The following is a 227172-nucleotide window of genomic DNA, read 5'->3' on the forward strand; positions in this document are numbered from 1 at the left end:
GGACGTTGGTGGAGCCGCCGCGCAGGTTGAGGCTGTCGGTGTAGCCGAACAGGCCCGCGCCGAGGGCGAGTCCGCCCGGCATCCAGTTGCCGAAGATCATCGCGGCGAGGCCGATGTAGCCGCGTCCGCTGACCTGGCCCTCCAGGTAGAAGGGGTTGGCGACGATGGACAGGAACACGCCGCCGAGGCCGGCCAGACCGCCGGAGATGACGACGGCGATGTACTTGTACTTGTAGACGTTGACGCCGAGGGACTCTGCGGCGACCGGGTTCTCACCGCAGGAGCGCAGCCGCAGGCCGAACGCGGTGCGCCACAGGATCCACCAGGTGGCGGGGATCAGCGCGACGGCGATCAGGGTCAGCCAGGAGACGTTGGTGACCAGGCCGCCGAGCAGGCCGGCGATGTCCGAGATCAGGAACCAGCCCTTGGCGTTGAGGTCCCGCAGGGCGTCGGACAGGCCGGGCACCGTGAAGTGGCCGAGGGAGTCCACCGCCGGGGACTGCTTGGCGGAGCCGCCGGTGTGGCCCTCGAAGGCGAGGGGCGCGAGGTAGCGGGTGGCGCCCAGGGCGAGGATGTTGATGGCCACACCGGAGACGATGTGGTTGACGTTGAAGGTGACGGTGACGAAGGCGTGCAGCAGGCCGCCGATCGCGCCGCCCGCGATGCCCACCAGGACACCGGTCCACGGGCCCCACTGGAAGCCGGCCCAGGCGCCGAACCAGGTGCCGAGGATCATCATGCCCTCGAGACCGATGTTGACCACGCCCGCGCGCTCGGCCCACAGGCCGCCGAGGCCGGCCAGGCCGATCGGCACGGCGAGCTGCAACGCGGTGGACATCTGGCTGACGTTGGTGATGCCGTCGGCGCCGGTGATGATGCGGACGATCGAGGTGAGCGCCAGTCCGCCGGCGATGACGAGCAGCAGGACGGGCCACGACAGGCGGCGGCCGGTCGGTGCCGCGGGCTGCAGCGTGGGCTGGTTGACGTCGATCGCCGAGGTAGGAGCGGTCATCGGCCAGCCACCTCCTTCGTGTTCTGAGCGCCGAGGACGTGGCCCGCGGCGAGTTCTGCGCCGACGCGGCGCTGCTGGCGGCGCAGGCCCCATTCGCGGACGGCCTCGTAGGAGACGACGACGGAGAGGACGATCAGGCCCTGCATGATGACCGCGATCTCCTTGTCGTAGCCGTGGAAGTCCAGCTCGGGCGAGGCCTTGTCGAGCCAGGCCCACAGCAGGGCGGCGAAGGCGATGCCCACGGGGCTGTTGCGGCCGAGCAGGGCGATGCCGATACCGAGGAAGCCGATGCCGGTGGGGAAGTTGAGGCTGTAGGTGTGGGTGTCGCCGAGCAGGATCGGCAGGCCCGCGAGGCCCGCGATGCCGCCGGAGATCAGCATGGCGCTGAGCACCATGCGCTTGGGGTCGACCCCGCTGGCCGCGGCGGCCGTCTGCGAGGCGCCGGAGGCGCGCAGGTCGAAGCCGAAGCGGGTGCGGTTGAGGACCACCCAGTAGCCGATGCCGAGCAGCACGGCGAGCAGCACCAGGCCGTAGATCTCACCGGCCTCGCCCAGGGGGATGCCGGGAATCCAGCCGGACTCGTACATCTCGCCGGTGGTGTTGTTGTTGCCGACCTTCACACCGAAGACGTCCGGCAGCCACAGGTAGGCGATCACGGAGGTGGCGATCGCGTTGAGCATGATCGTGGCGACGACCTCGCTGACGCCGCGGGTGACCTTGAGGACACCGGCGATGCCGGCCCAGAAGGCGCCGGTGAGGACGGCGGTCAGGAGCAGCAGCGGGACCTGGATCGCGGCGGGTGTGTTCACGTGGGCGCCGACGATGGCGGCCATCATGGCACCGAGCTGGTACTGGCCGTCGACGCCGATGTTGAACAGGTTCATCCGGAAGCCGATGGCCACCGCGAGGGCCGCGATGTAGTACATCGAGGCCTGGTTGATGATCAGGACCTGGATGTCCGAGAAGCCGAGCTGTTCGAACATCAGGGCGAAGGGCTCGAACGGGCTCTTGCCCGACGCGATCAGCACGATCGCGCTCAGGACGAAGGCCACGGCGAGCGCGATGACCGGTCCGGCCACCGCGAGGAGCACGCGCTCCTTGTCGAACTTCTTCATCAGCGGGCCTCGTCTTCCGGAGACTCGGGGGCGTCGCCCTTCGAGCTCTCGGGCGTCTCGTCGTGCGCGAGGTGCCCGGTGGCGGCACCGGTCATGGCCGAGCCGAGCTCCTCGGGGGTGATGGTGGCCGGGTCGGCGTCGGCGACCAGCCTGCCGTTGTAGATCACGCGCAGCGTGTCGGAGAGGCCGATCAACTCGTCCAGGTCGGCGGAGATCAGCAGCACGGCCAGGCCCTCGCGGCGGGCCTCGCGGATGTGGTCCCAGATGGCGGCCTGGGCACCGACGTCCACACCGCGGGTCGGGTGGGCGGCGATGAGGAAGCGCGGGGTGTGGCTCATCTCGCGGCCGACGATCAGCTTCTGCTGGTTGCCGCCGGACAGGGAGGCCGCGGTGACGTCGATGCCGGGGGTGCGGACGTCGTACGTCTCGACGATGCGGCGGGTGTCCTCCCGGGCGGCCTTCGGGTCCAGCCAGACGCCCTTGGCGAGCGGCTTCTCGGTGACGTGGCCGAGGATGCGGTTCTCCCAGAGGGGCGCCTCGAGGAGGAGGCCGTGGCGGTGGCGGTCCTCGGGGATGTAACCGACGCCCTGCTCACGGCGCTTGCGGGTCGGCCAGGCGGTGATCTCCTCGTCGGCGAGCCGTATGGTGCCGGAGTCGGCGTGCCGCAGGCCGATGAGGGCGTCGACGAGCTCGGTCTGGCCGTTGCCCTCGACGCCGGCGATGCCGAGGACCTCGCCCGCGTGGATGGTGAAGCCGATGCCGTCGAGAAGGGCCTTGCCGCCGGGGGCCGCGAGGCGCAGCCCCTCGACGCTGATGACCGGGCGGTCGGTGACCGTGGACTCGGCCGTCTCGGGCGTGGGCAGCTGGCTGCCGACCATCATCTCGGCGAGCTGGCGCGGGGTGGTCTCGGCGGGGACAGCCGTGCCGACGGTGGTGCCGCGGCGGATGACGGTGATCTCGTCGGCGACGGAGAGCACTTCGCCGAGCTTGTGCGAGATGAAGATCACCGAGAGGCCCTCGGACTTCAGTTCGCGCAGGTTGGCGAAGAGGGCGTCGACCTCCTGCGGCACGAGCACGGCGGTCGGCTCGTCCAGGATCAGGGTGGTGGCGCCGCGGTAGAGGACCTTGAGGATCTCCACGCGCTGGCGGGCGGCGACGCCGAGCTCCTCGACCAGCAGGTCGGGCTCGACGCCGAGGCCGTAGCGCTCGGAGAGGTCCCTGATCGTGCGACGGGCCTTGGCGCCGATGCCGTGGAGCTTCTCGCTGCCGAGGACCACGTTCTCCAGGACCGTGAGGTTGTCGGCGAGCATGAAGTGCTGGTGGACCATGCCGATGCCGCGGGCGATGGCGTCGGCCGGCGACGAGAAGCCGACCTGCTGCCCGTCGACGGCGATGGTGCCCTCGTCCGGCTTCTGCATGCCGTAGAGGATCTTCATCAGGGTCGACTTGCCGGCGCCGTTCTCGCCGACGAGGGCGTGGACGGTGCCCTTGCGGACGCTGAGGTGGATGTCGTGGTTGGCCACGACACCGGGGAAACGCTTGGTGATCCCGGCGAGCTCGACGGCGGTCACCGATTCGTTGACCGCCGCTCCGGCCGGAGGGCTGCTGGACGCGTTGATGGCGCACTCTCCTGGGGACGGGGGTCGTCTACGCGCGTAGCGCCCCTACGGCATGCGAAGGGGCCGGCGCACCGCGGCAAGCGGGGTACGGGGAGCAGCCTCCCCGTACCCCGCCGAGCGAACGCAACCCCGGGGTCACCGCCTCGTGGCGAGGCGGTCGGTCGTCAGCTGCTCTTGACCTTGATCTCGCCGCTGATGATCTTCTCCTTGGCCGTCTTGATGGCTTCCTGGAGCTCGGCGTCGTCCGCGAACTTCGGGTTGGAGTTCGACAGGCTCACCTCGCCGGTCTTCAGATCGCCACGAACGATACCGGTCTCGGGTTTGCCGTCCTCCACCGACTTCGCCAGGTTGTACACGGCCTTGGCGACGTCCTTCATCGCCGAGGTCAGGATCGAGTCCTTGTACTTGGCGAGGGCTTCCTGCGTGTACTGGTCGGAGTCGACGCCGATCGCCCAGACCTTGTTGGCGGCGGCGGCCTCGATGACGCCCTGGCCGGAGAGGCCGGCGGCCGCGTAGACCACGTCCGCCTTCTTCTCGATCTGGCCCTCGGCGGCCGTCCTGCCCTTGTCGGGGCTGGAGAAGCCGCCCTCCTCGGCCGTCTGCGTCAGGTACTGCGACAGCACCTTGACCTTCGGGTCGGTGTCCTCGACACCCTGCGCGAAACCGGCCTGGAACTTGTGGATCAGCGGGATGTCCACGCCGCCCACGAAGCCGACGACCTTCGACTCGGTGCTCTTGGCGGCGGCGACGCCGGCCAGGTAGGAGGCCTGCTCCTCGTTGAAGACGAGGTCGGCGACGTTCTTCTTGTCGATCGTGGCGTCGTCGACGATGCCGAAGGTGGTGTCCGGGAACTTCTCCGCGGCGCCCTTGACGGCTGCGGCGTACGCGTAGCCCACGCCGATGACCGGGTTGTAGCCCTGCTTGGCCAGCGAGACCAGGCGCTGCTCCTTGTCGGCGTCCGTCTCGCCCTCGGTGGGCTCCTGGTCGGCCGTCTGGTACCCGAACTCCTTCTTCGCCTGCTCCAGGCCCGCGTAGGCCGCGTCGTTGAAGGACTGGTCGCCCTTGCCGCCGACGTCGTAGGCGATGGCGAGCCCCTTGTCGCCCTTGGAGTCCGACCCGGCGGAGGTCGAGGTGCCGCCGCAGGCGGAGAGAGCGAGGGCCAGGGAGGCGGTCGCTGCGCCTGCGACCGTGATCCGGGAAATCCGGCGCATGTGTGGGTGCTCCTAGTCGTACTAGCGCCGGACGGTACAGCTCGGGACGGCTTCACAGCTTCGGCGCTGGCTTCCGCCGCAGATTAACGCGCGTAGACCTGCCTGAAAACCCCTTCTGTCCACCTTGTTATCCGCCCGTGGCCAAGCCCTCACCGTCCCTCGCCGGGGCGTCGCCGACCGCGAACGGGGCGTGGCGCTGGGTGACCCACGGACGGACGCGGCACCGGGAACGCGCGGCGGGGGGGGGGCCGGGGGGGGGGCGCCCCCGGCGCCGCCCGCGCGCCAGGCCGCCGCAGGGGGGGGTGGAAGGGTTGGGGGGGGGGGGGGGGTCCCCCCCGGCGGGCCGGGCCCCGGGCCCCGGGGGGGGGGGGGCCCCGGGGGGGCCCCCCCCGCTTCCGTCACCGTACGACCGGCGCTGCTACTGCGTGTTGACCTTGATGGAGCCGTCGTCGATGCCCTGCTTGGCCTTGTCCACGGCCTCCTTGAGACCCGCGACCTTGGCGAACTCGGGGTTCGACTCGGACAGGCCGACGCCGTTGACCTTCAGGTCGAAGGTCTGGGTGCCGGTGAGCGGCTTGTCGTCGTGGACCGACGTGGCCAGTGCGTAGACCGCGCCGCCGACGTCCTTGAGCGCCGAGGTCAGGATGTAGTTCTTGTACGGCGCGAGGGCGGCCTGCTTGTACTGGTCGGAGTCGACGCCGATCGCCCAGACCTTGGCCTTGGCTGCGGCCTCGATGACGCCCTGGCCGGAGAGGCCGGCGGCCGCGTAGACCACGTCCGCCTTCTTCTCGATCTGGCCCTCGGCGGCGGCCTTGCCCTTGTCGGGGCTGGAGAAGCCGCCCTCCTCGGCCGTCTGCGTCAGGTACTGCGACAGGACCTTCACCTTGGGGTTGGTGTCCGTGACGCCCTGTTTGTAGCCGGCCTCGAACTTGCGGATCAGCGGGATGTCCACGCCGCCCACGAAGCCGACGACGTCGGACTTGGTGGCCTTGGCGGCGGCGACACCGGCGAGGTACGAGGCCTGCTCCTCGGCGAAGACCAGGGAGGCGACGTTCTTGCCCTCGACCACGGAGTCCACGATGCCGAAGGTGGTGTCCGGGTACTTCGAGGCCACGGCCTTCATGGCCGGGCCGTAGGCGAACCCGACGCCGATGACCGGGTTGTAGCCCTGCTTGGCCAGCGACGCGAGCCGCTGCTCCTTGTCGGCGTCCGTCTCGCCCTCGGTGGGCTCGATGTCGGCCGTCTTGTAGCCGTACTCGTCCTTGGCCTTGGTCAGACCGGCGTAGGCGGCGTCGTTGAAGGACTGGTCACCCTTGCCGCCGACGTCGTAGGCGATGGCGACGCCCTTGTCGCTGCCGCCGCCGTCGCCACTGTCACTGCTGGTACCGCCACAGGCCGTGGCGACGAGGCCCAGCGACGCGACCCCCACCGCGACGCGGGTCAGTTTGGAAATCCGACGCATCTGAAGTTCCCCATTCTCCGAAGCTCCGCAGCGGGTGCTCAGTTCGGCGCACCTTAACGCGCGTAGACACTCCTGGGAACGGGTCGCCGCAGGGCCGTTATCCATTCGTGCCGATGGCCGGTTACACCGTTGTGAACCGCGGGCTCGAACGGGGTCGAATGGTGCACTCGGAAACGCGGCGCGTGCGTGCTCATCACGCGGACCAGACTCTCCCGGGGGTGGACGGGGCGCAACCGGGCGGAACGGACGGGGTGCGGGGTTGGAGCCTCGTGGGGGGTGGAGCGTCGCCGGGGGCGTGAGGAGGGTCGCCGGGGCGCTCGAACCCGTGACAGGCCCCACGCCCCCGACCCGGTCACCCACACACCCCGGCCGGCGCGGCACGGCCCGGCGGGGTGAGGACGTACAAACCCCCGACCGGCACGGCCCGGCCCGGTGGGGACGTACAAACCCCCGACCGGCACGGCCCGGCCCGGTGGGGACGTACAAACCCCCGACCGGCACGGCCCGGCCCGGTGGGGACGTACAAACCCCCGACCGGCACGGCCCGGTGGGGACGTACAAACCCCCGACCGGCACGGCCCGGCCCGGTGGGGACGTACAAACCCCCGACCGGCACGGCCCGGCGGGGTGGGGACGTACAAACCCCCGACCGGCACGGCCCGGTGGGGACGTACAAAGGCCGACCGGCGCGGCACGGCGGGGTGGGAGTCGGGCCGTCGGGGCCGCGCCGCGCCCGGTGGTCTCTCCGGGGAGGTCCGGGGAGCGGTCAGCGGAGGCCGTCGACCAGGGCCGCCGCCGTGAAGAGCTCCACGCCGACCGTGATCGCCGACTCGTCGACGTCGAAGTCGCCCTGATGGAGGTCGCGGACGTGGCGCTCGCCGGGGGTGCGGACGCCCAGCCGGGCCATCGCGCCGGGGACGTGCTCCAGGTACCAGGAGAAGTCCTCGCCGCCGAGGCTCTGCTCCGTGCCGACGACGGAGTCGACCCCGCGGCGGGCGGTCATGGCTTCTCGGAGCAGCTCGGTCACGCCGGGCTCGTTGACGACGGGTGGGACGCCGCGCACGTAGTTGATCTCCGACTTGGCGCGGTACAGGTTCGCGATCTCGTCGATCGCCGCGACCACGACGTCGGGCGCCTGCCGCCAGGCCTCGATGTCCAGGCAGCGCACCGTGCCGGACAGCTCGGCGTGCTGCGGGATGACGTTCGGCGCGTGGCCCGACTCGATGCGGCCCCAGGTGATGGCGAGCCCGCTGCGGCTGTCGAAGCGGCGGCCGACCAGGGCGGGGACGTCGGTGACGACCCGGGCTGCGGCGGTGACCAGGTCGGTCGTGAGGTGCGGGCGGGCGGTGTGGCCGCCCGGGCCGTCGAGGCCGATCTCCAGCCGGTCGCACGCGGAGGTGATGGGACCCTCCCGGAGTCCGATCCTGCCGGCGTCCACCCGGGGGTCGCAGTGCACGGCGATGATCGCGCCGACCCCTTCCAGCACCCCGCCCTTGATGGCGTCGGCGGCGCCGCCGGGCAGGACCTCCTCGGCGGGCTGGAAGACCAGCCGGACGGGGCGCGGCAGCAAACCCCGCTGGTGCAGGTCGGCGAGGACGAGACCGGCGCCGAGGACGACGGTGGTGTGCACGTCGTGGCCGCAGGCGTGCGCGCGGTCGGGCACGGTCGAGCGGTACGGGCAGTCGGCCTTGGTGTCCGGGATGGGCAGGCCGTCGATGTCGGCCCGCAGGGCGAGCATGCTGGGACCGCCGTCCCACTGCGCGCCGGATACGCCGATGTCACAGACGAGTCCGGTCCCGGTGGGGAGGACGCGCGGCTTGAGCCCGGCCCTCTCCAGCCGTTCCTTGATCGCGGCGGTCGTGCGGAACTCCTGGTTGCCGAGCTCCGGGTGCATGTGCAGGTCGCGGCGGAACGCGATGAGCTCGGCGCGCAGAGCGTCGGGCAGCGCGCCGGGGAGCACCGCTCCCGCGGGAAGATCGACCTCGGACTCCGGTGACATCAGTGGCTTCACCCTTTGAAGGGTAGGGCGACTCGGGGGTCACCTGACCCTGGATCAACAAAACTTCAGCCCGTTAGGGGGAGAAAACGTGGCCGCCGGACGCATGACTGTCAATCGAGGTGGGTAAACTGGCCCGCCTTTTGGGTCGAGTCGGTCATCCCACCCGACGGAGTGTGACGTCGAGCACATCCGGGTCACAGCTCCGGTATCCCTCCATACTCCTTCACGGATACCACGCTGTGCGCGGCGAACACCGGCGCGTTCGCCCGCATGACGAGCGGCACCGACAGGGTGCGCCCCGTGCGCGCCGACAGCCCTGGGTTCCTGCAGTCCACACGGGCCTCGTACGACGCCATCGCGGAGGCGTACAGCGCCGAGCATCCCGACAGCCTGGCCGGGAGACCGCTGGAGGAGGCCCTGCTCACGGCCTTCGTGCGGCCGGCCGGGACGGCCGGGGCGGAGTCAGGGCCTCCGGTCCCCGACCTCGGCAGCGGCCCCGGATACGTGACGGCCCGGCTGCACGCCCTGGGGCTTCCGGTCTTCGGTATCGACGTCTCGCCCCGCATGGTGGCCCTGGCCCGCCGGGCGCACCCGGGGCTGCGGTTCCACGTCGGCTCGATGACGTCCCTGGACCTGCTGGACGAGTCCCTCGGCGGCGTCGTCGCGCTCTACTCGGTCATCCATGTGCCGGACGACCACCTGCCGTCGGTCTGCACCGAGTTCCACCGCGTCCTCGTGCCGGGCGCACCGGTCCTGCTCGGCTTCCAGTCCGGTGACGAGAACGGCCGTACGCGCCTGTCCGAGCGCTACGGCCGGGAGATCTCCCTGGACTACCACTGGCGCACCCCGGACACGGTCGCGGCCCGGCTCACGGCCGCGGGCCTGGAGCTGTACGCGAGGGTGCTGCGCGAGCCGGAGGAGGGGGAGAAGAGGCCCCGGGCGTTCCTGCTGGCGCGGAAGCCGACGGGGGACCGGGGCCGGGCCCCCGTCGGCACCTGAGGAACACACCGGGCCTCGACCGGGGTCGGACCCGCTTTCACGCCCCCGAGAGGGTCCCGTCCATCAGCCGGCGGCCACGTTCGGGACGGTGCCGGTCAGGCCCACGGCGCCGGTGAGTCCAACGGTGCCGGTCAGTCCAACGGTGCCGGGCGGCGCCGCGAGCGTCGCCTTCGCCGGCGTACCCGACCCCGCCTCCCCGGACGAACCCGCCGGACCGGCCGAACCCTCGACGCCGGGCGACGTCGCGGAAGTGGCCTCCCGCGCCCCGGGCACCCCCGTACCGGGCGGCACCGGAAGCATCGCCTTCGCCGCCGTACCCGACCCCGCCTCCCCGGACGAACCCGCCGGACCGGCCGAACCCTCGACGCCGGGCGCCGTCGCGGAAGTGGCCTCCCGCGCCCCGGGCACCCCCGTACCGGACGCCTCGCCCACCCCCCGCACCCGGTCCACGTCGCGGGCCGCGCCCGTCACGCCCGACAGGAAGCCCTGCGCGCGGGGGGAGGCCGTCCGGGTCAGCCAGGTCGGGTCGATGTCGCAGACCGCCACGCGTACCTCCGTGCCGGACAGGGCGAGGGGGAGGGTGTGGACGACCGTGGACGGGAAGCTGAGGATCGTGCGGCCGATGGGGCCGCGGCGGGCGATCAGTTCGAGGGGGAGTTCGGGGCGGACGATCTCCAGGCCCGTCTCGGCCGCGAGGCGGCGGAGCTTGTCCGTGTTCTCGCGGCGGTGGGCGAAGTAGCGCGTGGCGCCGTGGGTCCCGGCCAGGGCGCGGACGGCCTCCAGGTAGCGGTCCTCGTCCACCACGCCGGTCTCCACCAGGGAGGTGCCCACCAGGTCCGCCCCCTTGGTGATGCGGGGCGGGCCGAAGCGGGCCCGGGTCCAGGCGAAGTCGTGGGCGGTGACGGTGACGCCGGCCGGGGTCTCCGCCATCGGCATGGAGGAGAAGATCTCGACGCGGCGGCTGCCGCCGGGGGTCAGACGGCGGCGGGCCGAGGAGGACACCGGCGCGAAGAGCAGGTCCCGCGGGCCCGGTCGGCCGCCCTTGCGGTGCCAGCGGACCAGGCGTTCCCCCCGGGCCAGCTGCCCGACGAACTCCATCGTCGCGGTGCCGTCGTCGACGACGACCAGGTCACGGGCACGGGTGATCGTCAGGAGCAGCTGGACGTAGCGGGAGAACGGGTCGCCCAGGACCACGCGGCGTGCCCTGCGGAGCAGGCCCGCGAGGCCGCCGATGGTCTGGAAGGGCGCCAGGGGGCCGCCGCGCGCCTCCTCCCAGCGGACCTCGTGCCCCTCGTCGCGGGCCAGGTCGGACATCCGCCGCAGCTGGCCGCGCGTCATCGGGTCGACGGGGGACAGCACCACGAGGGTGAGCCCCGCGCCGGGCGCGTGCGCGTGCGCCCACTCCAGCACGTTCAGCAGCTGTACCGGGCTCTCGACGAAGGCGAGAGTGTGGGGGCCGGCGTTCCCGGCGCGGGGGCTCATCGACGTACGACCGTCCCGTCGTTGGGGGGGGGTGGAGGTGGTGCGCTCAGACGCCGACCGGCTCGCCCGCCGCGGCGGCGATCTCCGCCTCGGCGACCACGCCGGTGACGCGGCGCAGCTTCTTCATCGGGCCGAGCTCGGACTCGTAGACCTTCTTCACGCCGTCGCCGAGGGAGGACTCGATCGTGCGGATGTCGCGGACGAGGCGCGTCAGGCCCTGCGGCTCGACGGAGGCGGCCTGGTCCGAGCCCCACATGGCGCGGTCGAGGGTGATGTGGCGCTCGACGAAGGTGGCGCCCAGGGCGACCGCGGCGAGGGTGGTCTGCAGGCCGGTCTCGTGGCCGGAGTAGCCGATCGGGACGTTCGGGTACTCCTGCTGCAGGGTGTTGATGACCCGCAGGTTGAGCTCCTCGGCCTTCGCCGGGTAGGTCGACGTGGCGTGGCACATCAGGATGTTGTCGGAGCCGAGGACCTCGACCGCGTGGCGGATCTGCTTCGGCGTCGACATGCCGGTGGAGAGGATCACCGCGCGGCCCGTGGCGCGCAGCGCCTGCAGCAGCTCGTCGTCGGTGAGGGAGGCGGAGGCGACCTTGTGGGCGGGGACGTCGAACTTCTCCAGGAAGGCGACGGCCTCGGTGTCCCACGGGGAGGCGAACCAGTCGATGTTCTTCGACGTGCAGTAGTCGTCGATCGCGCGGTACTCGTCCTCACCGAACTCCACGCGGTGGCGGTAGTCGATGTAGGTCATGCGGCCCCAGGGGGTGTCGCGCTCGATGTCCCACTGGTCGCGCGGGGTGCAGATCTCCGGGGTGCGCTTCTGGAACTTGACGGCGTCGCAGCCGGCCTCGGCGGCGGCGTCGATCAGCTTGAAGGCGTTCTCGAGCTCGCCGTTGTGGTTGATGCCGATCTCACCGCAGACGTAGACCGGGCGGCCCGGGCCGACCTCGCGCGAACCGAACCGGCGGATACGGGAGTTGGTGCTCATGGCAGAGATGTCCTTACTTGGTGAGGGAATCGAGAGAGGGGCCGAGGATCCAGCTGGCGATCTCTCGGATCGCGCCGTCGCCACCGGGGACGGTGGTGACCGCGCGTGCGGCGCCGCGCACGACGTCGTGGGCGCTCGCGACCGCCACGGGCCAGCCGACGAGGGCGAAGCACGGGAGGTCGTTGACGTCGTTGCCGACGTAGAGCACGCGCTCCGGCGCGATGCCCTGCTCCTCGCACCACTGCTTCAGCGCGAGGTCCTTGCGGTCGATGCCGTGGAGCACCGGGAGCCGGAGCTTCCGGGCCCGGGCGGCGACCACCGGGTTCTGTTCCGTGGACAGGATCAGCATCTTCAGGCCGCTGTCGCGCAGGGCCGCGATGCCGAGTCCGTCGCCGCGGTGCACGGAGACGAACTCCCGTCCCTCGGAGTCGATCAGCACCCGGTCGTCGGTCTGGGTGCCGTCGAAGTCGAGGACGACCGCGTCGATGTCGCCGGCGGTCGGGAGGGCGCCGGGCCTGCCCGCGTCGAACAGCGGCGCGAGGGCCCGGGCGCGGGCCAGGTCGTGCGGGTCGTCGACCTCCAGGACCCGGGCGGGGTCGGTGCGCACGAGTTCCGTGCGGCCGAAGAAGCGGTGCCCGTGCTCGCGGAAGCCGGTCGCCTCCATGGCGTAGGCGGCGCCGGTCTCCAGCAGGTCCTGGGGGCGGTCCTGGCGGCGGGGCCGGAACGACTTGTCGTGGTTGACGCCGTAACCGCCGCCTGCGGCCGCGTCGTTCTCCGCGACGGAGCCGGCCGCCAGCGCGTCGTCGGCGTCGCGCCAGACGAACCCGTGGAAGGGCGCGACGGTGACGGCGGTGTCGGCGCCGTTCTCGGCGATCGCGCCGGCGACCCCGTCGATGTCCTCACGGACGAGGAACGGGCTGGTGCACTGCACCAGCAGCACCACGTCCACCGGCGCCCCGTGCAGGGCCTCGTGGGCGTCCATGGCGTGCAGCACGGCGGCCTCGGAGGTGGCGGTGTCGCCCGCGATGGCGGCCGGGCGCAGCACGACCTCGGCGCCGGCCTGCCGGGCGGCGGCGGCGATGGCCTGGTCGTCGGTGGAGACGACGACGTCGGTCACGAGCCGTGCGGCGCGGCACTCGCGGACCGCGCGCGCCACCAGCGGCACCCCTCCGACGGGCAGGAGGTTCTTCGCGGGCACGCCCTTGGAGCCGCCGCGCGCGGGGATCACCGCGAGCACGCGGCGCACGGAGGAGCCTTGGCCGGCTTCCGGTCGGGACATGGGGTCTACTCCTCGGTCAGGGGTCTCGGGGCGGCTCACAGCTCCCCCATCCGCCGGATGACGGGCGCCACGCGCTGCACGCCGTGCCGGTAGGCGCCGCGCGCCGCCCGGCGCACGATCTGCCGGACCGGTCCGGGCTCCTTCTCTGCGGCGGGCGCGCCGGGCAGCGGCGTGCCGTCGGGGCCGAGGTGGTGGCGGGCGAGGATGCCGGGCAGGTAGCCGGGCGCGGTGACGGGGGTGTAGTACGGGGTCAGCGGGGGCAGGCCGCCGGGCCGGTCGAGCAGCTTCGCGATGCGTTCGCGGGCCATGTCGAAGGCCGAGTCGTAGGAGCCGTCGGCCACCACGCCCTGCCGGGCGACCCACTCCGCGTCCGGTTCGGGCCGGTGACCGGCGTCGAGCTGGTCCCAGGACGCGAGGCAGCCGGAGCCGACGAAGTGGTGGTTGCCGAGCGACTCGCGGACGCCGAGGTCGGTGAGCACGGCCGTGGGGATGCGGCGGTGCAGCGACTCCAGGGCGGCCGTGGAACTGACCGTCACCAGCAGGTCGGTGCGGTCGAGGACCTCGCCCATGTTTCCGTACACCAGGCGGAAGTTGGCGGGCGGGTCGAGCCGCTGCACCAGCTTCTGGTACGGCAACTCCTCGATGTGGGTGGTGTGTTCGCCCGGCCGGGAGCGCAGCTTCAGCAGTACCTCGCGCTCGGGGTGCCGGCGGGCGTGCTGCACCAGGCGGTCCAGCAGGTACGTACGGTCCTTGCGGCTCTCGGGGACCGAGGGCTGGGCGGCGAAGACGACGGTGCGGGGGTCGTGTTCACCCGCGTACGGCGCGCCGCCGAGGAACGGCAGGGCCACCTCCGTGACCGAGGAGGCGTCGGCGCCCACTCCCTCGTAGACGGCCCGGAAACGCTCCGCGTCCTGGCGGGAGTTGGCGAGGACGAGGTCCGCGCCGTGCCGGAGCAGCAGGCCGTCGGCGAGTTTCTCGTAGACGACGCCGACGTAGCCGGTGACGACGACGGGCCGCGCGGTGCGGTGCTCCCAGACGCGCCCGAGGCCGTGCAGCATCGCCTGCACACCGCCGCCGACCAGGGCGAGGACGAGGACGTCGTAGGACTCCTCCGCCATGGCGCGCAGGAACTCGACCGCGGTGACCTCGCGCAGCGAGTCGGCGCGCACGCCGACCTCCCGCAGCTGGCGCGGGGTGGGCGTGGCCCGGCCGCGCAGCAGGTATCCGTCGAGGACGGGGCCGACTTGCGGCGTCTCGTGCGCTCCGGTTTCCATGGACGGTCCCGGGGCGACGCGGTCCGCGGTCAGCGCACCCCATTTCCATCGGGTGTCGGAGTCCGCGAGGACGGCGATGCGCGGGCGCTTCGGTGTACTTGCTGGCACGTCGACGACGCTAGGAACCGAATTCTAGGTACGGCGGAACCACGACTCAACGAAACGTTAACAACAGCCCACCGAGAGCCGAACTGGCCCGCCGGAAAGCTGGAAGTACACGCGGTGCACCGTTCTGACACATTGAGTTCACCCGGTGTACGCCCTTCGGAAAGTTCCGCTGCCGGGCGAACTCCTAACGTTTCGCGGGTGCCTAAGCTTTCCGTGATCGTGCCGTTCTACAACGTGCGCCAATATGCCCCGGACACCCTCAGAAGCCTCCGGCTGAACGCCGACCCGGATTTCGAGTTCATCCTGGTCGACGACCACTCGAAGGACGAAACCCCGGCCATTCTCGAACGGGCGGCCGAGGAGCTCTCGGATGTCGCGCAGGTGCGTTACATCCGACACGAGAAGAACGGCGGTCTCGCCACCGCACGCAACACCGGCCTGGACGCGGCCCGGGGCGAGTACCTGACGTTCCTGGACGGCGACGACTGGCTCGCCCCCGGTTACCTCACCGAACTGGTGTCCGCGATGGACACGTTGGGCTGTGACTTCGTGCGCACCGACCATGTGCAGGCCACCGCGCGCGCCCGTTCCGTGCACCGGGTCCCGGTCGGCCGCCGCTGGGAGGCGTTCGACCCGCGCGAGGCGATCCTGCCCGCGCACCGCTCCACCTCGGTCGACTACGCCTACGCCTGGGCCGGCGCCTACCACCGCCGCCTGGTCGACAAGGGGTTGCTGCACTTCACCGACGGGCTGCGCACCGCCGAGGACCGGCCGTGGATCTGGAAGCTGCACCGCGAGGCGGAGTCGTTCGCCGTGGTGAGCCTGCTCGGTGTGTTCTACCGGCGCGGGGTGGCCTCCTCGCTGACCCAGATCGGCGACGTCCGCCAGCTCGACTTCATCCGGGCCTTCGACCAGGTGATCGAGGAGACGGCCGCCGACCGGGAGGCGGACCGGCTGCTGCCCAAGGCGGTGCGCACCTACTGCGCGATCATCGCCCACCACCTCTCCAACGAGGACAGGTTCGAACCGGCCGTGGCGCGGCAGCTGCGGTCGATGAGCGCGGCGGCCATCAGGCGGATGCCGCAGGACGCGCTCACTGACGCACTGGAGGCCATGGACATGGACCGTTCGGCGAAGCTGCGGCGGCTGCGGCGCCGGGTGACCACGACGGGAGCGGCCGCCTGATGCCCGGGACGACCCAGATCTTCTGCGCCTCGACGCTCTACGGCGTCGCCACCCTGGCCGCCGCGATCGACTCCGACCTCTTCGAGGAGCCGGACCGCCGGGTGCTGCTGGTGTTCAACAACGCCGCGACCCCGGAGACCACCCCGGCCCTGGACGAGATGCCGGGCTTCGAGCCGCTGCGCGCGCACTTCGACGAGGTGCTGTCCTGGAACGAGGCGATCCGGCCCTTCCACCCGGGCGCCTGGACACCCCGCGCCGACGACGTCCCGCTCTTCGAGCGCTATCTGCGGATGCTGTGGGGCCTGGGTGACGACCGGGTCAGCCTGGTCCTGGAGTCCCTCCAGGTCGCCCCCGCGCTCACGGTGGCCCAGCTCTTCACCGACGCGCCCGTCGACGTCTACGCCGACGGCCTGATGAGCTACGGCCCCACCCGCAACAAGCTCGACCCGCTGGTCGGCACGCGCGTGCGGCGGCTGCTGCACCTCGACCTGGTGCCGGGGCTGACGCCGATGCTGCTCACGGAGTTCGGCGTGCCGGCGCGGCTGGTGCCGACGCCCGCGTTCCTCAAGGTGCTGGGCGAGGTCACCGAGACCGTGCCCCGGCTGCCCGCCGTCCCCGGCGACGCGGCGCTGCTGCTCGGCCAGTACCTGTCGGCGCTGGACATCCTCTCCCCGGAGGAGGAAGAGGACCTGCACGTGCGGATGATGCGGGGCGCCGTCGACCGCGGCCACCGCACCGTCGTCTTCAAGCCGCACCCCACCGCACCGGCCCGCTACAGCCGCGCCCTGGAGACCGAGGCGGACAAGCTCGGCGTCGACCTCACCGTGCTGGACACGCCCGTGCTCGCCGAGGTGCTGTTCGACCGGGCCCGGCCCGCCCTGGTCGTCGGCTGCTTCTCCACCGCCCTGTTCACCGCCTCCTCGTTCTACGACCTGCCGGTCGCGCGCATCGGCACGGAGCTGCTGCTGGAGCGGCTGACGCCCTACCAGAACAGCAACCGGGTCCCCACCACCCTGGCGGACGCGCTACTGCCCGATCTGGAGAGCGGCGGGGACGGCGACGTGGTGCCGGCCGAGCGGCTGCCCGGTCTGCTCACCGCCGTCGGATTCACCATGCAGCCGCAGATCTACCCCGAGCTGCGCCCGCAGGCGGAACAGTTCCTTTCCGGCCATCTCGGGCCGCGCACCCGGCGGTATTTCAAGAAGCGCCGGCTCACCTCGCTCGGACTGCCCGGCGGAATTCCGCAGCGGCTGGCCTTTCTGCCGCGCAATTCCACGGCACGCCGGGTGGTCCGGCGCGCACGGGCCCTGCGCAAGGCGGTGCGCCGCTGAAGAGGAGGCCGTGCCCGGCGGGCCGCCCCGGCGACCTCCAGATGAACCCAGGGAAACCGGCAGGCGAAGCCTCTTGCCGTCGAACGTCATGGCGACCCTTCACGTCCTAGGGTGACAGGCGCCCTGCCCGCCCCCAGGCGGCCCAGGTGAAGGTCGGACGAGCCACACAGAGGTTTCCAGCGTGACCGAGACGGTCGTCAGCACCCCCAAGCCCCAGCCCGGTCCCGCCGCGCCGGCCGCACCGCCGGGCGCCCCGGCCGAACCGCGGCGCCGGGAGAGGTCCACGGGCCGGCTGCGCGCCCTGGACGGACTGCGGCTGGTGGCGGCGCTGATGGTGGCGGCCTACCACTACGGCGGGCGCGACGGCGAGGTCACCGACGCGTGGGGCACCTCCCCCAAGGAGCAGTTCCCCACGCTGCACGAGTACTTCGCCTACGGCTGCCTCGGTGTGCAGGTCTTCTTCGTGATCAGCGGGTTCGTGATCTGCATGAGCGGCCGGGGCCGGCCGCTGAAGTCCTTCTTCGCCTCCCGCGCCTCCCGGCTGCTGCCCGCCTACTGGGCGGCGGTCGTGCTGGTGACGGCCGTGTTCGCACTGCCGGTGGTGGCCTACCGGGCTGTCTCGCCCAGCGACGCCCTGGTGAACCTGACGATGCTGCAGATGCCGCTGGGCGTGGACCGGGTGCTCGGCGTGTGCTGGACGCTGTGGGCCGAGGTCCGCTTCTACGCCCTGTTCGCGTTGTGCGTCGTCCTGCCGGGGGCCACCCGCCGCCGGATCGTGCTGTTCTGCGCGGGCTGGACGCTGGCGGCGGTGATCGCCGAGAACGCGCGGATGCCGCTGCTGGACATCGTGCTGATGCCCGAGTACGCGCCCTTCTTCATCGGCGGTGTCGGCCTGTACCTCGTCCACCTCGACCGGCGGGACGTGTACGGCTGGGGCATCGTCGCCGTGAGCTGGCTGATCGGACAGCACTACGCGGTGCGGGAGCTGTGGCACGCGCCCGACGCGGGCGGGTTCTCCTACCGCTCCGCCACCGGCATCGTCCTCGTCGTCACCCTGGGGTTCGTGGCGGTGGCGGCGATCGCGCTGGGCCTGCTCCGCCGGGCGGACTGGCGCTGGCTGACGGTCGCGGGCGCGCTGACCTACCCCTTCTACCTGGTACACGAGCATCTCGGCTGGGTGGCCGTCCACGCCCTGCACCGCGGGCTCGGTCTGCCGTCGGCGGTGACTCTCCCGCTGACGGTGGGGGCGATGCTGCTGCTGGCGTGGCTGCTGCACAGGTATGTCGAGAGGCCGCTGACACCACGGCTGCGAGCGGCGCTGGCACGAGCCCGCTGAGCTGGTCACGAGACGTTCGGCCGGCCGTCGGTCCGGGCAACGCTCAGGGAGAAGGCTCGTCTCATGACCCATGCACAAGCGGCCGGCACACCCCCCGGTGAACTCGCCGGCGTCCCGGGCTGGTTCCCACCGCTGGACCAGACGCTCCCACCTGGTTCACGGAACGGCGGCAGAAGCACGGCACGCGCGGGGACCTGCTGGAGGTCGGCGTATACCCGGGCAGGAGCGCGATCCCGCTCGGCCACCACCTGCGGGCCGGTGGGACGTTCACGGTCTGCGGCCTGTTCGAGGGCGACGTCCCGGACGAGGCCAACCGGGCGGAGTCCTCGCAGTCGTACGCCACGCTCACCCGGCAGGCCTTCGAGCGCAACCACCTGTCCTTCCACGACGCCCCGCCGACCGTGATCGCGTCCCCGAGCTCGATGGTGTCCGAGCGGGTGGCCCACGGCAGCTGCCGCTTCGTCCACATCGACGCCTCACACCTGTACGAGCACGTGCACGGCGACATCGGCGCGGCCCGCGAGATCCTGCTGCCGGAGGGCGTCGCGGTCCTCGAGACTTTCGCTCCGAGCGCACTGCGGGTGTCTCGGTCGCCGCCTGGGAGGCCGTCCTCAACCGGGGCCTGCGCCCGATCTGCCTCAGCACGCAGAAGATGGACGGCGCCTGGGGCGCTCCCGGGCCGCTCCCGGAGGAGCTGCCGGAGACGCTGCGGCTGCGCACGGACGTCGGGGTGAGCGTGCAGGAGGCCGCCGGGCAGCGGCTGATCCGCACCCGCTCCCGGGGCATCATGCCGCCGCCCTCCCCGACCTCGCGGCTCTGCGTGGTGCCCGTGCCGACGCGGCCCGCCGCCGTCGAGCCCACCGTGGCACCCGCCGCCCGCCCGGCCCCTCCCGCGCCCGCCGGCTCGTGAAGGACCTGCTGCCGCCCGTGGTGACCCGGGCCGTGCGACGGGCCCGGGCTCGCCGGTCCTGACGCCGGGCGTCACGGAAAGCCGTACCGCGTCCCGATCCCGTCGACGAGGAGGACCGGGCTGCCGTCCCTCAGCTCGCCAGCGACAGCTTCACCGCGAAACCCAGGAACAGCGCGCCCGCGGCCGAGGTCGCCCCCGCCGACAGGCGCCTGCGGCGACGGAAGGCGGCGGCCAGCCGGGTGCCGCCGAAGATCAGCGCGCTGAGGTACAGCACGCTGGCGAGCTGCGCCAGGACGCCGAGGAGGACGAAGGACAGGGCGGGATGGGCGTACGCCGGGTCAACGAACTGCACGAAGAAGGCGACGAAGAACAGGATCGCCTTGGGGTTGAACAGGCTGACGACGAGGGCGCGGCGGAACGGCCGCTCGGCGGCGGGCCCTGCGGCCTCGTCGGCGGCGGCGCGCTCCGCAGGCGTGCGCCACATGGCCCACGCGGCGCGCATCATGCCGAACGCCAGCCACGTCAGATAGCCGGCCCCGGCGTACTTCACGATCCCGAACAGCACGGCGTTCGTCTGGAGCAGGGAGGCGACCCCGGCCGCGGACAGCGTCATCAGCACCGCGTCCCCGCACCAGACCCCCGCGGCGGCCGAGTACCCGGAGCGCACGCCGCGGCGGGCGGCCACCGACAGCACGTACAGCGAGTTGGGGCCGGGCAGCAGGATGATCAGGGCGAGGCCGGCCAGGTAGGTGGGCAGATCGATGACGCCGAACATGCCCAGGAGTGTCGCACGGAGGTCCGGGACCCGTATACGGCCCTCACCCGCCGGTCAGAAGGCGTCCGACGGGACGTGTGTGCCCCAGACCTCGCGCAGTGCGGTGCAGATCTCGCCGATGGTGGCGTGGGCCCTGAGGGCGTCCTTCATGGGGTACAGGACGTTGTCGTCGCCTTGGGCCGCCGTCCTCAGGGCGGCCAGGGCGGTGCCGACGGCCGGCTGGTCGCGCCGGGCGCGCAGGGCGGCCAGGCGTTCGGCCTGCGCGGCCTCGATGGCGGGATCCACGCGCAGCGGTTCGTAGGGTTCCTCCTCGTCGAGCCGGAAGCGGTTGACGCCGACCACGACCCTCTCGCCGGCGTCGGTCTCCCGGGCGATGCGGTAGGCGTTGCGTTCGATCTCCTCCTTCTGGAAGCCCTGTTCGATGGCCTCGACCGCGCCGCCCCTCTCCTCGACGCGGTCCATGAGCTCCCCCACCGCCTCCTCCAGGGCGTCGGTCATGCTCTCCACGACGTAGGAGCCGGCGAACGGGTCGACGGTGGCGGTGACGTCGGTCTCGTGGGCCAGGACCTGCTGGGTGCGCAGCGCCAGGCGGGCGCTCCTGCCGGTGGGCAGGGCGATGGCCTCGTCGAAGGAGTTGGTGTGCAGCGACTGCGTGCCCCCCAGCACCGCGGCCAGGCCCTGCACCGCCACCCGCACCAGGTTCACCTCCGGCTGCTGGGCCGTCAGCTGCACCCCGGCCGTCTGCGTGTGGAACCGCAGCATCCACGACTTCGGATCCCGCGCGCCGAACTCCTCGCGCATCAGCCGCGCCCAGATCCGGCGCGCGGCCCGGAACTTCGCCACCTCCTCCAGGAGTGTGGTGCGGGCGACGAAGAAGAACGACAGGCGCGGGGCGAAGGCGTCGACGTCCATGCCCGCCGCCATCGCCGTGCGCACGTACTCCACGGCGTCGGCCAGGGTGAAGGCGATCTCCTGCGCGGGTGAGGCACCGGCCTCGGCCATGTGGTAGCCGGAGACCGAGATCGTGTTCCAGCGCGGCAGCTCCGCGCGGCAGTACCGGAAGATGTCCGCGGTCAGCCGCAACGACGGCTTCGGCGGGAAGATGTAGGTCCCCCGCGCGATGTACTCCTTCAGCACATCGTTCTGCACCGTCCCGGTCAGCTTCTCCCCCGGCACGCCCTGCTCCTCCGCGACCAGCTGGTACAGCAGAAGCAGGACCGCCGCCGGAGCGTTGATCGTCATCGACGTCGAGACCCGGTCCAGCGGGATCCCCCCGAACAGCACCCGCATGTCCTCGATCGAGTCGATCGCCACCCCGACCCTGCCGACCTCCCCGTGCGCCAGGGGCGCGTCCGAGTCGTGGCCCATCTGCGTCGGCAGGTCGAACGCCACCGACAACCCCGTGGTGCCCTGCTCGATCAACTGCCGGTAACGGGCGTTCGACTCGGCCGCGGTGCCGAAACCCGCGTACTGGCGCATCGTCCAGGGACGGCCGGTGTACATCGTCGGATACACGCCCCGCGTGAACGGATACCCACCAGGCTCCCCCAGCCTCTCCCCCGGATCCCAGCCCTGAAGAGCACCCGGCCCGTAGACCGGCTCGATCGGCAGCCCCGACTCCGACTCGCGTGTCATGGTGTGATGCCTCCCGCAGAGTGACCTCGCTCACCACCATGCCCCCAGGTTCGCGACGGGTCACGCCCGGGGAACATCTGAGGTGGCATCCGGGTACACCGGTGGGACGGCGGGGGGTCGTGTGCGTATCACGGGCATGGGGAGAGCGATCGCGGCGGGCGTCGCCGTGCTGGCCGCGCTGACCGGCTGTACCGTGCAGGCACCGGGCGGGGGCGGCACGGGCCGCTCGCCGGTGCACATCGAGCTGCCCGACGGCACGCCCTCGCCGGGGCGCACACCGGCGGGCGGCGGGGGAACCGCCGCCCCGCCCGGTGACGGCAAGGCCCTGTCCCGCGTGCTGTGGTCGCCGGGCGACTCCGGGCGCGACGTCCGCGAGCTGCAGGCGCGGCTGCGGCAGGTCGCCTGGCTGTTCGAGGGACCGACCGGGACGTACGACGAGGCGACCGAGCGGGCGGTCAGCGGCTTCCAGGGCAAACGGGGGCTGCCCCGCACGGGGCGGACCGACACCGTCACCTGGCAGCGGCTGCGGGGGATGACCCGTGAGCCGGGCCGGTGGGACCTGTACCTGATGGGCGGCCAGCCCGCCGATCCGCCGGACGCGCGCTGCCGGACCGGCCGGGTGCTGTGCATCGACAAGACCAGCAGGACACTGCGCTGGATGATCGACGGCCGGACCCTGTCGACGATGGCGGTGCGCTTCGGCTCGGAGTACACCCCCACCCGCGAAGGTGTCTTCTCGATCTACTGGAAGTCCCGCGACCATGTGTCGACGCTCTATGGCTCTCCCATGCCCTACGCGATGTTCTTCAGCGGCGGCCAAGCCGTGCACTTCTCGGCGGACTTCGCCGCCCGGGGCTACGCGGGCGCCTCGCACGGCTGCGTCAACGTCCGGGACGAGGGGGCGGTCGCTGCGCTCTACGCCCAGGTCCGCGACGGCGACAGGGTCGTCGTGTCCTGGTGAGCGGCGAGGAGGGGAGTGGGGCGCGGGCGGGACCGGGGGAACGTGTCCCGCCCGCGCTCAGCTGCACGAGCCGTAGGTACGGGGGGAACCCCGGCTCTGTGCGAGGGCCGATGACCAGTCGGCTCACTCATTACTGCGCGCGAGCGGCCGAAAACGTCACACCCTCGGCCGGAAAATTTTCAGTCCGCACGAAACCCCAGTTCAGAGGCGGGCGAGGGACGCCGGTCCGAGCCGTGTTCCTCGTCCCTCTCGGTCCGCTGGTCGGTCTTCGGCTCGGCCCGGTCCTGCTGGCCGCCCTGGCCCTCGCCCGTGCCCTGGCTCGTGCCCGTGCCCTGGCTCGTGCCCGTGCCCTTGCTCTGGCCGCCCTGGTCCGTTCCGTCGTCCTCGCTCCCTGCGGAGCCGGGATGCGTCCCGGACAGGACGTCGTTGCAGTACGCGCCCACGCCCGCGCCGCTCGCCGCCTCGCGCAGGGCGCGCTTGCCGTCGGCGTCCAGTTGCCCGGTGCGCAGAGCGCGGCAGGCGGAGGCGATCTCCTCGGGGGTGTCGCCCGCCCGGCCCTCCGTCCCACGGGAGCCGGCCCCGGGTGCCGCGTCGCCGTCGGTCTCCTCGCGTCCGGGCGTACGAGCACCTCCCGTCGCGGTGCCGTCCGGGGTGCCGCCGTCGGCGGTGGAGCCGCCGCGCACGGCGTCGCTCGGGGAGGGGGACGCCAGGGGCCGGTGGGGAGGTGTGACGACGGCCGAGACCGAGGCACCGGGCCGGGGCTCGTCCTGGCCGAACGGCCCGCCGAGGACTCCGGTTGCGGCCGCGGCGGTGACCCCGCCGACCATGCCGGTGGCCAGGACGGCGGCCAGGACCAGGCGCGCGGGGCGGGTTCCGCGGGACCGCCGGGCGCCGCCGCCGCGCGGGGTCGCGATCCGGACGAGACCGGCGTCGACGGCCCGCGAGGCGGCGCGTCCGCGGTCCGCCGCGTGCACCGCGGCGGCGTCCGCGCTTTCGGCTCGCGCCTCGCGGAAAGCGGCCATGGCGGCCGCCTCACCGGGGAGTTCCTCACTGGTCGGCGGGGGTGTGGCGGACAGTGCGGCGAGCGTCCCGGCGAGCCGTTCCGCCTCGTCGCGGGCGGCGCCTTCGAGGGCTTCCGGTGGCTCTCCGCTCAGCAAACGCTCCGCCGTTTCGCGGTCCAGCCACCCGTACTGCTCGTCGGCCATCACACATCCTTCTGCGTCCGCGCGACGCTGTGCGTCACACCTGCGGACGTTACGGCACCACCGTGCGGTTCTCGCTGGGGCGGCAGGGCGTCGAGCACCCCGGCCGATTCCGGATCGGTCTGCGCACTCTCGCCGAGCAGCTCGGCGAGGCGCTTGAGACCGCGGTGCGCGGCCGTGCGGACGGCACCCGGGCGTTTGCCGAGGGTCTCGGCGGCGGTCTTCGCGTCCAGCCCCACGATCACGCGCAGCACGACCGCTTCGGCCTGGTCCTGCGGCAGCCGGGATATCAGGGAGAACATCCCGTCGGTGGCGAGCGCCTCGATGGCCTCACCGGCGGTGTCGGACACCGCGGCCCGGCCGGTCAGTTCGGTCTCGTCCCCGCCGATCGCGGGCCGGCGCCCGCGCATGCGGATGTGGTCCAGGGCGCGGTTGCGGGCGACACGGGCGGCCCAGCCGCGGAACCGGTCGGCGTCGCCGACGAACCGCTCCAGGTCGCGGGCGATCTGCAGCCACGCCTCGGACGTCACGTCCTCGGCGTCGGGGTCGCCGACCAGCGTCCGTACGTATCCCAGCAGCCGCGGGTGCACGGCGCGGTACACAGTCCGGAAAGCGTTCTCGTTCCCGTCCTGTGCCGCGCGCACCGCGGCGGTCAGCTCCGCGTCGTCCCCCAGCACCGCGCGCCCTTCTGCGCCCAGACCGGCACCGCTGTCGCGGACCGGGATCTCGCCGTCGTGATTGCTCATCGGGTGGTTGCGGTCTCGAGCCGCAGGTGATGGCGGCGGTCTTACCGCCACGGATGTGGGCGCGAAAGGCACGTTACGACCTGAAACCACTCGACGTCCATGTCCGCCCGCGTCGCAACTAAGCCGTGACACGACGGGGTGTGACACAAACCGCACCCCGGACGCTGTAGGAAGTACGGGCCGCCGCGCGGCCCGTGCCCGCGCGACGGCCGGGGCCTCTCCTGTGGGGGGTGGCGGCCCCGGCCGTCGTCATGGCGGCACCCCGGCTCCCCCCACGGCGGGGCCGGACCCACCCGTGACCACCCCGGCATCGCTGTGCGACGCGGCCGGTCCGGTGCGGAGTTCTGATTCCCGATCGGCTTACGGGCGGCCGCTGTTGGGCCGCCCGGGCCGGCCCTCGGTCCGCGACTCGCCGCCACCACCGGAGGCGCCGCTGCCGCCGCTGCCGCCGCTGCCGCCGTTGCCTGCGCTGTCCCTTCCGTTGCCCGCGGCTCCCGAGCCGCTCTCCCCCTGCCCGGCGCCGTTGCCGGCGCGACCGGCTCCGGGGGTGGCCGACTTCTTCCCGGGCGGGGTGGTGTCACCGGGCTTCGCGTCGTCCGGCTCGGACTGTCCGGTGCAGTACGCCGTGATGTTCCTCTCACCGCCCGCGGCGTCCACGAGGCGCTGCCAGGCCGTCGCGTCCATCGACCTGCCGCGGCCGCCGGCCTCCTCGTAGGCGCGGCAGTGGGCCTCGGTGTCCTGCGCGGGGGCGGGACGCTCCGGGGAGGCGGAGCCGCGCGGGGCATCGGGGGGCCGGACCTGCGAACGCCCGTGGGCGGGGCTGGAGGCGGGCGGACGGCCGCGCTCGCCGGAGTCGTCGGGGGAGTCCGACGAGCCGATCGCCGCGACCGCGACACCGCCCAGGGTGAGGCTGGCGAGCAGTACGGAGAGCGTGGCCTTCAGCGAACGCCCCGGATGCAGCCGCTTCCGGGGCCGCCAGTCGTCGCGGCGACGGGAGCGGGCCTGCAGCGCACCGGCGTCGCGAACCGCCCGGAAGGCCGCCACGGCGCGCTGCTCCGCGTCGGCGTCGATCGGCTGCCGCAGGAGTGCGCCGGCGAGGAGCGCGTGCAGTTCGGCGTCGTCGAGGACGGAGGAGGCGCCGGGGTGGCCCGGGTGGCCGAGGCGGGCCGTCGCGGGGTCGCCGGACGGCCGGCCGCCCGCGCCCCCGGGGGCCCGATGGCCGCCGGCGGAGTTCCCGAGGTGTACATGCCGACGGCCGGGATGCCCGCCGTCGCTCTGATGTTCACCCATGTCCGGTTCCGTCCCTGCTCGATCCACGCGTCCCGCGTGGCCGTCCGGGTCCCCACGACCCGGCCGGCCGGCCCGGTACTCCGGGCCTCTTCCGTACGTCTCGCCCGTCCGTCCCGTTCAGGGCGGCGGGCCCGGCGGCCGCGCGCGGTCCGCCGACGTCGCTCATGTCGACCCCCCCAGCGTCCGGGGAGCCTCATCCGTCACACCAGCGCCGCCCAACTGGGCGGCGAGACGTTTCAGCCCCCGGTGGGCGGCCGTGCGCACGGCGCCCGGCCGCTTGCCGAGGACGCGGGCGGCGGCGGGTCCGTCCAGACCCACCACGACGCGCAGCAGCACGGCCTCCGCCTGGTCCTGCGGCAGCCCGCGGACCAGCCGGAGCGCGCGCTCGGTGGACAGGGCCTCCAGCGCCTGCTCGTGCGTGCTGTGCGGCCCGGGCAGGTCGAGCAGGTCCTGCTCCAGCGCTGCGGACTGCGGCCGCACCCGCCGCCGGCGCAGGTGGTCCAGCGCCCGGTGCCGGGCGATGGTCGCCGTCCAGCCGCGGAAGCCGGCCCCGTCGCCCTTGAACCGCCCGAGGTCCCGGGCGATCTCCAGCCAGGCCTCGGACGCCACGTCCTCCGCGTCCTCCCCCACCAGACCGCGCACATAGCCGAGCAGTCCGGGCTGCACGATCCGGTAGGCGACCGCGAAGGCCGCCTCGTCGCCGTCCTGGGCCCGCGCGACGGCCGCGCCCAGTTCCCCGTCGCGCTCGTGCACGCGCCGGGGCTCCCCTCGCTGGCCCAAGAACCGTCCTCGTGTCTGTGGCATGTCCTCCACGCTCAACAGCGCCGCGCCGCGGGGAAGTGTCACAGCGCCGGGTGCGCTCCGCTCCCGGCACGGGCCGCCTCGGGCCCTCCCGGACGCCCGCGGACACCCGCCCTGGGCCTCCGCTGACGCCGTGACAGCTCGTGTGCTCCACCGGCGCGGCGCGCGGCCGGCCGGTCCCGGTGGGGCGTCCTCCGTTCGCCGGATTCTTCCGGGACGGCGACCGGACGGCGCGGCCCGGGGGGAATGACGGTCAGGACATCACCGCCGCCCCCAACGGACCGGAGACGGACCCCGAATGACACGCTTTCTGCTGCGCACCGCCGTGGCCGCGGCCCTGACCCTCGGCACCCTCGGCCCGGCCCTGCCCGCCGCCGCCTCCTCCTCGGACGGCGTGCACACCGTCCGGCTGCCGGACGGCGATCCGCACGAGCGGTCCCTCGCCCCGCGCACGACCGAGCCGTTCAGTCTGCTCGGTGTCACCTGGGACGACCCGGACGCCTCCCTGGACGGCACCGCGTACGTGCGCACCCGCTCCCGGGAGAGCGGCACGTGGAGCGCCTGGCACCCCTTGGACGCCGACGTGCACCCGCCCGAGACCGGTCCCGACCGCGCGCGTGCGGGGGTGCGCGGCAGCACGCAGCCGCTGTGGACGGGACCGTCGGACGGCGTCCAGGTGCGTCTGTCGGGCACGCGGCTGCCCGAGGGGCTGCGCGTGGAACTGGTCGACCCCGGCAGCGGGCCCGCCCGGGCCGTGCACGCCGTGGAACCGGCCCCGGGTCCGCTCGCGGCCGAGCGCCCCGCCATGACGTCCCGCTCCGCCTGGGGTGCCGACGAGTCCCTGGTCAAGGACCCGCCCACCTACACCGGCGCCACCAAGGCGATGTTCGTCCACCACACGGCGGGCACCAACGACTACGCCTGCTCCGAGTCGGCGTCGATCGTGCGCGGCGTGTTCCTCTACCACGTGCGGAGCAACGGCTGGAACGACATCGGCTACCACTTCCTCGTCGACAAGTGCGGCACCGTCTTCGAGGGCCGTGCGGGCGGCGTCGACAAGCCCGTCCTCGGCGCGCACGCCTACGGGTTCAACACCGCCACCAGCAGCGTCTCGGTGCTCGGCGACTACTCCGCCACGGCGACCAGCCCCGCGGCGCGCGAGTCGATCGCCGAGCTGGCGGCCTGGAAGCTCGGGCTGTACGGGCTCGACCCGACCGGGACGGTGGTGCTGACCGCGGGTGCCGACAACGGCAAGTACGAGCTGGGTGAGAAGGTCACGATGCACCGCATCCCGGGCCATCGCGACGGCTACCCGACCGAGTGCCCCGGCCAGGAGCTCTACGACGACCTGCCCGAGATCCGCACCCTGGCCGGGAAGGCCGGCACGCCCGACCAGCCCGCCCCGGAGCCGGCGAAGCCCCAGGACGAGAACGGGCTCACAGGCTGACGGCACTGCCCCCCGGCGGAGGTGTCGACCCCACACGAGCACGACACGGCTAGGGCCGGGACCCGGCGCCCACCGCGTCCCGGCACAGCAGCCGCAGTGATCCGCTCCCGGCGTAGCAGCGGCCGGCCTCGGCGATCGGGTCCCACAACCGCCCGTCGGGCGTGCGGATCCAGTGGTCGCCGCCGGACGCCCACCACTCGGCGCCGGTCTGACGGGCCAGCACCTCGCCCGCGTAGGCACCGAAGCCCCGCAGCACCTCCTGCACGGCCGCGGCCGGTGCGCCCTCCCGCCGTATCTCCTCGATCATCCGGTCGACGCTCCACAGACTCTGCGCCGAGTAGTCGAGGCGGAGCCGAGCTCCCTCGCGCATCGTCGCCACCGTGTCCGCCGCCCACCGCCGCGGCTTCGCCGCCGCCGAGGGCCTGGTCTCCGTTTGAGTCGTCACATCCGGGAAAGCGCGCGGGCGGGGTGTTTCGTCACACGAGATCGGCGCCTCCCCCGAAGCGGCGCAGGACCGCCGCACCGCACCCGAGGGACGGTCACAGGATCTTCCCGTACGGGGAGTTCGAGCCGGTCGCGTCGTGGGCACGCCCCTCTCAGCCGTGGCGCCGGCTGCGGCGCGAGACCACCGCGCGCAGGACCCGGCGGCCCTCCGTCGACAGCTCCAGCGCCCTGCGCAGCCCGGCCGGCCCGTGTCCGGCCATGACCTCCAGCACGGTGACCTGCCGGCGCAGTTCGGCGGCGACCAGCGGGGGCATGCCCTCGGTGCGGCCCGCGCGGCGCACGTCCACGGAGGCGTCGTCCTCGGCGGTGTCGAGGTGGCGGTGGACCTGCAGGGAGGCGACGGAGCAGGCGTCGGCCCACATCCGCAGCGCGTCGGGGGACCGCTCGGCGGGCGCCGCCTCGAGCATCCGCCGGGTGAGCGCGGCCGCCTCGCCGTCAGCGGTGGCGTCGAGCTTCCCGCGCACCTGTTCCAGGCAGGCGCCCCAGGTCCCGGGGCCGGCGTCGTCGGCGAGGCTCGCCCACACGGGGCGCAGCGTCTCGTCGTCGCCGCCCAGCAAGGGCACGCACCGATCCAAACAAGCCAGCCCGCTCGCGGCCAGCCCGCGTTCGTCGGCCTGTGCGATCAACTCAACCAAGCTCATCCACGCCTCCCTCCGCGGGCCTTCTCCAGGGCCCTGCCAGGCCGTCACCGGCCTTCATCTCTCACGGAACCCGCACTTCCCCTTACTGCGTGCAACGGCCCCGGAGTGTCACAGGGGCACCGCACCGAGCCGGTCGAGGAGGCGGAACAACAATTTTTCGGCCAAGGGACCGGGGTCCGAGGTCAGTACGTCCTCCACGGCGCCGGCGTTCACCTCGTGCCCGGCCTCGGCGGCCCGGAGCACCGCGCGCTCGGCGGCGTCACGGGGCTCCAGGCAGGAGTCCTCCAGCGTGAGGCCCTCCTGCCCGGCCCCGGGATACGCGGCCGTCGCGGACCGCGCGGGGGACGATCCGCGTCGGCATGAGGGGGGAAGCGGCATGGGCTACCGGGGATGCCTCGTGGTGGGCCGGGGGGAGCGGCGCCTCGCGGAGCTTGCCGCGCTCGCGGAGGTCGCGGACGGTGAGGCTCCGCACTTCGGCGGCCGGCGGGTGGCGGGTCTGGGAGTACGCGAGCAGCGACGGCGGCATGGGCGACAGGAACACCCTCACCCGCGGCACCGGGGCGCCCGCGTTGTTCGGGTACGTCATGGACAGCGCCTGCGCGGTGCTGGAGGCGGCCGCGCCGGAGAGCGGGGCGTGGACGACCCGGCAGCCGTACGGTGCGATGCCGAGACGTCAGTCAGCCGAGGGGTCAGATCCGCCAGCAGCGTCACCACGTCACATCCTCACCGTCAGCCGAGGTCGTCGGCCAGTGCCCGGAACTGCGCCCAGGACAGTTCGGGCTGCCCCGGGTCCCACAGCTTCTGCACGGTCGCCCGCAGCGGCATCCGGATCCCGGCCGCCACCTGGTCCTGCGTCTGGGAGTTCGCGAGGTCGCACCAGACGGCGAAGGAGCCTCCGAGGATCTGCCCGTCGTAGCGCTCCGGCACGGCCGTGGTGCCGCGCAGCACCCGGGGCGTCCACTGCTCGTAGATCCGCTGCCCCGTCGGGTAGACGAAGGTCTGCGGCTCGCCGAGCACGTAGTAGAGGAACTCGTCGTTGTGGTTGATCACCTTGCGGCCCGCCTGGAGGTACTCCACGGGCTGCCGGGCGCCGATCTCCTTGCCGGTCCAGTAGGCGACCTGGATGTCCTGGTCGGCCTGGACGGAGGTGTCGCGGAAGAAGCCGTCGTTCCAGGCGCGCGGGGTCTTCTCGTTCTCGCGCACGGTGGCGGCCCGGTCGTTCAGCCAGCCGGTGGCCAGGTCGGCGACGGTGGCGCCGGAGCCGTACCGCTGCCGCGCGGCGGCGGCCAGCTGCGGGAAGGACGCCTCGGGGTCGGAGCGGACCAGCGCCTGGTACTCGTCGCCGCCGAGGTGCCAGGGCCGGCCGGGGAAGAGGGCCGCGTACTCGTTCAGCAGGCCGTCGACGATCTCGGCGCTCTCGGCCTTGGAGATGTCGATGGCGCCCTGCACCGCCGACCCCTGCACGGTGCGCAGCTGCAGGTCGGGGTGGGCGGCGATGACCGCGCCGAGGTGCCCGGGCGAGTCGATCTCGGGCACGACGGTGATGTGGCGGCTCTCGGCGAGGTCCACGATCCGGCGCACCTGCGCCTTGGTCAGGTGCTGCTCGGAGACGATCTCCGGGTGCGAGTCGGACTCGATCCGGAAGCCCTGGTCGTCGGAGAAGTGCAGTCCCAGCTGGTTGAGCTTGAGGTCGCCGAGCTCCCGGACCCGGTCCTCGATCCAGCCGCCGGTGAAGTTCTTGCGCGCGATGTCCAGCATGAAGCCGCGCTGGGGCTTGGCCGGCTCGTCGGTCACCACACCCTCGGGGGCCGTGCCGCCGTCGTGCACCTCCTGCTTGAGCGTGCGGGTGCCGTAGAAGACGCCGGCGTCGGCGGGCCCGGTGATCCGCACACGCCCGTCGCGCACGGTCATCACGTACGACTCCGGGTTCGCGCCCTTCTCACCCCGCAGCGCCAGCCGCAGGTCGCCGTCCTGGTCGCCGCCCTTCTCGCCGGCGTAGGTCAGCCCCAGTTCCCCGGCGATCAGCTTGCCCTCGTCGGCGAGCGAGGCGTCGTCGACGACGACACGGTCGCCCTTCTCCGGCTGCCAGCCCGGGCCGCGCGCCGGGGTGTGGTCGCGCACGGCGGGGATCGTCCGCGGCGCCTCGGACAGGGGGGAGGAGCGGCTGGGGCTCGGGCTGGTGGGTGCCGCCGCGGCCCCGCCCCGGGTGGACGCGGCCTCCGGCCCGGTCGACCCGCCGCCCGAGGCCGCCCAGAGCCCGAGACTCACCCCGGCCGCGATCACGACCAGCGCCACGGCCATGACCACGACCAGCACCTGCCGCTGCTTCTCCTGCTTCGCCGGAGCCCGGCGCCTGTGCTGACTCACCCCGCCAACCTAAGACCCATCGCCGACCGGCGCGCGTCCACCACGCGTGCTCAAACTCTCCCTCCCGGGTGAAATCGGAGCATCTCCCGGACACGAGTCGGTCGCACTCGATAGCGTGACGCCACACCTCTCACACTCTTCCCTGCCGACACACGTGACGCCCACGAGGACCCACGCTGCCCGCGCACCGTCTCCCTGACCTCCCCGGCCGACCGGCCATATCGGTGGAGCCCGTCAACACCGCCTCCGCGCAGGACCTGGAGCGGCTGCTCCTCTCCTGCCTGCGCAGCCCCCGCTGGTCCCGCCGCGTCGCGGCCCACCGCCCCTATCCGGACCTGGCCTCCCTGCTCGCGGCGGCGGACGAGGCGGCCTACGACCTGCGCTGGACCGACCTGGGCGAGGCCCTGGCCGCCGAGTCGCTGCCCGCCCTGCCGCCGGACACCTACGCGGCGGCCCACACGGCGCTCAACGCGGCGCACGCCGCCTACGAGGCCCGGTTCGGACACGCGTTCGTCATCTGCCTGGACGGCCTGTCCCCCTCCGAGGTGCTCGACCGCATCCTGGAGGCCATCCGGTCACGATTGACCAACGATCAGGAGCAGGAGCGCGCGGTGACGGCGGAGGAACTCCGGCGCCTGGCGAGCGGACGCCTGCTGGACGCCCTCAGGAACGCGGGGACCGCGCGATCAGCCACTGACGCCCGGCCCGCGGCACCCCGGAGGTCCCACGTGCCCCCTGTGTCGCACTAGCCCACCCGTACCCCTTTGCGTGCCAGTTCGATCACACCGGGGGACCCCCGCTCAGCCGAGCGGCAGCGCCTCGCTACGATGCTGGGGGCCGGTGGACCGTACCCGGCCGGGCCCGACCGACACACCAAGCCGGCGCGGCCCCAATCCCCGCTCCCGGAGGAAACTTCCGTGCCGGCTGGAACGCTGTACCGCGGCCGGGAAGGAATGTGGTCCTGGGTGGCTCACCGAGTCACCGGCGTCCTCATCTTCTTCTTCCTGTTCGTTCACGTGCTGGACACCGCCCTCGTGCGGGTGTCCCCGGAGGCCTACGACACCGTCGTGGCCTCGTACAAGACGCCGATCGTCGCGCTGCTGGAGTACGGCCTCGTCGCCGCCGTCCTCTTCCACGCGCTCAACGGCCTGCGTGTCATCGCCGTCGACTTCTGGACCAAGGGCGCCCGCTACCAGAAGCAGATGCTCTGGACCGTCGTCGCCCTCTGGATCGTGCTGATGCTCGGGGCGATCTACCCCGTCCTCGGCCACGCCGCTCGTGAACTGTTCGGGAGCTGACGCCCATGTCCACGACTGAGAAGTCCGCCGCCGGCGTCGGCCCCGTCGAGGGTGGCGCCGTCTACACCGTCGACAACCCCGCGCCCTTCATCGAGGCTCCCCGCAAGCGCACCAAGAAGACCCCGAAGAGCACCCGGGGCAACTTCGAGCTGGCCGCCTGGCTGTTCATGCGCCTGTCCGGCGTGGTGCTGGTCGTGCTGGTCATCGGCCACCTGCTGATCCAGCTCGTGCTGGACGGCGGCGTCTCCAAGATCGGCTTCGCCTTCGTGGCGGGCCGCTGGGCGAGCCCCTTCTGGCAGGTCTGGGACCTGCTGATGCTGTGGCTCGCGATGCTGCACGGCGCCAACGGCCTGCGCACGGTCATCAACGACTACGCGGAGCGCGCGAACACCCGGCTGTGGCTCAAGGGCCTGCTCTACACGGCCACGGTGTTCACCATCCTGCTGGGCACGCTGGTGATCTTCACCTTCGACCCGAACATCCGCTAGGCACGGGGCTGCGAGAATCATGAAGATCCACAAGTACGACACCGTCATCGTCGGCGCCGGTGGCGCCGGTATGCGCGCCGCCATCGAGTCGACCAAGCGCAGCCGCACCGCCGTGCTCACCAAGCTCTACCCCACCCGCTCCCACACGGGCGCGGCGCAGGGCGGCATGGCCGCCGCGCTGGCCAACGTGGAGGAGGACAACTGGGAGTGGCACACCTTCGACACGGTCAAGGGCGGTGACTACCTGGTCGACCAGGACGCCGCCGAGATCCTCGCGAAGGAGGCCATCGACTCCGTCCTGGACCTGGAGAAGATGGGCCTGCCGTTCAACCGCACCCCGAACGGCACCATCGACCAGCGCCGCTTCGGCGGTCACAGCCGCAACCACGGTGAGGCCCCGGTCCGCCGGTCCTGCTACGCGGCCGACCGCACCGGCCACATGATCCTCCAGACGCTGTACCAGAACTGCGTCAAGGAGGGCGTGGAGTTCTACAACGAGTTCTACGTCCTGGACCAGCTGATCACCGAGGTCGACGGCGTCAAGCGGTCGGCCGGTGTGGTCGCCTACGAGCTGGCCACCGGCGAGATCCACGTCTTCCAGGCGAAGTCCGTGATCTACGCCTCCGGCGGCTGCGGCAAGTTCTTCAGGGTGACGTCGAACGCCCACACCCTGACCGGTGACGGCCAGGCCGCGGTCTACCGCCGGGGCATCCCGCTGGAGGACATGGAGTTCTTCCAGTTCCACCCGACCGGCATCTGGCGCATGGGCATCCTGCTGACGGAGGGCGCCCGCGGTGAGGGCGGCATCCTGCGCAACAAGGACGGCGAGCGCTTCATGGAGAAGTACGCGCCCGTCATGAAGGACCTCGCCTCCCGCGACGTCGTCTCGCGCTCCATCTACACGGAGATCCGCGAGGGCCGCGGCTGCGGTCCCGAGGGCGACCACGTCTACCTCGACCTCACGCACCTCCCGCCGGAGCAGCTGGACGCCAAGCTCCCGGACATCACCGAGTTCGCCCGCACCTACCTCGGCATCGAGCCCTACACGGACCCGATCCCGATCCAGCCCACCGCGCACTACGCGATGGGCGGCATCCCGACGAACGTCGAGGGTGAGGTCCTGGCGGACAACACCACGGTCGTCCCGGGCCTGTACGCGGCCGGCGAGGTGGCCTGCGTGTCCGTGCACGGCGCCAACCGCCTCGGCACGAACTCGCTGCTGGACATCAACGTCTTCGGCAAGCGCGCGGGCATCGCCGCCGCCGAGTACGCCCGGAAGGCCGAGTTCGTCGAGCTGCCGGAGAACCCGGCGGAGCTCGTGGTCGAGCAGGTGGAGCGGCTGCGCAACTCCACCGGCGCCGAGCGGGTGTCCGTCCTGCGGCGCGAGCTGCAGGAGACCATGGACGCCAACGTCATGGTGTTCCGCACCGAGCAGACCATCAAGACGGCGGTCGAGAAGATCGCGGAGCTGCGCGAGCGCTACAAGAACGTGGCGATCCAGGACAAGGGCAAGCGGTTCAACACCGACCTGCTGGAGGCCGTCGAGCTGGGCAACCTGCTGGACCTCGCCGAGGTCATGGCCGTCTCCGCGCTGGCCCGCAAGGAGTCCCGCGGCGGTCACTACCGCGAGGACCACCCGAACCGCGACGACGTCAACTTCATGCGGCACACCATGGCGTACCGCGAGGTCGGCGCAGACGGCTCCGAAACCGTCCGTCTCGACTACAAGCCGGTCGTCCAGACCCGCTACCAGCCGATGGAGCGTAAGTACTGATGGCTACCCCCGTTCTGGACAAGGAAGACGCGGCCGGCAAGCCCGAGCCCGGTTTCGCCGACTCCCCCTACATCACGGTCACGTTCCGCATCCGCCGCTTCAACCCGGAGGTCGCGGCGGAGGCCACCTGGGAGGACTTCCAGGTCGAGATCGACCCGAAGGAGCGCGTCCTCGACGCCCTCCACAAGATCAAGTGGGAGCTGGACGGCACGCTGACGTTCCGCCGCTCCTGCGCGCACGGCATCTGCGGCTCGGACGCCATGCGGATCAACGGCAAGAACCGCCTGGCCTGCAAGACGCTGATCAAGGACATCAACCCCGAGAAGCCGATCACGGTCGAGGCCATCAAGGGCCTGACGGTCCTGAAGGACCTCGTGGTCGACATGGAGCCGTTCTTCCAGGCGTACCGGGACGTCATGCCCTTCCTCATCACGAAGGACACGAACGAGCCCACGCGTGAGCGGCTGCAGTCCGCCGAGGACCGCGAGCGCTTCGACGACACCACGAAGTGCATCCTGTGCGCGGCCTGCACCACGTCGTGCCCGGTCTTCTGGAACGACGGCCAGTACTTCGGCCCGGCCGCCATCGTCAACGCGCACCGCTTCATCTTCGACTCGCGCGACGAGGCCGGCGAGCAGCGCCTGGAGATCCTCAACGACCGCGACGGCGTGTGGCGCTGCCGGACGACCTTCAACTGCACGGACGCCTGCCCGCGCGGCATCGAGGTCACGAAGGCGATCGCCGAGGTGAAGCGCGCGCTGATCACGCGCCGCTACTGAGGCCGACCGCTCGACCGAGAAGGCCCCGTCTCCGCAGGTGACGGGGCCTTCTGGTATATGCCACACCATCGGGGTGACCGCAGCGGAACGGGCCGCACGGACGCCGTCCTGCCTACGATGATGCTCTCGACACCAGCCCCCAGGAGGCACCTGATGTCCGCAGCTTCCGTCGAGCAGCCCTTCCACGAGGAAGAGCCGGTCACCCTGACGACCATCGCCGACGAGATCATGGAGCGCCATCCGGGCTACCGCGTCGAGATCATCGGAGGCCATCTCCTCGTGACCCCGTCCCCGGATGCTCCCCACGCCCGTGCCCTCACCCGCCTGATGATCCCGTTCATCGCCGCGGGCCTGCACGACGGCGAGACCGAGGTCCTCCAGAACGTCGGACTGTGGCTTCCCACGGGTGCCGAGGACTACGCCATTCCCGACCTCGTGGTGGTGGACGCCGACATCGACGACCACCTCGTCGAGAACAACGCGTACGACCCGGCCTGCTTCCGTCTCGTTCTCGAGGTCACCTCCGGCAACTGGAAAGACGACCTCAAGACCAAGGTCGCCGCCTACGCCGAGGCCAAGGTGCCCGTCTACGTGGTCGTCGACCGCAAGCACCAGCGCCTCCATGTCCTGACCCACCCGGTGGGAAGCGGCTACGAGAACCACCGTCCGCACGCCCCCGGCGAGCTCGTCACCCTCCCCGAGTCCGTAGGCGCCAAGGTGACTCTCGACGCGGCCGAGATCCTCAGGGCCGGCCAGGCGAGGAAGAGCGACTGAACCTCACAGCTGGCTCAGGATCGAAGGGTCCGTGATCTTCGTGTCCTCCGCGAGCAGCATCGCCTTGCTGAGGATCACCGCGAGCACGCGGTCGCCCTCGAAGGGCAGGTAGCCCGTCCCCTGGGCCTTCGGGTCGGACTTCGGGACGATGCAGAGGTACTGGTCGTTCGGGGTTCTGAGGATGTTGCCCGAGCCCAGGTGGATCCTGTAGCGCTCGCCCTTCACCTGGAGGAAGCGCCCCTCCAGCCGGCAGCGGTCGGCGATCGCCAGGCGGGGTATCAGGCGCTCCAGGAGGGCGCGGCGGGTCTCGGCGCTCTGGTTGGGCTCGCCGAAGCCGTACGACGTCCAGTAGTCGCGGAAGCGGCCGTCGGGCCCGCCGTCCTGCCAGGTCGGGTCGTTGCCGACGCTGGCCACGCCGACGAACAGGTCGACGTCGCGCAGGACCTCGGAGAGGACCAGGGGCGGGAGTCATCCCCGGCAACATTTTGAACGTGTTCAAGAAGGGTGGGGGCAATGGACCGCACGGTCATCGCCTACGTCATCTACCTGCTGGTCAGCATCGGTGTGACCATCTGGGTGGCCCGCACGCTGAGCCGCAACGGGCGGGTCTTCCTGGCCGACGTGCTGCACGGCAACGGGAAGCTCGCCGACGCCGTCAACCACCTGCTGGTGGTCGGTTTCTACCTCGTGAACCTCGGTTTCGTCGCGCTGTACCTGAGCGACGACGAGACCATCACTCGGCGTGGTGCTGCTGGTGCTCGGCGTGATGCACCTGGCCAACGTCCGGGTGCTGAACCCGATCCGGCGCCGGGGCGCCATGGAGCGGGAGCAGCAGCCGCCGGTGCCGCCGCAGGGCTGGCTCGCCCCGCAGCCCCAGGGCTGAACGGAGGTCCGGCATGAACGCCACCGCACCGGGCCCCCGGCCCGCCCCCGCACCACCGGTCCGCCGGCTCACGGTCCTGTACGACGCCGAGTGCTCCCTGTGCGCGTTCCTGCGCGACTGGCTCCTGCGGGAGCCCCAGCTGGTGCCGCTGGAGCCGGTCCCGGCCGGCTCCGAGGAGGCCCGGCGGCGCTTTCCCGGCCTGGACCACGGCGCCTCCCTCGACGAGATCACCGCCGTCGGCGACGCCGGGCAGGTCTACCGGGGCGCGGCCGCCTGGGTCGTCACCCTGTGGGCGCTGCGCGAGCACCGGCCGCTCGCCCACCGGCTGAGCACCCCGTCCGGCTCCCTGCTCGCCAAGGGCGCGGTACTCGCCGCGGCCAAGGGGCGCGGGGCGCAGTGGCACCGGGGAGCGCGACCGGGTGGGGGGCGGTGGGGCGGCGGGGTCCACCGGCGGGCGGACGGCTGGTCGTACGACCCGGCCCACGGCTGGTCCTTCACCGCGCCGGGCTGCGCCGACGGCACCTGCGCCCCCCGGTAGCCGGCCCGCGGCTGGCGTTAGGCTCTCTTCCCGTGCCCGCGAAGAACGACGGCCCCGACGAGGGCCATCCCCGCAAGTCCGAGCAGACCCGCGCGCTGATCCTGGAGACGGCCATGCGGCTGTTCCAGGAACGCGGCTACGACAAGACGACCATGCGGGCCATCGCCAAGGAGGCCGGGGTCTCCGTCGGGAACGCCTACTACTACTTCGAGGGCAAGGAGCACCTGATCCAGGGCTTCTACGACCGGATCGCCGCCGAGCACCAGGTGGCGGTCCGGGAGATCCTGGAGCGGGAGACCGACCTGGAGGCGCGGCTCGCGGGCGTGCTGCGCGCCTGGCTGGACATCGCCCGGCCGTACCACGAGTTCGCGGTGCAGTTCTTCAAGAACGCCGCCGACCCGGACAGCCCGCTCAGCCCCTTCTCGCCCGAGTCGGAGCACGCGCGCGTGGAGGCCATCAGCGTCCACCGGCAGGTCCTGGCCGGGACGAGGACCAAGGTGCCCGAGGAACTGCGGGACATCCTGCCCGAGTTGATGTGGCTGTCCCAGATGGGGCTCGTCCTGTACTGGATCTTCGACCGGACCGAGGGGCGCGAGCGCAGTTACCGGCTGGCCGAGCGCGGGGCCCGGCTGACCGCACGGGGGGTCGCCCTGTCCCGCTTCCGGGTGCTGCGGCCGCTCGTGCGGGAGGTGCACGAGCTGTTCACGGACTTCCTGCCGGGGATGACCCGGGCGATCCCCGACCCGGCGAGGCGCACCGCCGGGTCCTGACGCGCGGAGGCCGGGTCAGGCCTGCCGCGACGCCAGCTCGATCACCGTGATGTCCGAGGGGGCGCCGACCCGGGTGGGAGGACCCCAGGCGCCCGCGCCGCGCGAGACGTAGAGCTGGGTGTCGCCGTAGCGCTCCAGGCCCGCGAGGGTGGGGTTGGCGCCGGAGGCGATGAGGTTGCCGGGCCAGAGCTGGCCGCCGTGGGTGTGGCCGGAGAGCTGCAGGTCGACGCCGTGATCGACGGCGTCGTGGATCTGCACGGGCTGGTGGGCGAGGAGCACGCACGCGCGTGCGGTGTCCCGGTCGCCGAGCGCCCTGGCGAAGTCGGGGCCCTGGCCCTCGTTCTCGCCGGCCACGTCGTTGACGCCGGCCAGGTCGAAGTGCGGCAGTTCCCTGCGGGCGTTCTCCAGGGGGTCCAGGCCGAGCCGGCGGACCTCGTCGACCCACTGCTCGGCGCCGGAGAAGTACTCGTGGTTGCCGGTGACGAAGTAGGAGCCGTGGCGGGCCTTGAGCTGGGCGAGCGGCGCGGCGGCGGGGCCGAGGTCCTTGACGCTGCCGTCGACCAGGTCTCCGACGACCGCGATCAGGTCGGGCTGGGTCGAGTTGATCGTGTCGACGACCCTCTGCGCGAAGCCGCGCCCCAGGACCGGGCCGAGGTGCACGTCGCTGACGACCGCGATCCGGTACCCGTGCGCGGCCCGCGGCAGCTTGGCCAGCGGGACGGTGACGCGCTTCACCCGCGGCCCGCGCAGCACGCCGTGCGTCCCGTACCCGACGGTCCCGACGGCAGCCGCGGCGGCGGCACCGGCGACGACCCGCGAGACGAAGAGACGGCGGGACGGGCCGTCAGAGGGTTCGGGGGTCTCGGACGCGGGGACCGCCGCCGGGTGGGGAGCCGGGTCGGTCCTCGTCAGGGAGGCGCACGCCGAAGCGTGCACCTCGGTGGTGTGCTCCGCCCGCCCGTCGGCCGCGGTCGCCGTGCCGGCCGCGGCGGGCGTGCCCGTGCCGTGCCCCGCGGACGCGCCGGTGCCGGACTCCGGCTCCGTGCCCGTCGCGGTCCCGGCTCCCGCCCGCCGTTCCAGGGCCCACCGCAGCACCGGCCGCACGACCTCCCCGGCCAGCACCGCCAGCAGCAGGTAGACCGACAGGGCCAGCCACAGGAAGCCCGGCCAGGCGAGGACCTGCTGGAGGACGAACGGGGCGCCGGAGCGTTCGGCGACGAGGGCCCCGACGGCCAGGGCCCAGCCGCCGGCGACCAGGACCGCGCCCGCCCGGCGGACGACGCCCGGACCGCGGGTCGTGTCGCGGAACAGGCGGCGCCAGACGTACCAGTTGGCCGTGACGATCACGGCCAGGACCAGCAGGGCGACGAGTACGAAGACGATGGGCACGGTGTTGTTTCTCCCGATGGCCGTTATGACGTCCGGCGCAGTGCGCGCAGACCACGCAACCCGATGGCCCCGACGGCCGTCCCCCATACGAAGGAGACGACCGCGAGCAGCAGGTGCACCCAGAAGTACGCCGTGGGACGGCCTTCGTCGAAGGCGAGTCCGCTGCCGTCAGCGACCAGGTTCTTGACGAAAGTGATCCAGATGACCCAGCTCCACACCCCGAAGGCGAGCAGGAACCAGGAGACGGGGCGGCTGAGCTTCATGCACCCAGTATCGCCGGGGCGTGTCCGGTTCCGTTCCCGGGGTGGGGCCTCGGGCGGGACTTCCCCCCGCACGGCATGTACTTTTCCGACCGTGCCCGCACCGAAGAAGACCGCCGGGCGATCCCTGCTGGTCGCCTCCGCCGTCCTGTCGTCCCTCGCCCTGGCCGCGCCCGCCGCCGTCGCCGCCCCGAGCCCCTCGGCGAGCCCGTCGGCCACTCCCCCGGCGTCGATGTCGACCGTGGGCGGCGCCAGGCTCGGGAGGCCGGGCACGCAGGTGAACCTGGCGAGCGGTGTCCCGGTGCTGCCCAAGGACGTCACCGCCCGCTCCTGGGTCGTCGCCGACGCCGAGACCGGTGACGTGCTGGCCGCGCACCACGCGCACTGGCGCCTCGCCCCGGCGAGCACGCTGAAGATGCTGTTCGCGGACACGCTGCTGCCGAAGTTCCCGAGCACCGCCGAGCACAAGGTCGTGCCGTCGGACCTGGCCGGCATCGGCGCGGGCTCCAGCATGGTCGGGATAACGGAGGAGGAGACCTACACCGTCCACGACCTGTGGCTCGGCGTCTTCCTGCGCTCCGGCAACGACGCGGTGCACGTGCTGTCCGCGATGAACCAGGGCGTGGAGAACACCGTCCGCGAGATGAACGAGCACGCGGAGGAGCTCCAGGCCCTCGACACGCATGTGGTCAGCCCGGACGGGTACGACGCCGAGGGGCAGGTCTCCTCGGCGTACGACCTCACGCTGATCGCCCGCTCGGGGCTGCAGAAGGAGGACTTCCGGGACTACTGCTCGACGGTCCGCGCCGAGTTCCCCGGCGCGACGGAGAAGAACAAGAAGGGCAAGAAGGTCCGCAAGTCCTTCGAGATCCAGAACACCAACCGGCTGCTGGCCGGGGACGCGGACGTGCCGGTCTACCAGGGCATCGCGGGCGTGAAGAACGGCAACACCACCAACGCGGGGGCCACCTTCACCGGCGTCGCCGAGCGGGGCGGCAAGGTGCTGCTCGTGACGGTGATGAACCCGGAGAAGTCCGGGCACAACGAGGTCTACAAGGAGACCGCCCGGCTGTTCGACTGGGGTTTCAAGGCGGCCGGGAAGGTGCGGCCCGTCGGTGAGCTGGTGCCGCCCAAGGGCGCCGCCCGGGCCGGCTCCGGGCCGGGCGCGAACCCCTCCGGCGAGGCCGGCGGCTCCGGGGACGCCGGGACGGGCACGGCCGGGGCCGGTGCCCAGCCGGTGGCCTCCGCCCCGGCGGCCGCCGGCTCCGGCGGCATCGGCACCGCGCTCGGCGTCATCGGCGGGGTGCTGGTGCTGCTCGCGGGCGGTGCGTTCCTGGTCAACCGCCGCTGGCCGCTGCCTGATCTGGTGCGCCGCCGGACCCGCCCGTGACCGCCGGGACCTCGTCCTCCTTGCTCTGCGTCGCCGTCCAGGAGGCGCAGAACAGCACCAGCTTCGAGGTGAAGTTGATCCACAGCAGCAGCGCGACGGGCACCCCGAACGCGCCGTACATGCTCTTGGCCGCCACTCCCTGGAGATAGCCGCTGAGCAGCAGCTTCAGCAGTTCGAAGCCGACCGCGCCGGTCAGGGCCGCCACGAACAGGCGGTGGCGCGTCGGCTCGACGCCGGGCAGCAGGGTCAGGACGTAGAGCAACAGCAGGAAGTTGGCGAGGACGGCGATCAGGAAGGCGGCGATCCGCAGCAGGACCCCGCCCCAGCCGGCCTCGTCGATGCCCAGCTCCCGGATGATCCAGCCGATCATCGCGGAGGCCACGGCGGAGGCGGCGATCGTCACGAGCAGCGCGCCGCCGAGGCCGACCAGCACGCCCGCGTCCTTGGCGTAGCGCAGGACCGGGTTCTCCTCGTCGTCGGCCAGCTCCCACACCGCCCGCAGGCACTCGCGCATCGAGCCGGCCCAGCTGATGCCGGTGAGGAGCAGCAGCGCGCCCGCGATGAGCCCGATGGTGCCGGCGTTGTCCACCAGGCCCGCGACGTCCAGCTGGTCGGAGATGCCGGGCACCTGGTCGGTGAGCTTGTCCTGCAGTTTGTTCTGCTGCTCGGTGCTGAGGGTGGCGGCGGTGACGGCGGCGGTGACCGTCAGCAGCGGGAACAGGGCGACGAAACTCGTGAAGGTCATCGCGGCGGCCAGCCGCGTCCACTTCACGCGGTCCAGCCGCTCGTACGACCGCCACGCGTGGGTGATCGTCAACCGTTCCAGCCACGGTCCGACGACCGGGAGCCTTTTCAGCCAGTCCATGATCCGTCTCTGCCCTCCGCCCGGAACACCCATGTGCGGATACCCCAGAACCGCAGGACTGTGGCCAGGCCCATGCCGACGATCGCGCCGGAGACGGTGTCGGCGCGCTGGGAGGTGAGTCCGAGGCCGTAGTGGCTGACGGTGAGGCAGAGCAGCTGCACGGCGGCCCCGGCGAGGTTCACCGCGAAGAACGCGGCGTAGGGGCGAAAGCCCCGGGGGCGTGCGGTGCGGTAGGGGCCGAGGGCGTTGGCCGCGTAGGCGACCGAGCAGGCGGCGAGGAAGGACAGCGACTTGGCGGTGAGCGGGCCGAGTGCGGCGGGGCCGCGCAGGGCGGTGAACAGGGCGAGGTCGACCGCGTAGGCGAGGAGGCCGGCGGTCGCGAAGCCGAGGAGCTCCCGGCGGAGCGCGGGCGCGGGGGCGGTCCACGCGCGCGTGGTCACCAATTGGCCACCGCCAGGCCGTACATGGTCATCCAGACCACGCCGATGAGGGCGAGCGCCCGGTCGCGCAGGACGACGTCCTCGGGCTCGCCGGCCGTGCCGCGGTCGGCGAAGACGGCGTAGCGCAGGATCGCGAGGATGAAGGCGACCATGGACAGCTGCCGCCAGGGCAGCACGCTGGTGTGCGGGACGCCGCCCTCCTCCATGGCCCACAGGCAGTAGCCGAGCACGGCGACCCCGGCCGCGAGCTGCCAGACGAAGCGGAGGTAGCCGGTGGTGTACTCGGTGAGCAGCGCGCGCGTGGCACCGGCCTTTCCGGCCATCTGGACGGCTTCGGAGTAGCGCTTGGCCGACACCATGAACAGCGCGCCGAAGCCGGTGGTGATCAGGAACCAGCGCGACAGCGGGATGCCGAGGGCGAGTCCGCCGACCATGGCCCGCATCAGGAACCCCGTGGTGACGACCGCGAGGTCCACGACGAGGACGTGCTTCAGGCTGATGCAGTACGCCAGTTGCAGGGCGAGGTAGGCGGTCAGCAGGGCGGCGACGGCCGGGCCGCACAGCCACGCCGCGGCGACGGGGGCGAGCATGCCGAGGGCGCCGCCGACGGCGTAGGCGACGGGCACCGGGACCTGTCCGGCGGCGACCGGGCGGTGCCGTTTGACCGGGTGGGCGCGGTCGGCGTCGGCGTCGCGGGCGTCGTTGACGAGGTAGACGGCCGCGGCGCAGGCGGTGAAGAGCGCGAAGACGAGCGGGAGTCGGGTCAGGGCGTGCCGGGAGAAGAGCTCGCCGGCCGCCGCCGGGGCGGCGATCACGAGGATGTTCTTGACCCACTGCCGGGGGCGCGCGGTCCGTACGAGACCGGACAGGACCCCGCCCCTGCGGGCCGGTGCGGGCGGGCGCTCGGGGGCGCGCTGCCGCAGGACGGCCGTCTCAGTCATGGTGGGCGCCTCCTGACATCCAGCGGGCGCCGAGACGGGCCGTGAGGGCGCCGAGGGCCGCGCCGGCGGCGACGTCGGACGGGTAGTGGACGCCGACCACCAGGCGCGAGACGCACACGGCGGCGGCGAGCGGGGGGACCGCGCGCACCCCGAGGGCGCCGAAGGCGACGGCGGCGGCCGCGGAGGAGGTGGCGTGCGAGCTGGGGAAGGAGTGCCGCCCCGCGGTGCGGACCAGGGGCACCACGTGCGCGGGGCGCGGGCGGCGCACGACCCGTTTCACCCCCATGCTGACGAGGTGCGCCCCGGCGGTCAGGGCCGTGCCGCGCAGCCAGGCGCCGCGTCTCCTGCCGTCGACGGCGGCTCCGGCGAGCCCGGCCGCCAGCCACATCGTCGCGTGCTCCCCCGCCCAGGACAGGGCGCGCGCGGCGCCGGCCACGCGCGGGTCGGTGCCGCACGCCCTGAGCGCCGAGAGGATCCGGTGGTCCATGTCGTGCAGGTCGTCGAGGTCGTCCATGTGGCTCACTGTTCACGCCCGGCAGGCCCGAACTCCGGCAATATTGGGCGACATCCCATTAATCACCCATTTCGGGGAGGGGTGCCATGTTTACTGACTGATCGCTCACGCCAGGGCGATACGGTCACCGACATGTCTGCCGACACCGATTCCGACCCGGACGTCATGGGCCTGGACCACACCACCGTCACCGGCTGGGGCCGCACCGCTCCCACCGCCGCCCGGCTGATCCGCCCCCGGACGTACGAGGAGGCCGCGGCAGCCGTCCGGGAGTGCGGGGCCCGCGGCGGGATCCCCCGGGGACTGGGACGGGCGTACGGGGACGCGGCGCAGAACGCGGGCGGGTCCGTGCTCGACATGACGGGCCTGGACCGCGTGCACGCGATCGACGCCGACGGCGGCACCGTGCTGTGCGACGCGGGCGTCTCGCTGCACCGGCTGATGGAGGTGCTGCTGCCGCTCGGCTGGTTCGTGCCGGTCACCCCCGGCACCCGCTACGTCACCGTCGGCGGCGCGATCGGCGCCGACATCCACGGCAAGAACCACCACGTCTCGGGCTGCTTCGCCCGGCACGTGCTCGCCCTCGAACTGCTCACCGCCGACGGCGGGATCCGCACGGTGGTCCCCGGCACGCCGCTCTTCGAGGCGACGGCCGGCGGCATGGGGCTGACCGGTGTGATCCTCACCGCGACGATCCGGCTGCAGCCGGTCGAGACCTCGCTGATGTCGGTCGACACCGAACGCGCCGCGGACCTCGACGACCTGATGGCCCGGCTCGCGGCCACCGACCACCGCTACCGCTACTCGGTCGCCTGGATCGACCTGCTGGCCCGCGGGGCGTCGACCGGCCGCGCGGTGCTCACCCGCGGCGACCACGCGCCCCTGGACGCGCTCCCCGCCCGTCTGCGCCGCGACCCGCTGGCCTTCCGCACCGCGCGCCTGCCGTCCGCGCCCGCCGTCCTGCCCGAGGGCCTGCTCACCCGGACGACCGTGGGCCTGTTCAACGAGCTCTGGTACCGCAAGGCCCCCCGCGCACGCGCCGGTCAGCTCCAGCGGATCTCCGCGTTCTTCCACCCCCTGGACGGCGTCCCGCACTGGAACCGCGTCTACGGCCGCGGCGGCTTCGTCCAGTACCAGTTCGTCGTCGCCTACGGCCGGGAGGACGCCCTGCGCCGCATCGTGCGCCGCATCTCCGCACACCGCTGCCCGTCCTTCCTGGCCGTCCTCAAGCGCTTCGGCGAGTCCGACCCGGGCTGGCTGTCCTTCCCCGTGCCCGGCTGGACGCTGGCGCTGGACATCCCGGCGGGCCTGCCCGGCCTCGGCGCGTTCCTCGACGAACTCGACGAGGAGGTCGCCGCCGCGGGCGGACGCGTCTACCTCGCCAAGGACGCCCGGCTGCGCCCGGAACTGCTCGCGGCGATGTACCCGCGCCTCGGCGACTTCCGCGCCCTGCGCGCCGAGCTGGACCCGCGCGGGGTGTTCGTGTCCGACCTGGCCCGCCGCCTCGGTCTCTAGGCAAGGCAACAACTAGGAGCTGTCATGAAGGACGCCTTCGGCCTCCCCCAGTCCCTGCTCGTCCTCGGCGGTACCTCCCAGATCGCGCTGGCGACCGCCCGCCGGCTGATCGCCCGCCGCACCCGCACGGTCTGGCTGGCGGGCCGCCCCTCGCCCGCGCTGGAGGAGGCCGCCGGTCAGCTGCGCGGTCTCGGCGCCGATGTGCACACGGTCGCCTTCGACGCCCTGGACCCGACCTCGCACGAGGCCGTGCTCGGCAAGGTCTTCGCCGAGGGCGACGTCGACATGGTGCTGATCGCGTTCGGTCTCCTGGGTGACCAGGCCCGTGACGAACGCGACCCGGAGGCGGCGGTGCGGGTCGCGCAGACCAACTACACAGGGGCGGTCTCGGCGGGCCTGGTGTGCGCCCGCTCGCTGCAGTCCCAGGGGCACGGCTCGCTGGTCGTGATGTCGTCCGTCGCGGGCGAGCGGGCCCGCCGCGCGAACTTCATCTACGGCTCCAGCAAGGCCGGCCTGGACGCCTTCGCGCAGGGCCTGGGAGACGCGCTGCACGGCACGGGCGTGCACGTCATGGTCGTACGCCCCGGCTTCGTCCGGACCCGGATGACGGCCGGCCTGCCCGAGTCCCCCCTGGCGACCACGCCCGAGGCGGTCGCCACGGCCGTGGAGCTGGGCCTGCGGCGCCGCTCGGAGACGGTGTGGGTACCGGGCGCGCTCCGCGTGGTGATGTCGGCACTGCGGCACCTGCCGCGGGGGCTGTTCCGGCGGCTGCCGGTCTGACGCCGGGGCGCCGCGCCGCGCATCGCGTCACGGGCGTCAACTCGCCAGTCCCGCAAGTCCATTGAAGTTCGCCTCGGATGGTGCGTACATTTCTCGGGCTCCACCCGGGAATCGGAAGCAGTACGGCAACACCGGACCGAACGGAAGCGGCGGGGCCACGGACGCGATGGCGGAGACGACGGAGTTCAAGGCGAGTGACGGCACGGTGCTGCGGGTGGAGGTGGACAAACCTCCACCGCCCTTCGGCGCGGACGCGCACGAGCCGGTGAGCAGGCGGCGGTCCGCGACGGCGGAGACCGCCACGGGGAACCTGCGTGAGGCCGTGGACCGCGTCCGGCCGGCGGCGCAGGACGTCCTGGACTCGCTGCGGGCCATGCCCCAGGCCCCCGACCGGGTGACGCTGGAGTTCGGGGTGAAGCTGGGCGCGGACGCGGGCGTCGTCCTGGCGCGCGCCTCCTCCGAGGCCCACTTCAAGGTGCTCATGGAGTGGGAGCGGAAGCCGCGCGAGCGGGAACGGGCGCCGGACGAGGAGGACGACGGCGCCCCGGCCCCGGAGACCGGCTCCGGCGATGACGAGCGCTGAGACGCGCAGCCCCTCCGCCTCCCCGGCGTTCGAGCAGGGGCTCGCCCGGTTGCTCGACGCGGACGGCCTCCCGCTGGGCGCCGGCTTCCTGATCACCTCCGACCTGGTGTGCACCTGCGCGCACGTCCTGGCGGGCGAGGAGCGCGCGCCGTCGGCCGTCCCGGACACGCCCGCCCTCGTGGACTTCCCCCTGCTCGCCGACGGCAGCGGCCCGCCGGTGACCGCCACGGTGGCCGAGTGGCGCCCCGACGACGACGTCGCCCTGCTCCGGCTGGCGCACCCGGTGCACGGCGCGGCACCGCTGCCGCTCGCCTCACCGGACCAGGCGCTGTGGGGCCGGGAGGCCCGCGTGTACGGCTTCCCCGAGGACACCGTCTCGGGCGTCAACGCCCATGGCGTCCTGCGCGGCGGGCAGGGCGCGGGCCGTATCCAGCTCGACACCGGCGCCGGCAGCGTGCCGGTCCTGCCGGGCTTCAGCGGCAGCCCGGTGTGGGACGTAGGGGCCCGTACGGTGGTCGGGATGATCGCGGCACGGGGCGGGCGCTCCCTGACCGGCACGGCGTACCTGATCCCCGCCCGTCGGCTGGCGCCCGTTCGGACCCCGGCGGCAGAGGGCCGGGAGCCGTTCAAGGGCCTGCTGCGTTTCGAGGAGGAGGACGCCCCCCTCTTCCACGGCCGCGAGGACGACGCCGCCGCCCTCGCCGAGGCGGTCCGCGAACGGCCGCTGGTCCTGGTGACCGGGCAGTCGGGCACGGGCAAGTCGTCCGTGCTGCGCGCCGGTCTGCTGCCACGGCTGCGCGAGGCGGACGCGGTCGTCGTGGTGAGGACGCCCCGCGAGGCGGACGACCCGGCCGTCTTCCTCGGCGAGGCGCTGCTGGCCCTGTGGGACGCGGCCGGCCCCGACGCGCCGGACGACGCGCGCGGCACCGTCGTGCGCGAGGGCCTGACCGGTGACGGTCTCGCGCTCGGGCGGCTGCGGGAGCGGCTGCGGTCCGCGGCCGGGGACCGGTTGTGCGCGCTGGCGGTCGACCAGTTCGAGGAGTACGCCGCCGCCGCACCGCGCGCCGCCCGCCGGGTGGTGGCCTGGCTGCGCGAACTCACCGGTGTCGCCGACCTCGTACCGGGCCGTGGGCTGCGCGCCGTGCTGACCGCCAGGAACGCCACCCTGGACACGCTGGCCCCGGCGCTCCCGGCCGCGCGGCTGACGCGGGCCCTGGTGCGCCTCGATCCGCTCGCCGACGACGCCCTGGCCAGGGTGATCTCCGAGCCGCTGCGCTCGGTCCCCGGCGCCGGGCTGGAACCCGGCCTCGCGGAGCTGCTGCTGCGGGACGCCCGCGAGGCCCAGGACGCCCACGGGGAGGCCGACGCCCTGCCCCTGCTGGAGTTCACGCTCGCCCGGCTGTGGCAGCGGCGCACCGGCGGCACCCTCACCCACGCCGCCTACCAGGACCTCGGCGGACTGTCCGGCGCGCTGGCCCGGCACGCCCAGGACACCCTCGACGCGGCGCTCGCGGAGGGCCTCGCCGACCAGGAGACGGCCCGCCGGCTGTTCCAGCGGCTGGCCCGCCCGTACGGGCTCGGCCGCTTCCTGCCCGACACCGTGCCCGCCGCCGAACTCGACGAGGGCCAGCTGCGGTTGGCGCGACGGATGGCGAAGGCGAAGCTGCTCGCCTGGACCCGGCCGCGGCCGGGCGGGCCGCCGGGGGAGTCACTGCGCATGGCGCACGAGGCCCTGCTGCGCGAGTGGGAGTGGCTGCGCACCTGTCTGCGCGAGGGCGAGGAGTTCCGGGCCTGGCAGGCGGAGGTCGCCGAACGCGCCCGCGTCTGGCAGGAGGCGGGCGGCCGCCCCTTCGCCGTCGTCCCGGTGGAACTCCTGGGCTCGGCGGGCCGCTGGCAGTCGGAACGCGCGCGTGACATCACCCAGGTGCAGCGGGCGTACCTCGCGGCGGGACGCCGGCACGCCCGCCGGGGCGCCTACGTGCTGCGCGCGTTCGCCGCGACCGTCACCGTGTTCACGATCCTGGCCGGCTGGCTGGCATGGGACGCGTCGCGCAGCCGGGACGCGGCCCAGCAGCAGCTGCGCGTGTCCGCCGCGGGACAGCTGGCCGATCTGTCCGAGGAGCGGTCGTCCGCCGACCTCGCGCTGTCCGTCCAGGCGGCCATGGGCGCCTGGGCCACCTCCCGCACCGACGAGGCCCGCGGCGCGCTGTTCCGCCAGTACCTGCGGATGCGGGACGTCGAGCGGATGCACGTCGGGCTGTGGCCGGGCAGCGTGCGGGACGTGACCTCGGCCCCGGGCACGGACGTCCTGGCGGTCGTCACCTCTCCGGACGAGGAGAGCAAGCGCCGGGTGAGCGTCATCATGGGCGCGGCCTCCGGGCGTCCCCGCGCCCTCCGCCTGCGGAACATACCCGACGGCGACTTCAGCGGCACCTTCAGCGACGACGGACGCTGGTACGCGGCCGGCGGGGCGGACGGATCGGTGCGGCTGTGGCCGGTCGGCGAACCGGACGCCGAACCCCGGCTGCTCGCCGGCGCGCGGGACGGCCTCGACGAGAGCTACGGCTCTCCGTTGGACTTCTCCGACGACGGATCGCGGCTGCTGCGGCTGCACGCGTACGACGTGCGCCCCGGCAAGGGCACCGACCAGCGGGCCGCGCTGGAGGTCTGGGACGTCGCCTCCGGCGCCGAAGTGCCCGTCCCCGGACGGCTGGTCGGCGGGCGGGACGCGGACACGGCGTGCTTCGGGGACGGCCGGGACGAGGTGGCGCTCACCTGGACCCAGGAGAGGGCGGCCGAGACGGCGCCGCTGATGTCGGCTGCGGTCTTCGGCCTGGCCGAGGGCCGGGAACGGCGGCGGCTGGTCTCGGACACCGAGATCGCGCGCTGTGCGGCGCGCGGGCAGCTGGTCGAGGTCGCGGGGCTCCGAGGGGCGCCGTCACGGCTCCTCGACACGAGCGGAACCCAGCGCGAACGCCGCCTCCCGTACGACTTCGTGGATCACGACGCCTCCGGGCTCTACTCCACGCGCGTGCGCATGGACTCCCCCCTCGGCGGCTCCCCGGAGTACGGGCTGCTCACCCTGGTCGGGGCCACGGACGGCCGCACCTGGACCACCGTGACGCCGACCGACGGCGACACGGACGAGTCGCAGGTCGCGGTATGGCCACCGGAGGGCGGAGGCGGACGTCCGCGGGTCGTGGCCCTGGTCGGGGACGCTCTGCTGCGGCTGCGCCCGGCCGAGGGAGCGGACGTCGTCACGCTCGCGCCCGACCGCTCCGGCGAGGACCGGCCGACGTCGGCCCCTGACGGCCGCCGGTTCGCCGTGCGGCGCGAGGAACGGGTGTTCGTGGGCGGGCCCGGGCGGCCGTACCGGTCGGCCGCCCTGCCCGGCTCTGCCCACGGCGCCGACCCGTGGCAGGTGACCTGGGTGGACGCCGGAGGGGAAGACGTGGTCGTCGCCTGGGACCCGGGCGGGGCACGCCTGGTCCTGTACGACGTGGACGATCCGGCGCGTCACCGGGAGGTCCGCCTGAAGGCCGGGGAGGGCACCCGCATCGAGTCCGTGGCCCGGCTCGGCAACGGCGAGCTGGCCGTGCTGCTGTCCTCGAACGAGGTGCTCCGCCTCGACCCGCGTACGGGCGGGAGTGTCGCGCCCGCGCTGCGGGTGGCGCCCCGCCCGGTGAGCACCCCGCCGTTCCTCAGCTCGCCGGGACAGCTGATCCCCCGCCCCGGCCACCCCACGCAGGCCCTGATCGTCACCGTCCTCGGCCATCGGACGGGGCAGCTGCTGCTGTGGGACCTCGTCGCGGGCACCCGCGTGTCGGCCTGGGACACCTCGACCGGTGTGGCCGGGCAGGGGAGCGACCGGACCGAACAGCCCCTCGTGTTCAGCGCGGACGGCCGCCTGCTGGCGGTCACCCACGGCGACGAGAAGGTGCGCTTCTGGGACGTGGCCCAGGGCGGCCGGAGAGTGGGCAGGACCGTGCCGGCCTCCGGTGGGGGACATCTGCTCGCCCTGCTCGGCCACCACACCCTGGTCACCGCCGGCGACGGCTTCACGCTGTACGACGTCCAGACCGGCCGGGTCCTGGGCAACGGCCAGGCCGCCGTGGGAGGCGACCGGTTCGCGACGGTGTGGTCCGGGACGGAAGCGCACCTCGTGGCGGACGGCCAGGTGCAGAGCTTCCGCGTCGACCCCGAGGCCTGGTGGCGCACGCTCTGCGCGGGCGCGAACCGCCCCTACCGCCCGGAGGAACGCGAGGTCCTTCCGCCCGGCGCCCACACCGGCCCCCCGTGCTCCGCGTCGTGACGCCGGCCTCGGGGCCGGTCAGTAGGCCGGCAGCGAGCCCCGCTGCGCCGAGCCCTGCTGCGGTACGGCCGGGCGGCCGAAGGTGAAGTCCCGCAGCCGGCGCCACACCCCGTCGGGGCCCTGCTCGTAGAGGGCGAAGCCGGTGCAGGGCCAGGCGGCCTCGTAGTCGGCGAGTTCGGCGAAGGCGCGGTCCATCGCCGCCTCGTCGATGCCGTGGGCGACGGTGACGTGCGGGTGGTAGGGGAACTGCAGTTCACGGGCCACCGGGCCGGCGGGGTCGCGGACCTGCTGCTGGAGGCGGGTGCAGTCCTCCGCGCCCGTGACGATCCGGACGAACACCACCGGTGACAGGGGCCGGAAGGTGCCGGTGCCGTGCAGCCGCAGGGGGAACGGCCGGCCTGCCGCCGCGACCTCGCTCAGATGCGCCTCGACGGCCGGCAGGGCGCTGCCGTCCACCTCCGTGGGCGGCAGCAGGGTGACGTGCGTGGGGATGCCGTGAGCCGCGGCGTCGCCGAAGCCCGCGCGCAGCTGCTGGAGCTCGCTGCCGTGAGGCTCCGGGACCGCGATCGACACACCGATCGTTACGGTCCCCACGTCGTCTCCTGTCGTGTCAGTGTGGCCGTTGATACGACCACCCGGTTATCGACTGTACGGCCACGGCACGGTTACGGGCAGGCGCAACGGACGTGATGTACAGCGCTGTGCGGTGCCACGGCTGTGCGCCGGGGGCCGGTTCAGTGCTTGGCGGGCAGGAAGCCGACCCTGTCGTACGCCTGCGCGAGGGTCTCCGCGGCGACCGCGCGGGCCTTCTCGGCGCCCTTGGCCAGGATCGAGTCGAGCGTCTCCGGGTCGTCCAGGTACTGCTGGGTGCGCTCGCGGAACGGCGTGACGAAGTCGACCATGATCTCGGCGAGGTCCGTCTTGAGCGCGCCGTACATCTTGCCGGTGTACTTCTCCTCCAGCTCGCCGACGGTCTCGCCGGTGAGGGTCGAGTAGATCGTGAGGAGGTTGCTGATGCCCGGCTTGTTCCCGGTGTCGTAGCGGATCACGGTGTCCGTGTCGGTGACCGCGCTCTTGACCTTCTTGGCGGTGGTCCTCGGCTCGTCCAGGAGGTTGATGAGGCCCTTCGGCGTGGAGGCCGACTTGCTCATCTTGATCGACGGGTCCTGGAGGTCGTAGATCTTCGCCGTCTCCTTGAGGATGTACGGCTTCGGGACGGTGAAGGTCGGGCCGAAGCGGCCGTTGAAGCGCTCGGCGAGGTCGCGGGTCAGCTCGACGTGCTGGCGCTGGTCCTCGCCGACGGGGACCTCGTGGGCCTGGTACAGCAGGATGTCAGCGACCTGGAGGATCGGGTACGTGAACAGGCCGACGGAGGCGCGGTCGGCGCCCTGCTTGGCGGCCTTGTCCTTGAACTGGGTCATCCGGCCGGCCTCGCCGAAGCCAGTGAGGCAGTTCATGACCCAGGCGAGCTGCGCGTGCTCGGGGACGTGGCTCTGGACGAAGAGCGTGCAGCGGTCCGGGTCGAGACCGGCCGCGAGGAGCTGGGCCGCGGCCAGGCGCGTGTTGGCGCGCAGGTCCTTGGGGTCCTGCGGCACGGTGATCGCGTGCAGGTCGACGACCATGTAGAACGCGTCGTGGGTCTCCTGGAGCGCCACCCACTGGCGGACGGCGCCGAGGTAGTTGCCGAGGTGGAACGAGCCGGCGGTGGGCTGGATGCCGGACAGCACGCGGGGTCGGTCTGAGGCCATGGCCTCATTCTCTCAGAGGGCCGCGGGTGGTTCCGGCGGTGGGGAACCGCGGACCCGTCGTGGCGGGTCCGCGGTCCCCACGTCCCTCGGGGGACGCGTCAGCCGAGGTCGATCTCCGGGTACAGGGGGAAGCCGGAGACCAGGTCCGTGGCCCTGCGGCCGATCTCGTCGGCGATCTTCGGGTCCAGCACGTGCTGGGCCTTGGAGGGGGCGCCCGACTTGGTGGTGCCCGGCTCGGAGGCGGTCAGGACGCGGTCGATCAGGCCCGCCACCTCGTCCATCTCCGCCGTGCCCAGGCCGCGCGTGGTGAGCGCGGGCGTGCCGATGCGGATGCCCGACGTGTACCAGGCGCCGTTCGGGTCGGCGGGGATCGCGTTGCGGTTGGTGACGATGCCCGACTCCAGCAGGGCGGCCTCGGCCTGGCGGCCGGTGAGGCCGTAGGAGGAGGCGACGTCGATCAGGTTCAGGTGGTTGTCCGTACCGCCCGTCACCAGCGTCGCGCCGCGGCGCGTCAGGCCCTCGGCGAGGGCGCGGGAGTTGTCGACGATGCGCTGCGCGTAGTCGCGGAAGGACTCCTGGCGGGCCTCCGCGAGGGCCACGGCCTTGGCGGCCATGACGTGCGGGAGCGGGCCGCCGAGGACCATCGGGCAGCCGCGGTCGACCTGGTCCTTCAGCGAGTCGTCGCACAGGACCATGCCGCCGCGGGGGCCGCGCAGCGACTTGTGGGTGGTCGTCGTGACGATCTGGGCGTGCGGGACCGGGTCGAAGTCGCCGGTCAGCACCTTGCCCGCGACCAGGCCGGCGAAGTGCGCCATGTCGACCATGAGCGTGGCGCCGACCTCGTCGGCGATCTCGCGCATGATCCGGAAGTTCACCAGACGGGGGTAGGCCGAGTAGCCCGCGACGAGGATCAGCGGCTTGAACTCGCGGGCCTGCGCGCGCAGGGCCTCGTAGTCGATGAGGCCGGTGGCCGGGTCCGTGCCGTAGGAGCGCTGCTCGAACATCTTGCCGGAGATGTTCGGGCGGAAGCCGTGGGTGAGGTGGCCGCCCGCGTCCAGGGACATGCCGAGCATGCGCTGGTTGCCGAAGGCCTGTCGCAGCTCGGCCCAGTCGGCCTCGGTCAGGTCGTTGATCTGGCGGACGCCGGTCTTCTCCAGGAAGGGCACCTCGACGCGGGCGCCGAGGACGGCCCAGAAGGCGACCAGGTTGGCGTCGATGCCGGAGTGCGGCTGGACGTAGGCGTGGCGGGCGCCGAACAGCTCCCTGGCGTGCTCCGCGGCGAGCGACTCGACGGTGTCGACGTTGCGGCAGCCTGCGTAGAAGCGGCGGCCGACGGTGCCCTCGGCGTACTTGTCGCTGAACCAGTTCCCCATCGCCAGGAGCGTGGCGGGGGAGGCGTAGTTCTCCGAGGCGATCAGCTTGAGCATCTCGCGCTGGTCGGCGACCTCCCGGCCGATGGCGTCCGCCACGCGGGGCTCCACGGCGCGGATGACGTCGAGGGCGGCGCGGTAGGCGGTGGATGCGGTGGAAAGGGGCTCGGCTGGCATGGTGGACCTCCGGACGGTGCGTTCGGCGTTCACGGTACGGCCCAGGCGCACGGCACGGTTCCGGTACCCGGGGTTCGTCCGGGTCCGGGGGCCGCTTCCCGATGGTCGGTCCCATCCCAGCACGCCAGTCACGGCCCGTGGATCAGAGTACCGGGCGAGGGGCGGGGCGGCGTCTGCCGGGTTCTCGCCGGTGCCGGGAGCGGGGCGCGTCGTGGCTCGTCGCGCCGTTCCCCTCGCTCCTGACGGAGCGCGCCCTCCCGGGCCCGCTCACAGGATCACGTGCGGCAGGAACCTCGCGTACTCGTCCGTGATCAGGCCCGACGACTCGCGGATGCCCAGGCCCGCCGACTGGTCCTCCACCACCCAGGCGCCCAGGACCACGCGGTGGCCGTCGAAGTCGGGGAGCGGGGCCAGTTGCTGGTAGCAGCAGGGTTCGTCGCGCGGGGCGGGGTCGGAGCCCGGCTCGTGGATCGTGACGCCCGCGCCCTCGCGGCCCAGGAGGGGCTTGGCCACCCAACCGGTGGCGGTGAGGTCCCGGGGGCCGTCCAGGTACGCCGGCAGCAGGTTCGGGTGGTCCGGGTAGAGCTCCCAGAGGATCGCCAGGAGCGCCTTGTTGCTGAGGAGCATCTTCCAGGCCGGCTCGATCCAGAGGGTGGAGCCGGTGCCGCCGCCGTTGTCGAGGGTGTCCAGGACGTGGTCGGCGAAGCGGTCGGTGGTGAGCCACTCCCAGGGGTAGAGCTTGAAGACGCTGCGGATGAAGCGCAGGCGCTGGTCGACGAAGCGGCGGGAGAGGCGGTCCCAGCCGATCTCCTCCATGGAGATCCACTCGGTCGGCAGGCCCGCCTGTTCGGCCGTCTCCTTCAGGTAGGCGACGGTCATGAGGTCCTCGCCGAGCTCGTCGGCCGAGGAGTAGGCGAAGTAGAGGGGGCTGCCGGGCGGGAGCAGCGGCGCCTGCTTCTTCCACGCGTCGATGAGGCGCTCGTGCAGGGAGTTCCACTGGTCGGCGCCGGGGAAGCGCTCCTCCATCCAGAACCACTGGGGGGAGGCGGCCTCGACCAGGGACGTGGGGGTGTCGGCGTTGTACTCCAGGAGCTTGGCCGGTCCCGTGCCGTCGTGGCGCAGGTCGAAGCGGCCGTAGACGGAGGGGAGTTCGGCGCGGCGGTGCCAGGCCTCGGCGACCGCCCGGGCCACACGTGGGTCGGTGATGCCGAGGTCGGCGAAGCGGTTCTCGGTGACGATGTGGTCCGCCGCCGCCAGGCACATGCGGTGCAGTTCCTCGACGACCTCTTCGAGGGCCTCGATCTCCGCGAGGGTGAAGACGTAGTAGGCGCTCTCGTCCCAGTAGGGGCGCAGGGAGTCGTCGGGGTACCGGGTCAGGGGGTAGATCAGGCCCTGCTCCTCGACGGTCTGCTGCCAGCCCTGGCGGGGTGCGGTGGTACGGCGTTCCATCGCTGCGCGTCCGCTCAGCCGCCGCCGCTGCCGCCCGAGCAGCCGAAGCCGCCCCGGTCGACGGCCTCGCTGCGGCTGAAGGTGCCGTCCACGGCCCAGCCGCCGCTGACGTCGGCGTCGTAGTACCAGTCGGCGTTCGCGGTCCCGGCCCTGCCGGTCTTCCTGCCGCCCGTGCCGGTGGAGACGCTGGGCGAGCAGTTCGTGTCGGCCACGATCTTGTAGCCGTTGATGTAGTCGTAGCTGCCCCGGTCCACACAGCGGCGGTCCGGGTCGGAACCGCACGCGGACAGGGTCGCCGCCAGGACTCCCATGCCGCCCAGCACGACCGTGCTCGAGCGCAGCCGCCGTCGGGTTTCCGCCATCTCCGTGTCTCCCCCGGTTGGTTCGTACGTGTACTGCCGAGCGGACAGCCTAGAGAGCGGGAGGCCCGCGCGCACAGGGGCCCCCGGCGCGAACCCTTCCTCCCTCGCTGTTTTGAGGTCTTTGGCGTGGCATGTGCCCTTGGTGCGGCTCCCTTCGGCCTGCGCGCATGAGCGCGGGGCGAGCGTTCCCGCAGGGAATCGGAAGCCTCGGTTCGTGGATATCGCGCAGGTGAGCGCCTGGCCCGGGGCGTGCACTCCGGCGCCCTCGGCTCGTTCGGATGCGGCGGCGGCGCGGACCTCGGCCTCGCGCTGCGGACCGCCGCGTTCGCCGACGGCCGGATGCACCCGGGCGCGGGCGCCATGATCGGGCTGGGCTCCGCCCCGCGGACGCGGTACGAGGCGATCCTGCGCGAGACGGAGGTACCGTTGCGCGCCCCGCACCGGTCGGGGCCCGGGGGACGCGCCGCCAGGGCCCACCGGAGCGGAGAAGCGGGGCGGCCGAGGAGGAGTCCCGGCGATGACCGGACCGCGGGTGGTGTCCGGTCGGCTCGGGCCGTAGCGGCGGAGGTCGGGGCGGAGGTCGTCGGAGGTCCGAGCGGATCAGCCCGGCAGGGCCGCGCACAGGGCGTTCAGTGCTCCCGCCCAGGCGTGGTCCGGTGGGGTGCCGTAGCCGACGACCAGGGCGTCGAGCGGTTCGGCGAGCGCGTCGGTGTGGCGGTAGCGGGTGAGGCCGTGGACGGCGAGGTCCTGCCAGTGGGCGGCCTGGACCACCGTGCGCTCGGTGCCGGGCGGCAGCCGCAGCAGGACGTGCAGTCCGGCCGCGATGCCGGTGACGCGGGCCTCGGGGGCCCGGGCCGTGACGGCGGCGACCAGGGCGTCCCGGCGCCGCCGGTAGCGCAGGCGGGTCGCGCGGACGTGGCGGTCGTAGGCCCCGGACGTGAGGAACTCGGCGAGGGTCAGCTGGTCCAGCGCCCCGCAGGTGTCGACGCCGCCCTTCGCGTCGGCGACCCGCGCGGCGAGGCCGGGCGGCAGCACCATCCAGGCCAGCCGCAGCCCGGGCGCGAGGGACTTGCTCGCGGTGCCGAGGTACACCACGCGGTCCGGGTCCAGGCCCTGGAGGGCGCCCACGGGCTGCCGGTCGTAGCGGAACTCGCCGTCGTAGTCGTCCTCCAGGACCAGCCCGCCGGTGCGGCGCGCCCAGTCCACGACGGCCGCCCGCCGGTCGCGGTGCAGGGGAACGCCCATGGGGAACTGGTGGGCGGGGGTGAGCAGGACCGCGTCGGCACCGGCCCGCTCCCCCGGGTCCGTGCCCCGCCGGTCGAACGGCAGCGGCACGGTGTCCAGGCCGGCGGCGTCCAGGAGCGCGCGGTGCACGTCGAGGCCGTACGACTCGACCGCGACCGTCCGCGCCCCGCCGGACCGCAGGACCGTGCCGAGCAGCCGCAGACCGTGGGCGAACCCGGCGCAGACGACGATCCGTTCGGGGTCCGCGCGTACGCCCCGGGCCCGGGAGAGGTAGCCGGCGAGGGCGGATCTGAGCTCCGGGCGGCCGCGGGGGTCGCCGTAGTCCAGGGCGTGGTACGGGGCGGTGGCGAGGGCGCGGCGGGCGGCCCTGAGCCACTCGGCGCGGGGGAAGGAGGCGAGGTCGGGACTGCCCGGGCGCAGGTCGTAGGCCGGTCGGCTGCGGGCCCGGGGGCGGGGTGCGGTGCCGGAAGGGGGGACGACCGTTCTGCCAGCGACCCGGGTTCCGGAGCCCTGCCGGGCGGTGAGCCAGCCCTCGGCGACCAGGTCGGCGTAGGCGTCGGCGACGGTGTTGCGGGCGATGCCCAGGTCGGCCGCGAGCGCGCGGGAGGAGGGCAGCCGGGTGCCGGGGGCCAGCCGGCCGGAGCGCACCGCGTCGCGCAGGGCGTTCGTGAGGCCCCGGCGCAGGCCCGGTCCGGCCGGTTCCACGTGCAGGTCGATGCCCAGAGTGGCCCACGGTTCCGCCATGGAAATGGACCATACTCCTGGGCTGCTTCCTTCCTAGGGTCGGGGCATGACCACGCACACCGAAGAGACGACCACCGTGGAGTACGCCCCCGAACAGCCCGCCCGCCTGGAGTGGGCCAGGCACGCGCCCGAGGTCTACAAGGCGATGGTCCGCCTGGAGACCGCCGCCCGTAAGGGCATCGACCCGAAGCTGTACGAGCTGGTGAAGATCCGCGCGTCCCAGATCAACCACTGCGCGTTCTGCATCGACATGCACACCAAGGACGCCCTCGCCGCGGGCGAGAGCGTCGAGCGGATCGTGCAGCTCAGCGCCTGGGCCGAGTCGCGGCACTTCTACACCGCCAAGGAGATCGCCGCGCTGGAGCTGACGGAGGCGGTGACGCTCCTGACCGGGGGCACCCCCCAGGCTTCCGGCTCTGGGGGAGGGTTCGTGCCGGACGAGGTCTACGACCACGCGGCGAAGCACTTCGAGGAGGCCGAGCTGGCGCAGGTCATCGCCGCGATCACGGTGATCAACGCCTGGAACCGGTTCGCGGTGACCTGCCGCATGGCTCCCGGCCACTACGAGCCGGGGCAGTACGCGTGACGACCCGGACCCGGCTGCTGGACCCGGCGGTCGGCCGTGCCCTGTCGGCCCTCAGCGCCACCGCGAAGAAGGGCCTCGGCGACCCGGCCCTCGCCGAACTCGTCGTCCTGCGCGCCTCGCAGCTCAACCGCTGCGCGTTCTGCCTCGACATGCACCTGGCGATCGCGCGCCGTTCCGGGGTGAGCGAGCGGCAGCTGGACCTGCTGGCCACGTGGGAGGAGACCGAGGACCTCTTCGACGAGCGCGAGCGGGCCGCGCTGGCGCTGACGGAGGCGGTGACCGTGCTGACCGACGGCTTCGTGCCGGACGCGGTGTACGAGCGGGCCGCGCGGTACTTCGACGAGGCCCGGCTCGCCCATCTGATCGGGTTGGTCGTCGCCGTCAACAACTGGAACCGGGTGATGGTGAGCCGCCGGATTCCGCCGGGAGGTCACACGCCGTGAACCAGACCGACGCGTTCCGCGCCCTGCACCGGCACCGGCTGCCCGCTGACCCGCTCGCACCGCCCGGTCCGTGGGACGCGGCCGGCGCCCGGGTGTTCGCCGAGGCCGGCTTCCCGGCGCTCGCCACCCCCAGCGCCGGGATCGCCGCCTCGCCCGGCTACGAGGACGGGCACACCCCGGCCGACGAGATGTACGCGGCGGACCCCCGGATCGTCCGGTCCGTCGACGTGCCGGTGTCGGCGGACGTCGGGGGCGGGTACGGGCTCGCGCCGAAGGAGCTGCTGGAGCGGCTGCTGGAGACGGGGGCGGTGGGCTGCAACCTGGAGGACTCCGAACGCGGGTGCTCAAGGACCCGCACGCGCACGCGGACCGGCTGGCCGAGGTGCGCCAGGCGGCGGGCGAGCGGCTGTTGCTCAACGCCCGCGTGGACACCTTCGTCCGCGGCATGACCGATCCCTCGCGGGCCGTCGAGCGGGCGGCGCTGTACGTCGCGGCGGGCGCCGTGTACCCCATCGGGGCCCCGCCGCAGGTGCTGCCGCTGCTGCGCGCCGGGATCCAGGGCCCGGCCCACGTCGGGGCCCGGACCGACGGTGGCCCCTCGCCCGCCGGACTCGGCGCGCGAGGGGCCACCCGGATCACCTTCGGGCCGGGCCTCCGGCAGCGGGCCGCGCGGGCCCTGCGGGAGATCGCCGCCCGGCTGGGCAGCGGGCGTCAGGGCAGCCACTTCTTCCACGTGGACTTGTGGCCGTCCACCCACTTCTTCGCCGCCTCCTCGGGGGTCATCTTCTGGTCGGCGATCATCAGGGAGACCTCGTTCTGGTCCTCGGTCGTCCACTTGAACTTCTTCAGGAAGGCCGCCGCCTGCCCGCCCTGCTCGGCGAAGTCCGCGTTGAGGTACTTCTGCAGCGGGGTGTGCGGGTAGGCGCAGGCGACCTTCTCCGGGTCGGCGTCGCAGCCCTCCTCGTACGGGGGCAGCTTCACCTCGGTCATGGGGACCTTCTCGAAGAGCCACTGCGGTGAGTACCAGTAGGTGAGGAAGGGCTTCTTCTCCCTGGCGAACTGGCGGATCTGGGTGATCTGCGCCGCCTCGGAGCCCGCGAACACCACCTGGTAGTCCAGCTTCAGGTTCTTCACCAGTGCCTTGTCGTTGGTGACGTAGGACGGCGAACCGTCCATCAGCTGGCCCTTGCTGCCGCTCTCCGGGGTCCGGAAGAGACCGGCGTACTTGTTGAGGTTCTTCCAGTTCGTGATGTCGGGGTGCTTCTCGGCGAGGTACGTGGGGACGTACCAGCCGATGTGGCCGGTGACGCCGAGGTCGCCGCCGGGGGCGATCGTCTTCTTGTCCTCGACGTACCGCTGCTCCTGCTCGGGGTGGCCCCAGTCCTCCAGGATCGCGTCCACGCGGCCCTGGCTGAGGGCGTCCCAGGCGGGCACCTCGTCGACCTGGACGGTGTCGACGCGGTAGCCCAGCTCGTGCTCCAGCAGGTACTCGGCGACGGCCACGTTGGCCTGCGCCCCCACCCAGGACTGCACGGACAGGGTCACGGTCCTCGCGCCCTGGGCGTTGGCGAAGGGCGAGGCCTGCTGGGTCATGTCGGCGGCACCGCAGCCGGTGAGCAGGGCGAGGGAACCGACGGCGGCGGCCACGGCCGCGGGACGGATACGCATCTCAGGCTCCCTTCTTCGCGCGGCGTTCGGTGGGCTGGGTCACCCGGTCGAGCATCAGGCCGAGGCAGACGATCGCCGCGCCGGCCACCAGACCGGTCGCCAGGTCGCCCTGGGCGAGGCCGAAGACGACGTCGTAGCCGAGCGCGCCGCCGCCGACCAGGCCGCCGATGACGACGACGGCGAGGACCAGCACGAGGCCCTGGTTGACGGCGAGCAGCAGCGCCCGGCGGGCCAGCGGGAGCTGCACCTGCCGCAGCTGCTGCCAGCTGGTCGCGCCGAGCGAGCCGGAGGCCTCCAGCGCGGCCGGGTCGACCTGGCGCAGGCCCTGCGTGGTGATGCGGACGACCGCGGGCAGCGCGTACACGATCGCGGCCGCGACGGCCGGGGCGCGGCCGACGCCGAACAGGGCGACGACCGGGATCAGGTACACGAACTGCGGCATCGTCTGGAAGACGTCGAGGACCGGACGCAGTGCCCGTTCCAGGCGGTCGCTGCGGGCCGCGGCGATCCCGACGGCGAAGCCGACGACGAGGGTGACGGCGACGGCCGCGAGGACCTGGGAGAGGGTGTCCAGGGACGGCTTCCACACGCCGAGGACGCCGATCGCGGCCATGGCGAGGACGGCGGTGAGCGCGGTGCGCCAGGTGCCGATGACCAGGGCCAGGGCGGCGACGATCAGCAGCACCGCCCACCAGGGCAGCGCCTGCAGGCCGTCGCGCATCGGGTCGAGGACCCAGGTGGTGAGGTGGCCGGCCCAGTCGGCGGTGCCGCCGATGACCGGGACGCCCGAGTACAGGTGCGCGGTCATCCAGTCGACGGCGCGGTTGACGGGCTCGGCGATGCCGACGACCCAGGCGTCGGGCCAGTCCAGCCGGCCCGCGAGCCGCCCGGCGACGGCCACGGCGACGACACCGGCGAGGACGTGGAGCCGGCCCAGGCCGCCGCGCTGCTCCGGTTCCGCCCCGAGCCTCCCCCAAGCCCTCGGCTTCGTTCGAGCAGGGCGGGACCCCGCTCCCGCGGCGCCCGTGACACGGTCCAGGACGACGGCCAGCAGCACGATGGGGATGCCCGCCGCGAGCGCGGCACCCACGTCGACGGAGGCGAGGGCCTGGTAGACGCGGTCACCGAGACCGCCCCCGCCGATGACGGCCGCGATCACGGCCATGGACAGGGCCATCATGATCGCCTGATTGACGCCGAGGAGGAGTTCCGTGCGCGCCAGCGGGAGGCGCGCGGTCAGCAGCCGCTGGCGCCGGGTGGCGCCGAGCGACTCGACGGCCTCCAGCACCTCCTCGTCGGCGCCGCGCAGGCCGAGAGCGGTCAGGCGGGCCATGGGCGGGGCGGCGTAGATCACGGTGGCCAGGACGGCCGCCGGGACGCCGATGCCGAAGACCAGCACGACCGGCAGCAGATAGGCGAAGGCGGGCAGCACCTGCATGGTGTCCAGGACGGGGCGCAGCACGCGGTCCATCCGGTCGGACAGCCCGGCGGCGAGCCCGAGCAGCAGGCCGACGACGATCGAGGCGAGCACCGCGACGACCATCAGGGCGAGGGTCTGCATGGTCGGCACCCACATGCCGAGCAGCCCGCAGGCCAGGAAGGCGGCGGCCGTGCCCAGCGCCAGCCTCACCCCGGCCACGCGCCAGGCGACGAGCGCGCCGAGGGCCGTGACGCCCGCCCAGCCGACGGCGAGGAACGTGAGGTAGACGGCCCGTACGGCGATGACGACCACATTGCTGACGTGGCCGAAGAAGTACAGGAACAGCGGGTGGCTGTCGCGGTTGTCGATGATCCAGTCGCTGGTCTCGGCGAGCTGGTCGGAGAAGTCGACGGTCAGCGCGCTCGGCCAGGTGCCGCTGGCCCAGCGTCCCGCCGCCGGCGGAACGAGGATCGCGGCGGCCACGGCGAGCAGCAGCAGCTTGCGGACGGCCGGGCGCCCGAGGATGCCCGGCAGGCCGACGCGGGGGGCGGACGCGGTGACCGTGGCCATCACACCGCCTCCTTGGGCAGCGCGGTGCCCGGCGGGGCGGGGTGCTCCGTGCCCGCGACGACGCCGAGCAGCGTGTCGGAGTCGACGACGCCCACGCACCGGCCCCGGTCCACGACGCGGGCCGGTGCGCCGGCCCGGGCGACCGCCTCGATCGCCTCGGAGACCGTCGCGTCGGGGGGGACCGCGGGACCGCTGCCGTCCTGGTCCACCGACGGGGGGCGCATGGCCGTGCGGACCGTCATGACCTGCTCGCGCGGGACGTCCCGGACGAACTCACGGACGTAGTCGTCGGCGGGCGAGCCCACGATCTCCTCGGGCGTGCCGAGCTGCACGACCCGGCCGTCGCGCATCAGCGCGATGCGGTCGCCCAGCTTGAGGGCTTCCTGGAGGTCGTGGGTGATGAAGACCATGGTGCGGCCCTCGTCGCGGTGCAGCCGGACCACCTCGTCCTGCATCTCGCGCCGGATCAGCGGGTCGAGCGCGCTGAACGGCTCGTCGAAGAGCAGGACCTCGGGGTCGACGGCGAGGGCGCGGGCCAGGCCCACGCGCTGGCGCTGGCCGCCGGAGAGCTGGCCGGGGCGGCGGTGCTCCATGCCCTCCAGGCCGACCTTGACGACGACCTCGGCGGCCCGCTCGCGGCGCTCGGCCTTGCCCATGCCCTGGATCTCCAGGCCGTAGGCGACGTTGTCGAGGACCGTGCGGTGCGGCAGCAGGCCGAAGTGCTGGAAGACCATGGCGGCGCGGTGGCGGCGCAGTGCGCGCAGCCGGGCGCGGTCCATGGCGCGGACGTCCTCGCCGTCGATGGCGATGGTGCCGGCCGTCGGCTCGACCAGCCGGGTCAGACAGCGCACCAGCGTGGACTTGCCGGAGCCGGACAGGCCCATGACGACGAAGACCTCGCCCTTGCGCACGTCGAAGCCGACGTCGCGGACGGCGGCCGTGCAGCCGGTGCGCGAGCGCAGCTCGGCGGCGTCGAGGGCGGTGAGTTCGGGGTCGCCGGGAACGCGGTCGGCCTTGGGGCCGAACACCTTCCACAGGCCCTCCACCGAGAAGACGGGTGTGGTGTCGTCCATGGTCTGCTCCGTGGGGGGTTCGAGGGTCGCGGTCACTTTGCACCGCCACCGATCAGCTCGGCGGCCTTCTCCCCGACCATGAGCACGCCGATCATCGGGTTCACGGTGGTCATGGTGGGGAAGACGGAGGCGTCGGCGACGCGGATGCCCTCCAGGCCGCGGACGCGCAGCTCGGGGTCGACGACGGCGAGCCGGTCGTCGTCGGCGCCCATCCTGCAGGTGCCGGCCGGGTGGTAGACGGTGTGCGCGACCCTGCGGGCGTACTCGCTCAGCTCCTCGTCACCCGTGACGTCCGGGCCGGGGGCCACCTCGCGCTTGAGCCAGCCGGCGAGCGGCTCGGTCTTCGCGATCTCGCGGGCGATCCTGATGCCGTCGACGAGGGTGCGGCCGTCGTAGTCGTCCTCGTCGGTGAAGTAACGGAAGTCCAGGGCCGGCTTGACCTCGGGGTCGGCGCTGGTCAGGTACAGCCGGCCGCGGCTCTTCGGCTTGGGGATGTTCGGGGTCATCGAGACGCCGAACTCCGGCCGCCGGTAGCCCAGTCGCTCCGGGTTGTCCGTGAAGGGGATCTGGTAGAAGTGGAACATCAGGTCGGGGTGGGGCAGTTCGGGGTCGCGCCGCACGAACAGGCCCGCGTCGGAGTCCATCGCGGAGTTCTCCGGGATGGGGCCGTTCGTCTCCCAGACGATGACCGACTCGGGGTGGTCGAGCAGGTTCTCGCCGACGCCGGGCAGGTCGTGCGCGACGGGGATGCCGAGCTTCTCCAGGTCGGCCCCGGGGCCGATGCCGGAGTGCATGAGCAGCCGGGGCGAGTCGACGGCGCCGGCGCACAGCAGGACCTCGCCGCGGGCCTTGACGAGGATCTCCTCGCCGTTCTTGGTGCGTACGTGCACGCCTTCGGCGCGGTTGCCGTCGAGCTCCAGCCGGTACGCCCAGGTCTCCAGCATGAGCGTCAGGTTGGGGCGTTCGTCCATCACCGGGTGCAGGTACGCCACCGACGCCGAGGACCGCTTGTTGTTCTCGGGGTGGTAGGCCAGGTCGAAGAAGCCGACGCCCTCGGTGAACGGCTTCTCGTTGAAGCCCTCCACGCGCGGCACGCCGAGTGCCTCCTGGGCGGCGTCGACGAAGTCCCGTGCGATGGCGTTCCGGTCCTGCTCGTCCACGGGGACGATGTTGTTGAGCAGCCGGGCGAAGTACGCCTCCATCTGCACCGCGCCCCAGCCCTTGGCGCCGGCCGCCTCCCACTCGTCCCAGTCGGCGGGCAGCGGCTTGAAGGCGATGAGGGTGTTGTGCGAGGAGCAGCCGCCCAGCACCCGGGCGCGGCTGTGGCGGATGTGCGAGTTCCCGCGCGGCTGCTCGGTGGTGGGGTAGTCGTAGTCGAGCTCGCCGCCGAGCAGGCCCATCCAGCGGCGCAGGGTCAGTACGTCGTCGCGGCCGACGTCGCTGGGGCCGCCCTCGATGACGGCGACCGAGACGTCGGGGTTCTCGGTCAGTCGCGCGGCAATCACGGAACCTGCCGTTCCGCCGCCTATGACGACATAGTCGTACTCATGGCTGGTGTGGGACATGGCGTGCTTGCTCCTGGGGGGTGAAGAGACGGGCTCGAAGCGTGCGGAGGGGGCGTCCCCGGGGTGGGAGGGGAGGTCACCCCGGGGCGTGAGAGGTCGTGCGGGCCGGGCGGGTTCAGCCCGCGAACCAGCGCACCGGCTTGGGTGCGAGGTTCTGGTAGACGTGCTTGGTCTCGCGGTACTCGGCGAGCCCGGCCGGGCCGAGTTCGCGGCCCACCCCGCTCTTGCCGAAACCGCCCCACTCCGCCTGCGGGAGGTAGGGGTGGAAGTCGTTGATCCAGATGGTGCCGTGGCGCAGCCGGCCGGCGACGCGGCGGGCGCGGCCCGGGTCGGAGGTCCAGACGCCGCCCGCGAGGCCGTACTCGGTGTCGTTGGCGAGGGCGACGGCCTCGTCCTCGGTGCGGAAGGTCTCGACGGTGACGACCGGTCCGAAGACCTCCTCCCGCACGACGCGCATCTCGCGGTGGCAGTGGTCGAGGACCGTCGGCTCGTAGAAGTAGCCGTTCTCGGGGCGCTGCGGGGACGGCTCGGGGCGCTTGCCGCCGGAGCGCGGCACCGCGCCCTCCTTGAGGGCGGACTCGACGTAGCCCTCGACCTTGGCGCGCTGCTGCTCGGAGACGAGCGGGCCGCACTCGACGCCCTCCTCGGTGCCGCGGCCCAGGCGTATCTTCTGGGCGCGCCGGGCGAGTTCGGCGACGAAGCGGTCCCGGACCGACTCCTCGACGATGAGGCGGGCGCCGGCCGAGCAGACCTGGCCGCTGTGGATGAAGGCGGCGTTGAGGGCCTGGTCGACGGCGGTGTCGAAGCCCTCCTCGGTGGCGCAGGCGTCGGCGAAGACGACGTTGGGGTTCTTGCCGCCGAGTTCGAGGGCGACCTTCTTGACGGTGGGCGCGGCGGCCTGGGCGACCTTGGTGCCGCTGACCAGGCCGCCGGTGAAGGAGATGAGGTCGACGTCGGGGTGCTCGGCCAGCCGCGCGCCGACGGTGTGGCCGGGCCCGGTGACGATGTTGGCGACCCCTTCGGGCAAGCCCGCCTCGACGAGCAGCTCGATGAGCGCGATGGTCGTCATCGGCGTGATCTCGCTCGGCTTGACGACGAAGGTGTTGCCGGCGGCGAGGGCGGGGGCGATCTTCCAGCTGGCCTGCAGGAGCGGGTAGTTCCAGGGCGTGATCATCGCGCAGACGCCGACGGGCTCGTGCACGACGACGCTGTGGATGTCGGGCGAGCCCGCGTCGACGACCCGGCCGGGGGCCTCCCCTGCGACCAGGTCGGCGAAGTAGCGGAAGGCGTCGGCGACGCAGTCGACGTCGACGCGCCCCTCCTCGACGGTCTTGCCCGCGTCGCGCGCCTCCAGCCGGCCGAGCTCCTCGCGGTCCCGCACGAGCAGGTCGGCCACGCGCCGCAGCAGCGCGGCGCGCTCGGTGACAGGCGTGTGCGGCCACGGGCCCTCGTCGAAGGCGCTGCGGGCGGCGGCCACCGCGAGGTCGGTGTCCTTCTCGTCGCCCTCCGCGACCACGGCGAAGGGCAGGGCGTCAGCGGGGTCGAGGATCTCGCGCGTGGCGCCGGAAACGGCAGCCCGCCATTCTCCTGCCGCGTGGATGGTTTGAGTCGCCTGAAGCTCGGTACTTGCCGCCATGATCGATGTTCGCCTTCCGTCTTGATCAGCGTCTCTGTGTCACACGGGTGCCGCCACGAGACCGGGTTCGCCTGCCCGGAGTCCCCGGATGCATGCGCCTGCGTGGCTGAAAGTGCGCCGTGTCACTGAAGATGCGGGCAAGCATGGGCAAATCACCCAGGACCTGAAGACGCCCCGTAACCAAGTGGGGGGCTTCCGGAAGTCGTTGGCGGTGCCGCGGGCAGCGCTCGCGTCGGGCGCCTCCCGCCCGACGCGCCGGCGCCCGACCACCCGGGCGGGTGGCCGGGCGCTGACGGGGGCCGTCCAAAGGCGCTTCGAGGCGCCGCGGGGGTGCCGTCCGGGGCGCCGGGAAACGCGAAGGCCCCGCGCCGGAGCGACCGACCGGTGCGGGGCCTGCTCGCCGGCGCGGAGGGACTCCGGCCGGGAGGGGTGTCAGATGAGGCCGAGGCCGCGGACCGCCTCGCGCTCCTCCTCGAGCTCCTTGACGGAGGCGTCGATCCGGGCGCGGGAGAACTCGTTGATCTCCAGGCCCTGGACGATCTCGTACGTGCCGTCCTTGCAGGTCACCGGGAAGGAGGAGATCAGGCCCTCCGGGACGCCGTAGGAGCCGTCCGACGGGATGCCCATGGAGACCCAGTCGCCCTCGGCGGTGCCGTTGACCCACGAGTGGACGTGGTCGATGGCGGCGTTGGCGGCGGAGGCGGCCGACGAGGCGCCGCGGGCCTCGATGATGGCGGCACCGCGCTTGGCGACGGTCGGGATGAAGTCCTCGGCCAGCCACTTCTCGTCGTTGACGACCTCGGCGGCGTTCTTGCCGGCGACCGTGGCGTGGAAGATGTCCGGGTACTGGGTGGCGGAGTGGTTGCCCCAGATCGTCAGCTTGCGGATCTCGGAGACCGGGGTGCCGGTCTTCTTCGACAGCTGCGTCAGGGCGCGGTTGTGGTCCAGGCGGGTCATCGCCGTGAACCGCTCGGCGGGTACGTCCGGCGCGGCGGCCTGGGCGATCAGCGCGTTGGTGTTGGCCGGGTTGCCGACGACCAGGACGCGGACGTCGTCGGCGGCGTGGGCGTTGATGGCCTGGCCCTGCGGCTTGAAGATGCCGCCGTTGGCCTCCAGCAGGTCGCCGCGCTCCATGCCCTTGGTGCGGGGGCGGGCGCCGACGAGCAGACCGACGTTGGCGCCGTCGAAGGCGACGTTCGGGTCGTCCGTGATGTCGATGCCCTGCAGGAGCGGGAACGCGCAGTCGTCCAGCTCCATGGCCGTGCCCTCGGCCGCCTTCAGGGCGGGCGTGATCTCCAGCAGGCGCAGCTTCACGGGCACGTCCGCGCCGAGCAGCTGACCGGAGGCGATGCGGAAGAGCAGGGCGTAACCGATCTGGCCGGCCGCGCCGGTGACGGTGACGTTCACGGGAGTGCGGGTCATGGCGTTCTCCGTAGGACAGCTGGCGGGAGGGGCGGGGTCCCTGCCCCGGACGTTTGATCGATCTCTCGGCGTCAAGAGATCGACCAGCGGTCAGGCTATCGCGCATCCGGGATCCGGGGCGGCCGGGTCGGTGTGGCCCGGCCCACAACCCGCCCGGCGCCGTACCGGACGCACGCACGGGAGGCGGCCGCCCGTCCGGGAGAGAGGGACGAGGACGGCCGCCTGAGGGATACCGACGATGCCGGACTCCCGTGGGGGTACGGTTCGCCTGCCCGCGTTTCCGGCCGGGATTCCTCCTCACTTCGCGCAGCGCCGCCCGGCTACTCGGTGCAGCCCCGGCCTCCGGCCGCGAGCGTCGCGCATGCCTTGGCGTCGGCGGCGCTCTTCACGGCCACCATCGGGGTGTAGGCGATGGCGTCGCCGGCCTCGGTGATGCTTCCGGCCTGCTTCACCTTGCCCGAGCTGATCTGGACTTCGTCGCCCTGCGCAGCCTGGGTGATACGGCCCCAGGCGGCCTTGCAGGTCTCGCTGTAGCGGACCTCGACCGTGGTCGCGCCGACGGTCGCCGTCCGCGCGGTGGTCACCAGGTCACCGCTGCATCCCATGGCCTCGGCGTCCTTGCCGGTGCAGCCGTCGCCGCTGCACTTCACGCCGGGCGGCAGGTCGGCCTTCTTGCTGGCCGTGGGCTTGGGGGACGCGGTGCCGCCACCGGCCTCGTCGCCAGCACCGCCGCCGGTGAGGTGGAAGGCGCCGGCCATGACCACGAGCACGCCCACGACGGCCGCGGCGAACGTCACGGTCCGCCGCTTGGCGGCGGCGGAACCTCCGGACCCGCCCGGGCCGCGGGAACCGCCCGGAGTGGAGGAGCCGCCCGCACCGCGCGAGGGGACGGGGACGGCGTCCTGCGGCTGGCCGTACGGGCTCCCGGCACCCGGGGTCCGGGAGTTGTGCGGCGTCCCGGCCTCCGGGGTCCGGCAGTTGTGCGGCGTCCCGGCCTCCGGGGTCCGGGAGCCGTGCGGGGTCCCGGCCTCCGGGGTCCGGGAGTTGTGCGGCGTCCCGGCCTCCGGGGTCCGGGAGCCGTGCGGGGTCCCGGCACCCGGGGTCCGGGAGTTGTGCGGGGTCCCGGCGTCCGGGGTCCGGGACGGTCCCGCGGGGGTGCCGGAGCCCGCGCCGGGCCGGGATCCGGTGCCCGCCGGCGACGGGCCTTTGTAGCCGGCGAGCCGCCACGAGTTGACCTCGCCGCCTCCGCCCTCGCGGACGCCGCCGCCCGAGGAGTCCTGGACCTCGGGAGCCGTGGGCTGCGCCGGCACCGCCGGGGAGACGCCGGCCGGACCCGTGGCGCCGGGCGTGACCGTGGCGCTGCCGCTGCGGCGGGCCCCCCGGCCCCCACCGGCGGAGTCCGCCGAGCCGCCCCCCGCGGACGACGTCCTGCCGTCGGCCGGGGCGCCGAAGTCCTGCCCGCCGAACTCCCCGAGCGCGGCGCGGGCCTGGGAGATCCGGATGGCCTCCATCGTCATGTCGTGGCGCATCTCCGAGCGGCTCCAGGCGCGCTCGGCGAGCTCCCACATGGTGGTCACGTGCAGCGGGTTGGTGCCGGTGACCTCGGCCAGGGCCACGATCGCGCCCTTGGGCGCGAGCAGCCGGCCGTTCAGGTAACGCTCCCACGAGGTCTTGCTGTAACCCGTGCGGTCCGCCACCGACGCGATGCTGAGCCCGCTGCGGTCGACGAGCCTGCGCAACTGGCTCGTGAACTCCCTGATCTGCGGATCGAGCTCGTCCGGCAAGGCCTTCCAACGAGGCATTGCGTCCCCCTCTTCCCCCCGGTAGTGCTGATGTTTCCCGCGCTGTTCCGCCCCGCGCGCGGCGGCCTCGGCCGATCCCCGTTGTGGCTACCCACAGGGATGCGCGCCCTGAGGATCTCAGTTCCCTGACGGGGGGCACAGAAGTGGGGAGCCCGCGCGCGACCGGCCCTGGATCGTCCCGATTGTCCACGCCGGACCCGGGTTTGCACCACTTCGTGCGGAATCGGTCGCCGGACGTACCGGAACCGTCACTTCCGTGCCACAGCGTACTGACAGCCGTTGATCAGGCCGTTCGCCGTGCAGGAGGGTGGAACACGGCGGCGGCCCGTCCTTCCTCGGGGGAGAGGACGGGCCGCCGTACGTCACTCGCTGGTGACCGTGAAGTGCAGGGTGTCCTTCAGGAACGGGATCTGCAGCAGCGGTTTCGGCTGCGCCATCAGCGCCAGCAGGACGATCGCACTGCCCATCACGCCGTAGGTGACCAGGTCCGTGAAACGGGAGCGGACCGCGAGCATGCCGACGTCCGGCAGCAGCCAGCGCAGCACCCCGCCGCCGAGCAGGGCGATGCCGATCAGCAGGGTTCCAGCCCGGAACTGGTCGAACGCGGTCACCAGAAGTCCGATTCCGACCAGCCCGAGTACGGAGAGCACCGGCCACTGCCGGGCCGGCGCGGGCGCGTCCCCGGGCGCCGCGCGGCCACCGCCCTCGGGCCGCGCGGTGTCCTTGGTGAACAGGGGGAACCGCCGGGTGACCCGCCGGGGCCGCCCCTGGCCGTCGGGCGCGCTGACGGCGTCCCGGACGGTCAGGTCGTCCTCGCCCTCCCGGGACGCACCCGGCCCGTCCTGCGCGGGCGGGTCGTCCTGCGCGGGCGGCTCGCTCGGGGCGGCCTGGTCACTCGGAGCGGCCTGGTCACTCGGGGCCTTTGGCTCGCTCGGGGCGGCCTGGTCACGCTCCTCGGCCGGTGCGCCGCTGCGGCCGTCCCCGGCCTCCTCGACGCCGCCCGCGCTCCGCGCCTTCCGCTCAGCCGACACTGCGCTCCGCCGCCTCGACCACGTTGACGAGCAGCTGGGCGCGGGTCATCGGGCCGACCCCGCCGGGGTTCGGGGAGATCCAGCCGGCGACCTCGGCCACGTCGGGGTGGACGTCGCCCACGATCTTGCCCTCGGCACTGCGCGAGACACCGACGTCGAGGACGGCGGCACCCGGCTTGACGTCCTCGGCGCGGATCAGATGGGCGGAGCCGGCGGCCGCCACGATGATGTCCGCGCGCTTCAGGTGCGCCGACAGGTCGCGGGTGCCGGTGTGGCACTGCGTCACGGTCGCGTTCTCGCTGCGGCGCGTCAGCAGCAGCGGCATCGGGCGGCCGATGGTCACACCGCGCCCGACGACCACGACCTCGGCGCCCTTGATCTCCACGCCGTGGCGGCGCAGCAGGGTCAGCACGCCGTTGGGCGTGCAGGGCAGCGGGGCCGGCTCGTTCAGGACCAGGCGGCCGAGATTCATCGGGTGCAGCCCGTCGGCGTCCTTGTCCGGGTCCATCAGTTCGAGGATGCGGTTCTCGTCGATGCCCCTGGGCAGCGGGAGTTGGACGATGTAGCCGGTGCAGGCCGGGTCCTCGTTCAGTTCGCGCACGACCGCCTCGATCTCCTCCTGCGTGGCGGTGGCGGGCAGCTCGCGCTGGATGGAGGCGATGCCGACCTGCGCGCAGTCGCGGTGCTTGCCGGCGACGTACTTCTGGCTGCCGGGGTCCTCCCCGACGAGGATCGTGCCGAGGCCGGGCGTGACGCCCTTCTCCTTCAGCGCCGCCACGCGGGCGGTCAGATCGGACTTGATCGCGGCTGCGGTGGCCTTGCCATCGAGAATCTGGGCGGTCATGACCCCATCCTCGCGGATGACCGGCCCGCTGTTCCAATCCGGTCGCAATACGGGCACCGGGGGTCCCCTCCCGCCGCATGCGCCGATGATCAGCGATGTTGCACTTGCACAACACATCGGGAATGCGGCTGGACAAGCCCGTCACCGGTGAAGAACGATGACCTGGCACGTGCCGCGGGCAGCTCAACGGGGGGGCGGTCGCAATCTGAAGAACTTTCCTCCGGTGCGGATGCCACGCGTCGTCCCCGCACCCGGAACACCACGGAGGAAAGTCCGCCATGAGCTTCGGCGACCCGAACAACCCCTACGGCCAGCCCCAGGGGCAGCCGCAGCAGCAGGGCTACGGCCACCCGCAGCAGCAGGGACAGGCGCCCGGCTACGGCTACCCGCAGGCCCCTCCGGTCTCCCCCTACGGCGGCGGCCCCGCCGCCCCGGCCACGATGCCCGGCTCGGTGAGCGCGGCCCGCGTGATGATGTGGGTCATCGTCGGCCTCCAGCTCATCGGCGTGGCCATCTTCGCCTTCTCCGCCATCGCGCTCAACGCCGCGAAGGACGACGAGTCCCTCAAGGACAACACCGCCTTCCAGGACCTGGTCGGTGACTCGACCGGTGTGATCTGGGGCTACGTGGTCTTCGGCGTGGCGTGGATGATCTTCGCGGCCGTCCTGGCGACGAAGTTCAGCAGCGGCGGCAACGGCGTCCGCGTCACCGTCCTGGTCTTCGCCATCATCACGGCGGTCCTCGGCATCTACCCGTTCGTCATCGTGGGCCTGGTGCACACGATCCTGGCCATCCTGGTCGCGGTGTTCGTCGGGAACGCGGCCGGCAAGGCCTGGTTCAACCGCCCCCGTTACTGAACGAGCCGGGCGACCGGAGCAGTTCACGCCCCTTCACATCCAAGGGCCGTGTCTCACCCTTTCGAGGGGGACACGGCCCTGGTGCGTCGCCCTACCCTGACGGTGGTAGCTGGTCAGGCACGGGGAGAGCACCTTGTACGGCATCGTCGTGACACCTCCGCCCACCACGGAGGACCACCGCAACCGCGCCCGGACCACCCGAGCGCCCCGCGCACGCCGCGCGGCGGGCCGGAGCGCGACCGACCACCCCGGCACCGGCCACCACGATTCCGGCCGCCCCGACACCGGTCGTCCCGACAACGTTGCCCACCGCCGCACCCCGGTCCAGAGGAACGGTCCGGCCCTCCCTCCGGGCGGAGGTCGGTCCGTCCAGCCGGGCGGGATACAGGGTCAGGGCGAGCTGGGCGGGGGCAGGGCCGCCGAGCCGGGGTGGATCCAGGGGAAGTGCGGGCCGGGCGCAGGCAGGGCCGCCGAGCTGAAGGGCACCCACGCCTACACGCCGGCCTTCTCCACGCCCGACTACACCCCGCCAGGCCTGCTGTGGGGCGAGATCGGTGAACGGGGCCGCCGGATCCGCATGTTCCGCATCCTGGCCGACCCGGCCATCGGCGACGTGCTGCGCGCCGCGGCGGAAGCGGCCCTGGAGGAGGGCACCCCCGAGGCACTGCGGCACTTCCTCGAGGTGGGCCGGTACGAGGTGGACCGCTGACCGTCGCCGGAGCCGCCGGTCCCTGCCGGGAACGGGACGGGAAGCCGGCCGCGTTTCCCCCGACGGCACCGGAGGTACGTCGGAGCGCCGTGGGACCGCGCGGCCGACGAGGTGGGGCACGGCGGGTGGGCGGTGCCGCGCGGACGGGTGACGCCCCGCTCCCCGCACGGTGCGGGGAGCGGGGCGTCGCCGACGCGGGGCGCGTGAGACCGCCGATCCGGCGGGGCACCGCCCGGGTGAGGAGCCGTCAGTGGAAGAAGTGGCGCGTCCCCGTGAAGTACATCGTCACGCCGGCCTTGCGCGCGGCCTCGACGACCAGTTCGTCGCGGACCGAACCGCCGGGCTGGACCACGGCCTTCACGCCGGCCCCGGTGAGGATCTCCAGGCCGTCCGGGAAGGGGAAGAACGCGTCGGACGCGGCGTAGGAGCCGGCCGCGCGCTCGGCACCGGCCCGCTCGACGGCCAGCTTCGCGGAGTCCACGCGGTTGACCTGGCCCATGCCGACGCCCACCGAGGCACCGTCCTTGGCGAGCAGGATCGCGTTGGACTTCACCGCGCGGCAGGCCTTCCAGGCGAAGGCGAGCTCGGCGAGTTCCGACGGGCCGAGGGCCTCCCCGGTGGCCAGCGTCCACGCGGCCGGGTCGTCGCCGCCGGCCTGGAGGCGGTCGGTGACCTGGAGCAGCGCGCCGCCGTCGATCGGCTTGACCTCGACGGGGGCGGAGGGGCCCTCGGGGCAGCGCAGCACGCGGATGTTCTTCTTCCGGGTGAGGGCCTCCAGCGCGCCGTCCTCGTAGTCGGGCGCGACGATGACCTCGGTGAAGATCTCGGCGACCTGCTCCGCCATCTCCTTGCTGACCGGGCGGTTGACCGCGATCACGCCGCCGAACGCCGACAGCGGGTCGCAGGCGTGCGCCTTGCGGTGCGCCTCGGCGACGTCCGCGCCGATCGCGATGCCGCAGGGATTGGCGTGCTTGATGATCGCGACGCAGGGCTCGGCGTGGTCGTAGGCGGCACGGCGGGCGGCGTCCGTGTCCGTGTAGTTGTTGTACGACATCTCCTTGCCGTGCAGCTGCTCGGCCTCGGCCAGCCCGCCACCGTCGCCGTCGACGTACAGCGCGGCCGGCTGGTGCGGGTTCTCGCCGTAGCGCAGGGTGTGCTCGCGCTGCCAGGTGGCGCCGAGGAAGTCGGGGAACTCCGACTCGTCGACCGGCGCGTAGGAGGAGGCGAACCAGGAGGCGACGGCGACGTCGTAGGCGGCCGTGTGCTGGAAGGCCTCGGCGGCGAGGCGCTTGCGGGCGGCGAGGTCGAAGCCGCCGTCCTGGACGGCCTTGAGCACGTCGTCGTACCGGGCCGGGCTGGTGACGACCGCGACCGACGGGTGGTTCTTGGCGGCGGCCCGGACCATCGACGGCCCGCCGATGTCGATCTGCTCCACGCACGCGTCGGGCGAGGCGCCCGAGGCGACGGTCTCGCGGAACGGGTACAGGTTGACGACGACGAGGTCGAACGGCTCGACGCCCAGCTCGGCGAGCTGCCTGCGGTGGTCCTCCAGGCGCAGGTCGGCGAGGATGCCGGCGTGCACGCGCGGGTGCAGGGTCTTGACGCGGCCGTCGAGGCACTCGGGGAAGCCGGTCAGTTCCTCGACCTTGGTGACGGGGACGCCGGCAGCGGCGATCTTCGCGGCGGTGGAGCCGGTGGAGACGAGCTCGACCCCGGCCTCGTGGAGCCCGCGCGCGAGGTCCTCGAGCCCGGTCTTGTCGTAGACGCTGACGAGCGCCCGGCGAAGGGGCCGCTTGTTGCTCTCGGCGGTCACTGGATAACTACCTTTCGTCCCTCAATGCGATGGCCGTTGCGGGCGAGGCGCCCCACGACCTCGACGAGCAGCCTTCGCTCGACTTCCTTGATGCGCTCGTGCAGAGCGCCTTCGTCGTCCTCGTCCCGGACCTCCACCACGCCCTGCGCGATGATCGGCCCGGTGTCGACGCCGTCGTCGACGAAGTGGACGGTGCAGCCGGTGACCTTGGCGCCGTACGCGAGCGCGTCCCGCACGCCGTGGGCCCCCGGAAAACTGGGCAGCAGGGCGGGGTGGGTGTTGACGAACCGCCCGCCGAACCGCGCGAGGAACTCCTTGCCGACGATCTTCATGAACCCGGCGGAGACGACGAGGTCGGGCCGGTACGCCGCGACGGCCTCGGCGAGCGCGGCGTCCCACTCCTCACGGCCGCCGAAGTCCTTGACCCTGCACACGAAGGTAGGCAGCCCGGCGCGCTCGGCGCGGGCCAGCCCCTCGATGCCCGCGCGGTCCGCCCCGACGGCCACGATCTCGGCCCCGTAGGCCTGCGCACCGGTCGCGGCGATCTCGTCGAGGAGCGCCTGCAGGTTGGTGCCGGATCCGGAGACCAGCACGACGAGGCGCTTGGCGCGCGGGGCCACGGGCTTGGCGGCCACGGTGGTGGGCCTTTCTCGGGGGAGCGTCTGTCCAGGCGGCCGGCGCTTGCCCTTGGTGCATTCGTACGAACGCTTCGCACCCCCGGATACGGGGAAGCCTACGAACCGGCCGACCGTCAGCAACGATACCGGCACACCGGACGGCCCCCCGGGGACGGGGGCGCGGCCGGAAGGTAGCGTCTGGGCGGAGCCGGGCCGGGAACGCCGTTCGGCCGTGGTGCGTTCAGAAGGTGACGGACCCGGGGCCCGACTCCGTCCCGTCCTGTCCACCCCGCCCCTACTCACCCACGGGAAGACGCTCACTTGATGCCGGACCGCAGCCTGCGCCTCCTCACGTTCCCCCAGCCGCCGGTGCAGGGAGGGGAGCGCGGCGCCGTGCTGCTGCGGGAGCGCCCCAGCTCACCGCCCGACGCCCCGTCCGGTGGCGACGGCCGGGACGGGCGGGGGCGCGGCTCCCAGGAGGACAACCCCTTCGCCCCGCCGCCCGAGGGCACCCCGGACCGGCCCTGGCAGCCGCGGCGCCCGTCAGGTGACGGCGAGCAGGGCGACGGGGAGCGTGACCGCGCTCCGTGGGGCAGCCGGTGGAGCGACCGGCAGCCCGGCCGCTCCCCCGACGGCTTCGGGGAACGCCCGCGCGGCGGCCCCGAGGGCCAGGGCGGCGGCCCGCAGAGCGGCGGCCCGAAGCTGCGCTGGGACCCGACGGACCCGGCCCAGCGCCGCGCGCGCTACGCCCTGCTCTCGGGCATGTGGGCCTTCTTCTTCGCCCTCTTCAGCTGGCCGTACGTGGCGCTGCTGCTGGGCGCGCTGGCCCTCTACTGGGCCATCAGCTCCCTGCGCGCCAAGCCCCGCGGGTCCGACCCCGACGCCCCGGCGCCGGCGCAGCAGGGCCGGCCCCAGACGACGGCCGCGGTGAGCGGTCTGGTCACGGCGTCCCTGGCGATCGCCCTGGTCGCCGCGTCCTTCACGGCCCAGCTGATCTACCGGGACTACTACACCTGCACGAACGACGCCCTCACGAACGAGGCGAAGCAGTCCTGCTCCAGGCTGCTGCCCCAGGAGCTGCGCGGCGTGCTGGACAACAACGGCTGACGGACGGCTGATCAACGGCTGGCAACGGCTGAGGAGCTTACGCCGTCGCGTCAAGGGGCTTCCGGGAGGGAGTGCGGGGCCTCGTCCTGATCCCGGTTCGGGTCCTGACCTCGGTCCTGGTTTCGTCCCTGGTTTCCTTCCTGGTTTCGTCCCTGGTTTCCTCCCTGGCCCGCGCCCTGGTTTCGGTCTCGGTCCTGATCCCTGTCCTGGTGCAGGTGCAGGTGCAGGTGCAGGTCCTCGTCCTCGGGTTCGCTCTCGCCTGACGGGTGGGGCGTCTCGGTCTCCGGCGTGCTCTTGACGGCTTGGCGGGAATCGCCCCGATCGGCTTGTCCCGCGTCGTCCAGCATGTCCCACTCGGCCGCGCCGGTGCCCGCCGCGCCGGTGAACCACGTGTCGCGTGGACGTGCCGCCTTCCGCGGCCGTCCGGCTCCGGGCCCGTCCGCGTCCTGGGCCCGCTCCTCCCGCTGCCTGCCGATCCTGGGCTCGTCCGGCCGGAGCGAACGGCAGTGCCAGGCCCGTGCGCCCAGCGCCGTGGGGACCGCGAGCAGGACCAGCCAGACCAGGGCCGCCAGACCCACCTGCCACCACACCGGGCCGAAGCGGGCCAGCACGGAGACGCCGAGAGGACCGCCCGCCAGCGCCGCGAGGCCCGCCAGTACGGCAGCGCACAGCAGGGCCGCCAGGCAGGTCGCTCGGACGGTACGGCCCACCGGCCAGACCTCGGCCTGCCCGCTGTCCGGGCGCGTCTCCCCGCTCCCCGGGTGCGTACCCCCGCTCCCCGCGCCGGTCGCCGCCGCGGCCACCCGTCGGCCCAGTACCACCCCGGCCGCCACCGGCAGCAACCCGGCCGCCCAGTGCACCGGCGTCCCCGGCCCCTCCCCGGGCACCGCCGCCAGCAGTGGAAACGGCGGCAGGAACGGCGCCGGCGCGGAGGACAGCGGGCTGACGACGTGACCGGCGCCGAGAGCGAAGCCGGGTCCGAGCGCGTACGCGGCACCCCACACCGCAGCGTTCGGCAGCAGGGCCGCACACAGCAGCAGCACCGCGAACCGCCCCGACCACCCCTCGGTCAGCCGGAGCAGCGCGCCCTGGGCCACCGCACCGTGCGCCAGCAGCGACAACACCATCAGCACCGCACCGCCCGCGACGAGCACCACCAGCCCGGCCGCCGCGGCCCGCACGGCCACACCCGGGCGCCCGTCCGGACCGAGGACCAGCGGCCGAACGCCCACCGGCAGCACGCCCAGCACCCGCCGCAGCGGCCGGCTCCGACGGCCGTACGCCGACCACACCCCCGCGCCCGCCGCCACCACGGCGACGACCGGCACACACACCACGGTCCACGGCCACGACGGCCGCAGCGGGCCGCCCGCCGCGTACAGGGCGGCGGGCGCGGCGACGGCGAGGTACCCGAGGACCACGCCGGGCCAGGAGGTGCGGGCCGGGACCAGGGGCGGTCCCTCGTGTCCCTTACCGTCCCCCTCGGAACCGCCTTCGCCCCCGGTCCCCGTCATCCGGCCGTACGCGGCGTCGCGCCCCGCCCGGTGCAGCAGCCACACCGGCAGCGCGAGGAGCAGGAGCGGGGGGACTCCGAGGGGGGCTGGGGTGCCGGAGAGCGTGTCGACGCGGATCAGATCGGCCCCGTGGGCCAGCAACCAGAGGGCAGCCGCGACGTGCAGCGCACCGCCGGGGCCGCTGTCGGGGTAGGGCGAGCTGATCCACAGCAGCACCACCAGCACGGCGAACGACGCCAGTCCCAGGCCCGCCGCGACCGCACCACCCACGAGGCCGCCGCCCAGTCCGGGCGAACGGTCACGCATCCGGTGGAGCAGGGGCGATGACGGACGTCGGCGAGCGGTCATCTCGATCACGCCCGCCATGCTCCCAACGACACGCGCTTTCCCGTCGTAACGGAAGAACCACCGCCGTGTCGATCAATATATGTTTATGTACTTTTCCGCACGGAGGGGTGCCCTGTGACCCAGAGCCCTGCGAAGCCGCTGCCCTCGCCGAAGGAACGCCGACGCCTGCGTGAGGCCGCCTCGCTGACGCGGGCTCAGCTGGCCTCCCGGGTGGGTGTCACCGGCGCGACGGTGCGCGGATGGGAGACCGGCCGCGCGACGCCACGCGGCCGGAAAGGGCAGAAGTACGCGAAGCTGCTGAACTCGCTGGCGAGCGAGGCTGAGCTGACGGTGCCTCAGGAGGCTGCCGGCGAACTGGAAGGCGGTGGGGATCGGGACGGGGTCGCTGTTGAGGAAGGGCTCGGGGTTGAGGAGAGCGGGGAGGGTCGGGGGGGCGGGGCGGGTCACCAGAGCGGGGCGGGTCGAGCAAGTAGCGCAGGTCACGAGAGCGGAGTGGGTCAAGAGAGGGTCGGCGGTTCCGGGCGGTTGGCGCGTGGTGGGCTGACGTCCAGGCGCGCGGGGCGGAAGGCCGGGACCGCCGGGCGCACGACCGACGCCACCGCCGGAGGCCGGGCCGCCACCGACCAAGGCCCCGCCGCCACCGACCAGGGGGGAGAACCTGCCCCCGATCGTCCCCGGCCCCCCGGCCGAGGCCGCTCCCCCGCCCCGGACGACGACAGCCGCTTTCCGGCCCTCGACCGCAGCGGCCTGTTCCCCGCCCTGGACCGCGGATGGCCTCCCTCCTCCGACCGGGCCCTTCCTTCCGCCCCCGGCCGGGACCGTCCCTCCGCCCCCGACGGGAGGCGCGACCCTGGCCGTGCCGCAGGGCCACGGCGGCCGGGCGAGGGGCCCGACACGCTGACACCCGACCAGGCCTTCGACGCCCTGTACTCCTTTTGCGCCCCCGCACTGGTCCGGCAGACCTATCTGCTGACCGGGCGCCGGGAGCTGGCCCGGGAGTCGGTGGAGCGGGCGTTCCAGGTCGCCTGGCAGCGCTGGCCCGAGGTGGCCCGGGACCGTGACCCGGCGAGCTGGGTGCGGACCACGGCGTACGAGTGCGCGCTCTCCCCGTGGCAACGGCTGCGTCCGCGCCACCGGTGTGCCGAGCCGCCACCCCCCGGCGCCCAGGACCGGGCGCTGCTGGACACGCTGCTGAAGCTCCCGCCCTCCTACCGCCGCACCCTGCTGCTCTACGACGGCGTCGGACTCGGACTGCCCGAGACGGCGGCGGAGACGGAGGCGAGCACCCGCGCGGCCGCGAACCGGCTGTTCCACGCGCGGGAGGCGGTCGCCGAGCGGCTGCCCGAACTCGCGGACCCGGAGGAGCTGCACTGGCGGCTCGTCCAACTGGCCTCCACCGCACGGCTGCGGGCCGCCAAGCCGTTCGTCGTCCGGCGGGGCGGAGAGCGCCGGGCCCGCCTGTGGACCCGGGCGGCCATCGCCTTCACCGTCGCCCTCATCGGCACCACCGCCCTCACCCTCCACACGGCACCCACCCGTTACGAACCGCCGGTGCCCCCGGGTGAGGCGGTCCAGGGCGTACCGCCGCCCGTGGCGCCCGGCCCGCTGTCGGAGCGGGAGCAGGAACTGCGCGCGAAGCTGCGCGAGGAGGAGCAGAAAGGGCCGGAGCGACTCACACCACAGGCGGGGTGACGGCCTCCACGGGCTCGGATGCCGCGGTAAGTGCCGGGCTCGGATGCCGGGCGCGGAGACGGCGACGGGCCCGCCCCCGTGCGGGGAGCGGGCCCGTCTGCGAGCCGGCCCCGCGGCTCGCCCTACGGCGTGGTTCAGCCGGCGAGGATCTCGCGGGCCAGCTTGGCCGTCTCGGTCGGGGTCTTGCCGACCTTGACGCCGGCGGCCTCGAGGGCCTCCTTCTTGGCGGCGGCCGTGCCGGAGGAACCCGAGACGATGGCGCCGGCGTGGCCCATGGTCTTGCCCTCGGGCGCGGTGAAGCCCGCGACGTAGCCGACGACCGGCTTGGTCACGTTCTCCTTGATGAAGGCCGCGGCCCGCTCCTCGGCGTCGCCGCCGATCTCACCGATCATCACGATCAGGTCGGTGTCGGGGTCGGCCTCGAAGGCGGCCAGGGCGTCGATGTGGGTGGTGCCGATGACGGGGTCGCCACCGATGCCCACGGCCGAGGAGAAGCCGATGTCCCGCAGCTCGTACATCATCTGGTACGTCAGCGTGCCGGACTTCGAGACCAGGCCGATGCGGCCCGGCTTGGTGATGTCGCCCGGGATGATGCCGGCGTTGGACTGGCCCGGGGTGATCAGACCGGGGCAGTTCGGGCCGATGATCCGGGTCTTGTTGCCCTTGGACACGGCGTACGCGTAGAACGCGGCGGTGTCGTGGACCGCGATGCCCTCGGTGATGACGACCGCGAGGGGGATCTCGGCGTCGACGGCCTCGACGACGGCGGCCTTGGAGAAGGCCGGCGGGACGAAGAGGACGGACACGTTCGCGCCCGTCTTCTCCATCGCCTCGGCGACGGTGCCGAAGACCGGGATCTCGGTGCCGTCGATGTCGACGGACTGACCGGCCTTGCGGGGGTTCACGCCGCCGACGATGTTCGTGCCGTCGGCCAGCATGAGCTTGGTGTGCTTCATGCCCGTGGCACCGGTCATGCCCTGGACGATGACCTTGCTGTCCTTGTTGAGGAAGATAGCCATGGCTGTTCTGTCCCTCGTCCCTTACTTCGCAGCCGCGAGCTCGGCGGCCTTGTCGGCCGCGCCGTCCATGGTGTCCACGCGCTGGACCAGCGGGTGGTTGGCGTCGGAGAGGATCTTGCGACCCAGCTCGGCGTTGTTGCCGTCGAGGCGGACGACGAGGGGCTTGGTGACTTCCTCGCCCCGGTCCGCGAGCAGCTGCAGCGCCTGGACGATGCCGTTGGCGACCTCGTCACAGGCGGTGATGCCACCGAAGACGTTGACGAACACGGACTTGACGTCCGGGTCGCCGAGGATGATCTCCAGGCCGTTCGCCATGACGGCCGCGGAGGCGCCACCGCCGATGTCGAGGAAGTTGGCGGGCTTGACGCCGCCGTGGGCCTCACCGGCGTAGGCGACGACGTCCAGGGTGCTCATGACGAGACCCGCGCCGTTGCCGATGATGCCGACCTCGCCGTCGAGCTTGACGTAGTTGAGGTTCTTCTCCTTGGCGGCGGCCTCGAGCGGGTTGGCCGCGGCCTTGTCCTGGAGAGCCTCGTGCGCCGGCTGACGGAACTCGGCGTTCTCGTCCAGGGAGACCTTGCCGTCCAGGGCGATGACGTCACCGGAGGCGACCTTCGCCAGCGGGTTGACCTCGACCAGGAGGGCGTCCTCCTTGATGAAGGTGTCCCACAGCTTGACGAGGACGTTCACGACCTTGTCGGCGACCTCGGCCGGGAACTTGGCGGCCTCGACGATCTCGCGGGCCTTGGCCTCGGTCACGCCCTCGTTGGCGTCGATCGGCGTCTTGGCGACGGCCTCGGGGCGGGTGGCCGCCACCTCCTCGATCTCCACGCCGCCCTCGACGGAGGCGATGGAGAGGAAGGTGCGGTTGGCACGGTCCAGGAGGAAGGAGACGTAGTACTCCTCGACGATCTCCGGGGCCGTCTCGGCGATCATCACCCTGTGGACCGTGTGGCCCTTGATGTCCATGCCGAGGATGTTGGTCGCGTGCTCGACCGCCTCGTCGGGGGTGGCGGCGAGCTTGACGCCACCGGCCTTGCCACGGCCGCCGACCTTCACCTGGGCCTTGACGACGGACTTGCCACCGAGGCGCTCGGTGGCTGCGCGGGCCGCCTCAGGCGTGTCGATGACTTCACCGGCCAGCACCGGTACATCGTGCTTGGCGAAGAGGTCCCTCGCCTGGTACTCGAACAGGTCCACGCGCTTCCGTCCCTATCAGTGATCTCGCGGTTCGTTGTCTGCGTGGGCGTGCCGCGAGGGCAACGTGACGTCCGCTGTCTGTCACAAGGGAGGCGCACACGGTGTCCGAGCGCGCGGCATGTCCGTCTCGCAGGTTATCGCTGCTTCCTGGAGGCCCCTAAATCGAGGGTCACACCTGAGCGGTGATACCTGTCACATGATGCCGCGCTCTCTGGCACGGCGTGCCGGGGGTGAGGGGCCTCACCGGGCTGGGGTTGACCCGGTGAGGCCCGCCTGACACCCCGAGGGGACCACGCGGCCCCTGTTCGGGACCCTGATCCCCCCGGTCGCGGGCCGGCTGGTCCCCTCCCCAACGGGAACCAGCCGACCCCATCCACGACGCCCTGACCCCGGCCGACCGACGGATTTCGGACGGCACGGGGTGGTGGTCGTGGAGCTCTTGGGTGGTGGGTGATGAGTGGTGAATGGCGAGTGGTGCTGCGGGGTGGGCGAGGGGTGGCTGCGCAGAGCCGGCTGCGGAGACGGGTGCCCAGCGGGTCGACCCGATGTCCGGGGCCCGGGGCTTGGGCCCGGGGCTTGGAGCCGGGGCTTGGAGCCGGGACCCGGGGCTTGGAGCCGGGACCCGGGGCCTGGGGCCGGGAGACGTCTGCGCTGCGCGGGACTCCGGTCCGGCTAACCGGGGAAGAGAGGGATGTCCCGGTGGCTGTCCCGGGTTCCTGCCGCCTCACCGCGGACCGCGAGAACAGCCAGGAGCTGCATCGGGGCACGGTGGCCCGGGGTGACGGCGTGCGCGTCACCGGGGCGGGGGCCGCCGCCGTCGGCGGCGACCCGGTTCCCGAACGTGCCGTCGGACCGGCTTCCGGGAGCCCGGCCTGATGGGGAGGGCTCGACGTGGGCGGCCGGCGCGGCGGTGTGACCCGCGCGTCTGGTGGGGTGCGTGGGGACGGAACGGCCCTGCAGGACGTCGCGGTGCTCGTCGGCCCGTGCCCGGACACTCGCCCCGGCGCGAGCCACTTCCGTCGCCTCGGACCGCCCGACGGGGCCTTGTGCCTCAGCGGCCGGCACGGCAGCCCCGCCGAGCTGCGGGACGGCCGCGCCCGGCGCGGGGAGGATCCGGCCCGGAAGGGCCGGGATGCCGGGAACAGCGGGGGCACCGGGCACGCCCGGCAGCGTGACGTCACCGCCGGGCGGAGGAGCGACGAGCCCCGGCAGCGACTCGGCGAGGCCGGGCAGCTTCGGCAGGCCGGACACGACGGGCAGCCTCGACGGCTCCGGCAGCCCCGACGGCTCCGGCAGCCCCGGCAGCCCCGATGGCTCCGGCAGGTTCGTCAGCTCCGGCAGCTCCGGCAGCTCCGGCAGGTTCGTCAGCTCTGGCAGTTCATGGATGACGGGCAGAGCAACAAGGCCCGGAAGGACCGGGGTTTCCGGCAGGTCGGGCAGCCCCGGTGCACCGGGCGACGGCGGCGGCTCGGGCAGGGCCTGAAGCCCTGCGCGCCGGGGCAGTTCCGGCAGAGCCGCCGGCGCAGGCGACCCGGACGGTACGGGCAGCTCGCGCGGAACCGGCAGCCCACGCCGCTGGGACCCGGGCGGCAGCCCGGGCGGCGTCGGGAGGTCAGGCGGTTCAGTCCGCGTCGACGGCACTGCCGACGGCGCGGACTGACGTGACGACGAACGCGATGACGAACGCGATGACGAATCAGACGACGAACGCGACGGTGACGGCGAGAGCGACCGCTCCTCCACCCACGCCCGTACCTTCGGCTGCAACTGCGCCGAGCCTTCACGTACTGACGCCTCCCCGGCCCCCGCGCGGAGCCCAGCCGGAGTCCAGCCGTCCACCGCATGGGCCCGCTCCCCGCACAGCAGCCCGAGGAGCAGCACCCCGCCCACCAGCAGCGCCACGTGGAGCGCACGCCGCCCAGCCGCTGCGCGCAGCATGTGCGACGCGGCAGGGGGCAGGGCGGCTGACCAGGTCAAGAGGGGGCGCTTCCTCCTGTGTGACGGAACACGTGCGGCGCTCACGCGTCACGGGCGGGAACGAGTCGGCACGACGCGGTACCGGGCAGGCGCCGATCCTCGCACGGGAGTGCGGAGGTTACGCAAGCCCCTCCTCCCCGACGAGCCGCCCGAGGGGAGCTCATGTCCGTTTTGCCTGACCCGCATCGGCCGGCGGCGCACGGACAAGCTGTCACCAAGTCACCCGGCGTCCGGTATCGGCAGCGGCCGCTTCTCGATCGCCGCCGCCATCACCTCCGGGAACAGATCCGGTGTGCAGGCGAACGCCGGTGCGCCCAGGGCCGCGAGCGCCGCCGCGTGCTCCCGGTCGTAGGCCGGCGCCCCCTCGTCGGAGAGCGCCAGCAGCGTCACGAACTGCACCCCCGACGCCTTCATCGCCGAGACCCGCTTGAGCATCTCGTTGCGGATGCCGCCCTCGTAGAGGTCGCTGATCAGCACGACCACCGTCTCGGCGGGCCGGGTGATGTGCGACTGGCAGTACGCCAACGCCCGGTTGATGTCCGTGCCGCCGCCCAGCTGCGTGCCGAACAGGACGTCGACCGGGTCGTCGAGCTGGTCCGTGAGGTCCACGACCGCCGTGTCGAAGACGACGAGTCGCGTGGAGATCGTCCGCATCGAGGCGAGCACCGCTCCGAAGACCGATGCGTACACGACCGATGCCGCCATGGATCCCGACTGATCGATACAGAGGATGACCTCCTTCTTGGTGGACCGGGACGCCCGTCCGTACCCGATGAGCCGCTCCGGCACGATCGTTCGGTACTCGGGCAGGTAGTGCTTGAGGTTGGCCGCGATGGTGCGGTTCCAGTCGATGTCGTGGTGGCGCGGCCGGTTGATGCGGGCGCTGCGGTCGAGCGCGCCGGTGAGGGTGGCCCGGGTGCGGGTGGCGAGCCGCCTCTCCAGGTCCTCGACGACCTTGCGCACGACGGCCCGTGCGGTCTCCTTGGTCGTCTCCGGCATCGCCTTGCTGAGGGACAGCAGCGTGCCCACGAGGTGTACGTCGGCCTCCACCGCCTCCAGCATCTCCGGCTCCAGCAGCAGCGTGGCGAGGCCGAGCCGGTCGATGGCGTCGCGCTGCATGACCTGCACGACGGAGGACGGGAAGTACGTCCGGATGTCACCGAGCCAGCGCGCCACGGACGGCGCGGACGCCCCGAGCCCGGCCGAACGGTCCCGGCCGCCCTGCTGTCTGCCGTCCTTCCTGCCGTACAGGGCGGTGAGCGCCCCGTCCATCGCCGCGTCCCGCCCCGACAGCGCGCATCCGGTACCGTCCGCCGCGTCGCCGCCGAGCACCAGCCGCCATCTCCGCAGCCGCTCGTGCGCCGGGTCCGTCGCCTCGGGCGTCATGCGCGTCCTCCCGTGCGAAGCCGTTCCCAGAGGGGGATCACCGGTACGGTCGTCGCGGGCCCGCTCTCCGCCCGGGGCCCGTGGCCCGCCGTGTCCCCCGCCGCCGATCCGGTCGTCGGCCCGGTCGCCGCGTCGGTCGTCATCCCGTCATCCCCATCGGTTCGTCGAGTTCGTCGTTCGTGGTCGCCTCGTCCAGCCCGAGCAGCAGCCGCACCACCGGCAGCACTGCGTCCGCGCGTGCCGTGTCGAGGTCGGCGGCGAAGCCGGGCGTGCCGGAGCCGGCCGCTGTCGCACCACCGCCGCCCGGCCCGCGCCGGACCAGTTCGCCGAGGGTCCGGCGCACCCCCGGTTCGTACGCCGAGAAGGTCCGCCGCAGCAGGGGCAGTACGTCCGTGAACGCCTCCGCGGGCACCCCGGTCAGCCACACGTCGACCAGCCCGAGCAGCCGCTCGTCGTGGACCAGGAGCATTCCGCCGCCGGAGCCCCCGCCGACGAAGCCCTCGATCCACGCGGCCGCGTCCGCCGGCGGCGTCCCCGGCGACAGGACCAGCCCCATGAGCCGCGCCGCCTCCTCCTGCGCCAGCTCCCCGTCGTCGAGCAGCAGCCGCACGGCCCGCCCGCGGATCACCCCGGGCACGGTGTCCCGCCCCGACAGCACCCGCAGGACCGACTGCCAGCGGGCCCGCAGCCGATCCCCTCCCCCGGCCGGCGCGTCGCCCAGGAGGCCCACGGATCCGTGCACCGCGTCCACATGGCGCCGCATCTCCTCGGCGGCGTCGGCGTCGAGCGCGGCGCACGCCGGGGGCAGACCGACGAAGACCCGCCCGGCCAGGCCCGCGGCGACCTCCGCGAGCGCTCCGGTGTCCGTGCCGCGCACATCGCCGTAGCGCAGGGAGCGGACCAGGGCCGGCAGCGCCTGGGCGAGGCGGCCGACGTCCGAGTCGAGGGCCGCCCGGTCGGCCAGGATCCGCATCACCGCCGGGAGAACGCCGGACAGCTCGGCCAGCAGGCAGCGCTCCGCGAGGGCGGTGACGTCGGCGAGCCCCTCGGCCGCGACGGCGTCCGCCTCGGCCTTGGCGGTCGCGGCGCACAGCACCGTCGTCCCCCACACCCCGGCCTCGGCGACCCGCACGGACAGCTCGGGCTCCCAGCGCAGCCGCCAGGTCTCCCGGAACGTCCCCGTGCTGCCCCGCGAGGCGACCGGTTCCCCCCAGGCGACGCCGAGCAGCCGCAGCCGGTGCAGCAGTCTGCTGCGGGCAGCGTCGTTCTCCTTGCGCAGGTCGAGCTCCAGCTCCCGTTCCAGCGCCTCCGGCTTCAGCCGCAGCCGGCGCTGGAGCCGGGCGAGATCCCGCTGCAGCGGGACGGCCGGCGCCGACGAGGGCACCTCCCCCAGGACGTCGCCCACCACCAGCCGGTCGTGGACCAGCGCCAGCGGTACGTCCGAGCCCTCGCACATCACGGCCCGCACCGCGTCGGTCGTCTCGCTCAGGCCGGGCAGCGGACGGCCACGCATCGCGGCGAGCGTCTCGGCCAGCCGCACGGCCTCGATGACATGGGCGGAGGAGACGATCCGGTCCTCGTCGCGCAGCAGCCCGGCCACCTTGGTCAGCCACCGCTCCACCGGCCGGTCCGGGGCGCTGAACAGGTGCCCGTACCAGCCCGGCGAGTCGATGCCGGCGCCGTAGCCGCTGACGCGGGACAGCCGGCGGTGGGTCCACGGCACCCAGGTCATGTCCGTCTTGACCTTGGGCAGGCCTTTCAGCAGCGCGCGGTCAGCGGCGACGGTGCTTCTGCGCCGCAGCGCGGGCACGTGCCACGCCCCGCACACGACGGCCACGCCGTCCTCGAACTCCCGTTGCGCGTCGCGTATCCGGAGCCTCATGTACGCCTCGCGCACCAGGTCCCGGTCGTGTCCCCCGCTGCCGTAGGCCTCCCTCAGCGCACCCATGGCCTCCTCGAGCGCCGAGAACGGAGCGAGCGCGTCCTCCTGCCCGGCGCGCCGGTGCTCGACGACGTCCTCCCACCACCGCTCGGCGTCGTCGTGACCGGCGGCCTCGGCGAGCACCCCGAGGGGATCGATCCGGACGTCGTGGGGACCGCGGCCGGACTCGCCGTCCCCCTCGGGGTCCGCCGGCTCGGCGTCCAGCGGGGCCTCACCCTCTCCTCCCGCCCCGTCCTGCGGCCTCTGCCAGGCCAGTGTGTGCGTGGCCGGCAGGTCGATGAAGCGGGCCGGGACGCCGTGTTCCAGGGCCCAGCGGACGGCGACCCACTCCGGGGAGAACTCGGCCAGCGGCCAGAACGCCGAGCGGCCGGGCTCGTCCACGGCATGGGCGAGCAGGGCGACCGGCGGCCGCATCTCCTCGTCGGCGGCGAGCGGGATCAGCGCGTCGGCCTCGGGCGGCCCCTCGATCAGCACGACCCGCGGCCGCGCCTCCTCCAGCGCCGCGCGTACGGCCCGGGCCGATCCCGGCCCGTGGTGCCGCACCCCGAGCAGCACCGGCCCCGCACCGGCCCGCCGCTCCGCTGCCGTCTGCACCACCGTCACCCGCTTCCCTCCTGTCCCCTGTCCGTACCGGCCGGTCCCCGCCCCGCGTCCGAACCCGCCGGTCCCCGCCCCACGGCGCTCACACGCTCACCTCGCGGCAGGCGCGGTAGAAGTCCTTCCAGCCGTCGCGCTCGCGGACGACCGTCTCCAGGTACTCCTGCCAGATGACGCGGTCGGCCGCCGGGTCGCGGACCACCGCGCCGAGGATGCCCGCGGCGACATCGCTCGGCCGCAGCACGCCGTCGCCGAAGTGGGCCGCCAGCGCGAGCCCGTTGGTGACGACGGAGATGGCCTCGGCCGTGGACAGCGTGCCGCTGGGCGACTTGAGCTTCGTGCGCCCGTCGGCCGTGACACCGTCGCGCAGCTCGCGGAAGACCGTGACGACGCGGCGGATCTCGTCGAGGCCGTCGGGCGCGGCCGGCAGGTCGAGGGAGCGGCCGATCTGGTCGACGCGGCGCGAGACGATGTCGACCTCGGCCTCGGGGCTCTCGGGCAGGGGCAGCACGACCGTGTTGAAGCGGCGGCGCAGGGCGCTGGAGAGGTCGTTGACGCCGCGGTCGCGGTCGTTGGCCGTGGCGATCAGGTTGAAGCCGCGGACCGCCTGCACCTCCTGGCCCAGTTCCGGTATCGGCAGCGTCTTCTCGGACAGGATCGTGATGAGCGTGTCCTGCACGTCCGCCGGGATGCGGGTCAGTTCCTCGACCCGTGCCGTCATGCCCTCGGCCATGGCCCGCATGACGGGGCTGGGTACGAGGGCGTCCCGGCTGGGGCCGTGGGCGAGCAGCCGCGCGTAGTTCCAGCCGTAGCGGACGGCCTCCTCCGGTGTGCCGGCCGTGCCCTGCACCAGCAGGGTGGAGTCGCCGCTGACCGCCGCGGCCAGGTGCTCGGAGACCCATGTCTTCGCCGTGCCGGGCACGCCGAGCAGGAGCAGGGCGCGGTCGGTGGCGAGGGTGGTGACGGCGACCTCGACGATGCGGCGCGGGCCGACGTACTTGGGTGTGATCACCGTGCCGTCCGGCAGTGCGCCGCCGAGCAGGTAGGTGGCGACGGCCCAGGGCGACAGCTTCCAGCGGGCCGGGCGCGGGCGGTCGTCCTGCGCGGCCAGCACGGTCAGTTCGTGGGCGAAGGCGTCCTCGGCGTGCGGTCGCAACGCCTGGGCCGCTGCGGTCTCCCCCGCTTCGACGGACATCGGCTCAACGGACACAGTCATGGCAAGGTCCCCCTCCGGCTCAGCCGCCTCGGATCTGGTGTCCACCGTGCACCACACCACTGACAATGCGTTCTGACCTGCACAAACGCTGCGCCGAAGGTGCTCGCGGGCCCGATTGTCAGTGGGGGGACCTACCTTCGGTGGCATGACTCAGCAGGGGGTGCGCTGGACTGCGGACCAGGTGCTGGCCTTGGCGCCTGACACCGCGTCACGCAAAGCGGGAAGCAAACTCGGCGCGGCGGGCCCGTGGTCCGAGACGGGGAGTTCCGACGAGGGGGCGGTGTGGGGGCTGTGCAAGGGCAGCGGAAGCAAGCCGTACCAGACGGTCGTCGACATCGCGGACGCCGCGGGGCCGGCGTACAAGTGCAGTTGCCCGAGCCGGAAGTTCCCGTGCAAGCACGCGCTCGGGCTGCTGCTGCTCTGGGCGGGCGGCGACGGCGCGGTGCCGGCGGGCCGGGCCGCGCCGGAGTGGGCCGGGCCGTGGATGGCGGGGCGGCGCAGGCGCGCGGAGGAGAAGAGGTCGGGGCAGAGCGGCGGTTCACCGTCCGGTTCCGCTGATCCGGAGGCGGCGCGGCGGCGGGCGGAGCGCCGCGCCGAACGGGTCACGGCGGGCGCGGTGGAGCTGGAGCAGCGCCTGGCGGATCTGCTGCGCGGCGGTCTGGCGTCAGTGGAGCGGGCGGGTCACGGTCTCTGGGAGGAGACGGCGGCCCGGATGGTCGACGCCCAGGCGCAGGGCCTCGCCGCCCGCGTCCGGGAGTTGGGGTCGATCCCGTCCACCGGGCCGGGCTGGCCGGTGCGGCTGCTGGAGGAGTGCGCGCTGCTGCATCTCCTCGGCCAGGGCTGGCTGCGCCGCGAGCGGCTCCCGGACGGCCTCGCCGCAACGGTCCGCTCCCGGATGGGCCTGCCGGCCTCCGCGGACGGCATGCCGGTCCGGGACCACTGGCTGGTCCTCGCCCAGTACGACACGACCGACGCGCGTCTGACCACCCGCCGCATCTGGCTCCACGGCACCGGCTCGCACCGCACGGCGCTGCTCCTGTCCTACGGTGCGGCCGGCCGGGCCCCGGAGCCGGCCCTGCCGGTGGGGCTGGCCCTGGACGCGGAGGTGTCCTCGTATCCGGGCGCCGGGCAGTCGCGCGTGGCGCTCGGCGAGCAGTTCGCGCCGCCCGTGCCGACGGCCGCCCGCCCACCGGGGATCACGGTCTCCCAGGCGGCCGCCCGTTACGGCGGCGCCCTGCGGGAGGACCCGTGGCTGGAGTCCGTCCCGGTGACGCTCGGCGGGGTCGTGCCGACCCCGGACGGCGACTCCTGGCAGCTGGCGGACGCCGACGAGGACGCGGCGCTGCCGTTCACCCCGGCCGCGCGGTCCCGGCCCGGCGTGTGGCGGCTCGTCGCCCTGTCGGGCGGCGCCCCGGTCAGGGTCTTCGGCGAGTGCGGGCACCAGGGCTTCACGCCGCTGACGGCCTGGCCGGAGGGGCCGGGTGAGGCCGTGGCCCTGTGCTGAACGGGCGACGGCCGCCCCGCTCCCCGGCGGCACCGGCGGAACCACCCGCCGCACCGCTTCTCACCCCTCCACGGCATCTTTCAGGCATCACGGGGCATCCGGTAGGGACGAGTCCTCGACCGGCTCCGGGCGCCCCGCGGAAAGGAAGCTCATGACCAGGACCTCCGCTCCTGTGGACGCGCCCGGTACGGACCACTGGGAAGGGCTCGTCACCGCGGCACTGCTGGGCACGGACCGGCGCACCCCGCCGGGCACCGCCCCGGGCCGGGACGCCCCCGTGGCCCTGCTGGACGCGGCGGCGGCCGGGACCGTACGGCGGCGGGCCGGTCTGCGGCCGGCGCGGGCGGCTCGGCGTCCCCGGCCGGCCGTGCCGGATCCGCGTCCGCCCCTGCCGCCCGCGGCGGCCCGCAGGCTGACCCTGCTGCTGGCCGACCGCCCCGGGGCGTCCGGCGGCAGCCGCCGGGGTAGCGCGCCCGACCTGACGGAGCTGCTGCCCCAGTGGCTCGCCGCGGCGAACGCCCGCGGGTTCGCACCGCCCCCGCAGGTGCTGCCGGCGCTGCTGGACGCGGCCCGGGGGCGTACGGACCTGCGTCCGGCGGCGCTGGAGTTCGCGGGGCCGCGGGCCTTGTGGCTGGCGCGGCTGAACCGGGACTGGCGGTTCGCCCTGCGCTCCGCACCGGGCGGCGGCGCGGCCCTGCCGCAGCCGGAGGACGAGGAGCGGATCCAGCGGCTGTGGCAGGAGGGCCTGTTCGCCGAACGGGTCGCCCTGCTGGCCGCCCTGCGGGCCCGTGAACCGGCCGGCGCACGCGACCTGCTGGCGTCGACCTGGGCGACGGAACGGGCCGAGGACCGGCTGATGTTCCTCGACTCGCTGCGCACGGGCCTCGGCCCCGACGACGAGCCGTTCCTGGAACAGGCCCTGGCCGACCGCAGCCGCAACGTCCGGGCGACGGCGGCGGAGCTGCTGTCGGCCCTGCCCGGTTCGGCGCTCGCCGCGCGGATGGCGGTCCGGGCCGAGGCGTGCGTGGCCATCGACCCCACGCGGGGCACGCCCACCGGGGACGTCACCCCGGCCGGGGAAGCCGCCGCGGTGATCGTCGTCGAGGCCCCCCACGAGTGCGACCCGGCCATGGAGCGCGACGGCGTCGTGGCGAAGGCCCCGGCGGGGCGGGGTGAACGATCCTGGTGGTTCGGCCAGTTGGTGGAGGCGGCCCCGCTGGCGAGCTGGTCGCGGCGGCTGGGCGGCCGGACACCGAGGGAGATCGTGGCGCTGCCGGTGGCGGACGACTGGCAGGGCGAGCTGCACGCGGCGTGGTGCCGGGCGGCGGTGCGGCAGCGGGACGCCGAGTGGTCACGCGCGCTGCTCGGCGAACCCTCGGCACCGGAGGCGGGCGGCCCGGGCGCGGTGTCCCTGGCCGAACGCGCCAAGCTGCTCGGCACGCTGGGCGCCGCGGAGCGGGCGGAGTGGGTGGCGGGGTTCATCGCCGCGCACGGCCTGTCCGAGGCCTTTCAGCTGCTCGGGGTGTGCGCGGTGCCGTGGGCGCCGCCGCTCGGCCGGGCGGTGGTGGACGCACTCAACATCGCCCGGGACGGGGGGAGTTATCCATGGAGTTTCAGCGGAGTGATGGGCCTGGCCGAGCGTTGTCTCGACCCGGCCGGGGCGGCCCGCCTCGACGCCCTGCTGGCCGTGCCGGACGAACCGGAGAACGCGTCGCCCGGCGCCGGCGGGTACTGGGCGGAGGCCTTCCAGCGGCTGGTCACGACGCTGCGCCTGCGCGCGACGATGTTCGAGGAGCTGGGGCCGGCACCGCAGTGAGGCGCACCGGCCGCGCGGGACGGCGCCCGCCGGGCGGGACGACGCGCTCCGCGCACGGCCGGAAGGGACCGGCCCTCCGGGCCGGCTCCGGTACCGACGGGGCTCTACGCCCCGGCCGGCTGGCGTGCGTTCGCCCGGACCCAGTCCACGATCGACTGCGTCGTCGCACCGGGCGTGAAGATCTCCGCCACGCCCTTCTCCTTCAGCGGCGGGATGTCCGCCTCGGGGATGATCCCGCCGCCGAAGACGAGGATGTCCTCCGCGTCCCGCTCCCGGAGCAGGTCGATCACCGCCGCGAAGAGCGTGTTGTGCGCGCCGGAGAGGATGGACAGGCCGATCGCGTCGGCGTCCTCCTGGATCGCCGTGTCGACGATCTGCTCCGGAGTCTGGTGGAGGCCGGTGTAGATGACCTCCATACCGGCGTCGCGCAACGCCCGCGCGATCACCTTGGCCCCGCGATCGTGGCCGTCGAGCCCCGGCTTGGCCACCACCACGCGGATCGGTCCGGCTGCCACACCCATCACTGCCTCCATGAAGCGACTACATCCATCCGTACCGACAAGTACCGCACACCTCGCTCGCCTCGTGCACGACCTGCACACCGCACCGGTCATGTCGCTCGCGTGCACGGCCCGCGCCGCCGCCCACCGCACCGGCTGCGGCACCACGGCACGGACACCCCGCCCCGAACCCGCCCGGGAAGTGAACGAACGTTATCCCCAGCATCGCGCAACCGGCAGTTTCGCGGCGTGGAGCGAGGGGGAAATCACACGATGGGACAAGCGCAAGGGGAGCCTCAGCGAGGTCGCCGTCCCGGGGCGCCGTCCCTCACCCGCGGCGGCGGCACAGCATTTCGACGAAGGCACACCGGGCAAGCACCGCACACGCAGACGCAACACGCACGGCACGCGCAGCACGCAGGACACGCACAGCACGCAGGGCACGAGGGGCAAGCACGGCGCATCAGCGGGGAGCCGCATCACCCGGCCGACCGCGGACCCCGTCGCACCACCGGCGTCATGGGCGCCGCAGGCAGCGCCGGACCCCCGCACCTCCTGCGGGTCATGCGGCCGACGCCGCTCGCGCGGTCGTCGCCCGCCGTCTTCGCCGCTGCTTTCCACGAGAGCACACGGGGGGCCCAGCCGTCCTCCCGCGTGCCGACAGGAGGTCGGCCATGAAGGTCAACGGGGCTCTTCCGCCCCTTCTCCCGCTCTGCCGGCGCCTGCTGCCGGGCCGACTGACGGGGGTCTCCATGGCGCTGCTGAAGGCCACCGCACTGGAGCTCGCGATCCTGGCCGGGCATCTCCTGCTCTACCCCTCCGGCATCACCCAGGAGCGGCGGGTCCCGACCCCGGCCCTGCCCGCGGACGGCGCGGCCCAGCTGCCGACGCGGGCCAAACCCCCGGTCGTCCTGCTGCACGGCTTCATCGACAACCGCTCGGTCTTCGTCCTGCTGCGCCGCAGCCTCGCCCAGCACGGCAGGCAGCAGATCGAGTCCCTCAACTACTCGCCCCTGACCTGCGACATACGCATCGCGGCCGAGCTGCTCGGCCGGCACGTCGAGGAGCTCTGCGAGCGCACCGGCGCGCGGCAGGTCGACGTGGTCGGTCACAGCCTGGGCGGTCTGATCGCGCGTTACTACGTGCAGCGGCTCGGCGGCGACACGCGCGTGCGCACCCTGGTGACGCTCGGCACGCCGCACTCGGGAACCCGGGTGGCGCCAGTGGCGGACGCGCACCCCATCGTGCGCCAGATGCGCCCCGGTTCACCGGTGCTCGAGGAGCTCGCGGAGCCCGCCCCCGACTGCGGTACGCACTTCGTCGGCTTCTGGAGCGACCTCGACCACGTCATGGACCCGGTGGAGACGGCCCGCATCGACCACCCCGACCTGATCGCGGACAACGTGCGCGTGACGGGCATCGGCCATCTCGCCCTGCCCGTCCACCCCGCCGTGGCCGACGGCATACGGCAAGTCCTCGACACGGCCCGCCCGGGCGAACCGTCCACCGGCCGCGGCGAGGGCGTCACGGTGGCCTGACCCGTCCCGGCGGCACCCCCGCCGCGCGACGCGGTCGGGCAGCAGCCGGCCGGGAACCGTCACACCCGGCTCGCGGACCCGTCCTGCAGACGACAACCGCGTCGCAACCCCGATCAGCCTCGAACAAACTTCGAACACAGCACCAAACTCACGCCCGCAGTCCGCCAAAACACGGCCGAATGCCCGTTTCCTGCGCGCGCGAAACCTGCCGAAGATTGTCGTGCCCGCGTACCGCCGGGTACAGTCGCCGCACTGCTCTGGCAGCCCCTGTTGTCGAGGCGAAAGAGAAGTTGGTGAACGACCGTCACCCGTCGGGGACCATGGCCCCGGCTCCGGCTTCCGACGCCGCCTCGGCGCATTACGCGTCGTACGGCACCCAGGAAGCCCAGTACGGCGACTTCACCACGTACGGCGACTACGCCGCCACCGGTTCCGACGCCACGGGCACGAGCGGCGCCTGCTACGAGGCCACCGGGCACACGACCGCGACCTTCGCGACCGACCCCCTCTTCGGCGACCTGCCGGGCGGCGGCCACGACACGGGCGCGTACGCGACGGGCCACTGGCCCACGGGTACCCACGAGAACCAGGCCTATGACACGTACGCCGCGCAGCACCAGGCGGCCTACGACACCGGTGTCCACGACACGACGGGCTGGAACGCCGAGCCGCAGCTGTCGATGATCCCGACGCAGGCCTCGTCACCCGACGTCAGCGGCCAGTGGGACTCCGGCGTGTGGCTGCAGTCCGACCGGACGGGCGAGCCGGCCGACCCGACCCAACAATGGGAATGGGGCACGCAGGCCTTCGACACCGGCGCCTACGACACCACGCAGTGGAACTCCGGCGGCACCCCCGCACCGGCCGCCGACGGATACGACGGGCAGCACGCCGAAACCTTCGAGCAGCACGAGACCGCGCCGTACGGGCAGTCCGCCTACGACGAGGCCGAGGGGGCCGGCTACCACGACCCCTCCGCGGACGGCGGCGAGCCGGACGCCACCGGTGAACTGCCCACGCCGGAACCGCTCCTGGACGATCAGGAGGAGGCCGCCCCACCGTCCAGGGCCGCCTCCCGCGCGGGTTCGCGCTCCCGCCGGCGTACACCCCCCAAGCGCTCGGCGCTGATGACGATCGCGGTGCCCTCGGCGTGCGTGATGGGTGTCGCCGGCATCGCGGCCGCGTCGGTCGGCAGCCTCACCGACGACAGCACGGCGGAGGCGCGCACGACCGCGGCGGACGCGCAGCCGGTGCAGCCGGCCGCCGCCAACAACAAGCTGGACACCCAGTTGCAGAGTCTCGCCGCCGGCGCCGACGACTTCGCCGACCGGGCCAGCCGTACACAGGAGCGCATCGACCTCAAGGCCCAGCAGGAGGCCGAGCGCAAGCGCGCGGCGGAGGAGGCGGCCCGCAAGGAGCGGCTGCGCCCGAAGTTCGCCCTTCCGGTCGCGCAGCACGGACTCAGCGCCTACTACGGCCAGTCCGGCATCAACTGGATGTCCCTGCACAGCGGCATCGACTTCCCCGTCTCGTACGGCACGACCGTGATGGCTGCGACGGACGGCACCGTGCGCACCCAGTGGAACAGCGCGTACGGCAACATGATGATCGTGACAGCGAAGGACGGTACGGAGACGTGGTACTGCCACCTCTCCACGTACACGGTCCCCTCGGGCACGACCGTGAAGGCCGGGGACCCGATCGCGCGCTCCGGCAACTCCGGCAACTCCACCGGTCCGCACCTGCACTTCGAGGTGCGTCCGGCCGGCGGCTCGGCGATCGACCCGCTTCCGTGGCTGCGCAGCCACGGCGTCGACCCGACCTGACGTCCCGGCGCCCCCCCGCCGGCCGGGCCGGCGGGGGGCGTGTCAGCGGGTCAGAGCTTCTCCACCGGCGCGTAGCGCAGCAGCAGCCGCTTGGGCTTGGTGTCGCCGAAGTCGATCGTCGCCTCGGCGTTCCCGCCCGTGCCCTTCACGGCGACGACCGTGCCGAGCCCGAACTGGTCGTGGGTGACGCGGTCCCCGACGGCCAGGGACACCACCGGCTTCTCGGAGGTCCGGCGGGTGGCGAACCCTGAGGCGCCGGACGCCGAGGAGCGCGAGCGGGACGAGGACAGCGAGGCCGCCACGGACGAGACGGGCCCGGAGGACGCGGGCGAGGTCGCTCCGGTCCGCTTCCACTCCACGTGGGCCGGCGGGATCTCCTCCAGGAACCGGGAGGGCGGGTTGTACGACGGCTGGCCCCAGGCGCTGCGCAGGGTGGACCGCGTCAGGTACAGCCGCTCGCGCGCGCGGGTGATGCCGACGTAGGCGAGGCGCCGCTCCTCCTCCAGCTCCTTGGTCTGGCCGAGGGCGCGCATGTGCGGGAAGACGCCGTCCTCCATGCCCGTCAGGAAGACGACCGGGAACTCCAGGCCCTTGGCCGTGTGCAGGGTCATCAGGGTGATGACGCCGTCGCCGTCCTCCTCGTCGGGGATCTGGTCGGAATCGGCGACCAGCGCGACCTGCTCGAGGAAGTCGGACAGCGTGCCCCGCTCCTCCTCGCCACGCTCCTGCTCGAACTCCATGGCGACGGCGGCGAGTTCCTGGAGGTTCTCGATCCGGGTCTCGTCCTGCGGGTCGGTGGAGGCCTGCAGTTCGGCGAGGTAGCCGGTGCGCTCCAGTACGGCCTCCAGGACGGTGGCCGGTCCGGCGCCGGACTCGACGATCGTGCGGAGGTCCTCCATCAGCGTGTTGAACCGCCTGACGGCGTTGGTGGAGCGCGCGGCCATGCCGTAGGCCTCGTCGACGCGCTTGAGCGCCTGCGGGAAGCTGATCTTCTCGCGCTGGGCGAGGGCGTCGATCATCGCCTCGGCGCGGTCGCCGATGCCCCGCTTGGGGACGTTGAGGATCCGGCGCAGCGGCACCGAGTCCTCGGGGTTGGCCAGCACGCGCAGGTAGGCCAGGACGTCCCGGACCTCCTTGCGCTCGTAGAAGCGGACGCCGCCGACGACCTTGTAGGGCAGGCCGACGCGGATGAAGACCTCTTCGAAGACACGGGACTGGGCGTTGGTGCGGTAGAAGACCGCGATATCGCCCGCCTTGGCCTCGCCGGCGTCCGTGAGGCGGTCTATCTCGTCGGCGACGAACTGCGCCTCGTCGTGCTCGGTGTCGGCGACGTAGCCGGTGATCCGCGCGCCCGTGCCCGCGTTGGTCCACAGGTTCTTCGGGCGGCGGGACTCGTTGCGCTCGATGACCGCGTTGGCGGCGCTGAGGATCGTCTGCGTGGAGCGGTAGTTCTGCTCCAGCAGGATCGTCGTCGCGTCCGGGTAGTCCTCCTCGAACTGGAGGATGTTGCGGATCGTCGCGCCGCGGAAGGCGTAGATCGACTGGTCGGCGTCGCCCACGACGCACAGCTCGGCGGGCGGCACGTCGTCCGGGCCGGGCGGGACGTCGACGGGGTGCTCGGCGGTGCCGACCAGCTCGCGCACGAGGGCGTACTGGGCGTGGTTGGTGTCCTGGTACTCGTCGACCATGACGTGCCGGAAGCGGCGGCGGTAGTGCTCGGCGACGTCCGGGAAGGCGCGGAGCAGGTTGACCGTGGTCATGATCAGGTCGTCGAAGTCGAGGGCGTTCGCCTCGCGCAGCCGCGACTGGTACAGGGCGTAGGCCTGGGCGAGGGTCTTCTCGAAACCTCCCCCAGACTCCGTCTGGGAGGTGCCCCCAGTGGCCTGGGCGGCGAAGTCCTCCTCGTCGATCAGCTCGTTCTTCAGGTTGCTGATCTTGGCGCTGAAGGACTTCGGCGGGTAGCGCTTGGGGTCCAGGTCGAGGTCGCGGCAGACCAGGGCCATCAGGCGCTTGGAGTCGGCGGCGTCGTAGATCGAGAAGGAGGACGTGAAGCCGAGCTTCTTGCTCTCGCGGCGCAGGATGCGCACGCACGCGCTGTGGAACGTCATCACCCACATGGCGTTCGCGCGGGGGCCGACGAGCTGCTCGACGCGCTCCTTCATCTCGCCGGCGGCCTTGTTGGTGAAGGTGATCGCGAGGATCTGGCCCGGGTGCACGCCCCGCTCGGCGAGCAGGTGGGCGATGCGGTGCGTGAGGACCCGCGTCTTTCCGGAGCCGGCGCCGGCCACGATGAGCAGCGGGGAGCCGGAGTGGACGACGGCGGCGCGCTGGTTGTCGTTCAGCCCCTCCAGGAGGGCCGCGGTGTCCACCACCGGGCGCGGGGCGCCGTCGCGGTAGTGGGTGTCCCGGTCCGGGGGCGCGTCGAACTTCCCGCCGAACAGATCGTCCGGGATCGACTCCGGAACGTGATCGTCCTCGGGTGGCGGCGGGGGCTCGTCCGCGGGGCCCCGCTGGGACTGGAGGCTCGCCAGGAAGTGGTCGTCAAAGAGGCTGCTCATCGCTCTCCGAGTCTAGGACGCCCCACCGACAACCCGCCGCCGCCCCGGGAAATCACCGAAAGCACCCCGCTGTCACCAGTGGAAAGCGCCTGATCACAGTCGGCTACGACCCTCGGCATCACGGACGATTGGGGACCAGAACGTCGTGACCGCTCACTCTCCGCGATGCCGCGGGGCAAGGTCACGAAAATGTATCGGGCATATCACCCATCAACCTTCACAGGGGCCCCACGAGTTGGCTACGGTGCGACCGGGCCGCACGACCCCCACCGGCGAACCTCGCCGGGCCGCGCGGCCTCCGCCGAGTCCGGTGTGCCGCAGCGGCAGCCGGAGCCGGGGACCCACCGAGACCTTGGGGTGAATCGGCCCGACTCCCCTCACGGGGACGGCCGTAGGGCAACCCTTCCGAACCGCCCGCCCGAACCCGACAGCTAACCCGGTAGGCGGAACATGGAAGGAGTCGCCTCCCTTGGCGTCGCACCGCAAGTCGCGTCCTACGGGTTCGCGCGTGGCAGGAATACGGACCCCCGCCCTGGCAACGGCGGCCCTCACCTCCGTGGCCCTGCTGTCCCAGTCGGCCACCGCCGCCCCCGAGGCCGACGACAGGCCCAGCCTGGAGGAAGTCGAGAAGAAGGTCGACGACCTCTACCGTCAGGCGGAGTCCGCGACCGAGAAGTACAACTCGGCCAGGGAGAGGACCGCCAAGCAGCGCAAGCGCGTCGACACCCTCCTCGACGACGTCGCCCAGCGCACCCAGAAGCTCAACGAGGCGCGTGAGGAACTGGGTTCCTTCGCCGCCGCCCAGTACCGCACCGGCGCCTCCGCCCCGGACACCGCCACGTTCCTGCTCGCGGACACCCCGCAGGACTACTTCGACCAGACCCAGCTGATGGACCGGATGACCGGCCGTCAGAAGGTCGCCGTCGACGACTTCGTCACCCAGCAGTCCGAGACGATGAAGAAGCGCCGGGAGGCCACCGAGAGCCTCCGGACACTCACCGAGTCGCAGGGCGACCTGAAGACCGCCAAGGCGACCGTCCAGCGCAAGCTCGCCGACGCGCGCGAGCTGCTGTCGCGGCTGACCGCCGAGGAGAAGGCGCGGCTCGCGGCGATCGAGAAGGAGAAGCAGGAGGAGGCCGCCCGCAAGGCCGCCGAGCTGGCCCGTCAGCAGGCCGCGCAGCAGCAGGCGCAGGAGGAGGCGGCCCGGCAGCAGGAGAGCGGTACCTCCACCACGACCCCGGAGTCCGGCTCGTCCCCGTCCGCTCCGACGGACCCGGCCGGCTCCTCGTACGCCACCAAGGCCGAGAAGGCGCTCGCCTTCGCCCGCGCCCAGATCGGCAAGCCGTACGTGTGGGGCGCCGTAGGCCCCGGCTCCTACGACTGCTCCGGCCTGACCCAGGCCGCCTGGAAGGCCGCGGGGGTGACCCTCCCGCGCACCACGTACGACCAGGTGAACGCGGGCACCACGGTCCCGCTCTCCCAGGCGCGCCCCGGTGACCTGGTGTTCTTCTACGACGACGTCACCCACGTCGGGATCTACGTCGGCAACGGCATGATGATCCACGCCCCGAAGCCGGGCACCTACGTGCGCGAGGAGTCGCTCTACTACGACGGCGAGTCGTCGATCCACAGCGTGGTGCGGCCGGCCTGAGGGGTCGCGGACGTTTTTGGGGGGGGGCCGCGCGCGCGGGCCCCCCCATCCATCGCGGGCGGCGCTCTCTAGCATCGGCGCTATGCCCGGCCCCTCCCCGTCCCTCACCTTGTGGGCGACCTACACGCTCACGACCGCCACCGTGTCGGTCGGCCTCGACTCGGCCGGGTACGAGGTCCTCTCCCGCATCCTCCTCGCCCTGTCCTGCGCGAGCTGGCTGGGAGCGGTCGCGTACGCCGTGCTGCGGCTGCCGGGGACGGCGTGGCGTGAGGAGACTCCGGCCGCGCTCACCTTCACGGCGGCGACCGCCCTGGTGGGCACCGGCTTCCGCGCCGCCGGCCTGCGGGACACGGCCGCGGGGCTGCTCGCGCTCGCCGCGCTGCTGTGGATCCCGCTGCTGGGCGCGCGGGTCCCGGACCGTCAGGGCGCGGTGTTCCTGCGCTGCGTGGCCACCCAGGGGCTCGCCGTGCTCGGCGCCGCCCTCGCCGCGGCCGGGTCGGCGGCCTGGCTCGCGTACACGGCCCTGGTGCTGTTCTGGCTGGGGCTCGCGCTCTACGTCGTCGCCCTGTTCCGTTTCCGGCCGCGGCAGATGACGGACGGCGCCGGGGAACACTGGCTGGCGGCCGGCGGGCTCGGCGTCTCGGCCCTGGCCGGAGCGCTTCTGCTCGGCGCCGACCGCGGCGGCTTCCCCCTGTGGAACGACGACGACCGCACCGTCCTCACCCGGGCCGCCGTCGCGCTGCTGGTGCTCACCCCGGTCTGCTGCGTCGTCCTGCTCACCGCCGAGCTGATGCGGCCCCGGCACCGCTACGACGTGTCCCGCTGGGCGACCGTGTTCGTCGTGGCCGTGACGGCGGCGGCCGCCCTGGCCCTCGCGGCCGCCCTCGACGTGCCCTGGCTCGACGGCGCGGGGCAGGCGCTGCTGTGGGTCGCGGTGGCCGTCTGGCTCGGGTGCACCGCCTGGGCGGTCGTCTCGGCCCGGGCCGGCGGCGGCGTCGGACGGGTCAGGTCCAGAGCACGGCGATGAAGACGTTCGCCGTGGTCAGCAGCCCGACCAGGCCGAAGAGGCCCTTGTCCACCTCTCGTCGTCCCGCTTCACGTAGACCAGGCCGAGGATCACGATCAGCAGGGCCGGCTTCACGCCGATCTTGGTGTTGTTCACGGACCGGTCGTCGGCCTGGTTGAGACCGACCAGGATCACCCCGGTGACCAGCATCGTCAGCGCGCCGTGCAGCATCGCGGGGGTGAAGCGGGCGGTGCCGGCGCCCATCGCCTTCGTCTGGGTGAGGAAGCCGCCCAGGAGCGCGGCGATGCCGACGATGTGGAGACCGACGAAGAGGTGGATGAGCAGGTCCAGGACGCCGGAGCCTGATCAGGGCCCGGGAAACCCCCCGACACCGCCCTGGCGATGCACACGCGCCCCATACCACCCGATCACGCCCACTCGCCCATGATGCGACGCATCGGTCATCAGCCTGAGTCGACAGGTCGGGCCCACGACGGGATCACGGTCGCATACGGTCACCGCCGGTCCTCTCGGAACAGTTCCGCGCACCGGCCACCGGGCCGGTACGGCGCGGTCTAGCGTCCCCACCAGGTGACCGGCTCCCCACCGCCGCCCGGGCCAGGGGCGGCAGCCGGGCACCACCGCCGAGAGGTCCTGCGGCGGCCCGCACCCCCGGTGCGGGCCGCCGCCGGACGCGCCGGCCGCCCGTCCGCTCCCCAGGGCGGCCGTCCGCACCCCACCGGCGGACGAGGAAAGGACGTGGTCCCCCGGTGGCAGCGCACCGCAAGCCCCGACAGCGCCCGACGGCCGGCGGCAGGGCCCGGACGGCCGTCACGATCGCCCTCGCCGGCGCGGCGACCGCGACGGGCCTCGACGGGACCGGGCACGCCGATCCACAGCTCACCCCGGACCAGGTCAAGGCCGAGGTGGACCAGCTGTACCGGGAGGCGGAGGCCGCCACCGAGAAGTACAACGGCGCGCGGGAGAAGGCCCGGGCGGCCGGGCGGCGCCTGCGGGACCTGCAGGACCGGGCGGCCCGCGAGGAGGAACGGCTCGCCACCGCCCGTGACGCCCTGGGCTCGGTCGCCGCCGCCCAGTACCGCACCGGCGGTCTCGACCCCGCGCTCCGGCTCGCGCTGTCCGACGATCCCGAGCGGTACCTGCGGGACGCCGAGTTCGTGGAGCGGGCCGGCCACCGGCAGGACTCCGCCGTCGCGGGCGTCCGCAGACGGCTGCGCGAGATCGAGCGGCTGCGGGGCGCCGCCCGCGTCGAGCTGACGTCGCTGAGGGCGCGGCGGACGGAGCTGGAGCGGCACAAGAAGACGATCACCGGCAAGCTGGGCTCGGCACGCCGGCTGCTGTCCCGGCTCAGCGCGCAGGAACGCGCCCGGCTCGGTGAGAGGCCCCGCGCCTCCCGCTCCCCGGGCGCCCGGGGCACCCTGGCGGCACCCGGGCCCGCCGCGGCCCAGGCGCCCAGCGCCCGGGCGGCCGCGGCCGTCGCCTACGCCTACCGCAAGCTCGGCAGCCCCTACGTCTGGGGCGCGACCGGCCCGGACGCCTTCGACTGCTCGGGCCTCGTCCAGGCCGCGTACCGCGCCGCGGGCGTCTCCCTGCCGCGCACGACGTACTCCCAGATCGACGCGGGCCGCCGCGTCCCCCGCTCCGCACTCCGCCCCGGTGACCTGGTGTTCTTCTACGCCGGCATCAGCCACGTCGGCATCTACGTGGGCGGCGGGCGGATGATCCACGCCCCGAACCCCTCCGCGCCCGTACGCCTCGCCCCGCTCGACGAGATGCCGTACGCGGGGGCGACGCGGGTGGTGTGAGCGCCTCCGGCCGCCCGGCGTTCACCGGCTCACACCAGCCGGCGTGCCGTCGCCCAGCGCGTCAGCTCGTGCCGGTTGGAGAGCTGGAGTTTCCTGAGGACCGCCGAGACGTGCGACTCGACCGTCTTCACGGAGATGAACAGCTGCTTGGCGATCTCCTTGTACGCGTACCCCCGGGCGATGAGCCGCAGCACCTCGCGCTCGCGCTGGGTCAGACGGTCCAGGTCCTCGTCGACCGGCGGCGCGTCCGTGGAGGCGAAGGCGTCCAGGACGAACCCGGCCAGCCGCGGCGAGAAGACGGCGTCGCCCTCCTGCACGCGGAAGACGGAGTCCACCAGGTCCGTGCCGGTGATCGTCTTGGTGACGTAGCCGCGGGCACCGCCGCGGATCACGCCGATCACGTCCTCCGCCGCGTCCGACACGGACAGCGCGAGGAAGCGCACCGGCCGCTCGGCGTCCGCCATCAAGGGCGCGCAGCGGCGCAGCACTTCGACGCCGCCGCCGCCGGGGAGGTGCACGTCGAGCAGGACCACCTCGGGGCGGGTCGCGGTGATGACCGTGACCGCCTGGTCGACGTCCGCGGCCTCGCCGACGACCTCGACCCCCGTCTGCTCGGTCTGCCCGATCTCGGCCTGGACGCCGGTGCGGAACATCCGGTGGTCGTCGACGAGGACCACGCGCACCCGGCGTCCGGGGCCGCCGCCCGTCCCCGCGGACCGGGCCGCCTGTGCCGGTCCCGCCGTACCGTTCGCCTCGGTCGGGTCGCTCATGACGTCTTCTCCGCCCTCTCCGTCTCCAGCTCGACCTCCGTGCCGCCGTCCGGCACCGCGCGCAGCCGCGCCGTGCCGCCGTTGCGCTCCATGCGGCCGATGATCGATTCTCTGACACCCATCCGGTCGGCGGGTATCGTGTCGAGGTCGAAACCGGGGCCGCGGTCCCGCACGGACACGAAGACCGTCTTCCCCTCGACCTCGGCGTAGACCTGTACGGCGCCGCCCTCGCCACCGTACTTGGCGGCGTTCACCATCGCTTCGCGCGCGGCCTGCATCTGTGCGGCGGTCCTCTCGTCGAGCGGGCAGTCGCCGACCACCACGACCTCGATCGGCACACCGTGCTTGTCCTCCACCTCGGCCGCGTTGCGCCGTACCGCGTCGGCGAGCCGGGTGGGTTCGTCGGCCTCGTCCTTGCCGGTGCCCTCGGGCTTGTAGAGCCAGGTGCGCAGGTCCCGCTCCTGGGCGCGGGCGAGGCGGCGCACCTCGCCCGCGTTCTCCGCGTTGCGCTGGATCAGGGTGAGGGTGTGCAGCACCGAGTCGTGCACATGGGCGGCGACCTCCGCGCGCTCCTGGGCACGGATGCGCATCAGGCGCTCCTCGGAGAGGTCCTGCGTCATGCGCACCAGGTACGGGCCGGCCAGCAGGGTCGTCCCCACGAGCACCGCGAGGGCGGCCTGCAGGACGGAGCCGAGGTGGGCGGCGGAGCCCTGCAGTACGAAGACGCCGGAGACGCCGGCCGTCACCAGCAGCACACCGCCCACCGTGCGCAGCAGCGTGACGGTGCGCCGGCGGCGGCCGACCTCGACCCAGCGGGCCCGGCGGGCGTTGTCCGCCTGCCGCCAGACCAGGGCGACGCCCGCGCCGACGAGGACCATCGGCCAGAGGTAGGCGCGGGCCCCGCCGCTGAGGTTGACGTTGCCCACGAAGACCATGGCCACGACGACCATGAGCAGCAGGGCCACGATCTGGCCCTTGTCGGGTCTGCGCGTGACGAGCCTGCGCCGCCCGTCGGGGGCGGTCTCCGTGCCGACCAGCGACGGGAGCCTCTGCGCGTCGACACCACCGACGCCGAGCGGGACGAAGAACCAGAAGGCCGCGTACAGCAGCGCACCGAGGCCGTCGGCCATGAACAGACCGATGAAGGCGAGCCGTACCCAGATCACGGGCAGCCCGAGGTGCCCGGCGAGCCCCCGCGCCACCCCGCCCAGCCAGCGTCCGTCGCTGCTGCGGTAGAGCTTGCGCGGCGGCCGCGGCTCGGCGGGGGGCGCTGCTGCGGCTTCCGACATGCCACCGATGGTCACACGGGCGCGGGACCGGAGCATCAGGGTCGGCCCCGGAGACTGCCCTGATCTCCGCGCCCCCTCCTTCTCTGCGCCCCGGCCTCGTCTCTCGGGGCCGATATCAGGGTCCGGCCAGGGTCGTTCCGACTGCCGCCGGAGCGGCGCGCCCGTCACCATGGACCCATGACCGATCACGAGCACGCCGCGACGGGCCCGGGACCCGGCCCGCGCCCCGCACCGGGCGCCGGGCCCGCGGACGCCGCGCCCGGCACGGGGGGCCGGGGGGAAGCCCGCGGCGCGGCGGCCCCGGCCGCGGAAGCCGTCCGGCCCGGCCCGCCGGACCGGTTCCGCCGCGACCGCGGCCACACGATGCTGGCCGGGGTCTGCGCGGGCCTCGGGCGGCAGTGCGACATGGACCCGGTCATCTTCCGGATCACCCTCGCCGTCCTCTCCGCCACCGGCGGCCTCGGCCTCATCTTCTACGGTTTCGCCTGGCTCTTCGTCCCGTACGACGACGAGGACGAGAACGAGGTGCGCAAGCTGCTCACCGGCCGCGTCGACGGCCAGGCCCTGGCGGCCGTGCTGTTCGCGCTGGTCGGCTGCGGCGTGTTCCTGACCATGCTGAACAACGGCGGCGTGCTGACCTTCGCCGTCGTGCTGTCCCTCGTCCTCGCTGGCGCCGGCTACTGGTCGCGCCGGCGCGACGCCCCCGGCCCCGATCCCCTGGCCGCCCAGGCCGCCGCCGACGCCCCGCCCGAGCCCCAGGCGCCGCCGGTCCTGACCACCTACCCCTCCTGGTGGCGCGACCCCATCGTCAAGGACGGCACGCACATCGGCGGGACGGGCTACCTCTGGGGGCCCCGTGACACCCGCGACCTCGACATCGCGACGGCCGCCGGCAGCAGCCCGGGCACCCCGCCCGGCGGCCGCGCGGCCCCGCCCGCCCCGCACACCCGGCCGCCCGTGCCGCGCGGCCCCCGCCGGATCGGCGGCTGGGTGTTCCTGCTGGCGCTGCTCGCGGCTTCCCTCGGCACGAGCCTGACCTGGGACACCCACCCGCTCGGCACCAGCCTGCAGACCGGCCTGGCCTGCGCGCTGGCCGTCCTCGGCCTGGGCATAGCCGTCAGCGCCTTCCTGGGGCGCACGGGGGCCGGCTCGATCCTCCTGGCGGTCGTCACGGCCGGTCTGCTCGCCGGCTCGGCGGCCGTGCCCGAGGACATCGGCACGCGGTGGGACCGCGCGACCTGGCGCCCGGCCACCGCGGCGGACGTCCGGCGGCAGTACGACCTGGGCACCGGCGTCGGCACGCTGGACCTGTCCGGGCTGGAGCTGACCGGCGCGCAGACGGTGACGACCCGTGCCGACGTCGGCATGGGGCGGCTGAAGGTGATCGTGCCGAAGGACGCGACCGTGCGGCTGCGCGTGGACGTGGACATGGGCGATCTCCAGCTGCCGGGCGACGACCCGAAGGACGTGGACGTGAAACCGGGACAGCGCGAGGCGATGGCCCTCTCCCCCGCCGAGGGCGTGAAGAGGTCCGGCACGATCGAGCTGGATCTCCGGGTCGGCGTGGGACAGGCGGAGGTGACCCGTGCCGCGTCATGAGTTCCAGCCGGGGAGGCTGGTCGCCGGCCTGGTCCTCGTCACCGCGGCCGCCCTGTACGCCGGGGACGCGGGCGGCGCCTGGCGAACGCCGTGGTTCGTGGCGTTCCCCCTCGTCGCGGGCGGGCTGTTCCTGGCCGGAGCGGTGGCGCTCCTGACGGGCCGCGTCCGCAGAGGCCACCGGGTGCGGCGTGCGTCCGCGGAACGGGCGGGCCGGGACCTGGCCGGGTAGCGGGGTGCGGGCCCGCTCCTCGCTAGAGGTAGCCGCCCGTCCGCCGCCGTCGCCGCGATCGCAGCGCGGCGTCGACCGACAGCACGGGCGCGCCCGCCAGGACGAGCGGTATCCAGGCCATGAGATAGGCGAGGTCGTTGCCGTAGTAGTACGGGTCGGAGGCCCAGCTGACGGTGAGCCAGAGGCTCAGGGAGATCAGCGCGCCGCCGAGCGCGGCCGGCCGGGCGAGGAGGCCGAGGAGGGTGCCGATGCCGACGGCCAGCTCTCCGAGGGCGATGGCGTAGCCGAAGCCGACCGGGTTCTTCAGGGAGAGGTCGACGAGGGCGGGGAGCGCGGAGGAGTCCCGGACGGCGCGCATCATGTCGCCGATCGAGCCGGAACCGGAGTCCTTCATGAAGGCGCTGTCGGTGAGCTTGTCGAGGCCGGCGTAGAGGAAGGTGACGCCGAGGAAGATCCGCAGGGGGACGAGGGCGTAGCGGGTGGCGGTGTCCCGCCAGCCGACTCCCCCGGAGCGGGGAGTGCCGTACGCCTCCGTACTCGTACTGTGCGTCATCACTGCTGGCCGCCTCTCACCCGGTGCCGAGCCCCCTCGACAGACCATACGTAAGACGAAATGAGCGCACTCAATCATGCGCGGGCGACCTTTTCGCAGCACCCTCCCGGGGCCTGCGAGGCGGCTTCCGGTCAGTCCGTCACCTCCACCGTGTACCGGTTGGTCTCGGCCCCCGCCGCCGTGACGACCTGGATCTCCAGCCGCCCCGGCTCCACCTCCGCCGGGACCGGCACGGTCAGCAGCGCGTCCGTCGGGTTGCCGAAGCCGCCCGGCACCGGCACCAGCGGCACGTGGACGTGGACGGCACCGACCCGCACGACCATGCGGGCCAGCCGGTCGGCCCCCTGTGCACCGGGCGGCACGAACCCGGCGCCCCGGATCTCGATGTCGTCCCCCGTGCGGATCGGCGCGTCCAGATCTCCCGCCTCCCGGGCCCGGACGACGGAGAGGATGACCGGCCGGCCGCCCTCTGCGTACTTCCCGGCCAGGTACGTCGCCGCCGACACCAGCACCGCCACGGCCAGTCCCCAGGGCAGATCCGGCAGCTGGTCCGGCCTCCGGGCCAGCCGCACCGCCGCGAAGACCAGGGCGACACCGCTGACGACGACGTACTGGATGTCGGCGAAGGTGCCGCGCCCCGCGTCGTCGGTCAGCAGGTCGGCGGCGCGCGGCCGGTCGGCGCGCACCTTCTGCAGCCGCTGCCCCAGCACCCTCAGCCCGACGACCCGCCGCACGAGCACGGCGATCCCGCAGACCACGGCGAGGACGGTCACGGCCCCGGCGCCGCGGGCGAGGTCCAGCCCGGAGATCAGTGCGTCCCGCTCGCGGTCCCGGGAGGCGCCGGCGAGCCGGCCGGCCAGGACGAGCACCGCGTAGGCCACGAAGAGCACCCAGGCCGCGGCGACGGTGCGGGAGGTGGACAGCCGGTTGTCCTCACCGATCACGGGCGCCAGCGCACCGCCCTCGGCCCGGTGGAACCAGGACGCGGCGGTCAGCGCACCCGCGACCAGGAACGCGGCGGCGAGACCGGCGGTGCGGGCCGTTGTCCAGCCCGCTCCGATCGCCGTGAGGGCCTGCCCGAGCAGCAGCAGCACGACGGCCGCCCAGACCACCGCGGCCGTGCGGCGCCAGAGTCCGGCCAGCCAGGCCCGGCCCTCGGCCCGCCTCCGCTCGGCGACGGCCTCCGCGCACTGCGCGAGTTCCTCGGAGACCCACTGCCGGGAGGCCGAGGCGGAGTGGGCGACCGCGGCGGGCAGCCCCTGCCCGGCCGCGAACTCCTCGCGCCTGCGCAGGAACGCCGCGACGGCCCGCCGATGCCCCTCCCGGGCCCCGTGCGGACAGTCCCCGCAGGTGCACCCGCCGGCGTGCGCCTCACCGGCACCGGTCCCGAGTCCCCCGGCGGGTCCGCCGGCCCGGCCGCCCCCGTACCCGGGCACGCCCGGATACGCCCCGGGCCGCGCGCCCGCGTACACCCCCGTGCCCCCGACGCCCTGCCCCGTCTCGCGCACCGCCACGCCCGACGCCCGCCTTCCCGCCAACCCGGCCAGCACCGGCCCTCCGCACCCCGGAGAAGCCGCTGCGAACTCCCCTGCGACGAAAGCGAATTGTGCCCTACTCCGCACCGTCCAGGTCGGCCCGGCGTCGTCAACACGGGTGAAGTTCGATGTGCCGTGTTGACCTGGGCGGCCTCGTGGCCCTAATCGAGCAGGTCCGGCTCGCTGCGGGTGATGTCCTGCCACATGGGCTGGTAGTTGATCCACGCGACGAGGTCGCCGCCGAGCTGCTCCCGTGTCGCCACCGCCATCCGGTGGTCGATGTGGACGGGACGCCCGGCCGCCTGGGCGGTCAGCTGCACCTGGCAGCACCGCTCCATCGTCACGAACCACCAGGCCGCCGCGTCCACCGAGTCGCCGACGGTCAGCAGCCCGTGGTTGCGCAGCACGAGCGCCTTGCGGGAACCGAGCGCGGCCGCGACGCGCCGCCCCTCGTCGGCGTCGACGTTGACGCCGGTGTAGGCGTCGTAGAGGACGTGGTCCTCGTAGAAGGCGCAGCTCTCCTGTGTGATCGGTTCCAGCAGCTCGCCGAGGGCCGCGAGCGCGCGGCCGTGCACGGAGTGGCAGTGGGCGACGGCGACCACGTCGGGGCGGGCGGCGTGGACCCGGGCGTGCACGGTGAAGGCGGCCTGGTTGACGTGGTAGCGGCCCTCGACGACCTGCCCGTCCTGGTTGGCGAGCACCAGGTCGCTCACGGTGACGTGCCGGAAGGGCAGGCCGAAGGGGTTGACCCAGAAGCAGTCGGAGTACTCCGGGTCGCGGGCGGTGATGTGCCCGGACACGCCGTCCTCGTAGCCGAGCCGTCCGAAGATCCTCAGGGCGCCGGCGAGCCGTTCCTTGCGGTGCCGGCGTTCGTCCTCGACCGACTCGTGCATCGGCGGCATCGCGAACCGCAGCCGGTCGGTCGGCAGGGGCAGGGGCGGGGTGGGCCCGTGCATAGGTCCTCCAGCGCTGGTTCCGCGTACGGGGCGGAAATTACCCTCCGTGAGACGGGAAAGAACAGAACCGTTTCGTAAAGAAGGCACCGGGCGCCCCCGTGAGCACCCGTGCACGCCCTTGTGCCCCCTGGCTCCCGGACCCCACGAACAGCCGACAGAGGTTGTCCGGTGTGGGCGTGACACTCGGACGTATGACAGCGAACTGGGCGGCTTTCGCCACCGCCGAACCGGATCTGGCCGGCACGGTCGAGAAGCGCTTCGGCGCCTACACCCATCACATCCTCGCCACCCTCCGCAAGGACGGCTCGCCCCGCACCAGCGGCCTGGAGGTGCGGTTCCTGGACGGCGAACTGTGGCTCGGCATGATGCCGGGCTCGGTCAAGGCGCTCGACCTGCGCCGCGACCCGCGCTTCGCGCTTCAGGCGAACCCCGGCGAGGGCACCGGCATGGGCGGCGGCGACGTGCGGATCAGCGGCCGGGCGATCGAGGTCGACGACGCGGCGACCAAGGCCGGATACGTCGAAGAGGTGGAACCGCCGGAGCCGTTCCACCTCTTCCGCGCCGAGCTCACGGAGGTCGTGCGGACCTGCGTCGAGGACGACACCTACCTGGTCGTCCAGGTCTGGACGCCCGGCGCACCCCTGCGCACGATCAGGCGCACCTAGGGGCCGGGGTCACTCCCACTCGATCGTCCCCGGCGGCTTCGAGGTCACGTCGAGGACGACCCGGTTGACGTCGCGCACCTCGTTGGTGATGCGGGTCGAGATCCGGGCGAGGACGTCGTACGGCAGCCGTGACCAGTCGGCGGTCATGGCGTCCTCGGAGGAGACGGGCCGCAGGACGATCGGGTGGCCGTAGGTGCGGCCGTCGCCCTGGACGCCGACGCTGCGGACGTCGGCGAGCAGGACCACCGGGCACTGCCAGATGTCACGGTCGAGGCCGGCCGCGGTCAGCTCCTCACGGGCGATGGCGTCGGCCTCGCGCAGCAGGTCCAGGCGCTCCTTGGTGACCTCGCCGACGATGCGGATGCCGAGGCCGGGGCCGGGGAACGGCTGGCGCTGGACGATCTCCTCCGGCAGGCCGAGCTCCTGGCCGACCATGCGGACCTCGTCCTTGAACAGCTTGCGCAGCGGCTCGACGAGCTGGAACTCGAGGTCCTCGGGGAGGCCGCCGACGTTGTGGTGGGACTTGATGTTGGCGGTGCCGGTGCCGCCCCCGGACTCGACGACGTCCGGGTACAGCGTGCCCTGGACGAGGAACTCCACGGCCGGGCCCTGGTCGGCGATGATCTCGGCCTGGGCCTGCTCGAAGACCCGGATGAACTCACGGCCGATGATCTTCCGCTTCTCCTCGGGGTCGGAGACCCCGGCGAGCGCCCCGAGGAACCGCTCCTCGGCGTCCACGACCTTCAGCTGCACGCCGGTCGCGGCCACGAAGTCCTTCTCGACCTGCTCGGTCTCGCCCTTGCGCATCAGGCCGTGGTCGACGTAGACGCAGGTCAGCTGGGAGCCGATGGCCTTCTGGACGAGGGCCGCGGCCACCGCGGAGTCCACGCCGCCGGACAGGCCGCAGATGGCGCGCCTGTCGCCGACCTGCTCGCGGATCGCGGCGACCTGCTCCTCGATGACGTTGCCGGTCGTCCAGCTCGGGGTGAGCCCCGCGCCCCGGTAGAGGAAGTGCTCGAGCACCTGCTGGCCGTGCGTGGAGTGCATCACCTCGGGGTGGTACTGCACGCCGTACAGCTTCTTCTCGTCGTTCTCGAAGGCGGCGACCGGCACGACGTCCGTGGAGGCCGTGACGGAGAAGCCCTCGGGGGCGGCGGAGCAGGCGTCGCCGTGCGACATCCAGACGGACTGCTCGGCGGGGGTGCCCTCGAAGAGGGTCGAGGACGCCTTGGAGACGTGGAGCTCGGTGCGGCCGTACTCACGGGCGCCGGTGTTGTCGACGGTGCCACCGAGGGCCTGCGCCATCAGCTGGAAGCCGTAGCACATGCCGAAGACGGGGACGCCGGCCTCGAAGAGCTCGCGGTCCAGGCGCGGGGCGCCCTCCGCGTACACCGACGAGGGGCCGCCGGAGAGGATGATCGCCGCGGGCCTCTTCGCGAGGATCTCCCGGACCGGCATGGTGCTCGGCACGATCTCGCTGTAGACCCGCGCCTCGCGGACGCGACGGGCGATGAGCTGGGCGTACTGCGCGCCGAAGTCGACGACCAGGACGGTGTCGGCGGCGCTGGCAGCGGAAGTCGCTGATGACACGGGGTGCCTTCCGGCGGTGGGGCGGGGGTCTTGTGCCACCCGATTCTACCGGGGGGCCACGGGGCTCCTTCCGTGCGCCGGGCAGTCGCGCCGTCTCAGGATGCGAACCGGCTTGGAAGCCTCGGGCGGTCCGGGCATACTGGCCGCATGTTCAAGCACCAGACGTTCGTCTTTACCTATGGCACCCGGCCCGCCGGCTGCCATGGTCGTGCTGCTTGAGCAACTGACAAGCGACTTCCCAGGCGCCCCGGGCCGACAAGGCCCGGGGCGCCTGCCGTCGTCGGGGCCTTGCCGGACCGGGGCGCCCCCTGACGACGAGGAGCCCCTCCATGACCGCCACCGACGTGACCGGCGCCCGTACCCCCGAGGCCGCCGACGTGATCTCCGGAGCCCGCGAGCGGATCGACGCGCTCGACGACCGGATCATCGGCCTGATCCAGGAACGGGCGGCCGTCTCCGCCGTGATCCAGCAGGCGCGGATCGGCTCCGGCGGGCGGCGCGTGAACCTCTCCCGCGAGATGGAGGTCCTCGCCCACTACCGGCAGGCCCTGGGCAGGCCGGGCACCACGCTCGCGATGACCCTGCTGGAGCTGTGCCGCGGCACGATCTGAATCCGCGTTCGCGGGACACACGTGCGCGTCCGGCGGGGCGTCAGGTGCGGGTCACCGTCCCGCAGTCCGCGCCGTCGCCGTTCTCGATGTCCCTGCTGCGGTCGTACGGATCCACCGCCGGGCCGCTCGGGGCCGCGCTCGCGGAGGCGCTCGACGGGAAACCCGGGTGCAGGTAGCCGTCGTGGACGGAGCACGAGGAATTGCCGATGTCCTGGTCGTACTTCATGACCAGGAGGCGGCCCGGGGTGACCCGGTACCGCGCGGGATCGGCGAGTTCCGTCTCCAGGACGCGGCGCACGATGGTGCGGGTGACCTCGGTGGAACCGTCCGCGCGCGACACCGGGTAGACGAAGGTGTAGTCGGCGCGCACGGCGACGCCCCCTTGCGCGCCCTTCTCGAACGTCATGCGGCCGCGCGTCTTGACCACGTCTCCGACCAGCCTGATCTCGTCGGGGTCGAACCGGCTGAACAGGCCCACGGGGTCGTTCTTCTCGCTCGGCGAGCGCAGCGAGGCGCCGAGCCGGCCGACGAGGTCCGGCTGCTTGGGGTCGAGCACGGAGAACGCGGCCTCGGGGCGCTCGCCGCGCAGGGTCCCCGGGGCGAGGTTGGCGGACACCAGCAGCCTCTTGGTCAGCTTCAGCGCCTGCTCCACACGGTCCTTCGGTACCGCGCCGACGGCCTTCGCCTCGGGCAGCACGATGCCGTCCTCGCCGTCGGCCCAGCGCAGGGCCGGGGAGCCGGCGAACGGCTCGTCCAGCGTGGGGGTTTCCGGGTCGGACGCCCCGGGCGCCGCGGTCGGCGGCGCCGACTCGGCGGGCAGGGGCCGGACCTCGGCGGCCTCGGACTCCCCGGTGCCGAAGGGGTCGCCGGGCAGCAGCGACGGCTTCAGCGCCACCAGCGCCACGGCGACGGCGACCACGACGCCGACGGCGGTCCACAGCGTGCGACGCCCTTTCTCCCGCCGCACGGAAGGGGTGCGCCACCCGGGAGGCACCTCGCCCCGGGCGTCCTGCGCGCGCAGCCGCTCGGTCACCATGCGCGCCCGCGCGGACGGTTCCTTCGGGGCGGAGGTGCGGATGTCCCGCTCGGTGTCACGGGTGAACTGCTCCCAGACGTCATCGGGGAGTTCCGAGCCCGGCGGCTGATCGCCGGACGGCTTTGCAGACACGAGAGACAGATCCAAGCGGTTGACCAGCGCCTCCACAAGAAGATACCGGGTGTGACTCAGCCCACATAAGAATTCCGTGAACGCCGGCGCAACCCTTCACGGGTCTCGTGGATCAAACCTGGTGAACCACGGGCCACACCCGCGCCCCACACGCGGAGGCCTCCCCCAACGTTTCGTACCGCACCCGGCGGTACGCCGGACTCCCCGAGGTCTTCATGAAGCTTCGCCGCGCCATGGCAGCAGCGGCCGCAACGGCGGTCATCGCCCCGGTGGCTCTGCTCGCGGCACCGGCCGCGTACGCGACCGACGAAACGACGCCCACGCCGAGCACCTCGGTGAGCGAGTCCGCTCCCGAGACGTCCACCTCGCCGAGCGCGTCCCCGACCGAGTCCGCTCCCGAGACGACGCCCACGCCGAGCACCTCGGTGAGCGAGTCCGCTCCCGAGACGTCCACCTCGCCGAGCGCGTCCGCCAGCGAGTCCTCCCCGGCGCCCAGCACCTCCGCGCCCGAGGAGTCGGAGTCCCCGGACCCCGAGCCCTCCGTGTGCGAGGACACCAAGGTCGACGTCAGCATCTCCGGCCTGCCCGGCAAGATCGCGGCGGGCAGCGGCTGGCACAAGTTCTCCCTGAACGTGCTGAACAACTCCGACTCCACGCTGAACGACCTCGACTTCTTCGCCGGGGCCTCCCCCGACGCGAACGGCGAGGAGCTGTTCACCAGCAAGCAGGTCAAGCTCCAGGCCTGGGACCCCCAGGACAAGATCTGGGTCGACCTCGACGAGGGCGGCTTCGCGGTCGGTTACGTCGGCTACACCGACGAGCTGAAGCCCGACTACGAGGTCAACATCCCGCTGCGCCTCAGCGTCAGCAAGTCCGCCCCGGTCGGCGCCGGCTTCTCGCTCGGCGCGACGGTCTACGGCGACAACGACGCCGAGTGCACCGGCTTCGGTGACGTGTCGTACCGGTTCCAGATCGTCTCCGCCGGTACGGACACCGGGGGCACCAAGCCGCAGGAAGGCGGCAAGGCGCCCGTCACCGACGAGAAGCCGAGCGGCAACACGCCGGAGGTCACCGGCAGCCTCGCCGAGACCGGCTCCAGCTCCGCCCTGCCGGTGATCAGCCTCGTCGGCGGTGCCGCGGTCGTCGCCGGTGCCGGTGCGATCTTCGTCGTGCGCCGTCGCAAGGCCGGCGTCCAGGCCTGAGCCGTGGCGGCCTGAAAGGCCGTTGCACCAACAGAGGAGGGACCTGCGCTCGGAGGGGGGCGCAGGTCCCTCTTCTGTTCCGCCGTGCGGGAATCGGCGCGGCTCACTCCTTGGGCGGCACCGCCGGCATCCCCAGGAACGGCAGCCGCAGCGCGCCGAACGCCTGTGCCGGGACCGCCGGGGACCTGGGCTCGACCGGCTGGAGCCGCGCGTAGGCCGTGCCCTGCCGGGGGCGCGGGTCGGGCTCGCCCTTGTTGGGCCAGTACGACATCGCCCGCTCGGCCTGGGCGGTGATGGTGAGGGACGGGTTGACGCCGAGGTTGGCGGAGACGGCGGCACCGTCGACGACCGAGATGCCGGGGTGGCCGTGGAGACGGTGGTACGGGTCGATCACGCCGGTCTCGCGGGAGGCACCGATCGGGCAGCCGCCGAGGAAGTGGGCGGTGAGCGGGGTGCCCACCAGCTCGCCCACGTTGGAGCCCGCGAAGCCGTTGATCTCGGCGGCCAGCGCCGAGGCGCTCTCGGTGGCGGCCTTGATCTGCTTGGGGTTCGGGGAGCCGTGGCCCTGGCGTGCGGTGAGCAGGCCGCGGCCGGCGCCCGAGGGCTTGAGGTACGTCGTCAGGGAGTTGTCCAGCGACTGCATCACCAGGCCGATGATGGTCCGCTCCGACCAGCGGCGGTTGGACAGGGAGCGCAGCACCAGCACCGGGTGCCTCGCCGCGTGGGCGAGGAAGCCGAGGACCCGTGAGCTTCCCGGCTTCGCCCCGGCGTAGGGGACCTGGAGGATGGACAGGCCGCCCATGGAGTTGGAGCCCTTGCCGTAGCGGACCGGCTCGACGTGGGTGTGGGCGTCGGGGTGGATGGAGGACGTGATGGCCACGCCCCGCGTGAAGTCGGCCCTGGGCGCGCCGTGGGCCTTGCGGTAGCGCCGGTCGTCGGTCTGGGCACCGACCAGGGCCTCGGAGTTGGTGCGGGTCAGCTCGCCCAGCTTGTCGGAGATGCCGGGCAGCTGGCCGCCCGCCTTCATGCGGTGCAGCAGGGTCTGCGTGCCGTAGGTGCCGGCGGCCAGGACGACCCGGCGGGCCGTGAAGGTCCGGCCCTCGGCCTTGCGGTCGTCGGTGCGCAGGGTGGCGACCGCGTGGCCGCCGCGCGAGTCCTCGGTGACCGAGACGACCGTCGTCATCGGGTGGACGACCGCGCCCGCCTTCTCGGCGAGGTACAGGTAGTTCTCGTTCAGGGTGTTCTTCGCGCCGTGGCGGCAGCCTGTCATGCACTCGCCGCACTCCGCGCAGGCCTTGCGCGACGGGCCCGCCCCGCCGAAGTAGGGGTCCGCGACCTCCTCGCCCGGCTTGGCCTTCACCGAGCCGTCGGCGTCCTCGCCGTCGCCGAAGAACACCCCGACGGGAGCCATGTGGAAGGAGTCGCCGCAGCCCATCCGCTCCGCGGCCGCCTTCAGATGGACGTCCGAGGGCGTCATGGTCGGGTTGAGCCGTACGCCCAGCATGCGCCGGGCCTGGTCGTAGTACGGCTTCAGCTCGTCCTGCCAGTCGGTGATGTCACGCCACTGGGGGTCCTCGAAGAACGGCGCCGGCGGGACGTAGAGGGTGTTGGCGTAGTTGAGGGAGCCGCCGCCCACGCCCGCGCCCGCCAGGACCATGACGTTGCCCAGCAGGTGGATGCGCTGGATGCCGTAGATGCCCAGCCTGGGCGCCCAGAGGTAGTTCTTGAGGTCCCAGGAGTTCTTCGGCAGGGTCTCGCGGGTGAAGCGGCGGCCTGCCTCCAGGACGCCGACGCGGTAGCCCTTCTCCGTGAGGCGCAGGGCGGTCACCGAGCCGCCGAAGCCGGAACCCACGACGATGACGTCGTAGTCGTAAGCGTCCTGAGGCACGTGCCGTCTCCCCTGTGGGTGTCGTAAGCGAAGGTCGTCTACCGGAACCGGAACGCCTTCATCAGGCGCAGGCTCCTGCTCATGAACCGGGCGTAGCTCTCGTCGTCCATGCCCAGGGAGGGGGCCATCGGCAGCACCCGCTGGTGGGCGACCGTCTGGGCCTCGGTGTACTTGAGGATGCCCTCGGAGCCGTGGCGGCGGCCCAGGCCCGAGTCCTTCATGCCGCCCATCGGGGACTGCACGCTGCCGTACGCGGGGGCGTAGCCCTCGTTGATGTTGACGGTGCCGGTGCGCAGCCGGGCGGCGACCTCCCGGCCGCGGCGGGCGTTCTTCGTCCAGACCGAGGAGTTCAGGCCGTACGCCGTGCCGTTGGCGCGCTCGATCACCTCGTCCTCGTCCGTGAAGCGGTAGACCGAGACGACCGGGCCGAAGGTCTCCTCCGTGCAGACGGACATGTCCGTCGCGACCCCGTCGAGGATCGTGGGCTCGAAGAAGTAGGGGCCGATGTCCGGGCGCGCCACACCGCCCGCGAGGACCTTCGCGCCCTTGGCGACGGCCTCGTCCACATGCCGGGTGACGGTCTCCAGCTGGCGTTCGCCGACCAGGGAGCCCATGTCGGCGCCGTAGGCGAGGGACCTGCCGAGGCGCATGGCCCTGGTCCGGGCGGCGAAGCGCTCCAGGAAGGCGTCCGCGACCGACTCGTGGACGAACAGCCGCTCGATGGAGATGCAGAGCTGGCCGGCGGAGGAGAAGCAGGCGCGCACGGCCCCGGCCGCGGCCTTCTCGATGTCGGCGTCCTCCAGCACCAGCATGGCGTTCTTCCCGCCGAGTTCGAGGGAGACGCCGATCAGCCGGGTGGCGGCGCCCCGGGCGACCTCACGGCCGGTGCGGGTGGAGCCGGTGAAGGAGACGTAGTCGGCGTGCCGGACGACCTCGGGGCCGACGACCGGTCCCTCCCCGAGCACGACCTGGAAGACGTCGGCGGGCAGTCCGGCCTCGATGAGCAGGTCGCGGGCCCACAGGGCGGTCAGGCACGTCTCCGTGTCGGGCTTCATGACGACCGCGTTGCCCGCGACGAAGGCCGGGAGCGCGTCGCCGACCGACAGCTCCAGGGGGTAGTTCCAGGGGGCGATCTGGCCGACGACCCCGCGCGGGTGGCGCAGTTCGGTGACCTTGGTGAGCGTCGGCATGGCGCCGGCGTGCCGCTTGGGGCGGAGGTAGGCGGGGGCCCTGCGGCCGTAGTGCCGGGCGGCGACCGCGACGGCCTGGACCTCCTCGTGGGCGTGCAGGCGGGCCTTGCCGGTCTCCAGCTGGATCAGGTCGAGCACCTCGGCCTGGCGCTCCAGGACGAGGTCGTGGAAGCGGAGCAGGACGGCGGCGCGCTGCCGTACCGAGGACCGGGCCCACACGGTCTGGGCGGCGCGGGCCAGTTCGAAGGCCCGCGCCACGTCCTCGGGCGTCGACTCGGGGAGGTCGGCCAGCTTCTGACCGGTGAACGGCGTGTGGTTGGCGGTCCGTCCGGAGCCGGTGACGCCCTTGGTGAGCTGGGCGACCAGCTCGGGGGTGACCACGTCGGCGGCGGTGCGTGCGCCCTCCGGAGCGGGGGCGAGGGGGTTCGTTCCGGTGGGTGCCGTCCCGGTCTCTGCCGTCTTCTCAGCGGCCTGCGCGTCCGTCATGACGCGCAGAGTATGCCCCGGAGGAGTCTTTGGGTACCCGTCGGTAATACGGCTTCACCGGGCGCACACACGATGCCAGTGGCTGCTGGCAACAAACGTGCTGATCAGGTCTTGTGCGGTGACCGCTCGGGGTGATTCAGCGTCTTACGATCACGAGACGGTCCCGGGCGCCCCGGAACAGCGAGGTGCCCTCCTGCTCCTCGGGGGTGCCCCGGGGCATGTCGACGCGCAGTTCGTACAGGCGGTCGTCGTCGGTGCGGACGAGCACGCGCAGATCCCGCCTGGGGTCGCCGTCCAGGTCGTACGCGGTGTCGGCGAGGGCGGCCTCGTGGCCCTGGACGCCGGTGCGGGTGTACCGCGTCTCTCCCCCGGCCCGGGGCGACGTCCTGGCCTGCTCCATGGGGGCGGCCGGCGCCTTGTCCCAGTAGAGGAGGCGGAGCCGGATGCTGCCGCCGCGTTCGTCGCCGTAGAGCACGGTGCGGGGGCGGCCGGTGGTGCTGCCGGGCCTGTCCAGCGGGCGGTAGTGGGGCGGGAGATGGAGGACGGCGGCGAGGTCCGGCTCGGGGTGCGGGGTCCAGGTCTCCCTCGCGTCGGCGGTCCGCTCGGCGCTTCCCGCGCCGCCCGTGTCGGCGACCTGGGCGGCGGCGCCCATACCCCCGGCGAGGAGGGCGCCGAGGAGGGCGAGGGGGGCGGGGCGGAGCAGGCTGTGGCGTCTCGGCGGCTCCTCCGGCGCGGGGACGGCGTCCCCGGGCGGTCGCGTGCCGGGCTCCGCCGCCGGCTCCGGTACGTCCTCGGCCTCCCGGTCCGCGTCGGGTGTCCGCGGTGCGGGGGCCGAGGGCAGCGGGCCTGCGACCGCCTCCAGTTCCTTCGCGACCTCCTCGGCGTCCGGCCGCCGCTCGGGGTCCGGCACCAGCAGCCGCCGGATCAGCGGCCCGAGCGGTCCGGCCCGTCCGGGCCCGGGCGGCTCGGAGGCGAGGACCGCGGCGAGCGTGGCCTCGGGCGTGGCACGGGCGAACGGGGACGCGCCCTCGACGGCTGTGTACAGCAGCACACCCAGCGACCACAGGTCGGACGCGGGACCGGCGATACGGCCGGACCGCCGCTCGGGGGCGAGGAACTCCAGCGCCCCGGTGCGCTCCCCGCTCCCGCCGCCGCTCCCCTCGCCCTGCGTCTGGGCGATGCCGAAGTCGGTGACGACGACGCGGGGAGGGGCCTGCCGTCCTCCCCCGGGTCCGTCCGGGAGCGGTGAGGGGGCGAGCAGCACGTTGGCCGGTTTCAGGTCCCGGTGCACGATGCCGACGGAGTGCGCGGCGCGCAGGGCGCCCAGCACCCAGAGCCCGATCCGGGCGGCTTCTGCGACGTCGACGGGGCCGCGCCGGAGCGTCGCGTCGAGGGACTCGCCCGGCACCAGCTCCATGACGATCCAGGGGAGTCCGTCGAGGGCCTCGGCCGCGTCGAGTTCGTCGGGGCCCCCGGTGCGCGGCCGGTCGTCGTGCCGCTCCGGCTCGACGACCACGTCGTGGATGGCGACGGCCGCGGGATGGTCGACGCGGGCGGCGGCCCGGGCCTCTCGGTGCAGGCGGTGGGCCGCCCGCCGGTGGTTCTCGTCCTCCGGTTCGCCCGGCAACCGGGGCTGTCTGACGGCGACCTCACGCTGCACGAGCTCGTCGTGGGCCCGCCAGACGGTGCCCATGCCGCCGGAGCCGATGCGTGCGAGCAGCCGGTAGCGTCCGCCGACCAGCCGGCCCCGGGCGTCGTCCGTCCCGCCCCCGTCGTTGCTCATGCCCCATCAGTACCGCGCGGGGCGGGAGCTTGTCGACGCGGAGTGTGTCCAGGGGGTGGGGACGGGCGGGTTCAGGTCCCCTCGATGTCCAGGTGGGCGATCGCCGTGCTCGCCACCTCACGTCCGCGGTCGGTGAAGTCGCCCTTGCCCGGGTAGCTGACGGTGAGCTTGTAGAGGTCGCCGCCGGAGGTCCGGTAGTAGAAGATCCTCAGCTCGCGGGGGCGGGGGTTCTGGGTGTCGTCGGTCGTGTAGGTGACGGTGTTCTCGGCGGCCTTCTTCTCGCGGTAGGTGGTCAGCCTGGGGTCGGTCTTCTCCGGACCGTCCGCCATGTCCAGGTCGTAGTCGCCGTTGTCCTTGAACCTGGTGTCGTCGTCGTACATCTCGGCGGCGGCCGAGCCCGCGATGGTGTTGCCGGTGTCCTCGGCCCTCCTGTCGAGGGTCAGGCCGATCCAGATGCTGCCGCTCCAGTCGGTGTACGTGACCCGGTGGCCCTGGTCCGACCCCCGGTCGGGCACGGTCCGCTGATACTCCTCCGGGACCGCCAGGGACGCGGCGAGGTCCTTCTCCTGGCGGACCTTCCAGCCCTCGGGCAGCGGCCCGGCGAAGGGGTTCGCGACCACCAGGTACGCCGTCACCGCCGCCGCGACGAGGGCGGCGCCGAGTCCGGCCCACGCCCCGCGGCCGAGCCGGACGCCCCGGGCGCCCGTGCGCCGGCCGTCGCCGTCCCGGCCCGCGACCCCCACGACCCGGGTGGGCCGGTCGGCGGGCGGCCGCGCGGCCGACTCCAGCAGGGTGCGCACCCGCGCCGCGTCGGGACGGCGGGCCGGGTCCTTGTCCAGCAGGCCGGTGACGGCCTCGGCGAGCGGCCCCCGGACGGAGGGCGGTGCGGGCGTGGCGTTGAGGACGGACTGGAGCGTTGCGGGGGTGTTGCTGCGGCGGAACGGGGAGACGCCCTCGGTCGCCGCGTACAGCACCACGCCGAGGGACCACAGGTCGCTGGCCGGGCCCGGGCGCTGGCCCAGCACCCGCTCGGGCGCGATGTACTCGGGCGAGCCCACGAAGCCGCCCGTGTCGGTCAGGTTGGTCTCGCCCTCGATCCGGGCGATGCCGAAGTCGGTGAGGACGACCCGGTCGTAGCGGCCGAGCAGCACGTTGTCCGGCTTCACGTCGCGGTGCAGGATGCCCGCCGCGTGCGCGGCCTCCAGGGCGCCGAGCACCTCCAGGCCGATCCGGGCGGCCTCGCGCGCGGACAGGGTGCCCTCCTGCAGGACATCGCCCAGCGAACGGCCCTGGACCAGTTCCATCACGATCCACGGCCGGCCCTCCACGACCGCGACGTCATGGACGTCGACGACGGCCGGATGGTCCAGCCGCGCGGCGGCCCGCGCCTCGCGGCGCATCCGCTCGAAGGCGTTGGCGCGTTCACGTTCGGGAAGGTGGTCCGGGACGCGCGGCTCCTTGACGGCGACCTCGCGGTCCACCGTCTCGTCCTTGGCGCGCCACACCGTGCCCATGCCGCCGTGCCCGAGCTTGGCGATCAGCCGGTAGCGTCCGGCGATGAGACGCCCGGCACCGGGATCGTCGTCCGCGGGCGGCTGGGACGGCACGACCTGGGTGGGTGAGGCGGCCGGTGCCGCGTACGGGTTGCCCGCCACCGGTGTCTGCGGGTGGGGCGGTTGCAGAACGAAACTCGTCGGTTCTTCGGCCCCGGGTCGGGCTCCCCCGTTGTTGCTCATGGTTCATCCATACCGCGCCGGACGCTTCCGGATCCACCACGGACGCGAGCCGGTCACAGACCCGTGACGTCGCGGCGGGGCTTGTCTTCCCTTTGCGGCGGTACGCGGTGCGGGTCGTCCGAGCGGTCAGGGGGACGCGGCGGGCGGCGTCGCGGGGGCGGAGGCGCTCGGTGAGGAGGCCCGGGCCGTGGGTGCCTGCGCCGAACGCGTCGGCGCGGGGACCTGCTCGCCGCCGCCCTCCCTCGTCAGCAGCGCCGCCGCCGACACCCCCGCACCGGCCATGGCGGCGACGAGCAGCGCGGCCACCAGCACCCGGCGGGCGGGCTGCCGGAGGAACGGCTCCTCCGGCGGCTGCGGCACGGGCGCGTCCGGTGGCGGCGCGAGCGGCTGCCGGACGGCGAGGTCCCCCGTCCGCCCGTGCGCCGAGCCCGCCGACGCGTACGCGGGCGGCGGCACCCGAGGCGTCCGGCCCGTGGCGCGGAAGGCCCGCAGCATCCGCTCCGCCCGGTCCGCGTCCAGCCTCCGGTCCGGGTCGCGTTCGAGCAGGCCGTGCACGACGGGCAGGAGCGGCCCGGCCTGCGCGGGCGGCCGGATCTCACCGACGACGACCGCGTGCAGGACGCCGCCCAGCGAGTCGCGGTGGAACGGCGACTCCCCGCTGAGCGCCGCGCACAGCAGCGCGCCCAGCGACCACAGGTCGGACTCGGGCCCGGTGCGGGCGCCGGACATCCGCTCGGGTGCGGTGTACTCGGGCGAGCCGACGAAGGAGTCGTTCTCGGTGAGCGTGGGAGCGCCCTGGACCTGGGCGATGCCGAAGTCGGTCAGCACGACCCGGTCGGTGCCGGCCTCCAGCAGCACGTTCTCCGGCTTGAGGTCGCGGTGCAGGACCCCGGCGGCGTGTGCCGCCCGCAGGGCGCCGAGCAGGGCGATGCCGATGCGGGCGGCCTCGTCGGCGTCGACCGGGCCCCGGCCGGCGATCCGGTCGGCGAGTGAGCCGCCCTCGATCAACTCCATGACGATGTAGGGGCGTTCGTCGTCCGTCACGACGTCGTGGACCACGATGATGTGCGGGTGGCTCAGCTGGGCCACGGCACGGGCCTCGCGCAGCGTACGGTCCCGCCGGCGGCGGGCCTCCGCCGCGGAGAGCGACGCGTCGTAGGGGAGCTCCTTGACGGCCACGCCCCGGCCGAGCAGTTGGTCGGTCGCCCGCCAGACCACGCCCATGCCTCCGCGCCCGAGCCTCTCCTCGAGCCGGTAACGGCCCGCGATGACACGTACGCTGTGCCCCTCGGTCCCCATGCGGCCATCATGCCCCACCGGAAGGAGCCGCTCCGGGACGCCGACGCGCGGGTGGCCGAAACAGACAGCCTGCCGACGGCCCCGGTCGGCTGGCCCGCTGCGTCAGGAGGTCTTCTCCTGCCAGCCCTGGAGCAGCGAGGTGAACTGCTTGCGCGCCTCGGTCCAGTCGGCCGCGGGCGCCGACATGTAGAGCGCGTACTCCGTGCCGTCGCGGGCGATGTACGTCTCCTCGATGGCGCGACGCGGCCCGGGGAACTTCGTGTCCTCGGCCCGCGCGGTCCAGGTGTACTCCCACAGCGCGCCGTCCCGGTCGCGGTAGACGTTGCGCTCGAGCCGGACCCGCCGGTAGTCGACCAGCCGCTGCAACTGCTGTTCCAGGTCGAGCTGGTGGGCGTACGGGTCGGCGAAGTCGGGTGAGGAGTCGACGGCGATCCGGACGAAGTGCCGTCCGCCGTCGGGCGTGTAGTCGATCTGCTGGAGCTCGCCCTTGGGACCGAACGTCTTGCGCTTCCAGCCCGCGGGCAGGTGGAGGCTGAAACCCGCGGGGTCGTCGTGGCGGGTCCAGCCGTCCGGGACCGACCCCGTGGGCCGCTCCGGGCTCGTGGAACCCGGCGCACCGGAGGCGCTGTCCGGCGTCCTGCGGCTCTGGTCGAACTGCTGCAGCACGACCGCCGTGCCGCCGCCGACGATGGCCGCGAGCGCGACGACGAGGGCGAGCGTCCGCAGCCGGCGGCGCCGGCCCGACGGGGGCGGTCCGTATCCCTGCGGGCCGTAACCCTGCCCGGCGCTTCCGCCGTGTCCGTGCCCGCCGTGTCCCTGCGGGCCGTCTCCGCCGTGCCCGTGCCCGCCGTGTCCCTGCGGGCCGTGCCCGCCGTGTCCGTGCCCGCCGTGTCCCTGCGGGCCGTCTCCGCCGTGTCCGTGCCCGCCGTGTCCCTGCGGGCCGTCTCCGCCGTGTCCGTGCCCGCCGTGCCCGCCGTGTCCGTGCCCGCCGTGCCCGCCGTGTCCGTGCCCGCCGTGCCCGCCGTGTCCGTGCCCGCCGTGCCCGTGCCCGCCGTGTCCCTGCGGGCCGTCTCCGCCGTGCCCGTGCCCGCCGTGCCCCTGCGGGCCGTGTGGTGGCGGAGCAGTGGTGGTGGGGCCGGTGGCCGGGGTGCCGGTCGTGCCGGTCGTGGCGGTCGTGGCGGTCGTGGCGGTTCCGGCCGTCGCCGTCCCGGTGGCGGGGGTGCCGGCCGGCGGCGGCAGCGGCGTACCGGTGCGCGAGGCCGAACCGGTGCCGACGGTGCTCGTGCCCCCCGCGCCCGCGCCCGTCGCGCCCGTGGCGGTGTACGCCTCGCGGTACGGGGAGGTCCCCCCGTACCGCGTCGGTACGTACGCCTGCGCCCCGCTCGGCCGCCGTCCCTCCGCCGCCTCGGCGAGCATCTGCTCGGCCTCGGACGCGTCGGGGCGGGTGGCGGGATCCTTGCGCAGCAGGGCGGTGATGACGGGGGCGAGCGGACCGGCGTGCCTGAGCTCGGCGGCCTCCTCCTCGACCACCGCCTGCATGGTGGTCAGCGGCGTGGCCCGCCGGAACGGCGAACGGCCCTCGACCGCCGTGTACAGCGTGGCACCGAGGGCCCAGAGGTCCGAGGAGGGGCCGGGGTCGCGGCCGCGTACGCGCTCCGGTGCGAGGTAGTCGACCGAGCCGACGACCTCCCCGGTACGCGTGATCGTCGTGTCGCCCTCGATCTGGGCGATGCCGAAGTCCGTGAGCAGGACGCGCCCGTCGCGGCCGAGCAGGACGTTGCCCGGCTTGATGTCGCGGTGCAGGACGCCGGCGGTGTGCGCGGCGCGCAGGGCCCGCAGCACCCAGAGACCGATGCGCGCCGCCTCGCGCGGCTCGACGCGGCCCTCCTCCTTGACCGCGTCGGCCAGGGAACGGCCCTCGACCAGTTCCATCACGATCCACGGCCGGCCGTCGTGTTCCAGCACGTCGTGCACGGTGACGACCGCGGTGTGGCTGATCCGGGCGGCGGCCCGGGCCTCCGCCCGGGTGCGGGCCAGCAGGACGGCCTGCTCGCTCTCGGAGACGTAGAGGGCGGCCGTCAACTCCTTGATGGCGACGGACCGGTGCAGCACCTCATCGTGCGCACGCCACACCCGGCCCATGCCGCCGCTCCCGATGGCGTCGGCCAGCCGGTAGCGGCCCGCTATGAGCAGGCCCTGCATCTGATTCACGTTGCCCCGCAATGGTCTTGACAGGGTCAGCGTAAGGACCCGATCTTCCTCAGGGAACACGCGGGGTGCCACGGTGACCGCACTGTGACGGTTGCCCGGGCGCTCACCCCGTCGCCCTGTAGGTCGCCGCCGCCTGCTCGTACAGCCGGGTCACCTCGTCCCGTTCGGTCTCCGGGCCGCGCACCTGGACCACGTGGTAGCGGCCGCCGACGAGCATCGCCAGGTTGCGCACGTACAGCTCGCCGTCGTCGCCGGTCCACGTGAACTGGCCCTCGGCCATCTTCCGGCCGCCCACCTCGATCGTCTTCAGGCCGGTGGAGGTGGCCCAGCTGGAGTCGCGGTAGGGCTGCAACTCCCGCTCCTTCTCCCGCTGGTAGTCCATCGGGTCGCTGCCGTACTCCGAGGCGCTGTCCCGGCCCGGGACGACGATGAGCTCGAAGTCGCCCTCGGCGTAGACGACCTGGCCGTCGCCGCCCCGCGAGGTGCGCTCCCAGCCCTTGGGGACCGCGACCTGGAACCCGGCCGGGTCCTTGCGCAGGGTGAAGCCGTCGGCGGCCTCGGGGCCCGTGGTCTGCGTCTCGGTGGACCCGGCCGACGTCGACGGGCTCTCCCGGGGGGCGGGTGAGGTCTGGCCCGGCTCCGGCTCGCTGCTGGCGTCCGGCGCGGGCACCCGGCCGGCCTCGCCCGCGGCACCGGCGCGGTCCACGCCCTGCCCGCCGGCGGTGTCCGACTTGGGCATGAACAGCATGGCGTAGGCGATCGCCGCGGCCATCGCCAGCAGCACCAGCAGGAGCAGGGTACGGCCGAGGCGGCGCGGTGAGCGGGTCTCCCTGGCCCGCTTGTGCCGCCCGTGGTGCGCGGGCAGCCCGGCCCGCCGCCTGCGCACGAGCTCGCCCCGGCGGCGTACGACGGGCAGCCGGCCGGAGTCGACGGGCGGCGCCGCCACCACGTGCAGTCCGGCTTCCGGCTCCGGCGCCGAGCGCACGAGCGAGCGCAGCCAGCCGCGCAGTTCCTCGAAGCCGGGCCGCTCGGTGGGGTCCTGGCGCAGCAGCGACTCCACGACCGGCCGCAGCGGCCCGCACTCCTCGGCGTAGGCGGGCGGTTCCGCGCACACCAGCTGCACCAGCTCGGCCGTCGACTCCTCCGGGTAGGGCGCGTGCCCCTGGACGGCCCGGAAGAGCAGCGCGCCCAGCGCCCACAGGTCGGTCGCGGGGCCGATGGGGGCCGCCAGCTGCCAGTTCTCGTGCACCGGTCCGGCCTGCTCCGGCGCCCAGCGCTCGGTCACCGGCCCGACGACGGCCATCCGCGCCTGCCGGGCCCGCTCGGCGGCCAGGGCCGTGGCCGGGCCCCGCCGGGGTGCGGGCGCGCCGGCGACCAGGTCGTCCCAACGGGTGGGCTCCGACGGCCCCGTGGGCTCCGGGGCGGCGGGGAGGGCCGCCTGCTCCCGGCCCTGCGGCAGAGGGCTGGCGGCTCGGGGTGCGGCGCCGTGCCAGCCGGTCGCGCGCGGGGGGCCGGCCACACCGTAGGGGTCCGCGATCCGCCCAGGCGGGGAGGCCTCGGAAGCGCCGTCCTGCGCGGGGACGTACGACGGGGCCCCACCGCTGCCGTAGGGCGCGCGGGCGCCGTCCGGCCCGGGCCGGGCACCCGGCAGCGCGGCCCGCCCGTTCTGCTGGGCCTCCTGGACCCGGGCGGCGGCCCGGTAGGCGGCGATCGCCCCGGCGCGCGCGGCCCGCGGGTCCTCACCGTCGTCCGCGCTCCGGCGCGCCGGCACGGCCGGGCTCCCGCCCACGGCGTCCGTCCCGGCCGCGGGCAGCCCGCGGGCTTCCCGCGCCTCTATCGCGGCGCGCCGCGCGGCCTCGGGATCGCCCGGGCCGCCGACACCGCGCGGACCACCGGGGCCCGTGAGCCCGCCGACCGCGGCGGAGAAACCCGCTCCGCCGGGACGCCCCGGTCCACCGGCGCCTTGCACCGGCCCGGTCCCGGAGCGCTCGTGTGCCGGTCCCGGCTCGTCGTCCTCGAAGGCCGGAGCCGGCACCGGGTCGTACCCGCACAGCGCCTCTTCCGCCGCGCCCACCGCGAGCCCGGTCAGCATCACCCGGCCGTCGTCGCATATGAGCACCGTCCGTGACGTGACGTTGCGGTGCGTCCAGCCGTGCGCGTGCAGCACCCGCAGCGCCATCAGCACGTCGGAGGCGACCTCGGCGGCCCGGTACGGCGTCAGCGGCTTGTCGGCGATCAGGGCCGCCAGCGGACGCGCGGCCACCAGCTCGCTGACGATCCACAGCGAACCGCCCTCGGCGAACACGTCGAAGACCTGGTCGAGGCGCGGATGGTCCGGAACGGCCGCCGCGGCCTGCGCGGCCTCGACCGCCCGCCGCACCAGCGGATCCGCGGGCCGCCGCGCCTGCGGACGCCCGCCCGGGCGCGCCCCGGCCCGCCGTGCCCCGCCGTCCCGGGCCGTGAAGCCGTCGGGCAGCCCCTCCGCGTCGAGGACCTCCGCCTCGACCACCTCGGGCAACGGCACCTGCCGGACCAGGACTTCCTGTCCGCTGTAGGTGTCGAAGGCCCGGGACTCGGTGCGTTCGTACTCGTCGGACGGCGGCAGCGGCAGGCGGTAGCGGTCGGCGAGAACACGTCCCGCATAGTCGTCCACGGTGCCTCCCCCGTCAGCCCGGTCGGTCACATCCGTTCGCCCCGCGGTCCGTTCCGGCTGCGCACGGTCCGCAATCACTCACGATACGTGCCCCGGGCAACCCGCAACGGGGGATCCCAGATCTGCCTCCCCAAACCCGGAACGGCTCATGCTCAGGACTTGGGTTCGAAGGTCCGGGTGAGCGTCTGCCAGGTCTGCTTGCGCTGCTTGCCGTCCCAGTCGGCCGCCTTGGCCGTGTACATCAGCGCGTAGCCCTGCCGGTCGCTGACGACGAAACCCCGGTCGATCGTCCGGTATCCGGTACCGCCGTCGGAGTAGGTGAACTCCCAGTCGGCGGCCTTCCAGCCGCGGTAGTCCACCTCCTCGATACGGACCCTGTCGTACTGGGCGCGGCGCATGTAGCGCTCCTGGTTCTTCCAGTCCGCGACCGGGTCGCCCTTGGGCGTGGACGTCCAGGCGATGAGCAGCTTCTGCCCGCCGGGCCCGGTGAACCGGTCACCGGCGGCGTCCGAGGAACGGTACTTCCACCCCTGCGGCAGGCCGATCGAGTAGCCCTGGGAGCCCCGGTACGTCGACGCCTCCGTGGTGTCCTCCTCGGCGGAGCCGTCCGAGCCCGCTCCGGCGCCGGAGGACTCACCGGGCGTCTTGTCCGGGGCGGATCCCGAGGGCGCGGGCTCGGACTCGGCGCCGTCCGTGCGCGTTCCGTCGCTCTCGTCGCCCTTGGTGTCGGCGCCGCCCGACGCGGTGGCGACGGTCCCGCCGCCCTTGCCGGCAGCCCCTTCGGAGCCCTTGCCGTCCCCGCTGAGCACGATCGTGAGCACCGTGGCGATCACGGCGAGCGCCACGACCACCGCCGTGATCAGGATCGTCCGCCGCGACACCACGTCCGTGAGCGGCGCCCGGGGCGGCGCGGGACGGGGCGGCAGGTCCGGCGGCGTCATGACGGGCCACCCGGAACTACGGCCCCCGGAGCCCGACTTCGCCTCCTGGCCGCCCCGCTCACCGGTACCACCGGCAGCCGGGCCGGCTCCCGAAGCCCCACCCGAGGTCGACGACGGTGACGACCCCGGCCGCGACGCGGCCGCACCGTCGGCCCCCGCCGCCCGGCTCTCCGCACCCGTAGCAGCCGCGGCGGAACCGGGCTCGGCGGAGGCGGCGGAGGCGGCCGCAGATCCCGCGGCGGCCTTGCGCACGGAACGCAGCGCCCCGCGCAGCCGCTCCCCGGCCTCCTCGCCCCGCTTTTCACCGCGCTGGGCCCCGGAGGAGGCCCCCTTGCCCGACCTGTCCGGCTGCGCGGGCAGCGGCACGACCTTCGTCGCGTCCAGCGGCTCCGCCCCGCCCTTGCCGGGCGCGTGGATGACCTTGTTCAGCATCGCCCGGGCGCCCACGTCGTCGAGTCGCTGGGCGGGGTCCTTGGTGAGCAGCCCGCGGATGACCTCCGTGAGCGGACCGGCGTTCTTCGGCTCCTCCAGCGGCTCGGTCATCACGGCGGTGAGCGTCGCTATGGCCGAGCCCTTGTCGTACGGCGGCGCGCCCTCCACCGCCGCGTACAGCAGCCCGCCGAGCGACCACAGGTCGGCCGCGGGGCCCGGCTTGTGCCCGCGCGCCCGCTCCGGGGAGATGTAGGAGGGCGCGCCGACGAGCATGCCGGTCGAGGTGATGGACGGGTCGCCCTCGACCTGGGCGATGCCGAAGTCGGTGAGCACGACCCGGCCGTCCTCGGCGATCAGCACGTTCGACGGCTTCACGTCACGGTGCAGGATGCCCTCGCGGTGCGCGGAGCGCAGCACGTCCAGGACGGCAAGCCCGACCTCGGCGGCCCGCTTGGGTTCGAGGAGGCCGTCCTCCCGGATGACCTCGGCGAGCGACTTGCCCTCGACCAGCTCCATGACGATCCAGGGCCGGTCGTCCTCCTGGACCACGTCGTAGACCGTCACCGCGCTGTTGTTGCGGATCCGCGCGATCGCCTTGGCCTCGCGCAGCGTCCGTGTGATCAGCCGCCGCTTCTCGTCCTCGTCGATGTTCGACGGGAACCGCAGCTCCTTGACGGCGACCGTCCGCCCGAGGGTCTCGTCCTGGGCCCGCCAGACCGTGCCCATGCCTCCCCGGCCGAGCACCTTGCCCAGCCGGTAACGCCCCGCGAGGAGACGCTCCCGACTGTCCTGACGAGTGTCCTGACGAGATGTGCCCGCCCGCTCCGCCTCCGACATGCGTCCCCTCATACAACCCGCCCTGACAGAGCCTCCATTGTCTCTCACCCGACAAGTGCCCAGTGCCCAGGGTGCCCCGGTGAATGCCTCACGGGCCGCTGCGATCCGGAACCCGGGTGCCACACACCGCTCGCCACCCTGCATGATGGGCCCCCACGCCGGCGCCCCGGCGCCCCGGCGCCGCCGGCACAGCGACACGCCGGGCCGGGACACCGCGAGGAGGGAGGAGCCCGCATGCCGCCGCTGCGGACCTTGCTGGCCCTGCCGGTGTCCGTCGCCCTCCTCGGACTTCCCCCGGCCGACTCCTCGGCCCTCTCCACGCCGCCCACGGACGCCGTGCTCGCGCTTCTCGTGACCCGGGGCGGCGCTCCCTCCGCGGCACTTCTGGCCCGGGAGGGGAGCACCGTCCGCTACGCCCACGCCGGCCCGGGCATCGCCCGCACGGACCACTTCCGCGCCGGCAGCATCACCAAGACGTTCGTCGCGACGGTCGTCCTGCAACTGGCGGCCGAGCGGCGGCTGTCCCTGTCCGACACGGTCGAGCAGCACCTGCCCGGACTGGTGCGGGGAGCGGGGAACGACGGCCGCGCGCTGACCCTGCGCTCCCTGCTCACCCACACCAGCGGGCTGTACGACTTCACCGCGGACACCCGCGGGACCGCGCCCCTCACAGCCCGTCAGGCCGTGCGCATCGCCCTCACCCACCCTCCGGCCGAACGCGGCCGCTTCTCCTACTCGAACACCAACTACGTGCTGCTCGGCCTGGTCGTCGAGCAGGTGACCGGCCGCTCGTACGCCACCGAGGCCGAGCGCCGCATCCTGACTCCGCTGCGTCTGACGGGCACCTCCTTTCCCGGATCCCGCTCCGCCCTGCCCTCCCCGCACGGCCGCGCCTACACGGCCGACGGAACCGACGTCACCGCTCTCGACCCGCGGGTGGCCGGGGCCGCGGGTGAGATCGTGACCACGCTCGCCGATCTGGACCGCTTCTACGCGGCCCTGCTCGGCGGCCGGCTGCTGCCCCCGCGCTGGCTGCGCGAGATGCTCGACACCCGTGCCGCACACGGCGCGTACGGCATGGGGGTGTTTCCGCAGAGGCTTCCCTGCGGCACCACGGTGTGGGGGCACAACGGGCACATATCCGGCAGCTACGTGCGCACCGCGGCCACCCTCGACGGCCGGCGTGTCCTCACCCTCCGTGTGAACACGGACGCGATAGCCGATCCCGGCCTCGAACCCGCGGTGCTCGCGGCCGAGTTCTGCCCCCGCACCCAGAACAACGACCGGGATCCGAACGGAGATCCCGTCTTCTGACACTCGTTCGAGTGATGTCCGGCCTACAGCGGCACGATGTCCGGCGCCCCCAGCCGTGCCGCGTCCGCCGTCAGGTCGTCGGGCTGACGCTGCGACTCCCGCTCGGCCTCCACGCGCTTCTCGTAGTGCTGCACCTCGCGCTCGATCTGGTCCTTGTCCCAGCCGAGGACCGGCGCCATCAGCTCGGCGGCGAGGCGCGCGCTGCGGGTGCCCCGGTCGAAGGTCTCGATGGAGATGCGCGTCCGCCGGGTCAGCACGTCGTCCAGGTGCCGCGCCCCCTCGTGCGAGGCCGCGTACACGATCTCGGCGCGCAGGTAGTCGTCGGCCGCGGGCAGGGGCTCACCAAGGGACGGGTCGTCGGCGATGAGGTCCAGCAGTTCCTCCGTCATCGTCCCGTAGCGGTTCAGCAGGTGCTCCACGCGCACCACGTGGAGTCCGGTCCTGGCGGCGATCCGCGCCCGCGCGTTCCACAGCGCCGGGTAGCCCTCGGCACCCAGCAGCGGCACGTCCTCGGTGACGCACTCGGCGACGCGCATGTCCAGTCCGTGCACCGCCGCGTCCACCGCGTCCTTGGCCATGACCCGGTACGTCGTGTACTTGCCGCCCGCCACGACGACCAGCCCGGGCACCGGATGGGCCACGGTGTGCTCGCGCGACAGCTGGCTCGTGGCGTCCGACTCGCCCGCGAGCAGCGGCCGCAGGCCCGCGTACACGCCCTGGACGTCGTCCCTGGTCAGCGGCACCGCGAGGACCGAGTTCACATGGTCGAGCAGATAGTCGATGTCCGCGACGGAGGCAGCCGGGTGGGCCTTGTCGAGGTCCCAGTCGGTGTCCGTGGTGCCGACGATCCAGTGCCGGCCCCAGGGGATGACGAACAGCACGGACTTCTCCGTGCGCAGGATCAGGCCGGTCGTGGAGCGGATCCGGTCGCGGGGGACGACGAGGTGGATGCCCTTGGAGGCCCGTACGTGGAACTGGCCGCGCTCACCGACCATGGCCTGGGTGTCGTCCGTCCACACACCGGTGGCGTTGACGACCTGCTTGGCGCGGATCTCGTACTCGCCGCCCGCCTCGACGTCCTGCACCCTCGCACCGACGACCCGCTCGCCCTCGCGCAGGAAGCCCGTCACCCGCGCGCGGTTGGCGGCCTTCGCGCCGTACGCCACGGCCGTGCGCACCAGGGTCGTCACATGGCGGGCGTCGTCCACCTGGGCGTCGTAGTACTGCAGCGCCCCGACCAGGGCGTCCTTCTTCAAGCACGGTGCCACGCGCAGGGCATGACGACGCGTCAGGTGCCGGTGCACCGGCAGGCCCCGGCCGTGCTCGCGGGCCATGGACATGGCGTCGTACAGCGCTACGCCCGACCCGGCGTAGAACCGCTCCCAGCCCTTGTGCTGCAGCGGATACAGGAACGGCACCGGCTTCACCAGGTGCGGAGCGAGCCGTTCCAGCATCAGGCCGCGCTCCTTGAGGGCCTCCCGGACCAGCGCGAAGTCGAGCATCTCCAGATACCGCAGGCCGCCGTGGATCAGCTTGCTGGAGCGACTGGACGTGCCCGACGCCCAGTCCCGCGCCTCCACCAGACCTGTGGACAAACCGCGGGTCACGGCGTCGAGCGCGGTGCCCGCACCGACCACACCTGCGCCCACGACCAGCACGTCCAGCTCGTGCTCGGCCATAGATGCGAGTGACTCGGCGCGCTGCGCCGGTCCGAGTGTCGCTGTCCTCACCGCTGCCTCCCGCTCTCGGTCGTGCCCACCGCACCCGTCGGGCGCAGCCCCGTCCGTTTCCCTCTGCCCAGAATTCTGACCGTCTCGCCCGACTTCAGCCACCACGGACCCTCAGTCCGTGGACAACGCCCGGGAACACTCGCCGAAACTCGGCCGAGCAATCCCGCATAACGGTCATATTTACTCCTAGTCTGACATTGCGCTCGCTCATCCTGTCCACAGGGCTTGCGCACCTCTCCCCCTTCGGCTATCGGGAAGGACGGCCACGCCATGCCCGCAGATCTCGCCGTCATCGGACTCGGCCCGTACGGCCTGCCCCTGGCCCAGGCCGCCGTCGCCGCCGGCATCTCCACGATCGGCTACCGGACCGGACCGGAGGCAGGCTCGCTCAGCCCCGCCGAGTTGCGCCGGATGCTCTCGGGGGGCTTCCGGCCGACCACGAACCCGGCCGAGCTGGGCCGCGTGCGCACCGCGGTCGTCTGCGCGCCGACCCCGCGGGGCGCGGACGGCGGGCTCGACCTGAGCCAGCTGGAGGCCGCCGCCCGCACCCTGGCCGCGCATCTGCGCCCGCACACCACCGTGATCCTGGAGTCGCCCGTGCACCCGGGGACGACGGAGGACCTCCTCCGTCCGCTCCTCGAGGAGGGCTCCGGTCTGCGCGCGGGCCGCGACTTCCACCTGGCGTACTCCCCCAGTCGCGTCGACCCCGGCAACCGCGACGTCACGCCCGCCACCACTCCCAAGGTCATCGGCGGCCTCACCCCGGCCTGCACCGAGTCGGCCGCCGCCTTCTACGGGCGGCTCACCGACAAGGTGGTACGCGCGCGTGGCCCCCGCGAGGCGGAGACCGTGCAGCTGCTGGAGACCAACTACCGGCACGTGAACATCGCCCTCGTCAACGAGATGGCCGTGCTCTGCCACGAGCTGGGCGTCGACCTGTGGGACGTCATCCGCTGCGCGGAGACCAAACCGTACGGCTACCAGGCCTTCCGCCCGGGCCCCGGCGTGGGCGGCCACTCGGTACCCCAGGACCTGACCACCCGGGCGGGCCGCGGTCTGCGCATGGTGGAACTGGCCCAGCAGGTCAACCACCGCATGCCCGGCTACGTCGTCCAGCGCGCCGCCACGCTCCTCAACGAGCACGGCAAGTCGGCCCGGGGCGCACGCGTGCTGCTCCTGGGCGTCACCTACAAGCCGGATCTCGCCGACCTCCAGGGCACGCCGGCCGAGGAGATCGCCCGGCGGCTGATGGAGCTGGGCGCCTCGGTCAGCTACCACGACCCCCACGTCCCCGCCTGGAGGGTTCTCGACCGCCCCGTCCCCCGCGCGGACTCCCTCTACGAGGCGGCGGCCGACGCGGACCTGACCGTCCTGCTCCAGCAGCACCGCACGTACGACCTGCAGGGCCTGTCGGTGAAGGCGCAGCTGCTGCTGGACACCCGGGGGGCGGCACCTACGGGGGCGGCGCATCGGTTGTGAACAGGGGCGCGCGGGGTGCGTGAGCCCTGGGACTGGTGGCATGCGGCACCCGGCGCGGGTACCTTACGGAATCAGGCGGAGCCCGCCCCAGCGGTCACCGCGGCAGGCTCCTGGACGGATTACGGAGTATCCGCCCCTAGTTCTCGTGGGGACGGCCGCTCGCCATCCGACACAAGGCGGAGCCCGCCCCAGCGGTCACTGCGGCAGGCTCCTGGACGGATCACGGAGTATCCGCCCCTAGTTCTCGTGGGGACGGCCGCTCGCCATCCGAAGATCCGCAAGATCCACCTCCTCCGGCACTGCACCATCCGAAGACGGAGTCGGTCCCAGCGGGTGGCTTGCGGTGGAGTCCCACGGGCGCCCCCTTCCACGACGCCGCCCATTGACCCGGTAGGCGGCACGTCGGATTCGGGCCGGGCCCCGCAGGCCGGGGTCCGGAACCATGCCCTTGGAAGGGGGCGACCCAGAAGAACCGGGGCGCCGATCACGGACACTAGCCCTCCGGATCCGCCCTCCGCCGGGCTGAACGACCCGAAGGCGACCGTGCGCCCCCTGTGCCCAACACGTGCCCCGTCAGGGCGGGGTCGGACATGCGGAAGGGGCCCGGCCACTCCCCCGAGCGACCAGGCCCTTGTCGGCGTCGAAACCGGCTACCGCCGGTGCTGTGAGTCCGCCACCGTGACCTCGACGCGCTGGAATTCCTTGAGGTCGCTGTAGCCGGTCGTGGACATGGCGCGGCGCAGGGCGCCGAACAGGTTCATGGAGCCGTCCGGGGTGTGGGACGGGCCCGCGAGGATCTCCTCGATCGTGCCGACCGTGCCCAGGGCGACCTTCTGGCCGCGGGGCAGCTCCTCGTTCACGGCCTCCATGCCCCAGTGGTGGCCCTTGCCCGGACCGTCGGTCGCACGGGCCAGCGGGGAGCCCATCATGACCGCGTCCGCGCCGCAGGCGATCGCCTTGGCCAGGTCGCCGGACCAGCCGACGCCGCCGTCCGCGATGACGTGCACGTACCGGCCGCCCGACTCGTCCATGTAGTCACGGCGCGCCGCGGCCACGTCGGCGACCGCCGTCGCCATGGGGACCTGGATGCCGAGCACGTTGCGCGTGGTGTGCGCGGCGCCGCCGCCGAAGCCGACCAGCACGCCGGCGGCGCCGGTGCGCATCAGGTGCAGGGCCGCGGTGTAGGTGGCGCAGCCGCCGACGATCACCGGGACGTCCAGCTCGTAGATGAACTGCTTCAGGTTCAGCGGCTCGTGCGAACCGGAGACGTGCTCCGCGGAGACCGTCGTGCCGCGGATGACGAAGATGTCCACCCCCGCGTCGACGACGGCCTTGGAGAACTGGGCCGTGCGCTGCGGGGAGAGCGCGGCGGCGGTGACGACGCCGGAGTCGCGGACCTCCTTGATGCGCTGCCCGATCAGCTCCTCCTTGATCGGAGCCGCGTAGATCTCCTGCAGACGGCGGGTCGCGGACTCCGCGTCCAGCTCGGTGATCTCGTCGAGCAGTGGCTGCGGGTCCTCGTAGCGCGTCCACAGGCCCTCGAGGTTCAGCACGCCGAGGCCGCCGAGCTCGCCGATGCGGATGGCCGTGGCCGGGGAGACGACCGAGTCCATGGGCGCGGCCAGGAAGGGCAGCTCGAAGCGGTAGGCGTCGATCTGCCAGGCGATGGAGACCTCCTTCGGGTCCCGCGTACGGCGGCTGGGGACGACGGCGATGTCGTCGAAGGCGTACGCCCGGCGGCCGCGCTTGCCGCGCCCGATCTCGATCTCAGTCACGTCTGTGGCCTTTCCCTGATGCGTTCAGCGTCTTCCAGTATCGCCGACGGGCACGGCAAGGGCGGCCCCGGATGCTCCCGGGGCCGCCCTTCGGCACAGTCTCACGCGCGCGGCGACGTCACTTGTTGCTGTAGTTCGGCGCCTCGACCGTCATCTGGATGTCGTGCGGGTGGCTCTCCTTGAGGCCCGCGGAGGTGATCCGCACGAAGCGGCCCTTGGACTCCATCTCCTCGATGGTGGCGGCGCCCACGTAGCCCATGGTCTGGCGCAGACCGCCGACGAGCTGGTGGAGCACGTTGGCCAGCGGGCCGCGGTAGGGCACCTGGCCCTCGACGCCCTCGGGCACGAGCTTGTCGTCGGTGGCGACCTCCGCCTGGAAGTACCGGTCCTTGGAGTACGACCGGCCCTGGCCCCGGGACTGCATGGCACCGAGCGAGCCCATGCCGCGGTACGACTTGAACTGCTTGCCGTTGATGAACAGCAGCTCGCCCGGCGACTCCTCGCAGCCCGCGAGCAGGCTGCCCAGCATCACCGTGTCGGCGCCGGCGGCGAGGGCCTTGCCGATGTCGCCGGAGTACTGCAGGCCGCCGTCACCGATCACCGGGATGCCCGCCGGACGGGCGGCGAGGGCGGCCTCGTAGATGGCGGTGACCTGGGGGACGCCGATGCCGGCGACCACGCGGGTCGTGCAGATGGAGCCGGGACCCACCCCGACCTTGATGCCGTCGACACCGGCGTCGATGAGCGCCTGCGCGCCGTCACGCGTGGCGATGTTGCCGCCGATCACGTCGACGGAGACCGCGGACTTGATCTTGGCCATCCAGCTGAGGGCGTTGCTGTTGTGGCCGTGCGAGGTGTCGACGACCAGGAAGTCCACACCGGCCTCGGCGAGGGCCTGGGCGCGCTCCAGGGCCTCCGGGCTGGCACCCACCGCGGCACCGACGAGCAGCCGGCCCTCGGCGTCCTTGGCGGCGTTCGGGTACTTCTCCGCCTTGACGAAGTCCTTGACGGTGATGAGGCCCCTGAGGAGGCCCGCGTCGTCGACCAGCGGCAGCTTCTCGATCTTGTGCTTGCGCAGCAGCTCCATGGCCTCGACGCCGGAGATGCCGACCTTGCCGGTGACCAGCGGCATGGGCGTCATGACCTCGCGCACCTGGCGGGTACGGTCCGTCTCGAAGGCCATGTCACGGTTGGTGACGATGCCGAGCAGCTTGCCGGCCGGGTCGGTGACGGGCACGCCGCTGATGCGGAACTTGGCGCACAGGGCGTCCGCCTCGGCGAGCGTGGCCTCCGGGTGCACCGTGATGGGGTCGGTGACCATGCCGGACTCGGACCGCTTGACCAGGTCGACCTGGTTGACCTGGTCCTCGACGGACAGGTTGCGGTGCAGGACGCCGACGCCGCCGAGCCGCGCCATCGCGATCGCCATGCGCGACTCGGTGACCTTGTCCATGGCGGCGGACAGCAGGGGGATGTTGACCCGGACGTTGCGGGAGATGCGGGACGAGGTGTCGACCGCGTTGGGGAGCACCTCGGACGCGCCCGGCAGCAGCAGCACGTCGTCGTAGGTCAGCCCGAGTGTCGCGAATTTACCGGGCACTCCGTCGACGTTGGCAGTCATGACACCTTCCCCAAATGGCCTTGATCGGTGCGGATGTCCATGCTAACGGGAAGCGCGGCTGTCTCATTCCACGGTTCCGGTCGGCTCCGGGCTTCGTATGTTCGTACGGAAACTACGCGCCACCTGTTCAACGGGGGGTGCGCCCGGGGCGCCTACTGCTCGGCCAGTGCCCGCAGCCGGCTCAGCGCCCGGTGCTGGGCGACCCGGACCGCGCCGGGTGACATTCCCAACATCTGTCCGGTCTCCTCGGCCGTGAGCCCCACGGCGATGCGCAGCAACAGCAGTTCCCGCTGGTTCTCGGGGAGGTTGGCCAGGAGCTTCTTGGCCCATTCCGCGTCGCTGCTGAGCAGGGCGCGCTCCTCCGGGCCCAGGGAGTCGTCGGGGCGCTCGGGCATCTCGTCGGAGGGGACGGCCGTTGAACCGGGATGACGCATCGCCGCGCGCTGCAGGTCGGCGACCTTGTGGGCGGCGATGGCGAAGACGAACGCCTCGAAGGGGCGCCCGGTGTCCCGGTAGCGGGGCAGCGCGAGCAGCACCGCCACGCAGACCTCCTGGGCGAGGTCCTCCACGAAGTGCCGGGCGTCGCCCGGGAGGCGGGACAGCCGGGTGCGGCAGTAGCGCAGCGCGAGGGGGTGGACGTGGGCGAGGAGGTCGTGCGTGGCCTGCTCGTCCCCGTCGACCGCGCGGTGGACGAGCGCGCCGATCGCCCCATGCGGATGGCCCGCCTCGTCTTCGCGCATCGATCTATGGTGCCTTGCGGCCGCGGGGTCCGCGGCACCGCGCCCGTCGTTGTGCACCGAAGCGTTATGAGCAGGTGCGCCGGAACTCATCCTCTGCGCCCTCCCCTTCCGCTCGACCGACTCGTCCCCGAGGAACTCCACACCCTCAAGGATGCGGCATCCGCGGCGAAACGAGCAGCGGGCATCCGGCGGACTCCGGGTCCACCCCCGCCCACCTGCTTCTCCGTGCCCTCGCCGCGACCGCCGGCGTCCGCGCCGTCGCCCCTGGGGCCTGCCGTTCGGATCACCCCGGGGACGTGGGGCCTGAGCGGCACCCTCCCGAGCTCGCGACCGCGCTCGGGCAGGGAGAGGTCCCCACCGGCGTTGTCGTCGGTGACCGGCGTGCGCACGCGTGGGTACGGCTCGCGCGGGGGCATCGGGATGCCCCCGCTCTCCGGCCCGCGCCGGAGGCCGCGCGTCGCAGCCGGCCCGATCCGAAGGACAGGCCCTAGCGCACCAGGCCCCACCGGAAACCGAGCGCCACGGCGTGGGCCCGGTCCGAGGCGCCGAGCTTCTTGAACAGGCGCCGGGCGTGCGTCTTGACGGTGTCCTCGGAGAGGAACAGCTCGCGGCCGATCTCCGCGTTGGAGCGGCCGTGGCTCATGCCTTCGAGGACCTGGATCTCACGCGCCGTGAGCGTGGGCGCCGCGCCCATCTCGGCCGAGCGCAGCCGGCGCGGGGCGAGCCGCCAGGTCGGGTCGGCCAGGGCCTGCGTCACCGTCGCGCGGAGCTCCGCGCGGGAGGCGTCCTTGTGCAGGTAGCCGCGGGCACCGGCGGCGACCGCGAGGGCCACGCCGTCGAGGTCCTCGGCAACGGTGAGCATGATGATGCGCGCACCGGGGTCGGCGGACAGCAGCCGCCGGACCGTCTCGACGCCGCCCAGGCCGGGCATGCGTACGTCCATCAGAATCAGGTCAGAGCGGTCGGCCCCCCAGCGGCGGAGGACTTCCTCGCCGTTGGCCGCCGTCGTCACACGCTCTACGCCGGGCACGGTCGCGACCGCGCGACGGAGCGCCTCTCGGGCAAGCGGGGAGTCGTCGCAGACGAGGACGGAAGTCATGACCGCCCTCCGCAGCTGATGCGCGTCACCTTGAGCCTCCAGGCTGGTACGAAATCGTCACCTGTGCGGTCGACCGTCTCGGACGCCCGCCCGAGTGCTTGTTTCCTTCAACCGCCTCGCACTCTCAACGACGGTCACTCGAAAGAGTTACGGGGGCGACTGTCATCTTCGGCACTCTACGTGAGTGGACGGACACGGTGCAGATATGCGCGTCGGACCCTCGAACTTTCATCACAACTTATGCCCCATTCAGAGCCATTTCTTCCACTTCGGCGGTGTCTGGAGATAGATTCGCAATGAGTCATATTTTCATCTCCTTAGATCGTAGTTGTACGGTCTTGGACACCGGATCCGCCAAGAACGGCTACAAGGGGTCACGTAATGGCAGATTTCTCCCGCCTTCCCGGACCGAACGCGGACCTGTGGGACTGGCAGCTGCTGGCTGCCTGCCGTGGGGTGGACAGCTCCCTCTTCTTCCATCCGGAAGGTGAGCGCGGTGCGGCTCGGAGCGCTCGTGAGAACTCGGCCAAGGAGGTCTGCATGAGGTGCCCGGTACGCGCCGAGTGTGCCGCCCACGCCCTCGCGGTGCGGGAGCCGTACGGCGTGTGGGGCGGACTGACCGAGGACGAGCGTGAAGAGCTCATGGGGCGGGCGCGCAACCGGCTGGTGTCGGCATCGGCGTCGACATCGGGCGGGCACGCCGCCTCGAACAACTGAAGGAACGTTTTTTCAGACAGGCACGCGCATGCGTGCCGTTGGTTTTTGAACGCAGGTGAGCCGCCCTCGGCGGATGTGCCGTCGCCGACGGCGGGCCCTTGTCAGCGGCGGGCCGCCCGGGCCAGCTGGTCCAGCGTCGCCGCCACTGCCGGGACCTGTGCGAGGTCGGGCAGGGTGAGCGCGACGATCTCCCGTCGCACCGCCGGCTCCAGCCTCACGGTGCGCATCCCACGGGGCCGCACCGACTCGACGGCCAGCTGGGGGAGCACGGCCACGCCAAGACCGGCGCCGACCAGCCCGACCACCGCCGGATAGTCGTCGGTGGCGAAGTCGATGCGCGGAGTGAAGCCGGCCGCCGCGCACACCTCGACCAGTTGTCCGCGGCAGCGCGGGCAGCCCGCGATCCAGGACTCCTCGGCGAGTTCGCCGATGGCCACGGACTCCGCGCCCGCGAGCCGGTGCCGCTCCGGCACGAGCGCGACGAGCCGGTCGCTCAGCAGCGGCCGTACGACGAGGTCGTCCCACTCCTCCGCGCCCGCGGCCCCCTCGTAGCGGAAGGCGAGCGCCACGTCGCAGTCCCCCTCGCGCAGCAGTCCGACCGACGCCGGGGGCTCGGCCTCCTCCAGGGAGACCCGGGTGCCCGGGTGCTCCGCGCGCAGGGCGGCGAGGGCCGTGGGGACGAGCATGGAGCTGCCGCTGGGGAAGGAGACGAGCCTGACGCGGCCCGCGCGCAGCCCGGCGATGGCCGCGACCTCCTCCTCCGCGGCCGTGAGCCCGGCGAGGATCCCGGCGGCGTGCCGCACCAGGGCCTCGCCCGCCTGTGTGAGGCGCATCTCGCGGCCGGTGCGGATCAGCAGCGGGGTGCCCACGGAGGTCTCCAGGGCCTTCATCTGCTGGCTGACGGCGGGCTGGGTGCAGCCCAGTTCCCGCCCCGCGGCGGAGAAGGAGCCGGTGGCGGCGACGGCACGCAGGACACGGAGGTGGCGGGCTTCGATCACCCTTCGAGGATAAGCGACCCTTTGAAGCAGCCGTGAATAATGCGTCGACGCTTTGGGGCCTGGCCCCCTACCGTGGAGCGGACGCCGCTGCCGCGACTGCTCGCGGCGGGCCAGGCCCTGCACCCGGAATCGCTGAGGCAGGCGCGGGAGCACAAGGAGCAGTACGGGGCCTGACGCGGCCCGCCACGCCCCTCTCCACGGAGCCTTCACCACGCACGGCCCCCTGTAGCAGCGGACCGGAGCGTTCCGGGTCACTACCCTTCTGCCATGACAACGGCTCTGATTACGGGATCGACGGCAGGCATCGGGGCCGCGTTCGCGCGGCGACTGGCGGCGGACGGGCACAACCTGGTGCTGGTCGCGCGCGACACCGGGCGGCTGCGGGAACAGGCGACCGAGCTGCACGACCGGCACGGCATCGAGGCGGAGGTGGTGACGGCCGACCTCGCCGAGGACAAGGGCATCGAGGCGGTGGCCGACCGCCTGGGCGAGCGCAGGAACCCCGTCGACCTCCTGATCAACAACGCCGGCTTCGGCAACAAGGGCCGTTACCTCGACGTCCCCATGGCCGACGAGCTGCGGATGCTGAAGGTGCACTGCGAGGCGGTGCTGCGGCTGACGTCGGCGGCGACCGCGGGCATGCGGGACCGCGGGCGCGGCGGTGTCGTCAACGTGGCCTCGGTGGCCGCGTTCGTCCCGCGGGGCACCTACGGCGCCTCCAAGGCCTGGGTCGTGCAGTTCACCCAGGGCGCGGCCCGCGATCTGGAGGGCAGCGGCGTACGGCTGATGGCGCTCTGCCCCGGCTTCGTGCGCACCGAGTTCCACGACCGGGCCGGCATGGGCACGGACAACATCCCGGGCTGGATGTGGCTCGACGCGGACAAGCTGGTCGCGGCGGCGCTGCAGGACCTGGCCCGCGGCAAGACACTGTCCGTCCCCGACCTGCGCTACAAGGCGCTGATGGGCGCGGCGAAGCTGGTGCCGCGGGGGATGCTGGGGGCGGTGTCGTCCAGGACCGGGCGGAAGTACGGGCCGCAGTAGCCCCTTCGGTCACCGGGCGCCCGGGCGGCCCGCCTGGGACAATGGAGCTGTTCAGCCGGACCCAGGGGGGCCGGAGGCGAGGCCATGACCTTCGTACAGCTCATCGAATGCAGGACCAGCCGGCTCGACGAGATGAACCGGCTGATGGACCGGTGGGTCGAGCAGACCAAGGGGAAGCGGACCGCGACGCACAGTGTGGTGGCGAAGGACCGGGCCGACGCCTCGCACATCGTCGAGATCGTGGAGTTCCCGTCGTACGAGGAGGCGATGCGCAACTCGGGGCTCCCGGAGACCGACCGGATCTTCCAGGACATGGTGGCGCTCTGCGAGGAGGCGCCGACGTTCACGGACCTCGACGTGGTGCGCGACGAGCGGCTGAACGCGGCCATCGTGCGCCGGTTCTTCGAACTCGCGCCGGGCGAGGGTGCCGCGCCGCCGTTCAACGACGTGTTCATCGAGGACTACCACGACCACGACCCGGCCGACGTGCAGGACGTCATCGGACTGGACGCGGTGCGGCGCGAGATCGAGGAGTGGCGGAGCGGGTTCGACTTCTCGTTCACCCTCGACGACCAGCTGGCCGAGGGCGACCGGGTCTGCACCCGCTGGACCTTCCACGGGCACCACAAGGGCGACTTCCTCGGCATCGCGGCGACCGGCCGGGACGTCACGATGACCGGCACGACCATCCACCGCTGCACCCCCGACGGGAAGATCGCCGAGGGCTGGTGGCAGTACGACCGGCTGGGGCTGATGCAGCAGCTGGGGGCGCTGGAGCCCACGGAGCTCTGACCTCGGGGTGCTGCCCGGCGTGCCGCGGCGGTCCGTCGCCCGGTCGTTCTTCAGTCGCGGGCGCACGGGTCGCCGCCCGCGGGAACAGGGTCGGTGTCGGCCGCCAGACACGAGGAGTACACCCGCGGTGATGTGGGCCGCGGCTCCGGTTCCGCTTGCGGTGGGGCGCCCGGGGCGATGACCGCAACGGGACCGACGCAGAGCGCTCCCGCCATCACGGCGAGCCGTGCGCCGCCGCTCGTCGCAGCACCGCCCACACGGCAGCCCCCGTACGGCGACTCGTGCGCATCGGCAGGGGCATCCGGCAATCCTACGAGCGGCCGCCGGCAGGCTGTCACGGCATCGCAGAGCACGTGAGGGACGGTGGGAAGCGCGAACGGCCGCCCACCGCCACCTCGTTCGCCTCAGACGCCCGCGGTCATCCGCACGAACGCCGTCCACTGAGCGGGTGGCACGCTGAGTATCGCCACGTCCGGGCGCTTGGAGTCGCGGACCAGCACGGCCGTACCGGCGTCCGCGACCTCGACGCACTGGCCACCATCGCCAGCGCTGTGGCTGCTCTTCACCCAGGTCACCTGTGCTGCCTGATCGTCGTTGGCGTTCACAACTCTCCCAAGGACTTCTCGATCCAGGCCAGCGACTCCCTGGGGGTCATTGCTTGCGCCCGCAGGACTCCATACGTGGACTCGAACCCCTCGACCTTCGCTGGCGCCGTATGCAGGGCGCTGTTGCTCTGCACCTCCGTGTACGCCATCCTCCGTCGTTGCCGCGTGAGGATCAACGTGAAGGGCCCCGCGACTCCTGCATGTTCGTCGCGGCCGGTCGGCATGATCTGCAGCTCCACGTTGCGTTCGTGTCCAACGAGCAGCAGGTGCTCCAACTGGGCCCGCATGACATCCGTACCCCCAAGGGGCCTGCGCAGGACGCTCTCTTCGATCACGAAGCTCAGCAGCGGCTTGGGGTGCCGAGCCAGCAACTTGTGCCGGTCCAGGCGCGCCGCCACCCGTTGCTCGACGGTCTCCGCATCCAGCAGGGGCCGCCACATGCCGAAGACCGCGCGTGCGTACTGCTCACATTGCAGCAAGCCGTTGACGACATGGGCGTCGTAGGCGTGTAGTTCGGAGGCATCGGCCTCCAAGGCCGCGAACTCGCGGAAGAACCCCGGATACCGGGCCTTCGCCACCTCCCCCTTCATGGCGACCAGCACCCCGTGCCCGCCCACCTCCCGGTCCACCGCGTCCACCAGCTCCGGCCGGGAAATCCGCCGCCCCTGCTCCACCGCCGCGATCTGCGCCTCGCCGTAGCCGACCCGCTCCCCCAGCTGCGCCTGCGTCAGCCCCGCGGCCTCCCGCAGCAGCTTCATCTGGCGGCCGAAGCAGCGCAGGAACTGCCCGTTCGAGTCGGCACCCGCGCCGCCCTCCGTGCCCGCGCCCGAGTCCGCGCCCGACTCCATCGCACTCGCCCCCTCAGCACATCCGTCCACCGGTCACCCGTGCTCGCACCGTAGGACGCCCCCGTGTCAACCACGCCGCCACCAGGGCAGATTGCACCGGAAGAGTGAACGATCCGGTTCACCTTGCCCTGGGCCGGAGCTCGGAGGCCGCCCCGGCAGGCCCGACACCGTCGCCCGGCACCCCGACAGAGCGTCACCGTGGGGCCGTCGTACCTGGTGGGCGCCGGTGCGGGCGCGGGATCTTCGGGGCATGACCACTTCCCCCAGTCAGGAGCGGCGGTCCGCGCTGCCGCTTCCGCTCGCCGACCAGACGGTGTTCTCCTTCCGCTTCACCGCCTCTCCACGAGGTGCCCGGCTCGCCCGCCGGCTCTCCTCCTGCCAGATGGACGCCTGGGGCTGGCGCCACGGCACGCCGGCGCACGACTGCGTCGAGCTGGTCGTGGCGGAACTGGCCGCCAACGCCGTGACCCACGGTCTCGTCCCCGGCCGGGACGCCGGGCTGCGGCTCAGCAGGGAGAGCGGCGGGCGCGTACGCGTCGAGGTCAGCGACGCCCGGGGGGAACGACTGCCCGAGGTGCGGGACACCGGAGGCGGTGAGGACGGCGGGCGGGGCCTCCTGATGGTGGCCGCCCTGGCCGAGGAGTGGGGCACGGCCCCCCGCCCGGGCGCCCCCGGCAAGACGGTCTGGGCCGTGGTGGCCACCGGGACGGCCCTCGGGTGATCCCGGGTCGGCCCGACCGGCGCTCGTACCGGCCGTACGGCCTCCCTGTCCGCGGGCCGGTAATCCGCCTCCGGGCGGCTAGTCGCCTCCGCCGCCGCCCCCTCCGTCACCCCCGCCGCCGTCGCTGCCGCCACCGCCCCCGTCGCCGCCGTCCCCGCCGTCGCTGCCCCAGCCGTCGCCGCCGCCGGGTTCGTTGTCGGCGCGGTCGCTGCCGAGGTTGCTGAACCAGGGGCGGTCCCAGTGGTCGTCGCCCGTGTCACGGCGGGATGTCACGGCGCGGAACCTGGCCAGGCCCGTCGTGTCGCCCAGGCCGAAGGAGACCGCGACCGCGTGGGCCATGACGGCGTCCAGGGGGTCGGGGCTCTCGTGGTGGACGTCGGCCAGCGGGAGGAGCACCGTGCCGGGCGGGGGGCCCGGCCAGCGGGAAGGGCGGGTCAGGAGGGCGGCCCGCTGCTCGTCGCGCAGCAGCCACGAACTGTCGGCGGTCTCACGGCGCAGGGTCCAGGACCGGTCGGGCAGGCGGATGTCGACGCTGCTCTTGGACTTGCGCATCCTCTTGCGCAGTTCGAGGCGTGCGGTGGTGTCTCCGACGTACAGGACCAGGCCGCCGGTCCGGTCGGCCGTGTCCGGGCGGTAGCCGTACGGTGCCCGCAGGCGTACGACGGGGGCGTGCGGGCCCCAGACGTCCACGCGGACCGAGCGCCGGTCCACGGCGACGGCCACCCGCCCGGCGGGTCCGGGCGCGTAGCGGCGGGCGATCCACAGCGGCACGCCCTCCGCCCGCGCCCGCGCGGCGAGGGCGGCCACGTGCTCCGGCCCGCCGCACCTGCGCACGGCCAGTTCGCCGAGCGCGCGGGCGAAGTCGGCGGTGCGGCGCACCTTCAGGGGTGTGGTGGTGCCGGTCACGCGGGTGACCGGGACGACGCCCGGGCCCTGCGGCAGCGACTCCAGGGGGCGTTCGCAACCGCCTCCGCCGAGCCAGTGTCCCCGCAGATACGCCTCGGCCATGGCGGCCAGGTTCAGCTCGTCCAGCGGTGTGGTCCGGCCGCCCCTGCGCAGTCGGTCCTCGGTGAGTTCCGCCGTGCGCGCCAGCGGATTACGGGACCGTTCCTCATAGAGCGCCTGGCTCATGGCAACCCCCTTCTGCTCCGGTGTGTAGGAGGTCTCCGACCGCCGCGCCGGTTCCCGGATCGGCCGCGCGGCACGGCGAAGGCCCGGCAGCCCCGTCTCCGGGGTGCCGGGCCTTCGCTCGGGCACGGGCGGGCCGGCGGTCGGCCGGCCCTCAGCCGTGGTGCGTCAGTGGGCGTGGCCGTGGCCGTGGCCCGCAGCGGCCGGCTCCTCCTCTTCCTTCTTCTCGACGACCAGGGTCTCGGTCGTGAGGAGGAGGGAGGCGATGGAGGCGGCGTTCTCCAGGGCGGAGCGGGTGACCTTGACCGGGTCGATGACGCCGGCCTTCACCAGGTCGCCGTACTCGCCGGTGGCGGCGTTGAAGCCCTGGCCCTTGTCGAGCTCGGCGACCTTGGAGGTGATGACGTAGCCCTCCAGGCCGGCGTTCTCGGCGATCCAGCGCAGCGGCTCGACGGCGGCGCGGCGGACGACCGCGACACCGGTGGCCTCGTCGCCGGTCTTGCCGAGGTCGCCCTCGAGGACCTTGACGGCGTGGACCAGCGCGGAGCCACCACCGGAGACGATGCCCTCCTCGACCGCGGCGCGGGTCGCGGAGATGGCGTCCTCCAGACGGTGCTTGCGCTCCTTGAGCTCGACCTCGGTGGCGGCGCCCACGCGGATGACGCACACTCCGCCGGCCAGCTTCGCGAGGCGCTCCTGGAGCTTCTCGCGGTCCCAGTCGGAGTCCGTGGTCTCGATCTCGGCCTTGATCTGGGCGACGCGGCCCTGCACGTCGTCCTTGCTGCCGGCGCCGTCGACGAGGGTGGTGTCGTCCTTGGTGACGGTGACGCGGCGGGCGGAGCCCAGGACGTCCAGGCCGACCTGGTCGAGCTTGAGGCCGACCTCCTCGGAGACGACCGTGGCGCCGGTGAGGACGGCCATGTCCTGCAGCATCGCCTTGCGGCGGTCGCCGAAGCCGGGGGCCTTCACCGCGACGGCGTTGAAGGTGCCGCGGATCTTGTTCACGACCAGGGTCGACAGGGCCTCGCCCTCGACGTCCTCGGCGATGATCAGCAGCGGCTTGGAGGAGTTGGACTGGATGACCTTCTCCAGCAGCGGCAGCAGGTCCGCGATGGCGGAGATCTTGCCCTGCGTGATGAGGATGTACGGGTCGTCCAGGACGGCTTCCATGCGCTCCTGGTCCGTCACGAAGTACGGCGACAGGTAGCCCTTGTCGAAGGCCATGCCCTCGGTGAAGTCCAGCTCCAGGCCGAAGGTGTTGGACTCCTCGACGGTGATGACACCGTCCTTGCCGACCTTGTCCATCGCCTCGGCGATGAGCTCGCCGACCTGCTGGTCCTGGGCGGACAGACCGGCGACGGCGGCGATGTCGGACTTCTCGTCGATCGGGCGGGCGGTCGCGAGGAGCTCCTCGGAGACCGCGGCGACGGCGGCGTCGATGCCCTTCTTCAGGGCGGCCGGGGAGGCACCGGCGGCGACGTTCCTCAGGCCCTCGCGCACGAGCGCCTGGGCGAGCACGGTCGCGGTGGTCGTACCGTCACCCGCGATGTCGTTGGTCTTGGTCGCCACCTCCTTGACCAGCTGCGCACCGAGGTTCTCGAACGGGTCCTCGACCTCGACCTCGCGGGCGATGGTCACACCGTCGTTGGTGATGGTGGGGGCGCCGAACTTCTTGTCGATGACGACGTTGCGGCCCTTGGGGCCGATCGTCACCTTGACCGTGTCGGCAAGCTTGTTGACGCCGCGCTCGAGGGCGCGACGGGCGTCCTCGTCGAACTTCAGGATCTTCGCCATGGGAGCGTGAGCCCTCTTCCGGAATCTGGGATAACGGCAACTGCGCCCCGGGCGCCCGGCTTCTTGGCGATCGCGGGGGCCAGGGGCGCAGTTCGAAGCAAGGTGCTTCGGGTGAATTACTTCTCGATGATCGCGAGCACGTCGCGGGCCGAGAGGACGAGGTACTCCTCGCCGTTGTACTTCACCTCGGTGCCGCCGTACTTGCTGTAGAGCACGACGTCACCGACGGAGACGTCGAGCGGAAGACGGTTTCCGTCCTCGAAGCGGCCCGGGCCCACGGCCAGGACGACGCCCTCCTGGGGCTTCTCCTTGGCGGTGTCCGGGATGACCAGGCCAGAGGCGGTGGTCTGCTCGGCGTCGAGCGGCTGGACCACGATTCGGTCCTCGAGCGGCTTGATGGCAACCTTGGAGCTGGTGGTCGTCACGATCCGACCTCCCCCTTCGGAGATCTCACGGGGTTAACTGTCTGAGGTGGCGACCAGGTGGATCCGTCGTCGCGGGTGCCGGACCTGCCCGTCGCTGTGTTGGCACTCTCCAGGGGGGAGTGCCAGACCCGAGACTATGACCGCGATTAGCACTCGGTCAAGCGGACTGCTAATTGCCGACCGCGCGTCGGCCGGTTCGGGGTGCCGGCGCGGGTCCCGGCGGACCGGGCGCCAGGTCACCGCGGGGCCGTCGGAGGCGGCCCCCGGAGCGCCGGAGGCGGCCCTGGAGCGCCGGAGGCGCATTCCCCGGGCGATCGGGGTCAGAGGTAGTCCTCCAGGCGCCCCACCCGCAGCCCCTGCTCCTCGATCTCCCCCAGCAGCCGCAGCGTCCGGTCCGTGAGGGTCGGGGACGCCGTGCCGCCGGACGGCACCGAGACGATGTCACCGCGGCGCAGGCCCGGCCCGCCCCGCGTGTACGTCAGGACACCGTCGGGGCCCAGGGACGCGCGCCACAGGACGACCGCCGAGATGCCGCAGTCGGCGGCGGCACTCAGGGTGACCGCGTCGTAGGCGCCGTGGGGCGGGCGCAGCAGGGTGGGGCGGACGCCGAAGCGGGAGCGGAGCTTGTGCTGCTGGCCGCAGATCTCGGCGCGCTGCCCGGCGTAGGGCAGGCCGCGCAGGACGGGGTGGTCGAGGGTGTGGTTCTGCAGGGAGGCGCCGACCGCGCGCAGCCGGGCGAAGTGGCCGTAGCCGGGGCCCACGACGTTGTCGGTGAGGAACATGCTGACCGGCAGGCGCCGGTCGCGGACCAGGCGGACGAAGCGGGGGGCGCGTTCGGCGCCGTCGTCGTAGGTGAGGAAGACGACCGGGTCCCGGGTGGGGACGTGGTCGACGACGGGCGGCCGGGGGCGGCCGGCCGGGTGCGCCGGGTCCTGGGCCCGGCCGTCGGCGGGCTCCGGCCGCTGCTGCCCGGCGGGGCCCATACAGCCGGCCAGCAGGAGCAGCCCGGCGCACAGCGCCGCGGCGGCCGGCCGCCTCACAGGTAGTCCTCCAGCCGCCCGACCGCGTACCCCTCGGAGGCGACCTCGTTCAGGAAGCGGCGGACCATGTCGGGCATCGTGCCCTTCCACTGGCCGCGGCCCCTGAAGTGGGTGAGGACGACGTCGCCCGGACGCAGGCGCCGGTCGCCCTCGCGGTACTCCCAGCGGTCGGCGAAGACCTCCTCGTTCCAGAGCGGGACGTGCGTGATGCCGCAGGCCTTGGCGGCGCGCAGGGTCGCCCGGTCGTAGCTGCCGTAGGGCGGGCGGAAGAGGGTGGGGCGTCTGCCGAAGCGCTTCTCCATGTAGCGCTGCATCCCGCAGATCTCGCGCTCCTGCCGGCTGTAGGGCAGGCCCCGCAGGGCGGGGTGGTGCAGCGTGTGGTTGTTCAGCACCGTGCCCGCGGCCTGCATCCTGCGGAAGTAGCGGGGCTCGTCCTTGACCAGGTGGCCGCTGAGGAACGCGCTGTAGGGGACGTCCAGGTCGCTCATCATCCGCAGGAACGCCGGGTCCTTCTCGGCGCCGTCGTCGATCGTGAGGAAGACGACCTTGTCCCGGGTGGGGACGGTGGTGAAGACGGGCGGGAGCTCCAGCCTGCGGTGGCCGGTCACCTCGAAGCCCTCGCGGGTCCTGATCCGGGGCTTCTTCGCGGGAGCCGGCGGGGCGGTCAGCGGGGCCTTCCGCAGCCCCCAGCGGCGGGCGGCCGCGACCCGGGCGGCGTGCGCGGCGCGCAGCTTGGTGGCGTAGGAGTCGAGCGCGCGGGCCGGGGGCGCGTCGAGGGGCTGCTGGCCGCCCGCGGGGGTCACCTCGTCCCCGGCACCGCCCCGCGCACAGCCCGACGCGATGGCGGCGAGGGTGAGCGCGGCGAGTCCGATGCGCACACCAGCGCGCGCACGGGGCGAGGCGCCGCCGGTCAGGCGGCGGGTCGCGCGGCCGGGCACCCGGCGCGTCGCAGGGCCGGACCCCCGGTGGAGTCCCTCACCCGGCGCCGGTCGCGCCCCGTGGCCCGGCGCCCCGTGGCCCGGCGCCCCGTGCGACGCGCTGCCGGCAGAAAACCGGCCCGATGCCCGGCTTTTGTCATTTTGTACGACTACTCGCATGGTGCCGGATCCTCGCAGCACGCCCCGGCGGACCGGGTCCGACACCGCGACCGGGGCGGTGCGATCCACCGACCGGCCCACACGCCACGGCACCGGTGCGGTGGCCGACAATGAACCGGTGAACGACCTCGCCCTCCTCCTCACGCCCGAAGGCCGCGCCCTCCTCGACGAGGTGCGGGACACCGACCCCGCGCGGGAGCTGGCCGTCGCGACCCGGCTGCGCCGCGAGCACCCGGCCGAGCTGGTGTCGGCGGCGCTCGGGCAGGCGCGGCTGCGGCAGCGGGCGGCGGTGAAGTTCGGGGCCGAGGACGCGGGCCGGATGTTCTTCACGTCGAACGGGGTCGAGCAGTCGACCCGGGCGAGCGTGGCGGAGTACCGGGCCCGGCGCATGGCCGCTCTGGGCGTCACCTCGGTCGCCGACCTGTGCTGCGGCATCGGCGGTGACGCGATCGCGCTGGCCCGGGCCGGCATCCGGGTCCTGGCGGTGGACCGGGACCCGCTGACGGCCGCCGCGGCCCGGGCGAACGCCGAGGCGCTGGGTCTGGCGGACCTGGTCGAGGTGCGGGAGGCGGACGTCACCGGCGTCGACACGGCCGGCTACGACGCCGTCTTCGTGGACCCGGCCCGGCGCGGGGGCCGGGGCCGGATCTTCGATCCGGAGGCCTGCTCGCCGCCGCTGTCCTGGGCGGTGTCGGCGGCCCGCCGGGCGCCGCGCGCCGCCGCCCTGAAGGTCGCCCCGGGCATCCCGCACGAGGCGGTTCCCGCGGACGCCGAGGCCGAGTGGATCTCCGACGGCGGCGACGTGAAGGAGGCCGTGCTGTGGTTCGGCACCGAGCCGGGTGCGGTACGCGCCACCCTGCTGCCGGGCCCGCGCACCCTGCTCTCCCGCGGCCTGCCCGACCCGGCGGTCCGCCCGCCCGGCCGCTACCTCTACGAGCCCGACGGCGCCGCCGTCCGGGCCCACCTGGTCGCGGAGGTGGCCGACCAGGTCGGCGGCGGACTGCTCGACGCGACCATCGCCTACGTCACCGCCGACGCGCTGCGCCCGACCCCGTACGCCACCGCCTACGAGATCACCGACCATCTGCCCTTCAACGTCAAGAAGCTGAAGGCCCTGCTGCGGGAGCGCGGGGTCGGCACGCTGACCGTGAAGAAGCGGGGCTCGGCGGTCGAGCCGGAGGAACTGCGCAAGAAGGTCAAGCCGCAGGGGCCGCGGTCGGCCACGGTGTTCCTGACCCGGGTGGCGGGAGCGCCGGCGATGCTCGTCGGGCACCCCGTCTGACGTCAGGTCGGGCCGGGCTGCTCGGCCGCCCTGCCCAGCAGCATCCGCCGTTCCCGCTCGTTCCGCGTCAGCGACGCCGCCCGTTCGAACTCCGCCCGCGCCTCCGCCGTCCGCCCGAGGCGGGCGAGGAGGTCGCCGCGGACGCTGGGCAGCAGGTGGTAGTCGCGCAGGGCCGGATCGCCGGCCAGGACGTCCACGAGGGCGAGGGCCGGGGCGGGTCCCTCGGACATCGAGACGGCCACCGCGCGGTTCAGTTCCACGACCGGCGACGGGGAGCGGGCGGCCAGGAGGCCGTACAGCGTGGCGATGCGGGACCAGTCGGTCTCCTCGTAGGTGTACGCGTGCGCGTGGCAGGCGGCGATGGCGGCCTGCAGGGTGTACGGGCCCGGCGCGCCGGACGCGGTGGCCTCGGCCCTGCCGAGCGCGGCGATGCCGCGGGCGACGAGCATGCGGTTCCAGCGGGAGCGGTTCTGGTCCATGAGGAGGACCGGTTCGCCGGAGGGGCCGGTGCGGGCCGCCGTGCGGGACGCCTGGAGCTCCAGGAGCGCGGTCAGACCGTGCACCTCGGGCTCCTTCGGCATCAGCGCGGAGAGCACCCGGGCCAGCCGCAGGGCGTCCTCGCACAGGGACGGCCGCAGCCAGTCGTCGCCGGCGGTGGCGGCGTAACCCTCGTTGAAGATGAGGTAGATGACGTCGAGGACCGAGCCGAGGCGGGCCTCGCGGTCGGGTCCGCACGGCACCTCGAAGGCGACGTTCCGCGTCGCCAGGGTGCGCTTCGCGCGGACGATGCGCTGGGCGACGGTCGGCTCGGGGACCAGGAAGGCGCGGGCGATCTCGGCCGTGGTGAGGCCGCCCAGCAGGCGCAGGGTGAGGGCGGTGCGGGCCTCGGTGGACAGCACGGGGTGGCAGGCGGTGAAGACCAGGCGCAGCAGGTCGTCGTCGATGCCGTCGGGGTCGGCGGGCTCTTCCGGGGGTGCCGCGGTGGACAGGTCCCGGCCGATCCCGGCGAGCTTGCGGGCGTAGTTCTCGCGGCGGCGGACCAGGTCGACGGCACGGTGGCGGGCGGCGGCCGTGAGCCAGGCCCCGGGGTTGTCGGGCACCCCGTCCCGGGGCCACTGCTCCAGGGCGGCGACCAGCGCGTCCTGTGCGAGCTCCTCGGCGATCCCGACGTCCCGGACGATCCTGGCGACACCGGCGATGATCCGGGGCGACTCCATGCGGAAGACGGTCTCGACGACCTCGGTGGCACCGCCGGTGCGGGGCGCCGGGGAGGGGGGCGCGGCGCCGCCCGGTCCGGGGGCGGGGCTGTCGCCCGGTCCGGGGGCCGACGGGGTGCCGCCGTGCCCGGCGGTCGGCTGTCGTGTCACAACCCACCATCAGACACCGGCGGCACCGCCCCGCCAACCGGAACCGGTCAGTCCTCGCTGATCTGGCGAACCTCCGCGGTGATCGTCCAGTACTCCTCGTGCAGGGACAGGAACCGCTTCGTCCACTCGATCGCCTCGGCCTTGTCCTTGCACTGGCTGATCGAGTAGCCGCCGATGACCTCCTTGGTCTCGGTGAACGGCCCATCGGTGACGGACAGCCGCCCGCCCTCCCAGGTCACCCGGGAGCCTTCCGAGGTCGGGGTGAGCCCGGCCGTGTCGAGCATGACCCCGGCCTTGGTGATCTCCTCCAGGAGGCTGCCCATGCGTTCCATGAGCTCGGGGCTGGGGCCCTCGGCGGGGGCGTTCTTCTCGTCGACGCGGATCAGGGTGAGGAAGCGCGGCATGGTGACTCCTGGTCGTCCGGGGCGGGGTCCTTCCCCCCGCTCTCACCCTTGCGTCGATCGGGAGACCGCCGGATCGACACGCTCGCCGGAATTCCCGGAGATTTTTTTCCGGACGACCGGCCGGCGGCCGGGGAAGGGCCGATCGACGGGCGCTGAGGGGCCGGACGACGACCGACGAAGAGCCCGACGACGACGGCTGAGGGGCCGGACGACGACCGACGAAGAGCCCGACGACGACGGCTGAGGGGCCGGACGACGGCCGACGAAGAGCCCGACAACGACGGCTGAGGGGCCGGACGACGACCGACGAAGAGCCCGACGACGACGACCGAAAAGCCGACCGACAGCCGACGAAGAGCCCGACGACGGCCGGTGGCCGTCAGCGCAGCGACTCCCACAGCCGCCCCGCCTCCGGCTCCTCGGCAACCACCCGGTTGGGGTCCGACGGCGCCCGCACCACCGGCATCGTCACCGTCCGGACCCCGCTCGCCGGCAGGTGCTGCAGGCTCTGGCCGAGACGCGTCAGCTCGCTCAGGGAGTCCAGGCCGGTGTCGGTGGTGAGGCCGGCGGTCACCGCGTCCGCGACGCGGTACAGCTTCGCCGGGTCGGTGAGCAGGTCCTGCGCGGCGATGCGCTCCAGCAGCGCCTTCACCAGTTTGTGCTGCAGACCGATGCGGCCGAGGTCGCTGCCGTCGCCGATGCCGTGCCGGGTGCGGGCCAGGCCCAGTGCCCGGGTGCCGTCCAGGTGGTGGGTGCCCGCCTCCAGGTGCAGACGGCTGTCGTCGTCGTCGATGTCCTCCTCCGTGGTGACGGTGACCCCGCCGAGCGCGTCCACGAGCTTGGCGAAGCCGGAGAAGTCGATCTCGATGTAGTGGTCCATGCGGACGCCGGTCATGGCCTCGACCGTCTTCACCGCGCACACCGGACCGCCCACCGCGTAGGCGCTGTTGAACATCGAGCCGTACGCCACCGCCGTGGTCCCGCCGGACGGGCGCGGGCAGGACGGGCGGGTGACGAGGGTGTCGCGCGGGATGCTCACCACCGTCGCGCTGGTCCGCCCGGCGTCGAGGTGGACCACCATCGCCGTGTCGGAGCGGGCGCCGTCGCTGTCACCGCCGCCGAGCCGCTGATTGTCCGCGCCGCTGCGCGTGTCGGAGCCCAGCACGAGGATGTTGAGCGCCTCGCTCGGCATCTCCTGCGCCGCGGTCGACGGCGTGGCCACCGGCTTGCGCGGCCGGTCGTCCCCGAGCGCCTGGTCGATGTCGACGCTCGTGATGTTGTCGCTGAGGTGCCAGTAGGCCCAGCCCGCCGCCCCGGCCGCCGCCACCAGCAGCCCCGCCAGGGTGAGGCCGGCGGTCCGCAGCGCGATCGACCGCCGGCCGGTGCGTATGCCCGCGCCCCCGACGGCGTCCTGCGTCGCCCCGCTCGCTCCCCGCCCCGTCTCGCCCGCGTCCCGCCCGGCCCCAGACTCATGTCCCGTCACACACAGGAACATAAGTCCGAATTATGGCGGGAGTTGTTTCAGGCCGTGTTTTCTTCGGGAATTCTCAGACTTCGCGGTCCCGACCCGCCCCAGCGCCACCCCGGCGCCAGAACCACCTCCCGGCGCACGCCCGTTGCGCCAGGCGTTCGTGCAACTCGCGCTCGCGTCCGTCTCCTTGCGGCCAGCCCGAAGGCCCGATCGCGACGATCCCCCTGCGCGAGGCTTTCCGAGACTTTCGACATCGAGCTCGATTGACTTCGGCGCACCGTGCAGGCGCGCCTCTCACGCCGGCGCCGCCGTGCTGCTGCCTCGACCCGACGCCGCTGCACGCCTTCGGCCACGGCCGCTCGTACACGACGTTCACCTGGGAGGAAGGCTCCGCGACCGGGCGCGTCGAGCTGGGCACGGACGACCCGTACGACGTGACGGTGACCGTGCGCAACACGGGCGGGCGCGCGGGCGCGGAGGTGGTGCAGCTGTACCTGCACGACCCGGTGGCGTCGGTGACCCGCCCGGACATGCGGCTGATCCGCTTCCGGCGGGTGGAGCTGGCCGCGGGCGAGGCGGCCCGGGTGACGTTCCGTTTCCACCCGGACCTGTCGGCCTTCACCGACCGCTCGGACCGCAGGGTGGTCGAACCGGGCGCCCTGGAGCTGCGGTTGGCGGCCTCCAGCACGGACGTGCGCCACGCGGCCCAGCTCACGCTCACCGGACCGGTCCGCAGCCCGGGGCCCGGCCGCCGGCTGCGCTTCGAGACAGCGGTGAAGGCGGTGACGGCGGTGCGGTGAGGCGCCGTGCGGAGCTCCGCGTCAGCCCTCGCCCACCGACTCGAAGCGCCAGCGGTGCACGGCCCGCATGACCAACTCCCCGTCCGGTTCGGGGAGTTCGGGCAGCTCGGCGTCGTACGGGGCGTCCCACCAGGTGATGACGAGGACCCGGTCCTGGGGGGCGCGCAGGGTCTCGCGGCGCAGCGGCGCACGGGGGAGGTCCTGCGCGCGCGTCCAGGCCAGCAGGTCCTCGCCGCGCCCGGGCACGGCCCTCGCCTCCCACATCAACGCGACCGTCACGAGTAGAGGTTCTCCTTGCCGACCTCGTGCACGTGGTCGTGGTCCTGGCCCGGGACGTGGGGCTCGGTCACCGGCAGCGAGGAGTCCGCCGACAGGTCCCAGCTCGACGCGGCCCGGTTGCGCGCGACCATCTCGGCGCCGAGGGCGGCGACCATCGCGCCGTTGTCCGTGCACAGCTTGGGCCGCGGCACCCGCAGCCGGATCCCGGCCGCCTCGCAGCGCTCCTGGGCGAGGGCGCGCAGCCGGGAGTTGGCGGCCACGCCGCCGCCGATCATCAGGTGGCCGACGCCCTCGTCCTTGCAGGCCCGGACGGCCTTGCGGGTCAGCACGTCCACGACCGCCTCCTGGAAGGAGGCCGCGACGTCGCGCACCGGGACGTCCTCGCCCGCCGCCCGCCTGGCCTCGATCCAGCGGGCCACGGCCGTCTTCAGCCCCGAGAAGGAGAAGTCGTAGACGGGGTCGCGCGGGCCGGTCAGGCCGCGCGGGAACGCGATGGCCTTCGGGTCGCCCTCCCTGGCGTACCGGTCGATGACCGGGCCGCCGGGGAAACCGAGGTTCAGCACCCGCGCGATCTTGTCGAAGGCCTCGCCGGCCGCGTCGTCGATGGTCGCGCCCATCGGACGGACGTCGGAGGTGATGTCCGAGGACAGCAGCAGCGAGGAGTGGCCGCCGGAGACCAGCAGCGCCATCGTCGGCTCGGGCAGCGGGCCGTGCTCCAGCTGGTCCACGCAGATGTGCGAGGCGAGGTGGTTCACGCCGTAGAGGGGCTTGCCGAGCGCGTACGCGTACGCCTTCGCGGCGGAGACGCCGACCAGCAGGGCACCGGCGAGTCCGGGACCGGCCGTGACGGCGATGCCGTCGAGGTCGCGGGCGCTGACGCCCGCCTCCTTCAGTGCGCGCTCGATGGTGGGGACCATCGCCTCCAGGTGGGCGCGGCTCGCGACCTCCGGGACGACGCCGCCGAAGCGGGCGTGCTCGTCGACACTGGAGGCGACCGCGTCGGCCAGCAGGGTCGTGCCGCGGACGATGCCGACACCGGTCTCGTCGCAGGAGGTCTCGATCCCCAGGACCAGGGGTTCGTCAGCCATTGATCTCGGTTCCTTGTGCGGAGTTCTCGGGAGTGGTCAGGCGCATCACCAGGGCATCGACGTTCCCCGGCTGGTAGTACCCGCGCCGCACCCCGATGGGTTCGAAGCCGAAGCGCTCGTAGAGCTTCTGCGCGCGGACGTTGTCCACGCGGCACTCGAGCATCACCTCGGCGCACTCGAAGGAGGTCGCGGCCCGCAGCAGCTCGGCCAGCAGCCGTCCGCCGAGGCCCGTGCCCCACAGCTCGCGGGCGACGGCGATGGTCTGCACGTCGGCCTGCTCACCGGTGGCGACCAGCCCTGCGTACCCGACGATCCGGGGGCCGGTCTCGGCGACCACGTACCGCCGGTTCGCCTCCGGGCCGCGCGCGTGGGCCAGTTCGGACCAGAACATGCCCCGCGACCAGGCGTCCTCGGGGAAGAGGTCCCGCTCCAGCTCCAGCACGGGGTCGATGTCCCACCAGCGCATCTCGCGCAGCGCGCACGTCACGGTCCCGGTCACTTGGGGGTGACCACCTTGTAGTTCTTGGGGACCTGGGCGTCGGGGCGGCGCAGGTACAGCGGCCGGGGCGCGGGCAGTTCCTCGCCCGCCGCCAGCCGCTCCACGGCCAGCCGGGCCAGGGCGGCGGCGGACACGTGCTCGGGTTCGTGGGCCCGGGGGAAGGTGTCGGGGTAGAGCAGCGCGCCCGCGCCGACCGCGGGCAGGCCCGCGACCTGCTCGGCGATGTCGGCGGGCCGGTCGACGGCCGGGTCGGTGAGGCGGGTGCGGGAGTCGGCGTAGCGGGCCCAGTACACCTCCTTGCGGCGGGCGTCGGTCGCGACGACGAGCGGGCCCTCGATGTCGGCGGCCCGGGCGAGGCCGTCCAGCGTGCACACCCCGTGCACGGGGACGCCCAGGGCCAGTCCGAGGGTGTCCGCGGTCATCAGGCCGACCCGCAGTCCGGTGTACGGGCCCGGGCCGGTCCCGGCGACGATCCCCGTCACGGCGTCGAGCTTCAGGCCGGCGTCGGCGAGCACCCGGTCGATCGCCGGCAGCAGCAGTTCCCCGTGCCGCCGCGCGTCGACCTGACTCGACGAGGCGATGACGTCCTCGCCGTCGTGCAACGCGACGGTGACAGCGGGCGTGGCGGTATCCAGAGCGAGCAAGAGCACGCAAACAGCCTACGGCTCCCCGGGGCCGCTGTCGGACGTACGGGTGCCCGCGCGCGGACCGTCCCGCACGGCGGCCCCGTACTGGGGCCGGAGCGGTGTGGACGGCCGGACGCCTGACACGGCTCCCCGGCCCCGGCACGGCCGCGCCTGCCGGGTCGTCACGTACTGCTACCGTCACCTACCGTCACGACACAGGCACAGCATGGAGACGTACGACGCGGAGGTGGCCGCCGGTGGCAGTCAGCAGCTCGGGAATCGCGGCCGGGCTCACCGCCGCGGCCCTCGCGACGGTCGGCTGCCTCGCCCACCAGGCGTCGCAGGCCCTGCCGTCGGGTCCGGGCGGGGCGCGGGCGGGCGCCTCGGCGGCGGTCGACGCCTCCAGGGCGCCCCAGGCGAGGAGGAACCTCACCGCGCTGCCGGAGGGGTCCGGCGAGGGCGCGCGGGTCGTGTACTCGCTGCGCCGCGACCGGGTGTGGCTGGTCGGCGCGAACGGCGGGGTCGCCCGGACCTTCGAGGTCGACCCGAGCGCGGTGGACCCGCCCCCGGGCAGCTACGCGGTGACGTCCCGCTCGAAGGCGGTCACCGGCTCCGACGGCGTCCCCGTCGAGCACGTCGTGCGCTTCACCAGCGTCGACGGGGTGGTCGTCGGCTTCAGCGCGGCCGTGGACGAGTCGAGGCGCGCGCCCGCCCCGAAGGTCCGCACGGGCGGCATCCGCGAGTCCCGCACGGACGGCTCGGTGATGTGGACGTTCGCGACGATCGGCCGGAAGGTGGTCGTCGTCCGCTAGCGGTCACCCGGCCCCGCGCACGGACGTCCCTAGGCGGCTTCCCGGTGGTCGCGCACCGGCCCGGAGAACTCCGGCTCGGGGGCGCGCGGCGGCGTGGAGATCAGCGCCGCGGCCTCGCCCGCCGCCAGCAGGTCCCGCATGGACACCCCGGCGACCGCGCACGGCAACGGGTGCTGCCCCTTGCTCTCTGTAGCCGACATGGACGCCTCCTGAGGGGCGGGGGCGGACGTGGTTAGGCAGACCTAACCACGGACTGGATACCATGTGACCACGGACAAGACGCCGAACGCAACATGGTGCCGACGTCTTGTCGGAACGTTCGTCACCCGCCGCACGCGGGGGTGTCTAGGCGGCGAGCACCGTCAGGTCGGCCGCGGCCCAGCGTTCCCCCACGCCGGTGATCGTCATGTGCCGGACCTCGTCGGTCGTGTCGCCCACCGCGCGGTGGATCACGACCTGGAGCCGGTCCTCGGTCAGCTCCTCGACCTTGCCCTCCCCCCACTCCACGACGACCACGGAGTCGGGCAGCGAGACGTCGAGGTCCAGGTCCTCCATCTCGTCGAGGCCGCCGGAGAGCCGGTAGGCGTCGACGTGGACGAGCGGCGGCCCGTCGCCCAGCGACGGGTGCACCCGGGCGATCACGAACGTCGGCGAGGTGACGGCCCCGCGCACGCCGAGCCCCTCGCCCAGCCCACGGGTCAGCGTCGTCTTGCCCGCTCCGAGCTCCCCGCTCAGCATCACCAGGTCGCCCGCGCGCAGCAGTTTCGCGAGCCGGCGGCCGAGCTCCCGCATCTGCTCGGGGGACGTGACGACGATCTGGACGGAACCGGGCTCAGCCGGGTTGTGCGGTGCTGGTGCTTCCATAGCCCTTCACGGTAGCCCCTGCGGGCACGGCCCCCGTGCGGGTGAGCAGGTCGGCGAGGCGGTCGGTGACCACTTCCGGGTGCTCCAGCATCACCAGATGGCCCGCGTCCGGTACGAGCACCAGCTCCGCCCCCGGCAGCAGGTCGGCGATCGCCTCGCTGTGCTCACTGGGAGTGACGAGGTCGTGGACCCCGGCCAGGACGAGCACCGGCAGGTCCGCGAAGTGGGCGAGGGCCTCGGTCTTGTCGTGGTCGTGGAAGGCCGGGTAGTACTCGGCGACCACGTCGATCGGCGTGCTCTCGATCATCCGCTCGGCGAACCGGGCGATGGCCGGGTCGACGTCCCGGGTCGCGAACGAGTAGCGCTTGATGACCCCGGCGAACAGGTCGGCGGTGGCCCGGCGCCCCTTCTCCACCAGCTCGGCCCGCTGCCCCAGCGCCTTCAGCACCCCGGGCAGCACCCGCCGCACCGCGTTGACCCCGGCGACCGGCAGCCCGTAGTTGACCTCGCCGAGCCGCCCCGAGGACGTCCCCACGAAGGCGACCCCGACGGTCCGCTCGCGGATCAGCTCCGGATACCGGTCGGCCAGGGCCATCACCGTCATGCCGCCCATGGAGTGCCCGACGAGGACGATCGGCCCCTCGGGCACCGCGGCGTCGATGACGGCCTTCAGGTCGCCGCCGAGCTGCTCGATGGTGACCGGCTCGCCGTCCCGGGTCTGCGCCACGCCCCGCCCGGAGCGGCCGTGGCTGCGCTGGTCCCAGTGCACGGTCCGGACGACGCCGCGCAGGGCGGCCCGCTGGAAGTGCCAGGAGTCCTGGCTGAGGCAGTAGCCGTGGCTGAAGACGACCGTGACGGGGGCCGGGGACTTGCGGCCGAAGAGCCTGCGACGGCGCGGCCCCGTGGCGGGGGCGGCCTCCGGGTCGGCGTCGTCGACCTCGTAGTACAGCTCCGTGCCGTCCTCGGCGAACGCCTTGCCGGGCATGCCGCGCAGCGCCCCGTAGGGTCCGGCCGAGTCCAGGGCGAGGCGGGCCTTCTGGCGCATGCCGCGGCCGACCGTCATCCGCTCCACGGCGACTCCGGCGGCCGCGCCCGCGGCCACCACGCCTATCGCCACGCCCGCGATGCCGGTCGCCCGGCGCCAGCCCCCCGCCGCCCCCGCGGCGGAGGCCGCGACGGCCGCGGAGGCGACGTCCGCGACGGCCTCCGCACTGCTCTCGCTCACGTACCGCTCCTCCTCGCCGGGCTGCCGATCCGTGACTCTGCTGGTCGGACGGTGCTCGTGGTGCTGCTGTGCCTGTGCCTGTGTACCTGTACCTGTACCTGTACCTGTGCCTGTGTACCTGTACCTGTACCTGTACCTGTGTACCTGTGCCTGTGTGCCTGGTGTTTCCCGCGTGACCGGTCCTCGGTGCGAGTCACCCGTCCTGTTCCTCATGCACATAGACGCGCGGAACACGCGTTCCGATCCGGGTCACGATCTCGTAGGCGATGGTTCCGGCCGCCTGCGCCCAGTCCTCGGCGGTGGGCTCCCCGCGGTCCCCGGGGCCGAAGAGGACCGCCTGGGCTCCCGCCTCGGGCGTGTCCCCGCCCAGGTCGACCACGAACTGGTCCATGGCGACCCGTCCCGCGATCGTCCGCCACGTGCCGTCGACCAGGACCGGCCCGGCCGAGGAGGCGTGCCGCGGGATGCCGTCCGCGTATCCGAGCGGGACGAGTCCGAGGGTGGTGTCGCCGGGTGTCACGTACAGATGGCCGTAGCTCACGCCGTGCCCGCCCGGGACGTGCTTGACCAGGGCCATCGAGGCGGAGAGCGTCATCACGGGACGCAGCCCGAAGTCGGCCGGCGTGCCGAGCTCGGGGCTCGGCGAGATGCCGTAGGTGGCGATGCCCGTGCGCACCAGGTCGAAGTGGCTCTCGGGCAGGGTGAGCGTGGCCGGCGAGTTGGCGATGTGCCGGACCTCGGGGCGGACGCCCTGCCGCTCGGCGTGGGCGACCATCTCCCGGAAGAGGTGGAGCTGGGCGGCGATGGAGGGATGCCCCGGCTCGTCGGCACAGGCGAAGTGCGACCACAGCCCGGTGACGCGCAGCAGCCCCTCGGCCTCGGCGCGCAGGGCCTCGCGCACGAGCTCGGCCCAGTCCGCCCCGGGCCGGCACCCGTTGCGCCCGAGCCCGGTGTCGGCCTTGAGCTGCACCCGCGCGGGCCGGTCCGCGAGCCGGGCCGCCGCCACGAGCTCCCTCAGGGCCCACATCCCGCTGACGGACACGTCCACGTCGGCCTCGACGGCCTCGCGCCAGGGACCGCCCGGCGTCCACAGCCAGCACATGATGCGGCCCGGCAGCCCGGCGGCCCGCAGAGCCAGGGCCTCCTCGGGGGTCGCCGTGCCGAGCCAGCTCGCTCCCGCGGCGACGGCGGCGCGTGCGCAGGGCACCGCGCCGTGGCCGTACGCCTCGGACTTGACCACGGCCATCACGGCCGCGCCCGGGGCACGCGACCGCAGGGTCCGCACATTGGCCCGCAGGGCGGCCAGGTCGATCTCGGCGCGGGCCCGCAGGGGTGCGGTCCGGGAGGCTGTTCTCTCGCTCATCGCGCCCAGTCTCTCAGAGGGCCCCGACAGCCCGGTGGCAGCGGCCCCACGAGCCCGTCGACCGTACCCCGGCGGACCGGCCGTGTCCCGGGCCGCCGCCCCCGTACGAACACCCGGCCCCCTTTCCAGCACGCCCCACGGCAGCCTCGCGGCCCCCACCGCGAGATGCACGAGCACCCTCGAACTGCACACGCAGGCCGCCGCCGGCGCGGTCGGTGTCATCACGATGATCCTGGCCCTGCGCCACGGCACCCTTCCGCGCACCCTCCACGCGGGACAGCCGTCCTCACGCGTCGACTGGGGCAGCGGACTGTCGCCCTCAGGCTTCAGACCCCAGGGTTCAGCCCTCATCCCTCAGCCCTCAGCCTTGTGCCCTCGCCCTCCCCGCCGTCCCGCAGCCCACCGCTCACCCCCGTACGTTCCGCCAGGCCGCCGGGATCGCCGCCGCCACGTCGTGCGCCCCCATCGGCGCCCCCTCCGCCGCCAGCCTCCCGGCCAGACCGTGCAGATACGCCCCCGCACTCCCCGCGTCCCGGGCCGAAAGCCCCGCCGCCAGCAACGACCCCGCCAGCCCCGACAGCACGTCCCCGCTCCCCGCCGTGGCCAGCCACCCCGTCCCGGTCGGGTTCACGCGCACCGGTCCGCCCCCCGAGTCGGCCACCAGCGTCGTGGAACCCTTCAGCAGCACCGTCGCCCCGTACCGCCCCGCCAGCTCCCGTACCGCCGCCAGCCGGGCCCCCTCGACCTCCGTCCGCTCCACCCCGAGCAGCGCCGCGGCCTCCCCCGCGTGCGGCGTCATCAGCGTCGGGGCGCGCCGTCCCCGGACCGCGTCCGCGTCCGCCAGCCGCAGCCCGTCCGCGTCGATCAGCACGGGCACGTCCGCCGCCAGCACCTCCGCCACCGTCGCGGCGTCGTCCCCGGCCCCCGGCCCCACGACCCACGCCTGCACCCGCCCGGCCCGCTTCGGCCCCCGGTCCGACACGAGCGTCTCGGGGAAGCGCGCGATGACCGCGTCCCCGGCCGGCCCCACGTACCGCACGGCCCCGGCACCACCCCGCAGCGCTCCCGCGACGGCCAGCACCGCGGCACCCGGGTACCGCGCGGACCCTGCGGCGATCCCGACCACTCCCCGCCGGTACTTGTCGCTCTCCGCGTGCGGCACCGGCAGCAGCCGCTCCACGTCGGCGTGCTGCAACGCCTCCAGCTCCGGCCCGGCCGGCAGCTCCAGCCCGATGTCGACCAGCCGCACGGACCCGGCGTGCTCCCGGGCGGGGTCGACGAGCAGGCCGGGTTTGTGCGTCCCGAAGGTCACGGTCAGATCGGCCCGCACGGCGACGCCCCGCACCTCCCCGGTGTCCGCGTCGACCCCGCTCGGCAGGTCGACGGCCACCACGGCACCGCGCGACCGCTCGGCGGCGGCGGCCAGCGGCACCGCCTCGGGCCGCAGCCCGCCCTTCCCCCCGATCCCGACGATCCCGTCCACGACGAGATCGGCCCGCTCGACCAGGTCCTCGACGGCCCCTGCCCCGGGCGAGGCCACCCCGGCCGAACCCGTCCCGCCGGGACCGGCCCCGGCCGGGCCGCCGACCCCCACGACCCTCCCCCCGGCCCACCGCAACGCCTTCAGTCCCTCCCCGTGAGCCCGTTCCGGCGTCAGCAGCACCGCGGTGACCCCGGCCCCCCGCCGCGCCAGCCGCGCCCCGGCGAACAGCGCGTCACCCCCGTTGTCGCCGCTGCCGACCAGCAGGACGACCCGGCTCCCGTAGACCCGCCCGAGCAGGTCGGCGCAGGCCGCGGCCAGCCCGGCGGCGGCGCGCTGCATCAGCGCCCCCTCCGGCAGCCGCGCCATGAGCTGTCGTTCGGCGGTCCTGACCGTCTCCACGCTGTACGCACTCCGCATGCGGTCGAGTTTCCCGTAAGGCCCCGTGGCCACTCCCCCGCCTCCCGCGCACCCGCCTGGCGTGTCGCGGCCATTGACGGTCCGTCGCCCTCTTGCCAGGGCCCCACCCGCGCAGAAAGCGCTTGCACACCCCCCACGTACGACGAAACCGAGGCTTCCCATGGGACGCAGAGCCGCCCGCGCCCTGGACCCCACGGCACGCGTGGTGCTGTCCGTGGTGGGCGCGTGGGCGCCGCCGATCGCGTGGGCCGTGCCGGCCGGCGCCCTGGCCGCCGTCACCTTCAGCGTCATGGGCATGCACCACGCCCGCAAGGGCACGGGCCGGATGTGGACGGCGGCGACGGGCACGGCACGGTGCTGGGCGCGGGGGGCTCCGCCGGTACCGTCGTGCTCCTGGGTGCGCTGTTCTGACGCGCCGCGGCGCCTCACCCCTCCGCGACGACGACGGCCGAGGCCACCCCGGCGTCATGACTGAGGGACACGTGCCAGGACCGCACGCCCAGTTCGGCGGCGCGGGCGGCCACGGTCCCGGTCACCCGCAGCCGGGGCTGTCCGCTGTCCTCCACGAACACCTCGGCATCGGTCCAGAGCAGCCCTGACGGAGCGCCGAGCGCCTTGGCCAGCGCCTCCTTGGCGGCGAACCGCGCGGCCAGCGAGGCGACGCCCCGCCGCTCACCGCTGGGCAGCAGCAACTCCCGCTGGAGGAACAGCCGCTCGGCCAGCGCGGGCGTGCGTTCCAGGGACGCCGCGAAGCGGTCGATCTCCGCGACGTCGATCCCGACCCCGATGATGCTCATGCCCAGCACCCTAAGGCGACGGCCCGTCGCCGCGAACGACCCGGGCCCGGTGTCCCGGCGCACGTGCCCGCGCGGATCGGTGCGCCGATCCAACCACCCGGTCTTCCTTATGGGGTTCGCGATGACCGCGACGACCGCGATGAGCACACGGCATCGCACCGAGAACGGGAGGACGTCCACCACGAGGTTCAAGTCGCCGGGGACCACCGCCACTTCGGCAGCGCTCTTCACCACGGCCCTCAGCGGCACCGTCGCCACCGCGGGCACCGCCTCCGCCGCTCCGCAGGACTGCAGCAGGGCGATCGTCAACGTCAAGGCGAAGGAGACCGTCCGCTCCGCGCCGAAGAAGACGGCCACGGCCCTCGGCATCTGGGGCAAGGGCAAGCGGGGCGCCGTCTGCAACGACGGCAAGGCCTGCAAGGGCGGCTCGTACACCGCCTGCGGCAAGACCCAGCGACATGTGGTAGCACGGCGGCGACGAGGTGAACGGCCGGGTCCCGAAGACCTGCATCAACCGGTGATCACCAGCCGTTGAGGGGGCGAACGGCGACCGGCCGTTCGCCCCGCGCGCTCACTCCACCGTCACCGACTTCGCCAGGTTCCGCGGCTGGTCCACCTCGTTGCCCCGGGCCGTCGCCAGCTCGCACGCGAACACCTGCAGCGGCACCGTGGCCACCAGCGGCTGCAGCAGGGTCGGCGTCGGCGGCACCCGGATCAGGTGGTCCGCGTAGGGCACGACCTCCTCGTCGCCCTCCTCGGCGATGACGATGGTCCGCGCCCCGCGCGCCCGGATCTCCTGGATGTTCGAGACGATCTTGTCGTACAGCACGGAACGCCCCCGCGGCGACGGCACGACCACGACGACCGGCAGGTCCTCCTCGATCAGCGCGATCGGCCCGTGCTTCAGCTCCCCGGCCGCGAAGCCCTCGGCATGCATGTAGGCGAGCTCCTTGAGCTTCAGCGCGCCCTCCAGTGCCACCGGGTAGCCGACGTGCCGACCGAGGAACAGCACCGTGTCCTTCGAGGCAAGCGTGCGCGCCAGCTCGCGCACCGGTTCCATCGTCCCGAGCACCCGCTCCACCGCACCGGCGATCGAGGACAGGTCGCGGATCACGGCCCGGATCTCGTCACCCCACTTGGTGCCCCGGACCTGGCCCAGGTACAGCGCGACCAGGTAGCAGGCCACCAGCTGGGTGAGGAACGCCTTCGTGGAGGCGACGGCCACCTCGGGTCCGGCGTGCGTGTACAGCACCGCGTCCGACTCGCGCGGGATCGTCGAGCCGTTGGTGTTGCAGATCGCCAGCACCCTGGCGCCCTGTTCGCGGGCGTGCCGCAGCGCCATCAGCGTGTCCATGGTCTCGCCGGACTGCGAGATGGCGATGACCAGGGTCTGCGCGTCCAGGATCGGGTCCCGGTAGCGGAACTCGCTGGCCAGCTCCACCTCGCACGGGATCCGCGTCCAGTGCTCGATGGCGTACTTGGCGATCATCCCGGCGTGGAAGGCCGTCCCGCAGGCGACGATGACGACCTTGTCGATCTCGCGCAGCACCCGCGGCGGGATCCGCACCTCGTCCAGGGTCAGCGAGCCCGAGGCGTCGATCCGGCCCAGCAGGGTGTCGGCGACCGCCTTGGGCTGCTCGGCGATCTCCTTGAGCATGAAGTAGTCGTAGCCGCCCTTCTCGGCCGCCGAGGCGTCCCAGTCGACGTGGTACGAGCGCACGTCCGCAGGGCGGCCGTCGAAGCCCGTCACCACCACACCGTCCCGGCGCAGCTCCACCACCTGGTCCTGCCCCAGCTCGATCGCCGCACGGGTGTGGGCGATGAACGCGGCGACGTCCGAGGCGAGGAAGGCCTCGCCCTCGCCGACCCCGACCACCAGCGGCGAGTTCCGCCGGGCTCCGACCACCACGTCCGGCTCGTCGGCGTGCACCGCGACCAGCGTGAACGCGCCCTCCAGCCGCCGGCACACCAGCCGCATGGCCTGGGCGAGGTCCGCGCAGGAGGAGAACTCCTCGGCGAGCAGGTGCGCCACGACCTCGGTGTCCGTCTCGGAGGACAGCGCGTGACCGCGCTCCTCCAACTCGGCCCGCAGTGCGGCGAAGTTCTCGATGATGCCGTTGTGGACGACCGCGACGCGTCCCGCGTTGTCGATGTGAGGGTGGGCGTTGGCGTCGGTCGGGGCGCCGTGCGTCGCCCACCGGGTGTGGCCGACGCCCGTCGTGCCCGTCGGCAGCGGCCTGCCGTCCAGCTCCTTCTCCAGGTTGATCAGCTTGCCGGCCTTCTTCGCCGTGGCCAGCCCGCCGTCGGCCAGGACGGCGACGCCCGCCGAGTCGTAGCCCCGGTACTCCAGCCGCTTCAGCCCGGCCGTCACGACCTCGAGCGCCGACTGCGGCCCCACGTAACCCACGATTCCACACATGAGCGGCAGCCTAGGGTCGATTCCCGCACCGAACAGGCCGCAGCGTGCCCGATTTCGGAAATTCCCACGGGGGTACGAAGCCCCGATCCCACCGGAAGCCTTCGACCAGGCCCTCCGCCTCGATCGCAGACGTCCTGTGTCAGCCCTGGGGTCCGTGGAACCCGGCCCGGCCCCACCACTCCCACAGGTGTGACGCACACCACTGACACTCCTCCCGGCGGCCGGTTTCCCCCCGAATGCCGGGGCGGCGAGGGACCGCGTGACGGATCCCACCTGACGGTCCGTTCGTGCGCCCGTAACAATGGACTGTGATCTCTCCGGTCCCCCCGATGCCCCGGAGCGCCCACCGGCAGCGGCCGGAGGCGACTCCCTACGTCGACCTCACCCGAGCCGAGTGGAGCGCGCTGCGCGACAAGACGCCGCTGCCGCTCACCGCCGAGGAGGTCGAGAAGCTGCGCGGTCTCGGCGACGTGATCGACCTCGACGAGGTGCGGGACGTCTACCTCCCGCTGTCCCGCCTGCTCAACCTGTACATCGGCGCGACGGACGGCCTCAGGGGCGCCCTCAACACCTTCCTCGGCGAGCAGGGCTCCCAGTCCGGCACACCGTTCGTCATAGGCGTCGCCGGCTCGGTCGCGGTGGGCAAGTCGACCGTCGCCCGCCTGCTGCAGGCCCTGCTCTCGCGCTGGCCCGAGCACCCGCGCGTGGAGCTGGTCACCACCGACGGCTTCCTGCTGCCGACCCGGGAGCTCCAGGCCCGCGGCCTGATGTCGCGGAAAGGTTTCCCCGAGTCCTACGACCGCCGCGCCCTGACCCGCTTCGTCGCCGACATCAAGGCCGGCAAGGACGAGGTCACGGCCCCCGTCTACTCCCACCTGATCTACGACATCGTCCCCGACCGGCGGCTCACGGTCCGCCGCCCCGACATCCTGATCGTCGAGGGCCTGAACGTCCTGCAGCCCGCCCTGCCCGGCGAGGACGGCCGCACCCGCGTCGGCCTCGCCGACTACTTCGACTTCAGCGTCTACGTCGACGCCCGCGTCGAGGACATCGAGAGCTGGTACCTGAGCCGCTTCCGGAAGCTGCGCGCGACCGCCTTCCAGAACCCGTCGTCGTACTTCCGCCGGTACACCCAGGTCTCCGAGGACGAGGCCCTCGACTACGCCCGGACGATGTGGCGCACGATCAACCGGCCCAATCTGGTGGAGAACATCGCTCCCACCCGCGGCCGTGCCACCCTCGTGGTGCGCAAGGGCCCGGACCACAAGGTGCAGCGGCTCAGCCTGCGCAAGCTCTGATGTGACGGAAAGGGACCGCTCCATTGGTCGCCATGCTTCACCTGCGCCTGATCTCGCCCTCCGACCGGACCGACGAGGTGCTCCGGCTGCTCGACGAGACCGTCGGCGCCACCCACCTCGTCGTCCTGCCGGACACCGCCCGCAACCCCGCCGGGGACGTCGTCATGTGCGACGTGGCACGCGAGGCGGGCGACGAACTCCTCGGCCGGCTGAGCGACATGGGCCTGGAGAGCAGCGGCTCCATCGCCGTCGAGAACATCGACCTGACCCTCTCCGAGCGGGCCGACCGCGCCGAGGCCGAGGCACCGGGCGAAGGAGCGGACGCGGTCCTGTGGGAGCACCTGACGGACGAGACGCACGAGGAGTCCACCCTCTCCGTCACCTATCTCGCCTTCATCACGCTCGCCACGATGATCGCGGCCTGCGGTGTGGTCCTGGACAACGCGATCCTGATCGTCGGCGCTATGGCCGTGGGCCCGGAGTTCGGCCCCCTGGCCGGCATCAGCACCGCGATCGTCCGGCGCAGACCGCGCCTGGCCCTGCGCTCCCTGACCGCCCTGCTGGTCGGCTTCGCGGCGGCGATGGCGGTGACGGTCGCCTTCAGCCTCTTCATGGACGCCGTCGGTCTGTTCACCGAGGCCCGGCTGGAGGGCGAACGCCCCAACACCGGCTTCATCTACGCCCCGGACTGGCTGTCCTTCGTCGTGGCGGTGCTGGCGGGCACCGCGGGCACCCTCTCCCTGACGTCGGCCAAGTCGGGCGCCCTGGTGGGCGTGGCCATCTCGGTGACCACGATCCCGGCGGCGGCGAACGCGGCCGTGGCCCTGAGCTACGGCGACACGTCCCAGACCTGGGGCTCCACGCAGCAACTCCTGCTGAACCTGCTGGGCATCACGCTCGCGGGCACCCTGACGCTGCTGGCCCAGAAGTGGCTCTGGTCCCGGCAGCGCCGCACCACGCCGCGGACGTAGGGGAAAAGACCGGGAGGGTGCGCGGGCCGCGCACCCTCCCGGTCCCGTCCCGCGGTCAGCCCAGTGCCGACTTCACGGCGTCGGCCAGGCGCCCGGCCACGGACCGGGCGTGCTCGATGTCCGCCGCCTCGACCATCACGCGGACCAGCGGCTCGGTCCCGGAGGGCCTGAGCAGCACCCGTCCGGTCGATCCGAGCTCCCGCTCCGCGTCCGCGACGGCGGCCGAGAGCTCCGCGGAGGTGGCCACCCGGGACCTGTCCACGTCCGGCACATTGATCAGCACCTGCGGCAGCCGCTCCATGACGGCGGCCAGCTCCCGCAGCGGACGGCCGCTCCCGGCCACCCGGGCCGCCAGCAGCAGACCGGTCAGCGTTCCGTCTCCGGTCGTGGCGTGGTCGAGGATGATCACGTGCCCGGACTGCTCGCCCCCGAGCACGTACCCGTGCTCCTTCATCGCCTCGAGCACGTAGCGGTCGCCCACCGCGGTCTGCACGAACTGGATGCCCTCGCGCTCCATGGCGAGCTTGAAGCCCAGGTTGGACATGACCGTCGCCACCACGGCCTCGGCCCGCAGCGCGGACCGCTCCCGCATGGCGAGCGCGAGCACGGCCAGGATCTGGTCCCCGTCCACCTCGTCGCCGGTGTGGTCGACGGCGAGGCACCGGTCGGCGTCCCCGTCGTGCGCGATGCCGAGGTGGGCGCCGTGCTCGACGACGGCCGCCTTCAGCTTGTCCAGGTGCGTCGAACCGCACCCGTCGTTGATGTTGAGCCCGTCCGGCTCGGCCCCGATCGTGACGACCTCGGCACCGGCCCGCTGGAACGCCTCGGGCGAGACCCGGGCGGCGGCGCCGTGCGCCTCGTCGAGGACGACCTTCAGCCCGTCGAGCCGGTTCGGCAGGGCACCCAGCAGATGCTCGACGTACCGGTCGAAGCCCTCGCCGTAGTCACGGACACGGCCCACTCCGGAGCCGGTCGGCCGGTCCCACGGGGCGCCGGTGCGGTGCTCCTCGTAGACGGCCTCGATGCGGTCCTCCAGCTCGTCGGCGAGCTTGTGACCGCCGCGGGCGAAGAACTTGACGCCGTTGTCGGGCATGGCGTTGTGGCTCGCGGAGAGCATCACACCGAGGTCGGCACCGAGGGCGCCGGTCAGATACGCCACCGCGGGCGTCGGCAGCACGCCGACCCGCAGGACGTCCACACCGGCGCTGGCCAGGCCCGCCACCACGGCGGCCTCCAGGAACTCCCCGGACGCGCGCGGGTCACGCCCCACGACCGCCTTCGGCCGATGCCCCTCGAAGGTGCCCGCCTCGGCCAGTACGTGCGCCGCGGCCACGGACAGGCCCAGGGCCATCTCCGCCGTCAGATCCGCGTTGGCGACGCCGCGGACGCCGTCCGTGCCGAAGAGTCGTCCCACTGTGCTGTCCTCCGATAGTGCTGAAGAGAATGCGGCTCACACCCCCGAGTACACGCCCTGAGACTGCCAGGGGGCCGTAGGGGTTGTGTAAACGAACCGCCCCGGCAGCACGATCGTGCTGCCGGGGCGTTCGTCGCGAAGACGGCGACGCGATCAGCGCTTGCTGTACTGCGGGGCCTTGCGGGCCTTCTTCAGACCGGCCTTCTTGCGCTCGACCGCACGGTCGTCGCGGCGGAGGAAACCGGCCTTCTTCAGCGGACCGCGGTTGTTGTCCACGTCGGCCTCGTTCAGCGCGCGGGCGACACCGAGACGGAGCGCACCGGCCTGACCGGAGACACCGCCGCCGGCGATGCGGGCGACGACGTCGTAGCGGCCCTCGAGCTCGAGGACCTTGAACGGCTCGTTGACTTCCTGCTGGTGCACCTTGTTCGGGAAGTAGTCCTCGAGGGTGCGACCGTTGATCTTCCACTTGCCGGTGCCCGGGACGATCCGGACGCGGGCGATGGCGTTCTTGCGACGGCCCAGGCCGGCGGCCGGCTGGGGCTCGCCGAAGCGGGAGGCCATGGACTCCGAGGTGTACTCGCCCTCGACGGGAACCTCGGACTCGGTGGTGTAGCTGTCGATGTCAAGCTCTTCGAGCGGCTGCTCGGCAGTGGTCTCGGCCACGATTCTCCTCAGATTCTGTTCGGTCTTAGGGGGTGGCCGGACTTACTGCGCGACCTGGGTGATCTCGTACGGCTGCGGCTGCTGCGCGCCGTGCGGGTGCTGGTCACCCTTGTAGACCTTCAGCTTCGAGAGCATCTGACGGCCCAGAGTGTTCTTGGGAAGCATGCCCTTGACGGCCTTCTCGATGGCCTTCTCGGGGTTCTTGTCGAGCAGCTCGTCGTAACGGACGGAGCGCAGACCACCCGGGTAGCCGGAGTGGCGGTACGCCATCTTCTGGGTCCGCTTGTTGCCGGAGAGGTGCACCTTGTCGGCGTTGATGATGATGACGAAGTCACCAGCGTCGACGTGCGGCGCGTAGATCGGCTTGTGCTTGCCCCGGAGAAGGGTAGCTGCAGTGGAGGCGAGACGGCCCAGGACGACGTCCTGAGCGTCAATGACGTGCCACTGGCGCGTCACATCGCCGGGCTTGGGGCTGTACGTACGCACGGTTCGTAGCCTTCGCTTCGAGTGAATGGTCCTGACAAGGTCACCGAAACGATCACGACAGCCTGGACCGCACTGCGGCGACGCATACCGCGTACGTGGGGTCGCTGGTCATCGGCCCGGTGGACCGGTGTAAGGGCCCGTCCCGTGAGAATGAGCAAGCCAATACACAACGAACAAGCAGAGTACCGGTGCGTTCGAGAAGGGTCAAAACGGGGGATCAGCGGGGCCTGCGCACCGTCGGCGCGCACAGCGCGGCACACACGGTGGCGGCCCTGCGCAGGGTCCGCCCCCGCAGCCGCACGGGCCGCCCGTACGGGAGCACCGACGACAGCGTCACATCGACGCACACCCCGGCGCACCACCGCAGCAGCGAACCGCCGCCACGCGGCCTCCGCACCGCCCGCACCACCCCCACCAGCACCGGGGCCCACCCCACCGGAGCGAGCGACGGCCACAGCGACAGGCACACCAGCAGCGCCACCGTCGGCAGCAGCCGCCCCAACCACCCGAGGATGTCGCCTTTGCCCGTCCGCATGGGAGGAACGCTAGGGGCTGCGGGGCCTCGCCGGTCGGACCAGCACGCCCCATGTCCCGTCTAAGATGCGGCCCATGAGCTTTGGGCAGGGGGGACCTCAGTCGCAGTGGGATCCCTGGAAACCGCAATCGCAGCAGCCGTGGAGCAGCGGCGGCGGCCCGTCTCCTGACTGGGCCGCGCTCGCCGAGGCGTCCGAGGCCCGCAACAAGCGACGCCGGCTCCTGATGATCGGCGGCGGCGCACTCGGCATCGTCGCGATCGGCACCGCCGTGGCGGTGGCCGTGGTCTCGGCCAACGGCGACAACCGGCCGGACTCCCCGGTCTCCCTGCCGTCGGCGGACATCCCGAGCGGCACCGCCTCGGCGCCCTCGTTCGCCCCGACCAGCGCCCCGCCCCCGCTGAACCCGAAGGACTTCGTCGCCAGCGCGGGGAAGGACAAGGCGCCGCTCAGCCCGGACACGCTCTTCCCCGGGACCCAGCTGACCATGGGCGGGACCGTCTACGAGAAGGGCCCCACGGCCGACACCCGCGGCTGCGCCTCGGCGGCCGGCGGGACCCTCCCCAAGATCCTCACCGCGAACGACTGCACGCGCCTGATACGCGTGACCTACGTCAACGGCGGCATCGCGGTCACGGTCGGCGTGGCCGTCTTCGACACCGAGGCGCAGGCGCTCAAGGCCAAGGGCCAGGCCGACCGGAAGAGCTTCGTGAAGTCGCTCTCCGGCGGCGGCGTGAAGAACTTCTGCGAGTCCGGCTTCTGCCGCACGACGAGCAACTCCTACGGCCGCTACGCCTACTTCACCAACGCCGGCTTCACCAGCGGCAAGGACGTCACGACGAAGGACACCGACGTGTTCCGCACGGGCGACGACCTCCAGCAGCACACGTTCAACCAGATCCGCCGCCGCGGCGAGGCCCAGGCGTCGGCAGCGGCGGCGGCCGGGTGACCGGTCAGAGCCTCTTGGCGCTGCGCAGCGTCTTGGCGTAGTAGCCGTTGCCGTCCAGCCGGGACACCCCGCCGACATCGCCGATGGTCGGCCCGTTGACCTCCTCCCGGCTGGAGACGAAGAGCAGGTGGCCCTCGGTGTCGTAGCCGAGCACCATGCCGACGTGGTCCAGGCGCTGCGCGGTCCGGGTGTCGAGCTTGAAGAACACCAGGTCACCGGGCTGGAGCTGATCGATGCCGGTGGGACGGTCCTTGGGCGAGATCCCGGTGAGCGGCAGGATGTCGGCGCCCCGGTCCGAGCGGGCCATGCCGTTGGCGGTGCGCGGCAGGCCGTCACCGGAGGCGTCCGAGGACATGAGCGGGTAGCGGGCGCGGTAGCCGAACACCATCCGTATGAACCCCGAGCAGTCGATCGAGCGGGCGCGTGCCGTCTCCGGCTGCCCGGTCACGCCGTCCCGGAAGGGGTAGGGCACGCCGAGGTAGTCGTAGAAGTCCGACTGCTCCAGGCGCAGGTCACCGCCCTCCGCCCCGCTCGAGTCGAGCGGACCGTACATGCACTTTGAGCACCACGATCACAAGACAGTCACATTTGGCTCGCGTTCTTGCTCACGTCGGACTCGTCCTCGCTTTGTTCGGCTGCCAGTCGCCGGCGGACCGGTCGGCCGACGAGGCCACCGCGCCCGCCCGGCAGTTGGTGGACCTCCGCAGCAGAATCCTCACGTACACGGCGGAACTGGGGCGGGACGACGCCTACACCCCACCGGACGACACCGCACGCGAGCGCGTCGCGGAGACCGTCGGCCGGCTCATGGACGGCGAGACCGCGGAGGCCGGACGCGCGCTCACTCCCCTCGGCCTGAAGGTGACCCGTCTCACCGACACCGAGTCCGGCCGCCGGTACGACGAGATCGCCGCGGCCCGTCCGGGGCGGGCCGAGGGCTGGGGACGCCTCTATCTGACCGCCGACTCCGACGTCCGGTGGAACGTCCAGGTGCCCCACCCGGTCTCCGACCGGGACACGGAAGGGCTCGGCGTCCGGCTCCTGGAGGACAACCCCGGCGGCTCGCTGGTCCTGGCCGGAGCGCACCGGGAGGCGGGCCGACGGGACGCCGCCGACGTCGCCCACCGGGAGGACAGCATGTTCCACGCCGTCGTCGTGGCACTCCAGAAGCGCAACGTGCCCGGGGTCCAGCTGCACGGCTTCGCCAAGGAGTCGCACCGCCCCTACGAGGCCGTCCTCTCCACCGGAGCCGCGCGGCGCGCCCTCACCGAGGCCGCCGCCCTGGCCGACGGCATGGAGGCCGACGGCCTGCGGGTGTGCCGGGGCTGGTCGGCCCGCTGCCCCCTGGAAGGCACCAGGAACGTGCAGGGCAGGGTCGCGGAGCGCCACCACGCCACGTTCCTCCACGTGGAGCTCTCCCCCGACGCGCGGGGCGACGGCACCGACGCGGAAGCCGCCGCCACGGCCCTCTCCGGGCTGGTCACGACCTGGAACTCCGCCGGCCGGTGACGACGGGCGGAGCCCGTCAGCAGCACGCCGACGGCAGCGACCGCTTGTTGCGCGCCTCCCTGCTGCGCGCGGCGAGCAGGTCGTCGGCCGGGTAGCCGACCTCCTCCAGCGTCAGCCCGTGCGGCCGCACGACGTGCACGGCCGAGTCCCGCACGCCGGCCGCCAGTACCCTGCCCGGCCAGTCGGGGGGCCGGTGCCCGTCCCCCACGAACAGCAGCGCCCCGATGAGCGAGCGCACCATGTTGTGGCAGAAGGCGTCGGCCCGCACGGCGGCGGTGATGATCCCGTCGTCCCCCCGCACCAGGTTCAGCTCCTGGAGCGTCCGGATGGTGGTGGCCCCCTCGCGCTTCTTGCAGTAGGCGGCGAAGTCGTGCTCGCCCAGCAGCCCCCGGGCCGCCTGGTTCATGACGTCGACGTCGAGGGGCCAGTCGTGCCACAGCACGTGGTTGCGCAGCAGCGGGTCGACGCCCCCGGGGTTGTCGGTGACCCGGTAGGCGTAGCGCCGCCACACCGCCGAGAACCGCGCGTCGAAGCCGCTCGGCGCCTCCCTGAGCGCCCAGACCCGCACGTCCCGGGACAGCCGCCCGGCGAGCCGCTTCAGCAGCTTCTGCCGGTGCTCGGCCCACACCGCGCGCGGCAGGTCGACATGGGCCACCTGTCCCCGGGCGTGCACCCCGGCGTCGGTGCGCCCCGCCACGGTCAGCTCGTAGGTCTCCCCCGACCGCGTCACGGTCCGCAGGGCGTCCTCGACCTCCCCCTGCACGGTCCGCCGACCGGCGGCCTGCTTGGCCCACCCGGAGAACTCGGTCCCGTCGTACGACAGGTCGAGCCGGACCCGGACGCGGCCGGCCTCTGCTTCGTCACTCACCCCAGGATCCTCTCACCACACGAAAGCGGGCCCGCTCCCCGCACCAGGGAACGGACCCGCCGACAACGCCCCTCAGGGGCGCGGGGAACTGCGCGAACCACCACGACGAGGCCGCAGCCGCCGACGCACAGCCCCCGGCAGACGCTTACGCGTCCTTGGACTCCTCGGTCTCCTCGGCCTTGGTCGTGTCGACCTGCGCCTCGGCAGCCTCGTTGTCCTTCGCGGCGCGCTTGGTCGCGGCCTCGGCCTCGCCGGTCGCCTCCTGCGCCACCGTCAGCGCCTCGACCAGCTCGATGACGGCCATGGGCGCGTTGTCGCCACGGCGGTTACCGATCTTGGTGATACGGGTGTAGCCACCCGGACGGTTCTCGTAGCGCGGGCCGATCTCGGTGAAGAGCGTGTGGACGATGCTCTTGTCCGTGATGACCTGGAGCACCTGACGGCGGTTGTGAAGGTCGCCCTTCTTCGCCTTGGTGACCAGACGCTCGGCGTACGGACGCAGCTTGCGCGCCTTCGCCTCGGTGGTGGTGATGCGGCCGTGCTCGAAGAGCGACTTCGCGAGGTTCGCGAGCATCAGCTTCTCGTGCGCGGCGCTGCCGCCCAGACGGGCACCCTTGGTGGGCTTCGGCATGGTGTTTCTCCTAGGTGTCTGCCCCGGCCGTATCAGGTACCGGGGTCAGTATCCGAGCAGGCGGTCGCCCGTCGGAGATCCAGGCCCCCGAAGGGGCCTGGAAGGGGTGCGGGGAACTGCGCGACCAGCGACAACCGGCCCGCGGACGCGGTACGGCCTCCCCGCGGAGCTCTCAGTACTGCTCGGTCTCCACGAACCCGGCGTCCGCGTCGTCGTCCGCCCCGAAGGCGTCCGCGGCGGCGGTCGGGTCGAACCCGGGAGGCGAGTCCTTCAGCGCCAGGCCCATGCCAGCGAGCTTGGCCTTGACCTCGTCGATCGACTTCGCACCGAAGTTGCGGATGTCGAGCAGGTCCGCCTCGGACCGCGCCACGAGCTCACCCACGGAGTGGATGCCCTCACGCTTGAGGCAGTTGTAGGAGCGGACCGTGAGCTCCAGCTCCTCGATCGGCAGTGCCAGGTCGGCGGCCAGGGCGGCGTCGGTCGGGGACGGGCCCATGTCGATGCCCTCGGCGTCGATGTTCAGCTCGCGGGCGAGACCGAACAGCTCGACCAGGGTCTTGCCGGCGGAGGCCATGGCGTCACGGGGACGCATCGCCTGCTTGGTCTCGACGTCGACGATCAGCTTGTCGAAGTCGGTCCGCTGCTCGACACGGGTGGCCTCGACCTTGTACGTGACCTTGAGCACCGGCGAGTAGATGGAGTCGACCGGGATGCGACCGATCTCCTGGCCGACCTGCTTGTTCTGCACGGCGGAGACGTAACCGCGGCCGCGCTCGACCGTCAGCTCCATCTCCAGCTTGCCCTTGCCGTTGAGCGTGGCGAGGACGAGGTCGGGGTTGTGCACCTCGACACCGGCCGGGGGCGCGATGTCGGCGGCGGTGACCAGACCCGGGCCCTGCTTGCGCAGGTACATCACGACCGGCTCGTCGTGCTCCGAGGAGACGACCAGCTGCTTGATGTTGAGGATCAGGTCGGTGACGTCCTCCTTGACGCCCGGCACGGTGGTGAACTCGTGCAGCACGCCGTCGATGCGGATGGACGTGACCGCCGCACCCGGGATCGAGGACAGGAGGGTCCGGCGCAGGGAGTTGCCGAGGGTGTAACCGAAGCCCGGCTCCAGCGGCTCGATCACGAACCGGGAGCGGAACTCGTCGACGACCTCTTCGGTCAACGACGGACGCTGAGCGATCAGCATGTATGGATCAGATCCTTCAGTCGTGGGCGCCCGCTATTTGACGCCCGACGTGAACCGCCTCCGACGAAAAGAGACGGGTACTGCAAGGGTACGGGCGATACGGCCCTTGTACGGAGCCGTACCGCCCGAAAACCTCGATCTGCGCGAAGCAGCCCCGCGTCAGACGCGGCGGCGCTTCGGCGGACGGCAGCCGTTGTGCGGGGTCGGGGTGACGTCCTGGATCGAGCCGACCTCGAGGCCCGTGGCCTGCAGGGAGCGGATCGCGGTCTCACGACCGGAACCCGGGCCCTTGACGAACACGTCGACCTTGCGCATGCCGTGCTCCTGAGCGCGGCGGGCGGCCGACTCGGCGGCCATCTGCGCGGCGAACGGCGTGGACTTCCGGGAACCCTTGAAGCCGACGTGGCCGGCGGAGGCCCAGGAGATCACGTTGCCGGACGGGTCCGTGATCGAGACGATCGTGTTGTTGAACGTGCTCTTGATGTGCGCGTGGCCGTGAGCGACGTTCTTCTTTTCCTTGCGGCGCACCTTCTTGGCAGCGCCCTGACGACCCTTGGGGGGCATCTCTTACTCCTACGGGAGGTGGTCGGTCCTGCAGCAAGACCGCTGGATGAGCGTCCGCTGAGGACTACTTCTTGCCCGGCTTCTTCTTGCCGGCGATGGCGCGACGCGGGCCCTTGCGGGTACGGGCGTTCGTGCTGGTGCGCTGACCGCGGACGGGCAGACCGCGACGGTGACGCAGACCCTGGTAGGTACCGATCTCGACCTTGCGGCGGATGTCGGCCTGGACCTCGCGACGGAGGTCACCCTCGGTCTTGATGTTGTTGTCGACGTACTCGCGGATCGCGACGAGCTGCTCCTCGGAGAGGTCGCGAACGCGGGTGTTCGGGTCGACGCCGGTGGCGGCCAGCGTCTGCTGCGAGAGGGTCCGGCCGATGCCGAACACATAGGTGAGGGCGATCTCCACGCGCTTGTCGCGCGGGATGTCAACACCGGAAACGCGTGCCATTCAATGGCTCCAGTTACTTGACGGAGGTCTTCCGCAGAACCGGCTCCCAGCCGCCGTACGAGGTACGAACTGGGTCCCCGGCCTCCGACCGGGGGTGTCAGACGGACCACTGTCCGCCTGGGCTCTGCGTATGAACTGTTCAGCTTGCGTCGCGCGAGACTCTGCGAGGGTGCAGAGGGATCGGTCGTGCGTCAGCCCTGGCGCTGCTTGTGGCGCGGGTTGTCGCAGATGACCATGACCCGACCGTGACGGCGGATCACCCTGCACTTGTCGCAGATCTTCTTGACGCTCGGCTTGACCTTCATGGGATTGAGGTTCTCCGGGTCAGTGCCGGCGACCCCAGTCACCGCACGCGGTACCTGGGGTGCAGACAAGATCTACTTGTAGCGGTAGACGATCCGGCCACGCGTCAGGTCGTACGGAGACAGCTCCACCACGACCCGGTCGTCAGGGAGGATGCGGATGTAGTGCATGCGCATCTTGCCGCTGATGTGTGCCAGGACCTGGTGGCCGTTCTGGAGCTCGACCTTGAACATGGCGTTCGGAAGAGACTCGACGACAGTGCCCTCGATCTCGATGGCACCTTGCTTCTTGGCCACGCTTTGCCCTTCGAATCGACTACCTTGATCGACTCCGTGCGGACCGCATGCAGACATGCGGGTACACAAGAGCCGACGAGTCAGTCTACGACAGGGCCCTCGGAAACACGAATCGAGAGAGTCTGCCCGGACCGCGAGAGCTTTAAGCGCGCCCGAGGGGGCGCGGGGAACCGCGCGAGCGGCCACGCGCGACCCGCAGCCGCCGGACGCCCGGACCGCCCGCCCCGGACGGCGCTCAGCCCAGCGGATCCGGCGCGGCCACGATCCCCAGCTCGGCGAGCTTGGCCTTCCCCCCGTCGGGAGACGTCAGCACCAGCGGCCCCTCCTCCGTCAGGGCGACGGAGTGCTCCCAGTGCGACGACCACGTGCCGTCCGTGGTGACGACCGTCCAGTCGTCCTGGAGGACCTCCGTCTTCGGCGTCCCCAGCGACACCATCGGCTCGATCGCGAGGCAGAAGCCGGGCACCAGCTTCGGGCCCTTGCCGCGCCGCCGTTCGACGTAGTTCAGCAGGTGCGGGTCCATGTGCATCTCGGTGCCGATGCCGTGGCCGCCGTAGTCCTCGATGATCCCGTACTTGCCGCCGCCCGGCTTGGGCTGGCGCCGGATGTACGTCTCGATGGCCCGGGAGATGTCGACCAGGCGGTTGCCCTGCTTCATGGCCGCGATGCCGGCCCACATCGACTCCTCGGTCACCCGGGAGAGCTCGACCAGCTCCGGGGCGTGACCGGAGCCGACGAAGGCCGTGTAGGCGGCGTCGCCGTGCCAGCCGTCGATGATGGCGCCGCAGTCGATGGAGATGACGTCCCCGTCCTTGAGGACGACGTCGTCGGAGGGGATGCCGTGGACCACGACCTCGTTCACCGAGGTGCAGATGGTGGCGGGGAAGCCTCCGTAGCCGAGGAAGTTCGGCTTGGCGTTGTGCTCGGCGAGGACCTTGCGGGCGACCTGGTCCAGATCCTTCGTCGTGGCCCCCGGCACGGCGGCCTCGCGGGTCGCCGCGTGGATGGCGGCGACGACCAGCCCCGCCTCGCGCATCCTGGCGATCTGCTCGGGGCTCTTGATCTGCACCATGGGGGCTACGGCCTTTCTGGACCTTCGGGGACTGCGAACGCCTTCAACGATACGGGGCCGCGCACCGGCCTCGTCTCACACAGCAGCCGCGGTCCCCCGGGGGGAACCGCGGCCGTAGCTGCGTACGAACGACTACTTGTCGTCCTCGCCACGCTTGAGCGCCTCCATGGCGCGCGTCGTGACGTCCTCCACCTTGCCGAGCGCGGAGATCGTGACCACCAGGCCCTGGGCCTTGTAGTAGTCGATGATCGGCTCGGTCTGCGTGTGGTAGACCTCCAGCCGCGTACGGACCGTCTCCTCGGAGTCGTCGTCGCGCTGGTACAGCTCGCCGCCGCAGACGTCGCAGACGCCGTCCTCGGCCGGCTGCTTGTACGTCACGTGGAAGACGTGCGAGGAGTCGTTGCGGCAGATACGCCGGCCGGCGATCCGCTTGACCACCTCGTCCTCGGGGACCTCGAGGTCGAGCACCGCGTCGAGTTGCATGCTCTCGGTGTCGAGGAGCTCGTCGAGCGCCTCGGCCTGCGAGACGTTGCGGGGGAAGCCGTCCAGCAGGAAACCGTGCTCGGCATCCGGCTGCTCCATGCGGTCCTTCGCCATCGCGATGGTGACCTCGTCGGGCACGAGGTTGCCCGCGTCCATGTAGGACTTCGCCAGTTTGCCGAGTTCCGTCTGCCGGCTGATGTTGGCCCGGAACAGGTCGCCCGTGGAGATGTGCGGGATCGACAGGTTCTTGGCCAGGAACGCGGCCTGCGTTCCCTTACCGGCACCCGGCGGCCCGACGAGGACGATTCGCATCAGCGGAGGAACCCTTCGTAATTGCGCTGCTGGAGCTGGCTCTCGATCTGCTTCACGGTCTCGAGACCGACACCCACGATGATCAGGATGCTGGTCCCGCCGAACGGGAAGTTCTGGTTTGCCCCGAAACCAACCAACGCCATCGTCGGTACAAGAGCGATCAGACCCAGGTACAGCGAACCCGGCCAGGTGATCCGGTTGAGTACGTAGCTGAGGTACTCAGCGGTCGGTCGGCCAGCCCGGATGCCCGGGATGAAGCCACCATACTTCTTCATGTTGTCGGCCACTTCCTCGGGGTTGAAGGAGATCGCGACGTAGAAGAAGGCGAAGAAGACGATCAGCAGGAAGTACGAAATGATGTAGTACGGGTGGTCGCCCTTGACGAAGTGTTGCTCGATCCAGGTCTTCCAGCCCGAGGTCCCTCCGGCGAACTGGGCGATCAGCGCCGGGATGTAGAGCAGCGACGAGGCGAAGATGACGGGGATCACACCCGCCTGGTTCACCTTGAGCGGGATGTACGTCGAGGTACCGCCGTAGGAACGGCGGCCGATCATGCGCTTGGCGTACTGGACGGGGATGCGGCGCTGGGCCTGCTCGACGAAGACCACCAGGCCGACCATGACGAGGCCGACCGCGATCACGGTGCCGAACTCGATCCAGCCGCCGGCCAGCGAGCCCTGCTCCTTGATCGCCCACAGGGCGGACGGGAACGTGGCGGCGATCGAGATGAACATCAGGATCGACATGCCGTTGCCGATGCCGCGGTCGGTGATGAGCTCACCGAGCCACATCACGGCCGCCGTACCGGCGGTCATCGTGATGACCATGGTGATGGTGACGAAGATCGACTGGTCCGGGACGATCTGGCCGGCCACCGGGCAGCCCTGGAACAGGGCGCCGCTGCGGGCGGTGGCGACGAGGCCGGTGCCCTGCAGGATCGCGAGGGCGATCGTCAGGTAGCGGGTGTACTGGGTGATCTTCGCGGTACCGGCCTGGCCCTCCTTCTTCAGGGCTTCCAGACGCGGGATCACCACGGTCAGCAGCTGCAGAATGATGCTCGCCGTGATGTACGGCATGATGCCCAGGGCGAAGATCGTGATCTGGAGCAGGGCGCCGCCGCTGAACATGTTCACCAGACCGAACAGGCCCTGGTTGGCCTGTGCGTTGTCGATGCACGTCTGGACGTTCCGATAGTCGACACCGGGGATCGGGATGTGCGTACCCACCCGGTAGATCACGATGATGCCGAGCGTGAAGAGCAGCTTCTTGCGCAGGTCGGGCGTCTTGAACGCCCGGGCGAACGCGGTGAGCACGGTGCCTCCTGCGACCCCCGCGCAACTGCGTCAAGGGTGACGGTCTTGAGGTTCGACGAATAGGTAACGGTCAACTGCCGCTCAGAGTGCCCGAAGTGAAGCACCCCGTGAATGAGGGCAGTGCAAGCCACCTTACCGGCGACACTGCCACCCTAGGAACGACCGACCGGGGATACCCCAGATCTGGGGTATCCCCGGTCGGGATCGCTCAGGTCATCGAGACGCCCGTGGTGTTCAGACGAGCTCGGTGACGGAACCGCCGGCGGCGGTGATCTTCTCCTTGGCGGAGCCGGAGACGGCGTCGACCGTCACCTGCAGCGCCACGGAGATCTCGCCCTGGCCGAGGACCTTGACGAGCGCGTTCTTGCGAACGGCACCCTTGGCCACCAGACCCTCGACGGTGACCTCGCCGCCCTCGGGGTAGAGCGCGGCCAGCTTGTCGAGGTTCACGACCTGGTACTCGGTCTTGAACGGGTTCTTGAAGCCCTTCAGCTTCGGAAGACGCATGTGGAGGGGCATCTGGCCACCCTCGAAGCGCTCCGGAACCTGGTAGCGGGCCTTGGTGCCCTTGGTACCACGACCGGCCGTCTTACCCTTCGACGCCTCACCACGACCGACACGGGTCTTGGCGGTCTTGGCGCCCGGGGCGGGACGGAGGTTGTGGATCTTGAGCGGGTTCTGCTCCGCCATGATCAGTCGACCTCCTCGACCGTCACGAGGTGGCGGACGGTGTGCACCATGCCGCGGAACTCGGGGCGGTCCTCCTTGACGACCTGCGTGTTGATGCCCTTGAGACCAAGGGAGCGCAGGGTGTCACGGTGGTTCTGCTTGCTGCCGATGTAGGACTTGACCTGCGTGATCTTGAGCTGCGCCATGATCACACACCCGCCCCGGCACGCGCACGCAGGAGAGCCGCGGGGGCGACGTCCTCGAGGGGCAGACCACGGCGGGCCGCGATCTCCTCGGGACGCTGCAGGCCCTTCAGGGCCGCCACGGTGGCGTGCACGATGTTGATGGCGTTGTCGGAGCCGAGCGACTTCGACAGCACGTCGTGGATGCCGGCGCACTCGAGCACGGCGCGCACCGGACCACCGGCGATCACGCCGGTACCCGGGGACGCGGGCTTGAGCAGCACGACGCCGGCAGCCTTCTCACCCTGGATGGGGTGCGGGATGGTGCCCTGGATACGGGGGACCTTGAAGAAGTGCTTCTTGGCCTCCTCAACGCCCTTGGCGATGGCGGCCGGCACCTCCTTCGCCTTGCCGTAACCGACACCCACGGTGCCGTCACCGTCGCCCACCACGACCAGCGCGGTGAAGCTGAAGCGACGACCACCCTTCACAACCTTGGCGACGCGGTTGATCGCGACGACGCGCTCAACGTACGCGGTCTTCTCGGCGGCAGCAGCGCCGCCGTCACGGCCCTTCCGGTCCCGCCGCTCGCCGCCACCGGCACCGCTTCCGCGGCGCTGGGGTCCAGCCATTGGATTACCTCTCTCTTTCCGCTAGCTACAAGCGGCTCAGAACTTGAGCCCGGCTTCGCGGGCGGCGTCCGCCAGGGCGGCGATGCGCCCGGCGTACTGGTTGCCACCACGGTCGAACACGACGGCCTCGACACCGGCGGCCTTGGCACGCTCGGCGACCAGGGCGCCGACCTGCTTGGCCTGCGCGGACTTGTCGCCCTCGCCACCGCGGATCGAGCTGTCCAGCGTGGACGCCGACGCCAGGGTGTGACCCTTCAGGTCGTCGATCACCTGCGCCACGATGTGGCGGTTGGAGCGGGTCACGACCAGACGGGGACGCTCCGCCGTACCGTTGATCCGCTTGCGGATCCGGATGTGACGGCGCTTGATCGCGGCGCGCTTGTAGGCGTCGCCCTTGAGGATCTTCTGCCCGTATGCCATGGCTTACTTACCCGCCTTTCCGACCTTGCGGCGGATGACTTCGCCCTCGTACTTGACACCCTTGGCCTTGTACGGGTCGGGCTTGCGCAGCTTGCGGATGTTGGCCGCAACCTCGCCGACCTTCTGCTTGTCGATGCCCTCGACCGAGAAGCGGGTGGGGGCCTCCACCTTGAAGGTGATGCCCTCGGGCGCCTCGATCAGGATCGGGTGGCTGTAGCCGAGGGAGAACTCCAGGTTCGAGCCCTTGGCGACAACGCGGTAACCGACACCGCTGATTTCGAGCTTCTTCACGTAACCCTCGGTCACGCCGGTGATCATGTTCGCCACCAGCGTGCGGGACAGGCCGTGGAGGGCCTTGTTCTGACGCTCGTCGTTGGGGCGGGTGACGTTCAGCACGCCGTCCTCACCCTTGGCGATCTCGATCGGCGCCACGACGGTGTGGGTCAGCGTGCCCTTGGGGCCCTTGACCGAGACCGTCTGGCCGTCGATGGTGACGTCCACGCCGGCGGGAACCGCGATGGGGAGCTTGCCGATGCGCGACATAGCTGTTTCCTCCGTTCCCTTCCGTTACCAGACGTAGGCGAGAACTTCTCCGCCTACGCCCTTCTTGCCGGCCTGCTTGTCAGTGAGGAGCCCGTGCGACGTGGAGATGATCGCCACGCCGAGGCCGCCGAGCACCTTCGGCAGGTTGGTGGACTTCGCGTAAACCCGCAGACCGGGCTTGGAGATCCGCTTGATGCCCGCGATGGAGCGCTCACGGTTGGGGCCGAACTTCAGCTCCAGGACGAGGTTCTTGCCGACCTCGGCGTCCTCGACCTTCCAGCCCGTGATGAAGCCCTCCTGCTGGAGGATCTCCGCGATGTGCGACTTGATCTTGGAGTGCGGCATCGCCACGGTGTCGTGGTACGCCGAGTTCGCGTTCCGCAGACGCGTAAGCATGTCTGCGATCGGATCAGTCATGGTCATGAATTGGCCTTCGGCCTCTCTCGCCGGGGTTTCCTGGTGCGCCATCCCTCTCCCCGATCCGAGACGGGACGGGTGCGGCGCGGTGGACCTACGGCGTAGTAAGTCGTACGGGCGCGACAGGCGCCCAACCCCACAAGCCTAAGCCATGCGGGGCGGGCCCCTGTCCACCCAGATGCTTACCGAGAGTCTTCCGGAATCCCTGAGTGGGGGATTACCAGGAGCTCTTGGTCACGCCCGGCAGCTCGCCACGGTGAGCCATCTCACGCAGGCACACGCGGCACAGGCCGAACTTGCGGTACACGGAGTGCGGGCGGCCGCAGCGCTGGCAGCGGGTGTAGCCACGCACACCGAACTTGGGCTTGCGAGCAGCCTTAGCGATCAGAGCCTTCTTCGCCATCTCGCTCACGCCTCCTTGAACGGGAAGCCGAGGTGACGAAGGAGCGCGCGGCCCTCAGCGTCGTTGGTCGCCGTGGTCACCACGGTGATGTCCATACCCCGGACGCGGTCGATCTTGTCCTGGTCGATCTCGTGGAACATGACCTGCTCCGTGAGACCGAAGGTGTAGTTGCCACGGCCGTCGAACTGCTTGGGGGACAGGCCGCGGAAGTCGCGGATGCGCGGCAGCGCGAGCGACAGGGTGCGGTCCAGGAACTCCCACATGCGGTCGCCACGGAGCGTGACGTGGGCACCGATCGGCTGCCCCTCGCGCAGCTTGAACTGCGCGATGGACTTGCGGGCCTTGGTGACGGCCGGCTTCTGACCGGTGATCGTGGTGAGGTCGCGGATGGCGCCCTCGATCAGCTTCGAGTCACGGGCGGCGTCGCCGACACCCATGTTGACCACGATCTTGACGAGACCGGGGATCTGCATGACGTTCTCGTACTTGAACTCGTCACGCAGCTTGCCCGTGATCTCCTCACGGTACTTCTGCTTCAGACGCGGAGTGGTGGTGGTAGCCATCAGATGTCCTCACCCGTCCGCTTGGCAACGCGGATCTTGTTGCCCTCGTCGTCGAAGCGGTAACCGACGCGGGTCACGACCTTCTTGCCGTCCTTCTCCACGACCAGCTGGACGTTGGAGACGTGGATCGGCGCCTCGGTGGTGACGATGCCGCCGGCCTGCGAACCGCGAGCCGTCGGACCGGCCTTGGTGTGCTTCTTGACCCGGTTGACACCCTCGACCAGGACGCGGTCCTCGCGGGGGAAGGCCGCGATGACCTTGCCCTGCTTGCCCTTGTCCTTACCGGTGATGACCTGGACCAGGTCGCCCTTCTTGATCTTCATGCTCACAGCACCTCCGGCGCGAGGGAGATGATCTTCATGAACTTCTTCTCGCGCAGCTCACGGCCGACCGGGCCGAAGATACGGGTGCCGCGAGGGTCGCCGTCGTTCTTCAGAATGACGGCGGCGTTCTCGTCGAAGCGGATGTACGAGCCGTCCGGACGGCGGCGCTCCTTGACGGTGCGAACGATGACCGCCTTGACGACGTCACCCTTCTTCACGTTGCCACCGGGGATCGCGTCCTTGACGGTGGCGACGATGACGTCACCGATACCCGCGTAGCGGCGACCGGAGCCACCGAGCACACGGATGCAGAGGATCTCCTTCGCACCCGTGTTGTCGGCGACACGCAGTCGCGACTCCTGCTGGATCACGTCTATCTCCTGGTTGTCTGCCGGTTCCCGGCAGGGGCTTCCCGTGAAGTCGGCCCCTGCCGAGCCTGGCGGAACGATGCCTAGGGGGTCCCCCTAGGAGGGATTACTTGGCCTTCTCGAGGATCTCGACGACGCGCCAGCGCTTGGTCGCGGACAGCGGCCGGGTCTCCATGAGGAGGACGCGGTCGCCGACACCCGCGGCGTTCTGCTCGTCGTGGGCCTTGAGCTTGTTCGTACGACGGATGACCTTGCCGTACAGCGCGTGCTTGACGCGGTCCTCGACGGCGACGACGACGGTCTTGTCCATCTTGTCGCTGACGACCAGACCCTCACGGGTCTTGCGGAAACCGCGGTCCGTCCTGGTCTCTTCAGTCACGTTGCTGCTCTCGCTCATCAGGCGCTCTCCACCGTCTCGATGCCCAGCTCGCGCTCACGCATCAGGGTGTAGATCCGCGCGATGTCCTTGCGGACGGCCTTGAGCCGACCGTGGTTCTCGAGCTGGCCCGTCGCCGCCTGGAAGCGGAGGTTGAACAGCTCTTCCTTGGCTTCGCGGAGCTTGTCGAGAAGCTCCTCGTTGCCCAGCTCGCGCAGCTCCGACGCCTTGGTACCGGCCGACATCACGCTTCACCTGCCTCGCGCTTGACGATCTTGCACTTCATCGGCAGCTTGTGAGCCGCACGGGTCAGGGCCTCGCGCGCGATCTTCTCGTTGGGGTACGACAGCTCGAACATCACGCGTCCGGGCTTGACGTTGGCCACCCACCACTCCGGGGAACCCTTACCGGAACCCATGCGGGTCTCGGCCGGCTTCTTGGTGAGGGGGCGGTCCGGGTAGATGTTGATCCAGACCTTGCCACCACGCTTGATGTGACGCGTCATGGCGATACGAGCGGCCTCGATCTGGCGGTTCGTCACATAGGCCGGGGTCAGCGCCTGGATGCCGTACTCGCCGAACGCAACCTGCGTGCCACCCTTGGCCATGCCGTTGCGCTTGGGGTGGTGCTGCTTGCGGTGCTTGACCCTACGGGGGATCAGCATGTCGGTCAGGCCTCCGTTCCGGTGCTCTCAGCCGGAGCGGCGGACGCGGGAGCCTCGGCCTTGGGGGCCTCGGATCCGGCGGCCTGCTGCGGCTTGCGACCGCGCCGCTCGCCACCGCGGCCACCACGGGCCGGGCGGTCGGCACCGCCGCGCGCCGGGCGGTTACCCGCACGGGCAGCGGCGTTCTCGGCGCGGACCTCGGCGATGTTCTTGACGTCGCCCTTGTAGATCCAGACCTTCACGCCGATGCGGCCGAAGGTCGTCTTGGCCTCGAAGAAGCCGTAGTCCACGTTCGCGCGGAGCGTGTGCAGGGGCACGCGGCCCTCGCGGTAGAACTCCGAGCGGGACATCTCGGCGCCGCCGAGGCGGCCACCGCACTGGATCTTGATGCCCTTGGCGCCTGCCTTCATCGCCGACTGCATGCTCTTACGCATGGCACGGCGGAAGGAGACGCGGGAGGAGAGCTGCTCGGCGACGGCCTGGGCCACGAGCTGAGCGTCCGTCTCGGGGTTCTTGACCTCGAGGATGTTCAGCTGGACCTGCTTGCCCGTCAGCTTCTCGAGGTCACCGCGGATGCGGTCGGCCTCGGCGCCGCGGCGGCCGATGACGATGCCCGGACGAGCGGTGTGGATGTCCACACGCACGCGGTCACGGGTGCGCTCGATCTCGACCTTGGAGATGCCGGCGCGCTCCATGCCGGACGTCATCATCCGACGGATGGCGACGTCTTCCTTGACGTAGTCCTTGTACAGCTTGTCGGCGTACCAACGCGACTTGAAGTCGGTCGTGACACCGAGCCGGAACCCGTGCGGGTTTACCTTCTGGCCCATTACCGGGTTCCTTCCTTGCTGCTGACGACCACGGTGATGTGGCTGGTCCGCTTGCGGATCCGGTAGGCACGGCCCTGGGCCCGCGGACGGAACCGCTTCAGGGTCGGGCCCTCGTCGACGTAGGCCTCGGAGATGTAGAGGTTGTCGACATCGGTGTGGTCGTAGTTGTGCGCGGCGTTGGCGATGGCGCTGTCCAGCACCTTGCCGACCGGCACGCTCGCGGCCTGCGGGGCGAAACGCAGGACCGCCTGAGCCTCCGTGGCGTTCAGGCCACGGATGAGGTCCACCACGCGGCGGGCCTTCATGGGCGTGACGCGGATGTACCGCGCCTGGGCCCTGGCTTCCATGGTTGTCCTTCCAGTGTCTGTCATGGTCGATTGCACCCCGCCGACTAGCGGCGCTTCGACTTCCGGTCGTCCTTGACGTGGCCCCGGAAGGTGCGGGTCGGCGAGAACTCGCCGAGCTTGTGGCCGACCATCGACTCGGTGACGAACACCGGAATGTGGGTCTTGCCGTTGTGCACCGCGAGCGTGTGGCCGAGCATGGCCGGCACGATCATCGAGCGACGGGACCAGGTCTTGATGACGTTCTTGGTGCCGGCTTCGTTCTGGGCGTCCACCTTCTTCATCAGGTGGTCGTCGACGAAGGGCCCCTTCTTCAAGCTACGAGGCATCTCAACCCGTCCTTAGCGCTTCTTGTTCGTCTTGCGGCGGCGGACGATGTACTTGTTCGACGCCTTCTTGGGCGAACGAGTACGGCCTTCCTTCTTGCCCCACGGGGACACAGGGTGACGACCACCGGAGGTCCGGCCCTCACCACCACCGTGCGGGTGGTCGACCGGGTTCATGACCACACCACGGACGGTCGGGCGAACGCCCAGCCACCGCTTACGGCCCGCCTTGCCCCAGTTGATGTTGCTCTGCTCGGCGTTGCCGACCTCGCCCACAGTGGCGCGGCAGCGGACGTCGACCAGGCGGATCTCACCGGACGGCATGCGCAGGTGGGCCATCTGGCCCTCCTTCGCGAGCAGCTGCACCGAGGCGCCGGCGGAGCGGGCGAACTTCGCGCCGCCGCCCGGACGCAGCTCGATGGCGTGCAGCGTGGTACCGACCGGGATGTTGCGCAGGGCGAGGTTGTTGCCCGGCTTGATGTCGGCCCCGGGGCCGTTCTCCACGCGGTCGCCCTGGCCGAGGCCACGGGGCGCGAGGATGTAGCGCTTCTCGCCGTCCGCGTAGTGCAGGAGCGCGATGCGCGCGGTGCGGTTGGGGTCGTACTCGATGTGCGCGACCTTCGCCGGCACGCCGTCCTTGTCGTGACGACGGAAGTCGATCACGCGGTAGGCGCGCTTGTGGCCACCGCCCTGGTGGCGGACGGTCACACGACCGGAGTTGTTACGGCCACCCTTGCTGTGCAGGGGGCGGACCAACGACTTCTCCGGCGTGGACCGCGTGACCTCGACGAAGTCGGCGACGCTGGAGCCACGGCGGCCCGGCGTAGTCGGCTTGTACTTGCGGATTCCCATTTCTCAGTCCTCGTCCGATATCGGACGATCCGACCCGCTTACGCGGTCGGACCGCCGAAGATGTCGATACGGTCGCCCTCGGCGAGGGTCACGATCGCGCGCTTGGTCGACGCGCGCTGGCCGAAGCCGGTGCGGGTCCGCTTGCGCTTGCCCTGGCGGTTGATCGTGTTGACCCCGGTGACCTTGACCGAGAAGACCGCCTGGACGGCCTGCTTGATCTGGGTCTTGTTGGCGCTCGGGTCCACGATGAACGTGTACTTGCCCTCGTCGAGAAGCGCGTAGCTCTTCTCGGAGACGACCGGCTTGAGCAGCACGTCACGGTGGTCCGTGAAGGACTTGCTCAGCGGGGTCTCGACGGTGTTCTTGCCCTCGGCGGCGTGGCGGCGCGCCTTGGCGACGCGCGCGGCCTTGGCCTTCTTCGCCGCCTTGGAGGCGATTGCGGGGTGACGGATAGCCATCAGACCTCGCTCCCTTCGGTGTCATTGGCCTTCGGGCCGGACACGAAGGACTCGAAGGCGGCCTTGGTGAAGACCACGTCGTCCGAGACGAGAACGTCGTACGTGTTCAGCTGGCCCGGCTCCAGGATGTGGACCTGGGGCAGGTTGCGGGCGGACAGCCACGCGGCCTCGTCGGCGCGGTCGACGACCAGGAGCAGGTTCTTGCGCTCCGAGATCTTGCCGAACAGCGTCCGGGCGGCCTTCGTCGAGGGGCTGTCGCCCTCGACCACGCCGGAGACGACGTGGATGCGGTTGTGGCGGGCCCGGTCGGTGAGGGCGTGACGCAGCGCGGCAGCCTTCATCTTCTTCGGGGTCCGCTGCGAGTAGTCACGCGGCACGGGACCGTGCACGACGCCACCACCGGCGAACTGCGGCGCGCGGGTCGAGCCCTGACGGGCGCGACCGGTGCCCTTCTGGCGGTACGGCTTCCTGCCACCGCCGCGGACCTCGCCACGGGTCTTGGTCTTGTGCGTGCCCTGGCGGGCAGCGGCCAGCTGCGCGACGACGACCTGGTGGATCAGCGGGATGCTGACCTTCTCGACGTCGAAGATCTCCGCGGGGAGCTCGACGGAACCGGCCTTGTCGCCCGCCGGCGAAAGGATGTCAACAGTGCTCATTACCTCAGGCCCCCTTGGCCGCGGTGCGGACCAGGACGAGGCCGCCGTTCGGACCGGGAACCGCGCCCTTGATGAGCAGCAGACCCTTCTCCGCGTCAACGGCGTGGACGGTCAGGTTCTGGGTGGTGACCCGCTCGTTGCCCATGCGACCCGCCATGCGGAGGCCCTTGAACACACGGCCCGGGGTGGCGCAGCCACCGATGGAACCGGGGGAGCGGTGCTTGCGCTGGGTGCCGTGTCCGGCGCCGAGGCCACGGAAGTTGTGGCGCTTCATGACACCGGCGAAGCCCTTGCCCTTGCTCTTGCCGGTCACGTCGACCTTCACGCCGGCCTCGAACACCTCAGCGGTGATCTCCTGGCCCAGCGTGTACTCGGAGGCGTCCGCGGTGCGGATCTCGACGAGGTGGCGACGGGGAGTGACGTCGGCCTTGGCGAAGTGGCCCTTGAGGGGCTTGTTCACCTTGCGCGGGTCGATCTCGCCGAAGGCGATCTGGACGGACTCGTAGCCGTCGACATCGTTCGTACGGACCTGGGTGACGACGTTCGGCCCGGCCTTGACGACGGTGACCGGAACAACACGGTTGTTCGCGTCCCACACCTGCGTCATACCGAGCTTCTCGCCCAGGATGCCCTTGATCTGCTTAGCCATCTCTCAGATCACCGGCCTCAGAGCTTGATCTCGATGTCGACACCGGCCGGGAGGTCGAGTCGCATCAGAGAGTCAACGGTCTTGGGGGTCGGGTCGAGGATGTCGATCAGGCGCTTGTGCGTGCGCATCTCGAAGTGCTCGCGCGAGTCCTTGTACTTGTGCGGCGACTTGATGACGCAGTACACGTTCTTCTCAGTGGGCAGCGGCACCGGGCCCGCGACCGACGCACCAGTACGCGTCACCGTCTCGACGATCTTCTTCGCCGAGCTGTCGATGACCTCGTGGTCGTAGGCCTTGAGCCGGATGCGGATCTTCTGTCCCGCCATGGCTACTCAGTAGTCCTGTCTCTTCTCACGCTCTGGAACCCGGTGGATTCCTTCCGCTGCCTTCGTTCTTCCGACCCACGCGGTCGGGCGTGTCGCGCTCCCGCTGACACAGATGTCCCTTGTCCGAACATCCCTGCGGGATTGCACACGGCCCTGCCGGAACCGTGAGCCGGGGGCGAAGGCCCACCGGGTGCCTGGCCGGTGCCGCGCTGACACTTCCCGGAAGATTCCCGTACGTCCGCCCCAGCGCTGCCGTGTGGCAGTTAGGGCGACGAGTACTGTGGGACTCGCTTCCGGTCCCCCCGGCGGGAGGCGCGCAGCATCAACACTCGACCGAGCAACTCGGACAGTCTGCCATAAGGGGCGGCGGCTACGCCAATCGGGCCGGAGAGAATACCCGGGGGGTGACGAAGGTCAAACACAAGGGCGCAGGGCCCGGGCCTCGCCCCCGGTCTCCTTCCCCTGGCCGGACGTCACTCGGCCCAGGGAACGCGTACCGGCTTGCGCTTCCACCACCAGCGGAGTTCCGCTTCCGGCCTCTCGTGCGTCGGGCGCACCCAGGGGCGGAGTGAACGCTCCGGATCCGGGACGGTGGCGGCACGGAAGCGGGCGTCCAGACCAGCGAGCAACTGCCCGAGCGCTCCCTCGCCCGCCTCCGGCGGCAACGCACGCATCACCTCGTCCAGGGCGTCCCGGGAGTCGAGGTCGTTGCCGTAGGCGCTGACGGGGTAGAACTCGTCGCTCGACCAGCCGGGCTCCATCTGGCGCACCAGGCGTTCCCAGGAGGCGAAGCGGTCGGCGACCGAGTACGTGGGACTCGTGATCTTCTCCCGGAGGTGGGGTGCGACGCGCGACCGCTCCACCTCCAGCCGCTCCACGTCACACCGGGCGATCGCCTCCAGAACGGACGGGGAGAACTCAGCCCACGCGGCGCGACTTTCGGGGGCGGCCCGGAAGATGTCGCGGGGAGGCCGGGGGTCGCCGTGCCGAGACCGACCATGCCGTGCTCCGCCCACATCCCTCACTCCGCCTCTCATGCTCCTCCTGCGCTCTCGTTCCCCGTCGTCAGCGTCAGGTCGGGCTGCAAGAGCGGTGAGCCGAAGCAGGGCCGCCGGCGGGTCATCAATGCTCTGCAGCTTCCGTTGCCTCCCATGGAAGGACAGACCTAAGAGGTGAATGGTGCGGGGTGAAGGATGTCACGAAGTCCTGCACGACTTCTCTGGAGAACGGAGACGAGTTGTGGGTGCTGTTCCGGCACGTGGTGCCGCCGACTGGGGTGAAGCGTCCGATCTGGGTGTCAGTGATGAGGACTCCCGCCACCTTGTCGTCCGCGATGTCACGGAGCAGTTCGTCGAGGCAGCCGTATCGCCAGGGCCGGCGGGCGGCGAAGAGGTGGCAGTAGGTACGGAACTCCGGGTCTGGATCGTCCTTCACCAGCAGGGTCTGCCAGTAACCAGCATCTGGCTGGCATGGCGGAACCTCGGCTTCGTTTGCCCACATCGGGGTGATCACGTAGACGTCCCCACCGGCGAACAACTCATCGAGGACGGTGTTGTACCGCTCCAGAACGACGGTGTACTCGCTCGTGTCTTTCGGGTATCGCTTCGACTCCGGCAGGCTGCGGAAGCGCACCCAGACATTTCGATACGGGTCGCGGAGCTTGTACCCGACCGGAGGGCAGTTGGGCCAGTGCTGCTGCCACAGCTCGGTCAGAGCCGCTGTTACGCCTTGAGACACCTGCCGTACTCGTCCCTCACAGTGACCTCTACCGGTGGTCATGATGCCCGGCGCCCTCTCACCAAGAGAGACGACTTCTCAGCCCGGGCGGGTATTCCATGGCCGGGTACTCCTCTGAGCGGCGGCTCCGGACAGTGAAGGGACGCTCGGAGGCCTGGGGCCGGTCATGCCCCAGGCCTCCGAAGCGCTGAGGTCGTGCAGCTCGGACCCCATGGGGCTCGGAACACGAGCCCTGTGTCCACGGACGCCTGCACGGCGCGCACCGTCAGTCGCACATGTGCCGCGGGGAGCGCGCGGGGCGCGTCAAAGCCACTCTTCCTGGTCTTCTTGCTCTCCCGTGCCGTAAGCACGCAGCAGGACCACCAGCTGGACGGGCGCCTCGGTGTCGTCATGCTTGACGCCGGCCAGGAGCACCTTGTCCCCGATGCGCCATGCCGTGTGGTCGATGTAATCCGCCCCGTCCGTGAGGTCCTCGTCGACGGCCTGGAGTCGCGTGCCGAGCGCTCCGGATTCCAGCTGGGTGATCACGCGAGGAAGCTCGGCGGAAGCGGCGTCGTACAAGTCGTCGATGTAGGTGTCAGGGTCGGGCCATTCGTCCTCGACCTCCCGGTGCCAGAGGGTGAACTCGACCTCCACCGGGCCGTCGCCCTGAATCCACGCGTGCGCGTCGCCCCGGCGCCAGGTCGTCGCCCACTCCTTCGCCGGGTTCCTGCGCTCGCCCACCCACCCCCCGGCCGAGAGGACGGCGGCCGTCGCAGGGCCCGTGAGTTCGTCAAGCCCGGACAGCTGAACCAATTCCGCACTTACGTCAACCATTTACTCATTCCACTCATACCATTGCCGGGTACATGAAAGACCGCCAGCGTACCATTTGCCATTGCTTCCGGGAAATGGGTACCAAGCACCTCCCGGAAGTGAGCTGCACCCGCCTCGTTCGAAATGGCATAGCGGACCCCCTTCCCGCCCAGTTCCTCGTTCATCTGCAAAAGCTTGGCAGCCTGGTCGGTGATCTTCTTCTCGTTGTAAAGGGAGCTCTCGGGATTGTAGGCGGACTTGGCCCATTCGCTTTCTCGACCCCCGGTGAACTTGGCTTCCATGATCCAGCCGTTGGTCGGACCGCCGTCCATATGCACCGCCCGGCCGTCGGAGAGCTTCCAGATCTGTTCGTAGTCGACACCGGACACGACGCGCTGGTATCTGAACGAGGGACGCTTCAGCATCTTGTCGGTCATCCAGGCCAGCCCCTTGAAGGTGGGGCAGGACTGGAGTCCCAGCGGGTCGGACCACACCATGGGGTTGACCACGTACGCGTACTGGTCCGGCCCGGCCGCGAGGCCCAGTGGATCCGGCGAGATGTATCGGGCCGAGTGCGGGTCGTAATAACGGAAGCAGTTGTAGTGGAGTTCGCTCTCGGCATCGAAGTATTGACCGGGAAATCCAAGTCGACAGTGCTCTTCCGATGAGTGCATGCCTTCTAGCGCACCCCACAGGCCTGACTCGTTCTTCCAGGTGGTCCTGCCATCCGGCGAGAGCATTTCCAGCGGGGTTCCCGCGAGATCACCCACAATAAGACGGAATCTCCGGTCGACCTCGTCCTGCGGCGCGTCACGAAGCCACTCACGACGGCTCTGCGCTATCGCGCGGTGGCTGTCGGGCACGTACTCCCAAGTGATGGCGCTGCGGTTCCCGGGCCCGGCGTCGCGTATCTCCTCCGCCAGCCGCGTGCCGTCCCAGACGAAGAAGACAGCCTCGACGACTTCTCGGGAGGAGTCCAGACGTTCTTTGGATATTCGGCGCCCCAGAGGGTCGTACGTGTAGCGCCAGGTCGTTCCGTCCGGGGTGACGAGACCGGTCAGCCGGTCTTCGGCGTTCCAGGTGTAGGCCCAGCTCTTCCTCTGCCCCGAGAGAGTTCTCCTCGTCCGCCGGACCACCCTGCCCTGGGCGTCGTAGGTGTAGTTGATGCGGCCGGCTCTCGTCAGGCGGTTTCCGGAGTACTCGTAGCGCTGTGGAAGTTCGCCCCCGGCGCCTGCGCCCTGGTCCCGATGGGAGGAGATCAGCCGTCCGCCGGAGTCGTACGCGTAGCTCTCGCTCCAGGATTCCGCACGAACACCGGTGGCCCGGCCCTTCGCGTCCAGCTCGTAGCGCTTCCTGCCTGCTCGGGCGTCGATCGTCTCGACAGGGCCGCCCGCAGCATGGACGTAGTGGCGGTCAACAGGCGTCGTCCCCGGGAGGGCGGGGCCCGCGGTACCGGCGGAGAGTACCGTCTGCCTGCGCAGCCGGTGCATCGCGTCCCATTCCTGCCGGAGCGTCAGCGCCTGGTCCAGCCTGACCTCCGTCTCCCTGCCCGCAGCGTCGTGGGAGAAGCGCAGGGAGTGGTCGAAGGCAGCCAGTTCCCGCGGCAGCCCGTCCGGGGCGTACGACCAGCTGCTCAGCGCTCCGGAAGGGGTCAGGCGTGCGGTGCGGCGACCGGCGAGGTCATAACGGAAGGTGCTGGTCCGCCCGTTGACGGTCTCCTCCGTGACACGGCCGTACTCGTCGTGCCGGTAGGCGAGGCGTACTCCGGACGAGAGCGCCTCCTTCAGCAGACCGAAAGAGTCGTAGCGGAAGATGGTGGTCGCGTCCCCGACCCGCTTCTCGATGATGTTGCCGACCACGTCGCGCACGTATGCGACCGCTTCTCCGGCGCCGTTCACCTGTCGGATCAGACGGCCCACCTCGTCGTGGACATAGGTGAGCGAGCGTCCGTCGAAATCCTGTTCCCCGACGAGCTGCCCCGCCGCGTCGTAGACGTAGCTCCAGGTCAGCCCGTGGGTGTTGGTGACGGCGATGAGCCGCAGCTCGGTGTCGTAATCGAAACGGAGAGTCGCGCCGGCGGGATCCGTTCTGCTCGTCAAGAGGTCGAAGTGGGTGTACGTCGACCTGGTGGTCGCCCCTGCAGCGTCGGTGTACACGATGAGGTTTCCCTCAGGGTCCCAGGTCCAGGTCTCCACACCCCCGTCGGCGGCGATCCTCTTCCGCCTCCTGCCCTCCGGAGTCCAGAGGATCCGGGTGACTCCCGCCAACGGGTCCGTCATCGTGTCGATGCGGCCGAATGCATCCCGGGAATACTCGACGACTGCACCCGTGTCACTGGTGACCCGGATCGGAAGCCCGGCGGAGTTCGTGACCAGGGACATGGTCGCGCCCATGGGATCGGTGATCGCGGTGAGAGCTCCACCAGGGCCGTAGCGGAAACGGGTCTCGGCGCCCTGCGGTTCCACCACGGACGTACGGTTCCCTCGCTCGTCATAGGTGTACGTGCGCACGGCCCCGTCGCCACCGACGGTCATGACGGGCAGGTGCCACTCGTTGTAGGTGGCGGTGGCCCGGCGGCCGTCGGGACCGGTGATCGACGTGACGTTGCCTGCATCGTCGTAGGTGTACGCCGTCTCGCGTCCCACCGGGTCGATCTGCTTGAGCAACCGTCCGTGACGGTCCCATTCGAGCGACTCTCGTCGGCCGAGGGGGTCCGTCACCCGGACGAGCTGCAGAAACTCGTTGTACTCGTAGCGAAGCGCGTGGCCGAGCGAGTTCGTGTACGTCGTCCGGCGTTGCACTGGGTCATAGGCGATGGCGCAGTTCAGGAAGCCGTCGGCACCCTGTCCGGCCACACAGCGGTCCTCACCGTCATATCTGAACCGGTACCAGCTGCCGTTGCGGTCGGTCCAGGAGACGATGCGGGCACGGTCGTCGTACTCGAGCCGGAAGGGCAGGCCGGAGGAGTTGTAGATCTCCGTGAGGTTCCGGTCGGGCGAGTACGCGTAGCGCAGCAGCGTCGTGGCGCCGTCGTCAGCAGATCCGTCCCTCAGACGCAGGCACGTCACCAGACCGTCCGTCGTCTCGACCGTAACGTGGTAACCGCCGGAGTGCCGGACGGCGGTAGGCGCACCGTGAGCGTTCCGGTCGATGTCGATGCGGTTGTCGTTGCGGTCCGTCATCGCGGAGAGAGCCAGCGTGTACGGCATGTCCGGCAGCGGCTCTGCGATCGCGGTGAAGTGACGCGTAACGCCGAGGGCCGGGTCGTGGATGCGCAGGGTGCCGTACTGCCGACCGTCCCATTCCAACGGCCACCGAGGGCCTTCCAAAGGCATGGCCGGCTCGCCCGGCTGAGGCACGGGATACGCGAGAATCATGCCGTCCTCGCCGGCGAAGAGCACGCCCTCACCGTCGAGTTCGACCCGCTCGTCCAGCGTGGACGCCCAGGATTTTCCGAACCACCGGCCTTCCCGGTACGTGGAGATGTGGGTGCGCTTCAGCACCAGCGACAGGATCCCGGAGAGTTCGACGTCGGTGTCGTACATCAGCATTTCTCCGGTGACCATGTCGACGGGGTCACCGCCTGGACAGCGTCCCGCAAGCGCCTTTGCCCGCTTGACGAGGTCGCCCGCACCGCCTCTCAGGGACCTGCCCAGACCCCTGACCCCCTGCGCCATGCCCTTGAGGCCGACCTTTCCGAACGCCTTCATGCCCTTGGCCAAGCCGCCGAGGGTCGTCAGCCCCTTCATGCCAGGTATGCAGTCCAGGGCCGCCAACCCCACGTCCCATAGAGACGCTTGCCCCTTGGAATACTTGTAGAGCGTGTCCGCAAGCACGACCGCGGCCGCGATCAGCACGATCGCGCCCAGGATCGGCCCCCCGATGATCATCGCGACGATCCCGACCACCGCCACGACGACCTTGCACACCGCGACGATGGTGTCCCAGTTGTCGACGAACCAGTCGCCGACCTCCTCCCACCACGACCGGTTCTGAATCCCCGCGTCCGAGGCCTCGTCGATCTTCGACTTCGCCTCCCGCGCGGCCTCCTCGCGCATCTTGCGCGCGTCCTCGGCCATCTTCTTCGCCGCGGCGAGCGCACCCTGCGCGTCGGAGACGTCCGACTGGGCCTTCGTCTGGGCGGACTTCGCGTGCTGCACGTCCCGCGCCGCGGCACGCACCTTCGCCTCGTCCGGCTTGTCCGCGTCCGACTTGCTGCCCGTCGGATCGTCCTTGTACTTGTCCGCCTCCTTGCCTGCCCGCGTCACCCACGAATCGGCCGAGGTGAGGCGCGACTGGGCCGAGGAGAGGTCGTCCCGCGCCTCACGGCCCTTACGCAAGGCCTTGTCCGCCAGCGACTGCGCCCGCTCCAGCTTCGGCCAGTAGTCCGCCAGCGCGTCTCCGCACATCTCGTACGACTTCTTCAGCTTCTTGAGGTTCTTCGGGACGTCCGCGAAGTCCTCCTTGAAGACGTCCGCCGACTTGCCCGCCCACTCAAGAAGCGTGCCCTCCCCCGCCATGCCCTTGACCAGACGCAGCGCCTCGGAGACGTCGTCGGCGAAGTCGTGCAGCGTCTTGGCGAGCGTGCGCACCCGCTGCGGATCACCCGGCGTCGGATCTTTGTCCAGGTCCAGGACATGCCAATCCGTCGGCCTGTGCCCCGCCATGCCGCAACCCCCGTCACCAGCACACCACTGTCAACAACCGTATGCATGTGTGAACTTACAAGCCACATGCGTCGGACGAAAAGATCGGCAGGAGAATCAGGCGGAAGGCGGCGCTCACAGAAGTCTCCGCGGCACGCCTGGTCGACAGCAGTCCGGCCCGGCCTTGCCCACGTGCCCCGCTCCCGGTACGACCGGAGCGGGGCACGAGCGCGCAGCGGTCAGCTCCGCGCGGCGTACGTCACGAAGTCCGACCACGCCTCGGGCTTGAGCGCCAGTCGCGGCCCTGCGACGTCCTTCGAGTCGCGGACGTGGACGGCACCGGAGGCTATGGCGATCTCGACGCAGGAGTCGCCGTCGGGGCCGCTGCTGTAACTGCTCTTGAACCAGGCCAGTTCAGAGCCGTCCCTGGCAGTGAGCTTGCGGATCATGTCTCTCCCAGCAGTTGCTCGATCAGCGCCAGCGACTCCCGTGGAGGGAGAGCCAGCGCCCGGATGGTGCCGTACCGCAGCTCAAGAATGCGAAGCTGCTTGGCGTCGGGCGTCGGGCGTCCGTTGAACGCGCCGTCGGAGCGCCCCACCGCCGTTCCGTCCTCGAACTTCAGCACTTCGATCCTGCCGCTCATGCCGGGGTGGGGTGCGCTGTCCATCGGCATCACCTGGAGGGTGACGTTGTTCAACCGCCCTACCTCCAGCAAGCGTTCGAACTGCTGTCGCCGCACCATTGTGCCTCCGACCCTTCGGCGCAGCGTCGCCTCTTCCAGGACGAAGCTGAGCGCGGGCGCGGGCGACCGCTGGTACACGGCCTGCCGGGCCACACGGGCGGCCACCCGGCGTTCCAGGTCCTCCGGCGCGTAGGCGGGCTGCCAAGACTCCAGCAGGGCGCGAGCGTGCTCGGGTGTCTGCAGCAGACCAGCGATATTGCAGCACTCATACACACCGATCTCGACCGCCCGAGCCTCCATCTGCGCCAGGTCCCGCACCTTCTTCGGGTACCGGACCTTCTTCACGTCCTCCTTCATCGCCGCGATGAGCCCACCGGCGTTCAGCACCTCGTCGGCCTTGTCCAGGTACTCGAACCGAGGGATGCGCTTCCCGCCCTCGATCTTGTCGACGAGGTCCTCGCCGTACCCGACCGCCGTCCCGAACTCGCCGGCGCGCATCCCCACCGCGTCCCGCCGCAGCTTCAGCTGCCGCCCGACCGTGGCGATGACCGCCAGCCCCCACTCGTCGTCTGGATCCACCTCCCAACCCGGCTCGTCCGCCTCGCTCTTGAGCCGCACCGCTGTCCCGTCGACCGTCATCGCACCGCCCCTCCGCCGTACCGTCGCGCTTCGACGATCCGCCGCCGTACGGCCAGCCCCGACAAGCCCGGACACGGCCGGACAAGCCACCGACAGTCACCGTACGTATCGGCTTCGTCACTGTTCACGGTAAGCGCGGACCGCCACGCTGAGTGACGTGAATCAGGAAATCGCCGAACCCGGAACCGAACTGCACCACGGCACCCGCGACTTCAGCGTTCCGCTGTCCTCCACACCTCGCGGAGCCCGCCTCGCCCGCCTGCTGGCGACCGAGCAACTCCGCTGCTGGGGCATCCCGCTGGACCCCGCGGAGCGCATCGTGGCCGAGCTGGCGGCCAACGCCGTCACCCACGGCCGCGTCCCGGGACGCGACTTCCGGCTCACGCTGTACGTCGTGGGGGGCACGCTCCGCATCGAGGTCACCGACACCAGGGGCGACCGGCTGCCGCACCGCGAAACCGCCGCCCCCGACGGCGAGTCGGGCCGTGGCCTCGTCCTCGTGGAAGCGCTCACGGACCGCTTCCCCGCCGCCCGGCCTCCCTGATCGCCTACCGCCTCACCGAACTCCTGCCACCCCCGGCGCCCTCGGCGCCTCCCACACCCCCGTCAGGCGACACCGGCGCGCCCCCACCCCCTCCCCCTCTCCACAACTGCGAGGGCTGCGAGCGCGCCATCAGAACACCCACAACCGGCTCCTACTGCCGCGACTGCCGCACCGCGGGCCTGGACACCTGCGCGGCGGCCTGAGTCCGCTCCGCAAAAGCACGCCGCGTCAGCCATCCCGGGCCGGGCCGGGCCGACGTACGCCTGGCGCGCCATCACCAGCGCCCCCTGGTGCCTTCGGTCCGCGCTGGCGCCAGGTACAAAATGGCATCCTCATCGAACGTATCGAGGCGGCGTGAGGGCCGTCGAGTTGGGGAGGCAGACGAACCGTGGCGATGTGTTTCGAGCTCGTGGTGAACTTCGGCGATGACATCGAGGCGGCACAGGCCGCCGCCCGCATCGACCCCGAGTCATGGGTGCTCCACGCGGGTGGGCACCGCATCCCTCTCCACCGGCCGATGCTGGCGAAGGCAAGCGGGTACATCGAGCTGTCGGTCCTGCCCGTGGCCGTCAGCTGGCATTGCGCCCTGGACGGCAGCCTCCCCAGGTTCCAGCTCACCGCAGCCGAGCTGACCGACCTGGGACACCAGCTCTACGACCTGCTCGCGCAGTTCCGCGGATACGTCGCTGCCAAAGTCGGCTGGGACCCGGAATCGCTCCTGGACCCCGTTGAGCTCAGGAACGAGTGGTCAGCCGAACTGAACGACGGCAGCCTCCACGGACTCGTGCTCTGCGACAAGCTGCACACCGAACTGGGCCTGAGCGCCGACGCCGAGGTGTTCCAGCCCGGCTACCGCTGGATACCGTACCGCGGGGAGGAGCCGAGCAGCCTCACGGCCGACTGACGCAACGGGCAGCGGACAGGCCGACGAGTCCGTCGAGTTCGGACAGTCGGGCCGATTCAGCACTGATGTGGCATGAAGCCTGCATCCGTCGATCGGTACCAGTCCTCACCATCGCTCTCGACCGCAGTACGCAAGTAGGTCTGGGCTGTCACCCAGGATGCGCTCCGCAGACCGGCGGAGGTCAGGAGATGCGTCCACGCACAGCCCGAGCTTCCGGTACGGCACACATATGAACAACCCTGCCCTTCCCCCAGTCCCACCGACCGGGCATCGATCAGCCCGTGAACCGGAACGTCGACGTGATCGCGTCGAAGATGTCGAAGAACGAGTCCGCGAGGTCCAGGACCTGGCTGCTGCCCGCGACCAGCGCCACCTTGCCCTCCTGGCCCGGCACCGGGATGTACGTCTGCATCAGTACGGCCCTGATCGTGCGATTGAGCGCGTCTCCCGGTACGGCGACGTCCTCGACGCCGTACGTGCGCGCGGCCGGGCCGACGCCCGGGATGTCGACCGTCGTCACCTTGCGCCAGGAGTCGCCCTCGCGCTTGGCCTCCTTGACCGCGAGCTGGCTCGCGATGACCGACGGGTCGTTCGACAGCGGCTCACCGCGCTCGTTGCGGCCGCCGACCAGGGAGACGGTCACGGACCCCGTGATCGGGGTGTCGCCGCCGAAGTTCTCCGCCATGCAGCCGCAGTACAGCGCGCCCGACTTGTGCGCGTCCGCCGCCGCCTTGCGGAGGAAGTCGACGTACGTGTCCCGGTACTGCTCCAACTCCGGCCGCTGCCGCACCCGTTCGGTCACCATCCGCCGGATCGAGTCGTCCCGCGACTCGGGCCGGACGTCGAACTCCCACCACGACTCCGGCACCTTGATCCGGAAACCGCCCCGCTCGACGGTCAGGGTCTCCATGTAGCGGGCCATGACGCCGGCCTCCCCGTTCACAGTTCACACGATCAGACGATCGGTCGGTCACTCGTTCCCGTGCGCACATCGTGCCACTCTTCCGTCAACGTCCAGAACGGCGAGCCCTTGGGAGGCGCCGGGCGAGTACCCGGCCCCCCACAGCCGGACCCCTCGTCCCACCCACGGCAAAGGGACCCGCACGACCGAAGTCGTACGGGCCCCTTCGAGCCACTCAGGTCAGTAGACCCTCAAGCAGTCCGAGGACTCACTTGTTGATCTTGGTGACCTGGCCGGCGCCCACGGTCCGGCCACCCTCACGGATGGCGAACTTCAGGCCCTCCTCCATGGCGACGGGCTGGATGAGCTCCACCTTCATCTCGGTGTTGTCACCCGGCATGACCATCTCGGTGCCCTCGGGGAGGGTCACCACGCCGGTCACGTCCGTCGTACGGAAGTAGAACTGCGGGCGGTAGTTGTTGAAGAACGGCGTGTGGCGGCCACCCTCGTCCTTGGACAGGATGTAGGCCTGCGCCTCGAACTCGGTGTGCGGGGTGACCGAGCCCGGCTTGATGATGACCTGGCCGCGCTCGACGTCCTCGCGCTTGATGCCGCGGAGGAGCAGACCGACGTTCTCACCCGCCTGGCCCTCGTCGAGGAGCTTCCGGAACATCTCGATGCCGGTGACCGTGGTGGTGGTCTTCTCCTGCTTGATGCCGATGATGTCGACGGTCTCGTTGACCTTGAGGACACCACGCTCGATACGGCCGGTGACGACCGTACCGCGACCGGTGATCGTGAAGACGTCCTCGATCGGCATCAGGAACGGCTTGTCGACGTCGCGCTCCGGCTCCGGAATCGCGGTGTCGACGGCGTTCATGAGGTCCAGGACGGACTGCGTCCACTGCTTGTCGCCCTCGAGGGCCTTCAGCGCGGAGACGCGGACGACCGGCAGGTCGTCGCCCGGGAACTCGTACTCGGAGAGGAGCTCACGAACCTCGAGCTCGACGAGCTCCATGATCTCCTCGTCGTCCACCATGTCGGCCTTGTTCAGGGCGACGACGATGTACGGAACGCCGACCTGGCGGGCCAGGAGCACGTGCTCCTTGGTCTGCGGCATCGGGCCGTCGGTCGCGGCGACCACCAGGATCGCGCCGTCCATCTGCGCGGCACCGGTGATCATGTTCTTGATGTAGTCCGCGTGACCCGGGCAGTCGACGTGGGCGTAGTGACGCGCCTCGGTCTGGTACTCGACGTGCGCGATGGAGATGGTGATACCGCGCTGACGCTCCTCGGGCGCCTTGTCGATGTTGTCGAACGGGGTGGCCTCGTTCAGGTCCGGGTACGCCTCGTGCAGCACCTTGGTAATGGCCGCCGTGAGGGTGGTCTTACCGTGGTCGATGTGACCGATGGTGCCGATGTTGACGTGCGGCTTAGTCCGCTCGAACTTCGCCTTCGCCACTGGGGTCCTCCTGTGGAGTGGTTCTGTACGCCTTACTTCATCGGCGCCAGGTGATCTTTGCTGTCAAAGCCCGGGCCCGGGGGCATTCCCCTCGCATGCGGGTGAATGCCCCTGGAGGCTCCGGAGTCAAGCCTACGGCCTGAGAACGCGGTGCGTTACTCGCCCTTGGCCTTCGCGATGATCTCCTCGGCGACGTTCCGCGGAACCTCGGCGTAGGAGTCGAACTGCATGGAGTAGCTCGCACGGCCGGACGTCTTGCTGCGCAGGTCGCCGACGTAGCCGAACATCTCCGAGAGGGGCACGAGGCCCTTCACGACGCGGGCACCGGCCCGCTCCTCCATGGCCTGGATCTGGCCACGGCGGGAGTTGATGTCACCGATGACCTCACCCATGTAGTCCTCGGGCGTGGTGACCTCGACGGCCATCATGGGCTCGAGCAGTACGGGGCTGGCCTTGCGCGCGGCCTCCTTGAAGGCCTGCGAGCCGGCGATCTTGAACGCGAGCTCGGAGGAGTCCACCTCGTGGTAGGCGCCGTCGAGCAGCGTCACGCGGACGCCGGTCATCTCGTACCCGGCGAGGATGCCGAACTGCATGGCCTCCTGCGCACCGGCGTCCACCGAAGGGATGTACTCCTTCGGCACACGGCCACCGGTCACCTTGTTGATGAACTCGTACGAGGCGTCGCCACCCTCGATCGGCTCGATCGCGATGATGACGCGAGCGAACTGGCCGGTACCACCCGTCTGCTTCTTGTGGGTGAACTCGACCTTCTCGACGGCCTTGCGGATCGTCTCGCGGTACGCGACCTGCGGCTTGCCGACGTTGGCCTCGACCTTGAACTCACGGCGCATACGGTCGACCAGCACCTCGAGGTGCAGCTCGCCCATACCGCCGATGATGGTCTGGCCGGTCTCCTCGTCGGAGTGCACCTGGAAGGAGGGGTCCTCCTCGGCCAGGCGCTGGATCGCGACGCCGAGCTTCTCCTGGTCGCCCTTCGACTTGGGCTCGATGGCGACCTGGATGACCGGCGCCGGGAAGTCCATGGACTCCAGGATGACCGGGTTCTTGTCGTCGGACAGCGTCTCACCCGTGGTGGTCTGCTTCAGACCCATCACGGCGACGATGTCGCCGGCGCCCACCGAGTCGATCTCCTCACGCTTGTTCGCGTGCATGCGGTAGATCTTGCCGATGCGCTCCTTCTTGCCCTTCACGGAGTTCAGCACCGAGGTGCCGGACTCCAGGCGGCCCGAGTAGACCCGGACGAAGGTGAGCTTGCCGAGGTGCGGGTCGCTCATGATCTTGAACGCGAGCGCGGCGAGGGGCTCGTCCTCCGACGGCTTGCGCGCGATGACCTGCTCCGGGTCCTTGACGTCGTGGCCCTCGATGGCCTCGACGTCGAGCGGGGTGGGCAGGTAGCGCACGACCGCGTCGAGCAGGGGCTGAACGCCCTTGTTCTTGAACGCGGTACCGCAGAAGACGGGGGTGACGGTGGTGCCGCCGCCCTTGCCGGACGCGATGGTGATGCGGCGGATCGCGGCGTAGAGCTGCTCCACGGTGGGCTCGGTGCCCTCCAGGTACAGCTCCATCAGCTCTTCGTCGTTCTCGGCGACGGCCTCGAGCAGCTTGCCGCGGTACTCCTCGGCAGCCTCGGCGTGGGTGTCGGGGATGTCGACGGTGTCGTACATCTCGCCCTTGGTCGCCTCGGCCGACCAGACCAGGGCCTTCATCGTCACGAGGTCGACGACGCCCTTGAAGTCCGCCTCCGCACCGATCGGCAGCTGCATGACCAGCGGCTGCGCGCCCAGGCGGTCCGAGATCATGTCCACGCAGCGGTGGAACTCGGCGCCGGTACGGTCCAGCTTGTTGACGAAGCAGATGCGCGGCACACCGTAGCGGTCGGCCTGACGCCACACCGTCTCGGACTGCGGCTCGACACCGGCGACACCGTCGAACACCGTCACGGCACCGTCGAGCACACGCAGGGAGCGCTCCACCTCGACGGTGAAGTCGACGTGCCCCGGGGTGTCGATGATGTTGATGGTGTAGTCGTTGTCCTCGAGCGGCCAGTGACAGGTGGTCGCAGCAGACGTGATCGTGATGCCACGCTCCTGCTCCTGCTCCATCCAGTCCATCGTGGCGGCGCCGTCGTGGACCTCACCGATCTTGTACGACACACCGGTGTAGAACAGGATCCGCTCGGTGGTGGTCGTCTTGCCCGCGTCGATGTGGGCCATGATCCCGATGTTGCGGACCTTGGCCAGGTCAAGTGAAGTGGTAGCCATAAGGCTTCAGTCTTCTCTCGGTCTCGATGTGGGTAGCGACTACCAGCGGTAGTGCGCGAAGGCCTTGTTGGACTCGGCCATCTTGTGCGTGTCCTCACGCTTCTTCACAGCGGCACCGAGGCCGTTGCTGGCGTCGAGGAGCTCGTTGAGCAGACGCTCGGTCATGGTCTTCTCGCGACGGGCGCGGGAGTAACCGACGAGCCAGCGCAGCGCCAGGGTGTTGGCACGGCCGGGCTTGACCTCGACCGGGACCTGGTAGGTGGCACCACCGACACGGCGGGACTTGACCTCGAGGGTCGGCTTGATGTTCTCGAGAGCGCGCTTCAGCGTGATGACCGGGTCGTTGCCGGTCTTCTCGCGCAGACCCTCCATGGCGCCGTAGACGATGCGCTCGGCGGTGGAGCGCTTGCCGTTCAGCAGCACCTTGTTGATCAGGGAGGTCACCAGAGGAGAACCGTAGACCGGGTCGATGATGACCGGGCGCTTCGGGGCGGGGCCCTTACGAGGCATTCTTACTTCTCCTTCTTGGCGCCGTAACGGCTGCGAGCCTGCTTGCGGTTCTTGACACCCTGGGTGTCGAGCGAACCGCGGATGATCTTGTATCGAACACCCGGCAGGTCCTTCACACGGCCGCCGCGCACGAGCACGATGGAGTGCTCCTGCAGGTTGTGTCCCTCACCCGGAATGTAAGCCGTGACCTCGATGCCGCTGGTCAGACGCACACGCGCGACCTTACGGAGGGCCGAGTTCGGCTTCTTCGGAGTGGTCGTGAACACACGCGTGCAGACGCCACGACGCTGAGGGGAACCCTCGAGTGCGGGCGTCTTGTTCTTCTCGACCTTGTCCTGCCGGCCCTTGCGGACCAGCTGCTGGATCGTAGGCACTACTTCTCCGGTTTCTGTGTGCCGATTGGTGAAGCTAACCTGGAACGTCGCCGACCCACGCGGTCGGGTGTGTCGTATCCCGCGGACTCCCGCCGCCAGGCAGAACGAAGCGCGGATCACGGTGGCCGGTGTCAGCTCGCCGTGCGGTTCATGGCACGCACGAGAGCCAGGGCACACCCCAGGCACAAGGTCTGAGCGTACCTATCGCATTCGCTGCGGTCAAAACAAATGGACCTCGCCCGCATCGCCATGCGGGACATGTCAAGACCCCCGGCCCTTGTCGATCTTCAATTCAGCGGCAGCTGTCCGATTTGCATACATTACTTGCGCCGCCGGCCGATGTCAGCCCGTCGCGAGGGAAACCAGGGTCAGGAGCACCATGACGAGTGCCCACCCCGCCGTCGACAACCACCCGAGCACGAGCCCGGTCAGGGCGAGCCCCTCCCCCAGCTCCCCGCGGCTGCGGATCTCGGCACGCGCCACATGCCCCAGGACCACGGCCGGGATACCGGTCAGCCCCATGGTGGGCACGCACAGCAGCCCGCACACCCCGGAGGCGACGGCCTTCCCGTTCGTCCGCGCCCGGGGCACCGGCAGGAACGCCGGCGGCACGTGCGCGACGGGCAGGGCGTGCGGCACGGGCCCCTGCGGCAGGTCGGCGACGAGCAGCGCCAGTTCCCCCACGGTGCGCGCCGCGTACGCCCGCGCCACGCGCTTCTCGAACTCCTCCCGCTCCATGCGCCCCTCGCCGTACCCGGCTCTGAGCACGTCCACGGCCCGCTCCCGATCGGCGTGCGAGGCCAGCATCGAAGGACCGCTGTGGCCCTGCCAGGGCTGCCAGGACGGATAGGGCGGCTGCGACACGGAGCACCTCCCTGGAGGCCGGAGTACTTCCATGATGCGCCGAAGTGACGTTTTCGGCACCGGTGAGTCCGCACCGCTGCCGCGTGTCGGCCAACCGGCCGATTGTGACCCGTTGTCTCCTTGGTCATTTTCAGTACGTTGACGCCTGTGCGGGCGGACATCGACACAGGTGACGTGGGGGCGTGCGGATGACCGGGGGGAAGACGCGACCGTGGGACGACGATGGAGTCCCGTTCCTCGGCCGTCTGGAGAGAGTCGACCGCACCGCCTTGCTCGCCCTCGGCCGTCCCCTGGGGTACCCGGCACGAGGCGTCATCCTTCATCAGGACGAGCCTTCGGCTCACGTACTGCTGCTGTTGCGGGGCTGGACGAAGGTCACCGTGATCGCCGCCAACGGCTACGAGGCGCTGCTCGCCCTGCGTGGCCCCGGGGACATCATCGGGGAGGGTGCCGCCCTCAGCGGGCGCGGCCGTTCCGCGACCGTGACGGCCCTGGAGCCGTTGGAAGCCGTCGTGATCGACCAGGGCCGGTTCACGTCCTTCGTCTCGGAGCATCCCCGGGTGGCGTTGCACCTGCTGAGCCTGTCCACGGACCGGCAGCGTTCCGCCGACCGCCGCCGCCTGGAATGGGCGGCTCTCACCGTCCGGGAACGGTTGGCCGCGCTGCTGCTCGAGCTGGTCCGCACGCATGGCAGCCGGACAGGCGAGGGCATCGAACTGGCCATCGGCCTCAGCCAGCAGGAGTTCGCCGGTTCGGTCGGCTCCTCGCGTGAGGCAGTGGCCCGGCTCCTCAAGGAACTGCGCGACCGGCAGGTCGTCGTCACCCGTCGCCGTCGCATCGTCGTGCTCCGCCCCGACGTGCTCCGCCGCATCGCGGGCGAGAGCTCTGTCTGACGCACGCCGCCGCGTTTCCGTCTGTGCACACGGTCACACTCCGTCCGTGTCATCGGCCCTCCACCGCCTGCCCGTTCGCCGCCATCGTGCTGGTCGACGGACACCGACGTGCGAGAGGCAGCCATGACCGACCCCGTGTACCGCACCCTCCTCCTCTTCGACATCGAGCAGTACGGCTCGCGCGACGACGTCGAGCAGACGTTCCTGCGCCGAGTCCTCTACGACGTCGTCGACTCCACCCTCCTCGACGCCGGCGTCGAGGAGACGGCCCGCCTGCGTGCTGACCGCGGCGACTCGGTCATGGAACTCATCGACACCGCCGTCCCCGTGCCGACCTTGATGAAGACCCTGCTCACCGAGACCCCCGCCCTTCTCCACAACAAGAACCGACTCCTCTCCACCAGTGCCCGCATGCGCCTGCGCATCGTCCTCTCCTCCGGATACGTGGCGATCGACGAGCTCGACGGATGGGTGGGCTCCGACCTCAATCACGCAGTCCGCCTCCTGAACTCCGACCCGCTGCGCGACGTCCTGAAGCAGCGCGAGACCGACTTCGTCCTGTGTGTATCGGAAGGCATCTACCAAGGAGTGGTACGGCACGGTCCGCTGGGAGTCCGGCCGGAGGAGTTCCATCGAGTGACCGTCGACACCAAGGAAGGGCCGACCGTGGCCTGGGTGCACGGGGCGCCTGGCGTGCCGGACCGTCCTCAGGCCTCCTCGGCCACCACGGGCCGGGACTCGCTCACACCGCGGAGTGGGGACGTCTGCATCAGTGGCGATCAGTACGGGCAGACGGGTGGCACTCTCCACGGTGGTCAGCACTTTGACTTCACAGGCCACACCCGGGACGAGCGCCGATGAGCCTGGACGAGGCAGCGGCAGAGGGTGCCGCGCCGGACGGTGAGAGGAAGCAGGAAGAGGCGGTCGAAGAGCAACCGAGGCAGGAAGCGTGGGCAGCCCGCCGGGATCTGATCGCGCACGGTCCGGAGTTCGTGTCGACCCTCGTCTCCCGCGACCAGTTCGGTCAGGCAGGCGGTTATCACTACGGCGACAAGCACTTCCACTTCGGGGCCAGTGCGGCGACATCCACCGCTCGGTCAGGGCCGATCCCTCAGTCGGAGGTCGACAGTCTGGCGGGCGTCTTCCGAGGCTGTGCCAGCTTCGACGAAGCCCTCACGCGGCTCCGCGAGGACGGGCTCGTGATTCTCTCAGGAGGACGCGAGACGGGTCGTCGTTCGGCCGCGCTCATGCTGCTGCGTCGGCTGGGCGTCGACCAGATGCGCTCCCTCGGCCCACCCGCTTCGCTCTCGGCGCTGGCCGACCAGGTGGACCCTTTGATCGGATACGTCTTGTGCGACCTGACGGTGGGCCGCGGTCGGCCCCTGCACGAGGCTCAGCTCCATGCGCTGCGGGAACAGGTGCAGCGCAAGCGGGCCCACCTGGTGATCACAGTGGAACCCTCGGCCACCCTGGGAGAACTCCCCTCCGTACGCTGGGAGCCGCCGTCCGCGGAGGACCTGCTGAAGGCGCACGTCACGCCGGCGACCGGTGAGTCCGCCTGGCCAGCCCTGGCGGGCCAGGCGGCGGTGAAGGAGTTCCTCGCCCGACACCATCGGCCGAAGGAGATCGAGGAGTTCGCACAACAACTGGTGGCGCACCATCGCGGCGAGATCAGCGAGACCGTGCTCGCCTCCCTCGGTGAGACAGCCGTGGCGAACCGTGTCTCCCGCTGGCTCACTGAACCGAAGCCCGATCTGCATGACAAAGCGTTCCTCCTCTCCCTCGCCGTGTTCGACAAGGCACCGTACGCGGTGACCGCCGAGCTGGCCGATGGCCTCTTCGTACGCCTGCACGAGATTGAGGACCCCCATGTCCGGCCCTCCGTCCCCGTGTTCGGCAGCTCGCGGGAGGATCGGCTCAGGCTGGCACACGCCGACGGTTATGTCACCGCGGAAGTGACCGAGTGGGGTCCGTTGGAGGGCAAGTTCTGCGCCTCCTTCCAGGACGAACGGACGGCTCGGATGCTGCTGGAAGAGGTGTGGAACCGCCACCCCTCCGCCCGCCCGGCCGTCGCGGAATGGATCCGCAAGCTGGCCGACGACCGCCGCCCCTTGGTGCGGACCCGGGCGGCGTCCGCCGCCGCCCTGCTGGCCACCGCAGACCTGTCGTCCGCCATGGCCCACCTGGTCGAGCCATGGGCGGACAGCCGGAAGCCGCATGCCTGGCTCATGGCCGCCAACGCCCTGACCATGGCGCAACTGCTGCACGTGCCGACCGTGTCCCGGATCCTGCACGACTGGTGCACCGGAGAGGTCGAGAGCCGGCGCTGGACCGCCATCCGCGCCTACGCCCTACTGGGGCCTGTACACCACGAGGAGACTCTGGCAGCCCTCGTGGACGCCATGCACCGGCCGCCGCGGGTCGAAACGGACGGCGACTCCGAAAGCGATGAGGTGCCGGAAGAGGCCCGGCAGCTCGCGGACGCCCTCGAACTTCTGCTGCTCGCCGTACGGGAGCCCGTGCTGGCCACTCTGGCCGAAGTTCTCTCCACGGACCGTGCGGTCCGCCCGCACGCTCTACTGGCGTTCCTCCAAGCCTGCAGGCAGACAAGAGGGGACGAGAGTGACCGCCCTCCGGTCCTCGACTGGTACGCCACCGCCGTCACGAACCAGGACAGCCCGACCGCCAGGCACCTGACCGCGCTGTGGAACAGATTGCTGAACCATCGAGCGCACAACCCTCAGGCACTCGGGATCCTCCGCGGCTGGGTACGCGGAGCCGACCACGACCCGGACACCGAGTCGGCACTCGCCTCGCTGTTACACGCGCTTGTCTCGGACCCCGTCAACCATCACCGCATCAGCCATCTGCTGAGAACGGTCCGCGACTCCAGGGGAGTCCCTTCGCCGGCCGCCGTCCGGCTCAGCAAGCGCCTCTCCCTCGACTGATATCGGAGAGCACACATGGAGCACACCGAGCACGAACACCTGGACTGGTTCCGGCAACAGCCCGAACAGCCCGCCCCGCACACCGACGCCGATCCCGTCCGCACCGTCTGGCAGCTCCCTCGCTTTCGCCTGGGCGGACGACGCTTCACAGGACGAATCGACCATGCCCTGGTCTGTGTGACGCGGCAGGGCGCCTACGAAACCTTCCTCCCACCCGACCGCCCCACGTCCGTGCGGCGCCACATCGCCGTGTACGAAGTGGCTACGGACCCGCACGCCTTCCAGCTGAACGTCCCTCTGCCCAGCCTGGTCGACAGCTTCGAGTTCGAGGTCACCGCCGACGTCGGCTGGCGGGTCTCCCATCCGGCCCGGTTCGTCCGCAGCCAGGAACGGGACGTGCCGGCGCTCCTCACAAGGGAGCTGCTGCCGCTCATGCGGGCGGCAAGCCGCAGGCACCCCATCGACGCGAGCGCGGAGGCGGAACAGGCAGTGCAGCAGGCGATCGCGAGCGCGACCCCGCTCGGCGATGCTCAAGGCCTGAGCGTCACGTGTTCCATACGCCTGCGGCGGGACGCCACCGAGCGATCGCATCAGGCACGCCTGCGAACCGCCCGCCACGAGGCGGAGGCCGCGGAGTCCGAGCACCGGGCGGCCCTGATCCGTGAGTCGTGCGAAGCCGAGCGCAGGGCTGAGCAGATCAGGTTCTACGAGCACACCCTGGCACGGGGCGGCGCCTCCGCTCTCGCCCTGCATCTTGTGGCCCACCCGGACGAGACCCAACTCGTCCTGGAGCATCTGCAGGCAGACCAGAGCAGACTGCTGGACACCCAGGTGAGTCTGATCAACCAGGTCCTGGAGGACAAGTATCTGGAGGATTACCAGCTCGATGAGCCTCGCAAGCTCGTCGCCGAGCGGATAACGGCCATTCTCCGCGCGACCGACCCCTCCTCCCAGCCGGAGGACACTTCGGGGACTGGCGCATGACCCCGTCAGAGGATCCAGGGCTGAAGGCGGGCATGCAGTTGCTCGCCGACCTGCGGAGCGAGATCGCACGTGCCGACGCCAAGGCAACAGTTCTGGTCGGCGTGCTCGGCATCTCCGGAGGAATGCTGGCCTCGCTCCTGACAAATCGGAACTGGAGCCCTGATCTGTTGACGGAGCCCGCCGCCCTGCTGTGGTGGGCCGGTGCCGCATCCCTTGTCATCGCCCTGTTCGCCGTCCTGCTGGCTGTGCTTCCCCGCTACCGGAGGAACCGCTGGACGCCCGGCCGCCCGCTCACCTACTTCGGTGATGTGCTGAACGCCGCGCGCGCGGGGCGCCTCAGCGCAGCCCTCGCAGAGACGGGCCGCGATCCGGCTCGCGGCCTCCTGCTCGCGCTCGCCGAGACCAGCGCTATCGCAGCCCGCAAACACCTCTGGATCCGGATCGGACTGTCGTCGTTCGGCTGCGCAACGCTTCTGTTGCCCGGATCGATACTCCTCGGCTGAACCTCGCCGCTCCACCCCTCCGCACCTCCGCACCTCCGCACCTCCGCACCTCCGCACCTCCGCACGGAAGGATGACCATGCCGATGTCGTTCGAGCCCGGGACACCTCATCATCCGGACTCTCCGGATCGCGATGACGATCTCCCGCCCCGAACAGGCCGAGTCCACATCGCAGCCCGCCAGCGCGGCGCGGACATCACCGCTCTCGGCTCGCTGGCACTGCACCTCCCGCACATGGCCGCCAGCCTGGCTGTGATCTTCGTCCTGTCGTACGCCCTGAGCCACCTGAGCGGCCTTCCCTGGCCACTGCTCTTCGGTTGCTGGGCCCTGAGCGGAGCTCTCGTCTTCCACCGGCCGTGCGAGCGGCTCATGGCCCGCTGGGTCTTCGGCTTGCGCCACCCCACACCGGAGGAGGCCCGGCGGCTGCGGCCCGTCTGGCGTGAGGTGACGGCCCGGGCCGGTGTGGAAGCGAGCGGCTATCAGCTGTGGATAGAGGACAGCAACGAGCTCAATGCCCTTGCCGCAGCCGGTCACATCGTCGGCGTGACCAGTCACTCGCTGCGAAGCCTTACTCCGGCGCAACTCGGTGGAGTCCTCGCCCACGAGTTGGGGCACCACACCCGCGGGCACGCCTGGGCCTCGCTGTTGTCCTTCTGGTACGCGTGGCCGGCTCGGCTCGCATGGCGTCCGCTGCTCCGGCTGTCCACCCGGCTGGGCAGACTCCCCACCGGGGCGGCGGCCATGGTGATCGGCCTGACGGGAGCGGTCGTGATCTCGTTGGCGACCGCGACGTACGGCCTGATCTTCCTGCCGCTCGCCACGCCGTATCTCCTGGCCGCGGTCTCCCGGCGGTCCGAGTTGCGCGCCGACGAGCATGCCGCGCTCCTGGGGTTCGCACCCCAGCTGATGTCCGTGCTGCTCCGGGAACGAGGCCGTGAGGAAGCCCGCCCGGTCGCTGCCACCTCTCTGGGGATGGCCTCTGCCAGAACGGGAATCACCGCGTGCCTGCTCGACTCCCACCCCGACGTCACCACACGACTTCACCACCTGCAGGCCTACCTGGAATCGCGCTCGTGAAACCCCGAAGGGCGGCCACCCCGCAGGATGACCGCCCTCGGTTCAAGCGACCCGCTTACTGGTTGTACGGACCGTAGTCGTAGTCCTCCAGCGGAACGGCCTGGCCGGAGCCCGTGCCGAACGGCGAGTAGTCGATGTCGTCGTAGCCGACGGCCGAGTACATCGCGGCCTTGGCCTCCTCGGTCGGCTCGACCCGGATGTTGCGGTAGCGGGACAGGCCCGTACCGGCCGGGATGAGCTTACCGATGATGACGTTCTCCTTGAGGCCGATCAGGGAGTCGGACTTGGCGTTGATCGCCGCGTCCGTGAGGACCCTGGTCGTCTCCTGGAAGGACGCCGCCGACAGCCAGGACTCCGTGGCCAGCGAGGCCTTGGTGATACCCATGAGCTGCGGACGACCGGAGGCCGGGTGACCGCCCTCCTGGACCACACGACGGTTCTCGTGCTCGAACTTCGAGCGCTCGACCAGCTCGCCGGGCAGCAGCTCGGCGTCGCCGGACTCGATGATCGTCACGCGGCGCAGCATCTGCCGGATGATGATCTCGATGTGCTTGTCGTGGATCGACACACCCTGCGAGTTGTAGACCTTCTGGACCTCGCCGACCAGGTGGACCTGGACGGCGCGCTGGCCCAGGATGCGCAGCACGTCGTGCGGGTTGGTGGCACCCACGGTGAGCTTCTGGCCCACCTCGACGTGCTCGCCCTCGCTGACCAGGAGACGTGCGCGCTTGGAGATCGGGTACGCCGTCTCGTCGCTGCCGTCGTCCGGGGTGACGACGATCTTCTTGGTCTTCTCGGTCTCCTCGATCCGGACGCGGCCGGAGGCCTCGGAGATCGGGGCGACACCCTTCGGGGTACGGGCCTCGAAGAGCTCGACGACACGCGGCAGACCCTGGGTGATGTCGTCACCGGCCACACCACCGGTGTGGAAGGTACGCATCGTCAGCTGGGTGCCGGGCTCACCGATGGACTGGGCGGCGATGATGCCGACCGCCTCACCGATGTCGACCAGCTTGCCGGTGGCCAGCGAGCGGCCGTAGCACATCGCGCAGGTGCCGACGGCGGACTCGCAGGTCAGGACCGAGCGGGTCTTGACCTCCTCGACGCCGCGGGAGACGAGTTCCTCGATGAGGACGTCGCCCAGGTCGGTACCGGCCGGGGCCAGCACCTGACCGTCGACCACGATGTCCTCGGCGAGGCAGCGCGCGTACACGGACGTCTCGACGTCCTCCGCCTTGAGCAGGGTGCCCTCGGCGTTCCGGTCGGCGATCTTCAGACGCAGACCGCGCTCGGTGCCGCAGTCCTCCTCGCGGATGATGACGTCCTGGGAGACGTCGACCAGACGACGCGTGAGGTAACCCGAGTCGGCGGTACGCAGAGCGGTGTCCGCCAGACCCTTACGGGCACCGTGCGTGGAGATGAAGTACTCCAGCACGGACAGGCCCTCACGGAACGACGCCTTGATCGGACGCGGGATCGTCTCGTTCTTCGCGTTCGACACCAGACCACGCATACCGGCGATCTGACGCATCTGCATCATGTTGCCTCGTGCACCCGAGTTCACCATCATGAAGATCGGGTTGGTCTTCGGGAAGTTGTCGTTCATCGCCTCGGCGACCTCGTTGGTCGCCTTGGTCCAGATCGCGATGAGCTCCTGCGTGCGCTCGTCCTTGGTGATCAGACCGCGCTCGTACTGCTTCTGGACCTTCTCGTCCTGCGCCTCGTAGCCGCGGACGATCTCCTTCTTCGCCTCGGGGACGACGACGTCGGAGATCGCGACGGTGACGCCGGAACGGGTGGCCCAGTAGAAGCCGGCCGCCTTCAGGTTGTCGAGCGTCGCCGCCACGATGACCTTCGGGTAGCGCTCGGCGAGGTCGTTGACGATCTCGGAGAGCTGCTTCTTGCCGACCTCGTAGTCGACGAACGGGTAGTCCTCGGGCAGCAGCTCGTTGAAGAGCGCGCGGCCCAGGGTGGTGTTCAGCCGGAACGGGTCGCCCTGCTGCCACTCGCCGCCGTCGCCCTCGGCACCCTGCTCGGGCGCCGGCGGGGTCCAGCCGCGCGGCGGGATGGTGCCGACCGGGAAGCGGACGTCGATCTTCGACTGGAGCGACAGCTCGCCCGCGTCGAAGGCCATGATCGCCTCCGCGACCGAGGCGAAGGAACGGCCCTCGCCCTTGAGGTCGCGCATCTCGCCGTCGGTGGTGAGGAAGAACAGACCGAGGACCATGTCCTGGGTCGGCATCGTCACCGGGCGGCCGTCGGCCGGCTTGAGGATGTTGTTCGAGGACAGCATCAGGATGCGGGCCTCGGCCTGCGCCTCCGCGGACAGCGGCAGGTGCACGGCCATCTGGTCACCGTCGAAGTCCGCGTTGAACGCGGTGCAGACGAGCGGGTGGATCTGGATGGCCTTGCCCTCGACCAGCTGCGGCTCGAAGGCCTGGATGCCGAGGCGGTGCAGCGTGGGCGCACGGTTCAGCAGAACCGGGTGCTCCGCGATGACCTCTTCCAGCACGTCGTACACGACCGTGCGGCCGCGCTCGACCATGCGCTTCGCCGACTTGATGTTCTGCGCGTGGTTCAGGTCGACCAGGCGCTTCATCACGAACGGCTTGAACAGCTCCAGCGCCATCGCCTTCGGCAGACCGCACTGGTGCAGCTTCAGCTGCGGACCGACGACGATCACGGAACGCGCGGAGTAGTCCACACGCTTGCCGAGCAGGTTCTGACGGAAGCGGCCCTGCTTGCCCTTCAGCATGTCGCTGAGGGACTTCAGCGGGCGGTTACCGGGACCGGTGACCGGGCGGCCGCGGCGGCCGTTGTCGAAGAGCGCGTCGACGGCCTCCTGGAGCATGCGCTTCTCGTTGTTCACGATGATCTCGGGCGCACCGAGGTCGAGAAGGCGCTTCAGGCGGTTGTTGCGGTTGATCACACGGCGGTACAGGTCGTTCAGGTCGGAGGTCGCGAAGCGGCCACCGTCCAGCTGCACCATCGGACGCAGGTCCGGCGGGATGACCGGCACGCAGTCGAGCACCATGCCCTTGGGGCTGTTGCTGGTCTGCAGGAACGCGGAGACGACCTTGAGGCGCTTGAGCGCACGGGTCTTCTTCTGGCCCTTGCCGGTGCGGATGATCTCGCGGAGGCGCTCGGCCTCCTCGTCGAGGTCGAAGGACTCCAGGCGCTTCTGCAGCGCCGCGGCACCCATCGAGCCGTCGAAGTACGTGCCGAAGCGGTCGCGCAGCTCGCGGTAGAGCAGCTCGTCGCCCTCGAGGTCCTGGACCTTGAGGTTCTTGAACCGGTTCCACACCTCGTCGAGGCGGTCGATCTCGCGCTGCGCACGGTCGCGCAGCTGCTTCATCTCGCGCTCGGCGCCCTCGCGCACCTTGCGGCGCACGTCGGCCTTGGCGCCCTCGGCCTCCAGCTCGGCCAGGTCGGTCTCGAGCTTCTTGGCGCGGGCCTCCAGGTCGGCGTCGCGGCGCTGCTCGATCTGCTGGCGCTCGACGGAGACGTGGGCCTCCAGCGAGGGCAGGTCGCGCGTACGGCGCTCCTCGTCGACGTACGTGATCATGTACGCCGCGAAGTAGATGACCTTCTCGAGGTCCTTGGGGGCCAGGTCGAGCAGGTAGCCCAGCCGGCTCGGGACGCCCTTGAAGTACCAGATGTGCGTGACGGGCGCGGCGAGCTCGATGTGGCCCATCCGCTCACGGCGCACCTTGGCGCGCGTGACCTCGACGCCACAGCGCTCACAGATGATGCCCTTGAAGCGGACGCGCTTGTACTTGCCGCAGTAGCACTCCCAGTCCCGGGTCGGACCGAAGATCTTCTCGCAGAAGAGTCCGTCCTTTTCGGGCTTGAGGGTGCGGTAGTTGATGGTCTCGGGCTTCTTGACCTCGCCGTGGCTCCACTGACGGATGTCGTCAGCGGTGGCCAGACCGATCCGGAGCTCGTCGAAGAAGTTGACGTCGAGCACTATGCGTCAATCCCTCTCAGGGTTGTAAGTCATGGGGTCTGATACGGGGGTCCTGGGGCCGGCGGCCTTCCAAGCGAAGGCCGCCGGACTCCCGTCAGACCTCTTCGACGCTGCTCGGCTCACGCCGGGACAGGTCGATGCCAAGCTCCTCCGCAGCGCGGAAGACGTCCTCGTCGGTGTCGCGCATCTCGATGGACATGCCGTCCGAGGACAGCACCTCCACGTTGAGGCACAGGGACTGCATCTCCTTGATGAGCACCTTGAAGGACTCGGGGATGCCGGGCTCGGGGATGTTCTCGCCCTTGACGATGGCCTCGTAGACCTTCACGCGGCCGGTGACGTCGTCGGACTTGATGGTCAGCAGCTCCTGGAGGGCGTAGGCGGCGCCGTACGCCTCGAGCGCCCACACCTCCATCTCACCGAAGCGCTGGCCACCGAACTGGGCCTTACCACCCAGCGGCTGCTGGGTGATCATCGAGTACGGACCGGTCGAGCGGGCGTGCAGCTTGTCGTCGACCAGGTGGTGCAGCTTGAGGATGTACATGTACCCGACGGAGATCGGGTCCGGGAACGGCTCGCCGGAGCGGCCGTCGAACAGCCGGGCCTTGCCGGTCGGGAGCACCATGCGCTCGCCGTCCCGGTTCGGGATGGTGTGGTTCAGCAGACCGGCCAGCTCGTCCTCGCGGGCACCGTCGAAGACCGGGGTCGCGACGTTGGTGCCGGGGGCGACCTGGTCGGCGCCGATGACCTGCAGGCGCTGGGCCCACTCCTCCGCCAGGCCGGAGACGTCCCAGCCGCGGCTGGCGAGCCAGCCCAGGTGGATCTCCAGGACCTGTCCCGGGTTCATTCGGGACGGGACACCCAGCGGGTTGAGGATGATGTCGACCGGGGTGCCGTCCTCCAGGAACGGCATGTCCTCGATCGGCAGGATCTTGGAGATGACGCCCTTGTTGCCGTGGCGGCCGGCGAGCTTGTCACCGTCGGTGATCTTGCGCTTCTGCGCGACGTAGACGCGCACCAGCTGGTTCACACCGGGGGGAAGCTCGTCGCCCTCCTCGCGGTCGAAGACACGGACGCCGATGACCTTGCCGGTCTCGCCGTGCGGCACCTTCAGCGAGGTGTCACGGACCTCACGGGCCTTCTCGCCGAAGATCGCGCGCAGCAGGCGCTCCTCGGGCGTCAGCTCGGTCTCACCCTTGGGCGTGACCTTGCCGACGAGGATGTCGCCGGCGATGACCTCGGCGCCGATGCGGATGATGCCGCGCTCGTCGAGGTCGGCGAGGACCTCCTCGGAGACGTTCGGGATGTCCCGCGTGATCTCCTCGGGGCCGAGCTTGGTGTCACGGGCGTCGACCTCGTGCTCCTCGATGTGGATCGAGGAGAGGACGTCGTCCTGCACGAGGCGCTGCGACAGGATGATCGCGTCCTCGTAGTTGTGACCCTCCCACGGCATGAACGCCACGAGCAGGTTCTTGCCCAGTGCCATCTCGCCGTTCTGGGTGGCCGGACCGTCGGCCAGGACCTGGCCCTCGATGATCCGGTCGCCCTCGTTGACGATGACCTTCTGGTTGACCGAGGTGCCCTGGTTGGACCGGGCGAACTTGGCCAGGCGGTACGTGATGTACGTGCCGTCGTCGTTGGCCGTGGTGATGTAGTCCGCGGAGACCTCCTGGACCACACCGGGCTTCTCGGCCTTGACCACGTCGCCGGCGTCGACGGCGGAGCGGTACTCCATGCCGGTGCCGACGAGCGGGGACTCGGACTTGATCAGCGGCACGGCCTGACGCATCATGTTCGCGCCCATGAGGGCACGGTTGGCGTCGTCGTGCTCGAGGAAGGGGATCATGGCGGTCGCGACCGACACCATCTGGCGCGGCGAGACGTCCATGTAGTCCACGTCCTCGCCGCCGACGTAGTCGACCTCGCCGCCCTTGCGGCGGACCAGCACCCGGGCCTCGGCGAAGCGGAGGTCGTCCGTCAGCTGCGCGTTGGCCTGCGCGATGACGAAGCGGTCCTCCTCGTCGGCGGTCAGGTAGTCGACGTCGTCGGTGACCTGGCCGTCGATGACCTTGCGGTACGGGGTCTCGACGAAACCGAACGCGTTGACCCGGCCGTAGGAGGCGAGCGAGCCGATCAGACCGATGTTCGGGCCTTCGGGCGTCTCGATCGGGCACATGCGGCCGTAGTGCGAGGGGTGCACGTCACGGACCTCGAAGCCGGCCCGCTCACGGGACAGACCACCCGGGCCGAGTGCGGAGAGACGCCTCTTGTGCGTCAGACCCGACAGCGGGTTGTTCTGGTCCATGAACTGCGACAGCTGGCTGGTGCCGAAGAACTCCTTGATGGAGGCGACGACAGGCCGGATGTTGATCAGGGTCTGCGGCGTGATCGCCTCGACGTCCTGGGTCGTCATGCGCTCGCGGACGACACGCTCCATACGCGCCAGACCCGTACGGACCTGGTTCTGGATGAGCTCGCCGACGCTGCGCAGGCGGCGGTTGCCGAAGTGGTCGATGTCGTCGGTCTCGACGACGATGCTCGTACCGCTGTCGCCGACCGTCTCGGTCTCGCCCGCGTGCAGCTTCACCAGGTACTTGATCGTCGAGATGATGTCCTCGACGGTCAGGATGCCCGCGTCCAGCGGAGCGTCCGCACCCAGCTTCTTGTTGACCTTGTAGCGGCCGACCTTGGCCAGGTCGTAGCGCTTGGGGTTGAAGTAGAGGTTCTCGAGCAGCGTCTGCGCGGCCTCACGCGTGGGGGGCTCGCCCGGACGCAGCTTGCGGTAGATGTCGAGCAGCGCGTCGTCCTGGCCCTGGGTGTGGTCCTTCTCCAGGGTGGCGCGCATGGACTCGTACTCGCCGAACTCCTCCAGGATCTGCTCGGTGGTCCAGCCGAGCGCCTTGAGCAGGACGGTGACGGACTGCTTGCGCTTGCGGTCGATGCGGACACCGACCATGTCGCGCTTGTCGATCTCCATCTCCAGCCAGGCACCCCGGGACGGGATGATCTTGGCGGAGAAGATGTCCTTGTCGGACGTCTTGTCGATGGACGAGTCGAAGTACACGCCGGGCGAACGGACCAGCTGCGACACCACGACACGCTCGGTGCCGTTGATGACGAAGGTGCCCTTGTTCGTCATGAGCGGGAAGTCGCCCATGAAGACCGTCTGGGACTTGATCTCGCCGGTCTCGTTGTTGGTGAACTCGGCGGTCACGAAGAGCGGGGCCGCGTACGTGAAGTCGCGCTCCTTGCACTCGTCGATGGAGTTCTTCGACGGCTCGAAACGGTGGTCGCGGAAGGTCAGCGACATCGACCCGCTGAAGTCCTCGATCGGGGAGATCTCCTCGAAGATCTCCTCGAGCCCGGACTTGGTGGGGACGTCCTGACCGTTCTCGAGAGCCTCCTCGACCCGACTCTGCCAGGCGGTGTTGCCGAGCAGCCAGTCGAAGCTCTCGGTCTGCAGCGCGAGCAGGTTCGGAACCTCAAGAGGCTCCTTGATCTTTGCAAAAGAGATGCGCAGCGGGGCAGTGCTGGCGGCGTTGTTCGTATTCGCGGTCGAGGCGTTGCGCGAGGCGGCCAAGAGGGGGTCCTTCCGAGGGCTCGGACTCACTACGCGCGTACCGGCCCCTCTCCCGTACACGGAGACAAGCTGTGCCGACAGGGCCGAAAAGGCCAGGTCGGATGTGTCTTGTCGTCGATGCTCGGGCGAGGTGAGACCCCTGGTGACGGGCAGGGGACAGCTAACAGGCAGCGCAAAGGGTCAGTGTAGCCACTTGGCCCACTGATGTCCAGTGCGGGTTGTCAAACCCGTGTTCACCCTCGTTGTTCCACTCCTGCGACAAGGCGCTGCCCTCAACGCACGTTGATACTGCCCTCTTCGTCGCCGATCCATGCCTCGGATTGGATCCTTGTGACGACGCGTCCTGAGAATTGCGCGCTGCGTGCGGTTCGTCAAGGCCCCCCTGCCCGATCCGGGGCCGCCCCGGAGACACGACGAAGATCACCATACCCCCCGTCACAGAGGGT

At 71.9% G+C, this 227172-nt stretch carries 198 protein-coding genes, 12 pseudogenes and 1 riboswitch (1 of these 211 running past the window's edge); of the genes and pseudogenes, 64 read left to right on the top strand and 146 right to left on the bottom strand.

Going from position 1 to position 227172, the window contains the following annotated elements:
- The 6 genes from ACFW6P_RS01725 to ACFW6P_RS01750 all read right to left on the bottom strand — a co-directional run.
- Positions 1-1012, bottom strand: partial view of an ABC transporter permease gene (locus tag ACFW6P_RS01725; RefSeq protein ID WP_386422666.1) — the 5' portion only. Its footprint begins 263 nt before the window's first position; only the first 1012 of its 1275 coding nucleotides appear in the window; the start codon lies at positions 1010-1012; its stop codon lies beyond the left edge, outside the window.
- Positions 1009-2127, bottom strand: coding sequence for an ABC transporter permease (locus ACFW6P_RS01730; RefSeq protein WP_386422669.1), 1119 nt, complete (start codon positions 2125-2127; stop codon positions 1009-1011). The genes ACFW6P_RS01725 and ACFW6P_RS01730 overlap by 4 nt, the downstream gene beginning before the upstream one ends.
- A complete protein-coding gene (locus ACFW6P_RS01735) occupies positions 2127-3698 on the bottom strand; it encodes an ABC transporter ATP-binding protein (protein WP_386422671.1) in 1572 nt (523 codons plus the stop codon). The genes ACFW6P_RS01730 and ACFW6P_RS01735 overlap by 1 nt, the downstream gene beginning before the upstream one ends.
- Positions 3699-3910: 212 nt before the next feature.
- Entirely contained in the window at positions 3911-4957 is a 1047-nt protein-coding gene (locus tag ACFW6P_RS01740) for a BMP family protein (protein WP_386422672.1), read from the bottom strand.
- Positions 4958-5375: 418 nt separating this feature from the next.
- Positions 5376-6419, bottom strand: a complete 1044-nt coding sequence (locus ACFW6P_RS01745) for a BMP family protein (protein ID WP_386351381.1) — start codon at positions 6417-6419, stop codon at positions 5376-5378.
- Between the two features lie 766 nt (positions 6420-7185).
- Positions 7186-8418, bottom strand: a complete 1233-nt coding sequence (locus tag ACFW6P_RS01750) for a M20 family metallopeptidase (protein ID WP_386422781.1) — start codon at positions 8416-8418, stop codon at positions 7186-7188.
- 270 nt (positions 8419-8688) lie between these two features.
- Between ACFW6P_RS01750 and ACFW6P_RS01755 the strand changes: the two genes are divergently transcribed.
- The gene (locus tag ACFW6P_RS01755; RefSeq protein ID WP_386422674.1) at positions 8689-9417 is read left to right on the top strand and encodes a class I SAM-dependent DNA methyltransferase; all 729 of its coding nucleotides are present in this window, start codon (positions 8689-8691) and stop codon (positions 9415-9417) included.
- A 429-nt stretch (positions 9418-9846) separates the two neighbouring features.
- Here the strand turns inward: ACFW6P_RS01755 and ACFW6P_RS01760 are convergent.
- From ACFW6P_RS01760 to ACFW6P_RS01775, 4 genes and pseudogenes are all read right to left on the bottom strand, one after another.
- Positions 9847-10899: pseudogene (locus ACFW6P_RS01760) on the bottom strand (hypothetical protein); the annotation flags it as partial.
- 46 nt (positions 10900-10945) lie between these two features.
- Positions 10946-11884 carry an N-acetylneuraminate synthase family protein gene (locus ACFW6P_RS01765; protein WP_386422676.1) on the bottom strand — a complete coding sequence of 313 codons (939 nt, stop codon included), beginning with the start codon at positions 11882-11884 and terminating at the stop codon, positions 10946-10948.
- A 13-nt stretch (positions 11885-11897) separates the two neighbouring features.
- Positions 11898-13163, bottom strand: coding sequence for a cytidylyltransferase domain-containing protein (locus ACFW6P_RS01770; protein WP_386422677.1), 1266 nt, complete (start codon positions 13161-13163; stop codon positions 11898-11900).
- Between the two features lie 35 nt (positions 13164-13198).
- A complete protein-coding gene (locus tag ACFW6P_RS01775; RefSeq protein ID WP_386351394.1) occupies positions 13199-14545 on the bottom strand; it encodes a DUF6716 putative glycosyltransferase in 1347 nt (448 codons plus the stop codon).
- A 198-nt stretch (positions 14546-14743) separates the two neighbouring features.
- Here ACFW6P_RS01775 and ACFW6P_RS01780 point away from each other — a divergent pair, with 198 nt between their 5' ends.
- From ACFW6P_RS01780 to ACFW6P_RS01795, 4 genes and pseudogenes are all read left to right on the top strand, one after another.
- Positions 14744-15730 (top strand): glycosyltransferase family 2 protein, encoded by a 987-nt coding sequence (locus ACFW6P_RS01780; RefSeq protein ID WP_386351397.1) that lies wholly within the window; start codon positions 14744-14746, stop codon positions 15728-15730.
- Positions 15730-17061: an alpha-2,8-polysialyltransferase family protein gene (locus ACFW6P_RS01785; protein ID WP_386351400.1), complete on the top strand. Its 1332-nt coding sequence runs from the start codon at positions 15730-15732 to the stop codon at positions 17059-17061. Before ACFW6P_RS01780 ends, ACFW6P_RS01785 begins: the two co-directional genes overlap by 1 nt.
- 181 nt (positions 17062-17242) lie before the next feature.
- Positions 17243-18397: an acyltransferase family protein gene (locus ACFW6P_RS01790; protein WP_386422678.1), complete on the top strand. Its 1155-nt coding sequence runs from the start codon at positions 17243-17245 to the stop codon at positions 18395-18397.
- Positions 18398-18460: 63 nt separating this feature from the next.
- A pseudogene (locus ACFW6P_RS01795) lies at positions 18461-19369 on the top strand (class I SAM-dependent methyltransferase).
- 68 nt (positions 19370-19437) lie between these two features.
- Here ACFW6P_RS01795 and leuE read toward each other — a convergent pair.
- Both leuE and ACFW6P_RS01805 read right to left on the bottom strand, forming a co-directional pair.
- Entirely contained in the window at positions 19438-20082 is a 645-nt protein-coding gene (leuE, locus tag ACFW6P_RS01800; RefSeq protein ID WP_386422680.1) for a leucine efflux protein LeuE, read from the bottom strand.
- A gap of 54 nt (positions 20083-20136) precedes the next feature.
- On the bottom strand, positions 20137-21717 hold the full coding sequence (locus ACFW6P_RS01805) for a methylmalonyl-CoA mutase (protein ID WP_386422682.1): 1581 nt from the start codon (positions 21715-21717) through the stop codon (positions 20137-20139).
- Between the two features lie 136 nt (positions 21718-21853).
- Between ACFW6P_RS01805 and ACFW6P_RS01810 the strand changes: the two genes are divergently transcribed.
- Complete coding sequence (locus ACFW6P_RS01810; RefSeq protein WP_386351411.1) at positions 21854-22678, top strand: L,D-transpeptidase family protein; 825 nt, start codon at positions 21854-21856, stop codon at positions 22676-22678.
- Between the two features lie 179 nt (positions 22679-22857).
- On the opposite strand, the gene ACFW6P_RS01815 is transcribed toward ACFW6P_RS01810, so the two are convergent.
- From ACFW6P_RS01815 to ACFW6P_RS01830, 4 genes are all read right to left on the bottom strand, one after another.
- On the bottom strand, positions 22858-23883 hold the full coding sequence (locus ACFW6P_RS01815; RefSeq protein WP_386422683.1) for a hypothetical protein: 1026 nt from the start codon (positions 23881-23883) through the stop codon (positions 22858-22860).
- A complete protein-coding gene (locus tag ACFW6P_RS01820; RefSeq protein ID WP_386351587.1) occupies positions 23883-24557 on the bottom strand; it encodes an RNA polymerase sigma factor in 675 nt (224 codons plus the stop codon). Before ACFW6P_RS01820 ends, ACFW6P_RS01815 begins: the two co-directional genes overlap by 1 nt.
- A gap of 429 nt (positions 24558-24986) precedes the next feature.
- Complete coding sequence (locus ACFW6P_RS01825) at positions 24987-25916, bottom strand: hypothetical protein (RefSeq protein ID WP_386422684.1); 930 nt, start codon at positions 25914-25916, stop codon at positions 24987-24989.
- 162 nt (positions 25917-26078) lie between these two features.
- On the bottom strand, positions 26079-26696 hold the full coding sequence (locus ACFW6P_RS01830; RefSeq protein ID WP_386351420.1) for an RNA polymerase sigma factor: 618 nt from the start codon (positions 26694-26696) through the stop codon (positions 26079-26081).
- Between the two features lie 319 nt (positions 26697-27015).
- On the opposite strand from ACFW6P_RS01830, the gene ACFW6P_RS01835 reads away from it, so the two are divergent.
- Positions 27016-28164 carry a peptidoglycan recognition protein gene (locus ACFW6P_RS01835; protein WP_386351423.1) on the top strand — a complete coding sequence of 383 codons (1149 nt, stop codon included), beginning with the start codon at positions 27016-27018 and terminating at the stop codon, positions 28162-28164.
- 49 nt (positions 28165-28213) lie between these two features.
- On the opposite strand, the gene ACFW6P_RS01840 is transcribed toward ACFW6P_RS01835, so the two are convergent.
- The 4 genes and pseudogenes from ACFW6P_RS01840 to ACFW6P_RS01855 form a co-directional block, all read right to left on the bottom strand.
- Entirely contained in the window at positions 28214-28609 is a 396-nt protein-coding gene (locus ACFW6P_RS01840) for a hypothetical protein (protein ID WP_386351426.1), read from the bottom strand.
- A gap of 151 nt (positions 28610-28760) precedes the next feature.
- Positions 28761-29309 (bottom strand): hypothetical protein, encoded by a 549-nt coding sequence (locus tag ACFW6P_RS01845; protein ID WP_386351428.1) that lies wholly within the window; start codon positions 29307-29309, stop codon positions 28761-28763.
- A gap of 108 nt (positions 29310-29417) precedes the next feature.
- Positions 29418-29648, bottom strand: a pseudogene (locus tag ACFW6P_RS01850) (hypothetical protein); the annotation flags it as partial.
- A 390-nt stretch (positions 29649-30038) separates the two neighbouring features.
- Complete coding sequence (locus ACFW6P_RS01855; protein WP_386422686.1) at positions 30039-31676, bottom strand: glycoside hydrolase family 20 protein; 1638 nt, start codon at positions 31674-31676, stop codon at positions 30039-30041.
- A 224-nt stretch (positions 31677-31900) separates the two neighbouring features.
- On the opposite strand from ACFW6P_RS01855, the gene ACFW6P_RS01860 reads away from it, so the two are divergent.
- The 6 genes from ACFW6P_RS01860 (at position 31901) to ACFW6P_RS01885 (ending at position 36789) form a co-directional block, all read left to right on the top strand.
- A complete protein-coding gene (locus ACFW6P_RS01860; protein WP_386422688.1) occupies positions 31901-32425 on the top strand; it encodes a 2-oxo-4-hydroxy-4-carboxy-5-ureidoimidazoline decarboxylase in 525 nt (174 codons plus the stop codon).
- 168 nt (positions 32426-32593) lie between these two features.
- A complete protein-coding gene (gene sdhC, locus ACFW6P_RS01865) occupies positions 32594-32974 on the top strand; it encodes a succinate dehydrogenase, cytochrome b556 subunit (RefSeq protein ID WP_386351434.1) in 381 nt (126 codons plus the stop codon).
- Positions 32975-32979: 5 nt separating this feature from the next.
- On the top strand, positions 32980-33462 hold the full coding sequence (locus tag ACFW6P_RS01870) for a succinate dehydrogenase hydrophobic membrane anchor subunit (protein WP_356437228.1): 483 nt from the start codon (positions 32980-32982) through the stop codon (positions 33460-33462).
- A gap of 19 nt (positions 33463-33481) precedes the next feature.
- Positions 33482-35236: a succinate dehydrogenase flavoprotein subunit gene (sdhA, locus tag ACFW6P_RS01875; RefSeq protein ID WP_386351440.1), complete on the top strand. Its 1755-nt coding sequence runs from the start codon at positions 33482-33484 to the stop codon at positions 35234-35236.
- The gene (locus ACFW6P_RS01880) at positions 35236-36015 is read left to right on the top strand and encodes a succinate dehydrogenase iron-sulfur subunit (RefSeq protein ID WP_386422689.1); all 780 of its coding nucleotides are present in this window, start codon (positions 35236-35238) and stop codon (positions 36013-36015) included. Before sdhA ends, ACFW6P_RS01880 begins: the two co-directional genes overlap by 1 nt.
- A gap of 153 nt (positions 36016-36168) precedes the next feature.
- Positions 36169-36789, top strand: coding sequence for a Uma2 family endonuclease (locus tag ACFW6P_RS01885; protein WP_386422690.1), 621 nt, complete (start codon positions 36169-36171; stop codon positions 36787-36789).
- A gap of 3 nt (positions 36790-36792) precedes the next feature.
- Here the strand turns inward: ACFW6P_RS01885 and ACFW6P_RS01890 are convergent.
- Positions 36793-37257 (bottom strand): annotated as a pseudogene (locus tag ACFW6P_RS01890) (hypothetical protein); the annotation flags it as partial.
- A 45-nt stretch (positions 37258-37302) separates the two neighbouring features.
- Between ACFW6P_RS01890 and ACFW6P_RS01895 the strand changes: the two are divergent.
- The 3 genes and pseudogenes from ACFW6P_RS01895 to ACFW6P_RS01905 all read left to right on the top strand — a co-directional run bounded on the left by ACFW6P_RS01895 (position 37303) and on the right by ACFW6P_RS01905 (position 38980).
- Positions 37303-37672, top strand: a pseudogene (locus tag ACFW6P_RS01895) (hypothetical protein).
- Positions 37673-37685: 13 nt separating this feature from the next.
- Positions 37686-38210: a thiol-disulfide oxidoreductase DCC family protein gene (locus tag ACFW6P_RS01900; protein WP_386422692.1), complete on the top strand. Its 525-nt coding sequence runs from the start codon at positions 37686-37688 to the stop codon at positions 38208-38210.
- 32 nt (positions 38211-38242) lie between these two features.
- Entirely contained in the window at positions 38243-38980 is a 738-nt protein-coding gene (locus ACFW6P_RS01905; RefSeq protein WP_386422694.1) for a TetR/AcrR family transcriptional regulator, read from the top strand.
- A gap of 15 nt (positions 38981-38995) precedes the next feature.
- Here the strand turns inward: ACFW6P_RS01905 and ACFW6P_RS01910 are convergent, their stop codons facing one another.
- A complete protein-coding gene (locus ACFW6P_RS01910; RefSeq protein WP_386422696.1) occupies positions 38996-40369 on the bottom strand; it encodes a metallophosphoesterase in 1374 nt (457 codons plus the stop codon).
- A gap of 23 nt (positions 40370-40392) precedes the next feature.
- The gene (locus ACFW6P_RS01915) at positions 40393-40632 is read right to left on the bottom strand and encodes an SCO4848 family membrane protein (protein WP_386351466.1); all 240 of its coding nucleotides are present in this window, start codon (positions 40630-40632) and stop codon (positions 40393-40395) included.
- A gap of 91 nt (positions 40633-40723) precedes the next feature.
- Between ACFW6P_RS01915 and ACFW6P_RS01920 the strand changes: the two genes are divergently transcribed.
- Positions 40724-42019: a D-alanyl-D-alanine carboxypeptidase family protein gene (locus ACFW6P_RS01920; RefSeq protein ID WP_386422697.1), complete on the top strand. Its 1296-nt coding sequence runs from the start codon at positions 40724-40726 to the stop codon at positions 42017-42019.
- On the opposite strand, the gene ACFW6P_RS01925 is transcribed toward ACFW6P_RS01920, so the two are convergent.
- The 4 genes from ACFW6P_RS01925 to ACFW6P_RS01940 are packed head-to-tail and all read right to left on the bottom strand — an operon-like array spanning position 41967 to position 44779.
- Positions 41967-42884: a YihY/virulence factor BrkB family protein gene (locus ACFW6P_RS01925; RefSeq protein WP_386422698.1), complete on the bottom strand. Its 918-nt coding sequence runs from the start codon at positions 42882-42884 to the stop codon at positions 41967-41969. The genes ACFW6P_RS01920 and ACFW6P_RS01925 overlap by 53 nt on opposite strands.
- Entirely contained in the window at positions 42872-43324 is a 453-nt protein-coding gene (locus tag ACFW6P_RS01930) for a GtrA family protein (RefSeq protein ID WP_386422699.1), read from the bottom strand. The genes ACFW6P_RS01925 and ACFW6P_RS01930 overlap by 13 nt, the downstream gene beginning before the upstream one ends.
- Complete coding sequence (locus ACFW6P_RS01935) at positions 43321-44265, bottom strand: decaprenyl-phosphate phosphoribosyltransferase (RefSeq protein WP_386422701.1); 945 nt, start codon at positions 44263-44265, stop codon at positions 43321-43323. Before ACFW6P_RS01935 ends, ACFW6P_RS01930 begins: the two co-directional genes overlap by 4 nt.
- Positions 44258-44779 carry a phosphatase PAP2 family protein gene (locus tag ACFW6P_RS01940; RefSeq protein WP_386422703.1) on the bottom strand — a complete coding sequence of 174 codons (522 nt, stop codon included), beginning with the start codon at positions 44777-44779 and terminating at the stop codon, positions 44258-44260. Before ACFW6P_RS01940 ends, ACFW6P_RS01935 begins: the two co-directional genes overlap by 8 nt.
- A 132-nt stretch (positions 44780-44911) precedes the next feature.
- On the opposite strand from ACFW6P_RS01940, the gene ACFW6P_RS01945 reads away from it, so the two are divergent.
- The 4 genes from ACFW6P_RS01945 (at position 44912) to ACFW6P_RS01960 (ending at position 51969) form a co-directional block, all read left to right on the top strand.
- Positions 44912-46294: an FAD-binding protein gene (locus ACFW6P_RS01945; RefSeq protein WP_386422704.1), complete on the top strand. Its 1383-nt coding sequence runs from the start codon at positions 44912-44914 to the stop codon at positions 46292-46294.
- 24 nt (positions 46295-46318) lie between these two features.
- On the top strand, positions 46319-47074 hold the full coding sequence (locus ACFW6P_RS01950; protein WP_386422706.1) for a decaprenylphospho-beta-D-erythro-pentofuranosid-2-ulose 2-reductase: 756 nt from the start codon (positions 46319-46321) through the stop codon (positions 47072-47074).
- 166 nt (positions 47075-47240) lie between these two features.
- On the top strand, positions 47241-47657 hold the full coding sequence (locus ACFW6P_RS01955; protein ID WP_386422708.1) for a CU044_2847 family protein: 417 nt from the start codon (positions 47241-47243) through the stop codon (positions 47655-47657).
- Entirely contained in the window at positions 47644-51969 is a 4326-nt protein-coding gene (locus tag ACFW6P_RS01960; protein WP_386422709.1) for a trypsin-like peptidase domain-containing protein, read from the top strand. The genes ACFW6P_RS01955 and ACFW6P_RS01960 overlap by 14 nt, the downstream gene beginning before the upstream one ends.
- Before the next feature lie 18 nt (positions 51970-51987).
- On the opposite strand, the gene ACFW6P_RS01965 is transcribed toward ACFW6P_RS01960, so the two are convergent.
- The 6 genes from ACFW6P_RS01965 to ACFW6P_RS01990 form a co-directional block, all read right to left on the bottom strand.
- A complete protein-coding gene (locus ACFW6P_RS01965; protein WP_386422710.1) occupies positions 51988-52563 on the bottom strand; it encodes a 2'-5' RNA ligase family protein in 576 nt (191 codons plus the stop codon).
- A gap of 140 nt (positions 52564-52703) precedes the next feature.
- On the bottom strand, positions 52704-53717 hold the full coding sequence (trpS, locus tag ACFW6P_RS01970) for a tryptophan--tRNA ligase (protein ID WP_386422711.1): 1014 nt from the start codon (positions 53715-53717) through the stop codon (positions 52704-52706).
- A 98-nt stretch (positions 53718-53815) separates the two neighbouring features.
- On the bottom strand, positions 53816-55315 hold the full coding sequence (locus tag ACFW6P_RS01975; RefSeq protein WP_386422713.1) for a glycine hydroxymethyltransferase: 1500 nt from the start codon (positions 55313-55315) through the stop codon (positions 53816-53818).
- A gap of 216 nt (positions 55316-55531) precedes the next feature.
- Positions 55532-56713: a glutathionylspermidine synthase family protein gene (locus tag ACFW6P_RS01980; RefSeq protein WP_386422714.1), complete on the bottom strand. Its 1182-nt coding sequence runs from the start codon at positions 56711-56713 to the stop codon at positions 55532-55534.
- A 14-nt stretch (positions 56714-56727) separates the two neighbouring features.
- A complete protein-coding gene (locus tag ACFW6P_RS01985; protein WP_386422716.1) occupies positions 56728-57075 on the bottom strand; it encodes a hypothetical protein in 348 nt (115 codons plus the stop codon).
- A 600-nt stretch (positions 57076-57675) separates the two neighbouring features.
- On the bottom strand, positions 57676-59064 hold the full coding sequence (locus tag ACFW6P_RS01990) for a PLP-dependent aminotransferase family protein (RefSeq protein ID WP_386422718.1): 1389 nt from the start codon (positions 59062-59064) through the stop codon (positions 57676-57678).
- 46 nt (positions 59065-59110) lie between these two features.
- Between ACFW6P_RS01990 and ACFW6P_RS01995 the strand changes: the two genes are divergently transcribed.
- The 3 genes and pseudogenes from ACFW6P_RS01995 to ACFW6P_RS02005 all read left to right on the top strand — a co-directional run.
- Positions 59111-59650 (top strand): carboxymuconolactone decarboxylase family protein, encoded by a 540-nt coding sequence (locus tag ACFW6P_RS01995; RefSeq protein ID WP_386422720.1) that lies wholly within the window; start codon positions 59111-59113, stop codon positions 59648-59650.
- On the top strand, positions 59647-60093 hold the full coding sequence (locus ACFW6P_RS02000; protein WP_386351511.1) for a carboxymuconolactone decarboxylase family protein: 447 nt from the start codon (positions 59647-59649) through the stop codon (positions 60091-60093). Before ACFW6P_RS01995 ends, ACFW6P_RS02000 begins: the two co-directional genes overlap by 4 nt.
- A pseudogene (locus ACFW6P_RS02005) lies at positions 60090-60730 on the top strand (isocitrate lyase/phosphoenolpyruvate mutase family protein); the annotation flags it as partial. The gene ACFW6P_RS02000 and the pseudogene ACFW6P_RS02005, both read left to right, overlap by 4 nt.
- Positions 60731-60804: 74 nt before the next feature.
- Here ACFW6P_RS02005 and ACFW6P_RS02010 read toward each other — a convergent pair.
- The 9 genes from ACFW6P_RS02010 to ACFW6P_RS02050 form a co-directional block, all read right to left on the bottom strand.
- The gene (locus ACFW6P_RS02010) at positions 60805-61761 is read right to left on the bottom strand and encodes an ABC transporter substrate-binding protein (protein ID WP_386351514.1); all 957 of its coding nucleotides are present in this window, start codon (positions 61759-61761) and stop codon (positions 60805-60807) included.
- A gap of 1 nt (position 61762) precedes the next feature.
- Positions 61763-63751 carry an ABC transporter permease gene (locus tag ACFW6P_RS02015; RefSeq protein WP_386351517.1) on the bottom strand — a complete coding sequence of 663 codons (1989 nt, stop codon included), beginning with the start codon at positions 63749-63751 and terminating at the stop codon, positions 61763-61765.
- Positions 63751-64824 carry a glycine betaine/L-proline ABC transporter ATP-binding protein gene (locus tag ACFW6P_RS02020; RefSeq protein WP_386422721.1) on the bottom strand — a complete coding sequence of 358 codons (1074 nt, stop codon included), beginning with the start codon at positions 64822-64824 and terminating at the stop codon, positions 63751-63753. The genes ACFW6P_RS02015 and ACFW6P_RS02020 overlap by 1 nt, the downstream gene beginning before the upstream one ends.
- A 32-nt stretch (positions 64825-64856) precedes the next feature.
- On the bottom strand, positions 64857-66389 hold the full coding sequence (locus tag ACFW6P_RS02025) for a GMC family oxidoreductase (protein WP_386422723.1): 1533 nt from the start codon (positions 66387-66389) through the stop codon (positions 64857-64859).
- Positions 66390-66504: 115 nt separating this feature from the next.
- Positions 66505-68025: an aldehyde dehydrogenase family protein gene (locus ACFW6P_RS02030; protein WP_386351525.1), complete on the bottom strand. Its 1521-nt coding sequence runs from the start codon at positions 68023-68025 to the stop codon at positions 66505-66507.
- Between the two features lie 432 nt (positions 68026-68457).
- The gene (locus ACFW6P_RS02035) at positions 68458-69447 is read right to left on the bottom strand and encodes a malate dehydrogenase (RefSeq protein ID WP_386351528.1); all 990 of its coding nucleotides are present in this window, start codon (positions 69445-69447) and stop codon (positions 68458-68460) included.
- A 320-nt stretch (positions 69448-69767) separates the two neighbouring features.
- Positions 69768-71249, bottom strand: a complete 1482-nt coding sequence (locus tag ACFW6P_RS02040; protein ID WP_386422724.1) for a DUF2690 domain-containing protein — start codon at positions 71247-71249, stop codon at positions 69768-69770.
- 362 nt (positions 71250-71611) lie between these two features.
- On the bottom strand, positions 71612-72280 hold the full coding sequence (locus tag ACFW6P_RS02045; protein WP_386351533.1) for a DUF3017 domain-containing protein: 669 nt from the start codon (positions 72278-72280) through the stop codon (positions 71612-71614).
- The gene (locus ACFW6P_RS02050; protein ID WP_386351536.1) at positions 72270-73124 is read right to left on the bottom strand and encodes a bifunctional methylenetetrahydrofolate dehydrogenase/methenyltetrahydrofolate cyclohydrolase; all 855 of its coding nucleotides are present in this window, start codon (positions 73122-73124) and stop codon (positions 72270-72272) included. The genes ACFW6P_RS02045 and ACFW6P_RS02050 overlap by 11 nt, the downstream gene beginning before the upstream one ends.
- Positions 73125-73402: 278 nt before the next feature.
- On the opposite strand from ACFW6P_RS02050, the gene ACFW6P_RS02055 reads away from it, so the two are divergent.
- Complete coding sequence (locus tag ACFW6P_RS02055; RefSeq protein WP_386351539.1) at positions 73403-73981, top strand: hypothetical protein; 579 nt, start codon at positions 73403-73405, stop codon at positions 73979-73981.
- Between the two features lie 466 nt (positions 73982-74447).
- Positions 74448-74690 (top strand): annotated as a pseudogene (locus ACFW6P_RS02060) (hypothetical protein); the annotation flags it as partial.
- A 247-nt stretch (positions 74691-74937) separates the two neighbouring features.
- Here ACFW6P_RS02060 and purH read toward each other — a convergent pair.
- Both purH and purN read right to left on the bottom strand, forming a co-directional pair.
- Positions 74938-76503 carry a bifunctional phosphoribosylaminoimidazolecarboxamide formyltransferase/IMP cyclohydrolase gene (gene purH, locus ACFW6P_RS02065; RefSeq protein WP_386351542.1) on the bottom strand — a complete coding sequence of 522 codons (1566 nt, stop codon included), beginning with the start codon at positions 76501-76503 and terminating at the stop codon, positions 74938-74940.
- Positions 76500-77138: a phosphoribosylglycinamide formyltransferase gene (gene purN, locus ACFW6P_RS02070; protein WP_386351545.1), complete on the bottom strand. Its 639-nt coding sequence runs from the start codon at positions 77136-77138 to the stop codon at positions 76500-76502. Before purN ends, purH begins: the two co-directional genes overlap by 4 nt.
- Before the next feature lie 306 nt (positions 77139-77444).
- Between purN and ACFW6P_RS02075 the strand changes: the two genes are divergently transcribed.
- On the top strand, positions 77445-78227 hold the full coding sequence (locus ACFW6P_RS02075) for a hypothetical protein (RefSeq protein WP_386422726.1): 783 nt from the start codon (positions 77445-77447) through the stop codon (positions 78225-78227).
- A 50-nt stretch (positions 78228-78277) separates the two neighbouring features.
- On the opposite strand, the gene ACFW6P_RS02080 is transcribed toward ACFW6P_RS02075, so the two are convergent.
- Entirely contained in the window at positions 78278-80107 is a 1830-nt protein-coding gene (locus tag ACFW6P_RS02080; RefSeq protein ID WP_386422727.1) for a DUF6350 family protein, read from the bottom strand.
- Positions 80108-80614: 507 nt separating this feature from the next.
- Between ACFW6P_RS02080 and ACFW6P_RS02085 the strand changes: the two genes are divergently transcribed.
- Entirely contained in the window at positions 80615-81781 is a 1167-nt protein-coding gene (locus ACFW6P_RS02085; protein ID WP_386422782.1) for an RNA polymerase sigma factor, read from the top strand.
- 134 nt (positions 81782-81915) lie between these two features.
- Here the strand turns inward: ACFW6P_RS02085 and sucD are convergent, their stop codons facing one another.
- The 6 genes from sucD to ACFW6P_RS02115 form a co-directional block, all read right to left on the bottom strand.
- A complete protein-coding gene (sucD, locus tag ACFW6P_RS02090; RefSeq protein WP_386351553.1) occupies positions 81916-82800 on the bottom strand; it encodes a succinate--CoA ligase subunit alpha in 885 nt (294 codons plus the stop codon).
- 21 nt (positions 82801-82821) lie between these two features.
- Positions 82822-84000 carry an ADP-forming succinate--CoA ligase subunit beta gene (gene sucC / locus ACFW6P_RS02095; protein ID WP_386351556.1) on the bottom strand — a complete coding sequence of 393 codons (1179 nt, stop codon included), beginning with the start codon at positions 83998-84000 and terminating at the stop codon, positions 82822-82824.
- Positions 84001-84672: 672 nt separating this feature from the next.
- Complete coding sequence (locus ACFW6P_RS02100; RefSeq protein ID WP_386351559.1) at positions 84673-85251, bottom strand: hypothetical protein; 579 nt, start codon at positions 85249-85251, stop codon at positions 84673-84675.
- Positions 85252-86196: 945 nt separating this feature from the next.
- Complete coding sequence (locus ACFW6P_RS02105; protein ID WP_386351562.1) at positions 86197-87363, bottom strand: VWA domain-containing protein; 1167 nt, start codon at positions 87361-87363, stop codon at positions 86197-86199.
- 139 nt (positions 87364-87502) lie between these two features.
- Complete coding sequence (locus ACFW6P_RS02110; RefSeq protein WP_386351565.1) at positions 87503-89908, bottom strand: DUF5682 family protein; 2406 nt, start codon at positions 89906-89908, stop codon at positions 87503-87505.
- A gap of 79 nt (positions 89909-89987) precedes the next feature.
- Positions 89988-91118, bottom strand: coding sequence for an AAA family ATPase (locus ACFW6P_RS02115; protein ID WP_386351568.1), 1131 nt, complete (start codon positions 91116-91118; stop codon positions 89988-89990).
- Between the two features lie 145 nt (positions 91119-91263).
- Here ACFW6P_RS02115 and ACFW6P_RS02120 point away from each other — a divergent pair, with 145 nt between their 5' ends.
- Positions 91264-92622: an SWIM zinc finger family protein gene (locus tag ACFW6P_RS02120; RefSeq protein ID WP_386422729.1), complete on the top strand. Its 1359-nt coding sequence runs from the start codon at positions 91264-91266 to the stop codon at positions 92620-92622.
- A 151-nt stretch (positions 92623-92773) separates the two neighbouring features.
- Positions 92774-94438, top strand: a complete 1665-nt coding sequence (locus tag ACFW6P_RS02125; protein ID WP_386422731.1) for a DUF5691 domain-containing protein — start codon at positions 92774-92776, stop codon at positions 94436-94438.
- A gap of 104 nt (positions 94439-94542) precedes the next feature.
- Here ACFW6P_RS02125 and ACFW6P_RS02130 read toward each other — a convergent pair whose 3' ends face one another.
- Entirely contained in the window at positions 94543-94959 is a 417-nt protein-coding gene (locus ACFW6P_RS02130; RefSeq protein ID WP_386351575.1) for a cobalamin B12-binding domain-containing protein, read from the bottom strand.
- Positions 94960-95612: 653 nt separating this feature from the next.
- On the opposite strand from ACFW6P_RS02130, the gene ACFW6P_RS02135 reads away from it, so the two are divergent.
- A complete protein-coding gene (locus ACFW6P_RS02135; RefSeq protein ID WP_386351577.1) occupies positions 95613-96476 on the top strand; it encodes an esterase/lipase family protein in 864 nt (287 codons plus the stop codon).
- A 293-nt stretch (positions 96477-96769) separates the two neighbouring features.
- On the top strand, positions 96770-98302 hold the full coding sequence (locus ACFW6P_RS02140) for a M23 family metallopeptidase (RefSeq protein ID WP_386422733.1): 1533 nt from the start codon (positions 96770-96772) through the stop codon (positions 98300-98302).
- Between the two features lie 50 nt (positions 98303-98352).
- Here the strand turns inward: ACFW6P_RS02140 and pcrA are convergent, their stop codons facing one another.
- Positions 98353-100860, bottom strand: coding sequence for a DNA helicase PcrA (gene pcrA, locus ACFW6P_RS02145; RefSeq protein WP_386422735.1), 2508 nt, complete (start codon positions 100858-100860; stop codon positions 98353-98355).
- A gap of 289 nt (positions 100861-101149) precedes the next feature.
- A riboswitch (cyclic di-AMP (ydaO/yuaA leader) is annotated at positions 101150-101321 on the top strand.
- 8 nt (positions 101322-101329) lie between these two features.
- Here pcrA and ACFW6P_RS02150 point away from each other — a divergent pair.
- Both ACFW6P_RS02150 and ACFW6P_RS02155 read left to right on the top strand, forming a co-directional pair.
- The gene (locus ACFW6P_RS02150; RefSeq protein WP_386422737.1) at positions 101330-102511 is read left to right on the top strand and encodes an NlpC/P60 family protein; all 1182 of its coding nucleotides are present in this window, start codon (positions 101330-101332) and stop codon (positions 102509-102511) included.
- 82 nt (positions 102512-102593) lie between these two features.
- The gene (locus ACFW6P_RS02155; protein WP_386349879.1) at positions 102594-103538 is read left to right on the top strand and encodes a hypothetical protein; all 945 of its coding nucleotides are present in this window, start codon (positions 102594-102596) and stop codon (positions 103536-103538) included.
- Here the strand turns inward: ACFW6P_RS02155 and ACFW6P_RS02160 are convergent.
- A pseudogene (locus tag ACFW6P_RS02160) lies at positions 103516-103868 on the bottom strand (hypothetical protein). The gene ACFW6P_RS02155 and the pseudogene ACFW6P_RS02160 sit on opposite strands and share 23 nt — an antisense overlap.
- 419 nt (positions 103869-104287) lie before the next feature.
- On the opposite strand from ACFW6P_RS02160, the gene ACFW6P_RS02165 reads away from it, so the two are divergent.
- The gene (locus ACFW6P_RS02165) at positions 104288-105343 is read left to right on the top strand and encodes an NlpC/P60 family protein (RefSeq protein WP_386349876.1); all 1056 of its coding nucleotides are present in this window, start codon (positions 104288-104290) and stop codon (positions 105341-105343) included.
- A 29-nt stretch (positions 105344-105372) separates the two neighbouring features.
- Here the strand turns inward: ACFW6P_RS02165 and ACFW6P_RS02170 are convergent, their stop codons facing one another.
- A complete protein-coding gene (locus tag ACFW6P_RS02170; RefSeq protein WP_386349873.1) occupies positions 105373-106113 on the bottom strand; it encodes a LuxR C-terminal-related transcriptional regulator in 741 nt (246 codons plus the stop codon).
- Positions 106110-107402 carry a PspC domain-containing protein gene (locus ACFW6P_RS02175; protein WP_386349870.1) on the bottom strand — a complete coding sequence of 431 codons (1293 nt, stop codon included), beginning with the start codon at positions 107400-107402 and terminating at the stop codon, positions 106110-106112. The genes ACFW6P_RS02170 and ACFW6P_RS02175 overlap by 4 nt, the downstream gene beginning before the upstream one ends.
- Before the next feature lie 177 nt (positions 107403-107579).
- Between ACFW6P_RS02175 and ACFW6P_RS02180 the strand changes: the two genes are divergently transcribed.
- Positions 107580-109001: a PspC domain-containing protein gene (locus tag ACFW6P_RS02180; protein WP_386349868.1), complete on the top strand. Its 1422-nt coding sequence runs from the start codon at positions 107580-107582 to the stop codon at positions 108999-109001.
- Positions 108988-109230 carry a hypothetical protein gene (locus ACFW6P_RS02185; RefSeq protein ID WP_386349865.1) on the top strand — a complete coding sequence of 81 codons (243 nt, stop codon included), beginning with the start codon at positions 108988-108990 and terminating at the stop codon, positions 109228-109230. The genes ACFW6P_RS02180 and ACFW6P_RS02185 overlap by 14 nt, the downstream gene beginning before the upstream one ends.
- A 22-nt stretch (positions 109231-109252) precedes the next feature.
- Here ACFW6P_RS02185 and ACFW6P_RS02190 read toward each other — a convergent pair whose 3' ends face one another.
- From ACFW6P_RS02190 to ACFW6P_RS02200, 3 genes are all read right to left on the bottom strand, one after another.
- Positions 109253-109783 (bottom strand): DoxX family protein, encoded by a 531-nt coding sequence (locus tag ACFW6P_RS02190; RefSeq protein WP_386349862.1) that lies wholly within the window; start codon positions 109781-109783, stop codon positions 109253-109255.
- 131 nt (positions 109784-109914) lie between these two features.
- A complete protein-coding gene (locus tag ACFW6P_RS02195) occupies positions 109915-111219 on the bottom strand; it encodes a hypothetical protein (RefSeq protein ID WP_386422784.1) in 1305 nt (434 codons plus the stop codon).
- A 260-nt stretch (positions 111220-111479) separates the two neighbouring features.
- A complete protein-coding gene (locus ACFW6P_RS02200; RefSeq protein ID WP_386422738.1) occupies positions 111480-112274 on the bottom strand; it encodes a class II aldolase/adducin family protein in 795 nt (264 codons plus the stop codon).
- 191 nt (positions 112275-112465) lie between these two features.
- On the opposite strand from ACFW6P_RS02200, the gene ACFW6P_RS02205 reads away from it, so the two are divergent.
- Positions 112466-112939 (top strand): pyridoxamine 5'-phosphate oxidase family protein, encoded by a 474-nt coding sequence (locus ACFW6P_RS02205; protein WP_386349856.1) that lies wholly within the window; start codon positions 112466-112468, stop codon positions 112937-112939.
- Positions 112940-112948: 9 nt separating this feature from the next.
- Here ACFW6P_RS02205 and guaA read toward each other — a convergent pair whose 3' ends face one another.
- Entirely contained in the window at positions 112949-114529 is a 1581-nt protein-coding gene (gene guaA, locus ACFW6P_RS02210; RefSeq protein ID WP_386422740.1) for a glutamine-hydrolyzing GMP synthase, read from the bottom strand.
- A 329-nt stretch (positions 114530-114858) separates the two neighbouring features.
- Between guaA and ACFW6P_RS02215 the strand changes: the two genes are divergently transcribed.
- Positions 114859-115140 (top strand): chorismate mutase, encoded by a 282-nt coding sequence (locus ACFW6P_RS02215; RefSeq protein ID WP_386349851.1) that lies wholly within the window; start codon positions 114859-114861, stop codon positions 115138-115140.
- 40 nt (positions 115141-115180) lie between these two features.
- On the opposite strand, the gene ACFW6P_RS02220 is transcribed toward ACFW6P_RS02215, so the two are convergent.
- Positions 115181-116308: a hypothetical protein gene (locus tag ACFW6P_RS02220; protein WP_386422741.1), complete on the bottom strand. Its 1128-nt coding sequence runs from the start codon at positions 116306-116308 to the stop codon at positions 115181-115183.
- 215 nt (positions 116309-116523) lie between these two features.
- Between ACFW6P_RS02220 and ACFW6P_RS02225 the strand changes: the two genes are divergently transcribed.
- Positions 116524-117510 carry an LAETG motif-containing sortase-dependent surface protein gene (locus ACFW6P_RS02225; protein WP_386422742.1) on the top strand — a complete coding sequence of 329 codons (987 nt, stop codon included), beginning with the start codon at positions 116524-116526 and terminating at the stop codon, positions 117508-117510.
- A gap of 103 nt (positions 117511-117613) precedes the next feature.
- On the opposite strand, the gene ACFW6P_RS02230 is transcribed toward ACFW6P_RS02225, so the two are convergent.
- From ACFW6P_RS02230 to ACFW6P_RS02265, 8 genes are all read right to left on the bottom strand, one after another.
- On the bottom strand, positions 117614-119398 hold the full coding sequence (locus ACFW6P_RS02230; RefSeq protein WP_386422743.1) for a GMC oxidoreductase: 1785 nt from the start codon (positions 119396-119398) through the stop codon (positions 117614-117616).
- Between the two features lie 38 nt (positions 119399-119436).
- A complete protein-coding gene (locus ACFW6P_RS02235) occupies positions 119437-121074 on the bottom strand; it encodes a succinic semialdehyde dehydrogenase (protein ID WP_386422745.1) in 1638 nt (545 codons plus the stop codon).
- A gap of 136 nt (positions 121075-121210) precedes the next feature.
- Entirely contained in the window at positions 121211-122857 is a 1647-nt protein-coding gene (locus ACFW6P_RS02240) for a protein kinase (RefSeq protein ID WP_386422747.1), read from the bottom strand.
- A gap of 71 nt (positions 122858-122928) precedes the next feature.
- Complete coding sequence (locus ACFW6P_RS02245; protein WP_386422749.1) at positions 122929-124593, bottom strand: serine/threonine-protein kinase; 1665 nt, start codon at positions 124591-124593, stop codon at positions 122929-122931.
- A 126-nt stretch (positions 124594-124719) separates the two neighbouring features.
- Entirely contained in the window at positions 124720-125892 is a 1173-nt protein-coding gene (locus ACFW6P_RS02250; protein ID WP_386422751.1) for a serine/threonine-protein kinase, read from the bottom strand.
- A 102-nt stretch (positions 125893-125994) separates the two neighbouring features.
- Complete coding sequence (locus ACFW6P_RS02255; protein WP_386422753.1) at positions 125995-128094, bottom strand: serine/threonine-protein kinase; 2100 nt, start codon at positions 128092-128094, stop codon at positions 125995-125997.
- A gap of 112 nt (positions 128095-128206) precedes the next feature.
- Positions 128207-130756 carry a protein kinase gene (locus ACFW6P_RS02260; RefSeq protein ID WP_386422755.1) on the bottom strand — a complete coding sequence of 850 codons (2550 nt, stop codon included), beginning with the start codon at positions 130754-130756 and terminating at the stop codon, positions 128207-128209.
- 152 nt (positions 130757-130908) lie between these two features.
- A complete protein-coding gene (locus ACFW6P_RS02265) occupies positions 130909-132966 on the bottom strand; it encodes a protein kinase (RefSeq protein ID WP_386422757.1) in 2058 nt (685 codons plus the stop codon).
- Between the two features lie 234 nt (positions 132967-133200).
- Between ACFW6P_RS02265 and ACFW6P_RS02270 the strand changes: the two genes are divergently transcribed.
- Positions 133201-134280: a serine hydrolase domain-containing protein gene (locus tag ACFW6P_RS02270; protein WP_386349810.1), complete on the top strand. Its 1080-nt coding sequence runs from the start codon at positions 133201-133203 to the stop codon at positions 134278-134280.
- 23 nt (positions 134281-134303) lie between these two features.
- Here the strand turns inward: ACFW6P_RS02270 and ACFW6P_RS02275 are convergent, their stop codons facing one another.
- A complete protein-coding gene (locus tag ACFW6P_RS02275; protein WP_386349807.1) occupies positions 134304-136010 on the bottom strand; it encodes a glycerol-3-phosphate dehydrogenase/oxidase in 1707 nt (568 codons plus the stop codon).
- Positions 136011-136280: 270 nt separating this feature from the next.
- Here ACFW6P_RS02275 and ACFW6P_RS02280 point away from each other — a divergent pair, with 270 nt between their 5' ends.
- Positions 136281-137489 carry a nucleotide sugar dehydrogenase gene (locus tag ACFW6P_RS02280; protein ID WP_386349804.1) on the top strand — a complete coding sequence of 403 codons (1209 nt, stop codon included), beginning with the start codon at positions 136281-136283 and terminating at the stop codon, positions 137487-137489.
- A 650-nt stretch (positions 137490-138139) separates the two neighbouring features.
- On the opposite strand, the gene ACFW6P_RS02285 is transcribed toward ACFW6P_RS02280, so the two are convergent.
- The 4 genes from ACFW6P_RS02285 to ACFW6P_RS02300 all read right to left on the bottom strand — a co-directional run bounded on the left by ACFW6P_RS02285 (position 138140) and on the right by ACFW6P_RS02300 (position 142724).
- Positions 138140-139264, bottom strand: coding sequence for a GuaB3 family IMP dehydrogenase-related protein (locus tag ACFW6P_RS02285; protein WP_386349802.1), 1125 nt, complete (start codon positions 139262-139264; stop codon positions 138140-138142).
- Positions 139265-139382: 118 nt separating this feature from the next.
- Entirely contained in the window at positions 139383-140885 is a 1503-nt protein-coding gene (gene guaB / locus ACFW6P_RS02290; RefSeq protein WP_386349799.1) for an IMP dehydrogenase, read from the bottom strand.
- 152 nt (positions 140886-141037) lie between these two features.
- Positions 141038-141625, bottom strand: coding sequence for a sigma-70 family RNA polymerase sigma factor (locus ACFW6P_RS02295; protein WP_386349796.1), 588 nt, complete (start codon positions 141623-141625; stop codon positions 141038-141040).
- Between the two features lie 487 nt (positions 141626-142112).
- Positions 142113-142724 (bottom strand): response regulator transcription factor, encoded by a 612-nt coding sequence (locus ACFW6P_RS02300; RefSeq protein WP_003948568.1) that lies wholly within the window; start codon positions 142722-142724, stop codon positions 142113-142115.
- A gap of 381 nt (positions 142725-143105) precedes the next feature.
- Between ACFW6P_RS02300 and ACFW6P_RS02305 the strand changes: the two genes are divergently transcribed.
- Positions 143106-143441, top strand: coding sequence for a WhiB family transcriptional regulator (locus ACFW6P_RS02305; protein ID WP_386349794.1), 336 nt, complete (start codon positions 143106-143108; stop codon positions 143439-143441).
- Positions 143442-143542: 101 nt separating this feature from the next.
- On the opposite strand, the gene ACFW6P_RS02310 is transcribed toward ACFW6P_RS02305, so the two are convergent.
- The gene (locus ACFW6P_RS02310) at positions 143543-144439 is read right to left on the bottom strand and encodes a LysR family transcriptional regulator (RefSeq protein WP_386349791.1); all 897 of its coding nucleotides are present in this window, start codon (positions 144437-144439) and stop codon (positions 143543-143545) included.
- A gap of 69 nt (positions 144440-144508) precedes the next feature.
- On the opposite strand from ACFW6P_RS02310, the pseudogene ACFW6P_RS02315 reads away from it, so the two are divergent.
- The 3 genes and pseudogenes from ACFW6P_RS02315 to ACFW6P_RS02325 all read left to right on the top strand — a co-directional run.
- Positions 144509-144613: pseudogene (locus ACFW6P_RS02315) on the top strand (MOSC domain-containing protein); the annotation flags it as partial.
- A 93-nt stretch (positions 144614-144706) separates the two neighbouring features.
- Positions 144707-145480 carry an SDR family NAD(P)-dependent oxidoreductase gene (locus ACFW6P_RS02320; RefSeq protein WP_386349788.1) on the top strand — a complete coding sequence of 258 codons (774 nt, stop codon included), beginning with the start codon at positions 144707-144709 and terminating at the stop codon, positions 145478-145480.
- An 84-nt stretch (positions 145481-145564) separates the two neighbouring features.
- Entirely contained in the window at positions 145565-146272 is a 708-nt protein-coding gene (locus ACFW6P_RS02325; protein ID WP_386349785.1) for an ester cyclase, read from the top strand.
- 404 nt (positions 146273-146676) lie between these two features.
- Here ACFW6P_RS02325 and ACFW6P_RS02330 read toward each other — a convergent pair whose 3' ends face one another.
- Together ACFW6P_RS02330 and ACFW6P_RS02335 are read right to left on the bottom strand one after the other, a co-directional pair.
- Positions 146677-146877, bottom strand: a complete 201-nt coding sequence (locus ACFW6P_RS02330) for a DUF397 domain-containing protein (protein ID WP_386349783.1) — start codon at positions 146875-146877, stop codon at positions 146677-146679.
- Positions 146874-147725, bottom strand: coding sequence for a Scr1 family TA system antitoxin-like transcriptional regulator (locus ACFW6P_RS02335; RefSeq protein ID WP_386349780.1), 852 nt, complete (start codon positions 147723-147725; stop codon positions 146874-146876). The genes ACFW6P_RS02330 and ACFW6P_RS02335 overlap by 4 nt, the downstream gene beginning before the upstream one ends.
- A gap of 250 nt (positions 147726-147975) precedes the next feature.
- Here ACFW6P_RS02335 and ACFW6P_RS02340 point away from each other — a divergent pair, with 250 nt between their 5' ends.
- Entirely contained in the window at positions 147976-148446 is a 471-nt protein-coding gene (locus tag ACFW6P_RS02340; RefSeq protein WP_386349777.1) for an ATP-binding protein, read from the top strand.
- A gap of 78 nt (positions 148447-148524) precedes the next feature.
- Here the strand turns inward: ACFW6P_RS02340 and ACFW6P_RS02345 are convergent, their stop codons facing one another.
- The 5 genes from ACFW6P_RS02345 to ACFW6P_RS02365 all read right to left on the bottom strand — a co-directional run bounded on the left by ACFW6P_RS02345 (position 148525) and on the right by ACFW6P_RS02365 (position 153711).
- Positions 148525-149577 (bottom strand): hypothetical protein, encoded by a 1053-nt coding sequence (locus tag ACFW6P_RS02345; RefSeq protein WP_386349774.1) that lies wholly within the window; start codon positions 149575-149577, stop codon positions 148525-148527.
- A gap of 165 nt (positions 149578-149742) precedes the next feature.
- A complete protein-coding gene (gene groL / locus ACFW6P_RS02350; RefSeq protein WP_386349770.1) occupies positions 149743-151368 on the bottom strand; it encodes a chaperonin GroEL in 1626 nt (541 codons plus the stop codon).
- A gap of 116 nt (positions 151369-151484) precedes the next feature.
- The gene (gene groES / locus ACFW6P_RS02355; RefSeq protein WP_053135717.1) at positions 151485-151793 is read right to left on the bottom strand and encodes a co-chaperone GroES; all 309 of its coding nucleotides are present in this window, start codon (positions 151791-151793) and stop codon (positions 151485-151487) included.
- A gap of 320 nt (positions 151794-152113) precedes the next feature.
- Positions 152114-152833, bottom strand: coding sequence for a polysaccharide deacetylase family protein (locus tag ACFW6P_RS02360; protein ID WP_386422759.1), 720 nt, complete (start codon positions 152831-152833; stop codon positions 152114-152116).
- Positions 152830-153711, bottom strand: coding sequence for a polysaccharide deacetylase family protein (locus ACFW6P_RS02365; protein WP_386349915.1), 882 nt, complete (start codon positions 153709-153711; stop codon positions 152830-152832). Before ACFW6P_RS02365 ends, ACFW6P_RS02360 begins: the two co-directional genes overlap by 4 nt.
- Positions 153712-154048: 337 nt before the next feature.
- Between ACFW6P_RS02365 and ACFW6P_RS02370 the strand changes: the two genes are divergently transcribed.
- Positions 154049-155212, top strand: a complete 1164-nt coding sequence (locus ACFW6P_RS02370) for a methyltransferase domain-containing protein (RefSeq protein WP_386349765.1) — start codon at positions 154049-154051, stop codon at positions 155210-155212.
- A gap of 2 nt (positions 155213-155214) precedes the next feature.
- On the opposite strand, the gene ACFW6P_RS02375 is transcribed toward ACFW6P_RS02370, so the two are convergent.
- The 3 genes from ACFW6P_RS02375 to ACFW6P_RS02385 form a co-directional block, all read right to left on the bottom strand.
- A complete protein-coding gene (locus ACFW6P_RS02375) occupies positions 155215-156429 on the bottom strand; it encodes an RNA polymerase sigma factor (protein WP_386349912.1) in 1215 nt (404 codons plus the stop codon).
- Positions 156430-156626: 197 nt separating this feature from the next.
- Positions 156627-156983, bottom strand: coding sequence for a YciI family protein (locus tag ACFW6P_RS02380; protein WP_386349762.1), 357 nt, complete (start codon positions 156981-156983; stop codon positions 156627-156629).
- A 379-nt stretch (positions 156984-157362) separates the two neighbouring features.
- Positions 157363-158478, bottom strand: a complete 1116-nt coding sequence (locus ACFW6P_RS02385; protein WP_386422760.1) for an LCP family protein — start codon at positions 158476-158478, stop codon at positions 157363-157365.
- 266 nt (positions 158479-158744) lie between these two features.
- Between ACFW6P_RS02385 and ACFW6P_RS02390 the strand changes: the two are divergent.
- A pseudogene (locus tag ACFW6P_RS02390) lies at positions 158745-159254 on the top strand (fibronectin type III-like domain-contianing protein); the annotation flags it as partial.
- 21 nt (positions 159255-159275) lie between these two features.
- On the opposite strand, the gene ACFW6P_RS02395 reads toward ACFW6P_RS02390, so the two are convergent.
- From ACFW6P_RS02395 to tsaB, 4 genes are read right to left on the bottom strand one after another with little or no spacing between them, the layout of a single operon-like run.
- On the bottom strand, positions 159276-159533 hold the full coding sequence (locus ACFW6P_RS02395; protein WP_386349757.1) for a hypothetical protein: 258 nt from the start codon (positions 159531-159533) through the stop codon (positions 159276-159278).
- Positions 159530-160621, bottom strand: coding sequence for a tRNA (adenosine(37)-N6)-threonylcarbamoyltransferase complex transferase subunit TsaD (tsaD, locus tag ACFW6P_RS02400; protein WP_386422762.1), 1092 nt, complete (start codon positions 160619-160621; stop codon positions 159530-159532). Before tsaD ends, ACFW6P_RS02395 begins: the two co-directional genes overlap by 4 nt.
- Complete coding sequence (gene rimI / locus ACFW6P_RS02405) at positions 160614-161087, bottom strand: ribosomal protein S18-alanine N-acetyltransferase (RefSeq protein WP_386349909.1); 474 nt, start codon at positions 161085-161087, stop codon at positions 160614-160616. Before rimI ends, tsaD begins: the two co-directional genes overlap by 8 nt.
- Positions 161088-161116: 29 nt before the next feature.
- Positions 161117-161770, bottom strand: a complete 654-nt coding sequence (gene tsaB / locus ACFW6P_RS02410; RefSeq protein WP_386349751.1) for a tRNA (adenosine(37)-N6)-threonylcarbamoyltransferase complex dimerization subunit type 1 TsaB — start codon at positions 161768-161770, stop codon at positions 161117-161119.
- Positions 161771-162003: 233 nt separating this feature from the next.
- Here tsaB and ACFW6P_RS02415 point away from each other — a divergent pair, with 233 nt between their 5' ends.
- Positions 162004-162558 (top strand): hypothetical protein, encoded by a 555-nt coding sequence (locus tag ACFW6P_RS02415; RefSeq protein ID WP_386422764.1) that lies wholly within the window; start codon positions 162004-162006, stop codon positions 162556-162558.
- 29 nt (positions 162559-162587) lie between these two features.
- Here the strand turns inward: ACFW6P_RS02415 and ACFW6P_RS02420 are convergent, their stop codons facing one another.
- The 4 genes from ACFW6P_RS02420 to alr all read right to left on the bottom strand — a co-directional run bounded on the left by ACFW6P_RS02420 (position 162588) and on the right by alr (position 166010).
- Positions 162588-162758, bottom strand: a complete 171-nt coding sequence (locus ACFW6P_RS02420; RefSeq protein ID WP_386349745.1) for a hypothetical protein — start codon at positions 162756-162758, stop codon at positions 162588-162590.
- Between the two features lie 145 nt (positions 162759-162903).
- Complete coding sequence (tsaE, locus tag ACFW6P_RS02425; RefSeq protein ID WP_386349742.1) at positions 162904-163422, bottom strand: tRNA (adenosine(37)-N6)-threonylcarbamoyltransferase complex ATPase subunit type 1 TsaE; 519 nt, start codon at positions 163420-163422, stop codon at positions 162904-162906.
- The gene (locus ACFW6P_RS02430; RefSeq protein ID WP_386422765.1) at positions 163391-164647 is read right to left on the bottom strand and encodes an alpha/beta fold hydrolase; all 1257 of its coding nucleotides are present in this window, start codon (positions 164645-164647) and stop codon (positions 163391-163393) included. The genes tsaE and ACFW6P_RS02430 overlap by 32 nt, the downstream gene beginning before the upstream one ends.
- A 193-nt stretch (positions 164648-164840) precedes the next feature.
- Positions 164841-166010, bottom strand: a complete 1170-nt coding sequence (alr, locus tag ACFW6P_RS02435) for an alanine racemase (RefSeq protein WP_386349736.1) — start codon at positions 166008-166010, stop codon at positions 164841-164843.
- 82 nt (positions 166011-166092) lie between these two features.
- Between alr and ACFW6P_RS02440 the strand changes: the two are divergent.
- Positions 166093-166269: pseudogene (locus ACFW6P_RS02440) on the top strand (hypothetical protein); the annotation flags it as partial.
- Between the two features lie 147 nt (positions 166270-166416).
- Here the strand turns inward: ACFW6P_RS02440 and ACFW6P_RS02445 are convergent.
- Positions 166417-167910 (bottom strand): NAD(P)H-hydrate dehydratase, encoded by a 1494-nt coding sequence (locus ACFW6P_RS02445; protein WP_386349733.1) that lies wholly within the window; start codon positions 167908-167910, stop codon positions 166417-166419.
- Between the two features lie 425 nt (positions 167911-168335).
- Entirely contained in the window at positions 168336-168707 is a 372-nt protein-coding gene (locus tag ACFW6P_RS02450) for a holo-ACP synthase (protein ID WP_386349731.1), read from the bottom strand.
- A 121-nt stretch (positions 168708-168828) separates the two neighbouring features.
- Here ACFW6P_RS02450 and ACFW6P_RS02455 point away from each other — a divergent pair, with 121 nt between their 5' ends.
- Complete coding sequence (locus ACFW6P_RS02455; RefSeq protein WP_386349728.1) at positions 168829-169242, top strand: hypothetical protein; 414 nt, start codon at positions 168829-168831, stop codon at positions 169240-169242.
- A gap of 36 nt (positions 169243-169278) precedes the next feature.
- On the opposite strand, the gene glmS is transcribed toward ACFW6P_RS02455, so the two are convergent.
- The gene (glmS, locus tag ACFW6P_RS02460) at positions 169279-171126 is read right to left on the bottom strand and encodes a glutamine--fructose-6-phosphate transaminase (isomerizing) (protein ID WP_386349725.1); all 1848 of its coding nucleotides are present in this window, start codon (positions 171124-171126) and stop codon (positions 169279-169281) included.
- 329 nt (positions 171127-171455) lie between these two features.
- Between glmS and coaA the strand changes: the two genes are divergently transcribed.
- On the top strand, positions 171456-172424 hold the full coding sequence (gene coaA, locus ACFW6P_RS02465; protein ID WP_386349722.1) for a type I pantothenate kinase: 969 nt from the start codon (positions 171456-171458) through the stop codon (positions 172422-172424).
- A 32-nt stretch (positions 172425-172456) separates the two neighbouring features.
- Entirely contained in the window at positions 172457-173395 is a 939-nt protein-coding gene (locus ACFW6P_RS02470; protein WP_386349720.1) for a DUF389 domain-containing protein, read from the top strand.
- Positions 173396-173450: 55 nt separating this feature from the next.
- Here ACFW6P_RS02470 and glmM read toward each other — a convergent pair whose 3' ends face one another.
- The 4 genes from glmM to ACFW6P_RS02490 form a co-directional block, all read right to left on the bottom strand.
- A complete protein-coding gene (gene glmM / locus ACFW6P_RS02475; protein ID WP_386349717.1) occupies positions 173451-174809 on the bottom strand; it encodes a phosphoglucosamine mutase in 1359 nt (452 codons plus the stop codon).
- A gap of 153 nt (positions 174810-174962) precedes the next feature.
- The gene (gene rpsI, locus ACFW6P_RS02480) at positions 174963-175475 is read right to left on the bottom strand and encodes a 30S ribosomal protein S9 (RefSeq protein WP_031118774.1); all 513 of its coding nucleotides are present in this window, start codon (positions 175473-175475) and stop codon (positions 174963-174965) included.
- Between the two features lie 42 nt (positions 175476-175517).
- Complete coding sequence (gene rplM, locus ACFW6P_RS02485; protein WP_019754543.1) at positions 175518-175961, bottom strand: 50S ribosomal protein L13; 444 nt, start codon at positions 175959-175961, stop codon at positions 175518-175520.
- A gap of 217 nt (positions 175962-176178) precedes the next feature.
- The gene (locus ACFW6P_RS02490; protein WP_386349713.1) at positions 176179-176496 is read right to left on the bottom strand and encodes a hypothetical protein; all 318 of its coding nucleotides are present in this window, start codon (positions 176494-176496) and stop codon (positions 176179-176181) included.
- 74 nt (positions 176497-176570) lie between these two features.
- Here ACFW6P_RS02490 and ACFW6P_RS02495 point away from each other — a divergent pair, with 74 nt between their 5' ends.
- Complete coding sequence (locus tag ACFW6P_RS02495; protein WP_386349711.1) at positions 176571-177443, top strand: hypothetical protein; 873 nt, start codon at positions 176571-176573, stop codon at positions 177441-177443.
- Between the two features lie 4 nt (positions 177444-177447).
- Here ACFW6P_RS02495 and ACFW6P_RS02500 read toward each other — a convergent pair.
- Positions 177448-177993, bottom strand: a pseudogene (locus ACFW6P_RS02500) (C40 family peptidase); the annotation flags it as partial.
- A gap of 38 nt (positions 177994-178031) precedes the next feature.
- Between ACFW6P_RS02500 and ACFW6P_RS02505 the strand changes: the two are divergent.
- Positions 178032-178952: a hypothetical protein gene (locus tag ACFW6P_RS02505; protein WP_386422767.1), complete on the top strand. Its 921-nt coding sequence runs from the start codon at positions 178032-178034 to the stop codon at positions 178950-178952.
- Between the two features lie 16 nt (positions 178953-178968).
- Here the strand turns inward: ACFW6P_RS02505 and truA are convergent, their stop codons facing one another.
- The 37 genes from truA to ACFW6P_RS02690 form a co-directional block, all read right to left on the bottom strand.
- A complete protein-coding gene (gene truA, locus ACFW6P_RS02510; protein WP_386349706.1) occupies positions 178969-179820 on the bottom strand; it encodes a tRNA pseudouridine(38-40) synthase TruA in 852 nt (283 codons plus the stop codon).
- A gap of 145 nt (positions 179821-179965) precedes the next feature.
- Positions 179966-180451: a 50S ribosomal protein L17 gene (gene rplQ, locus ACFW6P_RS02515; RefSeq protein WP_356442908.1), complete on the bottom strand. Its 486-nt coding sequence runs from the start codon at positions 180449-180451 to the stop codon at positions 179966-179968.
- A 172-nt stretch (positions 180452-180623) separates the two neighbouring features.
- The gene (locus ACFW6P_RS02520; RefSeq protein WP_003966937.1) at positions 180624-181646 is read right to left on the bottom strand and encodes a DNA-directed RNA polymerase subunit alpha; all 1023 of its coding nucleotides are present in this window, start codon (positions 181644-181646) and stop codon (positions 180624-180626) included.
- A gap of 159 nt (positions 181647-181805) precedes the next feature.
- Positions 181806-182210 carry a 30S ribosomal protein S11 gene (gene rpsK / locus ACFW6P_RS02525; protein WP_003956432.1) on the bottom strand — a complete coding sequence of 135 codons (405 nt, stop codon included), beginning with the start codon at positions 182208-182210 and terminating at the stop codon, positions 181806-181808.
- Positions 182211-182274: 64 nt separating this feature from the next.
- Positions 182275-182655, bottom strand: coding sequence for a 30S ribosomal protein S13 (gene rpsM, locus ACFW6P_RS02530; protein ID WP_386349700.1), 381 nt, complete (start codon positions 182653-182655; stop codon positions 182275-182277).
- Between the two features lie 191 nt (positions 182656-182846).
- On the bottom strand, positions 182847-182960 hold the full coding sequence (rpmJ, locus tag ACFW6P_RS02535; protein ID WP_003974245.1) for a 50S ribosomal protein L36: 114 nt from the start codon (positions 182958-182960) through the stop codon (positions 182847-182849).
- 72 nt (positions 182961-183032) lie between these two features.
- Complete coding sequence (infA, locus tag ACFW6P_RS02540; protein WP_003948620.1) at positions 183033-183254, bottom strand: translation initiation factor IF-1; 222 nt, start codon at positions 183252-183254, stop codon at positions 183033-183035.
- Positions 183255-183489: 235 nt separating this feature from the next.
- Positions 183490-184326 (bottom strand): type I methionyl aminopeptidase, encoded by an 837-nt coding sequence (map, locus tag ACFW6P_RS02545; protein WP_386349697.1) that lies wholly within the window; start codon positions 184324-184326, stop codon positions 183490-183492.
- A 132-nt stretch (positions 184327-184458) separates the two neighbouring features.
- Positions 184459-185121, bottom strand: a complete 663-nt coding sequence (locus ACFW6P_RS02550) for an adenylate kinase (protein ID WP_386349694.1) — start codon at positions 185119-185121, stop codon at positions 184459-184461.
- On the bottom strand, positions 185121-186434 hold the full coding sequence (secY, locus tag ACFW6P_RS02555; protein ID WP_386349691.1) for a preprotein translocase subunit SecY: 1314 nt from the start codon (positions 186432-186434) through the stop codon (positions 185121-185123). The genes ACFW6P_RS02550 and secY overlap by 1 nt, the downstream gene beginning before the upstream one ends.
- A gap of 234 nt (positions 186435-186668) precedes the next feature.
- Positions 186669-187124, bottom strand: a complete 456-nt coding sequence (gene rplO, locus ACFW6P_RS02560; RefSeq protein WP_094054456.1) for a 50S ribosomal protein L15 — start codon at positions 187122-187124, stop codon at positions 186669-186671.
- Positions 187125-187126: 2 nt separating this feature from the next.
- Positions 187127-187309 (bottom strand): 50S ribosomal protein L30, encoded by a 183-nt coding sequence (rpmD, locus tag ACFW6P_RS02565; protein WP_003974250.1) that lies wholly within the window; start codon positions 187307-187309, stop codon positions 187127-187129.
- Positions 187310-187311: 2 nt separating this feature from the next.
- Positions 187312-187917 carry a 30S ribosomal protein S5 gene (rpsE, locus tag ACFW6P_RS02570; protein WP_094054455.1) on the bottom strand — a complete coding sequence of 202 codons (606 nt, stop codon included), beginning with the start codon at positions 187915-187917 and terminating at the stop codon, positions 187312-187314.
- 36 nt (positions 187918-187953) lie between these two features.
- On the bottom strand, positions 187954-188337 hold the full coding sequence (gene rplR, locus ACFW6P_RS02575; protein ID WP_010036704.1) for a 50S ribosomal protein L18: 384 nt from the start codon (positions 188335-188337) through the stop codon (positions 187954-187956).
- Positions 188338-188340: 3 nt separating this feature from the next.
- Positions 188341-188880 carry a 50S ribosomal protein L6 gene (rplF, locus tag ACFW6P_RS02580; RefSeq protein ID WP_386349685.1) on the bottom strand — a complete coding sequence of 180 codons (540 nt, stop codon included), beginning with the start codon at positions 188878-188880 and terminating at the stop codon, positions 188341-188343.
- 24 nt (positions 188881-188904) lie between these two features.
- A complete protein-coding gene (gene rpsH / locus ACFW6P_RS02585; protein WP_015658459.1) occupies positions 188905-189303 on the bottom strand; it encodes a 30S ribosomal protein S8 in 399 nt (132 codons plus the stop codon).
- 211 nt (positions 189304-189514) lie between these two features.
- Positions 189515-189700 (bottom strand): type Z 30S ribosomal protein S14, encoded by a 186-nt coding sequence (locus ACFW6P_RS02590; RefSeq protein WP_003948630.1) that lies wholly within the window; start codon positions 189698-189700, stop codon positions 189515-189517.
- 5 nt (positions 189701-189705) lie between these two features.
- The gene (rplE, locus tag ACFW6P_RS02595; protein ID WP_031118789.1) at positions 189706-190263 is read right to left on the bottom strand and encodes a 50S ribosomal protein L5; all 558 of its coding nucleotides are present in this window, start codon (positions 190261-190263) and stop codon (positions 189706-189708) included.
- Positions 190263-190586: a 50S ribosomal protein L24 gene (gene rplX / locus ACFW6P_RS02600; RefSeq protein WP_010036713.1), complete on the bottom strand. Its 324-nt coding sequence runs from the start codon at positions 190584-190586 to the stop codon at positions 190263-190265. Before rplX ends, rplE begins: the two co-directional genes overlap by 1 nt.
- Positions 190587-190588: 2 nt before the next feature.
- Entirely contained in the window at positions 190589-190957 is a 369-nt protein-coding gene (gene rplN, locus ACFW6P_RS02605; protein WP_003998823.1) for a 50S ribosomal protein L14, read from the bottom strand.
- A 103-nt stretch (positions 190958-191060) separates the two neighbouring features.
- Positions 191061-191351: a 30S ribosomal protein S17 gene (gene rpsQ, locus ACFW6P_RS02610; protein ID WP_386349680.1), complete on the bottom strand. Its 291-nt coding sequence runs from the start codon at positions 191349-191351 to the stop codon at positions 191061-191063.
- On the bottom strand, positions 191351-191575 hold the full coding sequence (rpmC, locus tag ACFW6P_RS02615) for a 50S ribosomal protein L29 (RefSeq protein WP_121894850.1): 225 nt from the start codon (positions 191573-191575) through the stop codon (positions 191351-191353). Before rpmC ends, rpsQ begins: the two co-directional genes overlap by 1 nt.
- Positions 191575-191994: a 50S ribosomal protein L16 gene (rplP, locus tag ACFW6P_RS02620; RefSeq protein ID WP_386349676.1), complete on the bottom strand. Its 420-nt coding sequence runs from the start codon at positions 191992-191994 to the stop codon at positions 191575-191577. Before rplP ends, rpmC begins: the two co-directional genes overlap by 1 nt.
- A gap of 5 nt (positions 191995-191999) precedes the next feature.
- Positions 192000-192824: a 30S ribosomal protein S3 gene (gene rpsC / locus ACFW6P_RS02625; RefSeq protein WP_030233882.1), complete on the bottom strand. Its 825-nt coding sequence runs from the start codon at positions 192822-192824 to the stop codon at positions 192000-192002.
- Positions 192824-193171, bottom strand: coding sequence for a 50S ribosomal protein L22 (gene rplV / locus ACFW6P_RS02630; protein WP_386349673.1), 348 nt, complete (start codon positions 193169-193171; stop codon positions 192824-192826). Before rplV ends, rpsC begins: the two co-directional genes overlap by 1 nt.
- A gap of 44 nt (positions 193172-193215) precedes the next feature.
- Complete coding sequence (gene rpsS, locus ACFW6P_RS02635; RefSeq protein ID WP_053759516.1) at positions 193216-193497, bottom strand: 30S ribosomal protein S19; 282 nt, start codon at positions 193495-193497, stop codon at positions 193216-193218.
- Between the two features lie 12 nt (positions 193498-193509).
- A complete protein-coding gene (gene rplB, locus ACFW6P_RS02640) occupies positions 193510-194346 on the bottom strand; it encodes a 50S ribosomal protein L2 (RefSeq protein WP_386349669.1) in 837 nt (278 codons plus the stop codon).
- A 38-nt stretch (positions 194347-194384) separates the two neighbouring features.
- Complete coding sequence (gene rplW, locus ACFW6P_RS02645) at positions 194385-194804, bottom strand: 50S ribosomal protein L23 (protein WP_356442902.1); 420 nt, start codon at positions 194802-194804, stop codon at positions 194385-194387.
- Positions 194804-195460, bottom strand: coding sequence for a 50S ribosomal protein L4 (rplD, locus tag ACFW6P_RS02650; protein WP_386349665.1), 657 nt, complete (start codon positions 195458-195460; stop codon positions 194804-194806). Before rplD ends, rplW begins: the two co-directional genes overlap by 1 nt.
- A 4-nt stretch (positions 195461-195464) precedes the next feature.
- The gene (gene rplC, locus ACFW6P_RS02655; RefSeq protein ID WP_010036739.1) at positions 195465-196109 is read right to left on the bottom strand and encodes a 50S ribosomal protein L3; all 645 of its coding nucleotides are present in this window, start codon (positions 196107-196109) and stop codon (positions 195465-195467) included.
- Between the two features lie 17 nt (positions 196110-196126).
- The gene (gene rpsJ / locus ACFW6P_RS02660) at positions 196127-196435 is read right to left on the bottom strand and encodes a 30S ribosomal protein S10 (RefSeq protein ID WP_003948644.1); all 309 of its coding nucleotides are present in this window, start codon (positions 196433-196435) and stop codon (positions 196127-196129) included.
- Positions 196436-196908: 473 nt separating this feature from the next.
- Positions 196909-197313, bottom strand: a complete 405-nt coding sequence (locus ACFW6P_RS02665; RefSeq protein ID WP_386349662.1) for a hypothetical protein — start codon at positions 197311-197313, stop codon at positions 196909-196911.
- A gap of 244 nt (positions 197314-197557) precedes the next feature.
- On the bottom strand, positions 197558-198067 hold the full coding sequence (locus tag ACFW6P_RS02670; protein ID WP_386422770.1) for a hypothetical protein: 510 nt from the start codon (positions 198065-198067) through the stop codon (positions 197558-197560).
- Positions 198068-198475: 408 nt separating this feature from the next.
- Entirely contained in the window at positions 198476-198988 is a 513-nt protein-coding gene (locus tag ACFW6P_RS02675; protein ID WP_386422771.1) for a hypothetical protein, read from the bottom strand.
- Positions 198976-203634, bottom strand: a complete 4659-nt coding sequence (locus ACFW6P_RS02680; RefSeq protein WP_386349654.1) for an RHS repeat-associated core domain-containing protein — start codon at positions 203632-203634, stop codon at positions 198976-198978. Before ACFW6P_RS02680 ends, ACFW6P_RS02675 begins: the two co-directional genes overlap by 13 nt.
- Positions 203635-203852: 218 nt before the next feature.
- On the bottom strand, positions 203853-204062 hold the full coding sequence (locus tag ACFW6P_RS02685; protein WP_386349651.1) for a DUF397 domain-containing protein: 210 nt from the start codon (positions 204060-204062) through the stop codon (positions 203853-203855).
- Positions 204059-204934: a helix-turn-helix domain-containing protein gene (locus ACFW6P_RS02690; RefSeq protein ID WP_386422773.1), complete on the bottom strand. Its 876-nt coding sequence runs from the start codon at positions 204932-204934 to the stop codon at positions 204059-204061. The genes ACFW6P_RS02685 and ACFW6P_RS02690 overlap by 4 nt, the downstream gene beginning before the upstream one ends.
- A 157-nt stretch (positions 204935-205091) precedes the next feature.
- On the opposite strand from ACFW6P_RS02690, the gene ACFW6P_RS02695 reads away from it, so the two are divergent.
- Positions 205092-205478 carry an ATP-binding protein gene (locus ACFW6P_RS02695; RefSeq protein WP_386349646.1) on the top strand — a complete coding sequence of 129 codons (387 nt, stop codon included), beginning with the start codon at positions 205092-205094 and terminating at the stop codon, positions 205476-205478.
- A gap of 388 nt (positions 205479-205866) precedes the next feature.
- The gene (locus ACFW6P_RS02700; RefSeq protein ID WP_386349643.1) at positions 205867-206382 is read left to right on the top strand and encodes a hypothetical protein; all 516 of its coding nucleotides are present in this window, start codon (positions 205867-205869) and stop codon (positions 206380-206382) included.
- A gap of 274 nt (positions 206383-206656) precedes the next feature.
- Here ACFW6P_RS02700 and ACFW6P_RS02705 read toward each other — a convergent pair whose 3' ends face one another.
- From ACFW6P_RS02705 to ACFW6P_RS02730, 6 genes are all read right to left on the bottom strand, one after another.
- The gene (locus tag ACFW6P_RS02705; RefSeq protein WP_386349906.1) at positions 206657-207304 is read right to left on the bottom strand and encodes a hypothetical protein; all 648 of its coding nucleotides are present in this window, start codon (positions 207302-207304) and stop codon (positions 206657-206659) included.
- A 247-nt stretch (positions 207305-207551) separates the two neighbouring features.
- A complete protein-coding gene (tuf, locus tag ACFW6P_RS02710) occupies positions 207552-208745 on the bottom strand; it encodes an elongation factor Tu (RefSeq protein WP_386349640.1) in 1194 nt (397 codons plus the stop codon).
- Positions 208746-208900: 155 nt separating this feature from the next.
- Positions 208901-211027 carry an elongation factor G gene (gene fusA / locus ACFW6P_RS02715; protein WP_386349637.1) on the bottom strand — a complete coding sequence of 709 codons (2127 nt, stop codon included), beginning with the start codon at positions 211025-211027 and terminating at the stop codon, positions 208901-208903.
- A gap of 39 nt (positions 211028-211066) precedes the next feature.
- Positions 211067-211537 (bottom strand): 30S ribosomal protein S7, encoded by a 471-nt coding sequence (gene rpsG, locus ACFW6P_RS02720; protein WP_003998848.1) that lies wholly within the window; start codon positions 211535-211537, stop codon positions 211067-211069.
- 2 nt (positions 211538-211539) lie between these two features.
- Positions 211540-211911 (bottom strand): 30S ribosomal protein S12, encoded by a 372-nt coding sequence (gene rpsL / locus ACFW6P_RS02725; protein WP_003948652.1) that lies wholly within the window; start codon positions 211909-211911, stop codon positions 211540-211542.
- 342 nt (positions 211912-212253) lie between these two features.
- Positions 212254-212775 (bottom strand): DUF1707 and DUF4190 domain-containing protein, encoded by a 522-nt coding sequence (locus ACFW6P_RS02730; protein WP_386349633.1) that lies wholly within the window; start codon positions 212773-212775, stop codon positions 212254-212256.
- Positions 212776-212963: 188 nt separating this feature from the next.
- On the opposite strand from ACFW6P_RS02730, the gene ACFW6P_RS02735 reads away from it, so the two are divergent.
- From ACFW6P_RS02735 to ACFW6P_RS02760, 6 genes are all read left to right on the top strand, one after another.
- Positions 212964-213668, top strand: coding sequence for a Crp/Fnr family transcriptional regulator (locus ACFW6P_RS02735; RefSeq protein ID WP_386349630.1), 705 nt, complete (start codon positions 212964-212966; stop codon positions 213666-213668).
- Positions 213669-213791: 123 nt separating this feature from the next.
- A complete protein-coding gene (locus tag ACFW6P_RS02740; RefSeq protein WP_386349627.1) occupies positions 213792-214529 on the top strand; it encodes a hypothetical protein in 738 nt (245 codons plus the stop codon).
- Positions 214530-214867: 338 nt separating this feature from the next.
- Entirely contained in the window at positions 214868-216616 is a 1749-nt protein-coding gene (locus ACFW6P_RS02745) for a hypothetical protein (RefSeq protein ID WP_386349624.1), read from the top strand.
- Positions 216617-216631: 15 nt separating this feature from the next.
- Positions 216632-217600, top strand: coding sequence for a hypothetical protein (locus ACFW6P_RS02750; protein WP_386349622.1), 969 nt, complete (start codon positions 216632-216634; stop codon positions 217598-217600).
- On the top strand, positions 217597-218103 hold the full coding sequence (locus tag ACFW6P_RS02755) for a Pycsar system effector family protein (protein WP_386422775.1): 507 nt from the start codon (positions 217597-217599) through the stop codon (positions 218101-218103). The genes ACFW6P_RS02750 and ACFW6P_RS02755 overlap by 4 nt, the downstream gene beginning before the upstream one ends.
- A 77-nt stretch (positions 218104-218180) precedes the next feature.
- Positions 218181-219179, top strand: a complete 999-nt coding sequence (locus ACFW6P_RS02760; RefSeq protein WP_386349616.1) for a M48 family metalloprotease — start codon at positions 218181-218183, stop codon at positions 219177-219179.
- A gap of 55 nt (positions 219180-219234) precedes the next feature.
- Here the strand turns inward: ACFW6P_RS02760 and ACFW6P_RS02765 are convergent, their stop codons facing one another.
- Both ACFW6P_RS02765 and rpoB read right to left on the bottom strand, forming a co-directional pair.
- Positions 219235-223146 carry a DNA-directed RNA polymerase subunit beta' gene (locus ACFW6P_RS02765; RefSeq protein ID WP_386349613.1) on the bottom strand — a complete coding sequence of 1304 codons (3912 nt, stop codon included), beginning with the start codon at positions 223144-223146 and terminating at the stop codon, positions 219235-219237.
- Positions 223147-223240: 94 nt separating this feature from the next.
- Positions 223241-226726 carry a DNA-directed RNA polymerase subunit beta gene (rpoB, locus tag ACFW6P_RS02770; RefSeq protein WP_386349610.1) on the bottom strand — a complete coding sequence of 1162 codons (3486 nt, stop codon included), beginning with the start codon at positions 226724-226726 and terminating at the stop codon, positions 223241-223243.
- Between the last annotated feature and the right edge of the window lie 446 nt (positions 226727-227172).

This window comes from Streptomyces sp. NPDC058741, from assembly GCF_042746715.1.
In the GTDB taxonomy this organism is placed as follows: Bacteria; Actinomycetota; Actinomycetes; order Streptomycetales; family Streptomycetaceae; genus Streptomyces.

Excerpts from the sequence above, each read along its gene's own strand:
- ACFW6P_RS01730 (WP_386422669.1), bottom strand. The coding sequence starts at position 2,127 with ATGAAGAAGTTCGACAAGGAGCGCGTGCTCCTCGCGGTGGCCGGACCG.
- ACFW6P_RS01740 (WP_386422672.1), bottom strand. The coding sequence starts at position 4,957 with ATGCGCCGGATTTCCCGGATCACGGTCGCAGGCGCAGCGACCGCCTCC.
- ACFW6P_RS01745 (WP_386351381.1), bottom strand. The coding sequence starts at position 6,419 with ATGCGTCGGATTTCCAAACTGACCCGCGTCGCGGTGGGGGTCGCGTCG.
- ACFW6P_RS01750 (WP_386422781.1), bottom strand. The coding sequence starts at position 8,418 with ATGTCACCGGAGTCCGAGGTCGATCTTCCCGCGGGAGCGGTGCTCCCC.
- ACFW6P_RS01755 (WP_386422674.1), top strand. The coding sequence starts at position 8,689 with ATGACGAGCGGCACCGACAGGGTGCGCCCCGTGCGCGCCGACAGCCCT.
- ACFW6P_RS01765 (WP_386422676.1), bottom strand. The coding sequence starts at position 11,884 with ATGAGCACCAACTCCCGTATCCGCCGGTTCGGTTCGCGCGAGGTCGGC.
- ACFW6P_RS01770 (WP_386422677.1), bottom strand. The coding sequence starts at position 13,163 with ATGTCCCGACCGGAAGCCGGCCAAGGCTCCTCCGTGCGCCGCGTGCTC.
- ACFW6P_RS01785 (WP_386351400.1), top strand. The coding sequence starts at position 15,730 with ATGCCCGGGACGACCCAGATCTTCTGCGCCTCGACGCTCTACGGCGTC.
- leuE (WP_386422680.1), bottom strand. The coding sequence starts at position 20,082 with ATGTTCGGCGTCATCGATCTGCCCACCTACCTGGCCGGCCTCGCCCTG.
- ACFW6P_RS01805 (WP_386422682.1), bottom strand. The coding sequence starts at position 21,717 with ATGACACGCGAGTCGGAGTCGGGGCTGCCGATCGAGCCGGTCTACGGG.
- ACFW6P_RS01810 (WP_386351411.1), top strand. The coding sequence starts at position 21,854 with ATGGGGAGAGCGATCGCGGCGGGCGTCGCCGTGCTGGCCGCGCTGACC.
- ACFW6P_RS01815 (WP_386422683.1), bottom strand. The coding sequence starts at position 23,883 with ATGGCCGACGAGCAGTACGGGTGGCTGGACCGCGAAACGGCGGAGCGT.
- ACFW6P_RS01825 (WP_386422684.1), bottom strand. The coding sequence starts at position 25,916 with ATGGGTGAACATCAGAGCGACGGCGGGCATCCCGGCCGTCGGCATGTA.
- ACFW6P_RS01835 (WP_386351423.1), top strand. The coding sequence starts at position 27,016 with ATGACACGCTTTCTGCTGCGCACCGCCGTGGCCGCGGCCCTGACCCTC.
- ACFW6P_RS01845 (WP_386351428.1), bottom strand. The coding sequence starts at position 29,309 with ATGAGCTTGGTTGAGTTGATCGCACAGGCCGACGAACGCGGGCTGGCC.
- ACFW6P_RS01870 (WP_356437228.1), top strand. The coding sequence starts at position 32,980 with ATGTCCACGACTGAGAAGTCCGCCGCCGGCGTCGGCCCCGTCGAGGGT.
- sdhA (WP_386351440.1), top strand. The coding sequence starts at position 33,482 with ATGAAGATCCACAAGTACGACACCGTCATCGTCGGCGCCGGTGGCGCC.
- ACFW6P_RS01880 (WP_386422689.1), top strand. The coding sequence starts at position 35,236 with ATGGCTACCCCCGTTCTGGACAAGGAAGACGCGGCCGGCAAGCCCGAG.
- ACFW6P_RS01885 (WP_386422690.1), top strand. The coding sequence starts at position 36,169 with ATGTCCGCAGCTTCCGTCGAGCAGCCCTTCCACGAGGAAGAGCCGGTC.
- ACFW6P_RS01900 (WP_386422692.1), top strand. The coding sequence starts at position 37,686 with ATGAACGCCACCGCACCGGGCCCCCGGCCCGCCCCCGCACCACCGGTC.
- ACFW6P_RS01915 (WP_386351466.1), bottom strand. The coding sequence starts at position 40,632 with ATGAAGCTCAGCCGCCCCGTCTCCTGGTTCCTGCTCGCCTTCGGGGTG.
- ACFW6P_RS01925 (WP_386422698.1), bottom strand. The coding sequence starts at position 42,884 with ATGGACTGGCTGAAAAGGCTCCCGGTCGTCGGACCGTGGCTGGAACGG.
- ACFW6P_RS01935 (WP_386422701.1), bottom strand. The coding sequence starts at position 44,265 with ATGACTGAGACGGCCGTCCTGCGGCAGCGCGCCCCCGAGCGCCCGCCC.
- ACFW6P_RS01940 (WP_386422703.1), bottom strand. The coding sequence starts at position 44,779 with ATGGACGACCTCGACGACCTGCACGACATGGACCACCGGATCCTCTCG.
- ACFW6P_RS01945 (WP_386422704.1), top strand. The coding sequence starts at position 44,912 with ATGTCTGCCGACACCGATTCCGACCCGGACGTCATGGGCCTGGACCAC.
- ACFW6P_RS01950 (WP_386422706.1), top strand. The coding sequence starts at position 46,319 with ATGAAGGACGCCTTCGGCCTCCCCCAGTCCCTGCTCGTCCTCGGCGGT.
- ACFW6P_RS01955 (WP_386422708.1), top strand. The coding sequence starts at position 47,241 with ATGGCGGAGACGACGGAGTTCAAGGCGAGTGACGGCACGGTGCTGCGG.
- ACFW6P_RS01960 (WP_386422709.1), top strand. The coding sequence starts at position 47,644 with ATGACGAGCGCTGAGACGCGCAGCCCCTCCGCCTCCCCGGCGTTCGAG.
- trpS (WP_386422711.1), bottom strand. The coding sequence starts at position 53,717 with ATGGCCTCAGACCGACCCCGCGTGCTGTCCGGCATCCAGCCCACCGCC.
- ACFW6P_RS01980 (WP_386422714.1), bottom strand. The coding sequence starts at position 56,713 with ATGGAACGCCGTACCACCGCACCCCGCCAGGGCTGGCAGCAGACCGTC.
- ACFW6P_RS01985 (WP_386422716.1), bottom strand. The coding sequence starts at position 57,075 with ATGGCGGAAACCCGACGGCGGCTGCGCTCGAGCACGGTCGTGCTGGGC.
- ACFW6P_RS01990 (WP_386422718.1), bottom strand. The coding sequence starts at position 59,064 with ATGGCGGAACCGTGGGCCACTCTGGGCATCGACCTGCACGTGGAACCG.
- ACFW6P_RS01995 (WP_386422720.1), top strand. The coding sequence starts at position 59,111 with ATGACCACGCACACCGAAGAGACGACCACCGTGGAGTACGCCCCCGAA.
- ACFW6P_RS02010 (WP_386351514.1), bottom strand. The coding sequence starts at position 61,761 with ATGCGTATCCGTCCCGCGGCCGTGGCCGCCGCCGTCGGTTCCCTCGCC.
- ACFW6P_RS02015 (WP_386351517.1), bottom strand. The coding sequence starts at position 63,751 with ATGGCCACGGTCACCGCGTCCGCCCCCCGCGTCGGCCTGCCGGGCATC.
- ACFW6P_RS02020 (WP_386422721.1), bottom strand. The coding sequence starts at position 64,824 with ATGGACGACACCACACCCGTCTTCTCGGTGGAGGGCCTGTGGAAGGTG.
- ACFW6P_RS02025 (WP_386422723.1), bottom strand. The coding sequence starts at position 66,389 with ATGTCCCACACCAGCCATGAGTACGACTATGTCGTCATAGGCGGCGGA.
- ACFW6P_RS02030 (WP_386351525.1), bottom strand. The coding sequence starts at position 68,025 with ATGGCGGCAAGTACCGAGCTTCAGGCGACTCAAACCATCCACGCGGCA.
- ACFW6P_RS02035 (WP_386351528.1), bottom strand. The coding sequence starts at position 69,447 with ATGACCCGCACTCCCGTGAACGTCACCGTCACCGGCGCGGCCGGCCAG.
- ACFW6P_RS02040 (WP_386422724.1), bottom strand. The coding sequence starts at position 71,249 with ATGCCTCGTTGGAAGGCCTTGCCGGACGAGCTCGATCCGCAGATCAGG.
- ACFW6P_RS02050 (WP_386351536.1), bottom strand. The coding sequence starts at position 73,124 with ATGACCGCCCAGATTCTCGATGGCAAGGCCACCGCAGCCGCGATCAAG.
- ACFW6P_RS02055 (WP_386351539.1), top strand. The coding sequence starts at position 73,403 with ATGAGCTTCGGCGACCCGAACAACCCCTACGGCCAGCCCCAGGGGCAG.
- ACFW6P_RS02075 (WP_386422726.1), top strand. The coding sequence starts at position 77,445 with ATGCCGGACCGCAGCCTGCGCCTCCTCACGTTCCCCCAGCCGCCGGTG.
- ACFW6P_RS02080 (WP_386422727.1), bottom strand. The coding sequence starts at position 80,107 with ATGGCGGGCGTGATCGAGATGACCGCTCGCCGACGTCCGTCATCGCCC.
- sucD (WP_386351553.1), bottom strand. The coding sequence starts at position 82,800 with ATGGCTATCTTCCTCAACAAGGACAGCAAGGTCATCGTCCAGGGCATG.
- ACFW6P_RS02105 (WP_386351562.1), bottom strand. The coding sequence starts at position 87,363 with ATGACGCCCGAGGCGACGGACCCGGCGCACGAGCGGCTGCGGAGATGG.
- ACFW6P_RS02115 (WP_386351568.1), bottom strand. The coding sequence starts at position 91,118 with ATGACTGTGTCCGTTGAGCCGATGTCCGTCGAAGCGGGGGAGACCGCA.
- ACFW6P_RS02120 (WP_386422729.1), top strand. The coding sequence starts at position 91,264 with ATGACTCAGCAGGGGGTGCGCTGGACTGCGGACCAGGTGCTGGCCTTG.
- ACFW6P_RS02125 (WP_386422731.1), top strand. The coding sequence starts at position 92,774 with ATGACCAGGACCTCCGCTCCTGTGGACGCGCCCGGTACGGACCACTGG.
- ACFW6P_RS02130 (WP_386351575.1), bottom strand. The coding sequence starts at position 94,959 with ATGGGTGTGGCAGCCGGACCGATCCGCGTGGTGGTGGCCAAGCCGGGG.
- ACFW6P_RS02135 (WP_386351577.1), top strand. The coding sequence starts at position 95,613 with ATGAAGGTCAACGGGGCTCTTCCGCCCCTTCTCCCGCTCTGCCGGCGC.
- pcrA (WP_386422735.1), bottom strand. The coding sequence starts at position 100,860 with ATGAGCAGCCTCTTTGACGACCACTTCCTGGCGAGCCTCCAGTCCCAG.
- ACFW6P_RS02155 (WP_386349879.1), top strand. The coding sequence starts at position 102,594 with ATGCCCGGCCCCTCCCCGTCCCTCACCTTGTGGGCGACCTACACGCTC.
- ACFW6P_RS02170 (WP_386349873.1), bottom strand. The coding sequence starts at position 106,113 with ATGAGCGACCCGACCGAGGCGAACGGTACGGCGGGACCGGCACAGGCG.
- ACFW6P_RS02175 (WP_386349870.1), bottom strand. The coding sequence starts at position 107,402 with ATGTCGGAAGCCGCAGCAGCGCCCCCCGCCGAGCCGCGGCCGCCGCGC.
- ACFW6P_RS02180 (WP_386349868.1), top strand. The coding sequence starts at position 107,580 with ATGACCGATCACGAGCACGCCGCGACGGGCCCGGGACCCGGCCCGCGC.
- ACFW6P_RS02190 (WP_386349862.1), bottom strand. The coding sequence starts at position 109,783 with ATGACGCACAGTACGAGTACGGAGGCGTACGGCACTCCCCGCTCCGGG.
- ACFW6P_RS02200 (WP_386422738.1), bottom strand. The coding sequence starts at position 112,274 with ATGCACGGGCCCACCCCGCCCCTGCCCCTGCCGACCGACCGGCTGCGG.
- ACFW6P_RS02205 (WP_386349856.1), top strand. The coding sequence starts at position 112,466 with ATGACAGCGAACTGGGCGGCTTTCGCCACCGCCGAACCGGATCTGGCC.
- ACFW6P_RS02215 (WP_386349851.1), top strand. The coding sequence starts at position 114,859 with ATGACCGCCACCGACGTGACCGGCGCCCGTACCCCCGAGGCCGCCGAC.
- ACFW6P_RS02225 (WP_386422742.1), top strand. The coding sequence starts at position 116,524 with ATGAAGCTTCGCCGCGCCATGGCAGCAGCGGCCGCAACGGCGGTCATC.
- ACFW6P_RS02235 (WP_386422745.1), bottom strand. The coding sequence starts at position 121,074 with ATGACGGACGCGCAGGCCGCTGAGAAGACGGCAGAGACCGGGACGGCA.
- ACFW6P_RS02240 (WP_386422747.1), bottom strand. The coding sequence starts at position 122,857 with ATGAGCAACGACGGGGGCGGGACGGACGACGCCCGGGGCCGGCTGGTC.
- ACFW6P_RS02245 (WP_386422749.1), bottom strand. The coding sequence starts at position 124,593 with ATGAGCAACAACGGGGGAGCCCGACCCGGGGCCGAAGAACCGACGAGT.
- ACFW6P_RS02250 (WP_386422751.1), bottom strand. The coding sequence starts at position 125,892 with ATGGGGACCGAGGGGCACAGCGTACGTGTCATCGCGGGCCGTTACCGG.
- ACFW6P_RS02255 (WP_386422753.1), bottom strand. The coding sequence starts at position 128,094 with ATGCAGGGCCTGCTCATAGCGGGCCGCTACCGGCTGGCCGACGCCATC.
- ACFW6P_RS02265 (WP_386422757.1), bottom strand. The coding sequence starts at position 132,966 with ATGTCGGAGGCGGAGCGGGCGGGCACATCTCGTCAGGACACTCGTCAG.
- ACFW6P_RS02270 (WP_386349810.1), top strand. The coding sequence starts at position 133,201 with ATGCCGCCGCTGCGGACCTTGCTGGCCCTGCCGGTGTCCGTCGCCCTC.
- ACFW6P_RS02280 (WP_386349804.1), top strand. The coding sequence starts at position 136,281 with ATGCCCGCAGATCTCGCCGTCATCGGACTCGGCCCGTACGGCCTGCCC.
- guaB (WP_386349799.1), bottom strand. The coding sequence starts at position 140,885 with ATGACTGCCAACGTCGACGGAGTGCCCGGTAAATTCGCGACACTCGGG.
- ACFW6P_RS02295 (WP_386349796.1), bottom strand. The coding sequence starts at position 141,625 with ATGCGCGAAGACGAGGCGGGCCATCCGCATGGGGCGATCGGCGCGCTC.
- ACFW6P_RS02300 (WP_003948568.1), bottom strand. The coding sequence starts at position 142,724 with ATGACTTCCGTCCTCGTCTGCGACGACTCCCCGCTTGCCCGAGAGGCG.
- ACFW6P_RS02305 (WP_386349794.1), top strand. The coding sequence starts at position 143,106 with ATGGCAGATTTCTCCCGCCTTCCCGGACCGAACGCGGACCTGTGGGAC.
- ACFW6P_RS02320 (WP_386349788.1), top strand. The coding sequence starts at position 144,707 with ATGACAACGGCTCTGATTACGGGATCGACGGCAGGCATCGGGGCCGCG.
- ACFW6P_RS02325 (WP_386349785.1), top strand. The coding sequence starts at position 145,565 with ATGACCTTCGTACAGCTCATCGAATGCAGGACCAGCCGGCTCGACGAG.
- ACFW6P_RS02335 (WP_386349780.1), bottom strand. The coding sequence starts at position 147,725 with ATGGAGTCGGGCGCGGACTCGGGCGCGGGCACGGAGGGCGGCGCGGGT.
- ACFW6P_RS02340 (WP_386349777.1), top strand. The coding sequence starts at position 147,976 with ATGACCACTTCCCCCAGTCAGGAGCGGCGGTCCGCGCTGCCGCTTCCG.
- ACFW6P_RS02345 (WP_386349774.1), bottom strand. The coding sequence starts at position 149,577 with ATGAGCCAGGCGCTCTATGAGGAACGGTCCCGTAATCCGCTGGCGCGC.
- groL (WP_386349770.1), bottom strand. The coding sequence starts at position 151,368 with ATGGCGAAGATCCTGAAGTTCGACGAGGACGCCCGTCGCGCCCTCGAG.
- ACFW6P_RS02375 (WP_386349912.1), bottom strand. The coding sequence starts at position 156,429 with ATGGAGTCGCCCCGGATCATCGCCGGTGTCGCCAGGATCGTCCGGGAC.
- ACFW6P_RS02380 (WP_386349762.1), bottom strand. The coding sequence starts at position 156,983 with ATGCCGCGCTTCCTCACCCTGATCCGCGTCGACGAGAAGAACGCCCCC.
- ACFW6P_RS02385 (WP_386422760.1), bottom strand. The coding sequence starts at position 158,478 with ATGTTCCTGTGTGTGACGGGACATGAGTCTGGGGCCGGGCGGGACGCG.
- tsaD (WP_386422762.1), bottom strand. The coding sequence starts at position 160,621 with ATGGCTGACGAACCCCTGGTCCTGGGGATCGAGACCTCCTGCGACGAG.
- rimI (WP_386349909.1), bottom strand. The coding sequence starts at position 161,087 with ATGCGCTGGTGGGACATCGACCCCGTGCTGGAGCTGGAGCGGGACCTC.
- ACFW6P_RS02420 (WP_386349745.1), bottom strand. The coding sequence starts at position 162,758 with ATGTCGGCTACAGAGAGCAAGGGGCAGCACCCGTTGCCGTGCGCGGTC.
- tsaE (WP_386349742.1), bottom strand. The coding sequence starts at position 163,422 with ATGGAAGCACCAGCACCGCACAACCCGGCTGAGCCCGGTTCCGTCCAG.
- alr (WP_386349736.1), bottom strand. The coding sequence starts at position 166,010 with ATGAGCGAGAGAACAGCCTCCCGGACCGCACCCCTGCGGGCCCGCGCC.
- ACFW6P_RS02445 (WP_386349733.1), bottom strand. The coding sequence starts at position 167,910 with ATGCGGAGTGCGTACAGCGTGGAGACGGTCAGGACCGCCGAACGACAG.
- ACFW6P_RS02450 (WP_386349731.1), bottom strand. The coding sequence starts at position 168,707 with ATGAGCATCATCGGGGTCGGGATCGACGTCGCGGAGATCGACCGCTTC.
- ACFW6P_RS02455 (WP_386349728.1), top strand. The coding sequence starts at position 168,829 with ATGACCGCGACGACCGCGATGAGCACACGGCATCGCACCGAGAACGGG.
- glmS (WP_386349725.1), bottom strand. The coding sequence starts at position 171,126 with ATGTGTGGAATCGTGGGTTACGTGGGGCCGCAGTCGGCGCTCGAGGTC.
- coaA (WP_386349722.1), top strand. The coding sequence starts at position 171,456 with ATGCCCCGGAGCGCCCACCGGCAGCGGCCGGAGGCGACTCCCTACGTC.
- ACFW6P_RS02470 (WP_386349720.1), top strand. The coding sequence starts at position 172,457 with ATGCTTCACCTGCGCCTGATCTCGCCCTCCGACCGGACCGACGAGGTG.
- ACFW6P_RS02490 (WP_386349713.1), bottom strand. The coding sequence starts at position 176,496 with ATGCGGACGGGCAAAGGCGACATCCTCGGGTGGTTGGGGCGGCTGCTG.
- ACFW6P_RS02495 (WP_386349711.1), top strand. The coding sequence starts at position 176,571 with ATGAGCTTTGGGCAGGGGGGACCTCAGTCGCAGTGGGATCCCTGGAAA.
- rplQ (WP_356442908.1), bottom strand. The coding sequence starts at position 180,451 with ATGCCGAAGCCCACCAAGGGTGCCCGTCTGGGCGGCAGCGCCGCGCAC.
- ACFW6P_RS02520 (WP_003966937.1), bottom strand. The coding sequence starts at position 181,646 with ATGCTGATCGCTCAGCGTCCGTCGTTGACCGAAGAGGTCGTCGACGAG.
- rpsK (WP_003956432.1), bottom strand. The coding sequence starts at position 182,210 with ATGCCCCCCAAGGGTCGTCAGGGCGCTGCCAAGAAGGTGCGCCGCAAG.
- rpsM (WP_386349700.1), bottom strand. The coding sequence starts at position 182,655 with ATGGCACGCGTTTCCGGTGTTGACATCCCGCGCGACAAGCGCGTGGAG.
- rpmJ (WP_003974245.1), bottom strand. The coding sequence starts at position 182,960 with ATGAAGGTCAAGCCGAGCGTCAAGAAGATCTGCGACAAGTGCAGGGTG.
- map (WP_386349697.1), bottom strand. The coding sequence starts at position 184,326 with ATGGTGCAGATCAAGAGCCCCGAGCAGATCGCCAGGATGCGCGAGGCG.
- ACFW6P_RS02550 (WP_386349694.1), bottom strand. The coding sequence starts at position 185,121 with ATGCGAATCGTCCTCGTCGGGCCGCCGGGTGCCGGTAAGGGAACGCAG.
- rplO (WP_094054456.1), bottom strand. The coding sequence starts at position 187,124 with ATGGCGGAGCAGAACCCGCTCAAGATCCACAACCTCCGTCCCGCCCCG.
- rpmD (WP_003974250.1), bottom strand. The coding sequence starts at position 187,309 with ATGGCGCAGCTCAAGATCACGCAGGTCAAGTCCTACATCGGCAGCAAG.
- rpsE (WP_094054455.1), bottom strand. The coding sequence starts at position 187,917 with ATGGCTGGACCCCAGCGCCGCGGAAGCGGTGCCGGTGGCGGCGAGCGG.
- rplR (WP_010036704.1), bottom strand. The coding sequence starts at position 188,337 with ATGGCATACGGGCAGAAGATCCTCAAGGGCGACGCCTACAAGCGCGCC.
- rplF (WP_386349685.1), bottom strand. The coding sequence starts at position 188,880 with ATGTCGCGCATCGGCAAGCTCCCCATCGCGGTTCCCGCCGGCGTGGAC.
- rpsH (WP_015658459.1), bottom strand. The coding sequence starts at position 189,303 with ATGACCATGACTGATCCGATCGCAGACATGCTTACGCGTCTGCGGAAC.
- ACFW6P_RS02590 (WP_003948630.1), bottom strand. The coding sequence starts at position 189,700 with ATGGCGAAGAAGGCTCTGATCGCTAAGGCTGCTCGCAAGCCCAAGTTC.
- rplE (WP_031118789.1), bottom strand. The coding sequence starts at position 190,263 with ATGGCTACCACCACCACTCCGCGTCTGAAGCAGAAGTACCGTGAGGAG.
- rplX (WP_010036713.1), bottom strand. The coding sequence starts at position 190,586 with ATGAAGATCAAGAAGGGCGACCTGGTCCAGGTCATCACCGGTAAGGAC.
- rpsQ (WP_386349680.1), bottom strand. The coding sequence starts at position 191,351 with ATGAGCGAGAGCAGCAACGTGACTGAAGAGACCAGGACGGACCGCGGT.
- rpmC (WP_121894850.1), bottom strand. The coding sequence starts at position 191,575 with ATGTCGGCCGGTACCAAGGCGTCGGAGCTGCGCGAGCTGGGCAACGAG.
- rplP (WP_386349676.1), bottom strand. The coding sequence starts at position 191,994 with ATGCTGATCCCCCGTAGGGTCAAGCACCGCAAGCAGCACCACCCCAAG.
- rpsC (WP_030233882.1), bottom strand. The coding sequence starts at position 192,824 with ATGGGCCAGAAGGTAAACCCGCACGGGTTCCGGCTCGGTGTCACGACC.
- rplV (WP_386349673.1), bottom strand. The coding sequence starts at position 193,171 with ATGGAAGCCAGGGCCCAGGCGCGGTACATCCGCGTCACGCCCATGAAG.
- rpsS (WP_053759516.1), bottom strand. The coding sequence starts at position 193,497 with ATGCCTCGTAGCTTGAAGAAGGGGCCCTTCGTCGACGACCACCTGATG.
- rplB (WP_386349669.1), bottom strand. The coding sequence starts at position 194,346 with ATGGGAATCCGCAAGTACAAGCCGACTACGCCGGGCCGCCGTGGCTCC.
- rplW (WP_356442902.1), bottom strand. The coding sequence starts at position 194,804 with ATGGCTATCCGTCACCCCGCAATCGCCTCCAAGGCGGCGAAGAAGGCC.
- rplD (WP_386349665.1), bottom strand. The coding sequence starts at position 195,460 with ATGAGCACTGTTGACATCCTTTCGCCGGCGGGCGACAAGGCCGGTTCC.
- rplC (WP_010036739.1), bottom strand. The coding sequence starts at position 196,109 with ATGGCTAAGCAGATCAAGGGCATCCTGGGCGAGAAGCTCGGTATGACG.
- rpsJ (WP_003948644.1), bottom strand. The coding sequence starts at position 196,435 with ATGGCGGGACAGAAGATCCGCATCCGGCTCAAGGCCTACGACCACGAG.
- ACFW6P_RS02675 (WP_386422771.1), bottom strand. The coding sequence starts at position 198,988 with ATGGTTGACGTAAGTGCGGAATTGGTTCAGCTGTCCGGGCTTGACGAA.
- ACFW6P_RS02680 (WP_386349654.1), bottom strand. The coding sequence starts at position 203,634 with ATGGCGGGGCACAGGCCGACGGATTGGCATGTCCTGGACCTGGACAAA.
- ACFW6P_RS02685 (WP_386349651.1), bottom strand. The coding sequence starts at position 204,062 with ATGATCCGCAAGCTCACTGCCAGGGACGGCTCTGAACTGGCCTGGTTC.
- ACFW6P_RS02690 (WP_386422773.1), bottom strand. The coding sequence starts at position 204,934 with ATGACGGTCGACGGGACAGCGGTGCGGCTCAAGAGCGAGGCGGACGAG.
- ACFW6P_RS02705 (WP_386349906.1), bottom strand. The coding sequence starts at position 207,304 with ATGGCCCGCTACATGGAGACCCTGACCGTCGAGCGGGGCGGTTTCCGG.
- fusA (WP_386349637.1), bottom strand. The coding sequence starts at position 211,027 with ATGGCTACCACTTCACTTGACCTGGCCAAGGTCCGCAACATCGGGATC.
- rpsG (WP_003998848.1), bottom strand. The coding sequence starts at position 211,537 with ATGCCTCGTAAGGGCCCCGCCCCGAAGCGCCCGGTCATCATCGACCCG.
- ACFW6P_RS02735 (WP_386349630.1), top strand. The coding sequence starts at position 212,964 with ATGACCGGGGGGAAGACGCGACCGTGGGACGACGATGGAGTCCCGTTC.
- ACFW6P_RS02740 (WP_386349627.1), top strand. The coding sequence starts at position 213,792 with ATGACCGACCCCGTGTACCGCACCCTCCTCCTCTTCGACATCGAGCAG.
- ACFW6P_RS02750 (WP_386349622.1), top strand. The coding sequence starts at position 216,632 with ATGGAGCACACCGAGCACGAACACCTGGACTGGTTCCGGCAACAGCCC.
- ACFW6P_RS02755 (WP_386422775.1), top strand. The coding sequence starts at position 217,597 with ATGACCCCGTCAGAGGATCCAGGGCTGAAGGCGGGCATGCAGTTGCTC.
- ACFW6P_RS02760 (WP_386349616.1), top strand. The coding sequence starts at position 218,181 with ATGCCGATGTCGTTCGAGCCCGGGACACCTCATCATCCGGACTCTCCG.